Origin of the sequence: Pseudomonas sp. B21-021 (genome assembly GCF_024749205.1) — a bacterium.
GTDB lineage: Bacteria > Pseudomonadota > Gammaproteobacteria > Pseudomonadales > Pseudomonadaceae > Aquipseudomonas > Aquipseudomonas paraglycinae.
Window position 1 is genome coordinate 4,966,245 of sequence record NZ_CP087192.1, and the last position, 230,686, is coordinate 5,196,930.

Genomic DNA, 230,686 nt, shown 5'->3' on the forward strand with positions numbered 1-230,686 from the left:
CTATCAGGCGATGGTCCGGGTCTCGCCGCTGGTGATTGTCAGCTCGGTGGGTGCCGACGGCATCGACGGTTCACCGCGCGGCGACGCGCCGGGGTTTGTGCGGATCATTGACGAGCGCACCCTGGCCCTGCCGGATCGGCCGGGCAACAACCGCATCGATACCTTGCGCAACGTGCTGCACGATCCGCGGGTGTCGCTGCTGTTCATCATTCCGGGGATTGGCGAGACGTTGCGGGTCAACGGCACGGCAACCATCAGCGCTGATCCCGACTTGCTGGAAAGCTTTGCGGTCAACGGCAAACCGGCGCGCACGGTGCTGCTGGTGACGGTGGAGGCGGCGTTCTTTCATTGCTCGAAAGCGTTTGTGCGTTCGGATGCGTGGAACCCTGAAACCCACTTGCCGCGCTCGGCGCTGCCGACGGCGGGCGCGTTTCACAAGCGTCTGAACGAAGGTCAGTTCGATGCCGAGGCCTATGATCGCGAGGCCCCTGCGCGAGTGCGTGACACCCTTTACTGACACCGCCCACCGATCGTTCCCACGTCGAGGCGTCGAACCGTCTGCGTGGGAATGCAGACTTTGACGCTCTGCGTCACGACGGTGCCAGGCGTTGCATCAGTGGTGCGGCAGGAACGCAGAGCGTCCCGGGCTGCATTCCCACGCGGAGCGTGGGAACGATCAACGCGGTTACAGCGTCAGGATCATCTCGTGCCACGCCATGCCGCCGTGGTCGGACTCCGAGGGTTTGATGTAGGCGAAGCCAAACCCGGCATACAGCGGAATATGTTTTTCCTTGCACATCAAATGAATCGTCGCCTTGTCCATCCCGCGCATGCGTTCGATGAATTCGGCCATCAAGCGTTTCGCCAGGCCCTGCCCCTGATAATCCGGGTGCACCACTACCGACATGATCACCACGTTCGGCCCGGCAGGGTCGTGGCCGATCAGTTCCTTGAACGCCTCGTCGGACATCTGCACGTCAAACGCCGCACCGGAGTTGATGAACCCGGCCACCTGCCCGTCCACCTCGGCGACGATGAAACCGTCCGGCCAGGTGGCAATGCGCGTGGCGATCTTTTCGCGGGTCGCGGCCTCGTCGCCCTCATAGGCGAGGGTTTCGATGGCGTAGCAGCGATCCAGGTCGGCGGCGGTAACGTGGCGGATGAAGGTGTTCATGGCAGCTCGAAATCAGTGGAAACAAGGCCGCCAAGGATAAAGGAATAAGGTGTTCATATCGATCCGCACGGGCGGCGTAAAGCCTGCGTATAAGCGCTTTTCTTCGGATTCGGGACGGTCTATTTCTGACGCCTGTCTCTGATCACCCGAGGGGGGAACCGTTTATGAGCAGCGTTGAGATCGGTTTGTTGATGGTGTTGGGCATCAGCTTCTTCGGCTTCATTACCCTGGGCATCGACCTGTTGCGGGCACGACGAATCAAGGGCAAGTAAAGTTCGACCGGCAGCGCGAAGCAGGTTCGCGCTGCCGGTTGCCGATCAGGTTTTCTTTTCGACCGGGACGCAGATTTCCAGCTTGCCGGTGTTGAGCTTCGGATTGAAATCGGCGCTGTAGCGTTCCAGCTCCGGAGCGTTGAGCCCTTTGTAGTCGGACGCCGGCAGCCAGGTGTTGTAGATGTAATCAATGGTCTGCGGCAGCTGATCCAGCGAACCCTTGTGTTCGAACACCGCGTACTGGCGCGGCAGGACTTCGATCCACGGATACTTTTCCTGCGGGAAGTCGTCCAGCTTGCGGATCTCGACCCCGGCCATGTAATCGAAACCGCCGTTGCCGTCGAAATTGCTGCAAACGCCGTAGGTCACTTCGCCCTTCTGCTCCGGAATATTTCCGATGTGCGGGATCAGTTTTTCCCACAGCGCAGGGATGTCCTGAACGGTCTCTTTAGTGAAGCGATCGCGAAAACCTGCAATCAGCAGGAAGTGTCCATGTTCGAAGCGAGGTTCAGCCACTTCGACGCGTTTTTGCTCATCCATGACTCGACTCCTTGAACGAAAAAAGTGGGTTCGGCTGGGAGTATAGAAGCCAAACCCGATTCGCACATTTACAGCGTATGCAGGGCCTCGGCGGCGCCCGAACCGACGAACTCGTTATAACCGGATACGATCACGTATACCGCGAAATAGCAGAAGATCGCTGCAGATGCCATGTAGGAATAGCGCAGCAGTTTGTCGCCCAGCAACTTGCCGCCATGGCTCGCGGCGAAGCACAGCCCCGCCGACCACAACAGCCCGGCGCACAGGAAGCCACCGAGGAACAGCGCCGAGCTCAAAGGACCGCCGCCACCGGAACGGGCGATCAACGTGCCGCCCACTGCCGCGAACCAGAGAATGGCGCTCGGCGACGACATGGCGAGAAAAATTCCACGGAAGAATTCCTTGCGATGGGAGTTCTGACCGACCTCGGCGGTCGCCGCCAATTGCGCCTCGTGGTGAATCGCCGAATAGATCATCTTCGCCGCGAAGTAGATCAACAGCGCCGAACCACCAATCCACAGCACCCAGCGCACGGTTTCGTATTGCAGCAGAACGGTCATCCCGGCCAGCGCCAGCACCGCGTAGATCAGGTCGCCGACGCAGGTGCCGAGGCCCAGCGCGAAGCCTTGAAAATAGCCGCGCTGCATCGCCAGGGTGATCATCGCGATGTTGGCCACGCCGATATCCAGGCACAGCGAAAGGCTCAGCAAGAAGCCGCTGGTAAATTCCATCAACCGATTTCCTTGGGAAAAATTTGTTTACAAAGGCTCTGGACAGTATGCCATCGCTGACCTTATCGTCCGCCACAGGTCACCGCAGTGACCAGCGTCGCTCGGACGGTTCCGGGCGCTTACGTTATCCGAGGCAACAATGGCTGAACAAGGTTCGCCGCGCCGCTTTGCGCGCATAGATCGACTCCCCCCTTACGTTTTCAACATCACCGCCGAGCTGAAGATGGCCGCCCGACGTCGTGGCGAAGACATCATCGACTTGAGCATGGGCAACCCCGACGGCGCCACGCCGCCGCACATCGTTGAAAAACTGGTGCAGGTTGCACAACGCGAAGACACCCACGGTTACTCCACGTCCAAAGGCATTCCACGCCTGCGCCGGGCGATTTCCAACTGGTACAAGGAACGCTACGAGGTCGAGATCGACCCGGAAAGCGAAGCCATCGTCACCATCGGTTCCAAAGAAGGCCTGGCGCACCTGATGCTGGCGACTCTGGATCAGGGCGACACAGTGCTGGTGCCGAACCCGAGCTACCCGATTCATATCTACGGTGCCGTGATTGCCGGCGCCCAGGTGCGGTCGGTGCCGCTGGTGCCGGGCGTGGATTTCTTCGCCGAGCTGGAACGGGCGATTCGCGGCTCGATCCCGAAACCGAAGATGATGATCCTCGGCTTCCCGTCCAACCCGACCGCGCAGTGCGTGGAGCTGGATTTCTTCGAGCGGGTGATTGCTCTCGCCAAACAGTACGACGTGCTGGTGGTGCACGATCTGGCCTACGCCGACATCGTCTACGACGGCTGGAAAGCCCCGTCGATCATGCAGGTGCCGGGTGCCAAGGACATCGCGGTGGAGTTCTTCACCCTGTCCAAGAGCTACAACATGGCGGGCTGGCGCATAGGCTTCATGGTCGGCAACCCGGAACTGGTCAGCGCCCTGGCGCGGATCAAGAGCTACCACGACTACGGCACGTTCACCCCGCTGCAGGTGGCCGCGATTGCTGCGCTGGAAGGTGATCAGCAATGCGTGCGCGACATCGCCGAGCAATATCGCCAACGCCGCAACGTGCTGGTCAAGGGCCTGCATGAGCTGGGCTGGATGGTCGAGAACCCGAAAGCTTCGATGTACGTCTGGGCGAAGATTCCCGAAGCCTACGCGCACCTCGGTTCGCTGGAGTTCGCCAAGAAACTGCTGGCCGAGGCCAAGGTCTGCGTCTCGCCGGGTGTCGGTTTTGGCGAGTACGGCGACGATCATGTGCGCTTCGCGCTGATCGAGAACCAGGACCGGATTCGCCAGGCAGTACGCGGGATTCGCGGGATGTTCCGGGCGGATGGCCTCGTGACCAAATCCTGAGGTGATGATCGTTCCCACGTCGAGGCGTCGAACCGTCTGCGTGGGAATGCCTCAATGGACGCTCCGCGTCCGCTTTGGGACGCAGAGCGTCCCGGGCTGCATTCCCACGCGGAGCGTGGGAACGATCTAGGCACAAAAAAACCGCATCGCTGCGGTTTTTTTGTGTCTTGCGTTCGGGTTAAACGAACAGCGACAACAACAGAATAAAGCCCAGACCCACCACCGACAGGATGGTTTCCATCGCTGTCCAGGTCTTGAAGGTCTCGGCCACGGTCATGTTGAAGTACTGCTTCACCAGCCAGAAACCGGCGTCGTTGACGTGGGACAGGATCAGCGAGCCGGCACCGGTGGCCAGCACCAGCAGCTCACGGTTCACGCCCGGAATCATCCCGACCACCGGCACCACAATGCCCGCGCCCGTGATGGTCGCCACGGTGGCCGAACCGGTCGCGATACGGATCACCGCCGCCACCAGCCACGCCAGCAGGATCGGCGAGATTTGCGCGCTGACCGCCATGTGGCCGATCACGTCGCCCACGCCGCTGGTTACCAGCATCTGCTTGAAGCCACCGCCGGCACCGATGATCAGGATGATCGCGGCAGTTGGCGCCAGGCTCGCGTCGAGCCATTTGAGCATCTGCTGAGAACCGATGCCCTGCTTGTAGCCGAAGGTGTACAGCGACAGCAGCAATGCCAGCAGCAGTGCCGAGATCGGGTGACCGATCATGTCCATCCAGGTGCGGAAGAAATGACCGTCCGGCAGCGCCACGTCAGCGAAGGTTTTCAGCAGCATCAGGAACACCGGCAGCAGCACGGTGACCAGAGTGATGCCGAAGCTTGGCAGCTCCTGCGAGTCCGACTCACGGGCCAGTTGATCCACCAGTTCCTGATTCGGCGTACCGGGAATGTGCTTGGCGATGAACGTACCGAAGATCGGGCCGGCGATGATGGCGGTCGGCAGCGCGACGATCAGACCGTACAGAATGGTCTTGCCGATGTCGGCACCGAACACGCCGATGGCCAGCAGCGGGCCCGGGTGCGGCGGCACCAGACCGTGCACGGCGGACAGGCCGGCGAGCAGCGGGATACCGATCTTGATGATCGACACACCGGTGCGGCGAGCCACGATGAACACCAGCGGAATCAGCAGCACGAAGCCGATTTCGAAGAACAGCGGAATGCCCACCAGGAACGCGGCGAACATCATCGCCCACTGGACCTTGTCCTTGCCGAAGGCGCGGATCAGGGTCTGGGCGATCTGATCGGCACCGCCGGATTCGGCCATCATCTTGCCGAGCATCGTACCCAGCGCGAGGATGATGCCGACGAAACCGAGCACGCCACCGAAGCCGTCCTGGAACGCCTTGATGATGGTGCCGATCGGCATGCCGGACGTCAGGCCGAGGAACGCGGCAGCGATGGTCAGGGCAATGAAGGGGTGAATCTTGAATTTGGTGATCAGGACGATGAGTCCGATCACCGTGACCACTGCATCGAGCAGCAGGTAGGCGTCATGGGACATGCCAAACATTGGGGGTGTCTCCTGGTTTGTTGTTGTTATTAAAGCGGGTTAATCAGAAGTCGAAAGGACAGCGCTATCTTCGCAATCACACTCATACCGCCTGTTTCAGGCCGTGGGCCTGCCACCAGACGTGAGCTTGCGATGCGAGCTCTTCAACGCTGTGGATCGAAGCATTCAGGGCCAGGGTCAACGGCTCGCCCTTGGGCGATTCGAGGGTGGCGAACTGGCTTTCGATCAAAGTCGCCGGCATGAAGTGGCCCGGACGGTGGGACACACGTTCGGCGGCCACTTCCGGCGTTAGTTCGAGGAATACGAAGCCCAGGCCCGGCAAGGCGCTGCGCAGACGTTCACGATAAATGTGCTTGAGGGCCGAGCAGGTCAGCACCGGGCGTTGGCCCAGGGCATCGACGCGACGCAGTTCGTCGCACAGGCTGTCGAGCCAGCCGGCACGGTCTTCGTCGTTCAGGGGGATCCCCGCGCTCATCTTTTCGATGTTCGCGGCCGGATGGAAAGTATCGCCTTCAATGGCAGTGGCGCCGCTCAATTGGCACAGGGCCTCGCTGACGCACGTCTTGCCGCAACCGGCAACGCCCATGATGACCAGGGCGGTGATGGGATGATTCATGTAACACCTCAGCGCGCAGACAGCGCTACCTTTGCTAGCTATGACTCTAGTGCACAGGCAGAAGTTGCCGACGCCTTCTTGTCGTTTTTTTGGGTTGCAGCAGGTTTTGTCGGTACGCCAAAAAGCGAGGATCAGGCAGGACCTCGCTTACGCATTTGCAGCTGCATAAGGACAGCGCTACCTTAGTGCCTTGATTTTTGTTTGGCAAGCCGCCCGATGACCACCCCTAAAAACGATAAAAACACCCGCACCACCGGCCGTCCCACCCTTAATGAAGTCGCCCGCCTGGCCGGCGTCAGCCCGATTACCGCCTCCCGCGCCCTGCGTGGGGTCAGCACGGTTGCCACTGAATTGGTGGAAAAAGTCCAGAAAGCCGCGCTGGAACTCAACTATGTGGTCAACCCCGCCGCCCGCGCCCTGGCCTCGGCCCAGAGCCATTCGGTGGTGGTTCTGGTGCCTTCGCTGTCCAACCTTTTGTTCATCGACACCCTGGAAGCCATTCATCGGGTGCTCACGCCCAAAGGCTTCGAAGTGCTGATCGGCAACTTCCACTATTCCCGCGATGAAGAAGAAAACCTGCTGCGCAACTACATGGCCTATCAGCCACGCGGTTTGCTGCTGACCGGTTTCGACCGTACTGAAAGTTCGCGGCGGATGATCGAGGCCAGCAACATTCCCTGCGTGTACATGATGGAGCTGGACAGCGCCGCCGGGGTGAACTGCGTCGGTTTCTCGCAGCTCAGCGCCGGCGAAACGGCTGCCGAGCACTTGCTGTCCCGTGGCCGCAAGCGTCTGGCGTACATCGGCGCGCAGCTCGATCAGCGCACCCTGCTGCGCGGTGAAGGCTTTCGCAAAGCGTTGCAGAAGGCCGGCCGTTACGACCCGGATCTGGAAGTGTTGACCCCGCGCTCATCGTCCGTGGGCCTGGGCGGCGAGTTGTTCCTGCAACTGCTGGCGGCGCATCCGGATGTCGATGCGATCTTCTTCGGCAACGACGACCTGGCTCAGGGCGCTTTGCTCGAAGCGCTGCGCAACGGGATCAGGATCCCCGAGCAAGTGGCGATCCTCGGCTTCAACGACCTACCGATGTCGGAACACATGGTGCCGCGCCTGAGCAGCATCAACACGCCCCGCGAAGCGATCGGCAAACGTGCGGCGGAGCAGATGCTGACGCTGATGGCCGGCAACAGCGTGGCGCGTCCGGTCGAGGACATGGGCTTCGAACTGAAGATTCGCGAGAGCACCTGACCCCTGAGCCCCCTGTTTGATCGTTCCCACGCTCTGCGTGGGAATGCCTCAACGGACGCTCCGCGTTCGGCTCTGGAAGGGACGCGGAGCGTCCCGGGCTGCATTCCCACGCGGAGCGTGGGAACGATCAACCGCCTAATGATCACTTCCCAAGCAACTCCACCAGAGCCAGCGCGCCCTTCTGCAGCGGCTGGCTCTTGAGCCACACCGCGTGCACCGGCAGCACCAGGCCGTTTTCGATGTTGCGAAAATTCAGCCGTTTCAGCCGACCGCTATCGAGCCACGGCTGCACCACCGATAACGGAAAATTGCCCCAGCCCAATCCCGCCTCGACCATTTCCAGCGCTGTTTCCAGGTTATCGGTGCGCCAGTGGGACTCGGCCACCAGCGGCCGGGTTTCGCTGATCGGCAAGTCGCGACTGCCGACCACGATCTGCCGCACATGCACCAGATCCTCGAGAAACAGATCCTGCCCCTGCAACAACGGGCTGTCCGCCGCCAGCGTGGCGATCATCCTTTCGCTGCCGACGAACTGAAAACGCTCCAGCACATTCACGCTCAACCCGGCGAACGCCAGACACACGCTCACCCGGCCGCTGTGGAGCATCGCCAGCACATCGTCCTGCGGTGCGGTCAGCACTTCGATGTCGAGCAGCGGATGGCGCTCGCTGAGGTCCTTGATCGCCGTCAGCAACCGTCGGCGATCGATATCCGCCGCTACACCAATCGACAACTTGCTCTCCAGCCCCAGCGACAACTGCACCGCATGCACCTGCAATTGCTTGAGCTGATCGGCGATCAACCGCGCATGGGGCACCAGCGACAATGCCATCGCCGTGGGTTGGGGTTCGCGATGGCTGCGATCAAACAGCGAGTAACCGAGATCGGCCTCGAGATTGCCGATGGCCATGCTCACCGCCGACGGGACTTTGCCCAATGCCCTGGCCGCGGCAGAAAACGAGCCGCGTTCGATCACCGCGAGAAACAGCTCGATGCTTTCGCTGTTGAAATTCACTTCTCACACCTATCAATAAAACTGAAAGCTACTGACTTTTTCTGTCACCTCTATTGAAGCTATCTTTCGTCGCCTTCGCCAGCCCCACTGGCCAAAAGTCGCAAGAAAGAGGCAATTCCCCATGCAAGGCGTCAAACGCAAACTGGTCTATGTGTCGCTCTATGAAGTGATCGGCATGACCTTCTCGGCCCTCGGCCTGGCCCTGTTGTCCGGCACTTCGCCCGGCAGCACCGGCCCGCTGGCGGTGATCATCACCACCATCGCCGTGACCTGGAACTTCATTTACACCTCGCTGTTCGAGCGCTGGGAAAGCCGCCAGGTGTCGCGAACCCGCACGGTGAAACGGCGTATCGCCCACGCCGTCGGGTTCCAGCTGACGCTGATCGTGTTCCTGATTCCGCTGATCGCGTGGTGGATGAACATCAGTCTGGTGCAGGCCTTTTTGCTGGATCTGGCGCTGATCGTGTTCATCCCTTGCTACACCTTCGCGTTCAACTGGCTGTTCGATAAGGTGTTCGGTCTTCCGGCCTCGGCATTGCCGGATCCGCAGCCCGCGACATAAATCGTTAATTGGTAAGCGGATATTGCAAGAAATCGGCGGTTTTCCCTCACCAACCGCCGATATAAACAATCCTTGATTTCCGATAGCAGGCTAAGCTTTTCCATCAATAAAAAATGGATCTGCCCATGACTGCACACGCCCCCGCCGCGCAACGCGACGGCATCGACCCGATACGCGCCGCCGAGATTTCCGCCCGCATCGACCGCCTCCCGGCAGTCGCCACGATCTGGCGGCTGGTGGCGCTGCTGTCGATCGGTGGTTTCTTCGAACTGTACGACCTGTTCCAGACCGCCTACATCAGCCCGGCCTGATCCGCGACGGCATTTTCGCCACCGGCAATCAGGGCGTTTTCGGTTTCTCCGATCAGGCCGCGTTCGCCTCGGCAACGTTCCTCGGTTTGTTTCTCGGCGCCAGCCTGCTGAGCCCGATGGCGGATCGGTTCGGGCGGCGCGCGATCTTCACCTTCGCGCTGGTCTGGTACACCGTGGCCACGGTGCTGATGGGCGTGCAGAGTTCGGCGCTGGGGATCATCTGCATGCGTTTTCTGGTGGGCATCGGCCTCGGCATCGAGCTGGTGACCATCGACGCCTACCTCTCGGAACTGGTGCCCAAACGCATGCGCAGTTCGGCGTTCGCCTTCGCGTTTTTCGTGCAGTTCCTGTCGGTGCCGGCGGTGGCATTGATGTCCTGGTGGTTGGTGCCACAGACGCCGTTCGGGGTGTCCGGTTGGCGTTGGGTGGTGTTGGCCAGCGCGGTGTTTGCGTTGTTCATCTGGTGGCTGCGCAAACGTCTGCCGGAGTCGCCTCGCTGGCTGGCCCAGCATGGCCGGTTCGATGAGGCCAACCGGATTCTCGACGGCATCGAGGCGCGCTGCGAAAAAGATCACCGCCAGCCACTGGACGCGCCGGAAGCGGTAGCCGTCGATGTCGAAGGCAAGGGTCGTTTCGCCGACATCTGGCAGCCACCGTACCGGCGCCGCGCGTTGATGCTGATTGTCTTCCACATCTTCCAGGCCATCGGTTTCTTCGGCTTCGGCAACTGGCTGCCGGCGCTGCTTTCCGGTCAGGGCGTCAGCGTCACTCACAGCCTGATGTACGCGTTCATCATCACCCTCGCCTACCCGCTCGGGCCGTTGCTGTTCGTGAAATTCGCCAACCGCTTCGAGAACAAGTGGCAGATCGTCGGCTCGGCCCTCGGCGCCATGACTTTCGGCACGTTGTTCGCGTTGCAGACCAGCGCCTTCGGCCTGATCTTCTGCGGCGTGATGATCACCTTCTGCAACGCCTGGCTGAGCTTCAGTTATCACTCCTATCAGAGCGAACTGTTCCCGACCAACATCCGCGCCCGGGCGGTGGGGTTCTGCTATTCGTTCAGTCGTTTGTCGACGGTATTCAGCAGCCTGTTGATCGGTCTGTTCCTTGATCACTTCGGCACGCCGGGCGTATTGGCGTTCATCGTCGCCAGCATGTTGATCGTGATGTTGACCATCGGCTATTTCGGCCCTCGCACCCGCAACCTGGCACTGGAAAACATCGCCCATCGCTGACGGGCAATGGTCATCCTCTGCCGCCCACCGGCAAGGGATGACCGCTTCGGCCGTTCATGTAAAACCACAAGCAATTGAAATAAAAGGAATTATTCGATAGGCACGGTAATTGCTGTTTAGGGTTGACAGCCATTACCTACAGGTTCATTCATCATGTTGGTCAGTGCAAAACAACAGCAAATCATCCACCTGCCCAAGCAGCTGAATGACGATGCAACCGCCACGGCCGCGGCCGGTCTGCAAGGCGGACTGCACGGCGCGATGCTGCAGACCCTGCAAAACCAGGCCCAGGCGCAAACCGCCGAAGCCACCGCCAAAGTGCAGGAATCGGCCACCCAACTGGCGACCCAGCAAGTCAGCGAAGCCACGCGCATCAGCGACAACGTCGACGAAGCATTCGCCAAGACCCGCGTCGCGCTGCAAACCTCCGATACTTCGTCGACCAAATCCACAGGCTCATCGGCCCTGGACGAGTTCAAGGACTACATGAGCAAAACGCCGGAACAGCGTCTGCGCGACAGTATCCTCAAGGAAATGGGCCTGACCGAAGACGACATCAAAGCCATGCCGCCGGCTCAACAACTGGCCATCGGCAAAGAGATCGCCGAGCGCCTGCAGGACAAGATGAAGCTGGCCGAAGCCGAGAAGCAGAACAAGCAAGACGCCAACTCGGTGAAGATCAGCGACGAGTCGGCAGACAAGTTCCTCGCTTCGCTCTGATTTGCCTCGATCTGAAAAGCGGTGCAATAAAAAAAGGATCCCCACGGGGATCCTTTTTTTCAGCCGTGAAACCGTCAGTTCAACTGCAACGTCTCGTTGAACTGACTGATCGCATCCACCACATGCCGCGAGCCCTGCTGAATCTCCCGGATCGCATCCCCCGCCTCGTTCGCCAGTTCCACCCCGAGCCCGGTGCGGCTCAGGCTCGACTGCATGCTCGACACCGCACTCAACGACAACTCGTGGTTCTTGCGCACCACATCGACGATCTCAAGGGTTGCCTGACTGGTCCGCGCCGCGAGGCTGCGCACCTCGTCCGCCACCACCGCAAAACCGCGCCCGTGCTCACCCGCCCGCGCCGCTTCGATCGCCGCGTTGAGCGCCAGCAGGTTGGTCTGGTCGGCAATTCCGCGAATGGTCTGAACGATGGTGCCGATGATGTCCGACTGCTTGCTGACCGCATCGATGCTCAGTGCCGCTTCGTTGAGGTCGCGGGAAATATCCTGAATGATCTGCACCGTTTGCTGCACGACCTGTGAGCCTTTTTGTGCGCAGGCGTCGTTTTGTACCGAAGTGCTGTGGGCCGATTCCGCAGCGGTCTGCAAGGTAGTCATCTGGTGAGTGATGTCGCTGGCGAACTTCACCACTTTGTACAGCCGGCCCTTGGCGTCGAACAGCGGGTTGTACGAGGCTTCGAGGTAAACGGTCTGCCCGGACTTGTTCTTGCGCTCGAACCGGTGCGAGTGATATTCGCCGCGATTGAGCGATGCCCAGAACGCCTTGTATTGCGCGGATTCGGCTTCGACCCGGTGACAGAACAGACTGTGGTGATGGCCGACGATTTCGTTGAGCGAGTACTGCATGGTCTTGAGGAAGTTGTCGTTGGCCGTGATCACATTGCCTTCCGGAGTGAACTCGATCACTGCCATCGACCGGCCGATGGCAGCGAGCATGCTTTCTTCTTCCTTTTCCTTGTTCACGCGCGCCGTTATGTCCGACGCCACTTTGATCACGCTTCTGACTTGTTTGTCCGGGCCATACACCGGCATGTAACTGGCTTCGAGCCAGATCTCCCGACCGCTTTTGTTCAAGCGCAGGAAAGTGCCGCTGATGGGCTCGCCCCGGGCCAGGTCACGCCACAACTTGGCGTATTCCTCGCTGCGGTAAAACGCTTCTTCACAAAAGATCCGGTGATGTTTGCCACGCACTTCTTCGGCGCTGTAGCCCATGGTCTTGCAGAAGTTGTCATTGGCATCCAGAACGATGCCCTCGGGGGTGAATTCGATCATTGCCATCGAACGGCTGATCGCCGCCAACTTGGCGTTGGCTTCGGTCAGGGCACAACTGAAGCGTTCGATTTCCTGCAGGTCAGCCTTGTGATGTAGGTTGAACATGTCTCTATCACCTTCCGCGCGGTTCTTTGATTTGATGAAAGTTCAGGTCTTTCAGAATCCACCACTACGTTCCACAGAACAGGCACACGCATTCCTCCACAGGAGGAAGTTGTCAGGTGATAAACGATGATTAATCAAAGAGTCCATGCAGCGACGCTCTAATCAAGACATCCTTCTCTTGATAGCCCGCGGGCGGGCCATTCCTAACATGCAGAAGAACTTCCATTTAAAAAACAGCTCCTTGTCGGTCAAGTGTCGGTGCCTTGGATTGCGCACTCTGGCAGCTTTGAGATCGGTAACCGCTAGCGGTCGGAGCCCATTGGATGGCGTTCGACATAGTTAGTTATGAATGAGCATAGACAGCGCAAAGCCTTGCGCAAGGCCACTAGTCGGCCAGTAATGCGGGAGTTCGGACAGGAAGCGGACGAGAAACGGTTCAGCGAATTTGTTTTGTTTGATCTACCGCTTTCGCGAGCAAGCTCGCTCCCACAGAGTCCTGCGCATGTTCAGACAAGCGCAACACCTGTGGGAGCGAGCTTGCTCGCGAAGACGGAGTAACAGCCGCTACAGAAATATCAGAAAAGAACTACAGACTCCCGCTCACCTTATTTGCCACATCACCCGGCACCCAGGGCTTCCACACTTGCGGCTGGTCGCGCAGAAACGCTTCGGCGACCTGGCGTGGTTGCTGGCGCTTCTCGCTCATCCCGGCCAGGGTCTGGTTCAGCAGATCGATCGGCAAATCGACTTTTTCAAAGAACGTCACCAACTCCGGGTACTGCGCCTTGAACGGCGCCGATACGCCAATCGCCAGGCTCGCCGGCATCGACCGGGTGCCTTTCGGGTTGGGGTTGTTGGCATCGGCCAGGGTTTTCCAGGCTTCGGCATCGAACGGCGGCTCCTCCAGTTTCACCAGTTTGAAGCGACCGAGCAGCGGCGTCGGCGACCAGTAGTAGAACAGCACCGGTTTGCCGCGCTTGATCGACGACGCCACCTCGGCATCCAGCGCCGCGCCGGAGCCGGTGCGGAAGTTGACGAAGCTGTCGTTCAGCGCATAGGCCTTGAGCTTCTGGCTGTTGACGATTTCCGAGGTCCAGCCGGTCGGGCTGTTGAGGAAACGCCCACGGCTCGGGTCTTCCGGATCCTTGAACACATCCTTGTAGCGCGGCAGGTCGGCCACCGATTTCAGCTCCGGCGCCAGCGGTTTGATGCCGCGCTCGGGGTCGCCCTTGATCACGTACTCCGGCACCCACCAGCCTTCGGTCGCGCCCTTCACGGTGTCACCGAGGCCGAACACTTTGCCCTCGGCGGCAGCCTTGACCCACGCCGGACTGCGCCCGGCCCACTCTTCGCCGATCACCTGAATATCGTTTTTCGCCAGCGCTGCTTCCAGGCTGACGGTGCTACCCGGCAGCGTATCGGTCGGGTAGCCGTAGCCTTTTTCGACGATCAGACGCAGCACTTCGGTGATGAAACTGCCGCTTTCCCAGGTGATGTCGCCGAAGTGGATCGGCGCGGCTTTTTCCGCTGCCACAACGTGGCCGGCAGTCAGGGTCAGGGCCAGCAGCGAACTGCCGAGCAGGGTTTTGATCGATCTCATGCGGACCTCTTGTTCTGGGAGGAAATCAGGGTTTGGTTGGCGCTATGGCGGTTGCACAGGGCCTGGGAACGGGTCATGTACATGCTCACCGAACGCTGGGAGATGCCCAGTTCGGCAGCGATTTGCGGGTAGGTCAGGCCGTCGAGGCGCGCCAGCAGAAAGGTCGAGCGCACCTTGCCCGGCAGGCGCTGGAGTGTCCGGTCCAGATGCTTGAGGCTCTGCGACAGGTCAGCGAGTTCTTCGGGAGACGGCGCGTGATCGAGGTCGCCTTGTTGCAGTTGATTCAGATGCCGACGCTCCAGATCGCCCCGCCGCCAGCGCTCATACAGCAAGCGTTGGGCAATGGTGGTGAGCAAGGCGCGAGGTTCGCGGATGGCGGTCAGGCCCGGCGCTTCGAGCAGTTGCGCGAAGGTTTCGGCGGCGATGTCTTCGGCCGTGGCCGCATCATTCGATTGCCGACGAAGACGTGTGCACAACCACTGGTAATGGTCGCGAAACAACGTGTTCACATGATTGCGATGGGATGAGTCGGCGCCGGACATGGGGGCTCCTTGGTAAAGGGTCGCTGAATGTCCGGTCGTCCGGTGGCGCGATCCTAGCAAGGTGCCTTATGCGTTAAAAATACTTAAAAAGAATTTTTATATTCCATTAGTGAATTACAAGAAGCCGCTAGCGCAAGCGGCCATAACCCAGCTCTTCGGCCTCGCGCTGGTAATCCAGCAGGACGAGGTAATCGCTTTCGCTGACGGGCAGGACCTCGGGCAAACCGAGGATGCGGGCCACGTCCGGCAAGTCTTGAAGGCTGCGGTTCATGGCCCGGCGCAGGTGTTCAATCTGCTCGTCCGTCGTGCCGGCTGCGGTGATAAAGGGCAAGGTCGGGCTGAACGCACTGCGCGCCACAACCCGCAACCCGCTGACCTCTACGGCGGCGTACTGCGCCAGGTACGCAAAGGTCACGCTGTCGACGGCCGCCAGATCGGCACGGTCTTCGCGTAACCAGCGCAGGCTTTCGCGATGACCGCCACTGATGCCGACCGAGGCGAAAAACTGGCCGTCCCGGTGCAATGGGGCCAGGCGCTGGCGCAACAGGTTCATGCCGCTGTTGGAATCTTCGCTGTTGATCACCCCACGACTGTCGAAGAACTCCGCCAGACTGCGGCGCGGATCATCGGCGCGGGCAAGGATCAGGCTGCAATGGTTGCCGGCGCTGGCGTCGGGCAATTCGTAGCGCGGACGGCCGACAATCCTGACCTGCCCACGCAGCGCGGTCATCAACGGATAGCCGCAGGTCTGGGTCAGCAGCAACTCAGGCGAACGCCAGAGTTCGAGCAGCGACAGGCCGTCGGCATCGAGCCGCGAACGGCCGAGGTGTTCGAGGATCCGCGCCAGCCACTGCTCGTTCGCCGCGCGAATCGGCTCGGGGGCGATGTACATCAACAGCTCTGCGTAACCTGACGTCATGGTCGCCTCAAATAAACGGATGCTGCGGGCTGTCGATCGGCTTGATGCCGTGCTGGCGCCACAGTTGCCCATAACCTTGCACCAGAAAACCGCCGCTGCGTGCCACCCATTGCTCCCGGCGCATGCGGTAGGCCTCGGGCAAGTCGTACCACGAAAGCTTCGGCAAATCGTGATGCACCAGATGGAAATTCAGGTTCAGGAACAACCAGCGCCACGGCCATCCGGCTTCGTTGAGCACCGTGCGCTGCTCCGGTTGCGTGTGCGGCCGGTGTTCATAGTAAGAGCGAACCATCGCAATCGACAGCGCCGGCACGCTGATCAAAAACAGGTAATGCCAGATCGGCAACACGCTGTAGCGGGCGATGAAAAACAGCATCAGCACGGTCAGGGCGCCGTGGGTCAACCACATCAGCCAGGCCTGACGCTCGCGGCTTTTCAAGCGTTGCAGTTCTTCACCCGCCAGCGCCAGCAACGCCAGCGGCGCGCCAAGAATGAAGCGGCCCAATACGGTCTTGTTCAGCCAGTGCAGGCTACGTTCGAACAGCGAACTGCCCTGCCAGCGTTCGGCACTCAGGTAACGGCTTTCGGGGTCGATACCGGGAATCGTCAGGTCTTCGTCGCGATGGTGCTGCAAATGGCTGTCGCGATAGAGCGTGTACGGATACCACACCGCGAATGGCGCGTAGCCGAGGACTTTGTTGACGAAGGTCCAGCGTGTCGGATGACCGTGGAGCAATTCGTGCTGCACCGACAGCCACAGTACCAGCAGCGGAATCAGCAGCAGCGTGCTCCACCAGACGCCGAGCCGTTCGCTGCCCAGCACAATCGCGAACCAGCCGCCGTACACGCCGATCAGCAGCAGCCAGGTCGGCCACTCGGTGCGGGCGGTGAAGCGCTGGCGCAGGGTTTCGATTTGCTGACGATGCTGATCGTCAAAGTAATGGGCCATGGCGTTGCTCGGAAAAGGAGTCCATTCCTTCTGTGCAACGACAACGGAGATTCTTGCAGATTATTTTTGCAGGCTGATTTCAAGGACAAGGCGGGAGCCCGGATCCGGGCTCCCGAACGGCGTGATCAGTGGCCAAAGATGTCGACTTTCTTCGCCCTTTTCTCGTGGCGTTTTTCGATGGCGGTCTTGGCCGGTTTCTTCTTCGCGGCTTTCTTCGAATCCATACCTTTGGACATGATGCGTACTCCACTCAGAGGGGATGTGAGATCAGGTATACACCTATCCCGGCGGGCACGTTGTTTTATAATCCGCGGCTTTTGCACCGGCAGTCCGATTCATGACCGACATCCGTTTCAGCCAGCTCGACGACCTGTCCTGGCCCTTGATGAACAAGTTCTACCGCCAGCATCAATCGTCGATGAAAGCGGTGCGCGAGGCGCAATTGTGGGTGGCGCGGCGGGAGGAAATCGTGGCGGCGCTGTGCCTGCGACCTGTGTTCGGCGGGCATTGGCTGACCGGGCTGTTTGTTGATCCGGCCTGCCGTGAACAAGGCATCGCCGCGCAGTTGATTGCCGAAGCCGTGAAGGACGTCGAGGCCCCGGTGTGGTTGTTCTGCCACCCGGACTTGCGCGGTTTCTACGAGCGGCGCGGCTTCACTTTCGACCCCGCCCTGCCCCAGGCCATGGCCGAGCGCTTGAGCCGTTATGCGCGGAGCAAACCGATGATTGCCATGGAGCTGGCACCGCGCCTGGGCTAGTCAGTCGTCAGCGTTGGGATCGAGGTCCGGAAACATCACCTCGGTGAAACCGAACTTGCTGAAATCGGTAATGCGCGACGGGTACAGGCGCCCAATCAGGTGATCGCACTCATGCTGCACCACCCGCGCATGGAACCCCGAGGCCACACGCACAATCGGCTCGCCCTTGGGATCGACGCCTTCGTAACGAATCTGCTGATAACGATCCACCGCGCCCCGCAGGCCGGGCACCGACAGGCAGCCCTCAAAACCCTCTTCCATCAGCGGGCTGAGCGGCGTGATCAGCGGGTTGATCAGGATCGTCTGCGGCACCGCTTCGGCGTCCGGGTAACGCTCGCTGTGCTCGAAGCCGAAGATCACCAGTTGCAGATCAACGCCGATCTGCGGCGCGGCCAGGCCGACCCCGCCGACGCTTTCCATGGTCTGGAACATGTCGTCGATCAGTTGCCACAGTTCCGGACTGTCGAGCATTTCGGCGGGCACTGGCGGAGCGATGCGCAGCAGGCGTTCGTCGCCCATCTTCAGGATTTCACGGATCATGATCAGGCTTCGTCAGTGTTCGGCTTGAGCGAGTGATCGCGCCCAAGGCCGGAAACGTGTTGTTTGGGATGTTCATCGAGTTCGCCGGGGACTTTCTCGCCCGGATCCTTGCCCTCGCTGGACATGTGTTCGATCACCGCATTCATCTCTGCGCCGAGCAACAACACGGCGGCGGAAATGTAGAAATACAACAACAGCACGATGATCGCACCGATGCTGCCATACATGGCGTTGTAGTTGGCGAATGTCTTGACGTAGAACGCGAACCCCAGGGACGCGATGATCCATACCACCACCGCCAGCACCGAGCCCGGCGTGATGAAGCGAAATTCCTGTTTGACGTCGGGCATCACGTAGTAGATCAACGCCACGGCCACCATCATCAGGATCACGATCACCGGCCAGCGGGCGATCGTCCACAAGGTGACGATGACTTCTTCCAGCCCGACCTGCGCGGCGATCCAGCCCATCACCTGCGGCCCGAGCACCATCAGCGCCGCGGCCACCAGCAACATGCCGGCGATGCCGACGGTGTAGATGATCGACAGCGGAAAGCGCTTCCAGAGGGGCCGGCCCTCGACCACGTCGTAGGCGGCGTTCATCGCGCTCATCATCAGGCGCACGCCGGCGGACGCGGTGTACAGGGCGATGACGATACCCACCGAAAGCAGGCCGCCCTTGGATTGCTGCAGTTGATCGATCACCGGGTTGACCTGTTCCAGCGCCTGGGGCGGCAGGACCAGTTCCGATTGCAGGCGCAGCCAGGAGAAGAAGTCCGGCAGGTGCAGGAAACCGATCAGGGCAATCAGGAACAGAATGAACGGGAACAGCGAGAACAGCATCTGGTAAGCCAGTGCCGAGGCATAGGTCGACATCTCGTCGTCGACGAATTCAGTGACCGTGCGCACCATCACCCGGTGCAGGGGCAGACCTTTCATGTCCGGAAAAATCATTCGCGTCTCCTTTCGCCGCAAAACAGGTTGAAGTCGTGGCGACTCAGGGGCCGTTTTTCTCTCATCAAAGTAGCTTACTTGGCGACTTTGAAACACTGTGATCCGTGACCGCATATGAACGGGACACGAAAACGGCCATCCTTGGATGGCCGCTTCGTTGTTTCGTTCAAGGCTCTATCAAGCCTTGTCGACGCCTTTCTTGACCGCGTCCTTGGCTTTGCCCACCGCTTGCTGGGCCTCGCCTTTCTTCTCTTGCACTTTACCTTCGGCCTGCAGTTTGGTGTTGTCGGTGGCTTTGCCGACACCTTGCTTGATGTTGCCGACGGCTTCGTTGGCCATGCCTTTCACTTTATCGCTCGTGCTACCCATGGTGATTCTCCTTGGAACATTAACGGGGAAAGTCAGTACGTAATGATTGACTGGCCCGGTTTGCGCCAAGTTTCATTTATTTTCACGGCTTCATTTCGTCGCGACGTGCAGGTTGGGCTTTATGTTTGCGACCGTACCCCCGAGAATGCCCACCATAAGGGCGCCACGCGCCACAGAACCGATCCCGCAGGAATGTTATGAAACTCGATAAAAAGCAGGCCATCGCCCGTCGCAACCAGGAACTGGGCGGTGCCGTGCTCGGCACCAACAACTGCCACTTCGCCGAACTGAACCGCAACCGCAACATCTGGTGGTTCGACTTGCCGGTGTCGCGCCTGGCGATCGGTCAGTACGAGTGGATTCACCTGTTGATGCACACCCCGGCCACCGACGAACTGCTGCACCTGAAAGTGCCGACCGTGTTCCTTCGCGAGAAGCTCGAAGGCCTGGTGATCCGTAACGAAGGCAAGCGCAAGGCTGCCCTGAGCCTGGAACTGAGCGCCGACAAGGACTCGTACCTGCAGGACATGCGCCCGGCGGGCACCAATGTGAACTTCGCGCCGTTCCGCCAATAAGACACTCACGCTGATCGTTCCCACGCTCTGCGTGGGAATGCCGCCCCGGACGCTCCGCGTCCAGCACGGCAGGGACGCAGAGCGTCCCGGGATGCGTTACCACGCAGAGCGTGGGAACGATCAAGCGGTAAACCAACAAAAAGCCCCGCATCTGCGGGGCTTTTTGTTTTATGCGGCGCTTTTCGCCTTGATCTTCTTCAGCTCTTCGTCGCGCAGTTCGCGGCGCAGGATCTTGCCGACGTTGGTGGTCGGCAGTGCATCGCGGAACTCCACCGAACGCGGAACCTTGTAGCCGGTGACATTGGCGCGCATGTGCTCCATCACCTGTTCCTTGGTCAGGGTGACGCCCGGTTTGGCGACGATAAAAATCTTGATCGCCTCGCCCGATTTCTCGTCCGGAATGCCAATGGCCGCGCACTGCAACACGCCCGGCAGGGCCGCCAGCACATCTTCCAGTTCATTCGGGTACACGTTGAAACCGGAGACCAGGATCATGTCTTTCTTGCGATCGACGATGCGCATGTAGCCGTCCGGCTGGATCAGCGCGATGTCACCGGTTTTCAGCCAGCCTTCGCTGTCGAGCATTTCGTCGGTGGCTTCCTGACGCTGCCAGTAGCCCTTCATCACTTGCGGGCCCTTGACGCACAGTTCGCCGATTTCGCCCAGCGGCTGCTCGACACCGGCATCGTCGATGACTTTGCACAGGGTCGACGGCACCGGAATGCCGATGGTGCCGATCTGGATGTTCTGGATCGGGTTGACCGTGGCCACCGGGCTGGTTTCGGTCATGCCGTAACCTTCGCAGATCGGGCAACCGGTGACCGCTTTCCAGCGCTCGGCTGCTGCCAGTTGCAGGGCCATGCCGCCGGACAGGGTGACTTTCAGCGCCGAGAAATCCAGCTTGCGGAAACCTTCGTTGTTGCACAGGGCCACGAACAGCGTGTTGAGGCCGACGAAGCCGCTGAACTTCCACTTCGACAGTTCCTTGACCATCGCCGGCAGGTCGCGCGGGTTGCTGATCAGGATGTTGTGGTTGCCGATCAGCATCATCGCCATGCAATGAAAGGTGAACGCATAGATGTGGTACAGCGGCAGCGGGGTGATCAGGATCTCGCAACCTTCATTGAGGTTGGAGCCCATCAGCGCCTTGCACTGCAGCATGTTGGCAACGAGGTTGCGATGGGTGAGCATCGCGCCCTTGGCTACGCCGGTGGTGCCGCCGGTGTATTGCAGCACCGCAACATCGCCGCTGTCCGGGTTGGCTTCGGCGACCGGCTGACCCTGGCCCTTGCTCAGCACGTCGTTGAACTTGACGGCTTTTGGCAGGTGATAGGCCGGAACCATTTTTTTCACGTACTTGATGACGCTGTTGATCAGCAGGCGCTTGATCGGCGGCAGCAGGTCGGCGACTTCGGTGACGATGACGTGTTTGACGCCGGTTTTCGGCACCACGGCTTCGGCCAGGTGCGCCATGTTCGCCAGGCACACCAGCGCCTTGGCACCGGAGTCGTTGAATTGGTGTTCCATTTCCCGCGCGGTGTACAGCGGGTTGGTGTTGACCACGATCAGCCCGGCGCGAATGGCACCGAAGACGGCGACCGGGTACTGCAACACGTTGGGCAGTTGCACGGCGATTCGATCACCGGGCTGCAAATCGGTATGCTGTTGCAGATAAGCGGCAAACGCACCGGACAATTCGTACAGTTCACCGTAAGTGATGGTCTTGCCCAGGTTGCTGAACGCCGGTTTGTCGGCGAAGCGTTGGCAGGATTGCTTCAACACTGCCTGAATATTCGGGTACTCGTCTGGATTGATGTCGGCAGCAATTCCAGCGGGGTACTTATCCTTCCAAAAGTCTTCGATCATGGAAGCCCACTCCTCAGCAACGCGAATTCAGCACCGCATTTGATGCGATTATTATTGGTGTTTGTTTATTGGTGAGTCTGGCTTTTTACAAGGCCGAGAAGTCACAAAGCGCGCCGAGAGTAGCAGCTTTGCCAAGGGTCGACTAGAGCCAAAAGCGGCCCCTACAGTCATTTTCATGACTCAAGAACTACTGGCAGTCATTTTAGAGCAAAAATCCTATAACACCTTGAAAGTCCCGGTTTTCAGGGTCTGTAAACAAAAAATCGCGAGCAGGCTCGCTCCCACAGAATCATCGATGACCCTGTGGGAGCGAGCCTGCTCGCGATTGTGCGAAGCGCAGTTCCTTTTAGGCGATATCGCGCAACTCTCTGCGCAGGATTTTCCCGACAGGCGTCATCGGCAACGACTCACGCAGCACGATGTGTTTCGGCACCTTGTACGCCGTGAAATTCTCTTTGCAGTAAGCCTTCAGCTCTTCCAGGCTCACGCCGGTTTCCCGCGCCACCACAAACAGCTTCACCGCCTCGCCGGAACGTTCGTCCGGCACGCCGATCACTGCGCAGTTGGCGACTTTCGGGTGAGCCATCACCACGTCTTCGATCTCGTTCGGATACACGTTGAAACCCGAGACGATGATCATGTCTTTCTTGCGGTCGACGATGCGCACGAACCCGTCCGGGTCGATCACCGCGATGTCGCCGGACTTGAACCAGCCCTCGGCATCCAGCACCTCGGCCGTAGCCTCGGGTTTCTGCCAGTAGCCCTTCATGATCTGCGGGCCCTTGATGCACAACTCGCCACGCTCACCCAGAGGCTGCTCGACGCCGTCGTCATTGATGACTTTCAAGCGGGTGCCCGGTACCGGCAGGCCGACCGTGCCGATCCGCGACAGCTCGCCGTACGGGTTGGTGCAGGCCACCGGCGAGGTTTCGGTCAAACCGTAACCTTCGGTGATGCGGCAACCGGTGATCTGCTCCCAACGCTCGGCGGTGGCCTTGACCAGCGCGGTGCCGCCGGAGTTGGTGAGCTTGAGCGTGGAGAAATCCAGGGTCTTGAAGTCCGGATGATCCATCAACGCGACAAACAGCGTGTTGAGCCCCAGCAGCGCCGAAAACTTCCAGTTCTTCAACTCCTTGATGAAGCCGCCGATGTCACGCGGGTTGGTGATCAATACGTTGTGGTTGCCCGACACCATCATGCACATGCAATTCGCGGTGAAGGCATATATGTGGTACAGCGGCAGCGGCGCGATCATCACCTCCTGCCCTTCGCGCAGCAGCGGCTGGCCGTCGCTGCCGAACTGACCGAGACAGGCGCGAACCTGCTGCATGTTCGCCACCAGATTGCCGTGGGTGAGCATCGCGCCCTTGGCCAGGCCGGTGGTGCCGCCGGTGTATTGCAGGACGGCGATGTCGTCCAGGCCGACCTTCAACGGCTTGATGCCCAGGCCCCGGCCCATGCGCAGCGCACTCTTGAAGGAAATCGCCTGGGGCAGCGAATAAGCCGGGACCATTTTCTTCACTTTGCTGACCACGGTGTTGACCAGCCAGCCTTTGGCGGTGGGCATCAGGTCGCCCATCTTCGCTTCGATCAGATACTGGATGTCAGTGTCCGGCAGCACTTCCTGGACCTTCTGGCCGAACATGTTCAGGTACACCAGCGCCCGGGCGCCGGAATCCTTGAACTGGTGACGCATCTCCCGCGCGGTGTACAGCGGGTTGGTGTTGACCACGATCAGCCCGGCACGCAACGCACCGAACACGGCAATCGGATAATGCAGGACGTTGGGCATCTGCACCGCGATGCGATCCCCCGGCACCAGATCGGTGTGGGCTTGCAGATAACCGGCGAACGCGGCGCTCTGGCGCTCCAGCTCGGCGTAGGTCAGGGTCACGCCCATGTTGCTGAACGCCGGGCGATCAGCGAATTTCTTGCAGGAACGCTCGAACACCTCGATCACCGACTTGAATTCACCCGCGTCGATGTCCAGGGGTACGCCCGCCGGGCGTTTGTCATTCCAGAAATCAGGTTGCATTGTTCTTGTCCTCTTTACCTGAGCCGATCCGGGGCCGCTTCGCTGTCATTTCTTTCTGTCCCTGAAAAAGCCGAGAGCAAAAAGCGGGGCTTCACGGACACTAGCAGCTATGGTCAATCAGGCAAATATGGGCAAGGTCGTCATTGATCGTGTGAATCTTCCTGCCGTGGCGTGAGCTGATCGGACGCGCTATACAATGCAACCTCTGCAAGACGCTTCAGCAAAACAGGCCGCAAAAGGAATCGCCATGATCCACGACACACTCTGGCTGGACGCGAGTGACCGCAGCCGTCTCTTCGTCAACCTGTGGCTGCCGAACGCGCCGCTGAAGGCGGTGATTCTGCTGGCCCACGGCATGGCAGAACACAGCGCCCGCTACGCACGGCTGGCAGAGGCGTTCTGCGCCGAAGGCTACGGTGTGTACGCGCTCGATCAGCGCGGCCATGGCAAAACTGCCGATCATGGGACGCTGGGGCATTTCGCCGATGATGATGGCTGGTGCAAGGTGGTTGGAGATATCGCGAGCCTCAACCAGTTCCTCGGCCAGCGTCATCCGGAGGTGCCGATCGTGCTGCTCGGGCACAGCATGGGCAGCTACATTGCCCAGGCTTATTTACTGCATCACAGCGCCAGCCTGCACGGCGCGATTCTCAGCGGCTCGAATTTCCAGCCGGTTGCGCTGTACCGAGCGGCCCGGCAGATCGCCCGGTTTGAAAAGCTGCGCCAGGGCGCCAAGGGCCGCAGCGCGCTGATCGAGTGGCTGTCGTTCGGCTCGTTCAACAATAAATTCAAACCGGCGCGCACCGCGTTTGACTGGCTGAGTCGCGACCCGGCCGAGGTCGACAAGTACGCCACCGATCCGCTGTGCGGCTTTCGCTGCACCAATCAACTGTGGATCGACCTGCTCGGCGGGTTGCAGCAAATCAGCAAAGCGTCCAATCTCGCCCAGATCGATCCGGGCCTGCCGCTGCTGGTGATCGGCGGCGAATGTGATCCGGTGAGCGAAGGCAAGCGTCTGACTGATCTGGCCAACGCCTTGCGCGCGGCCGGCAGCCAGAACCTGCAACTGAAGATCTACCCGCAGGCGCGGCACGAATTGTTCAATGAGAGCAACCGCGACGAAGTGACCGCCGATGTGCTGGCCTGGATCGACCAGGCCCTGAGCCATCGCCGGCCGCACCGCAGCGAATAATTTTTTTGTGGATTCATTTCATCCGTCACAGGAATTCAGACCCATGACCCAGGTTACCAACATCCCTTACGAAGCCCTCGAAGTGGGCCAGACCGCGAGCTACAGCAAGACCGTCGAAGAACGCGACATTCAGCTGTTCGCCGCGATGTCCGGCGACCACAACCCGGTGCACCTGGACGCCGAGTTCGCCGCCGCCAGCATGTTCAAGGAACGCATCGCCCACGGCATGTTCAGCGGCGCGCTGATCAGTGCCGCAGTAGCCTGCGAGCTGCCTGGGCCGGGCACTATTTATATCGGCCAGCAGATGAGTTTCCAGAAGCCGGTGAAGATCGGCGACACCCTGACCGTGCGCCTGGAAATCCTCGAGAAACTGCCGAAATTCCGCGTGCGCATCGCCACTCGCGTATTCAACCAGCGCGATGAGCTGGTGGTGGACGGCGAGGCCGAGATTTTGGCGCCGCGCAAGCAACAGACCGTTACCCTGCCGACGTTGCCGGCCATCAGCATCGGCTGATCGTCCTCGGTTAAATCCGGACACAAAAAAACGCCAGACCAGCTGGCGTTTTTTGTGGGCTTCGAACGCTTACGAGCGTGCGCGAGCCTGGTTACGCAGCGCCTTCACCTGATCGTGATTGCGTTGCACGCCGTGGTACTGGCGTTCGACCAGATCACGGATGCCGACCAGATTGTGCTTGTTGATCTTCTCGATCGCTTCACGATAAGCCTTCAGGGCGTGGTCTTCACCGCGCTCGGCTTCGTTGAGCACCGCTTCTTCGTCCTTGCCGGTGAACATCGCTTTGACGTCGACCCAACGACGGTGCAGATCACCGCTGACACTGGTCGAGGTTTCCGGATCGCCACCCATCGAACGCACGGCAGCTTGCAGCTCGGCCGCAGCGGTTGCGCAATCGGCGGAGCGTTTCACGAACAGGGTTTTCAGCTCTGGATGCTTGATGTCTTCAGCGCAGGTCTTGAACCCTTCCTGACCGTCCTTGCTGGTTTCGATCAGGTCGTTGAGGACGGAGATGGCTTCTTTATTCATGTCAGTCATTTTTCAATTCCTTGCGTGGGTGAAAGATGCAAGGAGTGTTGCAGTGGTCGTGCCAGCTTCCAGCAAAGAATTTAATCTTTGATTTTCAATAACTTACAAATACAACGAGAATCTGTATGCCTGTTATTTGCATGATCTGTCATTTGGCCTGCATGCAGAATGCCTGTATTTTCCGAAGTGTTTTCAAAGCCAGACGATTCCAACGATGAACCCTGAAAAGCTCGAACTGCTGATCACCCGCGAAATGCCTTTCGGCAAGTACAAGGGCCGGATCATTGCCGACCTGCCGGGCCCGTACCTGAACTGGTTCGCCCGGGAAGGATTTCCCCATGGCGAACTGGGCGGACTGTTGGCCCTGATGCAGGAAATCGATCACAACGGCCTGTCGGAACTGCTCGAACCGCTGCGCGCCAAACATGGCAAGCCTGCCCCGCGCCACTGAGGCGTCACCCTGATCCGAGTCGAGTCGACCATGCCCGATAACACCCGCCGCGCCAGAGACGAAGCCTTCTGGCAAACCTTCGCCGACCGTTACGACCGCCACCCCGGCCCCGTGAATCTGGAGAACGGTTACTTCGGGCGCATGTCGCGCACCGTGGTCGAGGAGCACCAGCGCAACATCGAGCTGATCAACAACAGCAACTCGATTTACGTGCGCCAGCGTTTCGAACAGCACGACAGCCTCGACATCCGCGCGCAACTGGCCGAGCTGATCGGCGTCCGCGCGCAAAGCGTGGCCTTCACTCACAACGCCACTGCCGGCCTGCAATCGCTGATCCGCAACTACAACCGCCTGCAGCCTGGCGATCAGGTGCTGATCTGCGATCTGGAGTACGACACGGTCAAGGGCGCCATGCGCTGGCTGGCAAAGCATCGCGGGGTCGAGGTGATCGAGATCGAGCACGCCCACCCCGCCACCTTCGACAGCCTGCTGGCCACGTACCGCGAAACCTTCATCCGCTATCCGAAGCTCAAGCTGATGGCCCTGACCCACGTCACCCACCGCACCGGGCTGGTGATGCCAGTGCAGGCCATCGCCGCGCTGGCCAACGAGCACGGCGTCGATATCATCCTTGATGGCGCCCATGCCCTCGGCCAGATCGAGTTCGACCTGGAAGCGCTGGGCATCTCCTTCGCCGGGTACAACCTGCACAAGTGGATTGGCTCGCCACTGACACTCGGTTTTCTCTATATAGCTCCGCAGCGTCTCGCCGACATCGACCCGGACATGGGCGAGATGCATTTTTCGACTGGCGATATCCGCTCACGCACGCCCTACAGCACGCCGAACATTCCAGCACTGATGACCCTGCCGTTGGTGTTCGAGGAACACCGCTCACTCGGCGGAGCCGCCGCCAAAGGCGCGCGGGTGAATTACCTGCGCAACCTGTGGGCCAGCGCCGTGCGTAACCTGCCGGGCATCGAAGTCATGACCCCGGACGATCCGCGTCTGTATTGCGGCATCACCTCGATGCGCTTTACCCGGCATGCCGACCAGCAGGCGATGGTCGAACGCCTGCTCAACGACTACAACCTGTTCACTGTCGTGCGCAACGGTGCTGCCTGCGGGCCGTGCATCCGCATCACGCCGTCGCTGACCACGACGGCGGCGGAAATTCAGTCGCTGATTCTGGCGCTGAACGAACTGCGTTAAACCGTGTACTTGTCGAAGTCCTCGGGCTTGATCTGCGACGACACCGCAAAGGTGTCGATGCCGATCGTGAGGTGGCCGAAGTAACCGTCCTCGTGAGAGTCGCGGCCGATCGGCCACACCGTCAGGGTCGACTCTTCTCCGCCCATGTTGGCGTAGTAGGCATCGTCGGCGTTGCACACCGGCAGCGAACTGCGCCCGCGATAGGCCTTGGCATTGAGCACGCCGCGAGAAACAACCTCCGGAAAATACAGCTGCCCGACCCAGGCCACATTGCGCTCCTCCAGGTATTCGTTGCCGGCGACGATGCGCACCGCCACGTGAACATGCAGAGCACGCCCGGCGTAGAAACCCGGATAGATCGTGGTGAAGCGCACCCTGCCCTTGTGGTCGCTGAACTGGCCGCCGCGCAGGTAGGTGTCGTCGTCGGTTCGCGGGATCGAGCCGATGTCCTCGACGTCGACTTCCACGTCCGGATTGATCCGGCTCCAGCCGGAATACGCGCCACGTGCGTTGCAGTGCCAGATATCCACCAGGGCACCGCTGACCGGCTCGGCGGTCATGGCATCGACGATGGTCAGGCGCAGCAGCAGCGGCAGGCCTTCGGCACCTTCGCTGATATTGCGGCGCAGCAGTTTGGGATTGCGAAAATAAGGCCCGGCGACTTGCTCGGGGGCCAGTTGATAAACCGATGGAGCTGAAGGCTGGTTATCCATGACGCGTTCTCTCTTCCTTAAGATGAACGCAGGTTAACGCCCCACGCAAAGGGAGGTGCGGTAACTATGTATCTCCAGATAACGAAGTTTTTTGCTGGCAAAAAAAACGGTGCACCGACCAAGCGCACCGTAAAGCCGTAGAACACACAACGAAGTGTAAGGTGAGGATCAGTCCAGCAGCGCCAACGCCTCGGCAGTGCATTCCTGAATGCGGGCCCAGTCGCCGTTCTTGATCCACTCGGGATCGAGCATCCAGCTGCCGCCCACGCACATGACGTTTTTCAGCGCCATGTAGCTCTTGATGTTGGCCGGGCCGACGCCGCCAGTCGGGCAGAATTTCACTTCGCCGAACGGGCCGCCAAGGGCCTTGATTGCCGCCACGCCACCGCTGACTTCAGCCGGGAACAGCTTGAAGCGGCGATAACCCAGGCCATAGCCTTCCATGATGCCGGAGGCATTGCTGATGCCCGGCAGCAGCGGGATCGGGCTTTCGACGCTGGCTTCCAGCAGGTCACGGGTGATGCCCGGAGTGACGATGAATTGCGAACCGGCGGCTTCGGCCGCAGCCAGCATGTTGCGGTCGAGCACGGTGCCAGCACCGGTCACCAGCTCCGGGCGCTGTTCGCGCAGGATCTGGATCGCCTTGAGGCCGAACTGCGAACGCAGGGTCACTTCCAGCGCGGTCAGACCACCGGCGGCCAGTGCGTCGGCCAGCGGCAGCACGTCCTGTTCGCGGGCGATGGTGATCACCGGCAGGATCCGCGCCTTGGCGCAGAGGCTGTCGATCAGGGCAACTTTGTCCGCCATGGAAACGGTCGGGGATGGGGTTGTCATAGCGGCTGTTCCTTGGCTCATGGGCACCAGTAAATCTCTAACGTAGGTTGCAGAAACGCGCGAACCGGCATGGCGGCGACGTCGTTGGATGCCAGTGCGGCATTCAGGGTGGTCAGTTTCGACTGACCGGAAATCGACAGAATCTTGTGCCGGGCCGAGGCCAGCAGTGCGCGGCTCATGGTCAGGCGCTGACGCGGCACGCTGGGCGCCAGCATCGGCCAGCAGCGACGGGTGCCGTCGGCTTGCAGGGCTTCGGCCAGGTTCGGGCTGTCCGGGAACAGCGACGCGGTGTGACCGTCATCGCCCATGCCCAGCACCAGCACGTCGATGGGCGGCAACTCGGCGAGCAAACGATCGGCCTGCTCCGCAGCCTGCTCGACGTTGGCCGCCGCGCTGTAAAGGCTGAGGAACTGCGCCTTGGCCGCCGGGCCCTTGAGCAGATATTGCTTGAGCAGACCGGCGTTGCTGTCGGCGTGTTCGACCGGTACCCAGCGCTCGTCGGCCAGGGTCACGACGACCTTCGACCAGTCCAGTTCCTGCTTGGCCAGGTGCTGGAAAAACGCCACCGGGCTACGACCGCCGGACACCACCAGCACCGCATTGCCACGTGCCGCCAGCGCTTCGCTCAATTGCTTGGCGACATTCAGCGCCAGGCCTTCGGCGAGCAGCACCGGGCTCTTGAATTCGCGGGCATTCACGCCCTCGGGCAGTTTCACATCAGATATCGCCATACCACGACCTCCCGTCCCGCGTGATCAATGCAATGGAGCTCATCGGCCCCCACGACCCGGCCGCATACGGCTTGGGCGCGTCACCGGATTTTTTCCACCCGGCGATCAGCTGGTCACACCATTTCCACGCGGCTTCGATTTCATCTTTACGGACAAACAGGTTCTGATTGCCGTTCATCACTTCCAGCAACAACCGTTCGTAGGCATCGGGGATCCGAGCGCTGCGCCAGGTGTCGGAAAAATTCAGTTGCAGCGGGCCGCTGCGCAGTTGCATGCCCTTGTCCAGGCCTTGCTCCTTGGTCATCACGCGCAAGGAAATGCCTTCGTCCGGTTGCAGGCGGATGATCAGTTTGTTGCTGATCTGCAGGCGCTGCTCGGGGGCGAAGATGTAGTGAGACGGTTCCTTGAAGTGGATGACGATCTGCGACAGTTTCTGCGGCATGCGCTTGCCGGTACGCAGGTAGAACGGCACGCCGGCCCAGCGCCAGTTGCGGATGTCGGCACGCAGGGCAACGAAGGTTTCGGTGTCGCTCTGGGCGTTGGAATTCGGCTCTTCGAGGTAGCCTGGCACGGACTTGCCTTCGCTGTGCCCGGCGATGTACTGGCCGCGCACCACTTGCGTGGTCAGGCCTTCCGGGCTGATCGGCGCCAGGGCCTTGAGCACCTTGACCTTCTCGTCGCGGATGCTGTCAGCAGACAGGTCGGCCGGCGGGTCCATGGCGATCAGGCAGAGCAGTTGCAGCAGGTGGTTCTGGATCATGTCCCGCAGCTGACCGGCCTTGTCGAAGTAACCCCAGCGGCCTTCGATACCGACTTTCTCGGCCACGGTGATTTCCACGTGGGAGATGTAGTTCTGGTTCCACTGGGTTTCGAACAGGCTGTTGGCGAAACGCAGGGCGATCAGGTTCTGAACGGTTTCTTTGCCCAGGTAATGGTCGATGCGGTAGGTGCGGTTCTCCGGGAAGAACTGCGCCACGGCGTCGTTGACCTTGCGCGAGGATTCGAGATCCGAGCCGATCGGCTTTTCCAGCACCACGCGGGTGTTTTCCGCCAGACCGACGTTCGCCAGGTTCTCGCAGATCGCGCCGTACACCGCCGCCGGGGTGGCGAAGTAGGCAATCATGCGTTGCGTGCTGCCGGCCAGTTCGGCCAGCGCCACATAATCTTCAGCCTTGAGGAAGTCGACGTGCAGGTAGGTCAGACGCGCCAGAAAGCGCTCGGCCACGGCCTCGTCCAGTTCCTTGCCCACGTAACGACGCAGCTCGGCGGCGATGAACGCCAGGTGCTGCTGCTCGGTGCCCGCCTCACGGGCCAGTGCGATAATGCGCGTGTCCTCGTGCAGCAGGCCGGCGCCATCAAGGTGATAAAGGGCAGGAAACAGCTTGCGCAGGGCCAGATCGCCCAAGGCGCCGAACAAGGCGAAGGTGCACGGTTCAACCGTAATCGAAGGCATGATGTTTGTTCTTTTATCAAGTTAAGCTACAAATACCTTTTTTCAAGGCATCACTCAAGGGAAAATGTAGTAATAACCACAACATTTTCGCAAAATACAGATTCCGAGTGGTGGTCGATCGGAGCCATCAGTAGGATAGGCCACCGTCACGGGCCACATCAAAGGCCCAATTTGCATAGCCGCGCGCTTATCGGCGCCGGTGAATCTAGGAATTCTTATGGACCGCGTGCGAAATTTACTGGAACAGATCCAGAGTCGCCTTGAAGAGCTGAACAAGGCCGAACGCAAAGTCGCCGAAGTGATCCTGCTCAACCCACAGCAGGCCACCCGCTTCAGCATCGCCGCCCTCGCCCAGGCGGCGTCGGTCAGTGAACCGACGGTCAACCGTTTCTGCCGTTCATTCGGCGTCAGCGGCTACCCCGAACTCAAGCTGCAACTGGCCCAGAGCCTGGCCAGCGGCGCGGCGTATGTCAGCCGCGCAGTGGAAGCTGACGACAATCCCGAGGCTTACACGCAGAAGATTTTCGGCAGTGCGATCGCATCCTTGGACAGCGCTTGCCAGGCGCTGGACCCGAACCTGATCAGCCGCGCCGTCGACCTGTTGATCCAGGCCCGGCAAATCCACTTCTTCGGCTTGGGTGCTTCGGCTCCGGTGGCTTTGGATGCGCAGCACAAGTTCTTCCGTTTCAACCTCGCGGTCACCGCCCACGCCGATGTGCTGATGCAACGGATGATTGCTTCGGTGGCGCACACCGGCGAGCTGTTCGTGATCATTTCCTACACGGGCCGCACCCGCGAACTGGTGGAAGTGGCGCGCATCGCCCGCGAGAACGGCGCTTCGGTGCTGGGCCTGACGGCAGAGAATTCGCCGCTGGCCAAGGCCAGTACGCTGAGCCTGAATATTCCGCTGCCGGAAGACACCGACATCTATATGCCGATGACTTCGCGGATCATTCAGTTGACCGTGCTGGATGTACTGGCGACGGGGATGACATTGCGTCGCGGAGTGGATTTCCAGCCGCATTTGCGCAAGATCAAAGAGAGCTTGAATGCTAGCCGGTATCCGGTGGGTGACGAGTTCAACTGATCCGAATTTTGGGCTGTATTGTCCGGCCTCTTCGCGAGCAAGCCCGCTACCACATTCGACTGTATTTCTCCAGATGGAATACAGTCACCTGTGGGAGCGGGCTTGCTCGCGAAGGCGTCAGCCAACTCACCGCAAATCTAGGCCGCAGCCCACGCCTGCAAACTCAAATGCGCCTTCTCCCCCGGCGCCAGATGCAGGCTGTCAGTCCCGCCCGCCGCCGCTTCAACACAGACAAATTCCGAAATCTCATCCCAGCTCACGCCCAGTAACGGCCGCGCACCCGGATGCCACACCACGGTGTCCGCGCTGTCACCGGTATCGATGCACAACTCGCGCTGCCAGGCGTGATCCTTGAGCTGCAATTCGCCGTCGTGCTGGAACACGCGCTGACAGCCACCATCGACCCGCAACTCGCCTTCCTGCTGGCAAATCTCACGGTTCAACTGGTCGTAACCCTGCGCCCCTTCGAGCCCAGACAGCGCTATCTCACTCACGTCGCCAATACGCCAGTAAGCGTGCAAAGCCTGGCTCAACTGGCACGGCATGTCGTCCTGATGCTCGGTGCTCAGGCGCAATTCCATGCGTTCACCGAGGTGCGCGTGCAGGTCCACCTGCCAGTCGCACAACTGCAATTGCCAATGCAGGCGCACGCCGTCATCGCCGGTGCTGCTGTCGAGCAGTTTCCAGTCCAGCAGGCGCGCCCAGCCATGGGACGGCCACGCGTTTTCGCTCGGGTGACGGCCATACCACGGCCAGCACACCGGCACGCCGCCGCGAATCGCGCCGACATGCGGCCATTTCGCCGCGCACCACAACCACGGTTTCTGCCCCCGCGGCTGAAAGTGCAGCAATTGCGCCCCCTGACGACTGAACACCGCCTGGCACAGCGGATGATCGATCACCAGCACATCGCGCATCTGATAGCGCTCCCAGGCGAACACCGGTCGTTCGCGCAGGGATTTGAAGAAGCGTTGCAGCGGATGCTCATGCATGGGCCACGGTTCCAGATTCAACTTTCATGGGCTGCGACACCCCTTTCCAAAAAAAAGCGGACAGCCTGGGCTGTCCGCAAATATGCGCACATAGAGAGGAGCTTATCGCAGACGCGTTAGAACGTAGACTGAATTTTCAGGCCAGCGACCAAAGCGTTATCCACTTCATCCACACCGCCCGGATGAGTGATGTATTGCAGGTTCGGGCGTACGGTCAGCCAGTTGGTCACGTGGAAGCCGTAGTTGATCTCGTAGTTGTATTCGGTTTCACGAATCGGCGAGAACACCGGATTGTCATAGTCCGAAACACCGTTGGCGACGTTGAGCAGCTCGGCGTTTTTCTTCACGTCATTGTTGACGTGAATACGTGCCGCACCGATACCGACGTCATCTTTCGGACGTGCGTCGAACGGGCCTTTGTACACAAACATCACGGACTGGTAGTTGTCGATGAAGTTGGTGTCCTTGTCGTGGAACGTGGCGTTGGCGGCAATGTTCAGACCACGGCTCTTGTCACCGTTGTGGCTGGTGAGTTGCTGCTGCGCAACGAACCAGTAACCGTGCTTGCTGCTGTGGGTGCGGTAGGCGTCACCGGTGGTTGCCGCGTCAAAACCGTTGACGTCTTCGCGAACGTCGTCGGCATCGGCCGTGCTTTTGTAGTAACCGACACGGTATTCGCCCGGCAGGCCGTTCGGGTTAGGCAACCAGACCAGCTCCACTGGCAACACGGTGCCTTTGGTACCGCTGCCGCTCAGCTTGAAGCCGTTGCCGTGTTCCAGTTGCGACGGGTTCTGGTTGTACGCACCGATCTGCGCGTAGAGCTCGTCGTTGATGTTGTACTTGACGCGAATGGCCGCCTGGCTGACCGGCCAGTTGTACCAGATGTTGGTCGCCCAGTTACCCACTTGCGAACCGCAGAACGCCAGGTTCTGGAACTCGCACGGGAAGGTGTTGAAGTCTTCGCCTTCGCCGAAGTAACCGGCCTTGATGTCGAGCTTGTTGTCGAAGAACTGGTGTTTGATCCACAACTGGGTCAGACGCACCATGTGGCCACGACCGTAGACTTCCTGCGAGGAGCTCAGGGTGCCGGCACGCGGATCGCCAACACGGTCGTTGGAAATGTTGTAGCCGTTACGGTTGGTGAACTGGATCTTGGCCTGAGTGTTGTCCCAGCCCCACAGTTTTTGCAGATCCAGCGCCACGCCCAGACCGAACTGGTCGGCGTAACGCGCAGTCTTGTCGTCGTTGAAACCGCCGTGAAGGTTGCCGCCCACTTCACCGACGTAGTCCATCTTGATGTCGATACCCTGCTCGATCAGCTTGGTACGTTCGCCACCCCAGTCCCCGGTCATCCACTCCGAATCGGAGCTGAACGCGTCAGCCGCGTGGACGCTACCGGCCAGCATCATTGCCGCAATCGCCGACAACTGACCGATACGCTGAGCGTTGTTGTTCTTCTTCATCCCTACATCCTCGTTTTATTGTTATTAACTGTTCTTCTTATCTAACGCGGTTTACATCTGATGCGGCGCGCGACAGGCCACGCACCGCGTGCTCCCTGCGGAAACGGGCGAGCCCGCTCCCGCATTTGTAGATCAGCGACCCTTGAACTGGGCCACGTTGGCGCTGTGCGACTCGGTTTTCGGCAGGCCTGCAACCCCCAGGCGCTCACCGGACTTGGCGTCGAACAGCAGCACTTTCGACGGATCGAATTGCAGGGTCAGGGTTTCGCCCACCTGCGGCGCCACGTCCGGCGCCAGACGGCAGCAGACCTTGGTGTCGTTGAGGTTGACGAACACCAGGGTGTCCGGACCGGTCGGCTCGGTGACCTGCACTTCCGCCTTGATGCTCGGCAGGCCGTTGCCCTCGCCGTAGGCCAGCGCGATCTGCTCCGGGCGCAGGCCGAGGATCACTTCGCGGTCTTCGAGACCGGCGTCCTGCATCGCCATCGGCAATTCGCAACGGGCCTGGCCGCTGTCGAGCAGCGCCACCAGACGGCCGTCCTTGCGTTGCAGGCGCAGCGGGATGAAGTTCATCGGCGGCGAACCGATGAAGCTCGCGACGAACAGGTTGGCCGGGTCGTTGTAGATCTCTTTCGGCGTACCGAACTGCTGGATGATCCCGTCCTTCATCACCGCCACTTTGTCGCCCAGGGTCATCGCTTCGATCTGGTCGTGGGTCACGTAGACCGTGGTGGTTTTCAGGCGCTGGTGCATCAGTTTCATTTCGGTGCGCATCTCGACACGCAGTTTGGCGTCGAGGTTGGACAGCGGTTCGTCGAACAGATAAATCTTCGGCCGACGCGCCAGGGCACGGCCCATCGCCACGCGCTGTTGCTGGCCGCCAGAGAGCTGGCCCGGCTTGCGATTGAGCAGGTGCTCGATCTGCAGCAGCTTGGCCACGCGGGCGACTTCTTCGTCGATCGCCGACTGGCTCATCTTGCGGATCTTCAGACCGAACTCGATGTTCTCGCGCACGCTCATGGTCGGGTACAGCGCGTAGGACTGGAACACCATGGCGATGTCGCGATCTTTCGGGCTCATGCCGCTGACGTCCTGGTCACCGATCATGATCGCGCCGCCAGTGATGGTTTCCAGACCGGCGATGCAGTTCATCAGGGTCGACTTGCCGCAGCCCGAGGGCCCGACGAGGATCAGGAACTCACCGTCCTTGATCGACAGTTCGATGTTCTTCAGGGTGTCCGGCAGTCCGGTACCGTAGGTCTTGTTTACATTGCGAAGTTCGAGCGTAGCCATGATTACCCCTTGACTGCGCCGGCCGTCAGCCCGCGCACGAAATACTTGCCTGCGACCACATAGACCAGCAGGGTCGGCAGGCCGGCGATCATCGCCGCCGCCATATCCACGTTGTATTCCTTGGCCCCGGTGCTGGTGTTGACCAGGTTGTTCAGCGCCACCGTGATCGGTTGCGAATCACCGCTGGAGAACACCACGCCGAACAGGAAGTCGTTCCAGATCTGGGTGAACTGCCAGATCAGGCAGACCATGATGATCGGGGTGGACATCGGCAGGATGATCTGGCGGAAGATCGTGAAGAACCCCGCGCCATCGAGACGCGCCGCCTTGATCAACGCATCTGGAATGCTCACGTAGTAGTTACGGAAAAACAGCGTGGTGAACGCCAGACCGTAGACCACATGGATGAACACCAGGCCGGTGGTGGTGCTCGCCAGGCCCATCTTGCCGAGGGTGAACGACGCCGGCAGCAGCACGGTCTGGAACGGCAGGAAGCAGCCGAACAGCAGCAGACCGAAGAACAACTGCGAACCGCGGAAGCGCCAGAACGACAGCACATAACCGTTCAACGCACCGATGGCGGTGGAGATGATCACGGCCGGAACGGTGATCTTGATCGAGTTCCAGAAGTAGCCGTCAACGGTGGCCCAGGCTTTCACCCAGCCGATGCCGCTGACCACGGTCGGCCAGCTCAGCAGGTTGCCGGTGGAGATGTCTTCCGGGGTCTTGAAGCTGGTCAGCAGCATGACCACCAGCGGTACCAGGTACAGCAGAACCGCAAGGATCAGCACCGCGTAGATCGCGATGCGACTCAGGCTGATGGCCGGTTTGGAGGCGAGACTAGTCATGACGCTTGGTCCTCAGCTCGGAGTACAGGTAAGGCACGATGATCGCGAGGATCGCACCGAGCATCAGGATTGCACTGGCCGAGCCCATGCCCATCTGTCCACGGCTGAAGGTGAACGAGTACATGAACATCGCCGGCAAATCGGAGGAGTAACCCGGGCCGCCGGCCGTCATGGCCGCCACCAGGTCGAAGCTCTTGATCGCGATGTGCGCCAGGATCATCACCGCACTGAAGAACACCGGACGCAGGCTTGGTAGCACCACTTTCCAGTAAATGCGCGGCATGCTCGCGCCGTCGATCTGGGCGGCACGGATGATCGATTGATCGACGCCACGCAAACCGGCGAGGAACATCGCCATGATGAAGCCCGAAGCTTGCCAGACCGCCGCGATCACCAGGCAATACACCACGCGATCCGGGTCGATCAGCCAGTCGAGACGGAAGCCTTCCCAGCCCCAGTCCCGAAGCAATTTGTCCAGGCCCATGCCCGGGTTGAGCAGCCATTTCCACGCCGTACCGGTCACGATCATCGAGAGCGCCATCGGGTACAGGTAAATGGTGCGGATAAAGCCTTCTCGACGGATTTTCTGGTCGAGGAAAATCGCCAGTGTCACGCCGATTACGAGGGTGATGCCGATGAACATGCCGCCGAACACGGCCAGGTTCTTGCTCGCCACCCACCAGCGATCGTTGTCGAACAGGCGCTCGTATTGCGCCAGGCCTGCCCACTTGTAGTTCGGCAGGAAGGTCGACGTGGTGAACGACAGGACAAACGTCCAGAGGATATAGCCATAGAAGCCCACCAGAACGATGAACATGCTCGGCGCCAGCACCAGTTTCGGTAGCCAGCGCTGCAATGCGTCGAACGGCGAGGCCTTGCTGAACACAGCAACAGAACTCATGGGAAGATCCAGTAAAGAAGATGAAGGACCGCTGCAAACTGCAGGCTTCAGGCCGATGCGCGACCTGAAGCTTGCAGCTGCTCTACGCTGGTGTTACTTGGCAGCCTTGATGGCAGTGCCGAGTTTCTTGGCAGCGTCGGCCGGGTCGGCTTTCGGGTCGTTGATGTAGTTGGTCACGACATCAAAGAACGCGCCCTGCACTGCCAGCGTGGTCGCCATGTTGTGCGCCATGCTCGGTTGCAGGCCGCCGTTCTTGGCGTCTGCCAGGAAGTCCTTGGCAGCGGTCTGGGCGCAGGAGTCGAAACCGTACTTGCCCATGTCGGCGAGCATGTCGTTACGCACCGGGATCGAGCCCTTGTTGATGCTGAAGACTTTCTGGAAGTTTTCACCCAGCACGACTTTGGCGATGTCCTGCTGACCGGCCGCGGTGCCCGCGTCCTTCTGCTTGAACACGGCCAGCGAGTCGATGTTGTAGGTGAACGCCTTGTCGGTGCCCGGGAACGCTACGCACTCGTAGTCCTTGCCGGCGACTTTCTTGGCGGCGGTCCATTCGGACTTGGCCCAGTCACCCATGATCTGCATGCCGGCCTTGCCGTTGATGACCTTGGCCGCTTCCAGGTTCCAGTCCTGGCCTTTGCCGTCCTGGTCCATGTAGGTCGCGACTTTCTTCAGCTCGGTCAGGGCCTTGACCATTTCCGGGCCGGTCAGGGCAGCGTTGTCCAGGTCGACCAGGGCTTTCTTGTAACCATCAACGCCCATCACCGACAGCACGACCGCTTCGAACACGGTGCTGTCCTGCCATGGCTGACCGCCGTGAGCCAGCGGGATGAAGCCCGCAGCCTTCAGTTTGTCGCCGGCGGCGTAGAATTCTTCGAGGGTGGTCGGGGCTTTTTCGATACCGGCTTTCTTGAAGACTTCCGGGTTGATCCACAGCCAGTTCACGCGGTGAATGTTCACCGGTACGGCCACGTAATCACCTTCGAACTTCACGGTGTCGGAGACTTTCTTGTCGAGCAGGCTGTCCCACTTCTCGGACTTGGAAACGTCTTTCAGGACGTCGGTGTCGAGCAGACCGGTCGACGCCCATTCCTGGATGTCCGGGCCTTTGATCTGGGCAACGCCCGGAGGGTTGCCGGCTACCGCGCGGCTTTTCAGCACGGTCATGGCAGTCGCACCGCCACCGCCGGCGACAGCGCCGTCTTTCCAGGTGAAACCGTCTTTCTCGACTTGTGCCTTGAGCACATCGACGGCAGCTTTTTCGCCACCGGACGTCCACCAATGCACGACTTCCACCGAACCTTTGGATTCGGCAGCGGAAACACTCAGGGGCAGCACAGCGAGCGGGAACAGGGAGGCGACAGAAATGACAGTAGCGAGGCGAGAAATCGCATTCATCTGAGATGTACCTTTCTTGTTGTTATGCATGCAAGTCTGGTGCTTGCGCTGCACACGAGTTTAAACAGAGCGTTTCCCCTCGCAGGTAACGAAGGGACGCGCGAATGTCACCACATGGTTACACAGGAACGCTTCGGGACAGGTGTGCCAGAGCACTGGCCATGCTCGGCGCCAGCGGCAGACGCGGAATCAGAACGGCCTGCCAGGCGTGGTACAGATCCGGTTTGCCCGCCCAGATATCGGCACTCGGGCGGTTCTGCGGGTCGAGTTCGTGGTGCCAGCTGCCTTCGCAGCGATCCATGAAATACGTTTCGCAAAATTCCCAGAACAGGCGATACCAGCTTTCGTACTGCGCATCGCCGGTGCGTTTGAGCAAGGCACTGGCGGCAGCGCTGGCCTCGGCGTGAGTCCAGTGCAGGCGATGACGCACCACCGCTTTATTGTTCCAGTCGAGGGTGTAGACGATGCCCGGCGCGCCATCGACGTCCCAGCCATGGCGGCAGTTTTGTTCGAACAGCTTTTGCGCGTCGGTGGCCAGCCAGCCGGGCGTGAGCATGCCGGCCTGAACCCGCGCGGCCTCGAGGTGCAGCAACAGCCGCGCCCACTCGAACCCATGGCCCGGCGTGGTGCCGTAGGGACGGAAACCGTCGGCGGGATTGTCATGGTTGTATTCGCGCAGCGGCTGCCAGTCGCGGTCGAAATGCTCGATCACCAGGTAATCGTTGGCGGCGGCGTGACCGTGAATCACCCGTTCGACGATACGTTGCGCACGCACCAGCCAGCGCGGGTCTTGGGTGACATCGGCCAAAGCGAGGAAGGCTTCGGTGGCGTGCATGTTGCTGTTGGCGCCGCGATAGGCTTCTTCTTCGCGCCAGTCGCGATTGAAGAATTCGCGCATGGCGCCCTCTTCTTCGCTCCAGAAATACGTGTCGATGATGTCGATGGCGTCATCCAGCAATGCCTGCGCACCGGGGCGTTGCGCGACCACCGCAGAACTCGCTGCCAGGGCGACGAAAGCATGCAGATAAGCGTTCTTGCCGGTGTTGCCGTCACGGTGTTCAGCGACGGCAAACCAGCCACCGTGCAGCGCGTCGCGCAACGGGCCGCGCAGGGCCGCAATGCCGTGATCGACCAGCTCGGCGAATCCCGGCAGACCCTGAATGTGGGCCATGGCGAAGCTGTGGGTCATGCGCGCGGTGTTCATGGTTTCGGCTTGCGCGCCGGCCTGAAGCTGGCCGCGCTCATCGAGATTGCCGAAGCCTTCGGGCAACCGTGAAGCCTTGGCAAATGCCAGCAGGCGCAGGCCTTCGTCGGCGAGCCATTGCTGGTGGGCAGGGGCGTTCAGCCAACTGCTGAAGCCCGGATTGAAATGATCCATGGGTGGCCTTTTTTGTTGTTATGACTGCGGGCAGTCTAAACAACGGGCCGGGAGGGGCTTGTAACGAAGGGGGCGGGTTTTGTCACTGACCGGTGACATTCAGATCAATCCGCCGAACGCGGCAATTGCAGAGTTACGCGCAGCCCACCCTCACGCAAATTCTGCAACGTCACCTCCCCTCCATGGCTATGGGCAATGTTGCGGGCGATCCCCAAACCGAGACCGTAACCCTGCTGCTGCCCCGCCAACCGAAAATGCGGCTCGAACACCTGCTCCAACCGCTGCTCCGGCACCCCCGGACCTTCATCGTCGACATGCAGCACAAACGCGCTGTCGTCGTCATCGATGTGCAAATGCGCGTTCTGCCCGTACTTCAACGCGTTGTCGATCAAATTGCCGATGCAGCGCTTGAGCGCCAACGGCTTGCCCGGATACGCCGCCAGTGCCCGTCCCTGCTGGGTCACGCGACCGTTGCCGTTGGGCGCCAGATACGGTTCCACCAGGCAGTCGAGCACATGGTTCAGATCCACTGGCTCGATGTTTTCGTGGATGTCGGTGTCCTTCACGCATTGCAGCGCGCCTTTGACCAGCAGCTCCAACTCGTCCAGATCGCGGCCGAACTTGGTTTGCAGCGTTTCGTCTTCCAGCAGTTCCACCCGCAGCCGCAGGCGGGTGATCGGTGTACGCAGGTCATGGGAAATCGCGCTGAACAACTGACTGCGCTCGGTCAGGTAACGGCTGATCCGCTCGCGCATGGTGTTGAAAGCGCGGCCCACTTCCACCACTTCACTGCCACCGCCCTCGGCTACCGGCTCGACGTCGGCACCCAGCGACAAGTCCCGCGCGGCCCGCGCCAGACGCTTGAGCGGCCGGCTCTGCCAGTGCACCAGCAGGCCGATGAACAACAGCAGAAAACCGCTGGTGAAGACGATGAACCACACCTGCTGAGTCGGCAGGCCCTGTTCTTCAAGACTGGTGTAGGGCTCGGGCAGCAGCGAGGCGATGTACAACCATTCACCCGGTGCCAACTGAATCTGGGTCACCAGCACCGGCGGGTTCACCGGTTCCAGGGTCAAGGCGTAATGCGCCCACGAACGCGGCAACTCATCGAGTTTCAACCCGGCGTTGAAGATCCGCAGGTCATCGGGGCTGACGAAGGTCACCAGGATGTCGGTGTCCTGGCCCAGCGACTGACGCAGCACTTCATCCACCGCTTTCAACACCGCAGCCTTGCGCGGCGTCACGGGCAGCACTTCCATGCCCAGCGGTTTGTCATTGAGCGTCACCACAAAACGCGTGCCGCCCATACTGCGCAATTGATCGAGCACCAGCGGCCGATAGGCCACCGGCAACGAGCGGAAGTAACTGACGCTGGCGGTCATCGAATGGGCGAGGCTGCGGGCGCTGGTGACCAGGCCTTCGAGCTGAGTCGCGCGCAATTGGGAAACCCAGATCACGCTGGACAGCGTCTGGGCGAACAACACCGCGAGCAGCGTCAGCAGCAACATCCGCCCGAGCAGCGAACGCGGCATCGGCACTTTGCGCGCGGTGGTGCGCAGGAACTCAGTGACCATTGCCGGCAACCACATTGGCTGCCAGCTGGTAGCCGCTGCCACGCACGGTGCGGATCAGGCGCGGAGGCTTTTCGGTGTCGCGCAGACGCTGGCGCAAACGGCTGACGGCCATGTCGACGATGCGGTCGAGGGGCATCAGGTCGCGGCCACGGGTGGCGTTGCCGATGGTGTCGCGGTCGAGGATTTGCTGGGGGTGATCGAGGAACAGTTTCAGCAGGGCGAAGTCGGCGCCGGACAGAATCACTTCCTCGCCGTCAGTGTGGAACAGCCGATGGCTGACCATGTCCAGCCGCCATTCATCGAACGCCAGCACTTCACTGCCGCCGCGTTCCTGACCGAATTGGGCGCGACGCAGCAAGGCCTTGATCCGGGCTTGCAGCTCGCGGGGGCTGAAAGGTTTGCCGAGGTAGTCGTCGGCGCCAAGCTCCAGACCGATGACCCGGTCGGCTTCGTCGGAACTGGCGGTGAGCATGATGATCGGCACCTGGGCCTGACGCGGATGCTGGCGCACCCAGCGACACAGGCTGAAGCCGTCTTCATCGGGCAGCATCACATCGAGGATCACCAGATCGCTCGGCGCCTCGTTCAGCGCCTGACGAAAACCGGCGCCATCCGCCGTGGCCCGTACCTGAAAACCCGCGCGGGTCAGGTAGGTTTCCAGCAACTCGCGTATCTCCTGGTCGTCATCGACCAACAAAATCGACTTGTTGACTGAGCTCACTTCGAAGGCATCCTTGTTGTTGGAATTGGGCGGATTATGCCTGATGTGTCGAGGGTTCCCACGCTCGGCGTGGGAATGATCATTTACCGGATTGTTCGAGCGCCACTCCTGCACCGACGAGCCCCGAGTAAGGCGCCGTCACCAGCCACACCGGAATCCCCTTGAAGTAATCGCTCATGCAGCCCTTGTCGGCGAAGCTGCGGGCGAAACCGCTTTCGAGGAAGAAATCGGCGAAACGCGGAATCACGCCGCCCACGATGTACACCCCGCCACGACCGCCAGTGGTCAGCACATTGTTGCCGGCCACGCGACCGAGCCAGCAGCAGAACTGCTCCAGCACTTCCAGGGCGATCGGGTCGCCTGCAAGTCCCGCCGCCGTGATTGCTTCCGGTGTGTCGAGTTTCGGTTCATGTCCATCCACCGCGCAGATCGCCCGGTAGACGCGCGGCAAGCCGCCGCCGCTCAACGCGGTTTCCGCGCTGACATGGCCGATTTCGTTGTGGATGTGTTGCCAGAGCTGGGTTTCACGCGGACTGCTCAGCGGCAGATCGACGTGGCCGCCCTCGCCCGGCAACGCGGCAAACCGCCCTTCACCCAGATCAAGCAAGGTACCGACGCCCAGACCAGTGCCCGGGCCGATCACCACTGCCGGGCGCAATGGCTCCGGCGTGCCTTCGCAGACCACGCGGAATTCGCCGGGCTGCAAACGGGTCATGCCCAGCGCCATCGCCGAGAAGTCGTTGACCAGCAACAACTGCTCGACCTGCAAGGTCTGGCAGAACGCCTTGCGGCTCAGGCGCCAGTGGTTGTTGGTGAACTTGAATTCATCACCGCTCACCGGCCCCGCCACCGACAGGCACACCGAACCGATGGCGCCCGGCGCCAGACCAAGCCCGCTCAGGTAGAGGCTGATCGCCTCTTCCGGGCTGGCATGGTCGGCCGTGGCCAGCACCTGAACCGATTCGAGTTGCTGATCTTTCCACAACGCAAACCGCGCGTTGGTGCCTCCGATGTCACCGACCAAAGCCAGTTTCAATTAAGCGTCTCCAGGGCAGAAGTGAAGGCGCTGGCGCCCTGCTCCGCCGAGCTGAAGGCCAAACGCATGAAGCCAAACAGTTCGCGACCGCTGCCGATGTTGTTGCCCAACAGGCCTTTGGCAGGTTCGCGCGCTGCGAATTCGGCGGCGTCCACCTTGAGTTCCAAGGTGCCTTTGACGCCATCGACGCGGATGATATCGCCCTCTTGCACGCGCGCCAAAGCGCCGCCGACATAAGCTTCAGGGCTGACGTGAATCGCCGCCGGGATTTTCCCGGATGCGCCGGACATCCGCCCGTCCGTCACCAGCGCCACCTTGAAGCCGCGATCCTGCAGCACGCCGAGGAACGGCGTCATCTTGTGCAGTTCCGGCATACCGTTGGAACGCGGGCCCTGGAAGCGCATCACCGCGACAAAATCCTTCTCCAGCAGACCGGCCTTGAAAGCGTCGGCCAGATCCTGCTGATCCTGGAACACCATGGCCGGTGCTTCGACGATCTGGTTTTCCAGCGCGACGGCGGACACCTTCATCACGCCGCGACCGAGGTTGCCTTCCATCACGCGCAAGCCGCCCTCTGCCGAGAACGCACGGGCCACCGGGCGCAGGATGTTTTCGTCGAGGCTGTCGGTCGGGCCTTCGCGCCACACCAGCTTGCCATTATCGAGGAACGGCTCCTTGGTGTACTGGCTCAGGCCGTGGCCGAGCACGGTGTTGACGTCTTCGTGCAGCAGGCCGGCTTCCAGCAGTTCGCGGATCAGGAACGACATGCCGCCCGCCGCCTGGAAGTGGTTGATGTCAGCCTTGCCGTTCGGATAGACGTGGCTCAGGGTCGGCACGACTTCGGAGAGGTCGGCCATGTCCTGCCAGGTCAGTTGAATGCCCGCCGCCATGGCGATGGCCGGCATGTGCAGAGTGTGGTTGGTCGAGCCGCCGGTGGCGTGCAGCGCGACGATCGAGTTGACCAGCGCCTTCTCGTCGACGATTTCGCCGATCGGCATGAAGTTGCCGTTCTGTTTGGTCAGGCGCGTGACCTGGTGCGCGGCTTCGCGGGTCAGGGCGTCACGCAGCGGCGTGTTCGGGTTGACGAACGACGCGCCCGGCAAGTGCAGGCCCATGACTTCCATCAGCAACTGGTTGGTGTTGGCGGTGCCGTAGAACGTGCAGGTGCCCGGGCTGTGGTAGGACTTCATTTCCGATTCCAGCAGCTCTTCGCGGGTCGCCTTGCCTTCGGCGTACTTCTGCCGCACGTCGGCTTTTTCCTTGTTGGAAATCCCCGAGACCATCGGCCCGCCCGGTACGAAAATCGTCGGCAGGTGACCGAAACGCAGGGAGCCCATCATCAGGCCCGGCACGATCTTGTCGCAGATACCGAGCATCAGCGCGCCGTCGAACATGTTGTGGGACAGCGCCACCGCCGTCGACATCGCGATCACTTCGCGGCTCGGCAGGCTCAGCTCCATGCCCGGCTCGCCCTGGGTCACGCCGTCGCACATCGCAGGCGTGCCGCCAGCGAACTGGCCGACCGAGCCGATTTCGCGCAGGGCGTTCTTGATCTGTTCCGGGAAGACTTCGTACGGCTGGTGCGCCGAAAGCATGTCGTTATATGACGAAACAATTGCGATGTTCGCCGAGTTCATCATCCGCAGGCTGTGCTTGTCTTCGCTGCCACACCCGGCCACGCCGTGGGCGAAGTTGGCGCATTGCAGTTTGCCGCGCATCGGCCCGTCAGTTGCAGCGCCGCGAATCAGCGCAAGGTAAGCCTGACGCGTGGCGCGGCTGCGGGCGATAAGCCGTTCGGTGACCTCAAGAACGCGGGGATGCATGTGTAGAACTCCAGGCTAACGGATGTGGCGACCTGATTGTCTATGCTGATCAAAAGCCCGTTCGCGTGGGATGACGAACGGTTTTCTTGATCATTCGGACCAGTTGATTCAGGTCACTCGTTGTAGATAAAACAAAATATTGCCACTAAAAAGGCTTGTTTTCTATTTTTATGCGAATAATCTTGTAATTCCAACAACAAAACGACGGCGGCGCTGTTCAATGACTCTTCGAATCGCAATCAATGGTTTTGGCCGCATCGGCCGTAATGTCCTGCGCGCACTGTATACCCAAGGCTATCGTCAGGATTTGCAGATCGTCGCCATCAACGATCTGGGCGACAGCGCGATCAATGCGCATCTGCTCAAGTACGACACCGTTCATGGCACATTCGACGCCGAAGTTGCTCACGACAACGAGAGCCTGACCGTCAACGGCGACCGCATTTCGGTCAGCGCCATCCGCAACCCGGCCGACCTGCCATGGGCCGCGGAAAAGATTGATGTGGTATTCGAATGCACCGGTCTGTTCACCGACCGGGCCAAAGCCGCCGCGCATATTACCGCCGGCGCACGCAAAGTGATTATCTCGGCCCCGGCCAAAGGCGCCGATGCCACCGTCGTTTACGGTGTGAACCACGACATTCTGCGTCAGTCGCACCAGATCATTTCCAACGCGTCGTGCACCACCAACTGCCTGGCCCCGGTGGCCCAGGTGCTGCACCGCGAACTGGGTATCGAAAGCGGTCTGATGACCACCATCCACGCCTACACCAACGACCAGAACCTGACCGACGTCTACCACACCGACCCGTACCGCGCCCGCTCCGCCACCCAGAACATGATCCCGAGCAAGACCGGCGCCGCCGAAGCCGTGGGCCTGGTGTTGCCGGAACTGGCGGGCAAGCTGACCGGCATGGCCGTGCGCGTACCGGTGATCAATGTGTCGCTGGTTGACCTGACCGTGCAACTGAAGCGCGAAGCCTCGGCCGATGAAGTCAATGCACTGATGAAAGCCGCGAGCCAGCATTCGAAGATCCTCGGCTACAACACCCTGCCGCTGGTATCGAGCGACTTCAACCACAACCCGCTGTCGTCGATCTTCGACGCCAACCACACCAAATCCAGCGGCAAACTGCTGAAAGTGCTGGCCTGGTACGACAACGAGTGGGGCTTCTCCAACCGCATGCTCGATAACTGCCTGGCGCTGTGCAACGCGGAATAAAACCGCTGCCGCCGTTTTGAGAGCGGGCAAAAGCTTTACCAACCTTTGACAAATCAACACTTGACCACTCGGGCGGATGATAAGCATTATCATTCGCCCGAAATGGATCAGGTCTTCCCGTGAGTCATTCACACTTCAATCACGTCTTCCTCGCCCAGCGCACTTCGCTGCTGCGGACCCTGGAACGGATGGTCAACAACCACAGCACCGCCGAAGACCTGTTGCAGGAAACCTACCTGCGCGTCACCCGGGCGCTGAGCGAACGGGCCATCGATCACCTTGAACCCTTTGTCTTCCAGACCGCGCGTAACCTGGCGCTGGACCATTTGCGTGCGCGCAAGATTCATTCGCGCACCATGGTCGACGACGTGCCGCAGGACGTGGTGCACAGCGTCGCCGCCCCCGCCAGCAGTGCCGAAGACGCCGCCCACGCCGAACAATTGCTGGAGCGCCTGAACGTGAGCCTCGGTGAACTCAGCCCCCGCCAACAGCAAATCTTCATCCTCAGCCGCCTGCACGGGCACAGCTATCAGGAAATCGCCGAAGAACTGAGCGTGTCCCTCAGCACGGTGCAGAAAGAACTCAAACTGATCATGACCATCTGCATCGGTGTCGCCGAACGCTTGAACGGCGACTGATCTGCAAGCCTTGTCGGTATTCGACAGGATCGACTGCACTGATCATCGGGCTTTGTTACCCTTGCCCGACTTTTACGCTTCACTAAAAAAACAGCCGTGCACAGACACTGCCGAGGAAACACCGTGACGGACATCCACCGCTCCCCTTCGCCTTCATCGGCGCAGGACGCCGCAAGCGCAATGGACCAGGCTCTGGACTGGATCATCGTGCTCGGCAGTCCGGACGAGGAGCAGACCCGGCAATTCCATGCCTGGCTGGCGGCCGATCCGTTGAACGCCGAGGCGTTCGCCAAGGCCCAGGCAATCTGGGACGGCCCGCAGATCGCCCAGTGCGCACAGAACCTCGCAGCCAAACCGAAGAAAGTCACCGTCCTCACACGCCTGCGCCCGCACTGGAAACCGCTGGCCACCGCCGCGGTGCTGCTGCTCGGGCTGTTCAGTTTCAGCAACCTGCCGATGCGTTTACAGGCCGATCACCTGACCGTGGTCGGCGAGCGTCAGCGTCTGCAGCTTGAGGACGGCTCGAAAGTCCTGCTCAACACCAATTCCGCGTTCTCCAGCACGATCAACGATCAGCAGCGAGTCGCGCGGCTGTATCAGGGCGAAGCGTTTTTCGAGATCCCGGCCAGCCGCAATCAGCCACTGGAAATCGACGCCGGCCCGGTGAAAGCCAGCGTGCGCGATACCGCATTTGCCGTGCGTTATCTGGACGGCGTGGCGCAGGTGCGGGTGCAGCGTGGCGATGTCGATCTGCGGGCGACCCGCGACGATGCGCGGGTGCGGCTGTCTGCCGGTGAGAGCATTCGCATCGGCCCCAACGGTTTTGATCGTCCGGCCAAGGTCGACGCCGCCACCGATCTGGCGTGGGTGCAGGGTCGGCTGATCTTCGAGAACTGCCCGCTGAATCAGGTGCTGGCCGAACTGCGCCGTTACTATCCGGGCTTCATCATCAACACCAACGAGCAGTTGGCCGACGTCGCCGTTACTGGCAATTACCGTCTCGACCAGCCGCTGGACGTAGTGCGTTCGCTCGCTCACATCACCTCGGCCAAGCTTAAGGAATTCCCGGCGCTGGTGATCTTGAACTAAATGAGAACTATTTTTACTCGATAGCCAAAGCTCGTTCGTCTCGTTATAGCCAATGCAATTGATTCGCATCTCGCGACATCAATCAGCACCTATAAAGATTCGTGCGACACGGAGCGCTATCGATGTCCTCTCGCCTTACCCGCCAGACTTCTTCCCCTTCCCGCGTGCTGTCGCTGCTGACTGCCGCCATCCTGATGGCCGGCACCGCGCCGCTGATGGCCGCCACCGAACAGCCGACGCGCAACATGGGCGACTACTCGTTCGCCATTGCCCAGCAGCCGCTGGTGTCGGCGCTCAATGCGTTCACCGCGGTCACCGGCTGGCAGGTCGGTTTGCCGGCGGAACTGGGTCAAGACGTGTCGTCGCCGGGCGTGCGCGGTTCGCTGCCACCGGAAAAAGCCCTGGAGCGTCTGTTGGTGGGGACCAACCTGAGCTTCCGCAAACTGAGCAACAACAACGTCGTGCTGGAAAAACGCGCCAGCAGCGGCGCGCTTAACCTTGATCAGGTGACCATCAGCGCCACCCGTCAGGAACAGTCGATCAACAGCGTGCCGGCCACCGTTACCGTGCAGACCCGTCAGGATCTGGACCGCAACAACGTCAACACCATCAAGGAACTGGTGCGCTACGAGCCGGGCGTGTCCGTCGGCGGCGCCGGCCAGCGCGGCGGGATCAGCGGCTACAACATTCGCGGCATCGACGGCGACCGGATTCTGACTCAGGTCGACGGCGTCGAAGTGCCGGACGGTTTCTTCAATGGCCCGTACGCCAAGACCCAGCGCAACTACGTTGACCCGGAAATCGTCAAACGCGTCGAAATCCTTCGTGGCCCGGCCTCGGTGCTGTACGGCAGCAACGCCATCGGCGGCGCCGTCAGCTACTACACACTCGACCCGGACGACATCATCAAGCCCGGCAAAGACGTCGGCGCTCGCCTGAAAACCGGCTACAGCTCCGCCGACGAGAGCTGGCTGAAGTCCGCCACTGTCGCCGGTCGCGCCGACCAGTTCGACGGTTTGTTGCACTACAGCCAGCGCGACGGTCACGAAACCGACTCCTACGGCAGCAACAACGGCACCGGTCTTGAGCGCACCGCCGCCAACCCGGAAGACGTGAAAGCCACCAACGTGCTGGCCAAGATCGGCTGGAACTACAACGAAGGTTCGCGCCTGGGCCTGACCTACGAAAAGTACAAGGATGATCGCGACACCGATCAGAAAAGTGCTTACGGCGGCCCGTACTTCAACGGTGCCCCGACGATCCCGGACAGCGTGCTGCCCGGCGGCATGTACCAGTGGCGCACCGGCAACGACACCATCACCCGCGAGCGTTTTGGCCTGGAGCACAGCTTCGAGCTCGACAGCCTGCTGGCGGATAACGTGAAGTGGAGCCTCAACCACCAGACCGCCAAGACCGACCAGAGCACCGACGAGTTCTATTACCCGATCACCCGTAAAGTGCTGCGCACCCGCGACACGATCTACGAAGAGAAACAGTGGGTCTTCGACGCGCAACTGGACAAGGCTTTCAGCATCGGCGCCACCGATCACGTGCTGACTTACGGCACCACCATCAAGCAGCAGAAAGTCACCGGCTCGCGCAGCGGCGACGGCAAGTGTCTGGCAATCGGTCGCGGCTGCACCGCCATCGGCGCCACCAGCGCGGCTGACGTGCTGAAAAAATCCAGCGACTTCCCGGACCCGACCATCAACACCTACAGCCTGTTCGCCCAGGATCAGATCAGCTGGAACAACTGGACCTTCCTGCCGGGCCTGCGCTACGACTACACCCAGCTCAAGCCGCACATCACCCAGGAATTCCTTAACACCGTGGCCGCTGACGGCAACGGCACGGTCAGCGACGAGAACAAGACCTGGCATAAAGTCTCGCCGAAATTCGGCCTGACCTACGCCCTGACCGAAAACTACACCTGGTACGGTCAGTACGCCGAAGGCTTCCGCACCCCGACCGCGAAAGCGCTGTACGGCCGCTTCGAGAACAGCACCACCGGCTACAACGTGGCGCCGAACCCGGACCTGGAACCGGAAAAAAGCAAAAGCTATGAAACCGGCCTGCGCGGCAACTTCGAGCAAGGCTCGTTCGACGTGGCGGTCTTCTATAACAAGTACCGCGACTTCATCAACGAAGACGCCGTCACCCCGGGCTACAGCGAGCTGACGTTCCAGTCCAGCAACATCAAGCACGCCACCATCAAGGGTGCTGAAGTCAAAGGTCGCCTGAACCTGGATTCCTTCGGCGCGCCGCAAGGCCTGTACACCCAGGGTTCGATCTCCTACGCCTACGGACGCAACAACGACAACGGCGAGCCGTTGAACAGCGTCAACCCGCTGACCGGCGTGTTCGGCCTCGGTTATGACCAGGACAACTACGGCGGCCTGCTGAGCTGGACCGTGGTCAAGAAGAAGGATCGCGTCGACGACAGCAACTTCAAATCGCCGGACGGTGTGAGCAGTCAATTCAAGTCGCCGGGCTTCGGCATTCTCGATCTGGCCGGTTATTACAAGGTCACCGACGACGTCACCGTCAGCGGCGGCATCTACAACCTGACCGACAAGAAATACTGGCTGTGGGATGACGTGCGCGGTTACGACAGCGTCGGCGAAGCGTCGGTGACACAACCGGCCAACCTCGATCGCCTGACCCAGCCGGGTCGCAACTTCGCGATCAATCTGGTCTGGGATATCTGATCCGGATGACCTCACGGCGCGCATGCATTGCCGCGCCGTGAGGTTTTTTTACTGTCCGGCGCTTGCCCGTACGTCTCGTTATCAAGCGCCTCTTCTTTTCAAGGACATCTCATGAGCACCCCGGAAAAAGCCCTGCGTTCGCAACGCCTGAACCAGATCACCCACGAGCCGCACAGCAAGCTCGATGCACTGGTCAAGGCCCACGCTCCGTTCGAGACCCGCGCCAATTTCGCCCGTTTCGTGGTCGCGCAGTACCTGTTCCAGTCGGAGCTGGTGTCGCTGTACAACGATGCCGAACTGACCGCCATCGTCCCTGACCTGCCGGCCCGCTGCCGCGCCGAAGCGGCAAAAGCCGACCTCGCCGACCTCGACACCGAAGTGCCTGCGCCAGTCGCCGGCGCGGTGAAAAACCCGAGCAAGGCCCGCGCCCTGGGCTGGATCTTCGTGTCCGAGGGTTCCAAGCTCGGCGCCGCGTTCCTGATCAAACGTGCGGTTGCGCTGGAGCTGAGCGAAACCTTCGGCGCCCGTCATCTGGGCGAGCCTGAAGGTGGTCGCGCCGAAGGCTGGAAGAGCTTCGTGCGTACCCTCGATTCGCTGCAATTCAGCGCTGAAGAGGAAGCCGAAGTGGAGCAAGGCGCGATCGATGCGTTTAACCGCTTCACGGTGCTGCTGGAACAGGCTTACTCGATTGAAGCCGAACCGGCCTGAAGCCACGCGACTCCCCAATGTGGGAGCGAGCTTGCTCGCGAATGGGATCTGTCATTCAACATTGAAGGTGACTGATACACCGCTTTCGCGAGCAAGCCCGCTCCCACATGGGAACAGCGCAAGTCTGTAGAATCCCCGTTTCGCCTCACGCACTTCGAGCCCATGCCCCAACCCGCCTCCTCCCGACTCGCCCGCCTGCTGTTCGGTCTGCTCGCCTATGTCAGCCTCGGCATCGGCCTGATCGCCATCGTCGTGCCCGGCCTGCCGACCACCGAGTTCATCCTGCTCGCCGCCTGGGCCGCGACCCGCAGTTCGCCGCGCCTGAGTGCCTGGCTGGAAAACCATCGGCTGTTTGGCCCGATCCTGAGCAACTGGCGCAACGGCAAGATCATCGCCCGCAAGGCCAAGGTCAGCGCCACGGTCAGCATGCTGCTGTGTGCCACGCTGATGCTGGTGATGCTCGATCACGGCTGGCCGATTTATCTGGCGATCGCGGGGATGACGATGGGCAACCTGTGGATCTGGTCACGACCGGAAGCGTTGCCGAAGATTTCCTGATTTTTCCCTTGTTTTCAGGGCTTTTACCCGCGCAAACGTTTAGCCATGACCGTTCGTCGCATGCCGCTCATGCGCCCTCGCCCCGCGCCGATGAGCATTGAATGGCGCTGAATGGATTTGGCGAATCGGGCACCTCCCTGCCCCGCAGCCAACAGTTCATTCATTCGCGAGAACGTCCCATGTTCGACTCTCTGTCCATCCGCCTGAAAATCGTCCTGCTGTCCGGCCTGTGCCTGCTCGGCGTAGTCGCGCTGATCGTCGGCATCAACATCTACCAGACCAACCAGAACGACGAACTGGTCAGCCAGTCGAGCAGCAAGATGCTCACCGCCAGCGTGCAGGATCTGCTGCAGGCCAAGGCGGCCGAGCAGGCGGTGCAAGTGCAGAAAACCTTCGGCGAAAGCCTGTTGGTGATCACCGCACTGGCCGACCAGATCAAGGACATGCGCGCCATGGCCGCCAAGCGTTCGCTGGACGCCGGCGCCCTGCGTGAAGAGTTGAACCTGAGCCTGAAGACCGCGTTCGAGCGCAACAGTAAAGTGCTCGGCATCTGGCTGGCCTTCGAACCCAACGGGCTGGACGGCAAGGACAGCGAGTTCGTCAACGACGCCGCCCGCCAGTCCAACGAAGCCGGGCGCTTCGCCACCTACTGGAGCCGCGCCGCCGGTTCTGCGCTGAACACGATCATGGTCGAAGAAGACATGACCAAGACCACCCTCAGCCTCAGCGGCACACCTTACAACAGCTGGTACACCTGCCCTCGCGACAACAAGCGCACCTGCCTGCTCGATCCTTACGCCGACACCGTGGGCGGCAAGGAAATGCTCATGACCACCATTTCCGTGCCGCTACTGGTGGACGGCAAGGCCATCGGCGTGGTCGGCATCGACATCGCACTCGATGCGCTGCAAGCGGCGGCCGTGGGTTCCCAGCGCGAACTGTTCAACGGTGCCGGGCACATGCTGATCGTCTCCGGCAGCGGCGTGCTCGGCGCCTACAGCACCGACGCAACCAAAGTCGGCAAAGGTATCGCCGAAACCCTCGGCGCCGAAGGCAAGGACATCCTGCAACTGCTGAGCGCCGGCACCCCGAAGATTCTCGAACAGGGCGACCTGATCCGCGCCGTGTACCCGGTCGATCCGATCGGCAACTCCCGGGCCTGGGGCGTGGTCATCGACCTGCCAAAACAAGTGCTGCTGGCCGACTCGGTCAAGCTGCAAGCCGTACTCGACGATGCGCAGGAAACCGGCACCATTACCGCACTCGCAGTTGCAGTGATCGCCGGTCTGATCGGCCTGCTGCTGATCTGGCTCACCGCGTCTGGCGTGACCCGTCCGATCAACAGCGTCGCTGAGATGCTGAAGAACATCGCCAGCGGCGAAGGCGACCTGACCCAGCGCCTGAACTACACCAAGAAGGATGAACTGGGCGAACTGGTGAACTGGTTCAACCGCTTCCTCGACAAGCTGCAACCGACCATCGCCCAGATCAAACAGAGCATCACCGAAGCCCGTGGCACTGCCGATCAGTCGTCGGAAATCGCCCGCCAGACCAGCGAAGGCATGCAGGTGCAGTTCCGCGAGATCGATCAGGTGGCGACCGCCTCCAACGAAATGAGCGCCACCGCTCACGACGTCGCCAACAGCGCCTCGAATGCGGCCAACGCGGCGAAAGGCGCCGACCAGTCGGCCAAGGACGGGATGTCGATCATCGAACGCAGCACCCGTGACATCAATCAGCTGGCGGACGAAGTCAGCAAAGCGGTGACCGAAGTCGAAGAGCTGGCGGTCAACAGCGAGCAGATCGGCTCGGTGCTGGAAGTGATCCGCAGCATCGCCGAACAGACCAACCTGCTGGCGCTGAACGCCGCGATCGAAGCGGCCCGTGCCGGTGAAAGCGGCCGTGGTTTTGCGGTGGTGGCCGACGAAGTCCGTAACCTCGCCAAGCGCACTCAGGATTCGGTGGAAGAAATCCGCGTGGTCATCGAACGCATCCAGACCGGCACCCGTGGCGTGGTCGCGACCATGCACTCGAGCCAGACCCAGGCCCATAACAACGCCGGGCAGATCCGCCAGGCCGTGGACGCCCTCGGCAAGATCAGCGACGCGGTCACCGTGATCAGCGACATGAACCTGCAAATCGCCAGCGCCGCCGAACAGCAAAGCGCGGTGGCCGAAGAGGTCAACCGCAACGTCTCGGCGATCCGCACCGTCACCGAAACCCTGACCGAACAGGCCACCGAATCGGCGGCGATCAGCAGCCAGCTCAATGCCCTGGCCAGTCAGCAGATGAAATTGATGGATCAGTTCCGCGTCTAGAACATCACTGTCATCCCTTGCAGGCAAGCTCCCACAGGGATTTGTGTTGACTAGGGAGATTAGGTTTTTCATCTAACTCCATATTCTTTTGCACTATGATCAGGCCCTCTTCCGGAGGGCCTTCGATGACTGATCTGCTCACGTCCATTCAAGCCGCGCTCGGCTTGTCCACCATGCCGATTCCGTTCACTGCCGAGGGCGCCCTGCCTTCGGCGTTTGCCGTCACCGACCTTGCCTGCGCGAGCATTGCCGCTGCCGGGCAAGCCGTCGCCGAACTCCTTCAGCAGCAAACCGGCGACTTGCCCAGCGTAGAAGTCGACCGCCGCCTCGCCTCGTTCTGGTTCGCCACCTCGCTGCGACCGATCGGCTGGGAAGTGCCGCCGCTGTGGGATCCGGTGGCCGGCGACTACGCAACCCGAGACGGCTGGATCCGCCTGCACACCAACGCCCCGCATCACCGCGCCGCCGCTGAAAGCGTGCTCGGCGCCTGTGCCGACCGCGCGGCGATGGCGGCGAAAGTCGCGCAATGGGCCAGTGCCGATCTGGAGCAAGCGGTGGTCGAGGCCAAGGGTTGTGCGGCTGAAATGCGCAGTTGGGAACAGTGGCAGAAACATCCGCAAGGGCTGGCGGTGAATGCCGAACCCTTGGTGCATTTCAGTGACGGGAAAGAAGAAAGTCATCAATCATGGCAAGGCTCGTTGGCGCGGCCATTGGCCGGACTCAAGGTGCTCGACCTGACCCGCGTACTGGCCGGCCCGACCGCCAGCCGTTTTCTTGCAGGGTTGGGCGCCAACGTGCTGCGCATCGACCCGCCGACCTGGAGTGAACCCGGCGTGGTGCCGGAGGTGACCCTCGGCAAACGTTGTGCGCGACTGGATCTGCATGCGCCGGCAGATCGCGCAGTGTTCGAAAGTCTGCTCAAGGATGCCGACATTCTGCTGCACGGCTATCGCGCCGACGCCCTTGAACATCTCGGCTTCGGCGTCGAACGCCGCCGACAACTGGCGCCGGGGCTGATCGACGTCTGCCTCAACGCCTACGGCTGGAGCGGCCCGTGGCAGAACCGTCGGGGCTTCGACAGTCTGGTGCAGATGAGCAGCGGAATCGCCAAGGCCGGACAGCGCTGGAAGCAGGCGGACAAACCGACACCACTGCCGGTGCAGGCGCTGGATCATGCGACGGGGTATCTGATGGCGGCGAGTGTGATTCGGTTGCTGGCTGAACGGTTACGCAGTGGTCGAGGTGGATCGGCACGGTTGTCGCTGGCGCGGACGGCGAAGTTGTTGGTTGAGCATGGGGCTGGGACGGACGAAGCGTTGCGTCCGGAAAATCCACAGGATCAAAGCTCGCTGGTGGAGCAGACACCTTGGGGGCCGGCGCATCGGCTTCAAGCGCCGCTTCGCATCGCAGGAACGCCGTTGCAGTGGGCATTGCCGGCGACCGAGTTGGGCTCACATCCAGCACAATGGTTTTGAAGGCGTGCGGATATCAATCCGCACGGCTCAAAGACGTCCACAACACCTGCGCCGCATACCCCCGAAACGGCCGCCAGGCCTCTGCCCGAACAGACAACTCCCGCGCCGTCATCCGCTCCCCTTCCAGCACCTCCAACGCCCGCAGCAATCCCACATCGCCAGTCGGAAACCCGTCCATATCCCGCAACTGCCGCAGAGCGATGTACTGCGCCGTCCAGTCACCAATCCCGTGCAGCGCCAGCAAGCGCGCCGTCCCGGAGGCAAACAGCAGCGGATCGTCCAGCGACGCCTGCGCCACCCCGGACAAGGTGCGCCCGCGACTTTTCGGCATCCCCAGCGCCGCCAGATCAGCGACCGCCAAAACCGACGCCTGAGGAAAGACATGAGTCAGCCCCGGCACTGAAGAACGCAAAGGCTCGCCATACTGCGCCACCAGTTTCCCCGCCAGCCGAATCGCTCCGACCACAGTGATCTGCTGTCCCAGCACCGCCCGAAACGCCAACTCCAAACCATCCCACGCTCCCGGCACCCGCAACCCCGGGCGCTCGGCGATCAGCCGCGCAAGCAGCGGATCTGCTGCCAGATACCGCTGCATGGTCGGCAGATCCGCATCCAGATCAAACATCCGTCGCAAGCGCGCAACAATCTCGGGAACCGCCGACGGATCCGGGAAATCCAGTTCCACCTCCAGCGCATCACCGTCACCGGGCCAGACCGAAACCGTGCCGTGAAGCCCGTTCAACCCGATGCTGCGCGAATACACGCCATCGACCACCGTCTCCATCCCCGCCACCGCCCGGGCCGCGAGAAACCCGAGCATCGCCGGCCAATCACAGGATCCCTGACAGTCGAGCCGTAACCTCACAACGACAGCACACCGCTATACAACCCGTAAGCCGCGAGCCCGGCCCCGGTAATCACGCAAGTGAAAATCCCCTTCTCGAGCGTGGTGAACAACGGCTCGCCCTGCTCATGCTTGGCCTTGGCGAACAGGATCACCCCCGGCGCATACAGCAGCGCCGACAGCAGCAGGTATTTCACCCCGCCGGCGTACAGCAACCACACCGCGTAACACAGCGCGATGCCTCCGATCAGCAGATCCTTGGTGCGTTCGGCGGAGGCATGTTCATAGGTTTCACCCCGTCCGCTGAGCAACACCGCATAGGCTGCCGACCACAGATACGGCACCAGAATCATCGACGAGGCGAGGTAAATCAGACTGGTATAAGTGCCAGCGGAAAACAGCGTGATCAGCAGGAAAATCTGGATCATCACGTTGGTCAGCCACAACGCGTTGACCGGCACATGGTTGGCGTTTTCCTTTTTCAGGAACGCCGGCATCGTGTTGTCCTTGGCGGTGGCAAACAGGATCTCCGCGCACAACAGCGCCCACGACAGCAGCGCACCGAGCAACGAAATGGCCAGGCCCACGCTGATCAGCAGCGCGCCCCATGGCCCGACAATGTGTTCCAGCACGGCGGCCAGCGACGGGTTCTGCAAAGTCGCCAGTTCCGGCTGGCTCATGATCCCCAGCGACAACACGTTGACCAGCACCAACAGCGCCAGCACACCGATAAAACCGATCACCGTGGCGCGGCCCACATCCGAGCGCTTCTCCGCCCGCGCCGAGTAAACGCTGGCGCCTTCGATACCGATGAACACGAACACCGTGACCAGCATCATGTTGCGCACCTGATCCATCACGCCGCCGAAATTCGGGTTGCTGCGACCCCAGATGTCGCGGGTGAACACGTCAGCCTTGAAGGCCACGGCGGCAATGACCACGAACATGATAAGCGGAATGATCTTGGCCACGGTGGTCAACTGATTGATCAGCGCGGCTTCCTTGATCCCGCGCATTACCAGAAAGTGCACGGCCCACAGCAGCACCGAAGCGCAGCCAATGGCAATCGGCGTATTGCCCTGACCGAACACCGGAAAGAAGTAGCCGAGGGTGCTGAACAGCAACACGAAATACCCGACGTTACCCAGCCAGGCGCTGATCCAGTAACCCCACGCCGAAGAGAAGCCCATGTAGTCGCCAAACCCGGCCTTGGCGTAGGCATACACGCCGGAGTCCAGTTCCGGTTTGCGGTTGGCCAGGGTCTGGAACACGAAGGCCAGAGTGAGCATGCCGATCGCCGTGATGCCCCAGCCGATCAGGATGGCCCCGGCATCGGCCCGGGCTGCCATGTTCTGCGGCAGGGAAAAAATCCCCCCGCCAATCATCGAACCCACCACCAGGGCGATCAGTGCGCCAAGGCGCAGCTTTTGCGTCGGTTGCGACATTCCAGCGTCTCCAAGTTCCAGAGCGGCGAATGCCGCGAAACCGTTATGCAACCGGCTTTTAACTAAATGGATAAAGCGTAATGACGTTTATTGAATAACGCCAACTTGCGCCTTTTATATATAGCCATTGGCGCTAACGCCCTAGCACGCTCAGACAGTTTTGTGCGCGAATCCTAATAAATCAATTCTGTACTGAAAACAGCGGTGAAAAATTTGCCAAAACCTGAAAAGGAACTAGCGTGATAATTCGAAAGTAATAGGATCCATTCTTAACCACTTTTTACAAAACGCCTCTAGGACGGGCCTTCCAGACAATAGCTTTATGCCTCCAGACGTTTCATAAGTCATTCATTAACAATGGAATGTGACTATGCACTGATCTAAGTCAGCTGTTTGAAAAGCCAACAGAACTACGCTGTGAACTCTTCTCTCCTGCAATGGAGTCATGCAATGTCTGAAGCTCCCGGAAAACTACGACTAGGTGCACTGGTTGCATTGGTAGTCGGTTCAATGATCGGTGGCGGGATATTCTCTTTGCCACAAAACATGGCCGCCAGTGCCGACGTCGGCGCGGTACTGATTGGCTGGGCCATCACCGCTGTCGGCATGCTCACCCTCGCTTTCGTCTTTCAAACCCTCGCCAATCGCAAGCCTGACCTGGACGGCGGTGTCTACGCCTACGCCAAGGCCGGTTTCGGCGATTACATGGGTTTCTCCTCGGCCTGGGGTTACTGGATCAGTGCCTGGCTGGGCAACGTCGGTTACTTCGTTCTGCTGTTCAGTACCCTCGGTTACTTCTTCCCGGTTTTCGGTGAAGGCAACACTGTTGCAGCCGTGATCGGCGCCTCTGTCCTGTTGTGGGGCGTGCACTTTCTGGTGCTGCGCGGGATCAAGGAAGCGGCGTTCATCAACCTCGTGACCACCGTCGCCAAGGTCGTGCCGTTGCTGCTGTTCGTGCTGATCGCGGTCTTCGCCTTCAAACTGGACATCTTCACCGCCGACATCTGGGGCGTGAAAAACCCGGACCTGGGCAGCGTGATGAACCAGGTGCGCAACATGATGCTAGTCACCGTGTGGGTGTTCATCGGCATCGAAGGCGCGAGCATCTTCTCGGCCCGGGCGGAAAAGCGTTCGGACGTCGGCAAGGCGACCGTGATCGGGTTCATCACCGTGCTGCTGTTCCTGGTGCTGGTGAACGTGCTGTCGCTGGGCATCATGACCCAGCCGGAACTGGCCAAACTGCAGAACCCGTCGATGGCCGCCGTGCTTGAGCACGTGGTCGGTCACTGGGGCGCGGTGCTGATCAGCGTCGGTCTGATCATCTCGCTGCTGGGGGCGTTGCTGTCGTGGGTGCTGCTGTGTGCGGAGATCATGTTCGCCGCCGCCAAGGACCACACCATGCCGGAGTTCCTGCGCAAGGAGAACGCCAACCACGTGCCGGTCAACGCCCTGTGGCTGACCAACGCGATGGTGCAGCTGTTCCTGATCATCACCCTGTTCTCGGCCAGCACTTACCTGTCGCTGATCTACCTCGCCACTTCGATGATTCTGGTGCCGTACCTGTGGTCGGCGGCCTATGCCCTGCTGCTGGCGGTGCGCGGCGAAAGCTACGAAGGCTTCGCGGCCGAACGGCGCAAGGACCTGATCATCGGCGCCATCGCCCTGATCTACGCGGTGTGGCTGCTCTACGCCGGTGGCGTGAAGTACCTGCTGCTGTCGGCCCTGCTCTATGCGCCCGGCGCGATCCTGTTCGCCAAGGCCAAGCTCGAACTCAAACAACCGGTTTTCACCAACGTCGAGAAGCTGATTTTCGCCGCAGTGGTCGTGGGCGCCCTGGTGGCAGCCTACGGACTGTATGACGGCTTCCTGACTCTGTAATTGCCCAACGTTTTCACTCTGGAGGATCACTGAAATGACCACGGAAAAAGCTAAGTACGGCGTCCATTCCGAAGCCGGCAAACTGCGCAAAGTCATGGTTTGCTCCCCAGGTCTGGCCCATCAGCGGCTGACCCCGAACAACTGCGATGAACTGCTGTTCGACGACGTGCTGTGGGTTGCCCAGGCCAAGCGCGACCACTTCGACTTCGTGACCAAGATGCGTGAGCGCGGGATCGACGTGCTGGAAATGCACAACCTGCTGACCGACATCGTCGCCATCCCCGAAGCGCTGGACTGGATCCTCGAGCGCAAGGTCACCGCCGATTCGGTGGGCCTGGGCCTGATCAACGAAGTCAAATCCTGGCTGAAAAGCCTGGAGCCGCGACACATCGCCGAGTTCCTGATCGGCGGCGTGTCCGCCGATGACCTGCCGGACAGCTTCGGTGGCAAGACCATCCAGATGTTCCGCGACTTCCTCGGCCACTCCAGCTTCATCCTGCCGCCGCTGCCGAACACCCAGTTCACCCGCGACACCACCTGCTGGATCTACGGTGGCGTGACGCTGAACCCGATGTACTGGCCGGCGCGTCGTCAGGAAACGCTGCTGACCACCGCCATCTACAAATTCCATCCGCAGTTCACCAACGCCGATTTCGAGATCTGGTACGGCGACCCGGACAAGGATCACGGCAGCTCGACCCTCGAAGGCGGCGACGTGATGCCAATCGGCAACGGCGTCGTCCTGATCGGCATGGGCGAACGTTCGTCGCGTCAGGCCATCGGCCAACTGGCGCTGAACCTGTTCAAGAACAAGGCCGTGGAAAAAGTCATCGTCGCCGGCCTGCCGAAGTCCCGTGCGGCGATGCACCTGGACACCGTATTCAGCTTCTGCGACCGCGACCTCGTCACGATCTTCCCGGAAGTGGTCAACCAGATCGTCGCCTTCACACTGCGCTCTGACGAAAGCAAACAGGGCGGCATCGACATCCGTCGCGAAGAAGGCACGTTCCTCGACGTCGTGGCCAAAGCCCTCAACCTGCCGAAACTGCGCGTCGTCGAAACCGGCGGCAACAGCTTCGCCGCCGAACGCGAGCAATGGGATGACGGCAACAACGTGGTGGCCGTGGAGCCGGGCGTGGTCATCGGCTACGACCGCAACACCTACACCAACACCCTGCTGCGCAAGGCGGGGGTGGAGGTCATCACCATCAGCGCCGGCGAACTGGGCCGTGGCCGTGGTGGCGGCCACTGCATGACCTGCCCGATCGTGCGCGACCCAATCGACTACTAAACGACCATCTCCCCGGCCGCACTGACCCTGTCGCGGCCGGGCCGATTACCGAATCCAAGGAGAATCATCATGGCGTTCAACATTCACAACCGTAACCTGCTCAGCCTGGAACACCACACCCCACGTGAGCTGCGTTACCTGCTCGACCTGTCCCGCGACCTCAAGCGCGCCAAGTACACCGGCACCGAGCAACAACACCTGAAGGGCAACAACATCGCCCTGATCTTCGAAAAAACCTCGACCCGCACCCGCTGCGCGTTCGAAGTCGCCGCTTATGACCAGGGCGCCAACGTCACCTACATCGATCCGAACTCTTCGCAGATCGGTCACAAGGAAAGCATGAAGGACACAGCCCGCGTGCTGGGTCGCATGTACGACGCCATCGAGTACCGTGGCTTCAAGCAGGAAATCGTCGAAGAGCTGGCCAAGTTCGCTGGCGTACCGGTGTTCAACGGCCTGACCGATGAATATCACCCGACCCAGATGATCGCCGACGTGCTGACCATGCGTGAGCACGCCGACAAGCCGATCCACGAGATCAGCTACGCCTACCTGGGCGACGCGCGCAACAACATGGGCAACTCGCTGCTGCTGGTCGGCGCCAAACTCGGCATGGACGTGCGCATCTGCGCGCCGAAAGCCCTGTGGCCCCACGATGATCTGGTCGATCGCTGCAAGAAATACGCAGAGGAAAGCGGCGCCCGCATCACCCTGACCGAAGACCCGAAAGCTGCGGTCAAAGGCGTGGACTTCATCCACACCGACGTCTGGGTATCGATGGGCGAGCCGGTGGAAGCCTGGGCCGAGCGTATCCAGCAACTGCTGCCGTATCAGGTCAACGCCGAGCTGATGAAAGCCACCGGCAACCCGCGCACCAAGTTCATGCACTGCCTGCCGGCGTTTCACAACAGCGATACCAAGGTCGGCAAACAGATCGCCGAACAGTATCCGCACCTGAAAAACGGCATCGAAGTGACCGACGACGTGTTCGAGTCGCCTGCCTGCATCGCCTTCGAGCAAGCGGAAAACCGCATGCACACCATCAAGGCGATTCTGGTGTCGACCCTGGCTGATCTGTAACCCGACTTTGGCACTGATCGTTCCCACGCTCTGCGTGGGAATGCCGCCACGGACGCTCCGCGTCCGCTGTGACGCAGAGCGTCACGGGATGCATTCCCACGCGGAGCGTGGGAACGATCAACACGAAAAAAGGACATGCACCATGCGTATCGTCGTAGCTCTGGGCGGTAACGCCCTGCTCCGCCGTGGTGAGCCGATGACCGCTGACAACCAGCGCGCCAACATCCGCATCGCCACCGAGCAAATCGCCAAGATCCATCCCGGCAACCAACTGGTCATCGCCCACGGCAATGGCCCGCAAGTCGGCCTGCTGTCGTTGCAGGCAGCGGCCTACACTTCCGTCACTCCTTACCCGCTGGACGTGCTCGGTGCCGAAACCGAAGGCATGATCGGCTACATCATCGAACAGGAACTGGGCAACCTGCTGGACTTCGAAGTCCCGTTCGCCACCCTGCTCACCCAGGTCGAAGTCGACGCCAACGACCCGGCCTTCAAGAACCCGACCAAACCGATCGGCCCGGTCTACGAGAAAGCCGAAGCAGAAAAACTCGCCGCCGAAAAAGGCTGGGCCATCGCCCCGGACGGCGACAAGTTCCGCCGCGTGGTCGCCAGTCCCCGGCCGAAACGCATCTTCGAAATCCGCCCGATCAAGTGGCTGCTGGACAAGGGCAGCATCGTGATCTGCGCCGGCGGTGGCGGCATTCCGACCATGTATGGCGCGCACGGCAAGCTGCAAGGCATCGAAGCGGTGATCGACAAGGACCTGTGCTCGGCGCTGCTGGCCGAACAGCTGGAAGCGGATTTGCTGGTGATCGCCACCGACGTCAACGCGGCGTACATCGACTTCAAAAAACCGACCGAGAAAGCCATCGCCCAGGCCCACCCGGACGAACTCGAACGGCTGGGCTTCGCCGCCGGCTCCATGGGGCCGAAGGTGCAGGCAGCCTGTGAATTTGCGCGCCATACTGGCAAGGTCGCGGTGATCGGTTCGCTCTCGGACATCGAAGCCATCGTCCAGGGCACCGCGGGTACGCGGGTCAGCACGGCAGCGCCGGGCATCACCTACCGATAAAAAGAAACTCCGGGGGCAGACCTCAGGTCTGCCCTTCTCCCATGCCTTGAAAGGAGAAAACCATGGCCCAGTTCGAACCCGGTCATTTGCATATCGAGCGGCATGCGTTGACCCAAGATGACGTCAACTACAACATCCGCCTCGAATACGAAGTGTCGCAGGACCCGCAAAAAGGCAAGGGGATACAATTCCGGCTGGTTGGCACCATCCAGGGCAAAGAGGTCAACGAGCCCTTCTTCCTGCCGAAGGAGGAGGCCTACAACTTCGCTCGCAACGTGACGCAGATTGCCGAAAAGTACGGGATCCCCAAGAGCCACAGCCAGATTGGCTCGGTGCACAAGCATTACGATTTGATGTTTGAAGACATCCGCATGAAGTTGAATATGAAATCCGGGGATCCGGTCAATCCCGAGCATTTCGAGTAACCCTTTTCTAATTATCGTTCCCACGCTCTGCGTGGGAACGCCGCCATGGACGCTCCGCGTCCACTGTGACGCAGAGCGTCACGGGATGCATTCCCACGCAGGAGCGTGGGAACGATCAGCGCAGGACGCAGATTTCACCATTTCCCCGCCCCAAGGCATACTTGCCCCCCTCCGCACTCCAGAACCCAGAACCGCCCCATGCGTATCCACGTCAGCTTCATCGACCGCGTCGGCATCACCCAGGAAGTCCTGGCTATCCTCGGCGGGCGCAATCTCAATCTGGATGCGGTGGAGATGATCCCGCCCAACGTCTACATCGACGCCCCGACGTTGAGCCCGCAAGTGCTCGAAGAACTGAAAGATGCGCTGTTTCGCGTGCGTGGTGTAGAAGCAGTAACCGTGGTCGACATCCTGCCCGGCCAACGTCGGCACTTGCAGCTCGATGCGTTGCTCGCGGCGATGACCGACCCGGTACTGGCGCTGGACAGCGCCGGCAAAGTGCTGCTGGCCAACCCGGCACTGATCGCCCTGTACGGTCGCGAGCCGGCGGGCGAAAGCGTCTCGGAACTGTTCAACGATCCGGGCCTGCTCGAAACCCTGCTTGAACAAGGCTTCCGCCTGCCGCTGCGGGAAATCACCGTCAACGGCCAGACCCTGTTGCTGGACGCCACGCCGATCACCGACGCCGGCGCTCTGCTCACCCTGTATCAACCGAACCGCATCGGCGAACAACTCTCGGCGCTGCATCACGATCACGCCGAAGGTTTCGATGCGCTGCTCGGTGAATCGCCGCCAATCCGCACACTCAAGGCCCGCGCGCAGCGGGTGGCGGCCCTCGATGCGCCGCTACTGATCCAGGGCGAAACCGGCACCGGCAAGGAACTGGTGGCCCGCGCCTGCCACGCCATCAGCGCCCGGCACAGTGCGCCATTCCTCGCACTGAACTGCGCGGCCCTGCCGGAGAACCTCGCCGAGAGCGAACTGTTCGGCTACGCACCCGGCGCCTTCACCGGCGCACAACGCGGCGGCAAACCGGGGCTGATGGAACTGGCCAACCAAGGCACGGTGTTCCTCGATGAGATCGGCGAGATGTCGCCGTACTTGCAGGCCAAACTGCTGCGTTTTCTCAACGACGGCAGCTTCCGTCGGGTCGGTGGCGATCGTGAGGTGAAGGTCAACGTGCGGATTCTCAGCGCCACCCACCGCGACCTGGAGAAAATGGTCAGCGAAGGCCTGTTCCGCGAAGACCTGTTCTACCGCCTCAACGTGCTCAACGTCGAAGTGCCGCCGTTGCGCGAACGCGGTCAGGACATTCTGTTGCTGGCGCGCTATTTCATGCAGCAGGCCTGCGCGCAGATCCAGCGCCCGGTTTGCCGGCTCGCGCCCGGCACCTATCCGGCGCTGCTCGGCAACCGCTGGCCAGGCAACGTGCGGCAATTGCAGAACGTGATCTTCCGCGCCGCCGCGATCTGCGAAAGCAGCCTGGTAGACATCGGTGACCTCGACATCGCCGGCACCTCGGTGGCGCGCCAGACCGACACTGACGTCGACAGCCTCGAAGAAGCCGTGGAAGCGTTCGAGAAATCGCTGCTGGAAAAACTCTACGTCAGCTACCCCTCGACCCGCCAACTGGCCAGCCGCCTGCAAACCTCGCACACGGCAATTGCCCATCGGCTGCGCAAGTACGGCATCCCCAACAAACCGTAGTCGAGCGCGGTCAAAAATGTGGGAGCGGGCTTGCTCCGGGCGGCGATCCGACGAATGCGGTGTGTCATTCAACATTGATGTCGACTGATCTAACGCCTTCGCGAGCAAGCCCGCTCCCACAGGGGGTTCAAAAGCGACCTCCATCTGTACTGAAAGCGCTACAGCGGAACGATATCGCTACACCCCCCTCCGATCACCGCTGTGCAAGGCTTTGATCCGGTTCAGCTTTTTTCTTTGCCTCAGGCTGTAGCGATTTCGCTACAGCCAATCTGATCGCGCTCGCCCACAAACCAATCAAGCCATTGATTTATAACGGTATTTTTACGTTGGCCGCGTTCTTGCTAAGTAACCGCTCATAAAATCAGGGCATTGCCGCCCGAGTATTCCACCGCGTCCACCAGACGAGTCTGGCCCCTAGGAGATTCCATGAGCGAGTTGCGTTTTACTGAAGATCACGAATGGCTGCGCGCCGAAGCCGATGGTTCTGTCACCGTTGGCATCACCGCTTTCGCGCAGAACGCCCTGGGCGACGTGGTGTTCGTGCAACTGCCTGAATTGCAGGCGTACGAGAAAGGCGCCGAAGCCGCCACCGTGGAATCGGTAAAAGCCGCCAGCGGCGTTTACATGCCACTGGACGGTGAAGTCCTGGCAACCAACCCGGCCCTGGAAGACAGCCCTGAGCTGGTGAACGAAGACCCGCTGGGCGAAGGCTGGTTCTTCCGCTTCAAGCCGGCCGACGCTTCTGCCGTCGCCAAGCTGCTGGATCAGGACGCCTACGACCGCCTGATCAAAGCCCAAGCCGAAGCCTGAGGAACCTGACATGACCCAAGTAAATCTCGGCACCGCCAACGAATTCATCGCCCGTCACATCGGCCCGCGCGCCGGTGACGAGCAAGCCATGCTCAACAGCCTCGGTTTCGATTCGCTCGAAGCCCTGAGCGCCAGCGTCATTCCGGAAAGCATCAAGGGCACCAGCGTACTCGGCCTCGACGATGGCCTGAGCGAAGCCGATGCCCTGGCGATGATCAAAGGCATCGCCGGCAAGAACCAGCTGTTCAAGACCTACATCGGCCAGGGCTACTACAACTGCCACACGCCATCGCCGATCCTGCGCAACCTGCTGGAAAACCCGGCCTGGTACACCGCCTACACCCCGTACCAGCCAGAAATCTCCCAGGGCCGTCTCGAAGCGCTGCTGAACTTCCAGACCCTGATCAGCGACCTCACCGGTCTGCCGATCGCCAACGCCTCCCTGCTCGACGAAGCCACCGCCGCTGCCGAAGCCATGACCTTCTGCAAACGCCTGAGCAAGAACAAGGGCAGCCACCAATTCTTCGCCTCGATCCACAGCCACCCGCAAACCCTCGACGTACTGCGCACCCGTGCCGAGCCGCTGGGTATCGACGTGGTCGTGGGCGATGAGCGCGAACTGACCGACGTGACGCCGTTCTTCGGCGCGCTGCTGCAATACCCGGCCAGCAACGGTGATGTGTTCGACTACCGCGAACTGACCGAGCGCTTCCACGCCGCCAACGCGCTGGTCGCTGTGGCCGCCGACCTGCTGGCCCTGACTCTGCTGACCCCGCCGGGCGAATTCGGCGCCGACGTAGCCATCGGCAGCGCCCAACGTTTCGGCGTGCCGCTGGGCTTCGGTGGCCCGCACGCGGCTTACTTCTCCACCAAAGATGCGTTCAAGCGCGACATGCCGGGCCGTCTGGTCGGTGTTTCGGTTGACCGCTTCGGCAAGCCGGCCCTGCGTCTGGCGATGCAGACCCGCGAGCAACACATCCGCCGCGAGAAAGCCACGTCGAACATCTGCACCGCACAAGTGCTGCTGGCCAACATCGCCAGCATGTACGCCGTGTACCACGGCCCTAAAGGCCTGACCCAGATCGCCAACCGCGTGCATCACCTGACCGCGATCCTGGCCAAGGGCCTGAGCGCACTGGGCGTGACCGTCGAGCAAGCCAGCTTCTTCGACACCCTGACCCTGGCCACCGGCGCGCAAACCTCCGCGCTGCATGACAAGGCCCGCGCCCAACAGATCAACCTGCGGGTGATCGATGCCCAGCGTCTGGGCCTGTCGGTCGACGAAACCACCACCCAGGCCGACATCGAAACCCTGTGGGGCCTGTTCGCCGACGGCAAAACGATGCCGGATTTCGCTGCTCTCGCAGCTGCCGCGCAAAGCACGATTCCAGCCGCACTGGTGCGTCAGTCGCCGATCCTCAGCCATCCGGTCTTCAACCGTTATCACTCGGAAACCGAGCTGATGCGCTACCTGCGCAAACTGGCGGACAAGGACCTGGCACTGGATCGCACCATGATCCCGCTGGGCTCGTGCACCATGAAACTCAACGCCGCCAGCGAAATGATCCCGGTGACCTGGGCCGAATTCGGCGCGCTGCACCCGTTCGCCCCGGCCGAGCAAAGCGCCGGTTACCAGCAACTGACCGACGAACTGGAAGCGATGCTCTGCGCCGCCACCGGTTACGACTCGATCTCGCTGCAACCGAACGCCGGTTCCCAGGGTGAGTACGCAGGTCTGCTGGCGATTCGCGCCTATCACCAGAGCCGTGGCGAAGACCGTCGCGACATCTGCCTGATCCCGTCGTCCGCCCACGGCACCAACCCGGCGACCGCCAACATGGCCGGCATGCGCGTGGTCGTGACCGCGTGCGACGCCCGTGGCAACGTGGACATCGAAGACCTGCGCGCCAAGGCCATCGAGCACCGCGAACACCTCGCGGCGCTGATGATCACTTACCCGTCGACCCACGGCGTGTTCGAAGAAGGCATCCGCGAAATCTGCGGCATCATTCATGACAACGGCGGCCAGGTGTACATCGACGGCGCCAACATGAACGCGATGGTCGGCCTCTGCGCACCGGGCAAGTTCGGCGGCGACGTCTCGCACCTGAACCTGCACAAGACCTTCTGCATTCCGCACGGCGGTGGCGGCCCGGGCGTCGGCCCGATCGGCGTGAAATCGCACCTGACTCCGTTCCTGCCGGGCCACGGCCACATGGAACGCAAGGAAGGCGCGGTCTGCGCAGCACCGTTCGGCAGCGCGAGCATTCTGCCGATCACCTGGATGTACATTCGCATGATGGGTGGCGCAGGCCTGAAGCGCGCTTCGCAGCTGGCGATCCTCAATGCCAACTACATTTCCCGTCGCCTGGAAGAGCACTACCCAGTGCTGTACACCGGCAGCAACGGTCTGGTGGCGCACGAGTGCATCCTCGATCTGCGTCCGCTGAAAGACAGCAGCGGCATCAGCGTCGATGACGTGGCCAAGCGCCTGATCGACTTCGGTTTCCACGCCCCGACCATGTCGTTCCCGGTGGCCGGCACGCTGATGATCGAGCCGACCGAAAGCGAATCCAAGGAAGAACTGGACCGCTTCTGCGACGCCATGATCCGCATCCGCGAAGAAATCCGCGCGGTGGAAAACGGCACCCTGGACAAGGACGACAACCCGCTGAAGAACGCTCCGCACACTGCGGCAGAGCTGGTCGGCGAGTGGACTCACCCGTACAGCCGCGAACAAGCGGTGTACCCGGTGGCGTCGTTGATCGAAGGCAAGTACTGGCCGCCGGTCGGTCGCGTCGACAACGTGTTCGGCGACCGCAACCTGGTCTGCGCCTGCCCGTCGATCGAAAGCTACGCTTAAACGAATGAGGGGGCGGCCACCACGCCCCCAACTTCAAGAACACCACAAAACCCTGTGGGAGCGAGCTTGCTCGCGAAAGCGGCAGATCAGCCGACTGGCACTCCGTTTTCGCGAGCAAGCTCACTCCCACAAGGAAATGCATCAAGCCTGAAATCCCGCCAATTCCTATAACAAGAAACCGGAGAACAACCATGTCGTTAAGCGTGTTCGACCTGTTCAAGATTGGCATCGGCCCCTCCAGCTCCCACACCGTCGGCCCGATGTGCGCAGCTGCGCGCTTCGTCGAAGGCCTGCGTCGGGAAAACCTGTTGTCGGCCACCACCAGCGTCAGGGTCGAGTTGTATGGATCCCTCGGCGCCACCGGCAAGGGCCACGGCAGCGACAAGGCCGTGCTGCTGGGCCTGGAAGGTGAACACCCGGACACCGTGGATACCGAAACCGTCGCCGCCCGCCTCTCGGAGATTCGTGGCAACGGGCGTTTGAACCTGCTCGGTGAGCACAGCATTGCGTTCAACGAGAAAGAACACCTGGCAATGATCCGCAAGCCGTTGGCCTATCACCCCAACGGCATGATCTTCCGTGCCTTCGATGCGGCGGGATTGCAGATCCGCAGCCGCGAGTACTACTCGGTCGGCGGCGGTTTTGTGGTCGACGAAGACGCGGCCGGCGCCGACCGCATCGTCGAAGACGCCACCCCGCTGACCTTCCCGTTCAAAAGTGCCAAGGACTTGCTCGGTCACTGCGCCACCTATGGTCTGTCGATCAGCCAGGTGATGCTGACCAATGAAAGCGCCTGGCGCCCGGAAGCGGAAACCCGCGCCGGTCTGCTGAAAATCTGGCAAGTGATGCAGGACTGCGTGGCTGCCGGCTGTCGCAACGAAGGCATTCTGCCGGGTGGCCTCAAGGTCAAGCGGCGGGCGGCGGCGTTGCACCGGCAACTGTGCAAGAACCCGGAATCGTCGCTGCGCGATCCGCTGTCGGTGCTGGACTGGGTCAACCTCTACGCCCTGGCCGTCAACGAAGAAAACGCCAACGGCGGGCGCGTGGTCACGGCACCGACCAATGGCGCGGCGGGGATCATTCCTGCGGTGCTGCATTACTACATGCGCTTCATTCCCGGCGCGAACGATGACGGCGTGGTGCGTTTCCTGCTCACCGCCGCGGCCATCGGCATTCTGTACAAGGAAAACGCCTCGATCTCCGGCGCCGAAGTCGGCTGTCAGGGCGAGGTCGGCGTGGCCTGTTCAATGGCGGCCGGTGCGTTGTGCGAAGTCCTCGGCGGCAGCGTGCAACAAGTCGAAAACGCCGCTGAAATCGGCATGGAACACAACCTCGGCCTGACCTGCGACCCGATTGGCGGGCTGGTACAGGTGCCGTGCATCGAACGCAACGCCATGGGCTCGGTCAAGGCAATCAACGCCGTGCGCATGGCCATGCGCGGAGACGGGCAGCACTTCGTCTCCCTCGACAAGGTCATCCGCACCATGCGCCAGACCGGCGCCGACATGAAAAGCAAATACAAGGAGACCGCCCGTGGCGGTCTGGCGGTCAACATTATCGAGTGTTGATCGCGCCATAAACTCGCTCTCCCTTTGGAGAGAACACAAAACTGGCCCCCTCTCCCTCCGGGAGAGGGTTGGTGTGAATCAAGGAGTCACGCATGTCCACCGAACAACTGTCGAAAACCCCGCTGCACGCTCTGCACATCGAACTCGGCGCCCGCATGGTGCCGTTCGCCGGCTACGACATGCCGGTGCAATACCCGCTGGGCGTGATGAAAGAACACCAGCACACCCGTGAGCAGGCCGGGCTGTTCGATGTCTCGCACATGGGCCAGATTCGCCTGACCGGCGCCAATGCCGCCAAAGCCCTGGAAACCCTGGTGCCGGTGGACATCATCGACCTGCCGGTCGGCATGCAGCGCTACGCGATGTTCACCAACGAAACCGGCGGCATCCTCGATGACCTTATGGTCGCCAACCTGGGCAACGACGAGTTGTTCCTGGTGGTCAACGCCGCGTGCAAGGACCAGGACCTGGCCCATCTGCAAAAACACATCGGCGACCAGTGCAAGATCGAGCCGTTGTTCGAAGAACGCGCCCTGCTCGCCCTGCAAGGCCCGGCCGCCGTGACCGTGCTGGCACGCCTGGCACCGGAAGTGGCGAAAATGACTTTCATGCAATTCACCCGCGTGAAGCTGCTGGGCGTCGACTGCTTTGTCAGCCGTTCGGGCTACACCGGTGAAGACGGTTTCGAAATCTCGGTTCCGGCAGCCGACGCAGAAAAACTCGCCCGCGCCCTGCTCGCCGAACCGGAAGTGGCCGCCATCGGCCTCGGCGCCCGTGACTCGCTGCGTCTGGAGGCGGGCCTGTGCCTGTACGGCCACGACATGAACACCGAGACCACCCCGATCGAAGCCAGCCTGCTGTGGGCAATCTCCAAGCCTCGGCGTGCCGACGGTGCGCGCGCCGGTGGTTTCCCGGGTGCGGAACAAGTCTTCGCTCAACAGCAGAACGGCGTTCAGCGCAAACGCGTCGGCCTGCTGCCACAAGAGCGTACGCCGGTCCGTGAAGGTGCAGAAATCGTCAACGAAGCGGGCGAGATCATCGGCAGCGTGTGCAGCGGCGGTTTCGGCCCGACCCTGGGCGGCCCGTTGGCCATGGGTTACCTGGACAGCGCCTACGTCGCACTCGACACGCCAGTTTGGGCGATTGTTCGTGGGAAAAAGGTGCCATTGCTTGTAAGCAAAATGCCATTTGTTCCACAACGCTACTATCGCGGTTGATTGACTGTTTCTATAAGTAACGCGATTGCGTTATGCGTGCACTAATGTGTAACGCAATCGCCATAAAACAGTGCACTCTCTTTACATTCGATTCGAATATGAACTTGGCTTATAACGTTCGAAAACAATTGAACAAGCCAATCGAATAAGCCGGACTAGTGGACCGACTAAGTGCCAGCAAGCGCAGGAAAACCGGGGCCTTCACAGGGCTTGTTTTTCCTCCCGTAGTTGGCGTAGAGTTTGTCCACTGTGTTTGCATGGGTCAGCTTGGAATCGTGACCTGGGCAGTAGCCTACAAGTTAGCTACATCCCGTTCGACGTCTTCTTACTCTCCTGCAACCAGCCCCAGTACTCTTTCATGAGGAAGAGACTGTCATCAATTTATGCGTCAAAGGAAATAAGAAATGTCCACACGTCAGAGCGGTACCGTCAAGTGGTTTAACGACGAGAAAGGTTTTGGTTTTATCACTCCAGAAAGCGGTCCGGATCTGTTCGTGCATTTCCGCGCCATTCAGGGCAACGGCTTCAAGAGCCTGAAAGAAGGCCAGAAAGTGACCTTCGTTGCAGTGCAAGGCCAGAAAGGCATGCAAGCTGACGAAGTCATCGCAGAAGCCTGATTTCTGTTACGAAAAAGCCCCTGATATTGATATCAGGGGCTTTTTTGTGGGCGCAAATCCGTAAAATGGCGCTTCACTTTCCGTCCAGAGGCTGCCATGTCGAAACACCTGCTCACTCCCCAGGGCGATTTCCCCGCCGTCGGCCTGGGCCGTCGTCTGGCAGCGATGTTCTATGACTTTCTGCTGTGCACTGCCCTGCTGATCGTGACCGGTGGCGTCTACAAGATGATTCAGGCCGCGATCATCGGTGAGGAGCGTCTGCGGGTTCTGACCGACGCCGGGCAACTGGATGGCGATCCGCTGTACTCCACTGTGCTGCTGCTGGTGCTGTTCGGCTTCTTCGCCAAGTTCTGGACCCACGCCGGGCAGACCCTGGGCATGCAGGTCTGGGGCATTCGTGTGCAGAACGCCGATGGCACTGCGATCAGTCTGTGGCAGGCGTTGCTCCGGTTCATGGTGTCGATTGCGTCGTGGCTGTGCCTGGGCCTGGGATTCTTCTGGTCGCTGTTCGACAAACAGAAACGCGCCTGGCATGACATCTACTCCGACACACAGCTCGTGCGAATCCCGAAGAAAACCAAATAATCCTCCAGATGCAAAAACGCCCCGATCCAATCGGGGCGTTTTTGTTTGCGGCTCAAGGTCAGGCGTTGCCGGCCAGCTTCATCCGCGCGGCCTGAGTGAAATCAAGCATGCGCTTGAGCGGACGGATCGCCTGAGGAATGAGAGCCGGGTCGACGAAGATCTCGTTCGAACCTTCCTTCAAGCACTTGAGCGTGCGCTCAAGGGTGTTCATGGCCATCCACGGGCAATGTGCGCAACTGCGGCACGCCGCGCCGTTACCGGCGGTTGGCGCCTCGATGAAGACCTTGTCCGGGCACAGCTGCTGCATCTTGTAGAAGATGCCGCGATCGGTGGCGACGATCAGGGTCTTGTTCGGCAGCGATTGCGCGGCGGCAATCAGCTGACTGGTGGAACCGACGGCGTCCGCCAGTTCGATCACCGAGGTCGGCGACTCCGGATGCACCAGAATGGCAGCGTCCGGGTACAGCGCTTTCATGTCTTCCAGCTGCTTGGACTTGAACTCTTCGTGAACGATGCAGGCACCGTCCCAGAGCAACATGTCAGCGCCGGTCTGACGCTGGATGTAGGTGCCCAGGTGCTTGTCCGGGCCCCAGATAATGGTTTCGCCGTTGTCCATCAGGCTCTCGACGATTTCCAGTGCGCAGCTGGAGGTCACTACCCAGTCGGCCCGGGCTTTGACCGCCGCCGAGGTGTTGGCATACACCACCACGGTGCGTTCCGGATGCTGATCGCAGAACGCCGAGAACTCGTCCACCGGGCAACCCAGATCGAGCGAGCAGGTCGCTTCCAGGGTCGGCATCAGCACGCGCTTTTCAGGGTTGAGAATCTTCGCGGTCTCGCCCATAAATTTCACGCCAGCGACCACCACGGTCTTGGCCGGATGGGCGTTGCCGAAGCGGGCCATTTCCAGAGAATCGGAAACACAACCGCCGGTTTCTTCGGCGAGGGCCTGGATGATCGGATCGCAATAAAAGTGGGCAACCAGCACCGCGTCCTGAGCCTTGAGCTCGGCGGCGATGGCGGAACGGTAATAAGCCTCTTCCTCGGCTGTCAGCGGCTTGGGCTGCTTGGCATCGAGGTGGGCTTGTACCAGAAGGCGTTCGGAAATCTGCGTCATGTTCGCAAGACCTGCAGGCGCATTCGCGCGAAAGTCGAGTATACACCCGGCTCCGGACCGCTTGAGGGTACCGCCGGGAGAGTGAGTATTATCAGGCACGGACAGCATTGAAGCTGCGCAAGGCTACAGAATATCCCGTTGATACAAAAGATGATTCTGACCTGCGTCACGGCAGGAAGAAACGAAGGGAGGGATGCCCGAATCGCAGGCAAAAAAAAACCCGGAAATCCTCACTTTCGTGGGCCTTCCGGATTTTCTAAACCGCCAAATATGGTGGGTCGTGTGGGATTCGAACCTACGACCAATTGGTTAAAAGCCAACTGCTCTACCAACTGAGCTAACGACCCGCTGTGTGGTGGCGCGTATAATACTGATTTTTAAGGACTATTCAACACCTAATTTGAAAATAATCAAAAATAAGGTGTCGGGTCGCTGATTCCGGCCGCCGCGAAGCCTTCTGCACGCAGTCGGCAGCTGTCGCATTTGCCGCAAGCACGGCCATCATCGTCCGCCTGATAGCAGGAAACGGTCAGCCCGTAATCAACGCCGAGCTTCACGCCCGCCTGGACGATCTGCGCCTTGCTCAGGTTCTGCAGCGGTGCCTGGATGCGGAAACCATTGCCTTCCACACCAGCCTTGGTCGCCAGATTGGCCATGCGCTCGAACGACTCGATGAACTCGGGACGGCAATCCGGGTAACCGGAGTAATCCACTGCGTTGACGCCGATAAAGATGTCACGGGCGCCGAGCACTTCAGCCCAACCCAGGGCCAGCGACAGGAAAACCGTGTTGCGCGCCGGCACGTAAGTGACCGGAATACCTTCGCCCAACTCTTCCGGGATGTCGATGCTGGTGTCGGTCAGGGCCGAACCGCCCATGCCGTTCAGGTTCAGGCCGATCACCTTGTGTTCGACCACGCCCAGGTCGCGGGCAACGCGAGCAGCGGCATGCAGTTCGGCGTGGGAACGCTGACCGTAATCGAAACTCATGGTGTAGCAGGCGTAGCCTTCAGCGCGGGCCATGGCCACGACAGTTGCCGAGTCCAGGCCACCCGACAGCAGGATTACCGCACGTTTCTGGCTAGTGTTCAGTTGTTCAGTCATCTCAGCGCCCCGGCTCATCATTCCATAGATATTTATGCAGCTGCAGTTGCAGGCGCACTGGCAGGTTATCCGCCACCACCCAGTCCGCCAGATCCCGAGCGTTCAGGTCGTGGTGACTTGGGGAAAACAGCACTTCACCTGCACGTCGCTCCAAACCGTACTGGATCAGCTTCGATACCGCCCAGTCATAGTCCTCCCGCGAGCAGATGACAAACTTCACCTGATCGTTGGGCGTCAGCAGTTCGATGTTCTCGTAACGGTTGCGATGGGCTTCTTTGGAGTCTGGCGTCTTCAGGTCGACCACCCGACTGACCCGCGGATCGACCGCCGAGATGTCGAGGGCGCCGCTGGTTTCCAGCGAGACTTCGTAGCCGGCATCGCACAACTGTTTGAGCAAAGGGATGGCATTGGGTTGTGCCAGCGGCTCACCGCCAGTGACGCAGACGTAGCGCGGGCGAAAGCCGGCCACTTGCTCGAGGATGTCGTCGAGAGTACGGATCGTGCCACCGCTGAACGCGTAGGCGCTGTCGCAGTATTGGCAACGCAATGGGCAACCGGTCAGGCGCACAAAAACAGTGGGCAGCCCGGCAGTCCGCGTTTCCCCCTGCAACGAGTAGAAAACTTCGGTGATTCTCAATGTGTCTTGCATAGTCGCCACGGGCGTAACAGCTAAACAGGCTGTCCGCCTCCGTCAGGCACTTCAGGCAACCCCGCCAACGCGTAGATCACCAGAAGCGTGTTTCATAAAAGGGCGTGAATTCTAACGAAAAAACCCGCGACAAGCGCGGGTTTCTTCCAAACGGGTCAAAGCTGTTACATGCGTTGCAGATCGCGCTGGGCCAACTGCGCGGCGGACGTGCCCGGATACTGGGCCACCACCTGCTGCAGAATGCCTTTGACCTTGTCGGTATGACCGAGGCGGCGCTCTACGTCAGCCAGCTTGTACAGCGAATCCGGCACTTTGGCGTGCTTGGGATACAGCTGCGAAACCTTGGCGAAAGCCTGACCTGCACCTTGCAGATCGCCTTTTGCCAGGTTCACTTCACCCAGCCAGTACTGGGCGTTGCCCGCATATTGGCTGTTCGGGTATTTACGCAGGAAAGCGGCAAATGCCTGGCTGGCCTTGTCGAAATCCTTGGCCTTGATCAGGTCGAAAGCTGCGTCGTAATACAGCTTTTCCTTGGCCGGATCAGCCGGTTCGCCACCCGCAGCAGGTGCCTGGGCGGCAGCAGCAGCCCCGGCTCCAGCGGCGGCACCGGCAGCAGCACTTGCATCGCCACCGGCAGAAGAATTCTCGGGAGTCGCGGCAGGTGCAACGCCGGATCCTATGCGCCGATCAAGATCCTGGTATCGCTCCAGGGACTCTTGCTTCATGCGCGAAACTTGGTTCTGCAGTTCTTCGATCACGCCTTGCTGGCGCGATATCTGATCCTGCATTTGTTGCAGTTGGTTGAACAGCATGCCGTTTGCCGAGGCAGGGGCCGAAGCCGCTCCCCCGGCATAGGCGCCGTTCGTACCGTAACCTGCAGGCGGATAACTGCTCCCGCTATTGTTATAACCGGAGTTGTCATCGACCACAGGAACCGCAGCCCACGCCGCAAGCGGCGCGAGGCTGAGAGCCAGAACAGTTACAGCACGACGGCACGTTCGCATATCGAATTACTTACGCAGTTCGACGCGACGGTTTTGAGCCCAGGACTGCTCGTCGTTGCCGGTAGCAACTGGACGCTCTTCGCCGTAGGAAACCAGTTCCAGCTGAGCTGGGGAAACACCTTGCAGTACCAGGTAGCGCTGAACGGCTTTCGCACGACGCTCGCCCAGTGCCATGTTGTACTCACGAGTACCACGTTCGTCGGTGTTGCCTTCCAGAACAACGCGAGCGCCGTTTGCTTTCAGGTCTTTGGCGTGAACGTCCAGAGCGCGCATGGCTTCTGGCTTCAGGTCCGAGCTGTCGTATTCGAAGTAGAAGGTGGTGATTGCGCGCAGAGCAGCTTCTTCGCTCAGGGAACCGTCAACTGCACCAGTGTTTGCGCCGTAACCAGCGTTTGGATCAACAGCGCCTTCACCGGCGTTGTCGCCGCCTTTGGACGAGCAACCTACAGCTACAGCCATGGCCAGAGCCAGCGCAGCAAATTTACCAAACTTCAGCATTTCCATCGTGAAACTCCTAATGAACCCCAGTGTGTTAAGTAAAACGTAAAGCGCCGCGTCAGTTCAGGTAAGGGGACCAGGACGGTTCTCTGACTTCGCCTTGAGCGGTAGGAAGCGGGAGCCTCACGCGTCCATTAATGGACACGAGCATCAAGACTCCCCGGCCCTGCTGGCGGGTGGCGTAGATTACCATGGTGCCGTTGGGCGCAACAGTAGGCGACTCGTCCAGAGTGCTATCAGTGAGGATTTTTACACTTCCGCGCTGCAAATCCTGGGCCGCCACTTTGAAATTGGTGAAACCGTCCTGACGATGGATCATCACCAGGGTCTTTTCATCCGCCGAAAGCTTGGGGTTGGCGTTGTAGTTGCCTACGAACGTCACACGTTCGGCACCGCCGCCACCGGCGCTGGTTTTGTAGATCTGCGGCTTGCCGCCACGGTCGGAGGTGAAGTAGATGGTCGAACCATCCTTGCCCCAGTACGGTTCAGTGTTGATGCCAGGACCTGCGGTCACGCGGGTGATCTGACGCGAACCGAGGTTCATCACGTAGATGTCCGGGTTACCGTCTTTCGACAGCACGAACGCCAGGCGATTGCCGTCCGGCGACCAGGCTGGCGCGCCGTTCAGGCCTTCGAAGTTGGTGATCTGCTCGCGGCGACCGGTGTCGATGTTCTGCATGAAGATGCGCGGACGCTTCTGTTCGAACGACACGTAGGCGATACGCTTGCCGTCCGGTGCAAAACGCGGCGACAGGATCGGCTCGCGCGATTGCAGCAGGGTCACGGCGCGGGCGCCGTCATAGTCCGAACGCTGCAGGGTGTAACGGGTGTTCTTCTCGGAGAAACGCTCGGCTGTGACGTACAGCAGGCGAGTCGAGAATGCACCTTTAATACCGGTCAGCTTTTCGAACGACTGATCGGAGATGAAGTGCGCCATGTCACGCAGCTGTTCGGTAGTACCGGACACACTGCCGTCAGCCACTTTCTGCTCGGTTGCGACGTTGAACAGAGCCCACTGCACCTGCAGACGGCCACCGGCCGGCGCGATGCTGCCGACCATCATGTATTGCGCGCCCACCGCCTTCCAGTCACGGAAGATGATTTCGCTCGGCTGGCTTGGCTGGCTGATCATGTTTTGCTTTGGAATCGGCGAGTAATAGCCCGAGTTGCGCAAATCGTTACCAATGATTTCAGCCATGTCATCCGGCAGGACGGCACCGCCCTGGAAACCGAACGGTACGACGGCGATCGGAGTTGCCCGATCGCTGCCGCTGGTGACCAGAATGTTCTTTTCATCCGCCATCGCGATCCCTGCCATGCAGCAGATCACGACCAGCATTCCTCGAAGAAGGTTTCTCACAAGGCTAGATCCTCAGGTGTGAATGTCATCTTGAATGAACGATACGGAGCGAAATCGCTCGGCTTCATTCCCTGCATTTCCGTCAAACGTCCAATATTCTTGACCGCTGCCACTGCCGACGCATCGAACGGACCGTCGCCACTGGACTTGGCCACGCTGACCGAAGTCACCGTACCGTCCGGCAACATGCCGATCTGCAGTACAACCGTCATGCCTTTGCGTGCCGAAGGTGGACGTGCCCAGCCTTCCGCTGCCCGCGCACGAATCAGGTCATCGAAACTGCCCGCGACTTCATCGCCCTGCTCATCGGCCAAGGCCTGCTGGCGCTGCGGCGTGTCGGAAAGCAAATCTGCCAGGGCCTGAGCCTTTTTGTCTTCGGCGGATTTACGTGCCGCTTCCTGCGCTTTCTTCTTCGCAGCATCGGCAGCAGCTTTCTTCTTCGCGTCCTCGGCGACTTTCTTCTTCGCCTCTTCAGCTTCAGCTTTCTTCTTGGCGTCTTCGGCGGCTTTCTTCTTCGCGTCTTCGACGATCTTCTTCTTGGCTTCTTCAGCGGCCGCTTTCTTGGCCTCTTCTTCAGCAGCCTTCTTGGCTTCTTCTTCGGCTTTCTTCTTGGCTATATCAGCCAATTGTTTCTCTTCTGCCTTCTTGGCTTCGGCGGTTTTCTTCGCGTCTTCGGCTTTCTTGGCTTCATCAGCCTTCTTCGCCTCGTCCGCTTTCTTCGCCTCATCGGCCTTCTTGGCTTCCTCGGCCTTTTGAGCCGCTTCTTCTTTCTTTTGTTCCGCAGCCTTCACCGCTTCCTGCTCGACCTTTTTCTGCTCCATCTGCTCGACTTCGGTCTGGCGCGCGGCGGATTTCTTCGCCTCACCCGCAATCTTCTGATTGGTCTGGGTGGTTGCCTGACTTTTCGATTTCAGCTGGTACAGGGTCGCCTGGACAATCGGCTTGGCCGGCGGCAGCTCCGGGGTCAGGGCGAAACTGACGAACAGCATGCCGAACACCAGCACGTGCAAGCCAATCGCCCAGACACTAGGCCAGAAGTAGCTTTCCGAGGCGGACGGCTCTCGCTGTTGCTGCATCAGGGCGCCTCGGTGATCAAGCCAACGTTACCGACCCCGGCTTTCTGCAACCCGCCCATGGCGCCCATGACGGAGCCATAATCGACGGACTTGTCGCCACGGATGAAGACCTGGGTACGCTTGCCGCCTTCAGTGCCGGCGCGAATGATCTTGGTCACCGCGTCGGTCATCTGTGGCAGGGTCATGGCCCGGTCCTGCTGCTTCTCGGTGTCGACTTCGCTGCCAAGGTTCCAGTAGTAGGTCTTGTCCGACTTGATCGAAATGGTCAGCACCTGGGTGTTGTTGTCCTGCGGCAAGGCTTCGCTGGAAACCTTGGGCAGATCCACTTTCACGCCCTGATTGAGCATCGGCGCAGTCACCATGAAGATGACCAGCAGCACCAGCATCACGTCGATGTAAGGCACTACGTTCATCTCGGCGACCGGCTTGCGCTTGTGTCGGGCTCGAGTGATTAAAGCCATCGGGAAATACCTGCTTATTCTTCGCTGGTGTGCACTTTGCGGTGCAGGATCGCCTGGAATTCATCGGCGAAGGTGTAGTAGCGGCTCAGCAAGGTTTCGCTGCGGGCAGAGAAACGGTTGTAAGCGATAACGGCCGGGATCGCGGCAAACAGACCGATCGCGGTGGCGATCAGGGCTTCGGCGATGCCGGGAGCCACGGTGGCCAGAGTGGCCTGCTGGGCGCTGGCCAGACCGCGGAACGAGTTCATGATCCCCCAGACGGTACCGAACAGACCGATGTACGGGCTGACGGAACCTACGGTGGCGAGGAACGGCAGGCTCTGCTCGAGCTTTTCTTCTTCGCGGGAGATGGCGACGCGCATGGCACGGGCCACACCTTCCATCACCGCTTCAGGATCGACGCCTGGCTGCTGACGCAGACGGGAGAACTCCTTGAAGCCGGCACGGAAGATCTGCTCGACGCCCGAATCCGGATCCGGGTTGCTGCCGGCCTGACGGTAGAGTTTGGACAGGTCGATACCCGACCAGAAGCGCTCCTCGAAGCTCTCCAGGGCACGTCGACCGGCGCGCAGCAGGTTGCTGCGCTGAAAGATCATGATCCATGAGGTCACCGATGCGGCCACCAGGGTCAACATTACCAACTGCACCACGATGCTGGCATTGCTGACCAGGCTCCACATGGAGGAATGGTCGACGACGTTAGCTTCCACGCTTTATCTCCTGCTTTGAGTGTGTACCCGTGCCGACCGCGTCGGCAAAGGCCGCACGCAGGTCTTCGGGAAGGGCCCGGGGTTTCAAACTGTTAGTGCGCACACAGGCCACCAGAAACTGCCCTTCGCAGAGCAGCACATTATCCGTTGCCCGCCTGACCTGCTGTCGAAAGCGCAGGCTGGCACGGTTCAATTCGATTACATCAGCGCTTACCAGAAGCTCGTCGTCCAGTCGCGCCGGCGCGTGATAACGCGCTTCGCTGGAATGCACGACGAACAACAGGTCCTCCCCTGCCAGCGCCGACTGGGCAAAGCCCAGCTCCCGGAGCCGCTCGGTTCGAGCCCGTTCCATAAACTTGAGGTAATTAACGTAATACACGATGCCGCCCGCATCGGTGTCCTCGTAATAAACGCGACAACGATGTGCGAACGGCTCAAGCCCGTTTTGCGCGCGCATACTCTAGTGCTTACTCCTCGGGTTGCCAATCCGGCCAGGCAACTGTTTTTCATTGTTCGAAGGCTTTACCGCAAAAGTACCGTCCTGAGACAGTACAAACGCTGAATAAATCGACAATAAATGTGTATTAATCGTCCACGGCATCGAGAAACTCGTCTACCACGGGCATCTCGCCCATTCGTGTCGGAATGTTTAAACCAAAATGCAGGTACGCGTGACGGGTAACCACCCTACCCCGCGGCGTACGCATGATGTAACCCTGCTGAATCAGGTATGGCTCCAGCACGTCCTCAATGGTGTGGCGTTCTTCGCTGATGGCCGCCGCCAGGCTGTCGATGCCCACCGGACCGCCGTCGAACTTCTCGATCATGGTCAACAGCAGACGCCGGTCCTGATGATCGAAACCGTGCTCGTCGACATCCAGCAGGTTCAGCGCCAGATCCGCGACAGCCTTGGTGATGTGGCCCTTGGCCCGGACTTCGGCGAAATCCCGCACCCGACGCAACAGTCGGTTGGCGATTCGCGGCGTGCCACGGGCGCGGCGGGCAATCTCGAAAGACCCTTCCGGATCCAGCGGCAGGCCGAGGATGCTCGCCGAACGGCTGACAATCGTCGCCAGGTCAGCGGTGCTGTAGAACTCGAGACGCTGGACAATACCGAAACGGTCTCGCAACGGGTTGGTCAGCATCCCCGCCCGCGTCGTCGCGCCGACCAGGGTGAACGGCGGCAGATCGAGCTTGATCGAACGCGCCGCCGGCCCCTCACCGATCATGATGTCGAGCTGGAAGTCTTCCATCGCCGGGTACAGCACTTCTTCGACGATCGGCGACAGGCGATGAATTTCATCGATGAACAGCACGTCGTGCGGCTCAAGATTGGTCAACAGTGCCGCCAGATCCCCCGGACGTTCCAGCACCGGGCCGGAAGTGCTCTTGATCGACACGCCCATTTCCTGAGCGATGATGTTGGCCAGCGTGGTTTTACCCAGCCCCGGCGGACCGAAGATCAGGGTGTGGTCGAGGGATTCGCTACGGCCACGGGCGGCCTGGATAAACAGTTCCATCTGCTCGCGAACGGTCGGCTGGCCGATGTATTCGGCCAGGCTGACGGGACGTATCGCCCGATCCTGGACTTCTTCGCGCTCACGCGGACTGTGCGTGGCGGCGATCAGACGATCAGCTTCAATCACTTAAATCATTCCCTTCAGGGCGCGTCGAATCATGTCTTCGCTGCTCAGGCCTTTCTCTTTGATCGCGGAAATCGCCTTGCTCGCTTCCTGTGGCTTGTAGCCCAGGGAAATCAGCGCGCTGACCGCATCGTTCTCGGCGGTGTTGACCGGCGCCGGGCCGTCCGGCTGGTTCGGCACCAGTGCGAACATGGCCGGCGAGGTTTCCCAGGCCTTGAAGCGATCCTTGAGCTCGACCAGCAGGCGCTCGGCGGTTTTCTTGCCCACGCCCGGCACCTTGATCAGCGCCGAGGTGTCCTGGGATTGCACGCAGCGGATCAGTTCGTCGACTTCCAGACTCGACATCAAGGCCAGGGCCAGTTTCGGCCCCACACCATTGAGACGGATCAACTCGCGAAAAAAGTCTCGCTCACGCTTGCCGGCAAAACCATAGAGTAACTGCGCGTCTTCGCGTACGACCAAATGGGTGTGCAAGGTCAGCGGTTCACCGACCGACGGCAGACGATAAAGGGTGGTCATGGGCACTTCCAGCTCATACCCGAGGCCGTTTACATCCAGAATCAGGTGCGGCGGCTGTTTCTCAGCCAGAGTGCCGCGCAAGCGTCCAATCACGTTTCAGATCCTTGAGCGTTGGCCAGCCGTGGGCTGGCGACCGACAGAACATGGATTGACGGCCGACGACCCAGGCGCGAAATCCACATTCCGTGAAATTGATTGCTGATGCTATCAGAGACGCAGGCGCCCGCCACGACTGCGTGCCGTTCCCAGGCCGTGCGGCAACAGACTGGAGCGGGTGTGGGCGTGACAAATGGCAATCGCCAGGGCATCCGAAGCGTCGATTTGCGGTTTGCTGGTCAGCTTGAGCATGTGCATGACCATCATCTGCACCTGCTCTTTATTGGCAGCGCCAGTTCCCACCACAGCCTGCTTGACCTGGGTGGCCGTGTACTCGGCGATCTCCAGGCTTTCTTCGGCGCCGGCAACGATAGCGGCCCCACGGGCCTGCCCGAGCTTCAACGCCGAGTCGGCGTTTTTTGCCATGAACACCTTTTCGATGCCCATGGTGACCGGGCCGTAGGTCTGGATGATTTCCCGCACGCCGCGATAGACGATCTGCAACCGCTCATGCAGCTCACCGGCACCGGTGCGGATACAACCCGAGGCGACATAGATACAACCGCCGCGTCCGGTATCGCGAACAATGCCGTAACCGGTAATGCGCGAACCGGGGTCGATACCAAGAATTAAAGTCATAAGCCTGCTGGTTCGAAAAAACACAAAAACAAATGTGGGAGATCCCGTGCTTGAGGGTAAGCCTCAAACACGGAATCTCCCACATTGAATCGTAGTCGCTCTCAACCGAGCTGAGCGGCCACGTCTTCCGGAATGTCCGCGTTGGAGTAGACGTTCTGCACGTCGTCCAGGTCTTCCAGCATGTCGATCAGCTTGAGCACCTTCTCCGCGCCCTCCAGATCCAGTTCGGCGCTGGTGGTCGGCTGCATGACGATTTCCGCGTCATCACCCTTGAAACCAGCGGCTTCCAGGGCATTGCGTACCGCGTAGAAACTGGTGAACGAGGTGAACACGTCGATCGAGCCGTCTTCGTGGCTGACCACGTCGTCGGCATCGGCTTCCAGCGCCGCTTCCGTCAGTGCATCTTCGTCGACGCCCGGGGCAAAGCTGATCTGGCCCTTGCGTTCGAACAGGTAGGCTACCGAACCGTCGGTACCAAGGTTGCCGCCGCACTTGCTGAACGCGTGGCGCACGGCCGCTGCGGTACGGTTGCGGTTGTCGGTCATGCACTCGACCATCACCGCCACGCCACCCGGGCCGTAACCTTCGTAGGTCAGTTCTTCAACGTTGTCGGCTTCGGTCGCACCGGCGCCACGAGCCACGGCACGGTCGATGATGTCCCGGCTCATGTTGGCGCCCAGCGCCTTGTCCAGTGCCAGACGCAGACGCGGGTTGGAGCCCGGATCACCGCCGCCCTGACGGGCCGCAACGGTCAGTTCGCGGATCCACTTGGTGAAGATCTTGCCTCTCTTGGCATCCTGGCGTTCTTTGCGGTGCTTGATGTTCGCCCACTTGGAATGACCTGCCATAACTCGCTCCGAATTCTCTTGAACAATGCCCGCCGTGCAGGTGCATCGGCCAGCAAAAAAATCTTGTTTTCAATCACTGCAGAAAGAAAAAAGGCGCATCCGAAGATGCGCCTTCAGGCCCGTCTTACTCGGCCTTTGGCGTTTCGCGCAAACGAATGTGCAATTCGCGCAATGCCTTCGCATCCACGACACCCGGCGCCTGCGTCATCACATCGGCAGCACTCTGGGTTTTCGGGAAGGCGATCACTTCACGGATCGACTGGGCGCCGGTCATCAGCATCACCAGACGGTCCAGACCGAAGGCCAGACCACCGTGCGGCGGCGCGCCGTATTTCAGGGCGTCGAGCAGGAAGCCGAACTTCTCTTCCTGTTCCGCTTCGTTGATGCCCAGCAGACGGAATACCGCCTGTTGCATCTCTTTGCGGTGGATACGGATCGAACCGCCACCCAGCTCGGTGCCGTTCAGCACCATGTCGTAGGCACGGGACAGAGCGCCAGCCGGGTTGGCTTCCAGCTCTTCCGGCGAGCACTTCGGTGCGGTGAACGGGTGGTGCAATGCGGAGAAGCTGCCGTCGTCGTTCTCTTCGAACATCGGGAAGTCGACGACCCACATCGGAGCCCATTCGCAGGTCAGCAGCTTCAGGTCGTGACCGAGCTTGATACGCAGCGCGCCCAGGGCTTCGCTGACGATCTTGGCCTTGTCAGCGCCGAAGAACACAATGTCGCCGTCGACTGCGCCGACGCGATCGAGGATCACGTTCAGGTTGGCTTCCGGGATGTTTTTCACGATCGGCGATTGCAGACCGTCAACACCGGCAGCACGCTCGTTGACCTTGATGTACGCCAGGCCCTTGGCACCGTAGATGCCGACGAACTTGGTGTAGTCGTCGATCTGCTTGCGCGGCATGCTCGCCCCGCCTGGAACGCGCAGTGCGGCGATACGGCATTTCGGATCGTTGGCAGGGCCGCTGAAGACCTTGAAATCAACTTCTTTCAGCTGATCGGCCACGTCGACCAGTTCCAGCGGGTTACGCAGGTCCGGTTTGTCGGAACCGTAACGGCGCATGGCTTCTTCGAAGGTCATGTGCGGGAATTCGCCGAATTCCAGATCCAGCACTTCCTTGAACAGGTTGCGGATCATGCCTTCGGTCAGGCCCATGATGTCTTTTTCGTCGAGGAAGCTGGTCTCGATGTCGATCTGAGTGAACTCAGGCTGACGGTCGGCACGCAGGTCTTCGTCGCGGAAGCACTTGGCGATCTGGTAGTAGCGGTCGAAGCCGGCAACCATCAGCAGTTGCTTGAACAGCTGTGGCGATTGCGGCAGCGCGAAGAACGAACCGGCGTGGGTACGGCTCGGTACGAGGTAGTCGCGCGCGCCTTCCGGAGTGGCACGGGTCAGGATCGGCGTTTCGACGTCGAGGAAGCCGTTCTCGTCCAGGTAGCGACGGATGCTGGTGGTCATGCGCGAACGCAGACGCAGCTTCTCGGCCATTTCCGGACGACGCAGGTCCAGGAAGCGATAGCGCAGACGGGTTTCTTCGCCGACGTCGGAGAACTCGTTCAGCGGGAACGGCGGGGTTTCCGACTCGTTCAGCACTTCGAGCTCGTAGCCCAGCACTTCGATCATGCCCGACGCCATGTTGGCGTTGGTGGCACCGGCCGGACGCAGGCGAACCTTGCCGGTGATCTTCACGACGTATTCGCTGCGCACGCGATCGGCGGCGGCAAAGCTCTCGGCGCGATCCGGATCGAACACTACCTGGGCCAGACCGTCACGATCACGGATATCGAGGAAAATCACCCCGCCGTGGTCGCGACGACGGTGAACCCATCCGCAAAGGGTAATTTCCTGGCCTTCCAGGCTTTCGTTCAGTTGGCCGCAATAATGGCTGCGCATCATGGTAGTGGTTCGCTTCTCGTAATTCGAAATTCGGTGGAGATCCCGCTGCACTCAAGCAATGTGCAACGTGTGGAAACTCGCGCGTGTCGTTCGACCTGGGTTTGAACCCTAGTCAGATTTGTCGCCACCGGCCAGATTCTTCTTCGCGCCGGTCTTGAAATCGGTTTCGTACCAGCCGCTGCCGCTGAGGCGAAAGCCCGGCATCGACAGCTGCTTCTTGAGTTCCGGCGCCTGGCAGGCAGGGCAATCGACCAGTGGTGCGTCGCTGATCTTTTGAATGGCTTCCAGCTGATGACCACAGGAAGCACATTGGTAATCGTACATCGGCATGGGGTTGTCTCGGCAATCAGATTGCCAGCACACGCAGGGCTGTGCGGCGAAAGAGCGGGATTATATCCATTAAATGCGGCCTGTGCAGCCGGAAGACTGCACAGGCCGTCTTGTCAGTGACAACCCGCGTCGTGCATCCCCGGAGAATCCCGCAGGCCATGCACCACACACACCACCCGCACCAGACCGCTGAAGTTTTTCACCCCGCCATGGCGCAGGTGAACTTCACGATCGACACGGGACAACAACGTGCCGACCGAACAGCAATTGTCCTCGGCCATCCGGCCCAGGATGTTCCAGTAAACCTGCTCCAGCCGCATGCAGGTCGCGAACCCGTTCAAGCGTACCGATCGGGACAGCGGCCGAGTCAACGCCATGTCGAACCCGCCGAGAAACGGCTCCCCGAATCTGTCCTGCTGCAAACCGACAGCAATGTCGCCTCGCCTGTCTCCACCTTCCATATCGCTGACACTCCTTTGCCATTTCTGCGCCTGTGATCAAGGCGAGTTCCTGTGACCTCATTAAAAGCGCAGGTGCAAAGGCAGATCCAGATGACTTTTTGACCATCCACGTAGGATAAGCCAACGCGATACGGAGGATCATGGAGCGGCGGGTCGTCTTCCTTGTTTCCTACCGTCGCGAATGATTTTTCCGGGCAAAAAAGAGAAAAGCGCACGAACGAAGGATCCGTGCGCTTTCCGTCATCAGGCCTCGAGCAGTGCGCGAAGCATCCACGCGGTTTTCTCGTGAACCTGCATGCGCTGGGTCAGAAGGTCGGCTGTCGGTTCGTCACTGACCTTGTCCAGCAGAGGGAAAATCCCCCGCGCCGTGCGCGTGACCGCTTCCTGCCCCTCGACCAATTGTTTGATCATGTCCTCGGCACTCGGCACGCCCTCCTCTTCCTTAATAGAAGACAGGCGCGCATAGGTCGCGTACGCGCCCGGCGCCGGAAAGCCCAGCGCCCGGATCCGTTCGGCAATCGAGTCCACCGCCAGGGCCAGTTCGTTGTATTGCTCCTCGAACATCAGATGCAGGGTCCGGAACATCGGCCCGGTGACGTTCCAGTGGAAGTTGTGAGTCTTCAGATACAGCACGTAGGTGTCCGACAGCAGGCGCGAGAGCCCTTCGACGATGGATTTGCGGTCTTCTTCACTGATACCGATATCGATTGCCATGCTTACCCCCTAACGGCGATTGAATTCATCCAGCAGGTGTCGGTTCACTGTAGCAAGGCCTCCCTCGCATCGCAGCCCCCGTATCGACCCGATAGAAGCGACAAATCGCCCCACACGCTGCCGCTGGCCGGCGTGATTTGAGTAGCCGCAGGCTTTGCTGTTAAATAGGCAGTGTGTCGCTACGCCCCGTTTTCCGGGCCTGCGCATAGGCTGATGCCGGGCACGTGTCCAACGCCTCTTTATTGTTCCGAAGCGAACCGTGCGCCTTCAGCTCTTCCTTGTGAGCCGTCATAACGTGAGTCAATAAAAATGTTGAAAATCGTCCACCTGCTAATGGGCGCAGCAGCCTTGCTGCTGTCCTTCATACCCAGCCTGAAGTCCGAAGCGGTACCTTACCTGCAACAACCCGATGCACTTTACCTGGCCTTTTTCGGCCTGCTGAACCTGATCCTTGCGCCAGTTATCCCTTACTGGAACAAAGGTCCGCGCCAGCATCTGCAAAACCTGGTCAGCGCTTTGCTGGTCCTGACCGTTGTCCTGCAAACCCTGACCCTGATCGCGCCGATGCCTGTCATCGCCGGCCAGCCAGCCGTGCTGTTCAGCCTGGTGATCGCACTGGTCGCCGTGGTTCTGCACCTGGCCGTCAGCTTCTACAAATCCTCCCCGGCCGCCGCCGCGCAAAGCTACGACATGAGCAACCGCGATACCGGCACCGTCAAGTGGTTCAACACCTCCAAGGGCTTCGGCTTTATCTCCCGGGATTCCGGCGATGATATTTTCGTGCACTTTCGCGCCATCCGTGGCGAAGGCCACCGCGTTCTGGTCGAAGGCCAGCGTGTGGAGTTCTCGGTGATGAACCGTGACAAGGGCCTGCAGGCCGAGGACGTGATCGCCGCCCTGCCGCGTCGCTGATCCATGTCCACGCAATAAAAAAACCGCGAACAGCCTGGCTGTTCGCGGTTTTTTAATGGGTGCGTTTTTCACGGGAGCCTGCCCGCGCACTTCTCAATAGTGTGGCGGCGGTGCGTCTTCTTCGAAAGAACCGAACTGCCCCACCATCTCTTCCTGGCGCTTGAGTACGGCTGCCATCTGCAATTGCAGACGCTCGACCACTCGCTGCTGCTCTACCAGCACATCGTTCAATGCCTGGATGGTGTCATCCTGAAATGCCAGACGACTTTCCAGCTCGGTAACGCGTTGCTCGAGGCTCATGATCAGCCCTCCAGAAAGGTGAATTCTTCGTCCAGCACCAGACGCAGGCGCTCGCGAATCGCGGCCACTTGCTCGGCACTGTAAGGCTTGGCGGGATGTTTGCCCCAGACCGGTGCCGGCCACGCGGCGTCATCCCGTTTACGCACGATCACATGCATATGCATCTGGCTGACCACATTACCCAGGGTCGCGACATTCATCTTGTCGGCGTCGAAGGAGTCCTTGAGCACCTCGGCCAGGGCCGTGGTTTCTTCCCACAAGCGCTGCTGGTCGGCGACATCCAACTGAAACAACTCGCTGATATCGTCGCGGCGTGGCACCAGGATGAACCACGGGTAGTTGGCGTCGTTGGACAACAGCAATCGGCAAAGCGGGAAATCGCCGATGGTCAGCGTGTCCTGTTGAAGTCGTGGATCTAAAGCAAACACTGCGCGCACTCCCGGCGAAATGACCTGTTTTCAGCTTAGCGCCCCGCTGTGAATGCGCTGCGCCAAGCGACTGGACGGCAGCATACCTGCGATTGGAGTGAGCTTCACGACGAACAGCGTTGCCGCAAGAATGCCTCCACGCTCCGGGATGTGACATTTATGCCTCGCGTGCACCAGGACGGAACCGGCAATGCGAATAAACCGAGCAAAATGACCCGCTCACACCTCAGCGTTTACGTTCATCCAGCGACCCAACTGTATGAATTCAGTACAGCCTTTGAATTTTTTTGCACCAAAACCGCACAGTGCGTCTACGCTCAGTGCGTCGGGCATCCGCCGAATACTCACCGACGGGGTGAACCGGTAACGTTTTTGGTTGTCGCGCTGCGACTTTCAGGGAGCAACACCATGCGAAGGATGGCGTCAAGCCTGTTTGAAAGCCCCTCGAAGCCCCCGGTTTTGTGAGGTTTTTACAGCGTCAAACGAGCACCTTGAAAAAAACCGGAACAATTCAGCGGTTTGTGCACGCTTGTTGCATTCATACCCATATGGACTATAAGCGCACCACAAGAAGTGGATGCCTTGAGCCCCATAAAAACAGTGGCAGGGTTGCCCGATGGAGATTCAAGCGTTTTGCCAAGGGACTCTTTTTTACCGATGCTCAAGCTCTGTAAAACAGCGCTGAAGTTGTCAGTCCCATTGCATTTGGACTGTAAATTTGCGACATCTACCAAGCCGTTTGCGACACGCTCGTAAAGAAGCTGAAAGGTTGGATTCGCAAGTATCGCCAACATGGTCGGCGTGATATAAGTTTGCGCCGACACAAAAAGAAAGAGCCGCCCAGATAATAAAACAGGTGGGACGGCAGTACTCTTCTAAAACCAAAGGAGCAAATCACGATGCGCGTGATGAAGTGGAGCATGATCGCACTGGCAGTTGCAGCAGCAGCCAGTACTCAGATGGCTACGGCCGCACCGTTCGTAAGTGACCAGGCTGAAGCCAAAGGCTTTGTTGAAGACGCGAAAGCTGATTTGCTGATTCGCAACTATTACTTCAACCGTGACAACAAAGACGGTGCCCGTGACGTAAAAGACTGGACCCAGGGTATCTGGGGCAACTTCAGCTCCGGTTACACCCAAGGTACTGTTGGCGTCGGCGTTGATGCATTCGGCTACCTGGCCATCAAACTGGACGGCGGCGCCGGCACCAGCGGCTCCGGCAACATGAGCCGCAGCAACGAATTCAATGCAAACGGTTCCCGCGACCCTGACGACAGCCAAGGCAAAGCCGGCGCTGCCATCAAGTTCCGCGTTTCGAAAACCGAGCTGAAAATCGGTGACATGCAGCCTAGCACCGCTCCGGTATTCGCTGTCGGCGGCTCCCGTATCCTTCCGCAAACTGCCAGCGGTTTCCAACTGCAGAGCAGCGAGATCAAAGACCTTGACCTCGAAGCCGGTCACTTCTACTCGGCAACCAGCCAGGACCGCAACTCCCGTGAAGGCGGTCTGTACGCGACCTACGCCGGCGTTGAAGCCAACACCATCGACTACTTCGGTGGCAAGTACGGCATCACCGAAAACCTGAGCGCATCGCTCTACGGCGCCAAACTGGAAGACATCTGGAACCAGTACTACGCCAACGTGAACCTCACCACTCCGTTCGGTGGTGACACCTCGCTGAACACCGACTTCAACATCTATCGCACCACCGACACCGGTAGCGCGAAAGCCGGTGACATCAGCAACACCGCGTTCTCCCTGGCCACCGCTCTCTCGTTCCTGAAAGCGCACACCATCACCCTGGCGTTCCAGAAGGTCAACGGCGACACTCCGTTCGACTACATCGGCGTGGGCAAGAACAACCGTGGCGGCGACTCGATCTTCCTCGCCAACTCCATCCAGTACTCTGACTTCAACGCCCCGGGCGAGAAGTCTGCCCAGATCCGTTACGACATCAAAATGGCCGAGTACGGCGTTCCGGGTCTGAGCTTCATGACCCGCTACGTTAAAGGCTGGGACATCGACGGCACCCACACTCCAGCAGGCAGCGCCTACGCTGGTCTGTATGGCGAAGATGGCAAGCACAACGAAACCAACTTCGAAGCCAAATACGTAGTTCAGTCTGGCCCGGCCAAAGACCTGTCCTTCCGTATTCGTCAAGCCTGGCACTTTGCTAACGCCGACGAAGGTGAAGGCGATACCAAAGAGTTCCGTCTGATCGTCGACTACCCGCTGTCGCTTTTGTAATCGCACCGAGTTAGTTGCGGTAACAAAACAAAAAAGGCCCATCTTCGGATGGGCCTTTTTTATTGCCTGTCACTTGTAATAAATGCCTGACCGATAAGTCAGGCAATTAATTAGCAACCTATCATTACACTGCCGATTCCTGAACCACACGAATCACTCGTTGCGGAAAAGGAATATCAATGCCAGCAGTCTTTAAACGATCACGGGATTGTTCGTTAAACATGAACATGACATCCCAGTAATCCGCAGTTTTAACCCACACGCGCAGAGAAACAGTGATCGAACTGTCACCCAGTGTCGAAATAACGGCCTGAGGTGCCGGATCCTGCAACACGCGCTCATCCTTGGCCAGATCCAGCAGCACCTGACGGGCCTTTTGCAGATCGGCTTCGTAATCCACACCTACGTCGAACACAACCTTGCGGGTTGGCTGACGGTTGGTGTTGGTGATGATGCCGTTCGACAGGTTGCCGTTCGGGACGATGATGGTCTTGTTGTCACCGGTGCGCAGCACGGTGTGGAAGATCTGGATGCTGTCGACAGTACCTGCCACACCCTGGGCTTCGATCCAGTCACCGATACGGAACGGACGGAACAGCAGAATCAGCACGCCGCCGGCGAAGTTCGCCAGACTGCCCTGCAACGCCAGACCGATAGCCAGGCCGGCCGCACCGATCGCCGCAACGAACGAGGTGGTCTCGACGCCGATCATCGACGCCACGCTGACAATCAGCAGCACCTTGAGAATGATGTTGGCCAGACTGCTGATGAAACCTTGCAGTGCCAGGTCGGCATTGCGCAGGGCCAGCAGGCCGCCGAGCTTTTGCGTGACCTTGTTGATCAGCCACCAGCCGATGGCCAGGGTAATCACCGCCAGCAACACACGGCTGCCGTATTCCATGATCATCGGAATCCACGCCTGGGATGCCTTGACCAGGTTGTCCACCTCAGCATTCAAATCCATCTTTTATCTCCTGATTGCCGGCTTCCCGGGCTGTAAAAAACCAGCGGCAGAAAGACCGGGCCTTAAAGGGCTCAATCGTTTCTGCCGTTGCTTGGGCCTCGGACGCTTTAAACGCCGAGAGGTTCCCGACCGAAAAGCTTAGTCGCGGAAGTTGTTGAACTGCAGTGGCATGCCGAATTCCTTGGCACGCAGGGCCGCGATGGCCTCCTGCAGGTCGTCACGCTTCTTGCCGGTCACACGCACCTGCTCGCCCTGGATGGCGGCCTGCACCTTGAGCTTGGCTTCCTTGATGTGGCCGACGATTTTCTTCGCCAGCTCCTTGTCGATGCCTTCCTTGAGGACGGCGTCCTGTTTCATCAGTTTGCCCGAAGCGAAGGAGTCTTTGACTTCAAGGCACTGCACGTCGATCTTGCGCTTGACCAGGGCCAGCTTGAGGATCTCGATCATCGCTTCCAGCTGGAAATCGGCTTCAGCGGTCAGGTGGACGGTCAGGTCCTTTTCCTTGAATTCAAAGCTGCCCTTGCCTTTCAGGTCATAACGACGATCGAGTTCCTTCACGGCGTTCTCGACCGCGTTGGTGAGTTCGTGTTTGTCCAGTTCGGATACCACGTCGAACGACGGCATGTAATCTCTCCAATAAAAAGGCGCGCTCGTACGGGACGCGGCGCGCTTGGCTTGCGGTTAAAATCGGGCTCATTATAACGGGTCTTTTCCCACCGACACGGCGAGCCTTGCATGCCTGTACCTTACCGAGTGAAAAACTGATGTCCACCCCCTGGCACGTCCTCGGCGCCGGAAGTCTCGGCACGCTCTGGGCCACGCGTCTGACCCGGGCCGGATTGCCGGTCCGGCTGATCCTGCGCGACATCGACCGCCTGCACGACTATGCAACGGCGGGCGGCCTGACCCTCGTCGAACAAGGCGTGGCCACTAGTTACGCAATCCCCGGTGAAACCCCGGACAGTCCCGGCCCCATCCGTCGCCTGCTGGTGGCCTGCAAGGCCTACGACGCCGAAGCGGCCGTGGCCGGGCTTGCTCATCGCCTGGCACCGGACGCCGAACTGATTCTTTTGCAGAATGGCCTCGGCAGCCAGGAAGCGGTCGCCGCACAAGTCCCGCAGGCCCGCTGCATCAGCGCCTCCAGCACCGAGGGCGCGTTTCGCGACGGCGACTGGCGCGTGGTATTCGCCGGCCATGGCTACACCTGGCTGGGCGACGCCGGCCATCCCGTGGCGCCGATCTGGCTGGACGACCTTGAGACAGCGAAAATCCCCCATGAATGGAGCGCCGACATCCTCACCCGCCTGTGGCGCAAACTGGCGCTCAACTGTGCGATCAATCCGCTGACGGTGCTGCACGACTGCCGCAACGGCGGCTTGCAGCAGCATCACTGCGAAGTCGCAACCCTGTGCGGCGAACTGACCGAGCTGCTCGAAAACTGCGGGCAACCGGCCGCGGCGGACAACCTGCAACAGGAAGTCGAACGGGTGATCCAGGCTACGGCAGCGAACTTCTCGTCCATGTACCAGGACGTGGCCAGCCAGCGCCGCACCGAAATCAGCTATCTGCTCGGCCATGCCTGCAAGGTTGCAGAGCGTCATCAGTTGAACCTGCCGCATCTGAAGCAATTGCAACAGCGACTGACCGCTCATCTGCACAGTCTCGGATTGCCCGTCGACTGAGCAGCGGCTACGCTGGCCACTTGTTCCTTTGCTGCGATAAACCTGATGCCATTGCGCCAGCGTCTCGAAAACCTGCCGGTCGGCCAGAAACTGCTGGCCGCTCTGCTGGTGCTGTTGACCACTGTGTTGCTGGTCGCCAACCTGACCTTTATCAGCGCCGCCTATTACATTTCCCAGGAAAGCATGGCGCCCCAGGCGTTGCAGACCATCGGCCGGCTGGTGTCCAACCCGAGTCTGGTGGCCGAAGCCTTGCAGTCGCCGCAAAGCGCCGAACGCCTGCTCAAGGAGCTCGACAGCTATTCCCCGCTGCGTGCCGCCGCTTTATATGACGGCAAAGGCGAACGTCTGGCGCAGTTGCAGCACGGCGACAAACTCAAACTGCCGGAACGCTACCGGCACATCGAAGCCTGGCAACTGACCGAGTTTCGCAGCAATCAACTCATCACCCTGCCCCGCCCCGGTACTGCGCCGGGCCACCTGCTGTTGGTGGCCAGCAGCGAGCTGCCAGTCGCGTTCTACACCGGCACACTCACGGCCAGTCTGGGGATCCTGATTTTCAGTGTGCTGCTGTGGCTGGTCATCGCCCGGCAGATCAAGCGCCTGATCACCCGTCCCATCCATCAGCTGGAAGAACTGTCCCGCCAGGTGACCCGCGAGGAAAACTACGCCCTGCGCGCCTCTCGGGGCAACCATGACGAAATCGGCAGTCTGGCCGAGGCATTCAACACCATGCTTTCGCGCATCGAGGCCCGGGAGCAGCAGCTCAAGCGCGCCCGCGATGATTCCCAGGCGGCTTACGATCAGGCCCAGGGTCTGGCCGAAGAAACCCGCCACACCAATCGCAAGCTGGAACTGGAAGTCCAGGTGCGCAGCAAGATCGAGAAGAAACTCACCGGGTTCCAGAACTACCTCAACAGCATCATCGACTCCATGCCCTCGGCGCTGATCGCCCTCGATGAACAGCTCTATGTCACGCAGTGGAACCAGGAGGCCAGCGCGCTTTCCGGTACACGGCTGGACGAAGCGCTGAACCAGCCGATCTTCCTCGCCTTCGAGCCGCTCAAGCCGTTCCTGCCGCAACTCAAGCAGACCGTCGAGCAACACACAGTGGCGAAAATCGAGCGGGTGACGTGGTTCAAGGACGACGAGCCCAAGCACTACGCCCTCACCTTCTACCCGTTGATGGGCGGCGCCGGACGCGGCGTGGTGATCCGGATCGACGACATCACCCAGCGCCTGTCGCTGGAAGAAATGATGGTGCAGTCGGAGAAAATGCTTTCCGTGGGTGGCCTTGCCGCCGGCATGGCTCACGAGATCAACAACCCGCTGGGGGCGATCCTGCACAACGTGCAGAACATTCGCCGACGTCTGTCGCCAGACCTGCCGAAGAACCTCGAACAGGCCGAACAACTGGGCATCGAACTCGATACCGTGAACCGTTACCTTCAAGGCCGGGAAGTCCCGCAACTGCTCGACGGCATCCAGCAGGCCGGCGCCCGGGCAGCAAAAATCGTCACCCACATGCTCAGCTTCAGCCGCCGCAGCAACCGCCAGATGGCGCCGTGCGACCTGCCGGCCCTGATCGATCAAGCCGTGGAAATCGCCGGCAACGACTTCGACCTGGCCATCGGCTTCGACTTCAAGGGCCAGGCGATCATTCGCCAGTTCGACCCGGCGCTGGGCCCGGTGCCCGGCACCGCCAATGAACTCGAACAGGTGCTGCTCAACCTGCTGAAAAACGCCGCGCAGGCGATCCACCAGCGCGAAGATGACAGCGAGCCGGGACGGATCACTCTGCGCACCCGGCTCAATCCGCCCTGGGCCGAGATTCAGGTCGAGGACAACGGCATCGGCATGAGCGAGAACGTGCGCAAGCGCACCTTCGAGCCGTTCTTCACCACCAAGGAGATCGGCCAGGGTACGGGCCTCGGGCTGTCGGTGTCGTACTTCATCATCACCAACAACCACAAAGGGCAGATGGAAGTGCAGTCGGCGCCGGGGCAAGGCACCTGCTTCACCCTGCGCCTGCCACTGGCGCAACCGGCACCCATCGCCGCCGAAACCAATCAACTACCGAGGTAAACCATGGGCTTTCGCTTGTCGAAGATCTACACCCGCACCGGCGACAAAGGCGAAACCGGACTCGGCGACGGCCGCCGGGTGCCCAAGGATCACCCGCGCATCGAGGCCATTGGCGAGGTCGATACGCTGAACAGTCAGGTCGGCGTACTGCTGGCCGGATTGATCGCCGAACGCGAAACCTGCCCCGGGCTCAATGAATTGATCGACGTGTTAGCGCCTTGCCAACATCGGTTGTTCGACCTTGGCGGTGAGCTGGCGATGCCGGAATATCAGGCACTCAACACAGCAGAAATCGAACGGCTGGAAGCGGCCATTGATGTGTGGAACGAGGAATTGGGGCCGCTGGAGAATTTCATTCTGCCGGGCGGTTCGATGCTGATTGCCCAAGCGCATGTCTGCCGCAGCCTGGCGCGCAGTGCCGAACGTCGTTGCCAGCATTTGAATGCGATCGAACCGTTGGCCGGGGTTGGCTTGGCGTACATCAATCGCTTGTCGGATCTGTTGTTTGTGGCGGCCAGACTGATCGCCCGGCGCCAGGGTGTTGCAGAAATCCTGTGGCAGCCGGCAGCAAAACCCACAGAAAAGTAGCGCCTGACAAACTGCCTTCGTCGGAACGCCGCCCGGAGCAAGCCCGCTCCCACAGTTGACCGAGTTCTTCCTGTTGGAATGCACTCAACTGTGGGAGCGGGCTTGCTCGCGAAGGGGACGTCAGCCTCAATACAAAATCAGACCTCAGGCCAGAACGCCCGAATCCCCGCCACACCCTGAGCCCCGGCATCCCACGCTTTTTCGCGCTCCGCCGGGCCGACTCCGCCCAACAGAAACACCGGTTTGCTGAAGCCTTCGATCAGCGTCGAAGCCTGCTCCCAGCCCAACGGCTGTGCATCCGGGTGAGTCTGGGTCGGCTGCACCGGCGACAGGGTGACGAAATCCACGCCCATCTGCTCGGCCAGCGCCAGTTCTTCAGCGTTGTGGCAGGACGCTGCCAACCAGCGATCTGCCGGCAGCGGACGCCCCGCCGCCGCGTACTTGCGCAGCTGCGCCGAGGTGATGTGCCAGCCGGCGGCCGGGAAATCGCCCAGCCACTCAAACGGGCCCTTGATCATCAACTGTGCCTTGCCGGCGCAGAGGCCGACCGCATCTACCGCCAGATCGCGGTACTTCGGGTCATAGCCATTCGGCGCACGCAACTGAATCAGTTTGATACCGCCGGCAATCGCCTTCTGGATGCCGCGCAGCAAAGCCGGGGTTTCCAGGTCTTCCGGGGTGATCAGGTATTCAGCGGGCAGACGCGCTGCCGCGACGATCGGCTGGTTGGCCGCCGGGAATTCGTAATCCGTCAGCTCCTTGGCGGAAACCCACGCCAATGGCTGGCCTTCGGCACCGTGGGGTTCGCCGGTGAAGCTCGAGACTTCCCAGACATCCAGCAACACCTGCTTGTCCGGGTAATCATGACGCACCTTGATCAGCGGCCGGGCGGCACCGACGACGATGCCCAATTCTTCGTGCAGCTCGCGAGACAACGCGGTTTGCACCGACTCGTCGGCTTCGACCTTGCCACCGGGAAATTCCCAGAGGCCGCCCTGGTGCTGGGTATCGGCACGGCGGGCGATCAGAATCTTGCCGCTGTCGTCACGAATGACGGCGGCGGCGACGTGTACACGTTTCACGACTGCAACTCCTCCAGTCCTGCCTTTTGCCAGGCCTTGAAGGCCGGCCATTGGTAGACGGTTTCAACATAGGCTTCATCATCGGCCGGCAGCTTCACCTGATAGGTGCGCAGGCGCACGGCAATCGGTGCGAAGAACGCATCGGCGAGCGACACCCGACCAAACAGGTAAGGCCCCGGTTCGGTCGCGACAGCACGGCATTCGGCCCACAGCGCGAGCATGCGCTCGACATCGACCTTCACTTCCGGCGGCACCGGGTTGAGCGGCGCGTCGTGGCTCAGGTTGAACGGCATGTGATTGCGCATGGCGAAAAAGCCGCTGTGCATCTGCGCGCAGGCGGATCGGGCCTGGGCACGGGCGGCGATATCGGTGGGCCAGAGTTGCTCGGAAGGAAACTGTTCGGCCAGGTATTCGGCAATCGCCAGAGAGTCGGCGACGGTGCCACGAGCGGTTTTCAGCAGCGGCACCTTGGCGGTCGGCGAGTGCGCCAGCAGCCGCTCACGGGTGTCGGGTTTGCCGAGTTTGACCAGTTCTTCGGTGTAGGGCGCGCCGGTCAGTTCAAGCGCCAGCGCCGCCCGCAGGGACCAGGAGGAAAGCAGTTTGTCGCCGATGATCAGGTGAAGGCTCATGTTCGGGTCCTTTCATGGGACAGAAGAAAAGGAGGTCCGCAGACCTCCCTCTTCGGCAGGGATCAAGTGCGGTATTCGGCGTTGATCTTCACGTACTCGTGGGACAGGTCGGTGGTCCAGATGGTTTCGCTGCAATCGCCGCGACCCAGTTCGATACGGATGGTGATTTCTTCCTGCTGCATCACTGCCGAGCCCTGGGCTTCGGTGTAGGTCGCGGCGCGGGCGCCACGGCTGGCGATGCACACGTCGCCGAGGAACACGTCGATCTTGCTCACGTCCAGATCCGGCACGCCGGCACGACCAACGGCAGCGAGGATTCGGCCCCAGTTCGGGTCGGACGCAAACAGTGCAGTCTTGATCAGCGGCGAGTGGGCCACGGTGTAGCCGACGTCCAGGCATTCCTGGTGATTGCCGCCGCCGTTGACTTCAACGGTCACGAACTTGGTCGCACCTTCGCCGTCACGCACGATGGCCTGAGCCACGTCCATGCACACTTCGAATACGGCCTGTTTCAGCTTGGCGAACAGCTCGCCTTCGGCACGGGTGATTTCCGGCAGCGCAGCCTTGCCGGTGGCGATCAGCATGCAGCAGTCGTTGGTCGAGGTGTCGCCGTCGATGGTGATGCGGTTGAACGACTTGTTGGCGCCGTCCAGCATCAGGTTGTGCAACACATCGCGGGAGACTTTGGCGTCGGTGGCGATGTAACCGAGCATGGTCGCCATGTTCGGACGGATCATGCCCGCGCCCTTGCTGATACCGGTGACGGTGATGGTCACGCCGTCATGCTGGAACTGGCGGCTGGCGCCTTTTGGCAGGGTGTCGGTGGTCATGATGCCGGTGGCGGCAGCTTCCCAGTTGTTTTCCGACAGATCGTCCAGTGCGGCCTGCAAGGCGCCTTCGATTTTCTCAACCGGCAGCGGCTCGCCGATCACGCCGGTCGAGTACGGCAGGATCTGGCTGGCATCCACGCCGGTCAGTTCAGCCAGTTTGGCGGTGGTGCGCTCGGCGGCAGCCAGGCCCGGTTCGCCGGTGCCGGCGTTGGCATTGCCGGTGTTGGTCAACAGGTAGCGCACCGGGTTCTGCACGCGTTTCTTGGCCAGGATCACCGGCGCTGCACAGAAAGCGTTCAACGTGAACACGCCCGCCACGGTGGAACCTTCGGCGCAACGCATCACGACGACATCCTTGCGCCCCGGGCGCTTGATGCCGGCCGAAGCGATACCGAGTTCAAAACCGGCAACCGGGTGCAACGTTGGCAAAGGACCAAGACCAACAGCCATGAATGCGCTCCTTACTCAATGATGTCAGCACCGCCAAGCGTAGTGGCGGTGGTGTAAATGGCAAAACGCCGCGACGGCTGGTGCCGGTCGCGGCGCGGGTATTTCAGCGATTGAAACGGGGTTTACTGGATCTGCCCGTGGCAATGCTTGAATTTCTTGCCCGAACCGCAGTAGCACAGTTCGTTGCGGCCCAGCTTCTGCTCGTTGCGAACCGGGGCGGTGGCGAGGGCCACATCGACCTCTTCACCGACCAGTTCCGGTTGCGCTTCCAGGCCAGGAGCCTCGGCGTGTTCGAACTGCATGCGGGCGGCCAGTGCTTCGGCTTCCTGACGCAGGCGTTGTTCTTCCTCGGCCGGATCTTCGCGGCGAACCTGAACGTGCGACAACACACGGATCGAGTCGCGCTTGATCGAATCCAGCAGCTCGGAGAACAGCGTGAAGGACTCGCGCTTGTATTCCTGCTTCGGGTTCTTCTGCGCATAACCACGCAGGTGGATGCCGTGACGCAGGTGATCCATGGTCGACAGGTGGTCTTTCCACAGATCGTCCAGCACGCGCAGCACGATCTGCTTCTCGAACGAACGCAGGGCTTCGGCGCCAGCCTGGTCTTCTTTTTCGTTGTACGCGGCGATCAGCTCGTTCATCAGCTTCTCGCGCAGGGTTTCTTCGTACAGGTGATCGTCTTCGTCGAGCCATTGCTGGATCGGCAGTTTCACGCCGAAGTCGCTGGCGATCGACGCTTCCAGACCGGCTACGTCCCACTGCTCTGGCAGCGATTGCGGCGGAATGTGCGCGCTGACGGTGGCGTTCAGGACGTCCTGACGGAAATCAGCGATGGTCTCGCCGATGTTGTCCGCAGCCAGCAACGTGTTACGCATGTGATAGATCACTTTACGCTGTTCGTTGTTGACGTCGTCGAACTCGAGCAGTTGCTTGCGGATGTCGAAGTTGCGGCCTTCAACCTTGCGCTGTGCCTTCTCGATGGCGTTGGTCACCATGCGGTGCTCGATCGCTTCACCGGACTGCATGCCCAGGGCTTTCATGAAGTTCTTCACCCGGTCAGAGGCGAAGATGCGCATCAGGCTGTCTTCCAGCGACAGGTAGAAGCGGCTGGAACCGGCGTCGCCCTGACGGCCCGCACGACCACGCAGCTGGTTGTCGATACGGCGGGATTCGTGACGCTCGGAGGCGATCACCTGCAGACCGCCGGACTCCAGCACTTGCTGGTGACGCTTCTGCCAGTCGGCCTTGATCTGGGCGATCTGCTCAGGGGTCGGGTTTTCCAGCGAAGCCACTTCAACTTCCCAGTTGCCGCCCAGCAGGATGTCGGTACCACGACCGGCCATGTTGGTAGCAATGGTCAGTGCGCCCGGACGACCGGCCTGCGCGATGATTTCAGCTTCTTTTTCGTGGAACTTGGCGTTCAGGACCTTGTGTTCGATACCTTCCTTCTCGAGCAATGCGGACATGTGCTCGGAGGTTTCGATGGTCGCAGTACCCACCAGCACCGGACGGCCGGCAGCCATGCTTTCCTTGATGTCGTTGACGATCGCCGCGTATTTCTCTTCGGCGGTCAGGAACACCAGGTCGTTGTAGTCCTTACGGGCCAACGGCTTGTTGGTCGGGATCACGATGACCGGCAGGCCATAGATCTGATGGAATTCGAACGCTTCGGTGTCAGCCGTACCGGTCATGCCGGACAGTTTTTCGTACAGACGGAAGTAGTTCTGGAACGTGGTCGATGCCAGGGTCTGGCTCTCGGCCTGGATGTTCAGGTTTTCCTTGGCTTCGATGGCCTGGTGCAGGCCTTCGGACAGACGACGGCCCGGCATGGTACGACCGGTGTGTTCGTCGACCAGTACGACCTGACCGTCCTGCACGATGTATTCGACGTTGCGGTGGAACAGTTTGTGCGCACGCAGACCGGCGTAGACGTGAGTCAGCAGGCTCAGGTTGTGCGCCGAGTACAGGCTCTCGCCCTCGGCCAGCAGACCGATGCTGGTCAGCTGGTCTTCGATGAACTGGTGACCGGCTTCGTTGAGTTCGACCTGACGGGTCTTCTCGTCAACGGTGTAATGGCCTTCCTGGGTGACTTCGCCTTCGACTTCTTCGACGTGCAGCTTGAGTTTCGGGATCAGCTTGTTGATCTCGATGTACAGCTTGGAGCTGTCCTCGGCCTGACCGGAAATGATCAGCGGAGTACGCGCTTCGTCGATGAGGATGGAGTCGACTTCGTCGATCACGGCAAAGTTGAGTTCGCGCTGGAATTTCTCTTCCATGCTGAACGCCATGTTGTCGCGCAGGTAGTCGAACCCGAATTCGTTGTTGGTGCCGTAGGTGATGTCGGCGGCGTAGGCGGCGCGCTTCTCTTCCGGCGGCTGGAACGGCGTCACGATGCCGACGGTCAGGCCGAGGAATTCATACAGCGGGCGCATCCAGTTGGCGTCACGGCGGGCCAGGTAGTCGTTCACGGTCACAACGTGCACGCCCTTGCCGGACAGCGCGTTGAGGTAAACACCCAGGGTACCCACCAGCGTCTTGCCTTCACCGGTACGCATTTCGGCGATCCGGCCTTCATGCAGGGTCATGCCGCCGATCAGCTGGACGTCGAAGTGGCGCATGCCCATGACACGCTTGCCGGCTTCGCGGGCGACCGCAAAGGCTTCGGGCAACAGCTTGTCGAGGGTCTCCCCCTTGGCAATGCGGTCCTTGAACTCTGCGGTCTTGGCGCGCAGTTGATCGTCCGAGAGGGCGACCATCTTCTCTTCGAAGGCATTGACGAGCTGCACCGTCTTGAGCATGCGTTTGACTTCACGCTCGTTCTTGCTTCCAAAAAGTTTCTTTAACAAAGGCGCAAACATATCGGCAGGATCTTCCACACTAAAGGGATGGAGGGCGGCCCCGTGAGTCGCCCGTGCAGCCCTCATGGCCGCATGCGAACGAGCATTCTACCCGGAAACGGTGGTGAGGAAAGTGGGGATATTCCACGATGCTGGCACTGCGCTTTGACGGGGCTCACTTAAAATAGGGGCGTTTTGCTCAACTTCAAGCCGTACAGCAAAGAAGTTAGTCGTTGATTTAATGGGCAAAGCAGGGACAAAAGCAATGGGCGAGTGAAATGGGTGCCATCTGCTACCATGGCGCCTCTGTCACTTCAGGTCCTAGATCATGGCATTTCGCCCTCTCACAGCCAGAGCGCCCGCCGTTCTGCTACGCGAAGCCAGGCCGTTGAAAGCCATCCTCGGTCATGCGCAACGCCTGGCCCATCTGCAACGTCTGCTCGAAAGCCAACTGCAACCCGCCGCCCGTGAACATTGCCACGTGGCCAAGTGGCGCGAAGGCGAACTGTTGCTGATTGTCACCGACGGCCATTGGGCCACGCGCCTGCGCTATCAGCAGAAACGTCTGCAACGGCAACTGCAGATGTTCGACGAGTTCGCCAATCTGACGCGGATCAAGTTCGCCGTGCGGCCACCGACCATCCAGCGCGAGGCGAGCGGGCCGACGATCGACCTGTCGACGGATGCGGCGGCGACCATCCAGGCCACCGCCGACGGGATCAGCGATCCGAATCTGCGAGCGGCACTGGAGCGACTGGCCGCCCACGCCAAACCCAAAACCTGAGCCTTGTTGATCAGCGGCGTTTGCTGCCGCCGAGCAATGACCCCATCAGACCGCGCACCAACTGTTTACCCAGCGAATTCGCCGCCTGACGCATCGCCGACTTGAGCGCCTGCCCCGCCGCCGTGCCGAGGAATTCTCCGGCCTTGTCCGCCAGGCTCGGCTCTTCAGCGGCCGGTTTGCCCGGCGCCGCTTCCGCCTCCGGCGCCAGCCCCTTGCGACCCATCAGGATTTCATAGGCCGACTCGCGGTCGATCGGCTTGTCATAACGGCCCTTGAACGGCGAACCGGCAATCAGCATCGTGCGCTCGGTCTCGGTCAACGGCCCGATCCGCGATTGCGGCGGCGCCACCAGCACTCGCTGAACCATTTCCGGCGTGCCCTTCTCCTGCAAGGTGCCAACCAGGGCTTCGCCAATCCCGAGCTCGGTGAGCACCGACAACGTGTCAAATGCCGGATTCGGCCGAAAGCCGTCCGCCACCGCCCGCAGGGACTTCTGTTCCTTGGCGGTAAACGCGCGCAGGCCGTGTTGTATCCGCAGTCCCAGTTGCGCCAGCACATCGTCCGGCAGATCGCCCGGCGACTGGGTGACGAAATACACGCCCACGCCTTTGGAACGGATCAGCCGCACCACTTGCTCCAAGCGCTCTTGCAGAGCCTTGGGCGTATCGCCGAACAACAAATGTGCCTCATCGAAAAACAGCGCCAACAACGGTTTGTCGGCATCGCCGCGCTCCGGCAGTTGCTCGAACAGCTCGGCCAGCAGCCACAGCAGGAAAGTCGCGTAGACCTTCGGCGCCTCATGCACCAGACGACTGGCATCGAGCAAATGGATGCGCCCGCGACCGTCAGCGGTCGGCTGCAGAATGTCTTCCAGTTGCAGCGCCGGTTCACCGAACAACGCTTCGGCGCCCTGCTGCTCCAGCGTCGCCAGACGCCGCAACAGTGCCTGGCTGGAACCGGTGGTGAACAGCGCGGCGTCTTCGCCCAGCAGCTGCGGATTGTCCTTGAGGTGATTGAGCAGCGCTTTCAGGTCTTTGAGATCCAGCAGCAACAGGCCTTCGCGATCCGCCACCTTGAACGCAGCGTACAACGCCGATTGCTGGCTGTCGGTCAGTTCCAGCAAGGCGCCGATCAGCAGCGGGCCCATTTCACTCAACGTAGTGCGCAACGGATGACCGGACTGACCGTGAATGTCCCACAAGGTCACGGGATACGCCTGAGGCGTGTGCTTGAGCCACGGCATGCCGGCGATGCGCTCGGCGATCTTGCCCTGAGGGTTGCCGGCAGCACCGAGGCCGCACAGGTCGCCCTTGACGTCGGCGGCGAACACCGCGACCCCGGCGTCGCTGAACGCCTCGGCCAGACGCTGCAAAGTAACGGTCTTGCCGGTACCGGTTGCGCCGGCGACCAGTCCGTGACGGTTGGCCAGGCGCATGGCCTGGGCGATCGGTTGCCCGGCGAGGTCGGCGCCGATTGTGAGTTGCGAAGATTCAGGCATTTGGTCACCCAATGGTTAATCTTTGATCGAGCATGGCCGATAGCTAAAGGTGACAGATGCGACTGACATCCGCATCGGAGATTTCCCTAAGGAGAAGCGGAAATACCTGCTTGTACCCATCAAGCCCACCTGGCGAGTATCTATAGAAGCACGCCCTGAATAATAAGACCTTAGCGGAACCCCAAGCCATGAACAAAAATCTGCGTTTCAGCCATAAAATCCTGCTTGCCGCCGCCCTCATCGTCATTGCCGCCTTCGCCTCGTTCACGCTGTACAACGACTGGTTGCAGCGCAATGCGATCCGCGAGGACCTGGACAATTACCTCAACGAGATGGGCGAGGTCACAGCCGACAACATCCAGACCTGGCTCAGCGGGCGCATCCTGCTGATCGAGAACGCTGCCCAGAACATCGCGATCAACCCCGATCCTGCCGCCGTTGCCAGTCTGCTGGAACAGAAAGCCCTGACGTCGACCTTCATGGCGTCCTACCTCGGCGATGCCACCGGGCACTTCACCATCCGCCCGGATGCGAAGATGCCGGACGGTTTCGATCCGCGCGTTCGCCCTTGGTATAAAGGTGCCGAAAGCAGCAGCACCTCGACCCTGACCGAACCGTACATCGACGCGGCGACCGGCCAGACCATCATTTCCATCGCCACCGCCGCAAAAAAGGCCGGTCAGAGCGTGGGCGTGGTGGGCGGCGACCTGAGCCTGCAAACCCTGATCAACACCCTCAGCGCCCGGGACTTCTCCGGCATGGGCTACGCGTTCCTGGTCAGCGCCGACGGCAAGATCCTGGTGCACCCGGACAAGGCCCTGGTGATGAAGTCACTGAAGGAAGCCTATCCGCAGGACACCCCGCGCATCAGCAGCGACTTCAGTGAAGTCACCGTCGACGGCAAGACCCGCATCGTCAACTTCACCCCGATCAAGGGCCTGCCGTCGGTGAACTGGTACATCGGCCTGTCGGTGGACAAAGACAAAGCCTTCTCGATGCTCAGCGAATTCCGCGCTTCGGCCGTGATCGCAACCGTGATTGCCGTGGCGATCATCATTGCCCTGCTCGGCATGCTGATCCGTATCCTGATCCAGCCGCTGCACGTGATGACCCGCGCCATGGAAGACATCGCCGACGGCGAAGGCGACCTGACCAAGCGCCTGACCATCCAGAACCAGGACGAATTCGGCGTACTCGGCACCGCGTTCAACCGTTTTGTCGAACGTATTCACGGCTCGATCCGCGAAGTGTCGTCGGCCACCGGCCAGGTCAACGAAGTCGCCCTGCGCGTGGTCGCGGCCTCGAACTCGTCGATGTACAACTCCGACCAGCAAGCCTCGCGCACCAACAGCGTGGCCGCCGCGATCAACCAGCTCGGCGCCGCCGCCCAGGAAATCGCCCGTAACGCCGCCCAGGCCTCGTCCCAGGCCAGCGACGCCCGTGGCCTGGCCGAAGACGGTCAGCAAGTGGTGGATCGCAGCATCAAGGCGATGAACCAGCTGTCGAGCATGCTCAGCGCATCGAGCAGCAATATCGAATCGCTGAACAGCAAGACCGTGAACATCGGCCAGATCCTGGAAGTGATCACCAGCATTTCCCAGCAGACCAACCTGCTGGCGCTCAACGCGGCCATCGAGGCAGCACGTGCCGGTGAAGCCGGGCGCGGTTTTGCGGTGGTGGCGGACGAAGTGCGCAACCTCGCCCACCGCACCCAGGAATCGGCACAACAGGTGCAGACCATGATCGAGGAGCTGCAAGTCGGCGCCCGCGAATCCGTCAGCACCATGAGCGACAGCCAGCGCCACAGCCAGGACAGCGTGGACATCGCCAACCTCGCCGGCGAGCGCCTGAACAGCGTGACCCAGCGCATTGGTGAAATCGACGGGATGAACCAGTCGGTGGCCACCGCGACCGAGGAACAGACGGCTGTGGTCGAGTCGATCAACGTGGATATCACCGAGATCAACACGCTGAACCAGGAAGGTGTCGAGAACTTGCAGGCGACGTTGCGTGCCTGCTCGGATCTGGAGCAGCAGGCTTCGCGCTTGAAGCAACTGGTTGGCAGCTTCCGCATTTAAAGCCGCTCTGCCGGTCGTCTTCGTCGTTCACAACTATCCGACGAAGACGACCGACAATCCCTCCGAAACCGGCCTTGCACCCCACCGCGAAACCCCGACCGAACATCTATTCTTGATAAAGGTCAACCAAGGGAGATCAACGCGGAGGGACGTTCACCGTGCATATCGCCGACATCACCATGTTCTACGCCCCGGCCAGCGGTGGCGTGCGCACCTATCTGGATGCCAAGCACCGTCGGCTGGGAATCAAACCCGGCATCCGCCACAGCCTGCTGATTCCCGGCGCGGATTTCGGCGAACGTGATGGCGTCTATACGGTTCCCGCCCCCGCCCTGCCCTTCGGCAAGGGCTATCGTTTTCCCCTGCGCCTGGCCCCTTGGCGAAACGTCCTGCAGGACCTGCAACCCGATCTGATCGAAGTCGGCGACCCGTACCTCACCGCCTGGGCCGCGCTCGATGCGCGTCGGCAGCTGGATGTGCCGGTGATCGGCTTCTATCACTCCGACCTGCCGCTACTAGTGGGCAACCGCATGGGCCACTGGGTCACGCCGAATATCGATGCGTATGTGCGCAAGTTGTACGGCAATTTCGACCGGGTGCTGGCGCCCAGCCTGGTCATGGCCGACAAGCTCAGCGGGCTGGGCGTGCGCAACGTCTTCGTGCAACCGCTGGGCGTTGACCTGCACACTTTCCATCCGGATGCCCGCGATACCGGGTTGCGCAGCGAACTGGGGATCGCCGAGGACACGCGCCTGCTGATCTTCGCCGGTCGCGGTTCCAAGGAGAAAAACCTGCCGGTGCTGCTCGATTGCATGAAACGCCTGGGCCCGCGCTATCACCTGTTGCTGGTCGGCTCGTCGATGCCGGTGTCCGTCCCGGACAACGTCAGCGTGATCGACCGTTTCTGCCCGGCCGCGCAGGTCGCGCGACTGATGGCCAGTGCCGACGCGCTGATCCACGCCGGCGATCAGGAAACCTTCGGCCTGGTGATTCTGGAGGCCATGGCCTGCGGGATTCCGGTGGTGGCAGTGGCAGCCGGGGCGTTCGAAGAAATCGTCAGCGAATCCTGCGGCCTGCTCTGCGCGCCGAACAATGCGCAAGCCATGGCCAATGCGGTGCGCGAACTGTTCAGTCGCGGGACCGGCGTACTCGGTCAACAGGCACGCCAGCATGTCGAACGGCATTACGCCTGGGACACGGTGGTCGATAGCCTGCTGGGGCATTATCACGCCGTACTCGGCGATTCGGTTCCACGGGTGGCCAATGGCTGAATCTCACGAGCGCCCGGCGCTGATGCTGGTGCTGCATGACGTGGCGCCCTCCACGTGGGCCGATTATCGAGCCTTCGTCGAAGCCGTTGACCGGTTGGGCAACGTCCCGATGACGTGGCTGGTGGTTCCGGACTTACATCGACGCGAGGCACTTGAAGGCCATCCAGCGTTTTGTCGAATGCTCGACGAGCGCGTCGCACGCGGTGATGAACTGGCCCTGCACGGCCACTTTCATGAAGACACCGAGCCCGGCCCGCGCACGGCGCGCGACTGGTTCATGCGCCGGGTCTACACCCATGAAGGCGAGTTCTATCAGCTGTCCCGGGAAGCCGCCCTCGCCCGCCTGCGCCCGGGCATCGATCTGTTTCGGCGCCACGACTGGCCGCTGCACGGTTTCGTCGCCCCCGCCTGGTTGATGAGTGCCGGCACACGCCAGGCATTGCGCGAATTGCCGCTGCGCTACACCAGCGATCCGCAGCATCTTTATCACTTGCCGGATTTCACTGCGGTCGAGGCTCCGGGACTGGTGTGGAGCGCACGCAGCGCCTGGCGTCGCGGCATGTCGAAGGTCATCAGCGAACAGCGTGAGCAGCGTTGGCGTCAGGCGCCGGTGATTCGTCTAGGCTTGCACCCGGTGGACATGCGCCACCGGTTTTCCCGGGATTACTGGTGGCGCACCCTTGAACGACTGTTGGCGGACGGACGCGTGCCCATGACCAAAATCGACTGGCTGACGCGCCAGCAAACTCAAGCCGAGCGTGCCGCTTGAGCCGCGGCATTCTATTGATGATCGGCCTGCTGGTGGCCGTGGCGGTGCCCGTCCTGCTCGGGGGCGGCGAAACCTGGGAGCGCCTGCAGGCCTTTCCGCTGCGCTGGCTGTTGATCATGTTCGCCATGGTTCTGCTGTGCTGGGGCATCAACACCTTGCGTCTGCGGCTGCTGCTCGGCGATCAGCGTGACCGGGTCACGCCCGTCAAAAGCCTCGGGGTGGTGATGGCTGCCGAATTCGCCTGGTGCGCCACGCCCGGCGGCAGCGGCGGGCCGTTGACGATCATGGCGCTGCTGGCGCGCAGCGGCGTGCGTCCGGCCCGGGGCAGCGCCGTGTTTGCGATGGATCAGTTGAGCGATCTGCTGTTTTTTCTCTGCGCCTTGAGCGGGATCCTGATCTACGCGCTGTTCCAGCATCTCAGCGACCGTATGGAATGGCTGCTGATCGTCAGTGCCCTGTCTTTGACCGGCGGTCTGTTCAGTTGTGTGCTGGTCGCGCGCTATCACCGTCGATTGATTCGCCTGAGCGGGCGCCTGCTGGCCGGGATGAACGTCGAACCACGCACTCGACGGCGCTGGGCGCGGCAGTTGCTGCACTTTCTGGCCGCTTTCACCGATGCGCTGAAATTGCCGTGGCAGACATTGATCAAGGTGTTCGTTCTGACCTGCGTGCACTGGTCGCTGCGATACAGTGTGCTGTATCTGGCGTTGCGCGGGCTGGGGGCGGATGTGCAGTGGGCCTGGACGTTTCTGATCCAGATGCTTTCGCTGGGTGCGGGGCAATTCAGCCTGTTGCCGGGAGGTGCCGGTGCAGCGGAATTGACCTCGGCGGCGCTGCTGGCGCCGATGGTCGGCAAATCGACCGCGGCGGCGGCGATCCTGATCTGGCGGGTGGTGACGTTTTACTTCTATCTGCTGGTCGGTGGTCCGGTGTTTCTATTGATGCTGGGCCGGCCGTTGCTGAAAAAGCTGCTGAGCGTCAGACAGGCTTCTTGAGGTCATCCTCTTCGTCCTTGAGTTGTTCCCACAGTTCGGCAGCGCCGGGAAACTCCGTGCCGTCCTCCGGGCTCAGGTCATCCGGGTCATAGCGGCTCAAGCAGCCTTCGCCGAGGGTGGCGGGTGCCTTGGAAGTGGCTTTGTCCAGTGGATCGCTCATCGATATGTCCTCAAGGTCCGTGGATCGTTCCCACGCTCTGCGTGGGAACGCAGCCCGGGACGCTCTGCGTCCCAAAGCAGACGCGGAGCGTCTGAAGAGGCGTTCCCACGCAGAGCGTGGGAACGATCGTGAATCAGAACACCACGGTCTTGTTGCCGTGCACCAGCACGCGGTCTTCCAGGTGATAACGCAGACCACGGGCCAGCACCATCTTCTCGACGTCACGGCCGAAACGCACCATGTCTTCGATGCTGTCGCTGTGGCTGACGCGTACCACGTCCTGCTCGATGATCGGGCCGGCATCCAGCTCTTCGGTCACGTAGTGGCAGGTCGCACCGATCAGCTTCACGCCGCGCATCGAAGCCTGGTGGTACGGCTTGGCACCGACGAACGACGGCAGGAAGCTGTGGTGAATGTTGATGACTTTGTGCGCATATTCGCGGCACATGTCCGGCGGCAGGATCTGCATGTAGCGCGCCAGCACCACCACTTCGGCGTCGTGCTGCTTGACCAGGCGTGACACTTCATCGAAGGCCGGTTGCTTGTCCTGCGGATTGACCGGCACGTGGTAATAAGGAATGCCGTGCCACTCGACCATGCTGCGCAGGTCGTCGTGGTTGGAGATCACGCAGGAAATCTCGCAATCGAGTTCATCACTGTGCCAGCGGTGCAGCAGGTCAGCCAGGCAGTGGGATTCGCGGCTGGCCATCAGCACCACGCGTTTTTTCTGCTCGGTGTCGGTGATGCGCCAGTCCATCGAGAACTCTTCGGCGATCGGTGCAAACTTCTCGCGCAACACCTCGATACCAAAAGGCAGGGAATCGGCACGGATTTCGTGACGCATGAAGAACCAGCCGACCTGGTTATCCGAGTGGTGGCTCGCTTCGGTGATCCAGCCATTGTGGGCCGCCAGAAAGTTACTGACTTTGGCAACGATGCCAACGCGGTCCGGGCAAGAAATCACCAGCCGAAAAGTGCGCATGAGGGGGAAACTCCAGAACTTCGCAAAGGCGGCCATTCTAGCGACTGCGCGGGAAAACTGCAGTATTGATGACCCTCGGAGCCTCACGGCAGCCCGTCGCAGCTTTTTTGACGCTGGCAAACGCCAGAATGATGGCGCAGTAATAGCCATGCATGAACAGGCTTGTGTGAATATCTGTGAAGACTCCATCACATTATTTAACTGAACATTCAATTCATGGCTTTTCAACGTAACTAATTCAAATAAAAACCCCGGTTAAATGTTTACTTGATGAAACAGCCTGACTATTATTGCCGCACTGTCCCCTGCCATCGCGCACTCCCACATAAGGTAGTAATCATGTCCTTGATCAACGAATATCGTGCCACCGAAGAAGCTATCAAAGAGCTGCAAGCCCGTTTGAAGAACCTGTCGCAAGACGACAAACTGCAAGCCGAGCTGGAATTCGAAGGCAAACTGCGCACACTGATGGGCGAATATTCCAAATCCCTGCGCGACATCATCGCGCTGCTGGATCCAGAGTCCAAAACCAAAGCACCACGTGGCGGCGCAGCCAAAACTACCGGCACCAAGCGTGCTCGCAAAGTTAAACAATACAAAAACCCGCACAACGGCGAAGTCATCGAAACCAAAGGTGGCAACCACAAAACTCTGAAAGAGTGGAAAGCCAAGTGGGGCGGTGACGTGGTTGAAGGCTGGGCTACCCTGCTGGGCTAAGCCGCAACCCTTGTCGCAGAGCGCTTCTGTGACACAAAAAAACGCCAGCGAATGCTGGCGTTTTTTTATGCCCGGCATTCAAGCGCCGGACATGTTCGATTTCAAAGATCCAAACGTTTGCGTAATGCCTGGACATAGTTCTGCCATTCAACCAACACCTCGGCCTGCATCGGCGCAGCACTAAGCAGCCATTGCTCCATGGCCTCGGCAAAAGATTGCAAGGTATTAGGGGCGCCCCACTCCGGCGCGGACAAGCGTTGCCGGCAAAAGATTTTCCAGCGTTCTTGCTCTTCGAAATTCAACGTATCGGGAAAGTTACGTGCTCGATATCGAAACAACAATTCAGGTAAACGTTCATCATCGAACGGCCATTGCTCTCGCGCCAATTGAGCAGGATCGGTCGCCCTCACTTGCTCACATAAACGACGATCGCGATCACCGATAAATCCGTCGTACAACTGTTGTTCGGGATCTTCACTCGAGGCGAAATCTTCGCTGGCATAAATCGCCGAGACTTTATCTTTCCAAACTTGTTGTGCGTCACTTAGTCGCAATGCACGCGCCTGATACAACGCCATGTCCAGACCCAGACGCTGCTGATCTTCAGCTCTCAGCACCGCCAACGGCGCCACCACCGGGCACTTGTTGATGTGAATAAGCTTGAGCGGTACCGGCAACTCGCCTTCGGCCAGATCGTCGCGCCGGGTATACAGGCGCTGACGCAATGTTTCGGCATCCAGGTCGAGCAGACCCTGCGGGTCCAGGTGCAGATCACAGACGATCAACGCGTTCTTGTTGCGCGGATGCCAAGCCAGCGGCAGCACCACGCCGACATAACTGCGCGCAGCGGAGAAACGGCCGGAAATGTGCACCATCGGCTGCAACAGGCGAATTTGATCCATGACCTTCTGTTTACTGCGCAACTGGAACAGCCAGTCATACAGCTTCGGCTGCTTCTCGCGGATCAACCGGGCCAGGGCAATGGTGGCGCGCACGTCCGACAGGGCTTCGTGCGCATTGCCGTGATCGATGTTGTTGGCGGCGGTCAGGCGTTCGAGCTTGAGCGTCACCTTGCCCTCGTCATCGGTCGGCCAGACCAGACCATCGGGGCGCAATGCGTAGGCGGCGCGTACCACGTCGATCAGGTCCCAGCGACTGTTGCCGCCCTGCCATTCACGGGCATAGGGATCGAAAAAGTTGCGGTACAGGCTGTAGCGGGTCATCTCATCGTCGAAGCGCAAGGTGTTGTACCCCGCACCGCAAGTGCCGGGTGCCGCGAGCTGGGCGTGAACACGGGTCATGAAATCAGCTTCGCTCAAGCCCTGTTCGGCGAGACGACTCGGGGTGATGCCGGTGATCGCGCACGCCGCCGGGTGCGGCAGGATGTCTTCGCTGGGCTGGCAGTAGAGATTGACCGGCGCGTCGATTTCGTTGAGTTCGTGGTCGGTGCGGATCCCGGCCACCTGCAACGGGCGGTCGCATCGGGGATTGATGCCGGTGGTTTCGTAGTCGTACCAGAAAATGGAAGTCACGGGCGGTTCCTGAACTGAAGATCGGCAAAGTCTAGGCGTTCGACTGCGGTCGCGGCCAGCGCCGCATCATTCAGTCACCTTTGGTTGAAGGATGTGTATGACATAGTTATGTCGTTTCCCCCCGAGAGACTGCTAGCATCGGACGCACTTGCATCCCGATCCGGCAACATCAGGTAGCCCATGCTCGAGACCACAGCACCGCCAAGGAAAGCACCGCTGGCCCCGCCACTGGATACGCGGCACCAGGTCGAAACGCCGGAAGGCATCGACCTGCCGCTGCGTCCCGCCGGCCTGACGGTGCGTGCCGTGGCGTTCACCATCGATCTGGGGTTGCGCGGGCTGATCCTGGGCCTGCTGCTCATGGTGCTGGCGTTGCTTGGCAAGCTCGGTATCGGCCTCGGTTCATTGCTGCTGTTCGTGGTGAGCTGGTGGTACATGGTGTTGTTCGAAGTGCTGCGTCAGGGCCGCTCGCCGGGCAAGCAATGGATGGGCCTGCGGGTGGTGCACGACGATGGCACGCCGGTCGGCTGGTCAGCCTCCCTGTTGCGCAATTTGCTGCGTTTTGTCGACCTGATGCCGTTCGGCTATTTCCTCGGTGCGATCAGTTGCCTGCAACACCCGACCTTCAAACGCCTCGGCGACATCGCTGCCGGCACGCTGGTGATCTACAGCGAACGCCCGCTCAAGCGCCCGCAGTTGCCCGATGCCGAACCCCGCCGCTCACCGATCCCGCTGACCCTGACTGAACAACGCGCCCTGCTCGCCTTCGCCGAACGCCAAGGTGAACTGTCGACAGCGCGGGTCAACGAACTCGCTGCACTGCTGGCCCAGCCGCTGCACATCAGCGCGCCGAAAGCCGTCGGTGAACTCAACGGCATCGCTCGCGGCCTGTTGGGTCCGACATGAAGCAAAGCCTTTTCGAAACCCGCCACAAGGCCGAATGGGAGCGTTTCACCCTCGCCCTCGAACGACTTGAACGAGGCAAGGACACTTCGCAGGTCGCGGAATTTCCCAAGGCCTATCGCCGACTCTGCCAGCATCTGGCGCTGGCGCAGGAACGTGGATACAGCAGTTTTCTGGTCGACTCCTTGCAACAGCAAGTGCTGCGCGGGCATCAACAGCTTTACCGGCATCGCAGCCAGCTCGGCGCTAACGTGCTGGGTTTCATCCTCGCCGGGTTTCCACGGCTGGTGCGCGCCGAATGGCGCTTCGTGCTGGCCGCCGCCCTGTTGTTCTTCGGCAGCCTGGCCGGTTTCGGTTTGCTGGTTTTCCTGTTTCCGGAGCTGGTCTACAACCTGATACCCGCCGATCAGGTGCGCGAGATGCAAAGCATGTACGACCCCGCCGCCGGCCATCTCGGGCGTTCGGCCGAGCGCGCGGCGAGCGAAGACTGGGTGATGTTCGGCTACTACATCATGCACAACATCGGCATCGCCTTTCAGACCTTCGCCAGCGGTTTGCTGCTGGGGGTGGGCAGTGCGTTTTTCCTGTTCTACAACGGGCTGATCATCGGCGCGGTGGCCGGACACCTCAGTGAAATCGGCTTTGGCCAGACCTTCTGGTCGTTCGTGATCGGGCACGGTGCGTTCGAACTCAGCGCCATCGCCCTGGCCGGCGCGGCAGGACTGAAACTGGGTTGGGCATTGATCGCGCCGGGACGCCTGACACGAATCGAGGCCCTGCAGATCGCGGCGCGCCAGAGCATCCTGTTGATCTGCGGCGTGATGCTGTTTCTGTTGATCGCCGCGTTTATCGAAGCCTACTGGTCGTCGCGCACCGGGGTTACGCCGCAGACCAAATACCTGGTCGGCGCCGGGCTCTGGCTCTGCGTGGCGCTCTATCTGCTGTTCGCCGGAAGGACCCGCCATGCGCCTGAGTGACGCAACCGTGGCGATCCGTCCGCGCACCACCTGGGAAGCCATGGATCTGGGCGTGCTCATGAGCCAGCAACATCGGCGCCTGCTGATGACCAGTTGGGCCATCGTCACCCTGCCGCTGTTCGCGGTGCTCAGCCTGTTATTGTGGGATTCACCGTCGCTCGCCGTGTTCATCTTCTGGTGGCTGAAACCGGCCTACGAACGCCTGCCGCTGTACATCCTGTCCAAGGCGCTGTTCGGCGAAACACCCACCTTGAAACAGGCCTTGCGCCAATGGCCGCGCCTGCTCAAGCCGCAACTCATCGCCAGCCTGACCTGGCGCCGCCTCAGCCTCAGTCGCAGCTTCCTGCTGCCCGTGCTGCAACTCGAAGGCCTCGACGGCACGGCCCGCCAGCAGCGTTTGCAGGTGTTGTTGCAACGCAATGCCGGCGCCGCGCAGTGGCTGACGATCATCGGCGTGCACCTGGAAACGGCGCTGTGGATCGGCCTGATGGTGTTGTTCTACCTGCTTCTGCCGCAACAGGTCGAAACCGATTGGGACTGGCAAAGCCTGATCTTCGCGGCCGACTACGAATGGCGCTGGCTGGAGCATCTGACCAATGCGTTCTATGCGCTGATTCTGGTGATCTGGGAACCGGTGTATGTCGCCTGCGGATTCAGCCTGTATCTGAACCGCCGCACCGTCCTCGAAGCCTGGGACATCGAACTGGTGTTCCGCCGCTTGCGCCAGCGTTTGAACAGCAGCGCGATCGGCTTGCTAATGGTGGCGTGTCTGCTGTTGCCGGGGTTGCCCTCAGCCTGGGCTGCCGAGCCCGCCACTGCTCCGGATGCACCGCGTCTGTTGAACCAGCCGCTGACCAGCGAGGCGTCCCGCAACAGCATCAAGGCCTTGCTCGAACAGCCGCCGTTCAAGAACAAGGAAACCGTCACCCGTTATCGCTTCGGCGAAGATACCGCGGCTGCTGAAAAGCCCAAGGAAGGCGAAGCACCGCAATGGTTGAAGACCCTGCTCGACTGGCTGGATGGCCGACACCTCGACGGTCTGGCCAAGGCGATTGAAGTCGTGCTGTGGGGCGCGGTGATCGCCGGGCTCGGCTGGCTGGTCTGGCGTTATCGGGATTTTCTGCAAACGTTCGTCGGCCGCCGTCCGCGCTTGCCCGAAACGAACAAAAGGCCCTTGCCGCAACAAGCCTTCGGTCTGGATCTGCAAAAGGAAAGCCTGCCCGATGACATAGCCAGCCATGCGGAACAGCTCTGGCAAACCGAGCCGCGCGCGGCATTGGGTCTGCTGTACCGGGCACTGCTCAGTCATCTATTGCACGACTTCAACCTGACCCTGAAACCCGCCGACACCGAAAACGAAGTGCTGGCCCGGATCGAACAGTTGCAGCGACCGGACCTGCTCACTTATAGCCGTCAGCTCACCGGTCACTGGCAGAACATGGCCTATGGGCACCGAGTACCGGCGGCGCATCTGCAACAGGAATTGTGTGACGGCTGGCGCACCCTGTTTGGCCAAGGAGTCGCCCGTTGAGCCGGCGCACGCTCTGGCTTTTGGGCGGCGCGCTGATCGTCGCCCTGCTCGGTGCGCTGGGCATTTATCTGTACCTCAAGGCCACGCCTTACCAGGCCGAGGTCGATCACGGCCCGTCCCCCGCCGCGCAAGCCAATCCTTATCTGGCAGCAGAGATATTTTTGCGCGAACGCGGGATCGACGTAACCCATGCTGAAAGCCTCGCCGTGTTGCCCGATATCGATCCGCGCCAGCATACGCTGCTGATGTTCAACGACCGCTCGAAAATGACCCCGCGTCAGGTCGATCAGGTGCTGAACTGGGCCCGGGCCGGCGGAAGGCTGGTGTTCGTCGCCGAATCGATCTGGGATGAAAAGGCCGGCCAGAGCAACGACCTGTTGCTCGACCGCGTGCAACTGCATCAGTCCTTCACCAAGGATCTCAAGGGCGCGCCACCGGATGCCGCCGAAGATCCCTGGCCCAATCTGACCAAGCTCTATCTGGAAGACGAAGACGCCCCGGCCTATGCCGGGTTCGACACCGCGTTCCACCTCGACGACCCGAAAAACCTCGCCCAGGCCTGGGCCAACAGCGCGAAAGCCACGCACATGATGCAACTGGCGTTCGGGCTCGGCACGATCACCGTGGTCACCGATGCCGATCTGTGGAAAACCCCGGCCATTGCGCAACACGACAATGCCTGGCTGCTCTGGTACCTCAGCGCCGACACCGCCGTGACGCTGCTGTACAACACCGAACACGACGGTCTGCTGACCCTGCTCTGGCGCTATTTCCCGCAAGCCATCGTCGCCCTGCTCGCGCTGATCGGCCTGTGGCTGTGGCATGTCGGCGTACGTCACGGGCCGGTGCAGGCGCCGGCTCCGAGTGGTCGTCGGCAGTTGATGGAACACCTGCGCGCCAGTGCCGATTTCATCCTGCGTCACAACGGTCAACAGACCTTGCTGCAAGCGTTGCAGCAGGACGTCCTGCGCCGCGCCCGTCACCGTCATCCCGGTTTCGACCAACTGAACGTCGCCGAACAATGGCTGGTGCTGTCACGCCTGACCCGCCAACCGACCCGTGCCATCAGCCAGGCCCTGAGCCCGGCACCGAAGCGGCGTCTGTCCAGCGCCGAATTCTGCCGTCAGGTCGCCCACCTGCAAGCCTTGAGGAACACGCTATGACCGAACACATCGAACCCGGCTCGCCCAGCCACGCGGCCCAGCAACGCCAGCGCGCGAGCCAGTTGGCGCAAGCGGTGCGCGGTGAATTGCAGAAGGCGCTGATCGGCCAGAACGCGGTGATCGACGACGTGCTGACCGCGCTGATCGCCGGCGGTCACGTGCTGCTCGAAGGCGTTCCCGGCCTCGGCAAAACCCTGTTGGTACGCGCCCTCGCGAAGTGCTTCGGCGGCGAGTTCGCGCGTATTCAGTTCACCCCGGACCTGATGCCCAGCGACGTCACCGGCCACGCGGTCTACGACCTGCAGACCGAGCAATTCAAACTGCGCAAAGGCCCGTTGTTCACCAACCTGCTGCTGGCTGACGAGATCAACCGCGCCCCGGCCAAGACGCAAGCAGCCCTGCTCGAAGCGATGCAGGAACGTCAGGTCACTCTCGAAGGCCGGGCCCTGCCGATCGCTCAACCGTTCATGGTGCTCGCCACCCAGAACCCGATCGAACAGGAAGGCACTTACCCGCTGCCGGAGGCCGAACTCGACCGCTTCATGCTCAAGGTGCGCATGGATTACCCCGACGCCGATCAGGAGCTGGACATGGTGCGTCAGGTCAGCCGCTCGACCCGTGCCGACATGCTCGATGTGCAACCGCTGCGCACCGTGTTGCAGGCCAAGGACGTGCAAGCCCTGCAACGCATCGCCAGCGATCTGCCGCTGGACGATCAAGTGCTCGATTACGCCGTGCGCCTCGCCCGCAGCACCCGCACCTGGCCGGGGCTGACCCTCGGCGCCGGGCCACGCGCCTCCATTGCACTGGTGCGTTGCGCCCGCGCCCGGGCCCTGTTGCGCGGCGGTGAATTCGTGATCCCGGACGACATCAAGGGCTGCGCACTGGCGGTGTTGCGCCATCGCGTACGCCTTGCACCGGAGCTGGACATCGAAGGGCTGCAAGTCGATCAAGTCCTTCAGCAACTGCTCGACCAAGTACCGGCGCCGCGCCTGTGAACCCCTCGCGCCTGCTGTTGATCTGGCTGGCGATCCTGCTGGCCATCGGCATTGTGCTGGGCGCGTTGCAGGCGCTGGACGTCGAGGTGCCATCGAGCCTGCTGTCGATCAACTGGGGATTGTTGCTGGCGCTGTTTGCGCTGAGCCTGCTGGACGCGCTGCGCCTCAAGCGCCTGCCCTCGCCCCGCGTGCAACGACAGATGCCCGGCAGCCTGGCCCTCGGTCGCTGGAGCGAAATCCGGCTGGAAATCGAACACGACTTCGACCCACCACTGGCCATTCAAATTTTCGACCACGTACCCGACGGCCTCAGCCACGAAAACCTGCCGCTTTCCACCGAGCTGCAACCCGGCCAGCGCAGCCTGATCGGCTATCGCCTGCGCCCGCTCAAACGCGGCCACTTCACCTTCGAAACCTGCGAACTCAACCTGCCGAGCCCCTTCGGCCTGTGGTCCGGCAAACGCCTGCTGAACATCACCGACCACACCCGCGTCTACCCCGACTTCGCCCGCCTCTACGGCGGCCAGTTGCTGGCGGTCGACAACTGGCTCAGCCAGCTCGGCGTACGCCAGCGCCAACGCCGTGGCCAAGGGATGGAATTCCATCAACTGCGCGAATTTCGCGAAGGCGACAGCCTGCGCCAGATCGACTGGAAAGCCACCGCCCGCCATCGCACACCGATTGCCCGGGAGTACGAAGACGAACGGGATCAACAAATCATCTTCATGCTTGATTGCGGCCGGCAGATGCGCAGTCAGGACGGCGAGCTGTCACATTTCGATCATGCGTTGAATGCGTGTCTGCTGTTGAGTTATGTGGCGTTGCGGCAGGGAGATGCGGTGGGGTTGATGACCTTCGCCAGCGATCAGCCGCGGTTTATTGCACCGGTCAAAGGGGCGGGACAGCTCAAGGTGTTGCTCAACGGTGTTTATGATCTGGATAGCACACGACGTTCGGCGGATTATCCGGCGGCGGTGAATCAGTTGCTGACAAGGCAAAAGCGGCGGGCGCTGGTGGTGTTGGTGACTAATGTGCGGGATGAGGACGATGAAGAACTGCTGAGTGCCGTGCAGCGCTTGAGTCAGCAACATCGGGTTTTGGTCGCAAGCTTGCGGGAAACCGTGCTGGACGACCTGCGCCATCATCCGGTGCAAACACTGGATGAAACGCTGACTTACTGCGCGACCGTGGATTATCTCAACACCAGCGCGCAACACCATGAGCGGTTGAGTGCACAGGGTATCGCGGTGGTAGAGGCCCGTCCGGAGGAATTGGGTACCGGGCTGGTAACACGGTATTTGAGCTGGAAGAAGACCGGTACTTTTTAGGTTACGTCGGCGACGTCATCAGGCACAGTTGCCCCCAGAGAGACTGGATTTTCCGGTGACAGTTTGAGTATGCGTTCTGCCCCGAGTACCAGGTTGTAAGCCCCTCCTCCCGCATTGGTAGTGAACTGCCAAACCAGCCCGGTCATCGTCAAGGTTCTCCAAACACCCAGTGCCGGCTGCACACCTGTAATTCCCAGTTGAGTGGCCGATGAGAACCCGGTCAGGCCCAGAGTAAAGGCGCGGCCAAGCAACGCACTGTCTGGATTGGTAACCCTCAGCGTGATGCTATGAGTTCCCGCATTACGGGGAAACCTGGTTTCTTCCCCCCATGAAGTGCCGACAGGCTCTGCATTCAAATGGAAGATGGCATCACTCCAGACACCGGCAGCCAGCGTCTTGAAGCGAAAGGTGTGGGAGGCTGCTTTCGTCGGATCGGTTTCCAGCGTAGCGGTCACCGCGATATCCCCAACCTGTGTCGCCGTATAGCGTAAAAGCGCCCACCCGCTCTGGTCCGTCTTCACCCGGAACTCCTCCGGCTGCGTCGAGATGTTGAAGATCACCTCTTGATCGGATGCGGCCACGCGAGTACCGGAGTCAATCACCCTCACGGCCAGCGAAACCGTTTCTCCGGTCACAGGATCAAACATGGCCTCACGCACTTCGGCAATCTCAACCGCGTTGGATGCTGCTTGGGTTTGTCGAGACATGATTCATTCCTCTTCGGGTGGGATCGTCGATAGCGGCAGAACCGTTACTTCAAAGAGATAGAACGTGGGCGTTTGATCATAAGGACTGGGGGGCGTGGCTGTGACTTGAAATTTCCCCGGTTCTGTGGCCTTGAAGAGACAGCGGGCCCAACCCGATCCGTCAGTAGTGAAAGGCCTCGAACCCGTTGAGTCTTCAAACATCACCGCAAGCCCTGACACTGCGTCACGGGTGTAAAACGACTTGGCCTGGATCTCCAGAGAGACTGTCTCCCCCACCTGCGGATCAAATGCCGGCCCACGCGTGGTAGCCACTATTCGGTGGTGGCCCACCGAGACAGGCTGTTTGGGATAATCGAAATCGGCCTCAGGCAGGCTGAGCACAATGCCTTGGCCATCGCCCTCAGTGCTGAGTGTGGCATCGACATTCCACAGCACGCCGGCGCTCTCGATTTTCTGATCAGTTTCGGGCGTCAATTGCATGTTGAGTTTGTCGCCCTCCATCAACTTCGCTCCCATCATCAGCCCGGTTACAAGGCTGTCACCGGCAGGCGTGAAAACGCATTCGTGACTGGCGCCAATACAGGCGTACAACGTTTCGCCCGCGGCCAACTCATGGCCGTCCACAGTGAATGTTCCGAGGTCCTGGAGAATGGGTGGCAGCAATATTCCCTGCTGCACATACGAGCCCAATGCTGCATGGCGAACGATCAACTGGAAGCGTGAACTGCTCGGATAGGTGGAGCTGACCTGGTAACCAAGGCCCTCAGTGGTCACCTTACGGGGAGTAGCCGGATCAGGATGGACATCAAACTGCAACTCTGGATCGGACTCACTGATCAGTTCCACAGTGACAAACTCGTCAATCAGACGGTCTTCAACCGACATGATCTTGAGCTCCACAGGTGGCGTATCACGAAAACAGATGTGCCCGGTGCTTCCCTCCAGTCGGCCATCCAGCGTCACGGAGGCCAACTGCGCCCAACGATCTTCACCATATATATAAATTGAGAACTGCTCGGTGGGATCGATTGAATCGTAGCCACTGTCAACTCTCACCGTGACTACAAGCTCGCCCTCTGCTTCAGGCTTCAATGCAAATTGAGCCTGACCGCCAACGTCTGTCAGTACCTCCTGTTCCGTTCCATCATCGATACGCCAGTAAGTTTTTACTCCCGTAACGCCCCCTACACCGGGCACCTTCGATTCAATATCGACGGACAGTATCAGGTCGGGACCGCCCACGGCCGGGAACTTAGATGACTGATACGGGTTGTGGATGGATAACCAATTGTGAGCCAGGTCCACGGTTTGAAGGGGAGAGGGCTCCAGTAATCTCGAACATCTTAGATTCCACCCGATCTTGCTGCTTGTGAGGTTTGCACAGTCAGCGCTCCAGGCTCCTTTAGAATCGGCGACAGGCTGCCCGATCTCGAAATAAGGATTGAGGATCAGGCCCATTTCCCCCGGCGTGACATCCCCTGTCCAATACAGCCCCAATTCGGAGCCGTTCAGGACATTGGCATCCGTGAACATCATTTCTATCTCGTGGCTGGCGCCGCGATTGATAAAAGCCGTTCGGCTTCCCAGACCCACGCATCGAGTTCATCCAGTCGTAGTGTGGTGCTCGTCCAGGGATCCTCCTGAAAGGCAAAGGAAACGAGCCGGAAATGAGCGTCTTCCGGTTTGTAGTAGCTTTCGACCTCTGCCTTGATTACAAAAGCGCCTTTCAGGGTCGGCTTGTAGATCAAGACCGCTTCGCCCTTTTCATCCGAATCCTGCGTTGACAATACCTCTCCCGTACTTTCAAGCGTAAAAATGACCTTACGCTTGGCCAAGGCCATACGGGTGAAGTGAGAGACCACTTTCACCCTCAACTCCACACCTTGACCGAGGGCAATAACCGGGTAGTGCTCAGGCGGCTTCTCTGCAATGACATCCAGATGAAAATGACCGGAGATCACAGGTAGAAGATACTGGTCTGCGGTGTAGACGGTCTGGATGGCAAGGAGGTTCGAAATCTGGACGTCCTCCATGATTGATCGACAGGTGATTTGCCAATCCTTATCAAGCGGATAGGATTGCTTCCAGTCAGGACTCGCGCTGAGAACGTTCTCGGCATCGTCCAGATTCCATAATTCTGCCCGCGTTTTATGCCAGGCATTTTCGAGATGAACCTGGAAGGCAAGTCTATGAGTCGCACCAATGCACAGACGCACTTGACGCTGTGTCTGAACTTCCCCGTCAACCGTCACGGAGTCCAACTGCAAGGGTTCCAGACACAGCAACAACTTAGCGGATGTAAAACACACAATGCCCGGGTCGACTGGCAAGGGATTTGGCGGGCTGATGACAGAAATCTTGACAGTCGTTTCCTCCTCGTCCAGCAGGAGCGTTACTTTGAGTGGAGTCAGCTCCAGATCCAACAGATCCGGGCTCGAGCCCTGTGCGTGCTCTTTCTGGAGTGACGGAACAAGGTCCACATCGTATTCACCTCCACGACCCGGGTTGATCCTCAGTGTCCCTGGGCTTTCTACCGAGAACGCCTGGTACATGAAATCCAACGTGTAATCTGCCTTGCCGGAGCGGGGCGCGGATACTCAGCCAGCCTTACTGTCTGCCAGCCAGCTCCCGTATCAACGGCCCCCATGAAGCCAATCGACTTCTCCTCCCACCTCGCTGTCTGGTGGGTGACCCGGCGCCCGTCATTTACCTCCCATCCCTCCAGATCCTCAGGGAAGAACCCGTTGTATAAAAAGCTTTCATCGGCGCGGCTATCTTTATCACTCATGAAGGCATCCTCCTGGCGCGACCCGATGCGCTTGATCTACCGGTCGCTGGAGAGCCGGAGAGCAAAACCTCAACTTCGCGGGCAAAATCCGGGCCGCCATCCCGGGCCTGATAAGTGATCGTCACGATGATGTCAGTCAAAGAGCGCAAAAGGCTGGCCTGACCAGGCTGAGCAGCTCTGGGAAACGTCAGCTGCCAGCTTGAATGGCAACCCGTGCCCTCATACGGCAGGTAACGATCATCGCCTCCCCGTTCGGCAATACCGTTCTCGTCCAGGCCTCTGGACAACACTATCTGCTGATGCGGGCGCAGGTTCTCCACCAGTGACCCGGAATCCGTAGAGGCAACACCTTCAAACAAGCTTTTGACAGCGGCAATATTCGGCTCTACGACAATAGAACTGCCTAATTGCACCAGCGTGGCGCGAATATTCTGGTACGGCCCGAGCAAGCCGGGGCAAGTGCATCTCAACTCCAGGATCTGACGGCAGTAGTGCGAGGGATAATCTTGAGCGAAGAGCTCCTCGTTAAGCTTGAAACGCAATTCCCCTGAAGTCTTGAAGTCATTCCATTCTTCTTCAATGACAAGTTCCTTCAGAGAGATCGTCTTTTCCAGTTGCAACCGACGCTCGTCACGCTTGAGCCGCGCTGCCGCCATCTGCAACAGATTCATCTTCAAAGAAGCACCCGCGTTGAATCCGTGTCGGGCGTCATACCAGACATCATGGCGGATAAACTGCATCGTGAAGTCGCCCATTTCATACTGCAGACAGCGCTGAGCGATGACGCAGTGACTGACCACCAAGTCGTATAGTTGAAACAGCAATGACTTCAATTGCCCTACGACCCAGTTACTTAATTCCTGGTTTGTGCTACGCCGCTTGTAGAACGCGAACATCTCCATGGATTGTGTGTTGACCACTTCTGTAAGTTGCAGAGTTGCCCGGGCGGCAATGATCGCCTGTTCCTGAGCCTGATACTGCTCGCGCAGCACCCGCGCCTCGGCTTTGGCCTGCTCGAGCATAAAGATCCACTCCTCCTCACGCCGTTGATGACCCGCATTGATGCTGGACTCCTCGGCTTCGCTTCTCCAGAACTGTGCGATCAATTGAAGCAACTCGGCACCCGCGTAGGGCACGGCCGCAGGACGCATGCCACCGGCTGCCATCCCATAAATGTTGGGTATTAAATCCAGCCCGGCCCCGATGGTCTGAAGTACGCCGGCACTCACTGAGACATCACGCGCGTCTCGGTTCTTTTCCAGAACCCTGTTCTCGGCCTCGGACACCCCCTTTTTGATCAATGCCTCAAAGCGCTGCACCTGGGCCTGGACCAGACTTTCGCTTTGACGCAGCGATTCCGCGATTAACTCTTGCTGGGCAATTGTCGCTACCTGGATCGAGCGGTTGTAGTCGGCCAACTCGATGACATGACGGTATTGCAGCTCCTCCTGCTCGCCCCGGTCCCGCAACTCCATCCACGACCTGAGCAGTTCCTCTTGCTGGATCATAAAATCCGCAAGCTGCATCGCCAGGTTGAAAGCGGTCTGCCATTTGTAAGGCACCACCTTCAGTTGCCCGCCGGGATCGCGAGACGAGCCCAGCGTACCGTTGCCTTGTGCAATCAGTAGCTCCCGCGCATCCATTGGTAGTGCGAACAATCGAATCGACAAGGGCTGACCGTCGATCGAACGATTCTCTCGCAAGTTCTTCAGCCGAGAGTTCAGCAGTGTCCACAATCGGTTGGGCCGATCGTTGATGCCGTCCTTGAATACACTGGTACCCAATAGTCCCAGGCGCGGTTGCCCCTGCATTGAAAGAGGCACATCCCCCAGTCCGACCTCAAGTCGGGCCTCAAATGTCTTGAGGGACTCGCGGCCCTGGATCTTCGTCACCAATTGGCTCAGTGTCACCGGGTTCCAGATACTGGCCGTCTGGGGGACCGGTTCTTCACCGATCAGCATCTGCGCCTTGCTGTACAGAAGGCTGGCGCGGACCATGCTGTCGTAATCCAGCTGACGGTATAAATCATCACCTTCGGCGATCAGGTTTTCCACGTAATGAAGGAAGATGGCAATCATGTGGTGAATCGGTGCGCAATAACCGATTGCATCCGGATCCGTCGGAGCCGGGTTCTCATACGAACAATTGACAGCGTCGATTTTCAGCGGGCGGCAGAGCCAGTACGCGTCCCGGGGAATCACATCGCGGTTCCTGGGGTCTGGCGGAATTTCGGGTGACAACGGGTCGAATATAAACTCGAACCATTGTCGCGCTTCGCCATAAGAACCGGCTTCCGAAAAGCGCCTGGCGACCAAATGTACGCAATGATAGAACAGCTCCCAGAAGTACCGACCATTGCAGCCGTCAAAGGGGCCGTTCGGTTCGAGCGTATCATCGGGGAGTTTTTTTTCTTGGATATGCTGTGTTGTCCAGTGGAGCAGAGCCTCGACCGACACTGCCGCCAGACTGGTCAGTACTGCGCCGAACTCTGAGTTGAGTCGAGCATATTTGAGCTTCTGTTCGGCATTGTTGAAACTCAGGAACTGCGAACCTTTACTACTGACCTTGTCGATGAAGGGGGTCTGGTACTGGGAGGGACGCTTGTTCAATTTCAAAAAGAACCGCTTTTTTCCCTGAACTGCGCCGAACGTAAAAGGGATCTCCGCATCAATGGGAAAATAATTGACGCTGTTCGAACTCGTATCTCGTTTAAAAACCAGCCAGGGCGTTGAATAGTCGCCGCGCAAATCGGCGATCGAATGCCAGTTCGGAGGGTCGTCCGCGAGTCGTGCATCCATGCCGAACTCGAATTGCGCAGGCACGTAGAGAATCCTGGGCACCAGCAGGTTTTTGTCGTTCGATACCGTTACACCCAGGACATCGACGGTAAATCCGGCACCGCCCCGAATTTGTTCCGGGGTGGCTTCGAGCAGATAAGACAGTGCTGCAGTTGAGAGGTCGACCTCGGCTTTGGCCACCCAGATTCCGTCTCCTACCGTTGCTTCCTCGAAGTCATTGATGGCAAAGGAATGGACATCTTGCTTACCCGCACCTTCAGGCAGTTGTACGAGATGGATATCCGTCGGTTGGCGTCCTGTCGTCAGGGTGATGCTGACCTGCTGCCCGCCGACACCGACAATCTCGACGTCGGTATACGTTGTGCCATGGATTGCCCTCCAGCCGATCGACAACTGCTGCAGTTCGCGTCCACGTTCCTGCACCGCATCGCAGCGTCCGCGTACTCTGAGCACTTCGTAAAATTTTCCGTCCGTCCATTGCTCGCGTGTGTAGACGGCGTCCAGATACAGGCTCTCACTGACAGGCCCTGCCACTATGTCTTGGGTGCGGACGGTGATTGGCGAATAATCCGCTGGCACCACCTTCTGTTGCAGACTGGCTGGATTGTTGAAACGTCCGAAGACCATTTGCAGCTGGGTGTCGATATCCCCCGGCACCTTGTTCATTCGCGCATCGCGGGTTTCATGGATTTCTATTTCATGCAGCGGTGCCTTCCCGCCCAGGTCTTGGCGGTTGGTGTAACACACGCTCAACAAATCATCACGAGGATCGCCATCGCCTTGAGAAAAAGCGATCAGCCGTCCGTTGGAGACATCGTGTTCGCACTCTTGACGCCACAAGGTCAAAGGGGCTGACCATTGATCGTTAAGAGAACTGAAGGCCAGTTGAATCTGCAATTTCCAGGGTGACTGCACCACACCATTGGTATCGACCTGACGCTCGACCCACTCGCACCAGACCAGAACCGGCCGCCCGAGCCAGATCACGCATCGTATATCCACCACCTTGCCCGAGGTGACAATGTCGCATTTGCGCCACTCACTCCAGTTATGAGGGCCGATCGTTATGCTGTTCACGTCAACGTGAACCTTGACACTGCGCAGGTGGTAAGCGAACGGCGGCGTCTGCTCCTGTCCGATCAGGTAGTAATCTGCCTGGCGGGTATTTTTCCCATCGATGTAGCCGGCGAGCACGTCCAGGTCACTTATCTCCTGGAGGCCCCTGGTGTAACCCATCAGAGCGGTTTTGACCGATGCGTTGCTCAGCCGCCTCTGTTGCAGATTGCCTTCGAACGTGCGGAACAGCGCGGTTTTGTTCAGACGTAATGTCGGATCGATGTAGTTTGACGCATGAGTCATGAGTTCCTGGTTGGCCGACCACCTGCTGTAACGGCTCAAGTACTGATCCCAATACAGCCGGTCATCCGGCTCGAAATAAACGTTTGTGAAACCCGGTTCGGTTCCCCCGAATACCGAATGAACAAATTGCTGCAAAGTCCGCACAGTGGAGGAAACCTTCGTGGCTTCCAATTGCGCCTTGTCCTGAAGATCGGCCAACAGATACCCACTTAGCTCTTCGAGAGTGCGAATCCGGCTCTCACCGGTCCACAGCCTTTTGCCCAGCACCGCAGCGGCCATTGCCTTCACGAAACCTTCATTGAGCTCGTCCAGTTGGGGCGTAGACATTCTTGTTCTCCCTGTTGCAAGGTGTTGACTTGACCACGAGTGGCCATGGGCAATCGGGTCAATTCATGATTTCGATGGAGAGCCCCGCACCACTGACCGTTTACGCAACGTCCCTTCAAGCACCAGGACCTGCTCCAGGAGGTCGGCGTACACACCGATCTGGAAGTCGCCGTTGCGTACGTTGCCGATGTGGATGTCCACACTGTGAGCGGATTCAGTGAAATCAAAACGCCTGGCCATCGGCGGGTCGAAAACCATGGCCAGCGCCTGCGTGGAGTACGTGGAGCTCCATCCAAGGGCGCCCTGGGTGCCGACGATCTGAGAGGGGTCTGTCGCTGCGATTTCAAGGCGGTAATGCCCATCCCTGTACAGTTCAAGGGTGTCGCGCCCCGGGATGATCGAGATCGAGGTCTCCGAACCATCGTCTGCGATGATGATCAGCGTGACTGTCCAGCCGAAGGCTTTAATGGCCGTCAAATTGAAGACTCTGGCTGGCTCGAGCGGATGCTGTTCCAGCATCGCGGTCACCTTGAACTCGCCTGCCTGCTTCGCCGAGAACGGATATTTCGAGCGACCTAGCTCATCTGTCTTGAGGATGACGTCCACAGGTGGATCCGAATCGACGGTCCACCTCACGGGATAATGTTCAAGCGCTGGAGCGCTCGGGTCGTCGCTCTCTTTCACAACAATCCACACCGGCGTTGCCGTTGCGCCCACCACTGGAAAGGGTATGTTTTGCAAAAAGTCCCGGATCACGGCACCACTGGCGACCCAGACCGTGAGTTCAACGGCGGCATCACTACCCAATTGCGCAAAAATCGTCAAAGGACCGGCTTCGAGGCTGGCCAGAGAAAACAGGCAGACGCCGTTAATATCGCTGTCCACCCCGGTTTTACTGGCATCACTGCTCGTCCACCACTCTACCCGCTGATGCGCCACGGGTTCGTCATCCAGCCCCACCACCTTGCAACGCACCTCCAGCGGTTGACCTGCCATGGCCACATCGCTGACAAACGGGTTACCGGAAATCCGCGGTTTGTCCGCGAACTTGAGCAGACCTGTGAAGGTAAAGCTGTGGGATTCATCCACATTACCCACAGTAATCCTGGCATCGCCGGGAGACAGGCTGGAAATCCAGACCTTACTCACGCCATCCTTATCGGTGACGGTCTGACGCGGCCGAATCTGCCCGACAGTCGTTCTCCACAGCACCGGATAATGGGCGACAGGATTGCCGTACCTGTCCATTACAGTGGTAAACACCTCTTGTTCCCACAAATTGCCCGCCAGCACGGGATCCCGGGGGATCTCGGAACTCTGCAAGGGTCTGGCCTGTGCGCTCTCCAGATCAGGACCGATCCGTACCGATGGGCCAAACTGTGGGTCATGAAACGGCAGGCTGTAGCGTAAATGCGCCGTTCCCACCCTTGCCCCGGCCTGCAATCGCGCCCATGCACGCCCCTGACGGTCTGTTGTGACCGTAGGCGTGAGTACAACCCCAAGATCGGTTTCGATATAAAGCGTCACTCCTGCTAGAGGAATGCCGAAAAAATCAAGCAGCGTGATCAGAAACTCCGCGACCTCCAGATCCAGTCCCACAATCAGGCTCGTGTTATCCACCACGCAATGGGTGTTGTAACTCTGGCCGACCTCAGCCGAGTCCGGCGAGGTTTTCGAATCATTGAATCGGCTCAGGCTTTCCAGTGCCTTTTGAGCACCCTGCTGATATTGCGAATTGCCATCGAGCAGATTCAGTTTGCCAAGAGTGACCGCCGTCTCGGCGTCCATACCTTTTGACGCCAGCTCCAGCGTGCGCATCAGAACGCCAAGCTCTTCGAGCGTACGTAGCAAGGGTAGCGCCGGTTCTTCACTCGCTTCGGCCACGGCATTGATATGCTCGACAACTTTGAGCACTTGACCGATGCCACAGCCGAAGAAACGGGCCAGTTTGTCGGCCGCGGCATCGCGAAACAGACGCTGCGCATCAGGACTCAAGTCATTGGGTAAATCATTTGCCTGGCCCAGGTAGTCGTATATTTTTTCTTCCGGTTGCCGAGCGCGCTCCACCAGTCGACCGAAAAGTGCCAGGCAGTAAATAGTATTGATCGATATGTCGAAGCGATCCTCAAGGCTGAACTGCAGAAAATTTTCACCAGTGAGGAGCCTCGCAAGCAGTGACGGGCTCAATTTGAGCTTGTCGGCAATTCGTGCACGGCGCTCCACTTCCGCGAACGTTTTCAGAAACAGATCAGGCTCCTCCAGAGCCTTCATTTTGCGCCGCTGACGCTGCACCGGCGTGACCAGCGCCTCCTTCAAAAACTCGTACGAATGCCCTTGGGCCCACATCAACACCTGAGCCGTGAGCAATTCGCCAAGCTTCAGGAAAACCGACAGGCTCACCTCGACCAGCACCCGTTGCTCGTCCCGGCAGCGCAGCACGACCATGAGCAGAAGCGCATGCAAAGCCGCCCTGTCCCGTACGACGTCCGGAGGGGGGGACTCAGAGGGGTAGACATGTTTTGCAATCGCTATGAACGCCTCATTGGCACGTGCCAGAAACTGCTCTTCAGTCTCGTCATACCGCCCGACAACCGCGCCTTTATCGTCCACCAGCGAACCGAGCAATTGCAGCCAGTCGATCGGTTGATCATTGCTCGTACGCGCAGGTGCGCCAGCTTCCAGCAGCGTGGCTGACTTCACTAATATCGGCTGCACCTGACTGCTCAGCTGCAACAGGAATTGCTCCTGACTTTCGGTCCAGACGGTTGGAACGTAGACCGGATTGACGTATTGCACTAACCAAGGCACCGGCACATTGAAATCGTTGGTCCACTCCACACAGGTCATCACTGCATGAATGGTGCTCAATGCATCTGCGGCATCTGTCGTCCCATAAGCAGAGACCAGCGGCCTGCCAGCCAATTGCGGCGCCAGGCCAAGGGTTTGAAGCAGTGCGGTGAGTTCGATAGGCGTCAAGCCGAACATGCGGGCCAACCGCACCAGCCGCCAGAAACTCGATAGCGTCTCAAGATTGCACTTGAGGTGCGTCCTGAGCCCAAACGCTTCGGCGATCACAGTTGCCAGATAGCGATAGGTCTCGGGGTTGATGCCCAACCCTTTGCAAATCTGCTGAACTGTTTGCTGGTCGGCCGACGTGATGGGGATGATCGCGAACTCACGATCAGTGATCTTCAAGGGGTCATCAAACGGTTCTGAATGGTTGTAGCCCTGATCAAAAAACGCCGGAACTCCATTCTGACCATGGGGCGACAACACATCCAGGATCCCCGCGAAGTCTTCCGCGGTGCAGTCGTATTTAGCACTCAGCTCGACGAAAAGCCCCACAGCGCTCAGCGTACTGGAGCGAATCCACAAGGCCGCGTCCGCCCCGCCCCGGCGCTCTGCGTTCATCACCGCGATGAGTATTCGGTCCACCAGATAGCTCGGCAAACCCAATAGCCGATCCAGGCGGCTTTTGCGTTGCATACGGTCTGTACGGTGCTCCAGGGCAGAGTCTTCCCCAATATTCGTCAACAGATGCCTGGGTTCGATGTCGCCATATTCGATTCCGATCGCCGGTTCTGTCCCGCCATGAATGAACCGTGCGCCCGCTACCTCTCCTGTCAAAGGTTCATCGGGGTCACCCAGCGCCGGAGCGTTGGGTGAAAGTTTGGGTGTATATCGCCCCATCGCCAGAAAACAGTCGACCTGATCCTGGGTAAAGCCCATTGCAAGCCTGAAAATCCAGAGTCTGCGCAGAGATGCATTGGCAATCACAAGACTGCCAAAGTTTTCCAGATAGAAGTCCCCGGCAGACTTTTGTGGATCCGCATCGATTCGGCCCGTACTTGGGTCTACCCTTTGCAGCGATTTGCCGGCCGGCTCGGTCCCCCGCCCAAAGTAAGGGGATTCGAGCAACAACGCTGAGAGCGCCGGACCGCTGCCAATACTCTGCTGGAGGGCTGCGTCGTCACGTGGCCCGCGCCCACCGGCATTCTTGAAATAGGGATACTTGGGATCGAGCCTGCGAATGACTTCCCCCAGCGAGCCATTTTCAACGACCTGCCGCACAACGTGTCGGATACTGAGCCGGTCATGCTCGTAGGGCATTTCCTGGGGGAACCGAATGGAGCGAAGGTAGTCCTTGGCCGTTGAAAAGCTCTCGCCTTCTTTCGACAGAATCAATGCTTCAAGTATCGTGCTATTGATCTCGACCCGGGACTTCACCTGATTGATAGCCGCCTCATCAATCAGCAGGTCGTCCACATCGCTGCGACGCAATGTCAGCGGAATGGCACCCGGCCCCGCTTTCGGCTCGATCAGCTCACGTATCCACTGGCGCAAGGCCACTAAATAGGCTGTCGTGGACGCGCTGTGTTCCGGGCTACCCAGAGCAGCAGCGCCATCAACATCGGGAGAAAAAATCTGCTGATAGGTCGGCAGCGGCCCGGCCATTCCTTTATCGCTGGGTCTCGGCACTCCGCGCAGGTGTTGCTGGCGGTACAGCCTGGCGATATTAAGTGCCAGCGCCCTGCCGCGGCTCAACAGGGCTTCGGCCTCCTCAGGTTTCAAGCCAAGTGTGCGCAATTCACCCACGCTGAGTTTTGTCAGATCGAACACGCTGGCGGACTTCATGAGGTGTCTTTCCAGCGCCTTGGGCACGTAGATCCGCTTTTTACTCTGCCCCAGCACAGCCCTGAGCAGTTGATGAACAGGGCTTTTGTCTGATGCTTTCATTCAGCGCTTCCTCTTGAGGGGAAACAAACGCCGGGACCTGACGGCGCTTGTTGCGTTCAAGTTGATTAAGCACTGAATGGAAAACGGCTGGTACTGTCAGATCTGACAGGTTGCTCGACCGTCGATCGGAATTCAGAAGTTTTCTGTGAAGTGAGGGGCGTGAAAAGGCCCTCTGAACGAGGGCCTGACGCGGGCGTGTCTCTTTAGCTCAGCCGAAATCCGCCACAATAAGTTTGACCTCGTTCATCCACCCGGATAGAACAGGCCCTTTCTCGGCCTTGCCCCTGAGCGTCAACTCACCAAGCGGCAAACCATACAAAACAATCACGCATTGCCCTGTCTCATCGACCTGACCGGTACCCAGCTTGTTGGTGCCATCACCCGGAAAGAGCGACACCAGAGTACCTGGCATGGCAGTCAGTTTGATCACTGCATTGCGAGAAACGTAACTCCCATCAGTAAGATCGACTACAACAGGAGGAGACAGGGCAGTGCCGACTTTGAATTCGATGATAATGCCTGACCAGGCTGACTCCACTCCATCCATCTGTTGGCGTGCAGCGATCTGGTGGGGTTCTGTCTTCACTTCCAGATCTACGGCACAGCGAACAGCCCATTTGTCCTCTGCATTGACGATTGTCTGAGCCAGCACTTCGGTGGTCGCATGCCGATACACTGTCAATAAAGCTCCTGCTTTACCTAGTCCTTCAAACTGTGGCCGGGTTTCAAGCATTTGAGTTCGATCGTTCAACGGCAGTTGTATAACCGCTTTCTCAAAGCCTGCTAGAGCCTGAGTCACATCGCAATGACGGTGTGGCAACTTGTAGTCTGAATCGAGACCATCACGTTCCTGTTTGGCAGAATACGTCAGTGGCCCCACCGGCAATGAACTTGTGACCTGCGCCTCCCATGTTCCATCGCGCGCCACCCGTGCGGTCGCCAATACCGGACCACTTGCCTGGCGGACCGTGACCATCGCGCCCGGCAACCCCCATCCGGAAAACCTCGGCATACGCCGTACTGTTTGATCTGGCGTTGGAAACGCCACAACGGGCCAGTCAATCTCTGTGATGCGCTGCACTGTAAATGCATCACTCATGCGCCATTCAGAATTCACGCGATTCAGCGTCTGGCTTACCTGCACGCGTGTCAATCCATCAGGAAGATCCCTGTTGCCCAACACCCGCCAGTACCCATCCTCATCAGCCTGGGTCGACGGTGTCAGACGGACCTCTGTGTCGTACCAGGCCGCCACGGCGATAAACGCATGAGGAGCAGCCCTGCCAGCGTAAACTGCCTGTGGACCTACCCAGTCACCTGCCCGCGGTTCAGTAAGGTCGATGGGGGCACTGAGCAGCGTCAGGGTAATCGGGACGGATTGTTGGGAGTTCGGTTCCGTACCGACTCGGGCAACGGCGGCGATTTTGTCCGTGGCAAGCATGGAATGTTCGAGCAGTGCCGACCAGGTGTTGTCCGCACTGACAAGAACGGGCTCGAAATTGTGGGGACGACCCACCCGCTGGACAATCACGAGATCTCCGGCAAATCCAACTCCGGAAGTCCTGAGCTTTTTCCCGACATTCTGGGTATTCAACGGCGTATCCAACAGCGGCGCATTCGGCACCACCGTGACAGATATCTCAGTCGGATCGCTGCGATAGCCATCCTGAAGAACCCTGACCTCCAGCGTTTTGGAACCCGCCGCCAACTCGACCGGAGTAGTCCATTTCCCGTCAACCACCGGAACGCCGGTAATGAATGGTGATGATCCTTTGATCGACAGCTCGACGGAACCGTACGTTGCAGAGGTGCTACCGGAAAAAGTGGACTTTCGCGCGGGCTGGCCGTTCGGCCCTGGTACGGTAAATCCGGCCCTTGGCACAGCGACCATGACGGTTTTGTTCTCAGTCGGGCCGGACACGTTACTGCTGGCCTGTGTCTCTTTTTGGCGGCAATAGAAGGTAAGTGGTCCCGGAGCGTGTTTGCCAATACCTATCTTCCAGGTTTTATCCTCGTTCACCGGGCCACTGCCCAATGTCACGTGGGTAGCCGAAAGAATCTCGACCCAGCAGCCTGGCCAACCCTTGCCCTCGATGACCGCCTCGATTGATACCTCGCCAGTCGTTGTCGGTTCAGGGACCGGCGGTTGAACCGTGAAGGTAAGGTTACTGGCCGCAGATGTCTGCCCCCCCATCGCCGAGGTTGCACTTATGATGTAGGTCTTTGGCGGCAGGGGATCGGTGACGGTATAACTGAACGAACCGATCGTGCCGGCCGTCCCGGTCGCTTTGAGTGGCACCGGCGGACGAGGCGGAATTGTCAGCAAAACATCCGAATTCGTCCAGGCAAGACCGGTAATCGTTGGTGTCTGGTTAGTCTGCGCACCTGGATCAGGCGCTGTATAGGTGGGAGAGGATGACGGAATGGTCACCTCTGGAACAGCGACCTCCGCAGACCAGACACCGTTTACCCATTGTTTGACGGTGAGGGTTCCATAAGTGCCCGGGTCAAGATCGACAGAAGTTGTGCGCCAAGTAAGATCAGATTGCGCCTCACCGTTGGGAAACTTGGGGCGAAAATCCTGACCGTCCTTGTGGATGATGGCCAATCCCTTACTCGTACCCCACGTATTGCCCCTGCCCGTAATTGTAAGTTTATTGCCGTTGCGCGTGACACTCACAGACGTGGGTCGAGGAGTGGGAACGGCAATCGGTATATCAGCGATCCAACCTGAGCTGTAGATACGCCCTGTTCCTCCATCGGACACGCTTTGCCGACCGCCATACATGTAATTCCCCGGCAACACCGTGGCCGGAAGATCCTTCGTATAGATACCTGTACTAGGAATGTCCACATCGATGGAATTGACTCCGTCACCCGACACATGAATATGCATCCTGCCTGTCGCGTAACCCGTGCCATGAAATTCGATGCCTTCGCCTTTGGGTCTGGACTGAAGCACAGGCTTGGCAGGCCGGATCTTGTAAAGAACGGAACCGCCACGACCGGATTGCTTGCCGCTGAGGAATTGCTCCGTTGCCACCCTTCGCAACCCGGGCTGGAGCGTTGCTACAGCGCTCCATGTGGCCGATGCGCCGGCAGGGGCGGTCCCGACCAACGTTTGCGTTGTATCGATAAAAACCCGCACTTCGGCGTTGGCTAATCTGTTGTTGCCGGAGACGGTGAAGGTTTGTTCTTGTTCGGTATTGTTGCCGGGGGTGGTAATGCCCGTATGACCCAACATCCTGAAGGTCACAGGCTGGGTATAACCGTGAGCCTGGTTGGGATATATATGTTGAGTTTCCAACGTGTGCGTGCCAGAAGGCAGCACTTTTGTCATTTTCGTTTCCCAGTCCCCCGAACTATTTACAGTGATTGGAACGGCCCATGCCTCATAATGATTCGAACTGTTGACTGGAGTCATTAGGGTTGAAGGATCGCCTTTACCACGGAAAACATGCCCATTGATAACAATTTCATTTGAGGTGGGGGACGATGTTATAGCTCGACGATACGTGACATCCCCGGTTTTTAGAGAGAGTCTATTGGCATACTGCTGCTGCGCCGCAAAGGTCACAACGTTGCCTTGGAAGCCGGATTCCGGTGTCACTTCCCAGCGCCCGCCGGTTCCCACTAGTCCGGTTCCTAGGTAACTTGCTACCGAATAGAGTTGTACCGTGGCTCCGGAAACACCGCCGCCTCCGGTGACCTTCATGACAGGAGTGGTAATGTTTTTGATTGGGTCGATGGTTGGAGTTGGAGGGAGGTAGTACACATCGATGTGGTTATGCATCTCCACGTCGCTCACACCAGCTCTGTCGTATTTATACCCAAAAGTGATTCTCGCCATATTACTGGTAGCGGTGATTGTTTGTGAGCGAACCAGAGCATTTTCATTGCCGTTCTGGTTAGCGTTGCCAATAAGCTCCTGCTCCCATTTGTTTGCCGTGCCCGCTTCTACAAGAATACGTACGTCCCCCCCCGTCTGGTTATTATTCAAGGCCTGATACCACACCGTGCTACAAGTAAAAGTAGTGCCGGGGCCATTCCATGAATAACTGACTTTTAACTTTGCCCAATAGTTACCATTTCTCGCTGATATAACTGCTTCTGCGAATAAATCGTTGTTGACTGGCTCTGAGGCCGTACTTTCGGTATGAAATTCAACTTCATCAGTAATTGATTCAATGCCGCCGGCAGTTCCTGGGGTCTCCGATGATTCGCCACTCGGGTCCAATTCCGTTCCATCGTTTGTATCCATGATTGACTCCGTCCTCATTGAGGGGCTGCCGGCAGAGGTTTGTAGATTCATTGAATGCCAATGCCATGCGTTCCAGCACCTGACAGATCTGACAGTCCCGATAAACGGTAACCTTTCCCACAGCCCGGTCCGCCAGCGTCCTGCAAGTCGTAACAACGGGCTACGACGCCTTGTGCCATTGCCTACAAATCACTCAGAATCCGCCGGCTTGTGCGCCTTGGCGTTGGCCCGTAACTTGATCCCCGTCGCTGCCAATCAGCGGCCGGGTTTAGTCGCCCGGGGTCTTAGTACGTTGCGCATAAGCGTCATCAAGTCGGGTATTCCCTATCCCCGCACTCGATGGTGGCTGTTCGCAGGGCGCCCTCGGGCGCACCGGTACGTACTCCCGGTCGACTAACCTGCTTACAGCCGCCACCCTTTTCTCGTTTAGTCGCGAGCCGATGGTGGTCTTATCGACGAGTACGAAATACATGAAAAAGCCAGTTCCAAATCCTCCTTCGGACACCGATCCAACGGACCCGACCGATCAACCCGATCCGGTCTCCCCCTACGCCTCCGTCGATTCAAAGAAACTCCACGACGCCGCTCACCGGGCCCTGGATTTCTACCTCAATCCCCCAAAGGACAAACCGCACAACTCCGTGGATCGCGGCATGCAGATGTTCAAGGTCGATCCTGAGATCAACCCCGAGGCGATCGCCATCCAGACCTACGAGACCTTTTCTTCGGTCAGCATCCTGCTGCTCGACCTGGCCGACAGCCTGGACGACAAGCCGCGGCATCTGGCGATGGCGATCTATCAGTTGAGTGAGTTGGGGTTGTTGCTGGTGGAGAAGACGCTGGATAACGAGCGGGCGATCGCTATTGCCTAGCCGTTGAATAGAGGGTGTCAGTGCTGACGCCTTCGCGGGCAAGCCCGCTCCCACAGGGATCAGTGGTGTCCTTGTGGTAGCGGACTTGCCCGCGATGTTTCTGGCGGATATGAATCAGGCCGAGGCCGGCAACGGCTGAAAACTGAAGTACTGCTTCAACGCCTCGACCAGTTGCCCATACTCTGGCGGCGTGCGGTACAGGCTGAAGCCGGCGTCGTAGTGTTTGGGGGTCGCGTCTTCGTGACACCACAGGCAGCACGCGGTGAGGTCGATGACCTGCTGACTGCCCTCACCCAATGGGATTTTCAGGCGCAGGTTGAATTCGGCACCGATCATCATCGGCAACTGGCTGATGAGCATCAAACCGTCTTCGGACACGTTGCCCAGAAAGCCGATGGGTTTGTCGGTGACGCTGTTGAATACTCGCAGAAAATACGGCAGCTGATGCCGTTCGATTCGACGGTCGGTAAACATACGCAGTTCGCCATGCAAGGCTCCATCACAGAGCCGCACTCTCGCTTCGGAACGGACCTGTGCGTCAGGTTCGCTCTCCCCACTCCCGGTGTGGCGCTTGCCACGTGCATCTCATGCCAGTCGCAGGTGTTGCGCCGGTACTGAATTCGATCTGCACCGGTGTCATTCGACTATAGCTCACCCTATACAAGCAGCCAGCTTTTGTATGACAACTACCATCAGAAGCGGGTTGGACGTACCACGGCGGCAGCGCTGCGAGTCGGGTAGTGACCCAGGCTCTGCAGGGTTTCCAGACGCGCGCGGGCGCGGTAGGCGTATTCGCTGTTGGGGTACGAGGCGATGATGAACTGATAGGTCTGCGCCGCATCGACGAACATTTTCTGCCGTTCGAGGCACTGGCCGCGCATCATCGACACTTCCGGCCACACGTAAGGGCGGGCACGGCTGGCGCGTTCGACCTTGGACAGTTCGAGCATCACCTGCTCGCAGTTGCCCCTGTCGTAGGCACTGTAGGCGTTGTTCAAATGATGGTTCATCGACCAACGGGTGCAGCCCGAAGCGGCGAGGACGCTGAGGGCAAGGGCGGCAATGGGCACGAATCGCATGGGGTATTCTCCTGTCTTGTGATCATTATCGACCTCTGGCGAGAAATCTTCAGAGCCCTTTGTTCCGATTGTCGCGTTCAATAAAGAAAACAATAAGTAGTGCAAACGAACAATGACTACACCCAAAGAGCGTAGTAGCCTCTGCGAGCGCTTGAACCTGAGGAGTCTTTGCATGTCCGTCCGTCGTACCAAAATCGTCGCTACCCTTGGCCCGGCCAGTAACTCGCCGGAAGTTCTCGAACAGCTGATTCTGGCTGGCCTGGACGTCGCCCGTCTGAACTTCTCCCACGGCACCCCCGACGAGCACAAGGCTCGCGCGAAGCTGGTGCGTGACCTCGCTGCCAAGCACGGCCGCTTCGTCGCCCTGCTGGGTGACCTGCAAGGCCCGAAAATCCGTATCGCCAAATTCGCCAACAAGCGCATCGAGCTGAAGATCGGTGACCAGTTCACCTTCTCCACCAGCCATCCGCTGACCGAAGGCAACCAGCAGGTTGTCGGTATCGACTACCCGGACCTGGTCAAGGACTGCGGCGTGGGCGACGAGCTGCTGCTCGACGACGGCCGCGTGGTGATGCGCGTTGAAACCGCCACCGCGACCGAGCTGAACTGCGTGGTGACCATCGGCGGCCCGCTGTCCGACCACAAAGGCATCAACCGTCGCGGTGGCGGCCTGACCGCTCCGGCCCTGACTGAAAAAGACAAGGCCGACATCAAGCTCGCCGCTGAAATGGAAGTCGACTACCTCGCCGTGTCCTTCCCGCGTGACGCCGCCGACATGAACTACGCCCGTCAACTGCGCGACGAAGCCGGCGGCACCGCCTGGCTGGTGGCGAAGATCGAACGCGCCGAAGCCGTGGCCGACGACGAAACCCTCGACGGTCTGATCAAGGCTTCCGACGCGGTGATGGTTGCCCGTGGTGACCTGGGTGTGGAAATCGGCGACGCTGAGCTGGTGGGCATCCAGAAGAAAATCATTCTGCACGCACGCCGCCACAACAAGGCTGTGATCGTGGCAACCCAGATGATGGAGTCGATGATCCAGAACCCGATGCCGACCCGCGCCGAAGTGTCCGACGTGGCCAACGCCGTGCTCGACTACACCGACGCCGTGATGCTGTCTGCCGAATCCGCTGCCGGCGCTTATCCGCTGGAAGCCGTGCAGGCGATGGCGCGCATCTGCGTCGGCGCTGAAAAGCACCCGACCAGCAAGACTTCCAGCCACCGCATCGGCAAGGAATTCGAGCGCTGCGACGAAAGCATCGCACTGGCGACCATGTACACCGCCAACCACTTCCCGGGCGTCAAGGCGATCATCGCGCTGACCGAAAGCGGCTACACCCCGCTGATCATGTCGCGTATCCGTTCGTCGGTGCCGATCTACTGCTTCACCCCGCACCGCGAAGCCCAGGCTCGCGCTGCGATGTTCCGTGGCGTGTACACCGTACCGTTCGACCCGGCTTCGCTGGCCCCGAACGAAGTCAGCCAGAAAGCCATCGACGAGCTGGTCAAGCGCGGCGTGGTGGAGAAAGGCGACTGGGTCATCCTGACCAAGGGCGACAGCTACCACACCACCGGCGGCACCAACGGCATGAAGATCCTGCACGTGGGCGACCCGCAGGTCTGAGTGACCGGTTGCTGAAAACGAAAAGCCCCGCCATGTGAATGGCGGGGCTTTTTCATTTCAGACTGATCGTTACTAGTTTGATCGTTCCCACGCTCCGCGTGGGAATGCAGCCCGGGACGCTCCGCGTCCCATGCCGAAGCGGACGCAGAGCGTCCATTGAGGCATTCCCTCGCAGAGCGTGGGAACGATCGGTGCACGGAGTGCGGCGGCGGTCGGCGGTCGGCGGATATCTCAATGGCGTTTGATGAACCCGGTCAACGCCGCCAACGCCTCCGGCGAGCGCAGCCGCTGGGTGAACAGCGCGCCCTCCTCCTCGATCACCTTGCGAATCAACTCGCGATCCGGCGCCCGCATCAATTGCTTGCTGATCCGCACCGCCTCGGCCGGCAGTTCATCAAACCGCAGCGCCATCTCTCGCGCCTTGGCCAATGCCGCTTCGCCACTGCTCAGCGCCTCGGTCGCGATCCCCCATTGCGCCGCTTGCTCGCCGGTGAAACCTTCACCCAGCAGCAACAATTCCGACGCTTTGGCCTGCCCGAGCAGACGCGGCAGGATCAGGCTGGAGCCGAACTCCGGGCACAACCCGAGATTGACGAACGGCATGCGCAACCGCGCATCCCGCGCCACGTACACCAGATCACAATGCAGCAACAGCGTCGTGCCGATCCCCACCGCCGCTCCGGCCACCGCGGCGATCACCGGTTTGCGGCATTCGAGCAGTTCGAGCATGAAGTGAAACACCGGGCTGTCGAGGTCGCTCGGCGGTTGCTGGATGAAGTCGGCGATGTCGTTGCCGGCGGTGAAACACTCGGCGCTGCCGGTGATCAGCACGGCGTTGATTTCGGGGTCGTGATTCGCCTGCTTGAGCGCCTCGGCCAATTGGCTGTACATGGCGCGGGTCAGGGCGTTTTTCTTGTCCGGGCGATTGAGGCGCAGGGTCAGCAAACCGCGTTCGCGGTGCAGCAGGATGGCTTCGGGCATGGCAGGTCTCGCGTCTGAGAATTCAGCGCTCAACCACGGCTCAGGAAGACATCGGCCAGCAGTTGATTGCGCGGCAGTCCGGCCAGGAACAGACGCTTGGCAAACGCGTCGACGCTGGCAGTCGAACCGCAGACTAAAGCCAGGGTTTGTCGGGAGACAAGGCGCAGTTGCGCCAAAGCGCCCGGCAACTCGGCCGCCGTCCACCCTTCAACGCTGAGGTTTTCCCGCTGCGCGGCCAATGCTTCAAGGGGTTTGGCCAGGTAATGCCCGTCGGCATCATGGGCCAGATGAATGACGCGAATGGCGCCCCGATGATCGTGACGCAAGGCTTCGCGCAACACACCGAACAACGGGCCGAGCCCGGTGCCGGCGGCGAGCAGCCACAGCGGCCGGTCGTGCCAGTCCGGGTCGTAATGCAGCGCGCCGCCGCGCAGTTCGCCGAGGCGGATCGGGTCGCCGATCTGCAAGCGTCGTGCAGCATCGCTGAATTCGCCGGGCTGGCGGCAATCGAGGTGGAATTCAAGAAAGCGGTCTTCTTCCGGCAGGCTCGCCAGCGAATACGGCCGCGCAATGTGGCCGGCCCACAGCACCAGATGCTGACCGGCGCTGTAGCGCAACGGCCGCTGAGGTGTCAGGCGCAGTCGCAACACGCTGTCGCCGAGCCAGTCCAGCGCTTCGACCGTGGCCGGGCGACCGTCGGTGACGGGATCGAAGGTGTGCACCTGCAAGTCCTCGATCACCTGGCACTGACAGGCCAGCCGCCAACCCTGATCACGCTGCTCGGCGCTCAGGGCATCGGGGCGACTGTCGGCGGGCAAACCCTGCACGCATTGCACCAGACACGCATGGCAACTGCCGGCGCGGCAGCTATAAGGTACCGCCACACCGTTCTGAGTGAGGGCATCGAGCAGGTTGCTGCCCGCTGCCACCGACCACTGTCGTTCACCGACCCGCAATTCAGGCATCGACGTTCTCCCACGCGGCTGCGCAACGGTTGCGCCCGTCGCGCTTGGCCCGGTACAGCGCCTGATCGGCGCGCTGCAAGGCATCGTCCAGATCATCGCCCAGTTCCAGCAGGGTCATGCCGGCGGACAGGCTCAGGTTTTTCACATTCAGGCCCACCAGTTCAACGTCGGTGAAGGCGATGCGCAGCCGTTCGCAACAGGCGGTCAGGCGCTCGGCGTTGCAATCGGGCAGCAGCACCACGAATTCTTCACCACCATAACGCGCCAATACGTCGCCGTCGCGCAGGCACGCACCGGCGACCCCGGCGAACGCTTGCAGTACCTGATCGCCGGCGGCGTGGCCGTGAATATCGTTGATGCGTTTGAAGTGGTCGAGATCGATCAGCGCCAGACCGTGCACCACGTCGGCCTCCATCGCATTCAGCTCGCGGGTGGCCAGGCGCAGGAAATGCCGGCGGTTGAACAGCCCGGTCAGTTCATCGGTGGCCACCAGGTCTTCGAGCTGGCGCATCATCCCGCGCAGGGTGTCCTGATGCGCCTGCAAGGCAAACCGGCGCTGACGCATACGCTGGCGCGAGGTCTGGACGAAGCGGGCGTAAATCACCAGCCACGCCAGCACGATCAGCAGGATGCAGGCCTGCAACGCGGACAGCGCCGGATCGTGCAGCCGCAAGTGGTAACCGTCCCACAGTGTGATAGCGCAGAAGCTGAAGAACACCAGCATGGCGCAGCGCACAAACGCCCGCTGTGACAGATGGAACAGGCCGAACAGCAGCACCAGCACATAGAAAACCAGAAACTCGCCCCGCGCCTCTTCCAGATGCGCGATCAGCCACGTCTGCCAGCCGAGGCCCAGCAGCACTTGAACTTCGGTCAGGCTCGGGTCGGAGAAGCGCAGGTTGCAGCCGGAAAAGAACACAGCGAACAGGGCCGCCTGACTGATCACCACCAGCGCGCTGCCGATGGCAACGCCCGCCAGCGAGTCGTTGTAGTGACCGGTGAAATACGCCAGCCACAGCAGCAGCAAAGCCAATCCATAGGTGGCTGCAGCGAGGGCGAAGCGTTTGAGCAAAAGACGTTGAATGGCGTTATGGGTCAATCGTTGACTCACCGTGCGATAAGAGGCTGACCGAGTGTCCTACTCTACAGACCGGCTGCCACTTTAGTGGCGCAGGCGATAAATGACCATTGATTTTCGGGCCGGGTATTTGGCGTCAAAAACCTGCAGCCATGCGACCAACGAATGACTCCCGGCAGATGTGCCCGCCACCGAGGCGCGGTATACTGCCGCGCCTTTTTAGCGTCGCGCCAGCAGCCCCGGCGTGCCTTGAAAGGTGTCTGCGACCGACCGATGCACCCAAGCCGCAGGCACCTTATTGAATGTTCCCGTCTTTTAGAGGAGCGCGACTCATGACCGTGATCAAGCAAGACGACCTGATTCAGAGCGTTGCCGACGCCCTGCAGTTCATTTCCTACTACCACCCCGTGGACTTCATCCAGGCGATGCACGAAGCCTACCTGCGCGAAGAATCGCCAGCGGCCCGTGACTCGATGGCGCAGATCCTGATCAACTCGCGCATGTGCGCCACCGGCCACCGGCCGATCTGCCAGGACACCGGCATCGTGACCGTGTTCGTGCGTGTGGGCATGGACGTGCGTTGGGATGGCGCGACCATGAGCCTGGACGACATGATCAACGAAGGCGTGCGCCGCGCCTACAACCTGCCGGAAAACGTCCTGCGTGCTTCCATCCTGGCCGACCCGGCCGGTGCGCGTAAGAACACCAAGGACAACACCCCGGCGGTCATCCACTACTCCATCGTCCCGGGTAACACCGTGGAAGTGGACGTGGCGGCCAAGGGCGGCGGCTCCGAGAACAAGTCGAAAATGGCCATGCTCAACCCGTCCGACTCGATCGTCGACTGGGTGCTGAAGACCGTTCCGACCATGGGCGCCGGCTGGTGCCCACCGGGCATGCTGGGCATCGGCATCGGCGGTACCGCCGAGAAAGCCGCTGTGATGGCAAAAGAAGTGTTGATGGAGTCCATCGACATTCACGAGCTCAAGGCCCGTGGCCCGCAGAACCGCATCGAAGAAATGCGTCTGGAGCTGTTCGAGAAGGTCAACCAGCTGGGCATCGGCGCCCAAGGCCTCGGTGGCCTGACCACCGTGCTCGACGTGAAGATCATGGACTACCCGACTCACGCCGCCTCCCTGCCGGTGTGCATGATCCCGAACTGCGCCGCCACCCGTCACGCGCACTTCGTGCTCGACGGTTCCGGCCCGGCTTCGCTGGAGGCGCCACCGCTGGACGCCTACCCGGAAATCGTCTGGGAAGCCGGCCCGTCGGCCCGTCGCGTCAACCTCGACACCCTGACCCCGGAAGACGTGCAGAGCTGGAAGCCGGGCGAAACCGTCCTGCTCAACGGCAAGATGCTCACCGGTCGCGACGCTGCGCACAAGCGCATGGTCGAGATGCTGAACAAGGGCGAAACCCTGCCGGTGGATCTGAAAGGTCGCTTCATCTACTACGTCGGCCCGGTTGATCCGGTCGGTGACGAAGTGGTTGGCCCGGCTGGCCCGACCACCGCCACGCGGATGGACAAGTTCACCCGTCAGATCCTTGAGCAGACTGGCCTGTTGGGCATGATCGGCAAGTCCGAGCGCGGCCCGACCGCCATCGACGCGATCAAGGACAACAAGGCTGTGTACCTGATGGCCGTCGGCGGGGCCGCCTACCTGGTGGCGCAAGCGATCAAGAAGTCCAAGGTTCTGGCGTTTGCCGAGCTGGGCATGGAAGCGATCTACGAGTTCGAGGTCAAGGACATGCCGGTCACCGTAGCGGTGGACAGCAAAGGTGAATCGGTACACATCACTGGTCCTGCGATCTGGCAACAGAAGATCAGCGAAAGCCTGGCGGTTGAAGTGCAGTAAGCGCTTCGTCTGTTAGTAAAAAGGCCGGGCGGTCAGCAATGACCGCCCGGCCTTTTTTCGCCTGCCATAAATTGCAGGCGCGGGCACCTGTCAGATCTGACAGGTGTCGAAAAAATAATGCTCTGTTAGCGTGCAATCTCGGCATTCACTGGTTGCGTTGCCATGGTTCCAGATGCAGATGCGCTCGTCACCCCGCCCTCTATTGCCAAGACCGCCTCCATTGCCACCAATGGACGCAGTTGGGGGGAAATCGGTGCGACCGGGCAGCGATCTTACACGCTGACGTTGCCGATCATCCCTGCGCGCTCGCTCAATCCTGACCTGCAACTGGTCTATGACGGCAACGCGGGCAACGGCAAGTGCGGCCTCGGCTGGGATTTACCGCTGCCGGTCATCTTCCGCAAGACCAGCAAGGGCGTTCCGAAATACGCACCCGACGACGTCATGCAGGCTGACGGCACCGACCTGCGACCCGAGCTGACGACCCGCGGCAAGATCAAGGTAACCCGACGCACTCGGGGTAAAGGCAAGAGCGCCCGAAAGTTTTCGGTGGTGCGTTACATCCCTCGCCTGGAAATTACGTTTGACCGCTACGAACTCTGGACACCGGATGACAGTACTAACACCTTCTGGATCGTTTCCCGCGCCGACGGCTCGCAACATTGCTATGGCAATAACCAGGGATCGTGCATCTACGACCCGGCAGAGCCGAGCCATATCGCCGCGTGGCTGCTGGTGGAAACCAGGAGCGCGGTGGGGGAAAACATTTTTTACGAGTACAAGGCCGATGACAAGGTCGCCGACGATCGCTTTGCCTATCAGGCCCAGCGCTATCTGCGGCAGGTCTGTTATTGCAACAAGACCGCCAGCACTGATCTGTATTGCCTTGATCATTCGCAGCCAGAAATGCTGGACTGGCTGTTCCGTCTGATAGTCGACTACGGGGAGCGCGTCACCCGGCGCGAGGCTGTTCCCCCCTATTCAGCCCCGAACGAGAACAAATGGCTGCTGCGCAGCGATCCGTTTCGCAATCATCGCTTCGGTTTCGAGATTGGCACCCGGCGCCTGTGCCAGCAGTTTCTGTTGTTCAACCACATCGGCCCCGACCCGGTACTGGTCGAACGTCTGTTGCTGGAGCACGAACCCACGCCGCGTCAATACAACCACCTCAAAGCCGCGCATTACATGAGTTACGACGCAGAGGGGCACGTCAAACAATTACCGCCGCTTGAGTACTGCTATGAGCCGCTCAAGCTCAACCCCTTTCCCCAGGCGTTTCTGGCACTCGACCATATGCCGGGCCTCAACGACGGCAAGCTTTATCATTGCGTCGACCTTTACGGAGAAGGCCTGCCTGGTTTTCTCTGCCAGCACGACAACGCCTGGTATTACCGTGAGCCTCTGCGCGGCACACCCGGCACTGACGAAATCATCTACGGCCCGTGGACCTTGCTGCCGCTGATCCCCAATGCCGACAGCAACAAACCGGTGGTGCAAATCCTCATGGACCTCACCGGCGACGGACGCCTGGACTGGATCGTCGCGCAGCCCGACGGCAGCGGGTATTACACGCTCAATCCGGATGGCACCTGGTCGCTGTTCAAATCGTTCAAGCAGTTTCCCGTGGAGTTCTTCCATTATTTGGCCCAATTGGGTGACTTGAGCGGTGACGGTCTCAACTCCCTGGCGCTGATCGGACCGAAAAGCGTACGGGTGTACGCGAATTTGAGGGAAACAGGCTTTGCTCCCGGCAAGGATGTACCCCATACCCCGGACCGATTGCCGCTGTTCAGTGGAGCCGGTAACGAATTGGTGTCTTTCAGCGATATGGGCGCCAGCGGTATGGAACTGTGCCGGATCCGCCATGATGAAATCCGCTGCTGGATCAGCCTCGGGCATGGCCGTTTTGGCGAGGGTTTCAAGATGAGCGACTTGCCGTTCAAATATGGCGAGTTCGATCCCGACCGAGTGCGCATCGCCGACGTAGACAATTCCGGTGCTCCGGCTCTCATTTACCTGTATTCGGACTTCTTCGAAATCTGGTTGAACCACGGTGGCAACTCCCTGGCATCGGAACCCGTCCGAATTCCATGGCCCAGAGGCGTGCGCTACGACAACCTCTGCCAGGTGACCTTTGCTGATCTCAGGGGCATTGGCTGCGCCAGCCTGCTGCTGACCGTTCCGCACATGTCACCTCGACACTATGTGTATAACCTGGTCGACGCGCGGCCATACCTGCTCACTGGATGCAACAACAACATGGGTTACAACGCGACGTTGCAATATCGCAGCAGTGCGCAATTCTGGCTGGATGAAAAACGCCAGGAATTGGTGGCACGCAGGAAGCCGGTGTGCCATTTGCCGTTTCCGCAGATGGTGCTCCATTGGCTGCGTCAGGAAGATGAAATCACCGGCAATTACCTGATGCAGTTCCATGAGTATTTCGAGGGTTATTACGACGGTCGCGAACGCGAATTCCGCGGCTTCGGCCGGGTCTGTCAGATCGACAGCGAACTGGAACCGGGCAAGGCCGAAAGTGGCCATACAGCCCCGATGCGCACCACTCAATGGATTCATACCGGCGAAAGTGTCGATCCGGTTTTGAAAGGTATCAGCGAACTCGACGATGAAATCACGCCCTTTGGGCCCACCGTCACTTCAACGCTCGACGCCAGACGCGGTAGAGAACGAATTCGCAAACGGCGCAAGAGCGACGATCCCGAAGTCGCCTACGCCCTGGCCGGTCGTCTGCTTCGCATTGAAGTCTGTCAGGCGGACGACCCCGCTCCCGCTCGCCCGATTTCCCTGAGCGAATTCCGTTATCTGGTTCGGGTCGTCGATGAAACCCCGTCCAGCCTGCTGGTGCTGGAACTGGAAAACCGCAGCCAGCAATACGAACGTTTCATGGATGATCCCCGCTGTCAGCACGCGGTCGGTCTGGCATGGGACATGTTCGGTCATCCGACTCACCGCTTCGCGGTCGCCTGCGCACGCCGCCGCACTAAAACCGAAGAACCGCCTTTCGCTCAAAAGGATCAACAGCTCGCCTGGCTGGACAGTCACGATGAGCAACAGCGGTACTTCTATCTGACGGAAACCCTTGCCGAGCCGATTCATCTGATCACTGAAGACCACTGGCTGCTCGGTTTGCCCTGGCGCCAGCGCAGCAATGCGCTGATGCTGCCCAAGGGAGCGCTGCCGGACGGGCTGCAATCGGCGGACATCAGTTTCGAAAACTTCGAAAAGTATGAGGGCTGCGCAGAGTGGACATCGGAACGCGAACTGATTTCGCTCTCGCAGCAGAATTATCTGGAGATGGACGGCAAGATCAAGTACCCACCGCGCCAGGGACCGACCGAGCGGGCTGTGTTCGACAAAAAGGCATTGGCAGCTTACGTCGACGTCCCGATTGTCATTCGGGACGAGCTGACAAAAATCGGCTACAAGCCCATGAACCTGTTTTTGCCGCCAGACACGGATGAAGATCTTCTGAAAAACCTCTGGTCGGCACAGAGCGGCTTCTTCACCTACTCCGACCCCAGCGGTTTCTACCACGTCACCGATGTTCAGCAGACCGCCAGCCATGGCGCAACCCACATCACCAGGGACGCAAACCATCTGCTGACCACTGCCATCACCCTGCCGGACGGCTGCGTCACGGCAATGACCTACGACATGCACACTTTGCAGGTGCAGCGTGTCACGGATCACAACGACAACATTCACGAAGTGCGGTACGAAGCGGGCGGTCGACCGATTGCCTTCAGCTTTCATGGTAACGAGGAAGGCGTGCGTGCCGGTTTCGAAGATCTGTCCGTTTATCCACCTCAGTCTGATCTGAGCGTCGAGTTTGCCCTCGCCAACCCGAAAACCGTGCTGGCATCCGCTGCCGGCGTGGTGCGCACCAATCTGTTCAGCTGGATGCCATTGCTACCGGTCAAAACGGCGCGGCTCAAAAGAAAGCAATGGATCGCCAACGGCCTGATCCTGCCCGACGGCCACATACGCGCATCGGCCCTGCGCTGGCTGAACCAGCAAAAGAAACGCACTGCCAGCGAACAAACCCTGCTCAAGATCATCCAGACCGCCCTCAGGCAGCCGGTAAACAGCGTCGACCTGATTGCCGACCGCTACCACACCGACCCGCAGCAACAGATTCAGATAACCGTCCGTTACGTCGACGGTTTTGGCCGCGAGCTGCAAAGCAAACAGCTCGTGCCGCCGGGCGATGCCCTTGTCGCGACGCCCGAGGACGGCCTCGAGACCGGCGCCGACTGCAAGCCGATCGAAATGCCCGCCGCGCGTCGCTGGCGAGTCATGGGACGTGTCGAATACAACCATAAGGGCGAGACTATCCGGGTCTATCGCTCGTATTTTCTCAATACCCATCGCTGCATCAATGACCGCGCCATGCGTGAACACGGCCATCACGATCAAATGTTCTACGACGCCCAGGGCCGACTGATCAAAACGATCAATGCGCTGGGCCATACGGCCTTGGAGCACTTGCATCCATGGTTCACGCTCAGCTACGACTACAACGACACACAAGAGCCATCACCCGCCAGGCCCGCGAAAAAACCGACACCTGCAAAACCTGCAAAACGGGTCAAGTCATGAACGCCAGCGTGCACCATCTCACACCGAAGATGTCGTCAATCATCGGGGGCGAATCACTGACATGCTGCGCGGTCTGGCAAACACGCTTCGAGACCACCGGGCCAGCCAGAAGGCAGCCGCGTGAACACACGGATTTTATAGTGTGATAGCACTGCCAGCACCCGGCGACATGCTATGGTGCCCGCCCGTCCTGCCATCCGTTTGCCCCAGCATGCTGCCGACTTCCCGTACCCTGCGTCTGTCGTTGTATACCCTGCTGATCATCGCCGGTGCCGCCCTTGCTGCAACGCTTGCGATCCGCCACGCCGAGCGCCAGGCGCTGGAAGAAGACGCAGCCCGGGCCAATCAACAGCTGGCGCTGTACGCCAACTCGCTGCATACCCTGATCGACCGCTATCGCGCCCTGCCCGCCGTGCTGGCGCTGGACCCGCAATTGCGTGCGGCGCTGGCCGGCCCGGTCGACGCCGAACAGCAAGCGGCGCTCAACCTGAAACTGGAAAAGATCAACGGCGCGGCGCAATCATCGACGCTGGAACTGCTCGACCACACCGGCCTCGCGGTGGCAGCCAGCAACTGGCGTCTGCCCAGCAGTTACGTCGGCCACAACTATGGCTTTCGCCCCTATTTCAGTCAGACCCGCACTCAAGGCACCGGGCGTTTCTACGCGGTCGGCGTGACCAGCGGGATTCCCGGTTACTTCCTGTCCAGCGCGGTGCTCGGCGACAACGGCGAGTTTCTCGGGGCGATGGTGGTCAAGCTCGAATTCCCCGAGCTCGAACGCGAATGGAGCCAGGGCAATGACACCCTGCTGGTCAGCGATGCGCGCGGGATCATCTTCATCGCCAACCAGCCCGGCTGGCGCTATCGCCTGCTGCACCCGCTGAGCCCGGCCGATTACCGCGAGATCAAGGCCACCCGCCAATACGACAAACAGTCGCTGGTGCCGCTGACGCATCTGGCGCTGCGCAGCTTCGACGACAACAGTGATCTGCGCCGCGTCGAAGGCCCGCAAGGCACGGCGGATTACCTGTGGGAATCGCTGCCGCTGAGCGCCGAAGGCTGGACGCTGCATCTGCTGCGACATCCGCAGGTGTCCTTCGAGGATCAGCGCAATGCCGGCCTCGCTGCTGCCGGGGTATGGCTGGCGCTGGTGTTCCTGCTGCTGTTCCTCAATCAGCGCTGGCGCCTGGCAAAGATGCGCCAGCGCAGCCGCGAAGAGCTTGAGCAACTGGTCGAAGAGCGCACCCGTGATTTGCGCACCGCCCAGGACGGTCTGGTGCAGTCGGCAAAACTGGCGGCACTGGGGCAGATGTCCGCCGCGCTGGCCCACGAAATCAATCAGCCGTTGACCGCCCAGCGCATGCAACTGGCGACCCTGCGTCTGCTGCTCGATCATGGCCGGGTCGATGACGCCTATAAGGCGCTCAAACCGGTGGATGACATGCTCACGCGCATGGCCGCCCTCACCGGCCACCTGAAAACCTTCGCCCGCAAGAGCCCCAGCGGCTTGCGCGAGCGGCTGGATCTGGCGACGGTGGTCGATCAGGCCCTGCAATTGCTTGATGCGCGTCTGCGCGATGAACAGGTCAGTCTGGTGCTGCACCTGACCCGTCCGGCGTGGGTGCGCGGCGATGCGATCCGCCTCGAACAAGTGCTGATCAACCTGCTGCGCAATGCCCTCGATGCGATGCAGGGCAAACCGTGCAAACGTCTGGAAATCCGCCTGGAAGCCGACGAGCAACTGTGGCGCCTGAGTGTCATCGACAACGGCGGCGGCATCGCCGAGGAACATCTGGGTCAGGTGTTCGATCCGTTCTTCACCACCAAACCGGTGGGTGACGGGCTGGGTCTGGGGCTGGCAGTATCGTTCGCCATCGTCCATGAATCCGGCGGGCGCCTGTGCGCCGAGAATGGTGACAACGGCGCGGTGTTCAGCCTGACCTTGCCGATCGATCTGGAGGCGCACATCTGATGCTCAACGCGGTGATGGTGGTCGATGACGAAAGCAGCATTCGCAGTGCCGTCGAGCAATGGCTGAGCCTGTCCGGGTTCGAAGTGCAGCTGTTCAGCCGCGCGGAGGAATGCCTGGCGGCGTTGCCCGCGCATTTTGCCGGGGTGATTGTCAGCGATGTGCGCATGCCCGGGCTCAGCGGTCTTGAACTGCTGGCCGAAGTGCAGCGCCGGGATGCCGACCTGCCGGTGATTCTGCTCACTGGCCACGGCGATGTGCCGATGGCCGTCGAAGCGATGCGCGACGGCGCCTACGATTTTCTGGAAAAACCCTTCAGCCCCGAGACCCTGCTCGGCAGCCTGCGCCGGGCGCTGGACAAGCGTCGGCTGGTGCTGGAAAACCGCGCCCTGCACGAGCAGGCCGACAACCGCGCCAGACTGGATGCGACGCTGCTCGGTGTGTCCCGTGGTTTGCAGACCTTGCGCCGGCAGGTGCTGGACCTCGCAACATTGCCGGTCAACGTGCTGATCCGAGGCGAGACCGGCAGCGGCAAGGAACTGGTCGCCCGTTGCCTGCACGATTTCGGCCCGCGCGCCGACAAGCCCTTTGTCGCGCTGAACTGCGCGGCGATCCCCGAGCAGTTGTTCGAAGCCGAGTTGTTCGGGCATGAGAGCGGCGCGTTCACCGGCGCTTCGGGCAAGCGCATCGGCAAGCTGGAATACGCCGATGGCGGCACACTGTTTCTCGATGAAATCGAGAGCATGCCGCTGGCCCAGCAGGTGAAACTGCTGCGGGTGTTGCAGGAGCAGAAGCTTGAGCGGCTGGGCTCGAACCAGAGCATTCGGGTGGACTTGCGGATTGTCGCGGCGACCAAACCCGACTTGCTGGATGAAGCGCGGGCCGGGCGTTTTCGTGAAGACCTGGCGTATCGCCTGAACGTCGCCGAATTGCGCCTGCCGCCGCTGCGTGATCGTCGCGAAGACATTCCGCTGTTGTTCGAATCCTTCGCCCAGAGCGCCGCCCAGCGTTTGGGCCGGACGTTCCCGCCGCTCAGTGGCGCGCAATTGAGCCATCTGCTGAGTCATGACTGGCCGGGCAATGTGCGGGAGTTGGCGAACGTTGCCGAGCGGCAGGTGCTGGGGCTGGATGAACCGGTGCAGGGCATCGACCCGGGGCAGTCGCTGGCGGCGCAGCAGGAAGCGTTTGAAGCGCAGTGTTTGCGGGCTGCTTTGACCCGGCACAAGGGGGATGTGAAAGCCGTGCTTGAGGAGCTGCAACTGCCGCGTCGCACGTTTAATGAAAAGATGCAGCGGCATGGATTGACCCGAGAGATGTTCGTACCCGATTGATCGTTTGATGATTGATCGTTCCCACGCTCCGCGTGGGAATGCCTCAGTGGACGCTCTGCGTCCGCTTTGGGACGCAGAGCGTCCCGGGCTGCATTCCCACGCAGAGCGTGGGAACGATCAGATCAACGATCAAATAGGCGGAAATCCGCTCATTCATTCCGGATCATCGGCAAAATCCCGCTCAACCCATCTCCCCAGCCCCTCTAAACCGGCCCTCCCCCCGTTGGCACAGCTCCTGCTATAGCCCTCGCAGGCTGCGTTTCAACGCGCTCCACAAAAACAATTAAACGAAGGATCCTTCAATGGATAACTCCAACGCCCTGCCCCTTGGGTCGGCTGCCGTGCCGGCCAAAGAACGAACCACCGCCAGTCGCATCAAGTCGATCTTCAGCGGTTCCGTCGGCAACATGGTCGAGTGGTACGACTGGTACGTCTATGCCGCCTTCTCGCTGTACTTCGCCAAAGCCTTCTTCCCCAAAGGCGACACCACCGCCCAACTGCTCAACACCGCCGCGATCTTCGCCGTGGGCTTCCTGATGCGCCCGATCGGTGGCTGGCTGATGGGCCTGTACGCCGACAAGGTCGGACGCAAAAAAGCCCTGATGGCCTCGGTTTACCTGATGTGCTTCGGCTCGCTGATCATCGCCCTGAGCCCGGGTTATGAAACCATCGGTGTCGGCGCGCCGATCCTGCTGGTGTTCGCCCGCCTGCTGCAAGGCCTGTCGGTCGGTGGCGAATACGGCACTTCGGCGACCTACCTGTCGGAGATGGCGACCAAGGAGCGTCGCGGCTTCTTCTCCAGCTTCCAGTACGTGACTTTGATTTCCGGCCAGCTCATCGCGCTGGGCGTACTGATCGTGCTGCAACAGTTCCTGACCACCGAAGAGCTGTACGCGTGGGGCTGGCGTATTCCGTTCGCCATCGGCGCGCTGTGCGCAATCGTGGCGCTGTACCTGCGTCGTGGCATGGAAGAAACCGAGTCGTTCACCAAGAAAGAGAAGTCCAAGGAAAGCGCGATGCGCACCTTGCTTCGTCATCCAAAGGAACTGCTCACCGTGGTCGGCCTGACCATGGGCGGTACGCTGGCGTTCTACACCTACACCACCTACATGCAGAAATACCTGGTTAACACCGTCGGCATGAGCATCTCCGACTCCACCACCATTTCTGCCGCCACGCTGTTCCTGTTCATGTGCCTGCAACCGATCATCGGCGGCCTGTCCGATAAAATCGGTCGTCGTCCGATCCTGATCGCCTTCGGCGTGCTCGGTACGATCTTCACCGTGCCGATCCTGATGACCCTGCACACCATCCAGACCTGGTGGGGCGCGTTCTTCCTGATCATGGCGGCGCTGATCATCGTCAGCGGCTACACCTCGATCAACGCCGTGGTGAAAGCCGAACTGTTCCCGACCGAAATCCGCGCCCTGGGCGTCGGCCTGCCATACGCACTGACCGTGTCGATCTTCGGCGGCACCGCCGAATACATCGCGCTGTGGTTCAAGAGCATCGGCATGGAAACCGGTTACTACTGGTACGTGACCGCGTGCATCGCGGTGTCTCTGTTGGTGTACATCACCATGAAAGACACCCAGAAACACTCGCGCATCGTCACTGACTGATCGCAAAAAAACGCGCGAAGGTGCAAGACCTTCGCGCGTTTCTTTTCTGTCCGATTTCCCGATCAGGACAATTCGGCAACGCCCTGTTTGCTGCCATAACGCTTCTGCGCATACGACGCGCCCACGATCATCACCAACAGAATCCCCGCCAGTACCGCCGACGAACCGACGGTGCCGAAATCCAGTCCGCCTTTCTCATGGGACTTGGTCATCAAGTCGCCCAAGGTCGCGCCAAACGGTCGGGTCAGCACGAACGCCACCCAGAACAGCGCCACCGACGAAATCTTCGTGAAGTACTTGAGCAGCACGACCACACCAATCGCCGAGCCGATCAACAGCGCGCCACCGGCAAAGCCCAGGCCGGAGTCGTCCGCCAGGTAATCGCCGAGTGCGGTGCCCAGGGTGTTGGAGAACAGAATCGCCATCCAGTAGAACATCTCGCCGCGAAAGCTCTGCACCTTGGTGACGTTGAGCGAGTCGCCGCTCAGGCGCCAAGCCGCGAAGATCGCCAGCAGGATCGCGATCAGGATCATGGAACCGGTGGCGTAACCCAGTTCCAGCGTGCGGTCCATGAAGTCGGACATGGTGGTGCCGGCGGTGCTGGTCGACAGGATCACGATCCAGTACAGCAACGGCTTGTAAGTCTTGGACATCAGTTGTGCGATCAGCGTCAGGACAAACACGCTGATCAGGATCAGCGAGCTGATGGCGTAGCCGACGTTAAGGGTCATCGACAACAAATCCCCCGCGGTTTCCCCCAGGGTCGTCGCGCAGATTTTCATGACCCAGAAGGCCAGGGTGATTTGAGGCAGTTTGTTCATCGCGGGCAACGCTCCAGTGTGTGACGGCCGGTTTTTGGCTTTATAGCCGTGGGCAGACTGGCGTTGCTCGGGTGAAAAACCGGTCGGGAATCCATGAAAAATCTGTCACACACGCAAAAAACGGCGATTAATCACCGGTTAATGCCCCTGCCGCATCCTGCACCTACCTGATCGATTAACTGCGCGACGCTCGCTCCGACGACGAAAGCGAATTGAATGCGTCGCCCTTAATATCAATTTAATCGATTGTTTTTAGCATTATTTTGCGCTTTTTAATCAATTTAATTGGCGTAGCATGAACCCCATGCGAAACACATCGCCAACGAATTTCGAATCTGGAGAACGACCATGAAAACCAAACTGATCCTCGCCCTGACCCTGTCCGTACTGGCCGCCAACACTTTCGCCGCCGACGGTTCGGACAAAACCAAATCCGCCGACTTCATTTCCGGCGCCAGCGCTGCCATCGAAACCAGCCACACCGGCGCCTACGCTGCCGACGGCTTCGACAAGACCAACGTCGGCAGAGCCGTTGCTGCGGATGGTTTCGATAAAACCGGCACTGCTGCGGCTATCGCAGCTGACGGTTTCGACAAGACCGGCACCGCCGCTGCCATCGCAGCTGACGGTTTCGATAAAACCGGTACTGCTGCAGCCATCAGCTGATCGCCAGAATGCAGACACCAAAGCCCGGCCATTGCCGGGCTTGTTCATTTCTGAAAACAAAAATCTCACGACCTCCCACAGGGTTCCGCATTTGGCTGGAAATAATGGGAATGCCCCAGCAATATGAGCCCTTTCCGAAAGCCTTCAGGAACACCTCCATGCCCGATGACATCCATTTCTACGAACCGGCCAACGGCCACGGTCTGCCCCACGATCCGTTCAACGCCATCGTCGGCCCGCGTCCCATCGGCTGGATTTCTTCGCAGGATGCCGAGGGCCGGCTGAACCTGGCGCCTTACAGCTTTTTCAACGCGTTCAACTACATTCCGCCGATCATCGGGTTCTCCAGCGTCGGTCGCAAAGACAGCCTGAACAACATCGAGCAGACCGGCGAATTCGTCTGGAACCTCGCCACCCGCCCGCTGGCCGAGCAGATGAACCAGAGCTGCGCGATGGTCGGGCCAGAGGTCAACGAATTCGAACTGGCGGGGCTGACGACTGTGGCGTCGAAGGTGATTGCCGTGCCGCGCGTGGCCGAAAGCCCGGTGTCCTTCGAGTGCAAGGTCACCCAGATCATTCAGTTGCAGCGCGCTGACGGCGAGACGGTGCCGAGCTGGCTGGTGCTCGGCGAAGTGGTCGCCGTGCACATTGCCAAATGGCTGTTGAAGGACGGGATCTACGACACCGCCGCCGCCGAACCGATTCTGCGGGGCGGCGGGCCGGCGGACTATTTCCAGCTGGGGCCGGAGGCGTTGTTCAAGATGTGGCGCCCGGGGGCGACGAAGTAAGCGCTTACCAGATCAGCTCGGCGTCGTCGGTGACGCCCTTGAGCTTGTCCAGTTCGTTGATCGCGGCTTCATCGGCCGCGATGGCGCCGGGGAAAACCTGATCGTTCAGCAGCTTGTGAAAGCGCGGTGCGCCGCCGTCGACCAGGGCCTTGACGGCGATTGCCGCGTGATAACCCTTGTTGCCGCCCAACTCGACGGGGACTACAGCGGAAACCGCTTCGAAGTGTTCGAACTCTTTACGTGCCATATCGCAGGTCCTGGCTCAGTCGGATAAGCCCGACATTAAACATTCAACCGGCGAGTTTGTGTATCGGCGCAGTGCATTGCCCTACGGCCTGGGCGGCCGAGACTTCCTTGAAGGTGTGGAAATCCAGGCTGTTGACCACCAGCTCCTGCACCAGCTCGGCAAAGATTTCCATCGACGGGCTGCTGAAATACGCGGTCATCGATTGCTGGTTGTTCCAGAAACCGGAGACCAGCCACAACTCCGGATCACACTGCGAATGCTGCAAGGCGAAGCTCAGGCAACCGGGGGCGGCACGGGACGGTTCGATCAGGGCGCTCAGGCGCATGCCGAGTTCCGCCGAACGCCCGGCGCGCGCTCGAACGAAGGCCATATGACTGACGGGAATCTGCTTGGACATGTTCAACCCTCCCAGGGAGTCGCGTGGCAGCCGGGAACGGGCTGCGACAGGATCCAAGGTTAAGGGCCGGGCGCTGCTCGCCGTTAGTCGATTCCTGCCGTCGCGTTGCACAATCCTGCGAGACTGTCGTGCAGACCTGTAACAAGTCGTGAATTGCTGTCACCGTCCTGTCACACCGGTTTCGAGCAAGTTTTACAGGGCTCGCCCTTTCATGTCTGGGCAGGCACGCAACGCCATGCAGGATCAGGCAAGCATTTCGCAGGATGTGTCTACCGCTTGCGCTTGCACAAACTTATGCTCTGCTCCCATTCCATCCCTTGCCGAGGAGGCTGTGCATGACGTCATTCGATCGTTTTCAGGCGCCGCCCGATGCCGACATGGAAAAGCAGCGCGCAGAACTGGCGGCCATCATTCGCCGCAACACGTCCGAAGATGGCAGTTATGCCACTGCCGTCGGCTCGCTGGTCATGTCGCGCCACACCCAGTCCCATGACTTCGCCCCGGTGCTTGCACAACCGGCGCTGTGCATCATGGCCCAGGGTCGCAAAGAGGTGCGGCTGGCGGATGAGTTCTTCAATTACGACCCGCTGAATTACCTGGTGGTATCGGTCTCGATGCCGTTGAGCGGTCGGGTGGTGAATGTCTCGCCTGAAGAGCCGATCCTCGCCGTGCGCCTTGATATCGATCCGGCGGAAATCACCGCGCTGATCGCCGATGCCGGCCCGATGGGCGTGCCCACCCGTCCGACCGGGCGTGGTCTGTATGTGGAGAAAATCGACAGCGCGATGCTTGATGCGGTGCTGCGTCTGGCCCGCCTGCTCGACGCGCCGAAAGACATCGCCATGCTCGCGCCGCTGATCCGCCGGGAAATTCTCTATCGCCTGCTGCGCAGTCCGCAGGGCCATCGGCTGTACGAAATCGCCATCGCCAACAGCCAGAGCCACCGCATCAGCCAGGCGATCAAATGGCTCAACGGCAACTTCGAACAGCCGCTGCGCATCGATGATCTGGCGAAGGAAGTGAACCTCAGCGTCTCGACCTTGCATCACCGTTTCAAGGCGATGACGGCGATGAGTCCGTTGCAGTATCAGAAGCAACTGCGCCTGCAGGAGGCGCGGCGTTTGATGCTGGCTGAGGGGCTGGAAGCTTCGGCGGCGGGGTATCGGGTGGGGTATGAAAGTCCGTCGCAGTTCAGCCGTGAGTACAGCCGGTTGTTTGGCGCGCCGCCGTTGAGGGATCTGGCGCGCCTGCGATTGAGTGTCTGATCAGGCGCCGAGCACCCGACACGCCTCACTCGGCAACGTCACCGACACCGGATGCCCGATCCCCAACCCGAAGCCCTGACACGGCGTGCTCAGCGCCGTGAAGGTCACCCCGGAACATTCCACCGTGGTCTCGATGGTCGCGCCGATATCCCGCACAAACGTCACCTTGCCCAGCAAGCGATTGCCCGCAGTGGCTTGGGGCGCCGACAGTTGCAGGTCTTCAGGACGGATCAACATCTTCACTTTCTGCCCGACCACGATGCTGCTGCAGATCGGCACTTGCAGTGCATCGCCACCCGGCAGTACGACCTTGCCATCGCCCAGCGCGGTGGCCGGGAAGATATTGCCGGAGCCGATAAAGTCCGCGACAAACTCGTTGGCCGGATGCCGATAGATTTCAATCGGCGTCCCCACCTGCTGCACCCGATGCTCACCGAGGACCACCACGATGTCGGCCATGGTCATGGCCTCGCGTTGATCGTGGGTGACCATGATGGTGGTGATGTTCAGGCGTTGTTGCAACTGACGGATTTCCACCTGCATCGACTCGCGTAACTTGGCATCCAGCGCCGACAGCGGTTCGTCGAGCAACAGGATTTTCGGGTGCGAAGCAATCGCCCGGGCAATCGCCACTCGCTGACGCTGGCCGCCGGAGAGTTTGGCCACTGGGCGATCAATCATCGGTTGCAGTTGGATCAGCTCCAGCAACTCCACCACCCGCGCCTGTTGATCGGCCTTGCTCACACCGCGCAGTTTCAGCGGATAGGCGATGTTCTCGCCCACCGTCATGTGCGGGAACAGCGCCAGCGACTGAAACACCATGCCGAAGTTGCGCAGGTGCGCCGGGGTGTGGCCGATGTCCTCGCCGCCCAAGCGGATCTCGCCGCCGGTGAGGGTTTCCAGCCCGGCGATCATTCGCAGCAAGGTGGTCTTGCCGCAGCCCGACGGGCCGAGGAAGCACACCAGTTTGCCCTCGGGCAAATGCAGGTTGACATCTTTCACCGCGCAGGCCGAGCCGTAATGTTTCTCGACGTTTTCCAGAATCAGACCAGACATAAAAATCACCTCAAAATCAGAAGGAAACGCCGCCCTCGCCCACCAGCTTCTCCAGCGCCCAGATCAGGACGAAGTCGATCAGCACGATCAGCACGGCAAACGAGAACACGGTAGGGTCGAGCGATGACACGGTGCGGCTGTACATCCAGATCGGCACGGTCATGACGTCGATGGTGTAGAGGAAATAGGTCACGGTGAATTCGTTGAACGAGACGATGAACGCCAGCAGCATCCCCGCCAGAATCCCCGATTTCATCAGCGGTACCACCACATCGACGATGGCGCGCAATGGCGAGGCGCCGAGCATCTGCGCGGCTTCCTCGACTTCGCTGCCGATGGAAAGCATGGCCGCCGTGCAGTTCTTCACCACGAACGGCAGCGCCAGAATCACGTGGGCGATCACCAGCCGCGAGGTGGTCATGTGGAACGGCAGGCTGTCGAACACCAGCAGCAAGGCCAGCCCCAGCACTACCATCGGGAACACCAGCGGCAGCGACATCAATTGCAGCGCCACGCCCTTGCCACGGAACTCGCAACGGGTCAGCGCGTAAGCCGCCGGCACCGCGATCAGCGTGGCGAAAATCATCGTCAGGCATGACACCAGCAAACTGGTGCCCATTGCCTGGCCGAGGCTCAGCACATCGCTGGCATCGGGCGAAACGAAGGTGTGCCACGCCGCTTGGTACCACTGCAGGCTGTAGCTGCTCGGCGGGAAGTCGAGGTTCGACGCGCCGCTGAACGACATCACGATCATCGTCAGGATCGGCAACACGGCCAGGAACAAAATGATCCCGGACAGGATGCCGGCGAACTTGCCGGTATCGCCCGGCAACAGCGACTGACGCTTCTTGATCAGGGCACTCATTGCGAAGCCTCCAGCAGACGGCGACGGCGGCCGGTGATGTATTCGGACAAGGTCATGATGGCGAGCGTGGTGACAATCAGCACCACGCCAGCGGCGGACGCGGCGGGCCAGTTCATCAGCGGGGCGATCTGGTCATGCACCATCACCGCGAGCATCGGCACGCGCCGACCGCCGAGCAGCAACGGCACCACGAAGCTGCTGGCGTTGTAGGCAAACACCAGGGTCGCGCCGGTGATGATCCCCGGCAGACTCATCGGCAACACCACTTGGCGGAACACTTGAAAACGACTGGCGCCGAGGGTGGCGGCAGCTTCTTCGTAGCTGCGGGCGACACCGCGCATGGCGCTGGCAATCGGCAGCACAGCCAGCGGAAACGCGGTCTGCACCAGCCCCATCAACACGCCGTTCTGGTTGTACAGCAACATGATCGGCCGCTTGATCAGACCGAGGCCCATCAGGGTCTGGTTGAGCATGCCGCCGGGGCCGAGGATCACCAGCCAGCCATAGCTTTGCAGCAACAGGTTGACCAGCAGCGGCAACAGCACCGCCGCCAGAAAAATCCGCCGCACGAACGGCGAGGTCAGGCGCGACATGGTGTACGCCACCGGGATCGCCAGCACCACGGCGATCACCGCGCTGATCAGCGCCAGACGCAAGGTCAGCAGCAACGATTTGAGGTAGTAGGGTTCGAGCAACTGCGCGTAACTGGCCAGGCTGAAACCGGACCACTCCGCACCCTTGGTGCCGACGCTCATGCGCAGCACCAGCAGGCTGGCGGCAATCAGCACGCCGAGAAACAGCATCGACGGCGTGAGAAAAAACCACGCCCGCGCCGTCGGCGAAACACCGCGCGCCGGGCGCGCGTCACCCGCGCCGACCGGTTGGGTCAGGGATTGATGTTCCATAGCAATGATCTCGTCAATGGAGAACGAATCTCCCAAACACCACTCGCCCTGTGGGAGCGGCGGTTCGACGCTTCGACTTGCTCGCGAAAGCGGCGGGTCAGTCAACCCATGAAGCGACTGACAGATTGCATTCGCGAGCAAGCCCGCTCCCACAAGGTTTCTGTGGTGTCTGGAAGTACGGCGTCAGGAAGAAAAGATTTCCGTGTAGCGACGAATCCACTGGTCATGCACGGTCGCCAGGAAGGCGTTGTCGTGCATGATCGCCTTCTCCGCGATCTGCTCCGGCGTGAGGATGAACGGGCTCTTGCGCGCTTCGGCGGAGATGATCGCCTTGGCGTTGACCGGGCCGTTGAAGATGTCTTCGGCCATCTTGCCCTGCACCAGCGGGTCGAGGGAGTGGTCGATGAAGGCGTAAGCCAGGTCGGTGTCGCCCGGACGATTCTTCGGCATTACCGAGAGCATCAGGTCGGTGTAGAAACCTTCCTTCATGCCGAACGTGGCGCCCAGGCCATAGTTCGGGTCGCGAATCTGCTTGGGGAAAAACGCCGGGGCATACAGGCCGCCCATGTCCAGGGAACCGGTGCGGAACAGCTCGGCGATCTGGTTGGGGTTTTCGCCCAGAGTCACCACGCGGTCTTTCAGCTCGGCGAGTTTCTTGAAGCCCGGCTCGATGTTGTGCTCGTCACCACCGGCCAGTTTGGCGGCGATGATGATCAGGTCCATGGCCTCGGTCCAGTTCGGCGGCGGCAGGAAAATGTTCGGTGCCAGATCGGCGTCCCACAGTGCCGCGTAACTGTCCGGCGCGGTGGTCTGGGTGCGAGTGCTGTAGACCAGACTGTTGCACCACAGCAGGTAGCCGATGCCGTGACCGTTGGCCCCGGTGCGGTATTTTTCCGGGACGTCGACCAGGTTGGGAATGCGGTTGAGATCGGGCTTTTCCAGCAGTCCGGCAGCGGCCAGACCTTCGGCACCAACGCCAGCCAGGGTGATGATGTCGTACTGCGGACGATCACCGCCGGCCTTGAGTTTGGCGACCATTTCCGAGGTGCTGCCGGTGCGGTCGGCAATCACTTTGGCGCCGGTCTTGGCTTCGAAGGTTGCCGCGATATTGCGCAGTGCGGCGAGGCCCGTGTCATCGGACCAGGTCAGCAGGCGCAGGGTCTTGCCGGCAAAGCGGGTGTCGCTGGCACTGGCCCGGATGAAGGGCATGCTCATGGCCGCCGCAGCCACCGAGGCCACGCCGACGGTTTTGATGAATTGACGCCTGTTCAGATCGTGCTCGCCCATTTAGGACTCCCATTATTCTTGTAAGTATGAGACTGATCGCAACCCTTGCATCTGCCTGACCGGAATTGCTCAAGCGCCCGGTTTCAAAGGGCTTGAGCGTGGTCTGCGGGTTCATCCTGAGGTCGTGCAAAACACCTGACTATCGATAAAAACTCATTGGAGCCATGACGCCGGCGCATGCCTCGTTGCGAGGCATGCGCTGACCTTTTTCGGGCATTCAGAGCGCGCGGATCACGTGCTTGATTTCCTGAAATGCCGCCAGACCCCACGGGCCCAACTCGCGGCCGATGCTGCTTTGTTTGTAGCCGCCCCACGCCGTCTGCGGGAAGATCACCTGCGGCGCGTTGAGCCACACCAGCCCCGCCTGCAAGGCGTTGGCGACCCGATCCGCGGTCTCGGCATTGCGCGTGACGACACTGGCGACCAGACCGAACTGACTGTCGTTGGCCAGGGCAATCGCCTCCGCTTCCGTAGCGAAACTGCGCACGCAGATCACCGGGCCGAAGATCTCTTCACACCACAGCGCACTGTCGAGGGGCACTTCGGTGAAGATCGTCGGCTGCAAGAAATATCCGCGCGGCAGATCCGCGGGACGATTGCCGCCACAAATCAGCTTGGCACCGGCACTCAAACCACGGTCGATGTGACCGAGCACTCGCTGGTACTGCGCCTGATTGACCAGCGCGCCCATCTCGACTTCAGGATCGAACGGGTCGGCCACACGGATTTTTTCCGCGCGGGCCTTCAGACGAATCAGGAACTCATCGGCGATTTCATCGGCAACCAGCACCCGGCTGGTGGCCGAGCACATCTGCCCGGCGTTGAAGAAACCGCCACCGCAGGCCAGCTCCACCGCCAGATCAAGGTCGGCGTCTTCCAGAATCAGCAGCGAGGATTTACCGCCCAGTTCCAGGCTCACGCCCTTCACGGTTTCAGCGGCGCGCTGCATCACTTGCACACCGACGGCGTTGCTGCCGGTGAAGGAAACCTTGGTGATGCGCGGGTCCGCCGACAGCGGCGCACCGACCGCCAGACCGGTGCCGCACACCAGGTTGAATACGCCTTTTGGCAGACCGGATTCAGCGATGATGGTCGCCAGTTCCAGCTCCGGCAGCGGCGTGACTTCCGACGGCTTGAGCACCACGCAGCACCCGGCGGCCAGGGCCGGGGCGAGTTTCCACGCGGTGGTGACCATCGGGAAATTCCACGGCACGATCAGACCGACCACACCGCACGGCTCGCGGCGCAGACGTGCGCTGAAATCGTCGCTGGGCAGCGGCACATTGCTGTCGAGTTTGGCGTCGAGGCCTTCGGCGAGTTCGGCGTAGTACTCGAACGTGGCGATCACGTCGTCGACATCGATGCCCGCTTCGAACTGCGGTTTGCCGTTGTTGCTCGACTGCAACTTCATCAGATGTTCGCGGCCGTTGCGCACACCATTGGCGATGTTGCGCAGGATCGCCGCGCGCTCGGCACCGGTGGTTTTCGACCAGCCTTTAAAAGCTTCGGTCGCTGCCGCTACCGCCTGGTTGACGGCGCTTTCGTCACCGCCATTGACCGTGGTCAGCAGCGCTTCGGTGGCCGGGTTGATCACGCGCAGGTGTTCGCGGCCGGCGGACCATTGGCCGTTGATGTACAGGCCGTCGAGTGTGGTCGGGAAATTGATCATTGGGCCACCGCCTTCATCCATTGGGTCTGGTCGATTTCGATCAGGGTCGGGCCCTGACGATCGGTGGCGGCGCGCAGTGCACCGCGCAGGTGTTCGGCGGAGCTGATCGCTTCTGCTGCACAACCCAGGGCCTTGGCCACACCGATGAAATCCGGGGTATAGATATCCACGCCCACCGGCTCGATGGCGCGGTTGACCATGTATTTCTTGATCTCTTCGTAACCCTGGTTATTCCACAGCAGGATGATCACCGGCGTGCGCGCTTCGACGGCGCTGGCCAGTTCCGGCAGGGTGAATTGCAGACCGCCGTCACCGATCAGGCACACCACCGGCGGACGAGCGCCGTGTTCGAGGTTGCCGCCAAGCCACGCGCCAATCGCCGCCGGCAAGGCGTAACCGAGGGTGCCGTAACCGGTGGACGAGTTGAACCAGCGGCGCGGACGCTCCGGGTTGAACGTCAGGTTGCCGGTGTATACCGGTTGCGTGGAGTCACCGACGAACACCGCGTTCGGCAATTCGTGCAGCACGGTTTCGAGGAAACGGGTCTGGGCCAGCGTTGGTGCATCCCAGGTCGCGGCCAGGTCTTCACGCAGACGGGCGGCGCGTACCTGACCCCAATCGTTGCGGCGCTCGGCCAGCGGCTTGTGCGACAGCGCACTGAGCAGCGCTTGTGCGGCGTTGCGCGAGTCGGCCACCAGCGCCACGTGAGGCGGGTAGTTACGCACGGTCTGGTCTGGATCGATGTCCACGCGCAGCAGCTTGCCGGGGATTTCGAAACCGCCGGCGAAGGTCACGTCGTAGTCGGTTTCCGCCAATTCGGTGCCGATCGCCAGGATCACGTCGGCATCGGCCACCAAAGCGCGGGTCGCCACCAGGCTCTGAGTCGAACCGATCAACAGCGGATGGCTCGACGGCAGCATGCCTTTGGCGTTGATGGTCAGGGCCACCGGTGCGTCGAGCAGTTCGGCCAGTTCGGTGAGCTCGGCAGCCGCATCGATGGCGCCGCCACCGGCGAGGATCAGCGGACGCTGGGCGCCGGCCAGCAGTTCAGTCATGCGGCTCACGGCGGCCGGCGCAGCACCGGCACGGTCGATGTTGACCGGCACGCTGGTCAGCAGTTCGTCGGCCTCTTCGACCAGTACGTCCAGCGGAATTTCGATGTGCACCGGACGCGGACGTCCGGCCTGGAACAGCGCGAAAGCACGGGCCAATACGCCCGGTAATTCGGACGCCGACATCAGCGTGTGGGAGAACGCCGCCACGCCGCCGACCAGTGCGCTCTGGTTCGGCAGTTCATGCAGCTTGCCGCGACCGCCGCCCAGTTGACTGCGCGACTGCACGCTGGAGATCACCAGCATCGGGATCGAATCGGCGTACGCCTGGCCCATGGCGGTGGTGATGTTGGTCATGCCCGGGCCGGTAATGATGAAGCACACACCCGGTTTGCCGCTGGTGCGGGCGTAGCCGTCGGCCATGAAGCCGGCGCCCTGTTCATGGCGCGGGGTGACGTGGTTGATGCTCGAACGGGCCAGCCCGCGATACAGCTCCACGGTATGCACCCCGGGAATGCCGAACACCTGCTCGACCCCATAATCTTCGAGTAACTTGACCAGTACTTCGCCACACGTCGCCATGTCTTTGCCCTTCTTGTTCGTTGAGGCACCGGGCTTTAAAGGAACCGGTGATTGGCCTCATTGAAACGGGCGACCCGTAGCCGCAACAATCGATAAAAGCTCATACTAGCCATGTCCTCACGTCATACCTTGGATCCACATGAAACGACTGCCTCCCCTGCCCGCCCTGCATACGTTTCTGATTACCGCGCAGTGCTGCAACTTCACCCGGGCCGCCGAGCAGTTGCACATCACTCAGGGTGCGGTGAGCCGGCAGATCGCCGGGCTGGAGGAGCATCTGGGTTATGAGCTGTTCATTCGCCTGGCCCGGGGCCTGGAGCTGACGGCCGAAGGTCGCGAATGGCTGCCACGGGTGCAGCAGGTGTTCAGCCTGATCGGCGACTCGGTGGAGCAGATCGGCGCCAAGCGCGAGACCCTGCAACTCAAGGCGCCGAGCTGCGTGATGCGCTGGTTGTTGCCACGCCTGCTGCAATGGCAGCGCGAGCGCCCGGACGTGCCGGTGAAACTCACGGCGTCGCTGCAACACGGGGTGGATTTTCATCGCGAGCAGTTCGACGCGGCGGTGATCTATGGCACCGCGCCCCACGATTCGCCTGCGACCTTGCATCTGTTCGATGAGCAACTGACGCCGGTCTGCTCGCCGACGCTGCTCAACGGTGGGCCGGCCCTGCACACACCGGCAGACTTGCAACAGCATCTGTTGCTGCACCCGACTCACACGGATGACGACTGGACACTCTGGCTCGAAGCCGCCGAACTGCATTTGAGCAACATCGCCAGCGGTCAGCATTTCGAGACGCTGGATCAGGCGATGTCGATGGCGTCCCACGGGACGGGGGTGGCGATCGGCGACTGGTCACTGATCGGCGACGACTTGAACGCCGGGCGACTGGTGATGCCGTTCGATCTGAAGGTGAAGACGGGATTGGGTTATTACATCGTGGCGCCGGCGTCGGAGCCGTCGGCGAAATTGCAGGAATTGATGGGGTGGTTGGTTGAGCAGGCTCATACGCGTTGAGCCCGGCCTCACCTGATGATCGTTCCCACGCTCCCCTTCTTTGATCGTTCCCACGCTCCGCGTGGGAATGCAGCTCGGGACGCTCCGCGTCCCATGCCGAAGCGGACGCGGAGCGTCCAATGAGGCGTTCCCACGCGGACGGTTCGACGCCTCGACGTGGGAACGATCAATACGGTCAGTAACCGACCGTAAACCGCTGACGCGAATGCTTCGGCGTTTCCACTTCGTCGATCAGCGCAATCGCGTAATCGGCAAAGGTAATCGAGCTCTGACCATCAGCACTCACCAGCAAGTCATCCTTGCCGATACGGAACTTGCCGGTGCGCTCGCCTTCGACAAACAGCGCCGAAGGCGACAGGAACGTCCAGTCCAGTTCCTTCTCCTGACGCAGCGCATCAAGGAACGCCGCACCAGCACTGGCCTCAGCCTTGTACTCGGCCGGGAAACCGGCGCTGTCGATCACGCGAGTGCCGTCCGGCAGCAACAGCGAACCGGCACCACCGACCACAAGCAGACGTTTCACCCCGGCCTGTTTCACCGGGCCGATCAGCGCGCTGGCCGGTACCGTGGCGAAATGCGCGGCGCTGATCACCACATCGTGACCGGCGACGGCGTCCTGCAACGCGGCGGCGTCCAGCACGTCGACATTCTTGCTGACCACACCGGCGTGGGCGCCGATCTTCGAGGTATCCCGAGCGATGGCGGTGACGCTGTGGCCGCGACGCAGGGCTTCTTCCAGCAGTTGGCTGCCGGCACGGCCGGTGGCACCAATGATTGCGATCTTGCTCATGACATTCTCCAGTTGGCTTGAGAGTGCTGCGTTTTTCAGAATCGGGTTACCACTGCATTTCGCCCTTGGCGACTTTCGCGCTCAGCTCCAGCGAGCTTTCTTCGCCCAGTGTCGGGTAGCGTTTTTTCATCGCGGCGATCAGCGCGGCAGAGTCCTTGGCCTTGGCGGTTTCTGCGTCGAAAGCCTTAATGTAGTCGGCGGTGAATTTCACGGCCGCCAGCGAACGGGCGCTGTCACCCAGGTAGTGACCCGGCACCACGGTTTTCGGTTTCAGGGTTTCGATCGAGTGCAGGGTTTCCAGCCAGTCGGCGTGGGATTGCGCAGTCTGGGTGTCGGCCATCCACACGTGGATGTTCTCGGCGACGACCACACCACCGACCACGGCTTTCAACGAAGGAATCCACACGAAGCTGCGATCCGGTTGTTTGCCTTCCAGGCCGACCACCTGCAGTTTCTGACCTTCGAGCATCAGGCTGTCGCCCTTGAGCACGCCCGGCACGATGGTTTTGGCCGGCACGTCGGCGCCCATTTTCGGGCCCCAGAAGGCGAGTTTACCGTCGACGGTTTTTTTGATGTGATCAACGGTCGGTTGCGAGGCCAGCACCTTGGCATCCGGGAAGGCTTTGGTCAGGGTGTCGAGACCGAAGTAGTAATCCGGGTCACCGTGGCTGATGTAGATGGTGGTCAGTTGCTTGCCGCTGGCGCGGATCTTCTCCACCACTTGCTCGGCCTGGGATTTGCCGAATTGCGCGTCCACCAGAATCGCGTCTTTCTCACCGCTGACCAGCACCGAAGTCACCGGGAAGATCGCGTTGGTGCCCGGGTTGTAAACGTCGAGGGTCAGATTCGCGGCCGCTGCATGGGCAGCAAAACCGAGGGTGGCGGTGGCCAGTAAAACGCGCTTGAGGATGGTGAAGCCGATCATGGGTTGCTCCGCTGTTCGAATGCCGTGCTTGGCGATGGGGACAGAGCTTAGTTGCCAGACTCGTTACAAAAAATGCGATGCTTGAACATAGTTTGTTTCTGAAAGCGGGCAAATCATGGATCGTCTCCAAGCAATGCGGGTGTTTGTCACGGTAGTGGATCTGGGCAGCCAGTCGGCGGCGGCCGATCACCTGGACCTGTCGCGCCCGGTAGTGTCGCGCTATCTGGCGGAACTGGAAGACTGGGTCGGCGCGCGCCTGATGCACCGCACCACGCGCAAGTTGAGCCTGACCGCCGCCGGCAACGAAATCCTGCCGCGCTGCCGGCAGATGCTGGAGCTGTCCGGCGACATGCAGGCCGCCGTCAGCGAACCTGCCGATGCGCCACGGGGTTTGCTGCGGATCAGCGTCAGTACCTCTTTCGGTCAGGCGCAACTGGCCGATGCCGTGGCGGCGTTCGTCAAAGCGTATCCGGGGGTGAACATCGATCTGCAAATGCTCGATCGCACCGTGAACCTGGTGGACGAGCGCATCGACCTGGCGATCCGCACCAGCAACGACCTCGACCCCAACCTGATCGCCCGGCGCCTGACGGTCTGCCGTTCGGTGGTCTGCGCCGCGCCCGCCTATCTGCAGGAACATCCGCAGCTGCAGCGGGTTGAAGATCTGAGCCGGCACAACTGCCTGACCCATTCCTATTTCGGCAAGAGCCTGTGGCATTTCGAGGAAGATGGCGAACCGGTCTCGGTGCCGGTGCAGGGCAACATCAGCGCCAACGAGGCCAGCACCCTGCTGCGCGCGACCCTGGCCGGCGCCGGCGTGGCGATGCTGCCGACCTATCAGGCCGGGGTGCATGTGCACAGCGGCGAACTGGTTCGCCTGCTGCCCCACGCCGAGCCGCGACAGATGAACATCTACGCCGTGTACGCCTCGCGCAAGCACATGCCGGCGGCGCTGCGCTGCATGCTGGATTTTCTGGTGCAGCGTTTTCCCGAAAACCCGCAATGGGATATCGGGCTGTAATCCCGTTCGCATAGCCGCTGGCAACTCCACGGCGCTGACCTATGCTGAAAGTAGTACCCAAGGGTATTCGTTCAGAGGTCAACGCCATGAACACCAGAACAAGAAGATACCTCGCGATTTTCATCACCTGCGCGGCCACGCTGGCGCTGTATGGCACCGCGGCGTGGCGCGTGGAGCAGTTGCGGCAACTGCCCCGTGAATACGCGAGCTGCAACTTCGAGCGCTGCATCCCTCACAACGCCACCCTCAACGCCCTGCGCTGACGCAGGACGTCTGTGGGAGTGAGCTTGCTCACGAAGGCGGCGTGTCAGGTGGCAAAACTGCCGGCTGATACACCGTCTTCGCGAGCAAGCTCGCTCCCACCTATTCACTCTCTTGTTGTTCGGATTTGAGTCGGTCGCGGAACGCCTTTGGCGAGATCCCCACCCGGCGCCGGAACAGGCGCGTGAAGTTGGTCGGATCGGAAAACCCCAACACCTCGGACATCTCGTAAATCGTCATGCTCGTATAAGTCAGCAGACGCTTGGCTTCCAGCAATTGACGCTCGTGCATGATCTGCAACGCCGGCTGCCCCGCCAGTTCACGGCAGGTGCCGTTGAGGTGCGAGACGGAAATCCCCAGGCGATGGGCCAGGTCTTCGACCTTGACGTGCTGGCGGTAGGTTTCTTCGACCAGTTGAATGAACCCGTTGAGGTATTCGCGCTGACGCTGCGGGCGTAGCGTGGCGTTGTGGCGGTGGATCGCCTGACGGCTGACCCAGACCATGATCACGCTGACCAGCGAATGCATGAGCATTTCACGCGCCGGTTGATGGCCGTTGTACTCGGCCTGCAACGCGGCAAACAAACTGTTGAGGTACTCCGCGTCCTTGCCCGCCGGATAGCTTTCGGCCTGGGCCAGGGCCTGCACCGCGCTGCCCAGTTGCGCCTGCAAATGGTTGATCAACGGTGTGGCGAGGGTGACGACAAATCCTTCGACGTCCTCGGAAAAACGGAATCCATGCACCGATAACGGCGGCAGGATCTGGATCGCGGCTTCGTTCAGTTGCGTGCGTTGGCCTTCGATTTCAAGCTCTGCCTGACCTTTGAATACGAAGAGCAACTGGCACAAATCGGCGTGGCGGTGGGGTTTGATTTCCCATTGGTGTTCGCGGCTGCGTTTGGAAATGGTTTCACAGTGCAGCAAGTCAGGGGTCGGCCAGTCCAGGCTTTCACCGTAGAGCTTGAACACCGGAATCGAAGGCAGGTCAGGCTTGTTCATCACTTCAATCCAGGCCTCGAGGTTTGCGGGCGATAATCGCACCGATTGGCAGAATGTACAGGTATCGGCTCAGTTTTCACCTTCAATTGACAGACCCGCAAGGGAAAAATGCAAGCACTCGAATCCTGAAAATCATTCACCGGCCGTTGTCGCGTGAAGCTTGCGAGTCATAAAAACAATGAAAACGCTGAAAACCCAAGTCGCCATCATCGGCGCCGGTCCGTCCGGATTATTGCTCGGCCAACTGTTGCACAACGCCGGCATCGACACCCTGATTCTGGAGCGCCAGACACCTGACTATGTGCTCGGCCGAATCCGCGCCGGCGTGCTTGAACAAGGCATGGTAGAGCTGTTGCGCGAGGCTGGCGTAGGTCAGCGGATGGATGCCGAAGGGCTGGTGCACGGTGGTTTCGAACTGGCCCTCGACGGGCGCCGGATCCACATCGATCTGCAAGCCCTGACCGGTGGAAAAACCGTGACGGTCTACGGCCAGACCGAGGTCACTCGCGACCTGATGGCCGCTCGTCGGGAGACCGGTGGGCAGACAATTTACGAAGCCAGCCATGTCGTTCCCTGTGACATGAAAAGCGACGAAGCTTATGTCACCTTCGAAAAGGACGGCGAAACCTGGCGTGTCGATTGTGACTACATCGCCGGTTGCGACGGTTTCCACGGCGTGGCCCGGCAGTCGATTCCCGAGGATTGCCTGAAAGTCTTCGAACGGGTTTATCCGTTTGGCTGGCTGGGGATTCTCGCCGATACTCCACCGATTCACGATGAACTGGTCTACGCCCGCCACGAACGCGGCTTCGCCCTGTGCAGCATGCGGTCGGCGACTCGCACCCGTTATTACCTGCAAGTGCCGGCCGAAGAAAACGTCGATGACTGGTCGGATCAGCGTTTCTGGGATGAACTGCGCAATCGTCTGCCGGAGGATCTGGCGCAGAAACTGGTGACCGGTCCGTCGATTGAAAAGAGCATCGCGCCGCTGCGCAGTTTTGTGGTCGAGCCGATGCAGTACGGGCGGATGTTTCTGGTCGGGGATGCGGCGCACATTGTTCCGCCGACCGGTGCCAAAGGTCTGAATCTGGCGGCCAGCGATGTCAGCACGCTGTTCAGGATTTTGCTGAAGGTCTACCGCGAAGGTCGCACCGAGTTGCTGGAAAAATACTCGGAGATCTGCCTGCGCCGGGTGTGGAAAGCCGAGCGGTTTTCCTGGTGGATGACCTCGATGCTGCACCGCTTCGACGAGCATGATGATTTCAGCCAGCGGATCTGCGCTTCGGAACTGGACTACTTTGTCAGCTCAGAGGCGGGGCAAAAAACCATTGCAGAAAATTACGTCGGGCTTCCTTATGAGGCTATCGAATAGCCTGCTACCGACTTACACTGGCGAGCATCCCCGCTCGCCTGGCGATCTGCGGGACACTCACTGCCCGCAGGTTTTGCCCGTGACCAATCTCAACCATCCCGAAACGCCCAAACCGGCCATTCGCAGCGTGCTGGTCGCGCTGATGATGGCGATCTTTCTCGGTGCGCTGGACCAGACCATCGTCGCCGTTTCCATGCCGGCCATCTCCGCCCAGTTCAAGGACGTCAGCCTGCTGGCCTGGGTGATTTCCGGCTACATGGTGGCGATGACCGTGGCGGTGCCGATCTACGGCAAGCTCGGTGACCTGTACGGGCGGCGCAAACTGATGCTGTTCGGCATGGGTCTGTTCACCCTCGCCTCGCTGTTCTGCGGCATGGCCCAGAGCATGGAGCAACTGGTGCTGGCGCGGATTTTCCAGGGCATCGGTGCCGGCGGGATGATTTCGGTGAGCCAGGCGATCATCGGCGATATCGTGCCGCCTCGCGAACGCGGGCGTTATCAGGGTTATTTCAGCAGCATGTACGCGGTGGCCAGCGTCGCCGGCCCGGTGCTCGGCGGTTACATGACCGAGTACCTGTCATGGCGCTGGGTGTTCCTGATCAACCTGCCGTTGGGCCTTGGCGCTTACTGGGTGGCGCGACGCAACCTGATCGGCCTGCCGATTCCCCAGCGCAAACCAATCATCGACTACCTCGGCACGCTGCTAATGATCATCGGTCTGACGGCGCTGTTGTTGGCGATCACTCAGGTCGGCCAGGGTTACGCGTGGCGCAGCAGCGAAGTGCTCGGGCTGTTCGCTTGCGCGGTGGCGGTTTTGGCGGTGTTCGTCTGGCATGAGCGGCGCGCCCGGGAGCCGTTGCTGCCGATGCACCTGTTCACCAACCGCAGCGCCCTGCTGTGCTGGTGCACGATTTTCTTTTGCAGCTTCCAGGCGATTTCGTTGATTGTGCTGATGCCTCTGCGCTTCCAGAGCGTAACCGGTGCTGGCGCCGACAGCGCCGCACTGCACCTGCTGCCGTTGGCGATGGGTTTGCCGATCGGCGCGTATTTCGCCGGACGTCGCACCTCGATCACCGGACGCTACAAACCGCAGATTCTGACCGGCGCGCTGCTGATGCCGATCTCGATCCTCGGCATGGCCTTCAGCCCGCCGGATGCGACGTTGCTCAGCAGCCTGTTCATGCTGCTCAGCGGGATCGCCGGTGGCATGCAGTTCCCGACCTCGCTGGTCGGTACGCAGAATTCGGTGGAGCAAAAGGACATCGGCGTCGCCACCAGCACCACCAACCTGTTCCGCTCCCTGGGCGGCGCGGTGGGCGTGGCATTGATGTCGGCGCTGTTGCTGGCATTGTTGCAGGATTCCAGTTTCGCCCACCTGGCCGGCAGCTCGCTGATGAGCGAAGGGCATTCCGGTAACGTGCTGCTCGATGGCCTGAACGCGGCGCCCGGCGATGCGAAGAATGCCTTGCGTGCCGAACTGCTGGTGACGTTCCGGCATTTGCTGATGGTCAGCGCGGCGGTGTCGCTGCTCGGGCTGGCGGCGGCGATTGCGATGCCGAACCGGTTGCTGCGGGGCCGTGAACACGGCGCCCGCTGACTGTAGAACACCGTATGACCTGTGGGAGCGACGGTGCGACGACTCGACTTGCTCGCGATTGCGGTTGATCAGTCGACATTTGCGTCACTGCTACATTGCTATCGCGAGCAAGCTCGCTCCCACAGGGGAAGTGCAATCAAGCACTGTAATAACCGACCGCCACCAGCATGTTCCCGACCTTCTTCAGGTAGGCATGCTTGTCCTCGACCTTGCCGGTCACCGGGTTTTTCCAGCGGTACTCGTACTCGCCCTCATCCTGTTTGCCGATCAGCGCCAGAATCGGTTCGCCCACCGGTTTGCCTTCCGGGTCATCGACCTTGGCGAAATCGGTGTTGATCAACCGCAGGTTGGTGCCGTGGGCGACGTAGCGCCGGTTGTCGAGATTGACCACGAACACATACAGGTCGTCCTGCAGGTAACCACCCTTGAGCGAGTTGATTGCGGACAGCGTGCCCTTCTCGTCCTTGGTCAAATCGGTGGCCGCTTTGTCGAGCAACGCTTTCGCCTGTTCTGCCGACGCACGCGGCAGGTAATAACCCACCGCCAGAATCCGCTGACCGATGCGTTGATAGTAAACGTGCTTGCGCTCGACCTTGCCGTCGGACCAGTTCTGCCAGCGGTATTCGGCCTGCTGGATGCCGTTGCCTTCCGGCACTTTCAAGGCGTCCTTGAAGGACTTCTGCAAGTCCGGCCCGAGGACTTCGCTGACGTCGCGACCGATCAATGCCGACGACGGCCCACCGCTGGCGAGCATCACGCCCTTGGTGTCGACCACGAACACGTAACGGTCCTTGTCGACGAATTCGCCCTGTCGGCTGAACGCCGCGAACGCCTTGTCGCCGTTGTCGTGGTAATAGGCCAGAGCCTTTTCCAGCAAGGCGATGGCGGCCTTGCTGTCGTCTTTTTCCGTGGTGGCCGCGTTGGCCTGACCGAAACTCAACAGCAGCACCGCGCCGAGCCAGGCCAGCTTGTGCACAAACCCCATGACGCATCCCTCGTTCTTGTTGGTGTTTCAAGAGCGTAGACGGCCTGAAGGCATGTATGGATATTCAGAAAGCTTCTGAATGTTGCTGTGGCGAGGGCGTTCATTCCCTCGCCACACAAGAGGCTTACGGACGGGCGTTGAGTTGCTGCTGCAGGTTCTGGATCTGCGCTTGCAGGGTGTTGATGTTGCGGGTCATCTGCCCACGGAAGGCATCGAACTCGGCAGTGTTGGTGCCGCCCTGCGCAGCGGCCGGACGGTTGTCCTGCTCGCTTTTGAGGATGACGATTTCCTGCTCCAGACGATCGATTGCAGGGTTCGACCCACTTTGTTTCTTCAGGGCCGTGATGTCGGCACCGAGGCTCTTGAACTGCGCATCGAAACCCTTCACCTGTGCATCGAAGCTCTTGAGCTGGGCGTCAAGCTTGCTGGTGTCGGCCGGGGTGCTTTTCAGCGTGGCCAGTTCGGCGCTCAGGGCTTTGACCTGGGCTTGCAACTGGGTGTTGGCGTTCTGTTGTTCGGTGGTCTGGGCGGTCATCTGCGCCAGGCGCTTGTCCAGATCCGTCGCCTGCCCGGCCACGCCCTGCTGCTGTTTGCTCTGATCCTGAAGCGCGCTTTGCAGCTGTTTGATCTGCAGCTTCAGGGCTTCGCTGTCGGTGGTGACGTTGGTCTGGCTGGCCACGACCTTGCCGGAAATGTCCTGCAAGCGCCCCGCTGCTTCCTCACTGATGCGCGCGAAACTTTCCTGGGTCGCCACCAGTTGCTGCTCCATCAGCGAAATCTGCTGGAAGCTCCACCAGGCCAGACCGATGAAGGCGAAGAACAATGCGCCGACCAGTGCCCACAACGGCCCGGTGCTGGCGGCTTTGACCTTGACCACCGGCGGCGTGCGCGAATGCAAGGTGGTGCGGGCGGTGGCCGGAAAATCGTCGTCATCGAGGGTATCGGCGCGCAGGCTCGGTACATCGTCGAAATCGTCGTGGGCATCGTTACGCATGGACATTGAGGCAACCTTTGTGAAACGCGGTGATGGCAGATTGGGGCGAAGTATAAACCCCGCGGCCGCTGGGGTTGACCCTCAAGCCGTGGCGCGGTTCAGTGCCGGCCGGCAGATTCGTATCAACGAATGTCCTGGGCCTTCCACCAGCCACAGAACTCATCGAGGGCCGTCCACAGACTGACTTTCGGATCGTAGTCCAGATAATGCCGGGCGCGACTGATGTCGAGGGTGAAATTTTTGTTCATCACCTGCATGCCCAGGCGCGACAGGGTCGGCTCGGGACGCCCGGGCCAGAGCTTGCACACACCTTCGTTAAGCGCCGCCACGCTGTAGGCCAGACCATAGGAACGGTACTTGGTGACCTGTGGGACTTCCATCTTGCGCATCACGTAATTGACCACATCCCACAGCGGCACCGGGGCGCCGTTGCTGATGTTGTAGGCCTTGCCCAGTGCGGAGGCGTCGGCCAGCAGACTGCTGAGCAACGCTTCGTTGAGGTTGTGCACGCTGGTGAAATCGACCTTGTTCAGACCGTTGCCGATGATCGCCAGACGGCCCTTGCGCTGCATGTTCAGCAAGCGCGGGAAGATGCTCATGTCGCCGGCGCCGGTGACGAAACGCGGGCGCAGGGCGAGGGTTTCGAGACCGAATTCCTGGGCGCCGAAGACCTTTTGCTCGGCCAGGTATTTGGTCGCGGCGTAGTGATGCTTGAAGCGCTTGGGCACTTGTTCTTCGGTCAGGCCGAGGTGGTCGCGACCGTCAAAGTAGATCGAGGGCGACGACAGATGCACCAGCCGCCGAACCCGTTGTTTCAGGCAGGCCTCGACCACGTTTTCGGTGACCTGGACGTTGCCCTGATGGAAGTCCTGATACCGGCCCCACAAGCCGACCGCACCGGCGCAATGCACCACGGCTTCGACATCGCTGCACAGCGCACGCACCAGATCCGGATCGCTCAAATCGCCTTGAACGAACTCGGCGCCGCGACGCACCAGATGCTCGACACCCTCGGCCCGGCGACCGTTGACCCGCACGTCCAGGCCCTGCTCCAGGGCGAAACGCGCAAAGCGTCCGCCAATGAAGCCGCTTGCGCCGGTGACCAGAATTTTCATGTAGAGCTCCGCTGTCTTTCGTTTTGCCTGATTCGTGAGTCTTGACGCTGGCCGTCAGTCCAACGGCACCAGCCATTGCGCCGACGAGCGCACCAATTGCTCGGTCAACAGCCCGAGCAACTGACCGCCATTGCGCCAATGATGCCAGTACAAGGGCACGTCGATCGGTTTATCTGGCAACAGTTCGCGCAGTACGCCGCGCTCCAGTTGCTCGCGCACCTGCAATTCCGGCACCAGTCCCCAGCCGAGCCCGACTTCGGTCAGGCGGATAAAACCTTCGGATGACGGGCACAGGTGATGTTCGAAACCGCCATCGACGCCGAGGGACGCGAGGTATCGATGCTGCAGAAAGTCGTCCGGGCCAAATACCAGCGCCGGGGTGCGCGGCAATTGTTCGGCCCGCACGCCATCGGGAAAATGCCGCTCGATGAACGCCGGACTGGCCAGCGCCCGATAGCGCATCGCTCCGAGCAACACGCTGCGCGCGCCTGCCACCGGTCGCTCACTGGCGCACAGGCAACCGGCCACTTCACCGGCGCGCATGCGTTTGAGGCCGACGGTCTGGTCTTCGACGATCAGATCCAGCAATAGATGTTGTTCGGCGCAGAAATCGCCCACCGCCTCGGCCCACCAGGTGGCGAGGCTGTCGGCATTCAGGGCGATACGCAGGCGCTCCGGCAGGCCTTCCTCGTCCAGCGCCGGCACCAGCGTCTGCAAATCCCGCTCAAGCAGGCGCACCTGCTGCACATGGTTGAGCAGGCGCCGGCCAATTTCGGTAGGCGACGGCGGCGTGCCACGCACCAGAACCGGCTGGCCGACCCGCGCTTCCAGCAATTTGATCCGCTGGGAGATCGCCGATTGCGAAAGGCCCAGCACCTGCGCCGCCCGTTCGAATCCGGCCTGCTCGACCACAGCGGCCAGAGCGGAAAGCAATTTGTAGTCGAACATCAGTTTTCCTAATGAGCGATCAGCACTATTTGTTATTCTTATACAGCGTCAACCGGGAGAATAGCCAGCAAGCACTCTTTATCAAGGACCACCCCCATGGCTGGCGAAACCTCGTTGACCACCCTGCTGCGCAGCATGAGCCCGCAGCTCAATGCCGGCGAATACGTCTTCTGCACCTTGCGCGATCGCCAGTTGCCGAGCGGCCTGGAAGTTGTAGGCAGTTTCCGTGAACAGGAAGGCCTGACGGTGATTCTCGAACGGTCCCACGCCGAGCGCGCCGGTTTCAGCTTCGACTACGTCGCGGCCTGGATCACCTTGAACGTTCATTCGGCGCTGGAAGCCGTCGGCCTGACCGCAGCATTCGCCACCGCACTGGGCAAGGCCGGGATCAGCTGCAACGTGATTGCCGGTTATTACCACGACCATTTGTTCGTCGGTCAGGCCGACGCCGAACGCGCCATGCAAGTGCTGCGCGATCTCGCAGCCAACGCGGAGTAACCGTCATGTGGCAAAGCTATACCAACGGTTTGCTGGTGGCGTTCGGGCTGATCATGGCGATCGGCACCCAGAATGCCTTTGTCCTGGCGCAGAGCCTGCGGCGTGAACATCACCTGCCGGTCGCGGCGCTGTGCGTTGCCTGTGATGCGTTGCTGGTGGCGGCAGGTGTGTTCGGTCTGGCCACGGTGCTGGCGCAGAACCCTACGTTGCTGGCAGTTGCCCGCTGGGGCGGCGCGGTGTTTCTGATCTGGTACGGCAGCCAGGCGTTGCGCCGGGCCTTCTCGAAACAGAGTTTGCAGCAGGGTGAAAACCAGACCGTACGTTCGCTGCGGGCGGTGATGCTCAGCGCACTGGCGGTGACGCTGCTCAACCCGCACGTCTATCTCGACACCGTTTTGCTGATCGGTTCTCTCGGCGCGCAACAGTCGGTGCCCGGCGCTTATGTGATTGGCGCGGCGAGTGCTTCGCTGCTGTGGTTCTTCACCCTGGCGTTCGGCGCGGCATGGCTCGCACCGTGGCTGGCGCGGCCGAGTACGTGGCGGATTCTCGATCTGTTGGTCGCGGTGATGATGTTCACGGTGGCGGGTCAGCTCATTCTGGCTTCGTGATTATTCCAAACAGCTCTGGAACCTCTATCCCACACAGTTGTTGCGTGGTTAAGCCGCACCCCCGGTGCTATGATCCGAACCCTGCGCCGCAAAGAGTAAAAACTCGCCGGTGCATTTCTGGCCGCCCGTGATCGGCCTTGCGCTCACCGCAACAGACCTGATTAGGAGAATCATCATGGCTTTCGAATTGCCGCCGCTGCCTTACGCACACGATGCCCTGCAGCCGCACATTTCCAAGGAAACCCTGGAATTCCACCACGACAAGCACCACAACACCTACGTCGTGAACCTGAACAACCTGGTGCCAGGCACCGAGTTCGAAGGCAAGACCCTGGAAGAAATCGTCAAGACTTCCTCGGGCGGCATCTTCAACAACGCCGCTCAGGTCTGGAACCACACCTTCTACTGGAACTGCCTGGCGCCAAACGCCGGCGGTCAACCAACCGGCGCACTGGCTGAAGCCATCAACGCGGCTTTCGGTTCGTTCGACAAGTTCAAGGAAGAGTTCAGCAAAACCTCGATCGGCACCTTCGGTTCCGGCTGGGGCTGGCTGGTGAAAAAGGCTGACGGTTCCCTGGCTCTGGCCAGCACCATCGGCGCCGGCAACCCGCTGACCAGCGGCGACACCCCGCTGCTGACCTGCGACGTGTGGGAACACGCTTACTACATCGACTACCGTAACCTGCGTCCAAAATACGTCGAGGCGTTCTGGAACCTGGTCAACTGGAAGTTCGTGGCCGAGCAGTTCGAAGGCAAGACCTTCACCGCTTAAGCTGCACGCCAGACAAAAAACCCGGCCATTGCCGGGTTTTTTTCTGCCCGCAGAAATCATCATGGGTGAGTCGCATCACAAACAGGGCCTTTTCCCACACGTAAAGCAGCCCTTCTCGCCTTGCTCCCAAGCCACGGCGAACTACCATCAAAAGAGGAAAAATTGTCCGACGCCCCTCAAGTTGGAGACCGAAACTACCGACACAGTACAAATAGGGCAAATACTCCAGACAGCAGCATTTCGGCCAAGGCCACGGACAAATTTTCCGCGGCTCGATTGTCCCTTTGACTGCCAACACGGGATTGCCAATACTCATGGCAACTTGACGCTACCCGCACGGAACAAGGAATAACCCTTTGAAGCTGGAACTCAAGAACAGCTTGTCGGTGAAGTTGCTCCGGGTCGTGCTCCTGTCGGCATTGATCGTCGGCGTGGTCTTGAGCTGCGCGCAGATCGTTTTCGATGCCTATAAAACACGCCAGGCCGTCGCCGGCGATGCCGAACGCATCCTCGACATGTTCCGCGATCCCTCTACCCAGGCGGTCTACAGCCTGGACCGGGAGATGGGCATGCAGGTGATCGAAGGCCTGTTCCAGGACGACGCCGTGCGCCAGGCCTCCATCGGCCATCCCAACGAAGCGATGCTCGCGCAAAAGTCGCGTGAGCTGCAGCATTCCAACAGCCGCTGGCTGACCGACCTGATTCTTGGCCAGGAACGCACCTTCACCACCCAACTGGTGGGACGTGGCCCCTACAGCGAATATTACGGCGACCTGAGCATCACCCTCGACACCGCCACCTACGGTCAGGGTTTCATTGTCAGCTCGGTGATCATCTTCATTTCCGGCGTGTTGCGTGCCTTGGCCATGGGTCTGGTGCTGTACCTGGTCTATCACTGGCTGTTGACCAAACCGCTGTCGCGGATCATCGAACACCTCACCGAGATCAACCCGGACCGCCCCAGCGAACACAAGATTCCGCAGCTCAAGGGCCACGAGAAAAACGAACTGGGTATCTGGATCAACACCGCCAACCAGTTGCTCGAATCCATCGAACGCAACACCCACCTGCGCCACGAGGCGGAAAACAGTCTGTTGCGCATGGCCCAGTACGACTTCCTCACCGGCCTGCCGAACCGCCAGCAATTGCAGCAGCAACTGGACAAGATCCTGGTGGATGCCGGCAAGCTGCAGCGTCGGGTTGCGGTGTTGTGTGTCGGACTGGATGACTTCAAAGGCATCAACGAACAATTCAGCTACCAGACCGGCGACCAGTTGTTGCTGGCCCTGGCTGACCGGCTACGCGCCCACAGCGGTCGCCTCGGCGCCCTCGCCCGTCTCGGCGGCGACCAGTTCGCGCTGGTGCAGGCCGATATCGAACAGCCTTACGAAGCGGCGGAACTGGCGCAAAGCATTCTCGATGACCTGGAAGCGCCGTTCGCCCTCGATCATCAGGAAATCCGCCTGCGCGCGACCATCGGCATCACCCTGTTCCCGGAGGACGGCGACAGCACCGAGAAGCTGTTGCAGAAAGCCGAGCAGACCATGACCCTGGCCAAGACCCGCTCGCGCAACCGCTATCAGTTCTACATCGCCAGCGTCGACAGCGAGATGCGCCGCCGTCGCGAACTGGAAAAAGACCTGCGCGATGCCTTGCTGCGCGATCAGTTCTACCTCGTCTATCAGCCGCAGATCAGCTACCGCGATCACCGTGTAGTCGGGGTCGAAGCATTGATCCGCTGGCAACATCCGGAACACGGTCTGGTGCCGCCGGACCTGTTCATCCCGCTGGCCGAGCAGAACGGCACCATCATCGCCATCGGCGAATGGGTGCTGGATCAGGCCTGCAAGCAACTGCGCGACTGGCACGATCAGGGCTTCGTCGACCTGCGCATGGCGGTCAACCTGTCCACCGTGCAACTGCACCACGCCGAGCTGCCACGGGTGGTCAACAATCTGTTGCAGATGTACCGCCTGCCACCGCGGAGCCTGGAGCTGGAAGTCACCGAAACCGGCCTGATGGAAGACATCAGCACCGCCGCCCAGCACCTGCTGAGCCTGCGCCGCTCCGGCGCCTTGATCGCCATTGACGACTTCGGCACCGGCTACTCCTCACTGAGCTATCTCAAGAGTCTGCCGCTGGACAAGATCAAGATCGACAAGAGCTTCGTCCAGGACCTGCTGGATGACGACGATGACGCGACCATCGTTCGCGCCATCATTCAACTGGGCAAGAGCCTGGGCATGCAGGTGATCGCCGAGGGCGTGGAAACCGCCGAACAGGAAACCTACATCATCTCCGAAGGCTGCCACGAAGGTCAGGGTTACCACTACAGCAAACCGCTGCCGGCGCGCGAGCTGAGCGTTTATCTCAAGCAGGCCCAGCGCAGCAACGCGGCCATCCTCTGAAGTCTCCCTGCGAAGCCCGGCAAAACCCTTGATCCGCCGGGCGTGGTCTACGCTGTTGATCCAGCGCAACCCCCACGCAAATAGGAAATATTTCCAGCTACAACCCTTTACACATAATGCGAAAGATTTGCATTATGTCGCAGCTTTTGCGCACCCCCGCGCCTGTCCACTCAATTACCGAAGCAGGATGTTCGCCATGATTCGTATGCCTCTGGCTACCGCCAGTCTGCTGGCCATCGCTATTTCCCTCGCCGGTTGCGGCGAAGGTAAAGACAAAGAAAAGGCCGCCGCTCCTGCGCCGACTCCGGCTGCGAGCACCGCTGCACCGGCTGCGCCTGCTGCTGCCGGTAAAGTCGACGAGGCCGCCGGCAAAGCCGTTGTCTCGCACTACGCCGACATGGTCTTCGCCGTTTACAGCGATGCCGAATCCACCGCGAAAACCCTGCAAACCGCCATCGACGCGTTCCTCGCCAAGCCGAACGCCGACACCCTGAAAGCCGCCAAGGCTGCCTGGGTTGCCGCTCGCGTTCCTTACCTGCAGAGCGAAGTGTTCCGCTTCGGCAACACCATCATCGACGACTGGGAAGGTCAGGTGAACGCCTGGCCTCTGGACGAAGGCCTGATCGACTACGTCGACAAGTCCTACGAACACGCACTGGGCAACCCCGGCGCCACCGCCAACATCATCGCCAACACCGAAGTACAGGTCGGCGAAGACAAGGTCGACGTCAAGGACATCACCCCGGAAAAACTCGCCAGCCTGAACGAGCTGGGCGGCTCCGAAGCCAACGTTGCCACCGGCTACCACGCCATCGAATTCCTGCTCTGGGGCCAGGACCTGAACGGCACCGGCCCTGGCGCCGGCAACCGTCCTGCGTCGGACTACCTGGAAGGCGCCGGCGCCACCGGCGGTCACAACGATCGTCGTCGTGCCTACCTGAAAGCCGTGACCCAGCTGCTGGTCAGCGACCTGGAAGAAATGGTCGGTAACTGGAAGCCGAACGTGGCCGACAACTATCGCGCCACCCTGGAAGCCGAACCGGCTGAAAGCGGCCTGCGCAAAATGCTGTTCGGCATGGGCAGCCTGTCCCTGGGCGAACTGGCCGGCGAGCGCATGAAGGTGTCCCTGGAGGCGAACTCCCCGGAAGACGAACAGGATTGCTTCAGCGACAACACCCACAACTCGCACTTCTACGATGCCAAGGGCATTCGTAACGTTTACCTGGGCGAGTACACCCGCGTCGACGGCACCAAAATGACCGGCGCCAGCCTGTCGTCGCTGGTGGCCAAGGTTGATCCGGCTGCCGACACCGCGCTGAAAGCCGATCTGGCCGCCACCGAAGCCAAGATCCAGGTCATGGTCGATCACGCCAACAAGGGTGAGCACTACGACCAGTTGATCGCGGCCGGCAACACCGCCGGCAACCAGATCGTCCGTGACGCCATCGCTTCGCTGGTCAAGCAGACCGGTTCGATCGAAGCCGCTGCCGGCAAACTGGGCATCAGCGACCTGAACCCGGACAACGCCGATCACGAGTTCTGATCACAGCGTCCGCGTTAAAAAAGGCGACCTTCGGGTCGCCTTTTTCGTTCTGGCTGACCTGACGTGCATCAAGCAAACGATAATTCCTCTTATTCAAACCCCCTCGCCCTGTTAGACTTTGCGCCTTTAAATTCGCCCCTCTTGCAGGATGTCTGATGCCCTCGCTGCCTCTTCGCTTGTCCGCACTGTTTCTGGCCCTGGGCCTGAGTGCCTGCGATGACGCCCCGCGTTTCACCAAGGCCGAGCCGGGTGAGGCCCGTTCCGGCGGCGCGGCGACCGTGCGCAAGAGCGATCAGAACGCGTTTTCCCTGCCGTCCGCCAATCTGCCACCGTCGCGGCGGGTGGACTTCAGCGTCGGCAACAGTTTCTTTCGCAGCCCGTGGGTGATCGCGCCGTCGACCACCACCGCACGCGATGGCCTCGGTCCGCTGTTCAACACCAACGCCTGCCAGAACTGCCACATCAAGGACGGCCGCGGCCATCCACCGACTCCGGACGCGGCCAACGCGGTGTCGATGCTGGTGCGCCTGTCGATTCCCGATGCGCCGGCCTATGCCAAGGTCATTGAGCAAGTGGGCGTGGTGCCCGAGCCGGTCTACGGTGGCCAGTTCCAGGACATGGCCGTCCCCGGCGTCGCGCCGGAAGGCAAGGTGCGGGTCGATTACACGCCAGTACCGGTCCGCTTCAAGGACGGCACCGAGGTCGAGCTGCGCAAACCGGTCTTGCAGATCACCCAGCTCGGCTACGGCCCGATGCACCCGGACACACGTTTCTCGGCTCGCGTTGCGCCGCCGATGATCGGCCTGGGCCTGCTCGAAGCGATCCCGGAAGAAGCGATCCTCGCCAACGCCGCCGCGCAGGCCAAAGAGAACAACGGCATCAACGGCCGGCCAAACCGGGTCTGGGACGATGAGCAGCAAAAGACCGTCATGGGCCGATTTGGCTGGAAAGCCGGCCAACCGAACCTCAATCAACAAAATGTTCACGCGTTTTCTGGTGATATGGGCCTCACCACCAGCCTGAGACCGTTTGATGACTGCACCGACGCGCAAACCGCCTGCAAACAGGCGCCGAACGGCAACGGCCCGGACGGCGAACCTGAAGTCAGCGACAACATCCTGCGCCTGGTGCTGTTCTACAGCCGCAACCTCGCCGTTCCCGCCCGCCGTGGGGTCAACGATGCGCAGGTGCTGGCCGGCAAGAATCTGTTTTTCCAGGCTGGCTGCCAGTCCTGCCACACACCGAAATACACCACCGCCGCCAACGCGGCCGAACCTGAACTGGCCAATCAAGTGATTCGCCCGTACAGCGATCTGCTGCTGCATGACATGGGCGAAGGTCTGGCGGACAACCGCACCGAATTCCAGGCCTCCGGCCGCGACTGGCGCACCCCGCCGCTGTGGGGCATCGGCCTGACACAGGCCGTCAGCGGCCACACCCAGTTTCTGCATGACGGCCGCGCCCGCAACCTGCTCGAAGCCGTGCTCTGGCACGGCGGCGAAGCGAAGGCGGCGCAGCAACAGGTTTTGTCTTTCAACGCCGAACAGCGTGCCGCGCTGCTGGCGTTCTTGAACTCACTTTAAACACTTAAAAGAATCGGGAGCCCGACATGTTCCGTCCCAAGCTGTTGTTCACCAGCCTTGCCGCACTGGCCCTCGGCGCGTGCTCGCCGCAGGATCCGCAAGCCGTCACCTCGGCGGCCATCGCCAAATCGGTGATCCTGCCGACCTACACCCGCTGGGTCGAAGCCGACAAGCAACTGGCCGTCAGCGCCCTCGCCTACTGCCAGGGCAAAGAGTCGCTGGACACCGCCCGTGCCGACTTCCTGCACGCGCAGAAAGCCTGGGCCGAGCTGCAACCGCTGCTGATCGGCCCGCTGGCCGAGGGCAATCGTTCGTGGCAGGTGCAGTTCTGGCCGGACAAGAAAAACCTGGTCGGCCGTCAGGTCGAGCAACTGGTGACCGCGCAGCCGCAGATCGACGCCGCCGCACTGGCCAAGTCCAGCGTTGTGGTGCAAGGCCTGTCCGCTTACGAGTACATCCTGTTCGACGCCAAGCCTGACGTGGCCAACGACGCGCAGAAAGCCAAGTACTGCCCACTGCTGGTGGCCATCGGCGAGCGTCAGAAACAACTGGCCGAAGAGATTCTCAGCAGCTGGAACAACACCGACGGCATGCTCGCGCAGATGAGCAAGTTCCCGAACCAGCGCTACGCCGACTCCCACGAAGCGATCGCTGATCTGCTGCGGGTACAGGTCACTGCCCTCGACACCCTGAAGAAAAAACTCGGCACGCCGATGGGCCGTCAGAGCAAGGGCGTGCCTCAGCCGTTCCAGGCTGATGCATGGCGCAGCCAGTCGTCCATGGAGTCGCTGGAAGCCAGCCTCGCGGCGGCCAAAACCGTCTGGGAAGGCGTCGACAACAAAGGCCTGCGCGGCCTGCTGCCGGCTGAGCAAAAGCCGCTGGCGGACAAGATCGATGCAGCCTACGCGGCGTCGCTCAAACTGTTCGGCAGCACTCAGCGCTCGCTGACCGAAATGCTCAACGATGACGCCGGTCGCCAGCAGCTCAACGACATCTACGACAGCCTCAACGTCGTCCACCGCCTGCACGAAGGCGAGCTGGCCAAGGCGCTGGGCATCCAACTGGGCTTCAATGCCAACGACGGTGACTGATGAGGGCACGTGCCATGCTGCGACGCCAGGCTCTGACTTTAGGTAGTTTGCTGCTGGGAGCAGTGACACTGGGCGGCTGGACGCTGTTCAAACGCAAGGACCAAAGCCCGCTGCTGCTGTCGGCGCGGGACGACACCGACGGCAAGCATTACGCCGTCGGTTATCGGCTGGACGGCACTCAGGTGTTCGCCACGGAAGTCGGCCAGCGCTGCCACGACATCATCAATCACCCGACGCTGCCGATCGCGCTGTTCGTCGCCCGCCGGCCGGGCACCGAGAGCTACCTGATCGACCTGCGCAACGGTGCATTGCTGCAAACCGTGACGTCGCAGCCGAACCGGCATTTCTACGGACATGCGGTGATCCACCACAGCGGCGACTACCTGTACGCCACCGAAAACGACACCACCGATCCGGGCCGAGGCCTGCTCGGGGTGTACAAATTCGAAGGCGAACGGCTGGTGCACAGCGGCGAGATCTCCACCCACGGTCTCGGCCCGCATCAGGTGTCGTGGATGCCCGACGGAGAAACCCTGGTGGTGGCCAACGGCGGTATCCGCACCGAGGCCGAAAGCCGGGTCGACATGAACCTCGACGCCATGGAACCGAGCCTGGTGCTGATGCAGCGCGATGGCACCCTGCTGAGCAAGGAAACCCTCGCCCAGCAGATGAACAGCGTGCGCCACCTGGGAATCGCCAGCGACGGCACCATCGTCGCCGGCCAGCAATTCATGGGGCCGTCTCATGAGCGCTCGGAGCTGCTGGCGATCAAACGTCCCGGCCAGCCGTTCGTGGCGTTCCCGGTGCCGGACCATCAGTTGCAGTCGATGGGTCATTACACCGCGAGCGTCGCCGTGCACAGCGACCTGCGTCTGGTGGCACTGACCGCACCGCGCGGCAACCGCTTCTTCATCTGGGATCTGGACAGCGGCGAAGTTCGCCTCGATGCCCCATTGCCTGACTGCGCCGGCGTCGGTGCGGTGAAAGACGGGTTCGTCGTGACCTCCGGTCAGGGACGCTGCCGCTACTACGATTGCCGTCAGGACGATCTTCTGGCCAAACCGCTGGATTTGCCCGCAGGGCTCTGGGACAACCATCTTCATCTGATGGCCTGAAATTCGCCGCCGACCGTTCGGTCGGCGGCCCCGCTTTTCTCCAACTTCTTCCCTTACACCCGGTAAAAACTGGCAGTTGGAATCCCTGCCGGACTCGGGGTAATGTGCCCGCCTGTCTCGCCTGATTTTCTCCAAGGAACTGGAAATATGCTGCGTCGCCGCATGCTGATCATGTTGGGTGTTGTACTGCTGATCGTTCTGCTTCTCGCCGGTTACAAGGCCTTCTCGATCTATACGATGATCCAGGGCTTTTCCAAGCCGAAGCCGCCGATCAGCGTCGCCGTGGCCACGGCCGTCGAGCGCCCGTGGCAGATGCGTCTGCCCACCGTCGGCACGCTGAAGGCGCTGCAAGGCGTCGACCTGAGTCTGGAGAACGCCGGCACCGTCACCGAGCTGAAATTCGAATCGGGGCAGAAGGTCAAGGCCGGCCAGCCCTTGCTGCAACTGGACAGCGCCGTCGAAGCCGCCTTTCTCGAAACCGCCAAGGCCGATCTCGGCCTCGCACAGCTGGATTACGGTCGCGGCAGCCAGCTCGTCGGCAGCAGCGCCATCTCCAAAGGCGAGTTCGACCGGCTCTCGGCGCAGTTGCAAAAGAACAAGGCCACGGTCAATCAACTCAATGCGGCGCTGGCGAAAAAGCGCATCGTCGCGCCCTTCAGCGGCACCATCGGCATCCGCCTCGTGGACATCGGCGACTACCTCGCCAGCGGCACCAAGATCGCCACCCTGCAGGACCTGAGCAGCCTCTACGCCGACTTCTACGTGCCCGAACAGTCGGTGCCGAAACTGGCCATCGGTCAGCCGGTACAGATCACGGTCGCGGCGTACCCCGGCCAGAGCTTCACCGGCGCCATTACCGCGATCAACCCGATCGTCGAAAGCACCACCCGTAACATTCTGGTGCGCGCCACCCTGGCCAACCCCGACGGCAAGTTGCTGCCGGGCATGTTCACCAGCATCGAGGTGCTGCTGCCGGATCCGCAGAAACACATCGTGGTCCCGGAAAGCGCGATCACCTACACCCTCTACGGCAACTCGACGTACGTGGTCACCCAGAAGAAAGCCGAAGACGGCTCCGTCGAAAAGGACGACAAGGGCCAGCCTGTGCTGATCGCCGAGCGTCGGTTCGTCGAGACCGGCGAACGCCGCGATGGCCAGGTGATGATCAACAAGGGCGTGCAGAGCGGCGAACAGGTGGTGACGGCCGGCCAGATCAAACTGGACAACGGCGCCCACATTGCCATCAGCGACGACAAGACCCTCGGCGAGCAGAACAGTCCGCCCCGCGCCGACTGATCAAGGAAACCCCATGGCTTTTACCGATCCGTTCATCCGCCGCCCGGTGCTCGCCACCGTGGTCAGCCTGCTGATTGTGCTGCTGGGCTTCCAGGCCTGGAGCAAGCTGCCGCTGCGCCAGTATCCGCAAATGGAAAACGCCCTGATCACGGTGACCACCGCGTACCCCGGGGCCAACGCCGAAACCATTCAGGGCTACATCACCCAGCCGATGCAACAGAGCCTGGCCAGCGCCGAGGGCATCGACTACATGACCTCGGTCAGTCGCCAGAACTTCTCGGTGATTTCGATCTACGCGCGCATCGGCTCCAACAGCGACCGTTTGTTCACCGAACTGCTGGCCAAGGCCAACGAGGTGAAGAACAAGCTGCCTCAGGACGCCGAAGATCCGGTGCTGAGCAAGGAAGCCGCCGACGCCTCGGCGCTGATGTACATCAGCTTCTTCAGCAAGGAGCTGAACAACCCGCAGATCACCGACTACCTGTCGCGGGTGATCCAGCCGAAACTGGCGACCCTGCCGGGCATGGCCGAGGCGGAGATTCTCGGCAACCAGGTGTTCGCCATGCGCCTGTGGATCGACCCGGTGAAACTCGCCGGCTTCGGCCTCAGCGCCAGCGACGTGACCAACGCGGTGCGCCAGTACAACTTCCTCTCCGCCGCCGGCGAAGTGAAAGGCGAGTACGTGGTCACCAGCATCAACGCCAACACCGAACTGAAGTCCGCCGAAGCCTTCGGCAAGATCCCGCTCAAGGTCAGCGGTGACAGCCGGGTGTTGCTCAGCGATGTGGCACGGGTCGAGATGGGTGCGGAAAACTACAACTCGATCAGTTCGTTCGGCGGCACGCCCTCGGTGTACATCGGGATCAAGGCCACGCCCGGCGCCAACCCGCTGGAAGTGATCAAGGAAGTGCGCAAGATCATGCCGGAGCTGGAAGCCCAGCTGCCGCCCAACCTCAAGAGCGAGATCGCCTACGACGCCACGCTGTTCATCCAGGCCTCCATCGACGAAGTGGTGAAAACCCTGTTCGAAGCGGTGCTGATCGTGATCGTGGTGGTGTTCCTGTTCCTTGGTGCGCTGCGTTCGGTAGTGATTCCGGTGGTGACCATTCCGCTGTCGATGATCGGCGTGATGTTCTTCATGCAGATGATGGGCTACTCGATCAACCTGCTGACCCTGCTGGCGATGGTGCTGGCCATCGGACTGGTGGTGGACGACGCAATTGTGGTGGTGGAAAACATCCACCGGCACATCGAGGAAGGCAAGACACCACTGGAGGCCGCGCTCGAAGGCGCCCGCGAAATCGCCATGCCGGTGGTGTCGATGACCATCACCCTGGCGGCGGTGTACGCACCGATCGGGTTCCTGACCGGGCTGACGGGGGCACTTTTCAAGGAGTTTGCGTTGACCCTGGCCGGGGCGGTGGTGATCTCCGGCGTCGTCGCCCTGACCCTGTCGCCGATGATGTGCGCCGTGTTGTTGCGTCATGACGAAAACCCCAGCGGCTTGGCCCATCGCCTAGACCGGATTTTCGACAGCCTCAAGCGTCGCTATCAGAGCATGCTGCACGGCACGCTCAATACCCGGCCGGTGGTGCTGGTGTTTGCGGTGATCGTGCTGTGCCTGATTCCGGTGCTGCTCAAGTTCACCAAGTCGGAGCTGGCGCCGGACGAGGACCAGGGCATCATCTTCATGATGGCCAACGCCCCGCAACCGACCAACCTCGATTACCTGAACACCTACACCGACGAGTTCATCAAGATCTTCAAGGAGTTCCCGGAGTACTACTCCTCGTTCCAGATCAACGGCTATAACGGGGTTCAGAGCGGCATCGGCGGTTTCCTGCTCAAGCCGTGGAACGAGCGCAGCCGCACGCAAATGGAAATCCTCCCCGAGGTACAGGGCAGACTCGAGGGCATTCCGGGCCTGCAGATCTTCGGCTTCAACCTGCCGTCCCTGCCTGGCACCGGTGAAGGCCTGCCGTTCGAGTTCGTGATCAACACCGCCAATGACTACGAGTTGTTGCTGCAGGTGGCCGACCGGATCAAGAAGCGCGCCATGGAGTCGGGCAAGTTCGCCTTCGTCGACCTCGACCTGGCTTTCGACAAACCCGAAGTGGTGGTCGACATCGACCGCGCCAAGGCTGCGCAGATGGGCGTGTCGATGCAGGATCTGGGTGGTACGCTTGCGACCTTGCTCGGCGAAGCCGAGATCAACCGGTTCACCATCGAAGGCCGCAGTTACAAGGTCATCGCACAGGTCGAACGGGCCTACCGCGACAACCCGGACTGGCTGAACAATTACTACGTGAAAAACACCCAGGGCGAACTGCTGCCGCTGTCGACCCTGATCACCGTGACCGACCGCGCACGACCGCGACAGCTCAACCAGTTCCAGCAACTCAACGCGGCCAAGCTGTCCGGGTTCCCGCTGGTGAGCATGGGCGAAGCTATCGACAGTGTGTTGCAGATCGCTCGGGAGGAGGCCCCGGCCGGGTTTGCCTTCGATTACGGCGGCGCCTCCCGGCAGTTCGTCCAGGAAGGCAGCGCGCTGTCGGTGACCTTTGCGTTAGCGCTGGCGATCATTTTCCTGGTGCTGGCGGCGCAGTTCGAGAGCTTCCGCGATCCACTGGTGATTCTGGTGACCGTGCCGTTGTCGATCTGCGGAGCGCTGATTCCGCTGTTCCTCGGCTGGTCGAGCATGAACATCTACACCCAGGTCGGGCTGGTGACATTGATCGGGCTGATCAGCAAGCACGGGATTCTGATCGTCGAGTTCGCCAACCAGTTACGCAAGGAGAAGGGCCTGACACCCCGTGAGGCGGTGGAGGAAGCGGCAGCGATTCGCCTGCGCCCGGTGTTGATGACCACCGCGGCGATGGTCTTCGGCATGGTGCCGCTGATCGTGGCTACCGGCGCCGGGGCGGTCAGCCGTTTCGACATCGGGACGGTGATTGCCACGGGGATGTCGATCGGGACATTGTTTACGCTGTTTGTCCTGCCGTGCGTTTACACCGTGCTGGCGAAACCCGATCCCAAGGCATGACGCAGTAAAAAAAGCCATGACGCAATAAAAAAGGCCTCGCATCAGCGAGGCCTTTGGCTCTTGTAGAAAGAGATTTCAATCGATTCAACTCTGCGGCCTCATCCCTTGAGAAAGTCCGAACATGAACAGTAAAAGATCATGATCGGGTTGTGTGGCCACGGCGGCTTTCGCCACCCGTGGCATCGGGCAATGCGGGTCGCTCGCCGAGGCGCCGATCACCTGCATGCGTGGCTGTTCCCAGGCCGCCACCGCCAATGATGCAACTGCCAAGGCTCCTACCAGAAACAAACCTCGAGCAATTTCTAGTTTCATCGCTATAAACCTTTGATAGCGCTGCCAAACGCCGTCTCATAAAAGTAGACGAGTTTTTTCCAGTCTGTCGCGCTGAACGACGAGTGGCGGCGCAATTGCTTCATGTCATGGGCGGCCGCGCGATGAGCGGTCAGACGCTGACGGCATTTTTCCAGATCGATCAGGGCGACTTCGACCTTGGCCGATTCACCTTCGCCCGTCACCCGCACAAACACGTGCTTGATGTAGATGCAGCTGTGCTGCCAACGGCCCTTGTGCATGCGCGCCAGGTTTTCGGCGAGGTCCTTGAGCACGCGCTCATAGACAGCTTCGCCATACTGCTCGCGGCCGCCGCCGGCTTCCCAATGCTCAAGCTCCTGAAAGCCATCGAGCGATTTGGTCACCAGCAGTGCACGCCACTTGAATTCTGGATCTGGCTGGGCACCGCAGAACACAATTTCGGGCACCCGTACACCCAGACGTGAAACCCCGGTCAATGCATCCAGCTCGCGCAATACGGTCGGACGTCCGAACGGATGCCGCCAGCTGCGATAGATATGTCCGGTCTGGCGTTTGGCATACAGCAGCTGGCCATCGCGCCCCTTGACTCGTTGCACACCACTTTCGCCACCACGGCGCACATTGGGTTCCTCGACCCATTCGCCACGCTGGTTCCAGTAGTAGTCGAAGCGATCCTCGGGAGCGACTTCCGCTTCTGCTGCAAATTGCACTGCCATCCTCTTACCTCTTGCGTAATACGTAAACTCGCCACATGGCATAGAGCGGAATAAAGTCCAGTTGTTCCTGGATCCGGAATCCTGCCTCTTCGAATTCCTTTTCAACTGTTGCGGCCGGTAACACAAACCGGTTCTGGTAACCCTCCTGGCCACGCTTTTGCTCGGCGCGTTTGCGTTTCCAGGCCTTGAAATTGCCGTCCACCCACAGCGAAATGATCACGCTGTCCCGGGTGACACGCTCGAACTCACGCAGAATCGCCCGGCGGTGCTCGGCTTCGCCGATGTGATGCAGCAGTCGCATGCAGAAAATGCTGTCGACGGCGTTATCAGGCAAGGCAATGTCGAACGCAGACGTGTGCAAGGGTTGTACCCGTTTCACCACATCTGCCGGTTGCGCCTGCATGGCGGTCTTGATCATCGACTCGGAGTTGTCCGCTCCGATGATCACCCGATTGGGCTTTTCCGCCAGCAATGGCCAGAAACGTCCTGCGCCGCATGGCAGGTCGAGCACCAGTCCCGGCTCACCAACGAGGGTCAACGCCTTGCGGGCCAACTGCTGATCCCGCCAGTTGGACAAACGACGCCCCAGACCGTACTGGTGTTTACGCAGGTATTTCTGCGCATGGTTGTCGTCGTACTTTTCGGAAAAATCGAGTTTGATCGGGCCGGCCATCACCAGGACTCCTGAATTACTGATGACGCCACCTTAAGCAGCGGTGTGTCAGCGTCAGGTCATCCCTTTGTGAAAAAAACGTCATGTAAATCGGCAAACTATTTCAAGGTTATACAGGAATTAGACAGGTTGGCGGGAGTACCCTCAACAACCGGCTGATCTTCAGCGCTTGCCCAGATCGACCTCGAAACGGCAGCCATTGGGCTCCATCGTGCTCAGCGTGACGCTCCAGCCTTCGTTTTCACAAATGCGCTGAACCAGCGACAAGCCCAATCCAAGCCCCTCGCCACGCTTTTCGTTGCCGCGCACAAACGGCTGGAACATGGCTTCGCGTTTTTCCTCGGGAATGCCCACGCCCGAATCCTCAACCACAAAACCGTTCTCATTGAGCGTCAGGCGAATAAACCCCTGTTCGGTGTAGTGCAGGGCGTTACGCAGCAGGTTACCCATCACGGCATTGAGCAGCGTCGCGTTGTAACGAGTATCCGGCGGGTTGCCCGGTTCGAACATCAGCTGCAAACCCTTGGATTCGATAGGCGCGCGCCACAGGCAGAGCAAGCTGTCGGCCACTTGCGCGAGGGTGTGCCGGGGCGCGGCGCCAGCGTCTTCGCGCTGGGCACGGGCGAGCATCAGGAAGGTCTGCACCAGCTCGCGCATCTCCTCACTGGCTCGCGCAATGCGCTGAACCTGGGCCTTGCCGCGCTGATCGATACCCGGATTTTCCAGCAACAGTTCACAAGAGCTGGCCAATACCATCAGCGGCGTGCGCAATTCGTGGCTGACGTCGCTGGTGAACAGCCGCTCCCGCGTCAGCGCCTGACGCAGGCGCCCGAGCGTAGCGTCGAACGCCACCGCCAGTTCGCCCACCTCGTCTGCCGCGTAGTCCGGCGCCAGCGGAGGCGCCAGCCCGAGCAACTGGTCGCGATGGCGTACCTGGCGCGCCAGCCGCACCACCGGAGCCATCACCTTGCGCGCCAGAACCCAGCCGAGGAACACCGCCAGCGCCAGACTGAGCACAAAGCCCACCAGCACCACGGCGAACAGCACGCGCTCGCGCTCTTCGAAATCGCTTTGATCCTGCAGCAGCACATAACGACGACCGTCGACCACCTCGACCATCGCGTGGTACGACAGCTGCTCGCGAAAGACTTCATGGAAACCCGAATCCAGGTGCCGCAGGTCCTTGGGCAGCTCGAAGTCGCCCGGCCCGCCACTGAAGTAGAACAGCTGATCCGGCTCCGGCCGGTGGCTCCAGTCCGAGACGTTGTCCATCAACAGCAGGCGTTGCAGATCCCCGCCCAGCCCGGCGGAAATCAGTTTTTCCTCGACCAGGTGCACGGTCGCGACGATGCCCATCGCAAACGCCCCGGCCACCAGCGCACTCATCAGCGCAAAGGCGATGATGATCCGCTGGGCAAGGCTTTGCTTAAACTCCATCGCGGCCCTCGGCCAGGCGGTAACCCACGCCGTGCACGGTGTGCAGCAATGGCTTGGCGAATGGTTTGTCGATCACCTGACGCAATTGGTGGACATGGCTGCGCAGGCTGTCGCTGTCCGGGCAGTCATCGCCCCACAGCGCTTCTTCGAGAATTTCCCGACGCAAAACATGCGGGCTTTTTTGCATCAGCACCGCCAGCAGTTTGAGGCCGACCGGGTTGAGCTTGAGCAATTTGCCTTCGCGGGTCACTTCGAGGGTATCGAGGTCGTAGCTCAGATCGCCGACCTGCAGGGCACGGCGACCGCCGCCCTGGGTGCGGCGCATCACCGCTTCGACCCGGGCTGCCAGTTCCGACAGTGCGAACGGTTTGACCAGATAATCGTCGGCCCCGGACTTGAAGCCCTGCAGGCGGTCGTCGAGCTGGTCGCGGGCGGTGAGCATGATCACCGGCGTGTCGCGACGGGCGTCTTCGCGCAGGCGCTTGCACAGAGTGTAGCCGTCGATGCCCGGCAGCATGATGTCGAGCACGATCAGGTCGTAATGCTCGGTGGCGGCCAGATGCAGGCCCGACAGACCGTCCTGGGCGCAATCGACGGTATAGCCTTTGAGCCCCAGGTAATCGGCCAGATTGGCCAGGATATCGCGGTTGTCTTCGACCAACAGAATTCGCATGGGCACCTCCTACGTACACAGTAACGGCCGTCTTGGCCCGCGCAGCTTACGGCCAAGTGTGGCTCACGGCTAGGCGCCGGGTAGGTTGATTTGACTTAATTGCACGGATCGCCGGACTTGACGAGTTTTTCACGAGCGGCCGACAAATCGCCGACAGAACCAGGCGCAGACTCACGCGGTTGTGCTTCTTTGAAGACCTTATCGATGAAGGAATTGCCATGGTTTCGATCTCTGCCCGCCCCGCTTCAAGGCCTTTGAATGTATGGCTTTGCCTGGGCATTCCCGCCGTCGCGGCGGTCATTCTGGTGTTGCTGGAGCTGACCGACCTGGACATGGATCTGGCGCAGCTGTTTTACGATCCGGTCGCGGGCGACTTCATCGGCCGGCACAGTTACTTTCTCGAAGACATCCTCCACGACCGCGCCAAACAAGTGGTGATCGCCTTTTCGGTGTTTGCCATCCTCGGGTTCATCGGTGCGTTTTTCATTGATCGGCTCAAACCGTTCAAGCGTGAGCTGGGTTGTCTGGTGTTGTCGCTGGGTCTGGCCACCTCGTTTGTCACGCCGGTGAAAGCGGTGACAGCGGTGCAATGCCCATGGAGTCTCGAACAGTTCGGCGGCCACGAAACCTACAGCAAACTGCTGGATCATCGCCCGCCGACCGACAAGCCCGGTCGTTGCTGGCCGGGTGGTCATGCGGCCACCGGTTTTACCTTGTTTGCGCTGTTCTTCGTGCTGCGTGACCGTCGCCCACGGCTGGCCCGTCAGGCGTTCATCTTCGCCTTCGCGCTGGGTTCGGTATTCTCGATCAGCCGGATGATGCAGGGCGCGCACTTCTTCTCCCACAACGTGTGGACGGCGATCTTCTGCTGGCTGATCTGTCTGGGCTCGTATTACTGGATTCTGTATCGCCCGGCAGTCAAGGCTGAAACAAACACGCAGGCCCATCCGGTCAACGTCTGAAACTCTGAAACGCGGGCAATAAAAAACCCCGTCTGCTCTCGCAGACGGGGTTTTTCGTTACAGGGGTAAGGCTGGCTTACATCATGCCGCCCATGCCACCCATGCCGCCCATGTCTGGCATACCGCCGCCAGCTGCACCTTCTTTCTTCGGTGCGTCAGCAACAGCAGCTTCGGTGGTCAGGATCAGACCGCCGATGGAGGCTGCAGCTTGCAGAGCCGAACGGGTGACCTTGGTTGGGTCCAGGATGCCCATTTCGATCATGTCGCCGTATTCGCCGGTAGCAGCGTTGTAGCCGAAGCTGCCTTCGCCGTTCTTGACCTTGTCGACAACCACGCTTGGCTCGTCGCCGGAGTTGGCAACGATCTGGCGCAGCGGCGCTTCAACAGCGCGACGCAGTACAGCGATACCGACGTTCTGGTCAGCGTTGTCGCCTTTCAGTTCGGTCAGGGCTTCCAGAGCGCGGATCAGCGCAACGCCACCGCCAGGTACCACGCCTTCTTCAACGGCTGCGCGGGTTGCGTGCAGGGCGTCTTCAACGCGGGCTTTCTTCTCTTTCATTTCAACTTCGGAACCGGCGCCAACCTTGATCACTGCAACGCCGCCGGACAGCTTGGCCAGACGCTCTTGCAGTTTTTCACGGTCGTAGTCCGAGGAAGTCTCGGCAACCTGGGCACGGATCTGAGCGATACGGGCTTCGATGTCGCCTTGAACGCCAGCACCGTCAACGATGATGGTGTTTTCCTTGGACAGGGTCACGCGCTTGGCGCTACCCAGATGTTCCAGGGTGGTGCTTTCCAGGCTCAGGCCGATCTCTTCGGAGATAACGGTACCGCCGGTCAGAACGGCGATGTCCTGCAGCATGGCCTTGCGACGGTCGCCGAAGCCTGGAGCCTTGACGGCTGCGACTTTAACGATGCCACGCATGTTGTTCACGACCAGAGTCGCCAGGGCTTCGCCTTCAACGTCTTCGGCAACGATCAGCAGTGGACGGCCGGCTTTGGCAACGGCTTCCAGTACTGGCAGCATTTCGCGGATGTTCGAGATCTTTTTGTCGACCAGCAGGATCAGCGCGCCTTCCAGCTCGGCAACCATGGTGTCCGGCTTGTTGACGAAGTACGGGGACAGGTAGCCACGGTCGAACTGCATGCCTTCTACAACCGACAGTTCGTTTTCCAGGCCCGAGCCTTCTTCAACGGTGATCACGCCTTCTTTACCGACTTTTTCCATGGCTTCGGCAATGATGTCGCCGATGGAGTTGTCGGAGTTGGCGGAGATGGTGCCCACCTGAGCGATAGCCTTGGTGTCAGCGCATGGCTTGGACAGGGCTTTCAGTTCTTTGACGATCGCGATGGTCGCTTTGTCGATACCGCGCTTCAGGTCCATCGGGTTCATGCCGGCAGCGACGGCTTTCAGGCCTTCGTTGACGATCGACTGAGCCAGAACGGTAGCGGTGGTAGTACCGTCACCAGCGTCATCGTTGGCACGGGAGGCAACGTCTTTGACCAGCTGCGCGCCCATGTTTTCGAAACGGTCTTCGAGTTCGATTTCTTTGGCGACGGAAACGCCGTCCTTGGTGATGGTCGGAGCGCCGAAGCTCTTCTCGAGGATCACGTTACGGCCTTTCGGGCCCAGGGTCGCTTTTACCGCGTCAGCCAGGACGTTTACGCCAACCAGCATTTTCTTGCGGGCGGAATCGCCGAATTTAACTTCTTTAGCAGCCATGATCGATATTCCTTAAATACTTTGTAGTAGCGGGAAAATGAGCGGGTAATCAGCCTTCGATAACAGCGAGGATTTCGTTCTCGCTCATTACCAGCAGGTCTTCGCCGTCGACTTTCACAGTGTTGCTGCCGGAGTAAGGACCGAACACAACCTTGTCGCCTTCCTTCACGGACAGTGCGCGCACTTCGCCGTTTTCCAGAACTTTGCCCGGGCCTACAGCGAGAATCACACCGTGGTTGGCTTTTTCAGCAGCCGAACCTGGCAGGACGATACCGCCAGCGGTTTTCTTTTCTTCTTCGCTGCGACGGATAACGACGCGGTCATGCAGAGGACGAAGCTTCATTGTCGATCTCTCCTAATTGTGGTTTTCATCGGCCGGTGTAGTCCCGGCGGGTTTAACGAATCCGGCCTGCGCCGGTTGCGGCTCGTCGAGCGAACCGCGGAAGTCTGTCCGACTCAAAATGTCGGAAACCTTTCGGTGACCGATACATAAGGGCGCATAAGCTTATTACAAGGGCGGGGGCTAAAAAATTTTCACGCACATTGCATGAATTCGCCCCACAAACGAACACGGCACCCGAAGGTGCCGTGTCGATGCAGAAGTTACTTGGTATCGCGGTGTTCGAATTCGCCTTCGATCACATCACCTTCGCGACCCAGCGGCTGGCGCGGTGCAGGACCGCCGCGAGGTTGCAGGTCATCGGCGAACGCTCGCTGGCGCATGGCCTGTTCTTCGGCGCGCTGACGCATCTTGTTGGCGACCAGTCGACGACTGAACGGCAACAGCAGCACCAGACCGACCACATCGCTGATGAAGCCCGGCAGGATCAACAGGCCACCGGCCAGGGCCAGCATCAGGCCTTCGAGCATGGTTTGCGCAGGCAGTTCGCCGCGGTTCAGGCTTTCACGGGCACGCAGTGCGGTGGCCAGCCCGGCGACGCGCAGCACGAACACGCCGAACATCGAGCCGAGAATGATCAGCAGCAGGGCCGGGAAAAATCCGATCGAGCCTGCCACTTTGACGAATACGAACAGCTCCAACACCGGGAACAGCAGAAAGAGCAACAAAAAAGGGCGCATCAAAGTTTCCTCAACGCAAGAAATGCCTTGCAGTAAGCCTTAGATGACGTCGCCCTTTCGTGAATTCAAGCGTCGGCCACCGCATTTTTTGGCCAGACCTCGGCGTGAGCCAGAGAAACCAGGGCCTCGCGCACTTGTATCGGCGTATGACAAGGCGCTTGAAACGGCAGCCAGTACAGCGCTTGGCCGATGCGCAGGTGCATGCCTTCGGTGTCGATCCCGGCCAGTTGCGCCGGTACGGTTTTCGGCAGCCCGGCGAGGTCGACGTAATGCGCGATGGCCTTGGCGTGGTCGCTGTTCATGTGCTCGACCATGCTGATTTCGGCCTTGCCGGCGAACGGGTTGGCCAGGGTCAGGTGATCGACCCAGTGGATCGCGCCGAAGCCGCCGATGTAACGATGGCGCACGGGTTTGAGCACCCAGAAATCGAAATCGTGAGCCTTGTGGTAATTCTGCGAATCGGGGAAATAACGGTAGTAGCGCTCGGCGGCGGCTTCGATGGCGGCAGCGTCTTCGAGTTTTTCCGCCTCGGCCAGATAGGTCAGGCGACCGACGGCTTGCACGTCATCGGCCTCACGCTCGCCGACCAGCAGCGAACATTTCGGATCTTTCTGCAGGTTATGGGTGTGCTGGGCGATGCGGCTGATCAGGATCAGCGGCTGGCCCTGCTCGTCCAGGCAGTAGGGAACCACGGAGCCGAACGGAAAACCGGGCATCGATTTGGAGTGGGTCGACAGCACGCCACGGTATTCCTTGAGAAGCAATTCTCGGGCATTCTTAGCCGCTTCAACGCTCAATTTATGACTCCTTAAATAGAATCCGTCGAAAAAACGGACGGGCGCATGGGATTTGTCCCACACGCCATCGGGCAGTTCTCATGTGCGACAGGCCCCTGGCCGGTGCAGATCGAGAGGCTACCTATAAGGACCACTCTGACCTGCTCTCGGGGGCATGCGAATGCAACTCAACGACAAAGTAATCATTATCACTGGCGGTTGCCAAGGCTTGGGCCGCTCGATGGCCGAGTATTTCGCAGGCAAGGGCGCGAAGCTGGCGCTGGTCGACCTGAACCAGGAAAAACTCGATGACGCCGTCGCTGCCTGCAAGGCCAAGGGTGTCGAGGCACGCAGCTATCTGTGCAACGTCGCCAATGAAGAGCAGGTGACGCACATGGTTGCCCAGGTCGCCGAAGATTTCGGCGCGATCCACGGCCTGATCAACAACGCCGGGATCCTGCGCGACGGCCTGCTGCTCAAGGTCAAGGACGGCGAGATGACCAAAATGAGCCTGGCCCAATGGCAGGCGGTGATCGACGTCAACCTGACCGGCGTATTCCTCTGCACCCGTGAAGTGGCGGCAAAAATGGTCGAGCTGAAGAACAGCGGCGCGATCATCAACATCTCGTCGATCTCCCGCGCGGGCAACGTCGGCCAGACCAACTACTCCGCCGCCAAAGCCGGCGTCGCTGCGGCGACCGTGACCTGGGCCAAGGAACTGGCGCGCTACGGCATTCGCGTGGCGGGCATCGCACCGGGCTTCATCGAAACCGAGATGACCCTGGGCATGAAGCCCGAAGCGCTGGAAAAAATGACCTCGGGCATTCCGCTCAAGCGCATGGGCAAGCCGGAAGAGATCGCCCATTCGGCGGCCTACATCTTCGAGAACGACTACTACACCGGCCGGATTCTGGAGATGGATGGCGGGTTGCGCATCTGACCTCTGTCGCGCAATGAAAAACGCCCCGGTGCACAGGCACCGGGGCGTTTTTGTTTAAACCACAGGCATCAATCGTCGCTGATGGTGATATTCGGCATCGCCGGCGAGGCCGCTTCCTGCAACACGATCCGCGCGCCGACGTGACGGGCCAGTTCCTGATAGACCATGGCGATCTGGCTGTCCGGCTCGGAAATCACCGTCGGCTTGCCGCCGTCGGCCTGCTCGCGGATCAGCATCGACAGCGGCAACGAGGCCAGCAACTCGACGCCGAACTGGGTCGCCAGCTTCTCGCCACCGCCCTCACCGAACAGATGCTCGGCGTGTCCGCAGTTCGAGCAGATGTGCACGGCCATGTTTTCCACCACGCCCAGCACCGGAATGTTGACCTTGCGGAACATCTCCACGCCTTTGCGCGCGTCGAGCAGCGCCAGATCCTGCGGTGTGGTGACGATCACGGCGCCAGCCACCGGGACTTTCTGCGCCAGGGTCAGCTGGATGTCGCCGGTGCCTGGCGGCATGTCGATCACCAGATAATCCAGGTCGCCCCAAGCGGTTTGCGTCACCAGTTGCAGCAGCGCGCCGGACACCATCGGCCCGCGCCAGACCATCGGCGTGTTGTCGTCGGTCAGGAACGCCATCGACATTACTTCCACGCCGTGGGCCTGCAGCGGCACGAACCATTTCTGATCTTTGACCTGCGGACGGGTGCCCTCGGGAATGCCAAACATGATGCCTTGGCTCGGGCCATAGATATCGGCATCGAGAATCCCGACCTTCGCGCCTTCGCGAGCCAATGCCAGCGCCAGGTTGGCGGCGGTGGTGGATTTGCCCACACCGCCCTTGCCTGAGGCCACCGCGACCACGTTCTTGACGTTGGCCAGCCCCGGAATCTGCGCCTGGGCCTTGTGCGCGGCGATCACGCTATTGACCTCGACCTTGGCAGTCACCACGCCGTCGAGGTTTTCGATGGCCAGTTGCAGCAATTGCGCCCAGCCGCTCTTGAACAGACCGGCGGCATAGCCGATTTCCAGCTGCACGCTGACGCGATCGCCGGTGATTTCGATGTTGCGCACGCAACCGGCGCTGACCGGATCCTGGTTCAGGTAAGGGTCGGTGTATTGGCTGAGGACGGCTTCCACCGCTGCGCGAGTGACGGCACTCATGGGCAACTCCGATAACAAGACTGGGAAAAGATGGCGGGTATCCTACCCCTTCTGTCCTCCGGACGGCATGTCCGGCAACGATTTGCAGAGGTGAAATATCTTTCCCGGCGCTTTATAGTGGCCGACCTCCGTTTCATCAAGTAGCGAAGCCCCACATGTCCGAACCACGCAAGATTCTCGTCACCAGCGCCCTGCCCTACGCCAACGGTTCGATCCACCTTGGCCATATGCTGGAATACATCCAGACCGATATGTGGGTGCGCTTCCAGAAGCATCGTGGCAATCAGTGCATTTACGTCTGCGCCGACGACGCCCATGGTTCGGCGATCATGCTGCGCGCGGAAAAGGAAGGCATCACCCCGGAACAACTGATCGCCAACGTCCAGGCTGAACACAGCGCCGACTTTGCCGAGTTCCTGGTGGACTTCGACAACTTCCACTCCACTCACGCCGAAGAAAACCGTGAACTGTCGAGCCAGATCTACCTGAAGCTGCGTGACGCCGGGCACATCGCCCAACGTTCGATCACCCAGTATTTCGACCCGGAAAAGAAAATGTTCCTGGCCGACCGCTTCATCAAGGGCACCTGCCCGAAGTGCGGCACTGAAGACCAGTACGGCGACAACTGCGAAAAATGCGGTGCGACCTACGCACCGACCGACCTGAAGGATCCGAAGTCGGCAATCTCCGGCGCCACCCCGGTGCTCAAGGATTCCCAGCACTTCTTCTTCAAGCTGCCGGACTTCCAGGAAATGCTGCAGGCCTGGACCCGCAGCGGCACCCTGCAGGATGCCGTGGCCAACAAGATCGCCGAATGGCTGGACGCCGGCCTGCAACAGTGGGACATCTCCCGCGATGCGCCGTACTTCGGCTTCGAGATCCCGGGCGAGCCAGGCAAATATTTCTACGTGTGGCTGGACGCGCCGATCGGCTACATGGCCAGCTTCAAGAACCTTTGCAACCGCACGCCGGAGCTGGACTTCGACGCGTTCTGGGGCAAGGACTCCACCGCCGAGCTGTACCACTTTATCGGCAAGGACATCGTCAACTTCCACGCCCTGTTCTGGCCGGCGATGCTCGAAGGCGCGGGTTTCCGCAAGCCGACCGGGATCAACGTGCACGGCTACCTGACCGTCAACGGTCAGAAGATGTCCAAGTCCCGCGGCACCTTCATCAAGGCCCGTACCTACCTGGATCACCTGTCGCCGGAATACCTGCGCTACTACTACGCGGCCAAACTGGGCCGTGGCGTGGACGACCTCGACCTGAACCTCGAAGACTTCGTGCAGAAGGTCAACTCCGACTTGGTCGGCAAAGTGGTCAACATCGCCAGCCGTTGCGCCGGTTTCATCCAGAAGGGCAACGCCGGTCTGCTGGTGGACACCAACGCCGCGCCGGAACTGACTGAAGCGTTCCTGGCCGCTGCGCCGAGCATCGCCGACGCCTATGAGGCCCGCGACTTCGCCCGCGCCATGCGCGAAACCATGGCTTTGGCCGACCGCGCCAACGCCTGGATCGCCGACAAGGCGCCATGGTCGCTGAACAAGCAGGAAGGCAAGCAGGATGAAGTCCAGGCGGTCTGCGCCACGGCGATCAACCTGTTCCGCCAGCTGGTGATCTTCCTCAAGCCGGTGCTGCCGCTGCTGGCCGCCGATGCCGAGGCGTTCCTCAACGTCGCCCCGCTGACCTGGAACGACCACACCACCCTGCTGGCCAACCACCAGTTGAACGAATTCAAACCGTTGATGACCCGCATCGATCCGGTAAAAGTGCAAGCCATGACCGACGCTTCGAAAGAAGACCTGACCGCCAGCCAGACCGACACCGGTGCCGCCGCACCTGCCGGCAATGGCGAACTGGCCAAGGATCCGCTGTCGCCGGAAATCGACTTCGACACCTTCGCCGCGGTCGACCTGCGCGTCGCGCTGATCGTCAAGGCCGAACACGTTGAAGGCGCGGACAAGCTGCTGCGCCTGACATTGGATATCGGTGACGAGCAACGCAATGTGTTCTCGGGGATCAAGAGCGCTTACCCGGATCCGTCCAAGCTCGACGGTCGCCTGACCATGATGATCGCCAACCTCAAGCCACGGAAAATGAAGTTCGGCATCTCCGAAGGCATGGTGATGGCGGCCGGCCCTGGCGGTGAAGAAATCTACCTGCTGAGCCCGGACAGCGGCGCCAAGCCGGGTCAGCGCATCAAGTAAGGTTCTGCCCTGACAGATCCCACAGGCGTGCTCCGTGCGCCTGTGGGATTTTTCATATCTGGCCCGCCCTCCACGGCTGCCGGATAATGCCTAACCTTAAGTGACACACGCCTGTTCCTGCCGGCAGAACCATGACCGAACTCGTGCTTACGCTCTTCAGTGCTGCGCTGATCAACAACTTCGTGTTGCACTGGCCGCTGGGCGTCGATCCGCTGCTGGGCAGTGAGCGTCGACAAGTGCATGCGCTGGGGCTGGCGACGTTGTGTCTGATGCTGCTTGTCGGTGTGGCGGGTTACGTGCTCTGGCATTGGCTGCTGGTGCCGTTGCAACTGGAATTCCTGCGCCTGTTTGTGTTTCTGCCGTTGAGCGTCCTGCTGATCACGCCGTTGCTGAAGCTGTTGGCGCATTGGCGGCCCACGCTGCCATTCGATGGCTTGTGGCCGCTGTTGCTGGGCAATGCCGGTGTGCTGGGGCTGACGCTGATCAACGCGCAAGCGGACAAAGGCCTGTTTCATGCGATTGCGCTGAGCCTTGGCGCCGGTCTGGGTTTCTGGCTGGTGTTGAGCCTGTTCAGCGATTTGCGTGAGCGCACGGCCGACAACGATATTCCCCTGCCCTTTCGTGGCCTGCCGATCCTGTTGATCGGCGCCGGACTGATGGCCGTGGCTTTTCTCGGATTCAGTGGACTGATCAAAACATGAGTCTGATTCAACGCATCGATGCCCTGCTGCCGCAGACCCAATGCGGCAAGTGCGGCCATCCCGGATGCAAACCCTACGCTGAAGGCATCGCTGACGGCGAGCCGATCAACAAGTGCCCGCCGGGCGGTGACGAAACCATCGCGGCGCTGGCCGAACTGTTGAAAATCCCGGTGCTGGAGCTGGACATCAGTCGTGGTTCGGCGCCGCCGCAAGTGGCCTACATCCGCGAAGCCGAATGCATCGGCTGCACCAAATGCATTCAGGCCTGCCCGATCGACGCCATCGTCGGCGCGGCAAAACTGATGCACACGGTCATCATCGACGAATGCACCGGTTGCGATCTGTGCGTGGCACCCTGCCCGGTCGACTGCATCGAGATGCATCCGCTGCCTTTGGGCACGCTGCCGGTAGTGGGTGGCCTGGCCACCAGCCTTGAAGAACAGCAGGCCCGCGCGGCCAAACGCGATCACGCCCGTCAGCGCTTCGAACGGCGCAATGCTCGCCTGCAACGCGAAGAACAGCAGAAGCAGGCCGAACGCGAAGCCCGGACGCAGCGCGCGGCACAGGTCGAAGTCGCCACCACCACGCTGGATCCGGTGCAGGCGGCGCTGGAACGGGTCCGTGCACAAAAAGCCGCGACCGCCGATGCCGCGCTAAAAAAAGCCAAGATCGACGTGGCCATGAGCCGGGCGCAATTGAACAAGTCGCTCAAGGCGTTCGGTCATCCGCCGACATTCGATCAGCAATCGCAGTTGATCGTCCTGCAACAACAGTTCGAAGCGGCCGAACAGGCACTGGCGAAACTGGAAAGCAGCGCGGCACCCGCGCCAGTCATAGCCGCCCCGGCGAAGGACGCCGATCTGAAACGGGCGAAAATCCAGTTGGCGATGCGCCGCGCCGAGCTGAAAAAGGCGCAAACCGCAGAGGCCCCGCCAGCCGAGATTACCGCGCTGGAGCAAGCGCTGCGTGACGCCGAACAGGCGCTGCACAGCGCCGAAGCAGCCAGCGATCAACCGGCGCCGGAGCTTGTGCGTGTCGAGAAACGTCCGATCGACGACCAACTGCGTCAGCTGAAAACCGAACTGGCCTACGCTCGCGCCGATCTGAACAAACTGCAACGGCGCGACGGCACGCCCGCCGATATCCTCGAAAAGGCCCGCGCCCGCCTGCAAGAAGCAGAGCGGCAGGTACAAGCCCATGTCATCCATTGAAACCAGAGACGAGCGCCTGCAACAGGCAATGAAGCTGGTTTTGCTGGCGACATTGCCGGGATTACTGGCGTTGTTCTGGTTTTATGGTTGGGGCGTGCTGATCAACCTGGTCCTGTCCGTTGTCACGGCCTTGGGCGTTGAAGCCGCCGTGACTCATCTGCGTCGGCAACCGCTGCAGTCCACCTTGAGCGATGGCAGCGCGGTGGTCAGCGCCACGCTGCTGGCGATTGCCCTGCCGCCTTATTGCCCGTGGTGGCTGACGGTCACGGCGATCGCCTCGGGCCTGCTGCTGGGCAAACATTTGTACGGTGGTGTGGGCCGAAACCCTTTCAATCCGGCCATGCTCGGCTTCGCGCTGGCCATGGTGATGTTCCCGCAACCGATGACCCATTGGCCGGCCCATGGCCTGGATCTGACGGCAGCTTTTGGCCAGGTGTTCAATCTGGGCGCGCAACCCGACGCCTGGGTTCAGGCCACTGCACTGGACAGTCTGCGTATCAACAAAAGCCTGACCATGGACGAACTGTTTGCCGGCAATCCGGCATTCAGTCGCTTTGGCGGGCACGGCGTTGAATGGGTGAACCTGGCGTTCCTCGCCGGTGGGTTGTTTCTGTTGCAGCGTCGGGTGTTTGGCTGGCATGCGCCGGTCGGCATGCTTGCCAGCCTGTTCGTGATCAGCCTGTTGTGCTGGAACGGTTCGGGGTCGGACTCCCACGGCTCGCCACTGTTTCACCTGCTGAGTGGCGCGACGATGCTGGGGGCGTTCTTCATCGTCACTGAACCGGTATCGGGGGCAAAAAGTCCGCTCGCCCGCCTGCTGTTCGGCGTGGGCGTGGGGTTGCTGACTTACGTGATTCGTACCTGGGGCGGTTACCCCGACGGCGTGGCGTTTGCGGTGCTGTTGATGAATCTGTGCGTGCCGGCGCTGGAGCGCTTCGCGATGGCCCGTCAGGCGAAGGTGGCGCCATGAACCGCACGAGCAGCCTGATCACACTGGCGTTGATTACTGCGTTGGGCATCGGCGTGACGTGGCTGGTGCAACGAAGCAACGCACCTCAGATCGCCGCCGAAAAGCGTCTGCTTGAAAGTCGCAAGCTGCTGGATGTACTGCCGCTCGACGCTTACGACAATCTGCCGCTTGAACAACCTCTGACGCTGACCGACATCAACCTGAGCCACAGTCTGTTGCTGGGCGGTTATCGGGCGAGCAAAAGCGGCCAACCTGTAGCGGTGCTGTTGCGCAGCCAGACCCAAGGTTATGCCGGCAATATCGAGTTGCTGATTGCCATCGACGCCAACGGCCGATTGCTCGGTGTCAAAACCCTCGAGCAAAACGAAACACCTTCGCTGGGTGGACATATCGGCGACTGGCCAAATAGCTGGCTTCAGACCTTTAGCGGAAAATCGAGCAACCAACCGACGGACGCGGGATGGGCCCTGAAGAAGGATCAGGGGCAATTCGACCAGATCGCTGGCGCAACCATTACGTCTCGCGCGGCCATCAACGCCATCCACGATGCTCTGCGTTACTTCGATGAACACCGGACGACCCTGCTCGGGAGCGCGCCATGAATACGTCAGCAACACTATCGAACTCGATGATGCTGGTGCTGTTGATTGGTGCCACCGACTCCGTGGCGGGTGCGCTGGCGACTCTGTTGATGTTTGCGGCTGTCGTGGGCGTTTACGGTTTTTGCATGACACCGCTGCGCTCGCGCCTGAGCAGCGAGAGCCTGTTGCCGGTCAGCCTGATGCTGGCCGCGACCCTGGCGGGCTGCGCCGATATTGTTCTGCAGCGCGGTGCGATGCAGTGGCATCAACTGATCAGTCTTTATGCCGGGCTGATCGGCTTGCAGTGCATCGTGCTGGAGCACAATGGATTTTTTCGCCAGCCTGTCCGTAATCGACTGAAACTGTACGCGCTGTTTGCCGTACTGATGATTGTGCTCGCGCTGTTGCGTGAGCTGATCGGTCAGGGCAGCATCGGCCATCATTTGTCGGCACGCTGGCAAGGTTTGATTCTGTTCAGCGAAGGCCTGCATTTCGCGACGCTGGCGCCCGGCGCCTTCCTATTGCTTGGACTGTTACTGGCCGCCCGTCAGGCCTGGATTCGCCCCTGCGACCTACCCGAGGAAACGCATCACCCATGAATGCCGCAAAACGTCTGGAAATCTTCCGCAGGCTTCACGAGGACAACCCCGAGCCCAAGACCGAACTGGCCTATTCCTCGCCTTTCGAACTGTTGATTGCGGTGATTCTGTCCGCGCAATCCACGGACGTCGGAGTGAACAAGGCGACGGCGAAGCTATTCCCGGTGGCGAACACGCCAGCGGCCATTCACGCCCTGGGCGTCGAAGGGCTGTCCGAATACATCAAGACTATCGGTCTTTATAACAGCAAGGCCAAAAACGTGATCGAGACCTGCCGCCTGCTGGTCGAGTTGCACAATGGTGAGGTCCCGCAGACGCGCGAAGAACTGGAAGCCTTGCCCGGCGTGGGCCGCAAGACCGCCAACGTCGTGCTCAACACCGCGTTCCGCCAATTGACCATGGCCGTGGACACCCACATCTTCCGGGTCAGCAACCGCACCGGCATTGCACCGGGTAAAAACGTGGTCGAGGTGGAAAAGAAGCTGATGAAGTTTGTGCCAAAGGAATACCTGCTCGACTCGCACCACTGGCTCATTCTTCACGGGCGTTACGTGTGTCTGGCACGCAAACCCCGCTGTGGCAGCTGTCGGATCGAAGATCTGTGCGACTACAAGCACAAAACTTCTGACGATTGAGCGGCTATTGGTTTTATTGATTTATCGATTGAAAAAATCTTTTTTACCATCTGCTGGAATATCGATATAAGGAGCGCCAAAGGCAGTCTTAGCCTGGAGTTGACCTTATGAGCACCAGCAAAGAGCAATTGGAAGCGGATGACGACTTTATCGCCACGGAGGCCGATGATGCCGAACCTGTGGTTGAAGTCGCCAAGACCAACTTGAGCAAGCGCCGAACCATCGACAACCTGCTTGAGGAGCGCCGACTGCAGAAGCAATTGGCCGATTACGATTTTGATCTCTGACATTTGAAAGCCTCCCGAAACGGAGGCTTTTCTCTTTCTGTCACACGCTGATTTCGATCCGCCCATGATCCGTCAGCCACTACAAACCTCAAACCAGGCCGTTTCGCTGCGCCAGTTCGATCAGATCCACCAGCGAGCGCGCGTTGAGCTTCAATAACAACCGGGTCTTGTAAGTGCTCACGGTCTTGTTGCTGAGAAACATCCCGTCGGCAATTTCCTTGTTGGTCTTGCCGCGCGCCAATTGCTGCAACACCATCATTTCACGCCCGGACAGACGATCAACCATGTCTGCTTCGCTGGCGTTACCAAGACTGGTCCGCACGGTGTGCAACGCCTGGTTCGGGAAGTAGCTGTATCCGGACAGTACCGCCTTGATTGCACTCAGCAACTCCGTCAGATCCTGTTGCTTGCAAACATATCCCGCCGCCCCCGATTGCATGCAGCGCATGGAAAAATGTCCCGGTGACTGGGATGTCAGCACGAGCACTTTCAACGGCATCGCACTTGTCGTAAGACGCGCAATGACTTCCAGTCCATCCAGTTTCGGTATGCCGATATCCAGAATGACGATATCCGGCATCTGGTCACGAGCCAGTTGTAACGCATCCACGCCATTATCGGTTTCTGCAATGACTTCGTAGCCATGACGTTCCATCAGCATACGTACCGCAAGACGAATGACGGGGTGATCATCCACGATCAGCACTTTATTCATGGGCAAGTCCAGTTTCGCTGTTCGAATTTTTAGAACCGGCACAATAACGTAGTCATTTCACCCATGGCATGGATAAGTTCCTCTAGACCAGCACCGAGAGACGCCTCCTACAGGCAATAAAGATTATTCCTACAGAAAAGACTCACTTACAGAAAATCATGAATTCACATCAGGAAGTTCGGCGTCTGCCACGCCCTCCTTCAGAGCCTTCACGACAGACTGAAAAAACTCCGAAACAAAGATCAACGACCAGACATTAAAAACAACTGAAACAACTTACATATATCGCACTTCCGAAATTTAATATAAACACCAGACACCGACAGCCCTGTTTACCCGACAACTTAAACACGACCAATCAATCCAACCCAGACGACGAGAAAGACCATTCATGAGTAAAGACCATGCTAAAAATCAACAGGAAGATCCCCAACCCCATCACCGTTATTGCCATCTTCGCCTTTATATCGGAGACTTCCGCTGCGGTCTCCCTGCCCTTCCTCGACAATGATGAGCGGGAGATCTATATCTGGTTTCTGATCAGCTTTCCGTTCTATCTCTTGTTTTTGTTCTTCATCACACTAAACTTCAATTACCGCTCTCTCTATGCGCCTTCCGACTTCGACAATGACAAAAACTTTCTCAAGGCTTTCGAAGAGGAAAACATACCTGCCACCGAGGTAATCCCTGCGTCATCGAATATCGAACCGAACACTATAAAATTGCCAAAACCGGTAAACCGGATGTATATCATCGACATTCGAAAGACACATACCGAACCGGAAATAGAGGAGCTATTGGAAAAAGTCCTACATCCAAACAAGCATTCGCCGAGATTATTCCTGTTCTTAACCGATTCAGTGTCAGATATTTTACTCAAAGAACACATCGACACCTTGAGCAAACAAGACAAACATGGCCAAAGAGCAACGTTCTGTATTATTTACGACACTCATTCGTTGAACACATGCGTATTGGGAAAGATTTGAAAGAGAATAAAATGCGGAACAAGAGCCCCATGCAATGCACGATGCGCAGTTGAAGGAGACAGGAGCGTTGACCGATAACGATCAATCCAAAGGAGGGAAAATCAAAAAAAACGGCCTTGTCACTACGACAAGGCCGTTTTTTCACATCAGGCCCGAAGGACTCAGAACAGCTTGCGGCCCTTGTTGGCAGCAATGCGCATGCGCAGCGCGTTGAGCTTGATGAAGCCTGCCGCGTCGGCCTGGTTGTAGGCGCCGCCGTCTTCTTCGAAGGTCGCGATGTTGGCGTCGAACAGCGAATCGTCGGACTTGCGGCCGGTCACGATCACGTTGCCCTTGTACAGCTTCAGACGGACAACACCGTTCACGTTGACCTGGGAGGCGTCGATCATCTGTTGCAGCATCAGACGCTCAGGACTCCACCAGTAACCGGTGTAGATCAGGCTGGCGTACTTCGGCATCAGCTCGTCTTTGAGGTGAGCGACTTCGCGGTCCAGGGTAATCGATTCGATGGCGCGGTGAGCGCGCAGCATGATGGTGCCACCCGGGGTTTCGTAGCAGCCACGGGACTTCATGCCGACATAACGGTTCTCGACGATGTCCAGACGGCCGATGCCGTGCTCGCCACCGATCTTGTTCAGCGTCGCCAGCACGGTGGCCGGGGTCATTTCAACGCCGTCCAGCGCGACGATGTCGCCGTTGCGGTAGGTCAGTTCCAGGTATTGCGGGGTGTCGGGAGCCTTCTCCGGGGAGACGGTCCAGCGCCACATGTCTTCTTCGTGCTCGGTCCAGGTGTCTTCCAGCACGCCGCCTTCATAGGAGATGTGCAGCAGGTTGGCGTCCATCGAGTACGGGGATTTCTTCTTGCCGTGACGCTCGATCGGGATCGCGTGCTTCTCGGCGTAGTCCATCAGTTTCTCGCGGGACAGCAGGTCCCACTCGCGCCAAGGGGCGATCACTTTCACGCCTGGCTTGAGCGCGTAGGCACCCAGTTCGAAACGGACCTGGTCGTTGCCCTTGCCGGTCGCGCCGTGGGAAATGGCGTCGGCGCCGGTTTCGTTGGCAATTTCGATCAGACGCTTGGCGATCAGCGGACGCGCGATGGAAGTACCCAGCAGGTACTCGCCTTCGTAAACGGTGTTGGCGCGGAACATCGGGAACACGAAGTCACGCACGAATTCTTCGCGCAGGTCGTCGATGTAGATTTCTTTGACGCCCATGGCCTGCGCCTTGGCGCGAGCCGGCTCGACTTCTTCGCCCTGACCCAGGTCAGCGGTGAAGGTCACGACTTCACAGTTATAAGTATCCTGCAGCCACTTGAGGATCACCGAAGTGTCCAGGCCGCCGGAATACGCCAGAACGACCTTGTTTACGTCCGCCATGCCATCACTCCACGGGGTTCTACGGAAAGCCGAGGAGTCTACCGCTCAAACGCGATAATTTACAGAGGCGCGACAGCTTAAGACGACAAAGCGACAGAATCTGTCGAGAGGGCGACGATGACCGGCAGGTCAGGAAGTCGCCGCAGTGTTGGCAGGCGTGCTGGCCTGAGGTGCCGGAGCAGTCGTCGGTGCCACCCGCGCCAGGTGCACGTTGACCCGACGGTTCTTGGCCCGATTGGCGGCATTGGTGTTCGGCACCAACGGATAACGTTCGCCATGGAAGCGCACGGTGATCTGCGATTCCTGGATGCCGTTGGCCTTGAAGAAGTCGACCACGGCCAGTGCGCGGCGACGCGACAGTTCGCGATTGGTCAGGCGATTGCCGCTGTTGTCGGAGTGGCCGTCGAGCTCGATGTGATTGACCGTCGGATCGGCCTTCATGTACTCGAGCATCACTTGCAGCTTGGCCTTGGCGGCGGCGTCCAGTTCGATGCCCTCGCCGGGGAAGCCGATCTGCGATTGTTTGACCTGATCGAAATTCTGCGGGAGCAGTTTCGCCACGCAGGTCTGATAGTCATTGAACGCCTTGCTGAACTTGACCGGCAACAGGCGCACTTCCGACACCCGACCATCGCCCGATGCCCGGCGTACCACCGGGCTGCGACCGTCCATCAGCCCGCTGATCAGTTGTCCGGCCTGGGACTGAGAACTGTTGAACAGCACGTTGCCGCTGCCCAGTCGAACCGTGCCCAGATTGATGTCGCCACGTCCTGGCTGCCACGGTGCAGCCGCTGCCAGCAAGGTTGCCGAACCGCCACCGAGCATGGCGTTGTAGGCGTTCAGGCGAAAGGTCGCCTGCTCGCCGGCCTTGCGCACGAATTGCCCCGAGCCGAAGTCGGTGATCGGCTGCGTCAGGCGGCACTCGAACTTGTCGCCCTCGACCGTCCACTCAATGTTCTCCAGACGGGTCTGGTAGGTCAGTGCCATCGCTGGAAGGCTGGCAAACACACTGAGCAAGGCTAAATATCGCTGGCGCACGGGAGGCTCCATTGGCTTCTACAACAAAAAAGACCGAGACATACATCTTTACGGCATACCTATGGGATATCGGACGCTCGTCGCAAAACTTGATAGCGAGTGCCTGCAAGAGTCTTTTCCGGTAGCATTCGCCTCAGTTTGACCCGCCTGGAATCCCCTCATGTCCGACCGCCTGACCCTGCTGCGTCCCGACGACTGGCACATTCATCTTCGCGATGGTGCCGTGTTGACCAATACCGTTGCGGATGTCGCGCGCACCTTTGGTCGCGCCATCATCATGCCCAACCTGGTACCTCCGGTGCGCAACGCCGCTGAAGCCGACGGCTATCGCCAGCGGATTCTCGCTGCCCGCCCGGCCGGCAGTCGTTTCGAGCCGCTGATGGTGCTGTACCTCACCGACCGCACCCAGCCCGAAGAAATCCGTGAGGCCAAGGCCAGCGGTTTCGTGCACGCCGCCAAGCTGTACCCGGCCGGCGCCACCACCAACTCCGATTCCGGGGTCACCAGCATCGACAAGATTTTCCCGGCGCTGGAAGCCATGGCCGAAGTCGGCATGCCGCTGTTGATCCACGGTGAAGTCACCCGTGGCGATGTCGACGTGTTCGACCGCGAAAAAATCTTCATCGACGAGCACATGCGCCGCGTGGTCGAGCGTTTCCCGACGCTGAAAGTGGTGTTCGAACACATCACCACCGGCGATGCCGTGCAGTTCGTCAACGAGGCTTCGGCCAACGTCGGCGCGACCATCACCGCGCATCACCTGCTCTACAACCGCAACCACATGCTGGTGGGCGGGATTCGGCCGCACTTCTACTGCCTGCCGATCCTCAAGCGCAACACGCACCAGGAAGCCCTGCTCGACGCCGCCACCAGTGGCAGCGCGAAGTTCTTCCTCGGTACCGACTCGGCGCCGCACGCCCAGCACGCCAAGGAAGCCGCCTGCGGCTGTGCCGGCTGCTACACCGCGTACGCCGCCATCGAGTTGTATGCCGAAGCCTTTGAACAGCGCAATGCGCTGGACAAGCTCGAAGCCTTCGCCAGCCTCAATGGCCCGCGTTTCTACGGCCTGCCGGCGAACACCGATCGCATCACCCTGGTTCGTGACGAATGGACCGCCCCGACCAGCCTGCCTTTCGGCGAGCTGACCGTTATCCCGCTGCGCGCCGGTGAAAAACTGCGCTGGCGCCTGCTGGAGGAACACGCGTGAGTGAAGACCATTTCGACGACGAACTGGACGGTCAAGGTGGCGGCGGTTCGCGCCATCCAATGGCAGCACGCTTTCGCGGCTACCTGCCGGTTGTCGTCGACGTAGAAACCGGTGGCTTCAACTCGGCCACCGACGCTCTGCTGGAGATTGCCGCGACCACCATCGCCATGGATGAAAAGGGTTTTGTCTACCCGGATCACACTTACTTCTTCCGCGTCGAGCCGTTCGAAGGCGCCAACGTTGAAGCGGCGGCACTGGAGTTCACCGGGATCAAGCTCGATCACCCGTTGCGCATGGCCGTCAGCGAAGAGACGGCCCTGACCGACATCTTCCGTGGCGTGCGCAAGGCCTTGAAGGCCAACGGCTGCAAGCGGGCGATCCTGGTCGGCCACAACAGCAGCTTCGACCTGGGCTTCCTCAATGCTGCCGTCGCGCGGCTGGACATGAAGCGCAATCCGTTCCACCCGTTCTCCAGCTTCGACACCGCGACCCTCGCCGGTCTGGCGTACGGCCAGACCGTATTGGCCAAGGCCTGTCAGGCAGCCGACATTGATTTCGACGGCCGTGAAGCGCATTCGGCGCGTTACGACACCGAGAAGACGGCCGAGCTGTTCTGCGGCATCGTCAACCGCTGGAAACAGATGGGCGGCTGGGAAGACTTCGACGACTGATCCTCGTCGGGTTTCTTCCAAGCATGAAAAAACCGGCCACGTGGGCCGGTTTTTTTTGTACCTCGACGTTGCGCCTTACAGGGCAGCAGCGTTCTCGGTCAGGTAAGCCGCAACGCCTTCTGGCGAAGCGTTCATGCCTTTGTCGCCTTTTTTCCAGTTGGCAGGGCAGACTTCGCCGTGCTCTTCGTGGAATTGCAGAGCGTCGACCAGACGGATCAGCTCTTCCATGTTACGGCCCAGCGGCAGGTCGTTGACGATCTGCGAGCGGACAACGCCTTTGTCGTCGATCAGGAACGCGCCACGGAAAGCCACGCCGCCTTCGGACTCAACGTCGTAGGCCTTGGCGATGTCGTGCTTCATGTCGGCAGCCATGGTGTATTTCACCTGACCGATGCCGCCATTGTTGACCGGGGTGTTGCGCCAGGCGTTGTGGGTGAAGTGCGAGTCGATCGACACGGCGATCACTTCTACGTTGCGTGCCTTGAAGTCGGCCATGCGGTTGTCCAGAGCGATCAGCTCGGACGGGCAGACGAAGGTGAAGTCCAGCGGGTAGAAGAACACCAGGCCGTATTTGCCTTTGATGGCCGAGGACAGGGTGAAGCTGTCAACGATCTCGCCATTGCCGAGTACGGCCGGGACGGTGAAGTCAGGGGCTTGTTTGCCTACGAGTACGCTCATTGATATCTCCTGGTGTAAAAACTTGAAGTTCAGGGTTCGGGCCAGCCTGCCACCCTCAGGCGACAGCCCTGTGACACGAACCCCCTTCGCAAGGGCCGACCATCATACACTGCGTTTTTCGACTGTCCTTAAAGGTTTTTCGCGAAATCCCGGCTGGCATCCGGCCATGTACCACCGTTCGTCAGTCACAGCCGTTGGCGATGAAAACCACTGGGAAAGCACTTTGACAATCATTCTCGTTAACATTAAGATCCATCGCAATTGAGTCACAACCAGCGACGGTTCTCACTTATGTATGTTTGCCTCTGCACTGGCGTCACCGACGGACAGATCCGCGAAGCGATCTATGAAGGTTGCTGCAGCTATAAAGAAGTCCGTCAGGCCACCGGCGTAGCCAGCCAATGCGGCAAATGTGCGTGCCTGGCGAAGGAAGTGGTTCGCGAAACCCTGACCAAGCTGCAAACCGCCCAGGCTGCGATCCCCTACCCGGCAGAATTTACCGCCGCGTAATTATCCCGAATTCGAAGAACCGGACTTATGTCCGGTTTTTTTATGCCTGAAAATCAACTGCTTAGCGTCTAGACGCGGAACACAAACATTCTTATTCCGATTAATTTTCATTTATTATTCAATAACTTAGGTTTGACACTTATAAATACCAAGCTCAAACTCTGCCCTATATACCGCTACTTAGGGCAGGACTCCCATCATGAAAGGCGACGTAACAGTCATCCAGCATCTCAACAAGATCCTTGCCAATGAGCTGGTCGCGATCAATCAGTACTTCCTGCATGCGCGCATGTATGAAGATTGGGGCCTGAACAAGCTCGGCAAGCACGAGTACCACGAATCCATCGATGAGATGAAGCACGCGGACAAGCTGATCAAGCGCATCCTGTTCCTCGAAGGCCTGCCGAACGTGCAGGACCTGGGCAAGCTGCACATCGGCGAGCACACCAAGGAAATGCTGGAGTGCGACCTGCGTATCGAGAAGACCGGCCACGCCGATCTGAAGGCCGCCATCGCCCACTGCGAATCCGTTGGTGACTTCGGCAGCCGCGAACTGCTCGAAGACATCCTTGAATCCGAGGAAGAACATATCGACTGGCTGGAAACCCAACTGGGCCTGATCGATAAAGTCGGTCTTGAGAACTATCTGCAATCGCAGATGGGCGAAGACGAGTAATCAGCCAGCGCTAAACTCGAGACACTAAAAAGCCCCGCCCTCTTTCGAGAGGCGGGGCTTTTTATTGCCCGGACTTCAGACTCGCCGAAATCCGTGCAGAAGCCAATCAGGCTTCGGACTTGGCCGCAGCAGCCTTGGCGGATGCTTCCTTGACCAGAGTCTGCAGCTCACCGTTGGCGAACATTTCAGCCATGATGTCGCTGCCGCCGACCAGTTCACCGCCGACCCACAGTTGCGGGAAAGTCGGCCAGTTGGCGTACTTCGGCAGGTTGGCGCGGATTTCCGGGTTCTGCAGGATGTCGACGTAGGCGAACTTCTCGCCACAGCCCATCACGGCCTGCGCAGCTTTCGCGGAGAAGCCACACTGCGGGGCATTCGGCGAGCCTTTCATGTAAAGCAGAATGGTGTTGTTGGCAATCTGCTCTTTAATCGTTTCGATGATATCCATGGAGCACCTCGGCTGAACTTTCCGACTCATGGGTCGGCACGGTGGCGCATTGTAACGGAATCCCGAGCGCCCTGCTCGGTCTCCCCGACAGACTTGCTCACGCCGCCGCCACCGTCACCGGCACGCCATTGAGCGCCGCGTTGCCTGACAACTCGTCGAGCTGGCATTCATCGGTCAGGTCATTGGCGCTGGAACCCGGCTGACCGCTGGCAATCGCCATCTGCACGCCCGGTCGGGCATGGCCCCATCCATGCGGCAGGCTGACCACGCCCTTCATCATGTCCGCACTGCCCAGCACCTCTACCTCGATCTGCCCGACCCGCGAACTCACCCGCACAAGCTGACCATCACTGAGCCCGCGACTGGCGAGATCGTCCGGGTTCATCAACAGCTGATGACGCGGCTTGCCCTTCACCAGTCGATGGTAATTGTGCATCCACGAATTGTTGCTGCGCACATGACGGCGGCCGATCATCAACAGCTCATCGGCGGCGGGCGCCTGCAACGCGGCGAAGCGCGCAAGGTCGGCCAGGATTTCCGGCGGCGCTGCCTGAACTCGTTGATTGGCGCTCTTCAATCGAGATGTCAGGTTGGGTTTGAGCGCTCCCAGATCAACACCGTGCGGATGATCGAACAGCGTCGCAAGCGACAATTTTTGCTCGGATGCATCGCCATACAAGCCCATGCGCAACCCCATGTCGATCATCTTCGCCGGCGGCATCGTCGGTTTCAGCTCCTTGCCGGTCTTCGCGGCAAAGGCCTTGGCCAGGCCGACGAAGACTTCCCAGTCGTGCAGCGCCCCTTCGGGTTTGGCGAGGATCGCCCGGTTGAACCGGGTGACGTTGCGCACCGCGAACAGATTGAAGGTGGTGTCGTAGTGATCGTTCTCCAGCGCCGAGGTCGACGGCAGGATCAGGTCGGCATAGCGTGTGGTTTCGTTGATGTACAGATCGACGCTGACCATGAACTCCAGCCCGTCCAGCGCCTGCTCCAGTTGCCGGCCGTTGGGCGTGGACAGGACCGGATTGCCGGCCACGGTAATCAGCGCGCGAATCTGCCCCTCGCCTTCGGTGAGCATTTCTTCAGCCAGGGCCGAGACCGGTAATTCGCCGCCGTATTCCGGACGCCCGGACACGCGGCTCTGCCATTTATTGAAGTGCCCGCCCGAAGTCGAGGCCACAAGATCCACCGCCGGCTCGGTGCACAAGGCACCGCCGACGCGGTCCAGGTTGCCGGTCACCAGATTGATCAACTGCACAACCCAATGGCACAGCGTGCCGAAGGCCTGAGTGGAAACGCCCATCCGGCCGTAGCAAACGGCGCTTGGCGCGGCGGCGAAGTCCCGGGCCAGTTGGCGGATCTGTGCGGCAGGAACCGCGCACAACGGGCTCATGGCCTCGGCGGTGAACCCCGCCACCGCCGCGCGCACGTCGTCCAGACCGTCCACCGGCAAATGACTGTCAGACGTCAGCCCTTCGCTGAACAGCGTGTTGAGCACACCAAACAACAACGCCGCATCGCCGCCGGGGCGCACGAACAAATGCTGGTCGGCCATCGCCGCCGTCTCGCTGCGCCGCGGATCGACCACCACCACTTTGCCGCCCCGGGCCTGGATCGCCTTCAGACGCTTCTCCACATCCGGCACAGTCATGATGCTGCCGTTGGACGCCAGCGGATTACCGCCCAGGATCAACATGAAGTCGGTGTGATCGATATCCGGGATCGGCAGCAGCAGGCCATGGCCGTACATCAGGTAGCTGGTCAGGTGATGGGGCAGTTGATCGACCGACGTCGCCGAATAGCGGTTGCGGGTTTTCAACAGGCCAAGGAAGTAATTGCTGTGGGTCATCAGCCCGTAGTTATGCACGCTGGGGTTGCCCTGATACACGGCGACCGCGTTCTGCCCATGACGCTCCTGAATCGCCGAGAGTTTTTCGGCGACCAGTTCGAACGCTTCTTCCCACTCGATGGGCAGCCATTCGCTGCCGACCCGGCGCATCGGCTGGCGCAGGCGATCCGGATCATTCTGGATGTCTTGCAGCGCCACGGCCTTGGGGCAGATGTGGCCACGACTGAACGTGTCCAGGGCGTCGCCCTTGATCGAGGTGATCTGCACCTGGCCGTCGGTTTCGGTGGTTTCGATGGTCAAGCCGCAGATGGCTTCACACAGGTGGCAGGCACGGTGATGGAGAGTCTTGGTCATGGCCAGTCTCTGTCTTGTTCTGGGCAGGCAATCACGCCTGCGGGAACAAAACTATGGCCCGCGACCCGGTGCAGCGCCAGCGACGTTCGTCTTGTGAATCGGCGGCCATCAGGCCCGCCGATAGACGCGTCAGTTCGCCGGAAGCTGAGGCGGTGCGGCCAGCTGGATTTCCTGGATGGTCTCGATCTGCTCGTGGGCGACGTGGACGCCGGTGAGTTCGCCGATCAGTCGCCAATGCTCGTCGAGTCCGGCGCTGATGGTCGCCATGCGGTCGATCATCTGCCGGCTGGCGGCCTTGACCACGTCGTCATCGCTGCGCAGCAGTTCGAAGGACATCGAGGTCATCGAGGCGGTGAGGTGGGTCAATGAGCGTGCCGTGTGGCCCAGCAGTTCCATTAACAGTTTTTCTTTCGATTCCATGCGGAGGCTTCCTGCGTCGCTCGTGATTTATTTATAACCCAGCACTTTGCTTTAGCAAATGTTTCAACCTGCGCATCCGACCAAGCGAACCGGTGGCTCAACGGTCGCAAACCGACCAGAGCCGTGCCATCCCCGCCGCGCCTGATTGCCAAGCCCGGTGAGGCCAGTGTACAAATGCCTCGTTGCCCCCTCGAAAACTGACCGGAAATCACAGTGTTCGCACTGTTATCACCCGGCGCATTTCTGCAAAAACCGTAGCCTATTGGAAAAACGCGACATTTAGTGTCAATATCGCGCCTTCCCCTATTTCGTCGCCCCCGTGCGGCTTACGCCGCAGGTCTCGCCCGTTGTTCCGATAAACAAGGCTTTGAGCATCTGCGGTTTGTAGCAAAAAGGTAGTCAATGATGAGCGCAAGGCACTTTCTCTCCCTGATGGATTGCACGCCCGAAGAGCTGGTCAGCGTGATCCGTCGAGGCGTTGAGCTCAAGGACCTGCGTAACCGCGGCGTACTGTTCGAGCCTCTGAAAAACCGCGTCCTGGGGATGATCTTCGAGAAATCCTCGACCCGTACCCGGATCTCCTTCGAGGCCGGCATGATCCAGCTCGGCGGCCAGGCAATCTTCCTGTCGCCGCGCGACACCCAACTGGGCCGCGGCGAGCCGATCGGCGACTGCGCCATCGTCATGTCGAGCATGCTCGACGCAGTGATGATCCGTACCTTTGCCCACAGCACCCTGACCGAATTCGCCGCCAACTCCCGCGTGCCGGTGATCAACGGCCTGTCCGATGACCTGCACCCGTGTCAGTTGCTGGCCGACATGCAGACCTTCCTCGAACACCGCGGCTCGATCCAGGGCAAGACCGTGGCCTGGATCGGCGACGGCAACAACATGTGCAACAGCTATATAGAAGCGGCGATCCAGTTCGACTTCCAGTTGCGCGTGGCCTGCCCCGAAGGCTACGAACCAAACCCTGAGTTCGTGGCCAAGGCCGGTGACCGCGTGACCATCGTCCGTGACCCGAAAGACGCCGTGCGTGGCGCGCACCTGGTCAGCACCGATGTCTGGACCTCCATGGGCCAGGAAGAAGAGACCGCCAAGCGCCTCAAGCTGTTCGCGCCGTACCAGGTCACCCGTGCCCTGCTCGACCTCGCGGCCGAGGACGTGTTATTCCTGCACTGTCTGCCCGCCCACCGCGGCGAAGAAATCAGCCTCGACCTGCTTGATGACCCGCGCTCCGTCGCCTGGGATCAGGCAGAAAACCGTCTCCACGCACAGAAGGCCCTGCTCGAGTTCCTCGTTGAACCGGCATATCACCACGCATGAGCCATGAATTACTGCTGAACCTGCGCAACCTCGCTTGCGGCTATCAAGATCAACGTGTGGTGCAGAACCTCAACCTGCACCTCAACGCCGGCGACATCGGTTGCCTGCTCGGCTCCTCGGGCTGCGGCAAGACCACCACCCTGCGTGCGATTGCCGGTTTCGAACCGGTGCACGAAGGGGAAATTTCTCTCGGCGGTGAAGTGATCTCCAGCGCCGGCTTCACCCTCGCCCCGGAAAAACGCCGGATCGGCATGGTGTTCCAGGACTACGCGCTGTTCCCGCACCTGAGTGTCGCGGACAACATCGCCTTCGGCATCCGCAAGCACCCGAACAAGGAGCGCGTCACCGAAGAGCTGCTGGAGCTGGTCAACCTGAAGAACCTCGGCAAGCGCTTCCCACACGAGTTGTCCGGTGGCCAGCAACAACGTGTCGCCCTCGCCCGCGCCCTGGCGCCGGAGCCGCAACTGCTGCTGCTCGACGAGCCGTTCTCCAACCTCGATGGCGAGTTGCGTCGCAAGCTCAGCCACGAAGTGCGCGACATCCTCAAGGCCCGTGGCACCAGTGCGATTCTGGTGACTCACGACCAGGAAGAAGCCTTCGCCGTGAGCGATCACGTCGGCGTGTTCAAGGAAGGCCGGCTGGAGCAGTGGGATACGCCGTACAACCTCTATCACGAGCCGGCGACGCCGTTTGTGGCCAGCTTCATCGGTCAGGGTTACTTCATTCGCGGTCAGCTCGGCAGCCCGGAATCGGTGCAGACCGAACTCGGTGAACTGCGCGGCAATCGCGCCTACACCTGGCCGATCGGTGGCGCGGTGGATGTGCTGCTGCGTCCGGACGACATCGTTTACGCGCCGGACAGTGGATTGAAAGCACGGATCGTCGGCAAGACTTTCCTCGGCGCCTCGACCCTGTATCGCCTGCAACTGCCGACCGGCGCACAGCTGGAATCAATCTTCCCGAGCCATGCCGACCATCAGGTGGGTGCGGATGTCGGGATTCGTGTGGCGGCGGAACATCTGGTGCTGTTCCAGGCCTCCGGCAGCACTGCAGCGCAGATTCCGGCGGTGGAAAACGGCGTTCGCCGCTACAGCACCGCGCACTGATCTCTGCACAAACAATGAGGGAGCCTGATGGCTCCCTTGTTTTTTGGCTTCAGCCCAGCATCAATGTGCCGCTGGCCACCAGCGTCGCATTCCCGCCGATCTTCACCCGCTCGCCTTCCAGCCGACAGAACAGTTCACCACCCCGCGCCGAACGCTGGCATGCAGTAAGGCTGGATTTGCCCAGACGTTTCGACCAGTACGGAATCAGGCTGCAATGTGTCGAGCCGGTCACCGGGTCTTCATTGATGCCGATGGCCGGGGCGAAATAGCGCGAGACAAAATCATGCTGATTGCCCCGGGCGGTGACGATCGCACCCAGCCAAGGCAGCTTGGCGAGGGCGACCATGTCCGGCTGGCAATCGAGCACCGCCTGCTCGGACTCCAGCACCACGAACAGCTCGTTGGAACTCAGAACATCCACCGCCTGAACATTCAGCGCCCGTTCGATCTCCACGGTGACGCCTTTCTCCACCGCTTCGATGGCCGGGAAATCCAGCCACAACCTGCCACCCTCGCGGCTGACGCTCAACGGCCCGGACTTGCAGGTGAAGTCCAGACGCTCGGCGCTTTCCTTATAGATCTCGAACAGTACATAGGCGCTGGCCAGGGTCGCGTGACCACACAGCGGCACCTCGGTTGTCGGCGTGAACCAGCGGATGTGCCACGCCAGCCCTTCGCGCACCAGAAACGCGGTTTCCGCCAGATTGTGCTCGGCGGCGATCTTTTGCATCAGCTCATCCGCGAGCCACGCGTCGAGCCGATAGACCATTGCCGGATTGCCACTGAACGGCCGATCACTGAACGCGTCGACCTGATGAAACTCGAGCTGCATAACCTTCTCCCTGTGTCAGTCGAACGAGCATGCAGCGCCGGCCGGATCAGCGCCAGTGACAGTACCGGCCAATTTTCTTCATACAGACGTCAAGGGCGACCAATGTCGGCAAATTTCGCCTGGGTGTGCTCTGCCAAAACCGCCGGTGCCAGCTCCACTTCCAGCCCGCGCCGACCGGCGCTGACATAAATGGTCGCAAAAGGCTGGGCCGAGTTGTCGATGAAGGTACGCAGGCGTTTTTTCTGCCCCAGCGGGCTGATGCCTCCCAGCAGGTAACCGGTGGACCGTTGCGCGGCGGCCGGGTCGGCCATTTCGACTTTTTTCACGCCGGCGGCGTGGGCAAGCCCCTTGAGGTCGAGACTTCCGACGACCGGCACCACCGCCACCAGCAACTCACCCTTCTCACTGGCCGCCAGCAGCGTCTTGAACACCTGCGCCGGATAGAGCCCTAGTTTTTCCGCGGCCTCCAGGCCATACGACGCCGCCTTCGGGTCGTGTTCGTAACTGTGCACGCGATGTTCGGCACGAACTTTTTTCAACAAGTCCAACGCAGGGGTCATGGCAGCTCCGGGTTCGGCAGTGGCAAAAAAACCTGCGGCGGATTTTAGGTCATCGCAGTGTAAAAGGCTCTACCACGCGCCACGTTTCCCGGGGTTTGCAGGCCGATGACGTTCCTGCACAAGGGTGACCCGCAGGATCATTCACGTGACTGATAGTTTATTTGTGACTGACGGTTCACTTTCGACCTTTGACAGGTTTGTTTCTTGTCTATATTTTTTCGAATCTGAATAATGTAAGAATTATCGTCATCGCAGCACCCAGCAGTAAACCGGGAACAGGATGGGGATCCTGCCTCGGCGAAAATCGCGCCTTGCCCTGTCGGCAACGCGCCAGACAACAACAAAAACCGAGGTTTTCAATGACAACTGCGTTACAGCAACCTTCGCTCTCGAGCCAGTGCCTGGCCGAGTTTCTGGGTACTGCACTCCTGATCTTTTTCGGTACGGGTTGTGTCGCCGCGCTCAAGGTCGCGGGCGCCAGCTTCGGCCTGTGGGAAATCAGCATCATCTGGGGCGTCGGCGTGAGCATGGCGATCTACCTCACCGCCGGCGTTTCCGGCGCGCACCTCAACCCTGCCGTCAGTATTGCCCTGAGCATTTTTGCCGACTTCGAAAAGCGCAAACTGCCGTTCTACATTCTGGCCCAGGTCGCCGGCGCCTTCTGCGGCGCGCTGTTGGTCTACACCCTGTACAGCAACCTGTTCTTCGATTTCGAACAAACTCACCATATGGTTCGTGGCACTGAAGCCAGCCTCGAACTGGCGTCGGTGTTCTCCACCTTCCCGAACCCTGCGCTGTCGACTGCCCAGGCGTTCCTGGTCGAGGTGATCATCACCGCGATCCTGATGGGCGTGATCATGTCCCTGACCGACGACAACAACGGCCTGCCGAAAGGCCCGCTGGCGCCGCTGCTGATCGGCCTGCTGATTGCCGTGATCGGCAGCTCGATGGGCCCGCTGACCGGTTTCGCGATGAACCCGGCCCGGGACTTCGGTCCGAAACTGATGACTTTCTTCGCCGGCTGGGGTGAAATTTCCTTCACCGGCGCACGAGAAATCCCGTACTTCCTGATTCCGATTTTTGCACCGATTGTCGGTGCCTGCCTCGGCGCTGCCGGGTATCGCGGGCTGATTGCCCGTCACCTGACCGGCGCCACACCTGCTACAAAGGATGCAGAACCGGCCATTGACGGCAAACCAAGAACTTCTTGAAACAGTCGGCGCGGGCTGCTGCCCTTATAGAGCCCGCGCCACGGCCCACTCTCCCTTATTTCGTCCAAGGCAATCGACATGACCGACATTCAGAATAAGAACTACATCATTGCCCTCGATCAGGGTACGACCAGCTCCCGCGCGATCATTTTCGACCGCGACGCGAACGTGGTCTGCACCGCACAACGCGAATTCGCTCAGCATTACCCGCAAGCCGGTTGGGTCGAACACGACCCGATGGAAATCTTCGCCACCCAGAGCGCGGTGATGGTCGAAGCGCTGGCCCAGGCCGGTCTGCACCACGATCAGGTCGCCGCCATCGGCATCACCAACCAGCGTGAAACCACCGTGGTCTGGGACAAGACCACCGGCCGCCCGGTGTACAACGCGATCGTCTGGCAATGCCGCCGCAGCACCGAGATCTGCCAACAGCTCAAGCGCGACGGTCATGAAGACTACATCCGCGACACCACAGGTCTGGTCACCGACCCGTACTTCTCCGGCACCAAACTGAAGTGGATCCTCGACAACGTCGAAGGCAGCCGCGAGCGTGCGCGCAACGGCGAACTGCTGTTCGGCACTGTCGACAGCTGGCTGATCTGGAAATTTACTGGCGGCAAGGTCCACGTCACCGACTACACCAACGCCTCGCGCACCATGCTCTTCAACATCCACACGCTTGAGTGGGACGCGAAGATGCTGGAGATCCTCGACATCCCGCGCGAGATGCTGCCGGAAGTCAAAGCCTCCTCGGAAATCTACGGTCGCACCAAGAGCGGCATCGCCATCGGCGGTATCGCCGGCGACCAGCAGGCCGCTCTGTTCGGCCAGATGTGCGTCGAGCCGGGCCAGGCAAAAAATACCTACGGCACCGGTTGCTTCCTGCTGATGAACACCGGCGACAAAGCCGTGAAATCCCAGCACGGCATGCTCACCACCATCGCCTGCGGTCCACGCGGCGAAGTGGCTTACGCACTGGAAGGCGCTGTGTTCAACGGCGGTTCGACCGTGCAGTGGCTGCGCGATGAACTGAAGATCATCAACGACGCCCACGACACCGAATACTTCGCCAATAAAGTGAAGGACAGCAACGGCGTCTATCTGGTGCCAGCCTTCACCGGCCTCGGTGCTCCCTACTGGGACCCGTATGCCCGAGGCGCCCTGTTCGGCCTGACCCGTGGCGTGCGTGTGGATCACATCATCCGCGCGGCGCTGGAATCGATCGCCTACCAGACCCGCGACGTCCTCGATGCCATGCAACAGGACTCCGGCGAACGCCTCAAGGCCCTGCGCGTAGATGGCGGTGCGGTGGCGAACAACTTCCTCATGCAGTTCCAGGCCGACATCCTCGGCACTCAGGTCGAGCGTCCGAAAATGCGCGAAACCACGGCGCTCGGTGCAGCGTATCTGGCCGGCCTGGCGTGCGGTTTCTGGGGCAGCCTGGAAGAACTGCGCGGCAAGGCAGTGATCGAGCGCGAGTTCGAACCGAGCCTGGACGAAGCGGCAAAAGAGAAGCTGTATAAAGGCTGGAAAAAAGCCGTCAGCCGCACCCGTGACTGGGAACGCGAAGACGCTGAATAAGCCAAGCTGAGTACTCGTAACCTGTTGGTCCAAACAGCGTGAAAGCGTAGCGAGCGAAGGCAAGACAAGGCAAAAACAGGCGAGGACGCGGAGTTTACGGGTTTGTAAATGAGCAGTCCGAGCCTGTTTTTAACGCAGGATTGCCGAGCGCAGTAGCTTTCACGTTGTTTGGAAACTGGTAGGGAGCGGATTCCTGCGTCATCATGGGCAAATTTTGCACGGCAGCCCAAAGGAAGCCCCATGAATCTGCCTCCCCGTCAGCAGCAAATCCTCGAGCTGGTCCGCGAACGCGGCTATGTGAGCATCGAGGAAATGGCCACGCTGTTCGTTGTTACCCCGCAAACCATCCGCCGCGATATCAATCAACTGGCGGAAGCCAATCTGCTGCGTCGCTACCACGGCGGCGCCGCTTATGATTCCAGCGTCGAAAACACCGCCTACGCGATGCGCGCCGATCAGATGCGCGATGAAAAGCAACGCATCGGTGAAGCCATAGCCGCGCAGATTCCCGATCACGCCTCGCTATTCATCAACATCGGCACAACGACCGAATCGATTGCCCGCGCCCTGCTCAATCACAGCCACCTGAAGATCATCACCAACAACCTGCACGTCGCTTCGATGCTCAGTGCCAAAGATGATTTCGATGTGCTGCTGACCGGCGGCAATGTGCGTCGCGACGGCGGCGTGGTGGGTCAGGCGAGCGTGGACTTCATCAACCAGTTCAAGGTCGACTTTGCACTGGTGGGCATCAGCGGCATCGATGAAGACGGCAGCCTGCTCGACTTCGATTACCAGGAAGTCCGGGTGTCCCAGGCGATCATCGCCAATGCCCGGCAGGTGATCCTGGCGGCGGACTCCAGCAAGTTCGGCCGTAACGCGATGATCCGCCTCGGCCCGATCAGCCTGATCGATTGCCTGGTGACCGATCAGCAACCGGTGCCGGCCCTGGCGCAACTGCTGAGCCAGCACAAGATTCGCCTGGAAGTCGTTTAACCCCCCTCCCACATATAACTCCCTCCCGG

205 protein-coding genes, 1 tRNA gene and 4 pseudogenes (1 of these 210 running past the window's edge) are annotated in these 230,686 nt (G+C 60.4%); 97 read left to right on the forward strand and 113 right to left on the reverse strand.

The genetic code is table 11. From position 1 onward, the window contains the following. Positions 1-517: the 3' portion of a pyridoxamine 5'-phosphate oxidase family protein gene (locus LOY31_RS22270; RefSeq protein WP_085606529.1), read on the forward strand. 89 nt of this gene lie to the left of the window's left edge; the window shows 517 of its 606 coding nt (coding positions 90-606); its start codon lies off the left edge, out of view; it ends in the stop codon at positions 515-517. 168 nt (positions 518-685) lie between these two features. Here LOY31_RS22270 and LOY31_RS22275 read toward each other — a convergent pair whose 3' ends face one another. The 3 genes from LOY31_RS22275 to LOY31_RS22285 form a co-directional block, all read right to left on the reverse strand. Next, the gene (locus LOY31_RS22275) at positions 686-1,174 is read right to left on the reverse strand and encodes a GNAT family N-acetyltransferase (RefSeq protein WP_085606531.1); all 489 of its coding nucleotides are present in this window, start codon (positions 1,172-1,174) and stop codon (positions 686-688) included. A 317-nt stretch (positions 1,175-1,491) separates the two neighbouring features. Next, a complete protein-coding gene (locus tag LOY31_RS22280; RefSeq protein WP_258712222.1) occupies positions 1,492-1,986 on the reverse strand; it encodes a GyrI-like domain-containing protein in 495 nt (164 codons plus the stop codon). 68 nt (positions 1,987-2,054) lie between these two features. Beyond that, complete coding sequence (locus LOY31_RS22285) at positions 2,055-2,717, reverse strand: LysE family translocator (RefSeq protein ID WP_039766147.1); 663 nt, start codon at positions 2,715-2,717, stop codon at positions 2,055-2,057. Between the two features lie 139 nt (positions 2,718-2,856). On the opposite strand from LOY31_RS22285, the gene alaC reads away from it, so the two are divergent. Beyond that, positions 2,857-4,068 carry an alanine transaminase gene (gene alaC / locus LOY31_RS22290; protein ID WP_085606535.1) on the forward strand — a complete coding sequence of 404 codons (1,212 nt, stop codon included), beginning with the start codon at positions 2,857-2,859 and terminating at the stop codon, positions 4,066-4,068. A gap of 178 nt (positions 4,069-4,246) precedes the next feature. Here the strand turns inward: alaC and LOY31_RS22295 are convergent, their stop codons facing one another. Together LOY31_RS22295 and LOY31_RS22300 are read right to left on the reverse strand one after the other, a co-directional pair. Then, the gene (locus tag LOY31_RS22295) at positions 4,247-5,599 is read right to left on the reverse strand and encodes a GntP family permease (protein ID WP_007951120.1); all 1,353 of its coding nucleotides are present in this window, start codon (positions 5,597-5,599) and stop codon (positions 4,247-4,249) included. 82 nt (positions 5,600-5,681) lie between these two features. Continuing rightward, complete coding sequence (locus tag LOY31_RS22300; protein WP_258712223.1) at positions 5,682-6,215, reverse strand: gluconokinase; 534 nt, start codon at positions 6,213-6,215, stop codon at positions 5,682-5,684. 216 nt (positions 6,216-6,431) lie between these two features. On the opposite strand from LOY31_RS22300, the gene LOY31_RS22305 reads away from it, so the two are divergent. Then, a complete protein-coding gene (locus LOY31_RS22305) occupies positions 6,432-7,463 on the forward strand; it encodes a LacI family DNA-binding transcriptional regulator (protein WP_039766142.1) in 1,032 nt (343 codons plus the stop codon). Between the two features lie 142 nt (positions 7,464-7,605). Here the strand turns inward: LOY31_RS22305 and LOY31_RS22310 are convergent, their stop codons facing one another. After that, on the reverse strand, positions 7,606-8,478 hold the full coding sequence (locus LOY31_RS22310; RefSeq protein ID WP_127799504.1) for a LysR family transcriptional regulator: 873 nt from the start codon (positions 8,476-8,478) through the stop codon (positions 7,606-7,608). A 121-nt stretch (positions 8,479-8,599) separates the two neighbouring features. Here LOY31_RS22310 and LOY31_RS22315 point away from each other — a divergent pair, with 121 nt between their 5' ends. From LOY31_RS22315 to LOY31_RS22325, 3 genes and pseudogenes are all read left to right on the forward strand, one after another. Next, complete coding sequence (locus LOY31_RS22315; RefSeq protein ID WP_064598890.1) at positions 8,600-9,040, forward strand: PACE efflux transporter; 441 nt, start codon at positions 8,600-8,602, stop codon at positions 9,038-9,040. Positions 9,041-9,165: 125 nt separating this feature from the next. Further along, a pseudogene (locus LOY31_RS22320) lies at positions 9,166-10,586 on the forward strand (MFS transporter). A gap of 153 nt (positions 10,587-10,739) precedes the next feature. Beyond that, complete coding sequence (locus tag LOY31_RS22325; protein ID WP_258712224.1) at positions 10,740-11,306, forward strand: hypothetical protein; 567 nt, start codon at positions 10,740-10,742, stop codon at positions 11,304-11,306. A 74-nt stretch (positions 11,307-11,380) separates the two neighbouring features. Here LOY31_RS22325 and LOY31_RS29535 read toward each other — a convergent pair whose 3' ends face one another. From LOY31_RS29535 to LOY31_RS22350, 6 genes and pseudogenes are all read right to left on the reverse strand, one after another. Then, positions 11,381-11,920, reverse strand: coding sequence for a methyl-accepting chemotaxis protein (locus tag LOY31_RS29535; protein WP_371320920.1), 540 nt, complete (start codon positions 11,918-11,920; stop codon positions 11,381-11,383). 9 nt (positions 11,921-11,929) lie between these two features. After that, a pseudogene (locus LOY31_RS29540) lies at positions 11,930-12,700 on the reverse strand (PAS domain-containing protein); the annotation flags it as partial. A 586-nt stretch (positions 12,701-13,286) separates the two neighbouring features. After that, the gene (locus tag LOY31_RS22335; RefSeq protein WP_258712225.1) at positions 13,287-14,300 is read right to left on the reverse strand and encodes an ABC transporter substrate-binding protein; all 1,014 of its coding nucleotides are present in this window, start codon (positions 14,298-14,300) and stop codon (positions 13,287-13,289) included. Then, positions 14,297-14,842 carry a sigma-70 family RNA polymerase sigma factor gene (locus LOY31_RS22340; protein WP_258712226.1) on the reverse strand — a complete coding sequence of 182 codons (546 nt, stop codon included), beginning with the start codon at positions 14,840-14,842 and terminating at the stop codon, positions 14,297-14,299. The genes LOY31_RS22335 and LOY31_RS22340 overlap by 4 nt, the downstream gene beginning before the upstream one ends. Before the next feature lie 127 nt (positions 14,843-14,969). Continuing rightward, on the reverse strand, positions 14,970-15,761 hold the full coding sequence (locus LOY31_RS22345) for a phosphate/phosphite/phosphonate ABC transporter substrate-binding protein (protein WP_258712227.1): 792 nt from the start codon (positions 15,759-15,761) through the stop codon (positions 14,970-14,972). A gap of 7 nt (positions 15,762-15,768) precedes the next feature. Continuing rightward, positions 15,769-16,710: a fatty acid desaturase gene (locus LOY31_RS22350; RefSeq protein WP_258712228.1), complete on the reverse strand. Its 942-nt coding sequence runs from the start codon at positions 16,708-16,710 to the stop codon at positions 15,769-15,771. Between the two features lie 337 nt (positions 16,711-17,047). Between LOY31_RS22350 and LOY31_RS22355 the strand changes: the two genes are divergently transcribed. After that, complete coding sequence (locus LOY31_RS22355) at positions 17,048-17,467, forward strand: GNAT family N-acetyltransferase (protein WP_258712229.1); 420 nt, start codon at positions 17,048-17,050, stop codon at positions 17,465-17,467. Here the strand turns inward: LOY31_RS22355 and def are convergent, their stop codons facing one another. The 3 genes from def to LOY31_RS22370 all read right to left on the reverse strand — a co-directional run bounded on the left by def (position 17,468) and on the right by LOY31_RS22370 (position 19,329). Continuing rightward, positions 17,468-18,007, reverse strand: a complete 540-nt coding sequence (def, locus tag LOY31_RS22360) for a peptide deformylase (RefSeq protein WP_007951144.1) — start codon at positions 18,005-18,007, stop codon at positions 17,468-17,470. A gap of 2 nt (positions 18,008-18,009) precedes the next feature. Next, positions 18,010-18,960: a YihY/virulence factor BrkB family protein gene (locus LOY31_RS22365; protein ID WP_085606556.1), complete on the reverse strand. Its 951-nt coding sequence runs from the start codon at positions 18,958-18,960 to the stop codon at positions 18,010-18,012. A 177-nt stretch (positions 18,961-19,137) separates the two neighbouring features. Then, a complete protein-coding gene (locus tag LOY31_RS22370; RefSeq protein WP_102687273.1) occupies positions 19,138-19,329 on the reverse strand; it encodes a CsbD family protein in 192 nt (63 codons plus the stop codon). A 197-nt stretch (positions 19,330-19,526) separates the two neighbouring features. Here LOY31_RS22370 and LOY31_RS22375 point away from each other — a divergent pair, with 197 nt between their 5' ends. Next, positions 19,527-19,904 (forward strand): hypothetical protein, encoded by a 378-nt coding sequence (locus tag LOY31_RS22375; protein ID WP_007951149.1) that lies wholly within the window; start codon positions 19,527-19,529, stop codon positions 19,902-19,904. 168 nt (positions 19,905-20,072) lie between these two features. Here LOY31_RS22375 and fadD1 read toward each other — a convergent pair whose 3' ends face one another. Both fadD1 and fadD2 read right to left on the reverse strand, forming a co-directional pair. Next, entirely contained in the window at positions 20,073-21,770 is a 1,698-nt protein-coding gene (gene fadD1, locus LOY31_RS22380) for a long-chain-fatty-acid--CoA ligase FadD1 (RefSeq protein WP_085606558.1), read from the reverse strand. A gap of 346 nt (positions 21,771-22,116) precedes the next feature. Further along, positions 22,117-23,805 carry a long-chain-fatty-acid--CoA ligase FadD2 gene (fadD2, locus tag LOY31_RS22385; RefSeq protein ID WP_007951151.1) on the reverse strand — a complete coding sequence of 563 codons (1,689 nt, stop codon included), beginning with the start codon at positions 23,803-23,805 and terminating at the stop codon, positions 22,117-22,119. 247 nt (positions 23,806-24,052) lie between these two features. Here fadD2 and LOY31_RS22390 point away from each other — a divergent pair, with 247 nt between their 5' ends. Both LOY31_RS22390 and LOY31_RS22395 read left to right on the forward strand, forming a co-directional pair. Then, positions 24,053-24,997: an alpha/beta hydrolase gene (locus LOY31_RS22390; RefSeq protein WP_258712230.1), complete on the forward strand. Its 945-nt coding sequence runs from the start codon at positions 24,053-24,055 to the stop codon at positions 24,995-24,997. Positions 24,998-25,040: 43 nt separating this feature from the next. After that, the gene (locus LOY31_RS22395; protein ID WP_003227420.1) at positions 25,041-25,511 is read left to right on the forward strand and encodes a MaoC family dehydratase; all 471 of its coding nucleotides are present in this window, start codon (positions 25,041-25,043) and stop codon (positions 25,509-25,511) included. 69 nt (positions 25,512-25,580) lie between these two features. Here the strand turns inward: LOY31_RS22395 and LOY31_RS22400 are convergent, their stop codons facing one another. Continuing rightward, positions 25,581-26,048: a PA2169 family four-helix-bundle protein gene (locus LOY31_RS22400; RefSeq protein WP_007951153.1), complete on the reverse strand. Its 468-nt coding sequence runs from the start codon at positions 26,046-26,048 to the stop codon at positions 25,581-25,583. 205 nt (positions 26,049-26,253) lie between these two features. Between LOY31_RS22400 and LOY31_RS22405 the strand changes: the two genes are divergently transcribed. Beyond that, a complete protein-coding gene (locus LOY31_RS22405; RefSeq protein ID WP_003213031.1) occupies positions 26,254-26,490 on the forward strand; it encodes a DUF3820 family protein in 237 nt (78 codons plus the stop codon). Positions 26,491-26,520: 30 nt separating this feature from the next. Further along, positions 26,521-27,702: an aminotransferase class V-fold PLP-dependent enzyme gene (locus LOY31_RS22410; RefSeq protein ID WP_258712231.1), complete on the forward strand. Its 1,182-nt coding sequence runs from the start codon at positions 26,521-26,523 to the stop codon at positions 27,700-27,702. Here the strand turns inward: LOY31_RS22410 and LOY31_RS22415 are convergent. The 4 genes from LOY31_RS22415 to zwf form a co-directional block, all read right to left on the reverse strand. Continuing rightward, entirely contained in the window at positions 27,699-28,415 is a 717-nt protein-coding gene (locus LOY31_RS22415; RefSeq protein WP_085606566.1) for an intradiol ring-cleavage dioxygenase, read from the reverse strand. The genes LOY31_RS22410 and LOY31_RS22415 overlap by 4 nt on opposite strands. Before the next feature lie 168 nt (positions 28,416-28,583). Next, positions 28,584-29,249 (reverse strand): bifunctional 4-hydroxy-2-oxoglutarate aldolase/2-dehydro-3-deoxy-phosphogluconate aldolase, encoded by a 666-nt coding sequence (locus tag LOY31_RS22420; RefSeq protein WP_011335602.1) that lies wholly within the window; start codon positions 29,247-29,249, stop codon positions 28,584-28,586. Positions 29,250-29,266: 17 nt separating this feature from the next. Continuing rightward, positions 29,267-29,980, reverse strand: coding sequence for a 6-phosphogluconolactonase (pgl, locus tag LOY31_RS22425; protein WP_085606568.1), 714 nt, complete (start codon positions 29,978-29,980; stop codon positions 29,267-29,269). Next, the gene (gene zwf / locus LOY31_RS22430; RefSeq protein ID WP_011335604.1) at positions 29,967-31,433 is read right to left on the reverse strand and encodes a glucose-6-phosphate dehydrogenase; all 1,467 of its coding nucleotides are present in this window, start codon (positions 31,431-31,433) and stop codon (positions 29,967-29,969) included. Before zwf ends, pgl begins: the two co-directional genes overlap by 14 nt. A 226-nt stretch (positions 31,434-31,659) precedes the next feature. On the opposite strand from zwf, the gene LOY31_RS22435 reads away from it, so the two are divergent. Then, a complete protein-coding gene (locus LOY31_RS22435) occupies positions 31,660-32,520 on the forward strand; it encodes a MurR/RpiR family transcriptional regulator (RefSeq protein ID WP_169842436.1) in 861 nt (286 codons plus the stop codon). Positions 32,521-32,657: 137 nt separating this feature from the next. Here LOY31_RS22435 and LOY31_RS22440 read toward each other — a convergent pair whose 3' ends face one another. From LOY31_RS22440 to edd, 11 genes are all read right to left on the reverse strand, one after another. Continuing rightward, positions 32,658-33,512 (reverse strand): D-hexose-6-phosphate mutarotase, encoded by an 855-nt coding sequence (locus LOY31_RS22440; protein ID WP_007951160.1) that lies wholly within the window; start codon positions 33,510-33,512, stop codon positions 32,658-32,660. 116 nt (positions 33,513-33,628) lie between these two features. Continuing rightward, positions 33,629-34,975 carry a carbohydrate porin gene (locus tag LOY31_RS22445; protein WP_085606570.1) on the reverse strand — a complete coding sequence of 449 codons (1,347 nt, stop codon included), beginning with the start codon at positions 34,973-34,975 and terminating at the stop codon, positions 33,629-33,631. A gap of 132 nt (positions 34,976-35,107) precedes the next feature. Beyond that, a complete protein-coding gene (locus LOY31_RS22450; RefSeq protein WP_085606573.1) occupies positions 35,108-36,268 on the reverse strand; it encodes an ABC transporter ATP-binding protein in 1,161 nt (386 codons plus the stop codon). A 2-nt stretch (positions 36,269-36,270) separates the two neighbouring features. Beyond that, positions 36,271-37,116, reverse strand: a complete 846-nt coding sequence (locus tag LOY31_RS22455; protein WP_007951164.1) for a carbohydrate ABC transporter permease — start codon at positions 37,114-37,116, stop codon at positions 36,271-36,273. Beyond that, positions 37,109-38,017, reverse strand: coding sequence for a carbohydrate ABC transporter permease (locus LOY31_RS22460; RefSeq protein ID WP_007951166.1), 909 nt, complete (start codon positions 38,015-38,017; stop codon positions 37,109-37,111). The genes LOY31_RS22455 and LOY31_RS22460 overlap by 8 nt, the downstream gene beginning before the upstream one ends. A gap of 93 nt (positions 38,018-38,110) precedes the next feature. Further along, on the reverse strand, positions 38,111-39,412 hold the full coding sequence (locus LOY31_RS22465) for an ABC transporter substrate-binding protein (protein ID WP_007951167.1): 1,302 nt from the start codon (positions 39,410-39,412) through the stop codon (positions 38,111-38,113). 118 nt (positions 39,413-39,530) lie between these two features. After that, on the reverse strand, positions 39,531-40,790 hold the full coding sequence (locus LOY31_RS22470) for an AGE family epimerase/isomerase (RefSeq protein ID WP_258712232.1): 1,260 nt from the start codon (positions 40,788-40,790) through the stop codon (positions 39,531-39,533). A gap of 104 nt (positions 40,791-40,894) precedes the next feature. Then, complete coding sequence (locus tag LOY31_RS22475; protein WP_207986257.1) at positions 40,895-42,322, reverse strand: ATP-binding protein; 1,428 nt, start codon at positions 42,320-42,322, stop codon at positions 40,895-40,897. A 31-nt stretch (positions 42,323-42,353) separates the two neighbouring features. Further along, positions 42,354-43,085: a response regulator gene (locus LOY31_RS22480; RefSeq protein WP_007951171.1), complete on the reverse strand. Its 732-nt coding sequence runs from the start codon at positions 43,083-43,085 to the stop codon at positions 42,354-42,356. A gap of 79 nt (positions 43,086-43,164) precedes the next feature. Beyond that, on the reverse strand, positions 43,165-44,121 hold the full coding sequence (locus LOY31_RS22485; RefSeq protein ID WP_085606579.1) for a glucokinase: 957 nt from the start codon (positions 44,119-44,121) through the stop codon (positions 43,165-43,167). Beyond that, complete coding sequence (edd, locus tag LOY31_RS22490) at positions 44,118-45,944, reverse strand: phosphogluconate dehydratase (protein ID WP_085606582.1); 1,827 nt, start codon at positions 45,942-45,944, stop codon at positions 44,118-44,120. The genes LOY31_RS22485 and edd overlap by 4 nt, the downstream gene beginning before the upstream one ends. 220 nt (positions 45,945-46,164) lie before the next feature. Between edd and gap the strand changes: the two genes are divergently transcribed. The 9 genes and pseudogenes from gap to LOY31_RS22530 all read left to right on the forward strand — a co-directional run bounded on the left by gap (position 46,165) and on the right by LOY31_RS22530 (position 56,660). Continuing rightward, entirely contained in the window at positions 46,165-47,166 is a 1,002-nt protein-coding gene (gene gap / locus LOY31_RS22495) for a type I glyceraldehyde-3-phosphate dehydrogenase (protein ID WP_007951174.1), read from the forward strand. Between the two features lie 119 nt (positions 47,167-47,285). After that, a complete protein-coding gene (locus tag LOY31_RS22500) occupies positions 47,286-47,804 on the forward strand; it encodes an RNA polymerase sigma factor (protein ID WP_258712233.1) in 519 nt (172 codons plus the stop codon). 123 nt (positions 47,805-47,927) lie between these two features. After that, positions 47,928-48,893 carry a FecR domain-containing protein gene (locus LOY31_RS22505; RefSeq protein ID WP_258712234.1) on the forward strand — a complete coding sequence of 322 codons (966 nt, stop codon included), beginning with the start codon at positions 47,928-47,930 and terminating at the stop codon, positions 48,891-48,893. A 122-nt stretch (positions 48,894-49,015) separates the two neighbouring features. Continuing rightward, positions 49,016-51,601, forward strand: coding sequence for a TonB-dependent receptor (locus tag LOY31_RS22510; protein ID WP_258712235.1), 2,586 nt, complete (start codon positions 49,016-49,018; stop codon positions 51,599-51,601). A gap of 111 nt (positions 51,602-51,712) precedes the next feature. Then, positions 51,713-52,309 carry a biliverdin-producing heme oxygenase gene (locus LOY31_RS22515; RefSeq protein ID WP_258712236.1) on the forward strand — a complete coding sequence of 199 codons (597 nt, stop codon included), beginning with the start codon at positions 51,713-51,715 and terminating at the stop codon, positions 52,307-52,309. A 162-nt stretch (positions 52,310-52,471) separates the two neighbouring features. Continuing rightward, positions 52,472-52,867 carry a YbaN family protein gene (locus LOY31_RS22520; protein WP_085606588.1) on the forward strand — a complete coding sequence of 132 codons (396 nt, stop codon included), beginning with the start codon at positions 52,472-52,474 and terminating at the stop codon, positions 52,865-52,867. A 452-nt stretch (positions 52,868-53,319) separates the two neighbouring features. Beyond that, positions 53,320-54,327 (forward strand): annotated as a pseudogene (locus tag LOY31_RS29545) (HAMP domain-containing protein); the annotation flags it as partial. Positions 54,328-54,429: 102 nt separating this feature from the next. Further along, a complete protein-coding gene (locus LOY31_RS29550) occupies positions 54,430-55,185 on the forward strand; it encodes a methyl-accepting chemotaxis protein (protein WP_371320921.1) in 756 nt (251 codons plus the stop codon). Between the two features lie 125 nt (positions 55,186-55,310). Then, positions 55,311-56,660: a CoA transferase gene (locus tag LOY31_RS22530; protein ID WP_258712238.1), complete on the forward strand. Its 1,350-nt coding sequence runs from the start codon at positions 55,311-55,313 to the stop codon at positions 56,658-56,660. A 13-nt stretch (positions 56,661-56,673) separates the two neighbouring features. Here LOY31_RS22530 and LOY31_RS22535 read toward each other — a convergent pair whose 3' ends face one another. Together LOY31_RS22535 and arcD (LOY31_RS22540) are read right to left on the reverse strand one after the other, a co-directional pair. Further along, a complete protein-coding gene (locus tag LOY31_RS22535; RefSeq protein ID WP_258712239.1) occupies positions 56,674-57,525 on the reverse strand; it encodes a DNA-3-methyladenine glycosylase in 852 nt (283 codons plus the stop codon). Then, a complete protein-coding gene (gene arcD / locus LOY31_RS22540; protein WP_258712240.1) occupies positions 57,522-58,949 on the reverse strand; it encodes an arginine-ornithine antiporter in 1,428 nt (475 codons plus the stop codon). Before arcD (LOY31_RS22540) ends, LOY31_RS22535 begins: the two co-directional genes overlap by 4 nt. 450 nt (positions 58,950-59,399) lie before the next feature. Here arcD (LOY31_RS22540) and arcD (LOY31_RS22545) point away from each other — a divergent pair, with 450 nt between their 5' ends. From arcD (LOY31_RS22545) to LOY31_RS22600, 12 genes are all read left to right on the forward strand, one after another. Next, entirely contained in the window at positions 59,400-60,827 is a 1,428-nt protein-coding gene (gene arcD, locus LOY31_RS22545) for an arginine-ornithine antiporter (RefSeq protein WP_085606595.1), read from the forward strand. Positions 60,828-60,861: 34 nt separating this feature from the next. After that, on the forward strand, positions 60,862-62,118 hold the full coding sequence (arcA, locus tag LOY31_RS22550; protein ID WP_258712241.1) for an arginine deiminase: 1,257 nt from the start codon (positions 60,862-60,864) through the stop codon (positions 62,116-62,118). 69 nt (positions 62,119-62,187) lie between these two features. Then, positions 62,188-63,198, forward strand: a complete 1,011-nt coding sequence (locus LOY31_RS22555) for an ornithine carbamoyltransferase (protein WP_007951186.1) — start codon at positions 62,188-62,190, stop codon at positions 63,196-63,198. Positions 63,199-63,340: 142 nt separating this feature from the next. Next, entirely contained in the window at positions 63,341-64,270 is a 930-nt protein-coding gene (gene arcC, locus LOY31_RS22560; protein WP_007951187.1) for a carbamate kinase, read from the forward strand. A gap of 62 nt (positions 64,271-64,332) precedes the next feature. Further along, entirely contained in the window at positions 64,333-64,695 is a 363-nt protein-coding gene (locus LOY31_RS22565) for a DUF5064 family protein (protein ID WP_115078975.1), read from the forward strand. Positions 64,696-64,893: 198 nt separating this feature from the next. Beyond that, positions 64,894-66,402 (forward strand): sigma-54-dependent transcriptional regulator, encoded by a 1,509-nt coding sequence (locus LOY31_RS22570; protein WP_039766033.1) that lies wholly within the window; start codon positions 64,894-64,896, stop codon positions 66,400-66,402. A 426-nt stretch (positions 66,403-66,828) separates the two neighbouring features. Then, the gene (gene gcvH / locus LOY31_RS22575; protein WP_007951190.1) at positions 66,829-67,212 is read left to right on the forward strand and encodes a glycine cleavage system protein GcvH; all 384 of its coding nucleotides are present in this window, start codon (positions 66,829-66,831) and stop codon (positions 67,210-67,212) included. Positions 67,213-67,222: 10 nt separating this feature from the next. Then, on the forward strand, positions 67,223-70,075 hold the full coding sequence (gene gcvP / locus LOY31_RS22580; RefSeq protein WP_258712242.1) for an aminomethyl-transferring glycine dehydrogenase: 2,853 nt from the start codon (positions 67,223-67,225) through the stop codon (positions 70,073-70,075). 191 nt (positions 70,076-70,266) lie between these two features. Beyond that, positions 70,267-71,643 carry an L-serine ammonia-lyase gene (locus LOY31_RS22585; RefSeq protein WP_258712243.1) on the forward strand — a complete coding sequence of 459 codons (1,377 nt, stop codon included), beginning with the start codon at positions 70,267-70,269 and terminating at the stop codon, positions 71,641-71,643. 92 nt (positions 71,644-71,735) lie between these two features. After that, positions 71,736-72,860 (forward strand): glycine cleavage system aminomethyltransferase GcvT, encoded by a 1,125-nt coding sequence (gene gcvT / locus LOY31_RS22590; protein WP_085606610.1) that lies wholly within the window; start codon positions 71,736-71,738, stop codon positions 72,858-72,860. A gap of 404 nt (positions 72,861-73,264) precedes the next feature. Then, positions 73,265-73,477, forward strand: a complete 213-nt coding sequence (locus tag LOY31_RS22595) for a cold-shock protein (protein ID WP_007951194.1) — start codon at positions 73,265-73,267, stop codon at positions 73,475-73,477. A gap of 96 nt (positions 73,478-73,573) precedes the next feature. Further along, positions 73,574-74,062, forward strand: a complete 489-nt coding sequence (locus LOY31_RS22600) for an RDD family protein (protein WP_085606612.1) — start codon at positions 73,574-73,576, stop codon at positions 74,060-74,062. A gap of 58 nt (positions 74,063-74,120) precedes the next feature. On the opposite strand, the gene nadA is transcribed toward LOY31_RS22600, so the two are convergent. From nadA to LOY31_RS22695, 19 genes are all read right to left on the reverse strand, one after another. After that, positions 74,121-75,179 (reverse strand): quinolinate synthase NadA, encoded by a 1,059-nt coding sequence (gene nadA / locus LOY31_RS22605; protein WP_039766022.1) that lies wholly within the window; start codon positions 75,177-75,179, stop codon positions 74,121-74,123. Positions 75,180-75,450: 271 nt separating this feature from the next. Further along, positions 75,451-75,526 (reverse strand) — tRNA-Lys (locus LOY31_RS22610). Between the two features lie 63 nt (positions 75,527-75,589). Beyond that, positions 75,590-76,282, reverse strand: coding sequence for a 7-cyano-7-deazaguanine synthase QueC (gene queC / locus LOY31_RS22615; RefSeq protein WP_007951197.1), 693 nt, complete (start codon positions 76,280-76,282; stop codon positions 75,590-75,592). Between the two features lies 1 nt (position 76,283). Next, complete coding sequence (gene queE / locus LOY31_RS22620) at positions 76,284-76,931, reverse strand: 7-carboxy-7-deazaguanine synthase QueE (protein ID WP_007951198.1); 648 nt, start codon at positions 76,929-76,931, stop codon at positions 76,284-76,286. Between the two features lie 164 nt (positions 76,932-77,095). Next, positions 77,096-77,935 (reverse strand): tol-pal system protein YbgF, encoded by an 840-nt coding sequence (gene ybgF / locus LOY31_RS22625; protein ID WP_007951199.1) that lies wholly within the window; start codon positions 77,933-77,935, stop codon positions 77,096-77,098. Between the two features lie 6 nt (positions 77,936-77,941). Next, positions 77,942-78,439, reverse strand: coding sequence for a peptidoglycan-associated lipoprotein Pal (pal, locus tag LOY31_RS22630; RefSeq protein WP_003178634.1), 498 nt, complete (start codon positions 78,437-78,439; stop codon positions 77,942-77,944). 52 nt (positions 78,440-78,491) lie between these two features. Next, positions 78,492-79,772 carry a Tol-Pal system beta propeller repeat protein TolB gene (gene tolB, locus LOY31_RS22635; RefSeq protein WP_162831782.1) on the reverse strand — a complete coding sequence of 427 codons (1,281 nt, stop codon included), beginning with the start codon at positions 79,770-79,772 and terminating at the stop codon, positions 78,492-78,494. A gap of 17 nt (positions 79,773-79,789) precedes the next feature. Next, the gene (tolA, locus tag LOY31_RS22640; protein WP_085606614.1) at positions 79,790-80,869 is read right to left on the reverse strand and encodes a cell envelope integrity protein TolA; all 1,080 of its coding nucleotides are present in this window, start codon (positions 80,867-80,869) and stop codon (positions 79,790-79,792) included. Next, on the reverse strand, positions 80,869-81,321 hold the full coding sequence (tolR, locus tag LOY31_RS22645) for a protein TolR (protein WP_162130475.1): 453 nt from the start codon (positions 81,319-81,321) through the stop codon (positions 80,869-80,871). Before tolR ends, tolA begins: the two co-directional genes overlap by 1 nt. Before the next feature lie 23 nt (positions 81,322-81,344). Further along, complete coding sequence (gene tolQ, locus LOY31_RS22650) at positions 81,345-82,040, reverse strand: protein TolQ (RefSeq protein WP_007912733.1); 696 nt, start codon at positions 82,038-82,040, stop codon at positions 81,345-81,347. Beyond that, positions 82,030-82,497, reverse strand: a complete 468-nt coding sequence (ybgC, locus tag LOY31_RS22655) for a tol-pal system-associated acyl-CoA thioesterase (protein WP_007951203.1) — start codon at positions 82,495-82,497, stop codon at positions 82,030-82,032. Before ybgC ends, tolQ begins: the two co-directional genes overlap by 11 nt. A 127-nt stretch (positions 82,498-82,624) precedes the next feature. Further along, positions 82,625-83,686, reverse strand: a complete 1,062-nt coding sequence (gene ruvB / locus LOY31_RS22660) for a Holliday junction branch migration DNA helicase RuvB (protein WP_085745203.1) — start codon at positions 83,684-83,686, stop codon at positions 82,625-82,627. Next, positions 83,687-84,295, reverse strand: a complete 609-nt coding sequence (gene ruvA, locus LOY31_RS22665) for a Holliday junction branch migration protein RuvA (RefSeq protein WP_258712244.1) — start codon at positions 84,293-84,295, stop codon at positions 83,687-83,689. It abuts the gene before it with no gap. Positions 84,296-84,409: 114 nt separating this feature from the next. Beyond that, positions 84,410-84,937: a crossover junction endodeoxyribonuclease RuvC gene (ruvC, locus tag LOY31_RS22670; RefSeq protein WP_007951206.1), complete on the reverse strand. Its 528-nt coding sequence runs from the start codon at positions 84,935-84,937 to the stop codon at positions 84,410-84,412. Positions 84,938-85,038: 101 nt separating this feature from the next. Beyond that, positions 85,039-85,785, reverse strand: coding sequence for a YebC/PmpR family DNA-binding transcriptional regulator (locus tag LOY31_RS22675; protein ID WP_003227527.1), 747 nt, complete (start codon positions 85,783-85,785; stop codon positions 85,039-85,041). Positions 85,786-85,909: 124 nt separating this feature from the next. Further along, positions 85,910-87,685 carry an aspartate--tRNA ligase gene (gene aspS, locus LOY31_RS22680; RefSeq protein WP_007951209.1) on the reverse strand — a complete coding sequence of 592 codons (1,776 nt, stop codon included), beginning with the start codon at positions 87,683-87,685 and terminating at the stop codon, positions 85,910-85,912. Between the two features lie 108 nt (positions 87,686-87,793). Then, complete coding sequence (locus LOY31_RS22685) at positions 87,794-88,015, reverse strand: FmdB family zinc ribbon protein (RefSeq protein ID WP_007951210.1); 222 nt, start codon at positions 88,013-88,015, stop codon at positions 87,794-87,796. Positions 88,016-88,128: 113 nt separating this feature from the next. Continuing rightward, positions 88,129-88,476 carry a ribbon-helix-helix domain-containing protein gene (locus LOY31_RS22690; protein WP_007951211.1) on the reverse strand — a complete coding sequence of 116 codons (348 nt, stop codon included), beginning with the start codon at positions 88,474-88,476 and terminating at the stop codon, positions 88,129-88,131. A gap of 243 nt (positions 88,477-88,719) precedes the next feature. Next, on the reverse strand, positions 88,720-89,190 hold the full coding sequence (locus tag LOY31_RS22695) for a Dps family protein (protein WP_007951212.1): 471 nt from the start codon (positions 89,188-89,190) through the stop codon (positions 88,720-88,722). 309 nt (positions 89,191-89,499) lie between these two features. On the opposite strand from LOY31_RS22695, the gene LOY31_RS29405 reads away from it, so the two are divergent. Continuing rightward, positions 89,500-90,102, forward strand: coding sequence for a cold-shock protein (locus LOY31_RS29405; RefSeq protein ID WP_007951213.1), 603 nt, complete (start codon positions 89,500-89,502; stop codon positions 90,100-90,102). A gap of 93 nt (positions 90,103-90,195) precedes the next feature. Here the strand turns inward: LOY31_RS29405 and LOY31_RS22705 are convergent, their stop codons facing one another. The 3 genes from LOY31_RS22705 to LOY31_RS22715 all read right to left on the reverse strand — a co-directional run bounded on the left by LOY31_RS22705 (position 90,196) and on the right by LOY31_RS22715 (position 91,654). Beyond that, positions 90,196-90,402 carry a SlyX family protein gene (locus LOY31_RS22705; RefSeq protein WP_007951214.1) on the reverse strand — a complete coding sequence of 69 codons (207 nt, stop codon included), beginning with the start codon at positions 90,400-90,402 and terminating at the stop codon, positions 90,196-90,198. A gap of 2 nt (positions 90,403-90,404) precedes the next feature. Next, entirely contained in the window at positions 90,405-90,830 is a 426-nt protein-coding gene (locus LOY31_RS22710; protein WP_007951215.1) for an HIT domain-containing protein, read from the reverse strand. Between the two features lie 470 nt (positions 90,831-91,300). Then, on the reverse strand, positions 91,301-91,654 hold the full coding sequence (locus LOY31_RS22715; protein ID WP_127799562.1) for a hypothetical protein: 354 nt from the start codon (positions 91,652-91,654) through the stop codon (positions 91,301-91,303). 75 nt (positions 91,655-91,729) lie between these two features. Here LOY31_RS22715 and LOY31_RS22720 point away from each other — a divergent pair, with 75 nt between their 5' ends. Continuing rightward, positions 91,730-93,076, forward strand: coding sequence for an OprD family porin (locus LOY31_RS22720; protein WP_085606620.1), 1,347 nt, complete (start codon positions 91,730-91,732; stop codon positions 93,074-93,076). 124 nt (positions 93,077-93,200) lie between these two features. Here the strand turns inward: LOY31_RS22720 and LOY31_RS22725 are convergent, their stop codons facing one another. After that, a complete protein-coding gene (locus tag LOY31_RS22725) occupies positions 93,201-94,040 on the reverse strand; it encodes a mechanosensitive ion channel family protein (RefSeq protein WP_064599011.1) in 840 nt (279 codons plus the stop codon). Between the two features lie 138 nt (positions 94,041-94,178). Continuing rightward, positions 94,179-94,664 carry a YajQ family cyclic di-GMP-binding protein gene (locus tag LOY31_RS22730; RefSeq protein ID WP_007951218.1) on the reverse strand — a complete coding sequence of 162 codons (486 nt, stop codon included), beginning with the start codon at positions 94,662-94,664 and terminating at the stop codon, positions 94,179-94,181. Positions 94,665-94,804: 140 nt separating this feature from the next. Between LOY31_RS22730 and LOY31_RS22735 the strand changes: the two genes are divergently transcribed. The 3 genes from LOY31_RS22735 to LOY31_RS22745 are packed head-to-tail and all read left to right on the forward strand — an operon-like array spanning position 94,805 to position 98,392. Then, positions 94,805-95,722, forward strand: coding sequence for a putative 2-dehydropantoate 2-reductase (locus tag LOY31_RS22735; RefSeq protein ID WP_258712245.1), 918 nt, complete (start codon positions 94,805-94,807; stop codon positions 95,720-95,722). A 45-nt stretch (positions 95,723-95,767) separates the two neighbouring features. Then, a complete protein-coding gene (locus LOY31_RS22740; RefSeq protein ID WP_085745209.1) occupies positions 95,768-97,804 on the forward strand; it encodes a HAMP domain-containing sensor histidine kinase in 2,037 nt (678 codons plus the stop codon). Between the two features lie 3 nt (positions 97,805-97,807). Next, entirely contained in the window at positions 97,808-98,392 is a 585-nt protein-coding gene (locus LOY31_RS22745) for a cob(I)yrinic acid a,c-diamide adenosyltransferase (protein WP_221533953.1), read from the forward strand. A 137-nt stretch (positions 98,393-98,529) separates the two neighbouring features. Here the strand turns inward: LOY31_RS22745 and LOY31_RS22750 are convergent, their stop codons facing one another. The 4 genes from LOY31_RS22750 to secA all read right to left on the reverse strand — a co-directional run bounded on the left by LOY31_RS22750 (position 98,530) and on the right by secA (position 104,244). Further along, complete coding sequence (locus LOY31_RS22750; protein ID WP_221533952.1) at positions 98,530-99,474, reverse strand: Nudix family hydrolase; 945 nt, start codon at positions 99,472-99,474, stop codon at positions 98,530-98,532. Continuing rightward, positions 99,471-100,103: a glutathione S-transferase family protein gene (locus tag LOY31_RS22755; protein WP_221533951.1), complete on the reverse strand. Its 633-nt coding sequence runs from the start codon at positions 100,101-100,103 to the stop codon at positions 99,471-99,473. Before LOY31_RS22755 ends, LOY31_RS22750 begins: the two co-directional genes overlap by 4 nt. Before the next feature lie 62 nt (positions 100,104-100,165). Further along, the gene (gene argJ, locus LOY31_RS22760; RefSeq protein WP_085606632.1) at positions 100,166-101,383 is read right to left on the reverse strand and encodes a bifunctional glutamate N-acetyltransferase/amino-acid acetyltransferase ArgJ; all 1,218 of its coding nucleotides are present in this window, start codon (positions 101,381-101,383) and stop codon (positions 100,166-100,168) included. A 122-nt stretch (positions 101,384-101,505) separates the two neighbouring features. Then, on the reverse strand, positions 101,506-104,244 hold the full coding sequence (secA, locus tag LOY31_RS22765) for a preprotein translocase subunit SecA (RefSeq protein WP_127799575.1): 2,739 nt from the start codon (positions 104,242-104,244) through the stop codon (positions 101,506-101,508). Positions 104,245-104,551: 307 nt separating this feature from the next. Here secA and LOY31_RS22770 point away from each other — a divergent pair, with 307 nt between their 5' ends. Beyond that, positions 104,552-105,007 carry a DUF721 domain-containing protein gene (locus LOY31_RS22770; RefSeq protein WP_007951226.1) on the forward strand — a complete coding sequence of 152 codons (456 nt, stop codon included), beginning with the start codon at positions 104,552-104,554 and terminating at the stop codon, positions 105,005-105,007. Between the two features lie 10 nt (positions 105,008-105,017). Here the strand turns inward: LOY31_RS22770 and LOY31_RS22775 are convergent, their stop codons facing one another. Next, on the reverse strand, positions 105,018-106,505 hold the full coding sequence (locus tag LOY31_RS22775; protein ID WP_085607021.1) for a helicase HerA-like domain-containing protein: 1,488 nt from the start codon (positions 106,503-106,505) through the stop codon (positions 105,018-105,020). Positions 106,506-106,693: 188 nt separating this feature from the next. Here LOY31_RS22775 and LOY31_RS29555 point away from each other — a divergent pair. The 5 genes and pseudogenes from LOY31_RS29555 to LOY31_RS22795 form a co-directional block, all read left to right on the forward strand. Next, positions 106,694-107,725 (forward strand): annotated as a pseudogene (locus tag LOY31_RS29555) (cache domain-containing protein); the annotation flags it as partial. Positions 107,726-107,818: 93 nt separating this feature from the next. Next, entirely contained in the window at positions 107,819-108,583 is a 765-nt protein-coding gene (locus LOY31_RS29560) for a methyl-accepting chemotaxis protein (protein WP_371915861.1), read from the forward strand. A gap of 158 nt (positions 108,584-108,741) precedes the next feature. Then, positions 108,742-109,854, forward strand: coding sequence for a glycosyltransferase family 1 protein (locus LOY31_RS22785; RefSeq protein ID WP_221533950.1), 1,113 nt, complete (start codon positions 108,742-108,744; stop codon positions 109,852-109,854). Then, a complete protein-coding gene (locus tag LOY31_RS22790) occupies positions 109,847-110,623 on the forward strand; it encodes a DUF2334 domain-containing protein (RefSeq protein WP_221533949.1) in 777 nt (258 codons plus the stop codon). Before LOY31_RS22785 ends, LOY31_RS22790 begins: the two co-directional genes overlap by 8 nt. Beyond that, positions 110,620-111,618 (forward strand): lysylphosphatidylglycerol synthase transmembrane domain-containing protein, encoded by a 999-nt coding sequence (locus LOY31_RS22795; protein ID WP_221533948.1) that lies wholly within the window; start codon positions 110,620-110,622, stop codon positions 111,616-111,618. Before LOY31_RS22790 ends, LOY31_RS22795 begins: the two co-directional genes overlap by 4 nt. Here the strand turns inward: LOY31_RS22795 and LOY31_RS22800 are convergent. Both LOY31_RS22800 and purU read right to left on the reverse strand, forming a co-directional pair. Continuing rightward, the gene (locus tag LOY31_RS22800; RefSeq protein ID WP_007951232.1) at positions 111,602-111,778 is read right to left on the reverse strand and encodes a hypothetical protein; all 177 of its coding nucleotides are present in this window, start codon (positions 111,776-111,778) and stop codon (positions 111,602-111,604) included. The genes LOY31_RS22795 and LOY31_RS22800 overlap by 17 nt on opposite strands. A 133-nt stretch (positions 111,779-111,911) precedes the next feature. After that, complete coding sequence (gene purU, locus LOY31_RS22805) at positions 111,912-112,760, reverse strand: formyltetrahydrofolate deformylase (protein ID WP_011335666.1); 849 nt, start codon at positions 112,758-112,760, stop codon at positions 111,912-111,914. Positions 112,761-113,099: 339 nt separating this feature from the next. On the opposite strand from purU, the gene mvaT reads away from it, so the two are divergent. Continuing rightward, positions 113,100-113,477: a histone-like nucleoid-structuring protein MvaT gene (gene mvaT / locus LOY31_RS22810; RefSeq protein WP_007951234.1), complete on the forward strand. Its 378-nt coding sequence runs from the start codon at positions 113,100-113,102 to the stop codon at positions 113,475-113,477. A 101-nt stretch (positions 113,478-113,578) separates the two neighbouring features. Here mvaT and sbcB read toward each other — a convergent pair whose 3' ends face one another. Next, positions 113,579-115,009 carry an exodeoxyribonuclease I gene (gene sbcB, locus LOY31_RS22815; RefSeq protein ID WP_074688370.1) on the reverse strand — a complete coding sequence of 477 codons (1,431 nt, stop codon included), beginning with the start codon at positions 115,007-115,009 and terminating at the stop codon, positions 113,579-113,581. A 180-nt stretch (positions 115,010-115,189) separates the two neighbouring features. Between sbcB and LOY31_RS22820 the strand changes: the two genes are divergently transcribed. Genes LOY31_RS22820 through LOY31_RS22845 form a run of 6 tightly spaced genes read left to right on the forward strand, consistent with a single transcriptional unit; the run spans position 115,190 to position 121,909 of the window. Further along, complete coding sequence (locus tag LOY31_RS22820; protein ID WP_085606644.1) at positions 115,190-115,915, forward strand: RDD family protein; 726 nt, start codon at positions 115,190-115,192, stop codon at positions 115,913-115,915. Next, the gene (locus LOY31_RS22825; protein ID WP_085607023.1) at positions 115,912-116,889 is read left to right on the forward strand and encodes a stage II sporulation protein M; all 978 of its coding nucleotides are present in this window, start codon (positions 115,912-115,914) and stop codon (positions 116,887-116,889) included. Before LOY31_RS22820 ends, LOY31_RS22825 begins: the two co-directional genes overlap by 4 nt. Continuing rightward, a complete protein-coding gene (locus LOY31_RS22830; protein ID WP_221533947.1) occupies positions 116,876-118,420 on the forward strand; it encodes a DUF4129 domain-containing protein in 1,545 nt (514 codons plus the stop codon). Before LOY31_RS22825 ends, LOY31_RS22830 begins: the two co-directional genes overlap by 14 nt. Then, complete coding sequence (locus LOY31_RS22835; RefSeq protein WP_258712246.1) at positions 118,417-119,583, forward strand: DUF4350 domain-containing protein; 1,167 nt, start codon at positions 118,417-118,419, stop codon at positions 119,581-119,583. Before LOY31_RS22830 ends, LOY31_RS22835 begins: the two co-directional genes overlap by 4 nt. Further along, positions 119,580-120,581 (forward strand): MoxR family ATPase, encoded by a 1,002-nt coding sequence (locus tag LOY31_RS22840; protein WP_007951240.1) that lies wholly within the window; start codon positions 119,580-119,582, stop codon positions 120,579-120,581. The genes LOY31_RS22835 and LOY31_RS22840 overlap by 4 nt, the downstream gene beginning before the upstream one ends. Continuing rightward, positions 120,578-121,909 carry a DUF58 domain-containing protein gene (locus tag LOY31_RS22845; protein ID WP_221533577.1) on the forward strand — a complete coding sequence of 444 codons (1,332 nt, stop codon included), beginning with the start codon at positions 120,578-120,580 and terminating at the stop codon, positions 121,907-121,909. Before LOY31_RS22840 ends, LOY31_RS22845 begins: the two co-directional genes overlap by 4 nt. On the opposite strand, the gene LOY31_RS22850 is transcribed toward LOY31_RS22845, so the two are convergent. The 6 genes from LOY31_RS22850 to LOY31_RS22875 all read right to left on the reverse strand — a co-directional run bounded on the left by LOY31_RS22850 (position 121,906) and on the right by LOY31_RS22875 (position 138,886). Next, positions 121,906-122,616 (reverse strand): hypothetical protein, encoded by a 711-nt coding sequence (locus tag LOY31_RS22850; RefSeq protein ID WP_170929380.1) that lies wholly within the window; start codon positions 122,614-122,616, stop codon positions 121,906-121,908. The two genes, LOY31_RS22845 and LOY31_RS22850, sit on opposite strands and share 4 nt — an antisense overlap. Before the next feature lie 3 nt (positions 122,617-122,619). Further along, positions 122,620-124,152 carry a hypothetical protein gene (locus LOY31_RS22855; protein ID WP_258712247.1) on the reverse strand — a complete coding sequence of 511 codons (1,533 nt, stop codon included), beginning with the start codon at positions 124,150-124,152 and terminating at the stop codon, positions 122,620-122,622. 2 nt (positions 124,153-124,154) lie between these two features. Then, complete coding sequence (locus tag LOY31_RS22860) at positions 124,155-125,168, reverse strand: hypothetical protein (protein ID WP_258712248.1); 1,014 nt, start codon at positions 125,166-125,168, stop codon at positions 124,155-124,157. Between the two features lie 232 nt (positions 125,169-125,400). Continuing rightward, a complete protein-coding gene (locus tag LOY31_RS22865; RefSeq protein ID WP_258712249.1) occupies positions 125,401-129,888 on the reverse strand; it encodes a neuraminidase-like domain-containing protein in 4,488 nt (1,495 codons plus the stop codon). Positions 129,889-129,951: 63 nt separating this feature from the next. Then, complete coding sequence (locus tag LOY31_RS22870; protein WP_258712250.1) at positions 129,952-134,625, reverse strand: Ig-like domain-containing protein; 4,674 nt, start codon at positions 134,623-134,625, stop codon at positions 129,952-129,954. A 208-nt stretch (positions 134,626-134,833) separates the two neighbouring features. Then, the gene (locus LOY31_RS22875) at positions 134,834-138,886 is read right to left on the reverse strand and encodes a hypothetical protein (protein ID WP_258712251.1); all 4,053 of its coding nucleotides are present in this window, start codon (positions 138,884-138,886) and stop codon (positions 134,834-134,836) included. A 470-nt stretch (positions 138,887-139,356) separates the two neighbouring features. Between LOY31_RS22875 and LOY31_RS22880 the strand changes: the two genes are divergently transcribed. Then, positions 139,357-139,758, forward strand: a complete 402-nt coding sequence (locus tag LOY31_RS22880) for a DUF6124 family protein (protein WP_221533571.1) — start codon at positions 139,357-139,359, stop codon at positions 139,756-139,758. Between the two features lie 114 nt (positions 139,759-139,872). Here LOY31_RS22880 and LOY31_RS22885 read toward each other — a convergent pair whose 3' ends face one another. Further along, positions 139,873-140,232 carry a PilZ domain-containing protein gene (locus LOY31_RS22885; RefSeq protein ID WP_085606663.1) on the reverse strand — a complete coding sequence of 120 codons (360 nt, stop codon included), beginning with the start codon at positions 140,230-140,232 and terminating at the stop codon, positions 139,873-139,875. A gap of 218 nt (positions 140,233-140,450) precedes the next feature. Beyond that, entirely contained in the window at positions 140,451-140,837 is a 387-nt protein-coding gene (locus tag LOY31_RS22890) for a tol-pal system YbgF family protein (RefSeq protein WP_011335675.1), read from the reverse strand. 172 nt (positions 140,838-141,009) lie between these two features. Between LOY31_RS22890 and pyk the strand changes: the two genes are divergently transcribed. Then, a complete protein-coding gene (pyk, locus tag LOY31_RS22895) occupies positions 141,010-142,461 on the forward strand; it encodes a pyruvate kinase (protein WP_007951250.1) in 1,452 nt (483 codons plus the stop codon). A 231-nt stretch (positions 142,462-142,692) separates the two neighbouring features. Here the strand turns inward: pyk and LOY31_RS22900 are convergent, their stop codons facing one another. The 3 genes from LOY31_RS22900 to LOY31_RS22910 are packed head-to-tail and all read right to left on the reverse strand — an operon-like array spanning position 142,693 to position 145,506. After that, complete coding sequence (locus LOY31_RS22900; RefSeq protein WP_007960185.1) at positions 142,693-143,442, reverse strand: enoyl-CoA hydratase-related protein; 750 nt, start codon at positions 143,440-143,442, stop codon at positions 142,693-142,695. 29 nt (positions 143,443-143,471) lie between these two features. Next, on the reverse strand, positions 143,472-144,407 hold the full coding sequence (locus tag LOY31_RS22905) for an iron-sulfur-binding ferredoxin reductase (protein ID WP_085606667.1): 936 nt from the start codon (positions 144,405-144,407) through the stop codon (positions 143,472-143,474). Further along, positions 144,400-145,506, reverse strand: a complete 1,107-nt coding sequence (locus LOY31_RS22910) for a diguanylate cyclase (RefSeq protein WP_085606669.1) — start codon at positions 145,504-145,506, stop codon at positions 144,400-144,402. The genes LOY31_RS22905 and LOY31_RS22910 overlap by 8 nt, the downstream gene beginning before the upstream one ends. 311 nt (positions 145,507-145,817) lie before the next feature. On the opposite strand from LOY31_RS22910, the gene LOY31_RS22915 reads away from it, so the two are divergent. From LOY31_RS22915 to LOY31_RS22935, 5 genes are all read left to right on the forward strand, one after another. Next, on the forward strand, positions 145,818-147,341 hold the full coding sequence (locus LOY31_RS22915; protein ID WP_007960181.1) for a fumarate hydratase: 1,524 nt from the start codon (positions 145,818-145,820) through the stop codon (positions 147,339-147,341). A 162-nt stretch (positions 147,342-147,503) separates the two neighbouring features. After that, complete coding sequence (locus LOY31_RS22920) at positions 147,504-151,961, forward strand: SpvB/TcaC N-terminal domain-containing protein (protein ID WP_258712252.1); 4,458 nt, start codon at positions 147,504-147,506, stop codon at positions 151,959-151,961. Positions 151,962-152,172: 211 nt separating this feature from the next. Next, complete coding sequence (locus LOY31_RS22925; protein WP_085606673.1) at positions 152,173-153,933, forward strand: ATP-binding protein; 1,761 nt, start codon at positions 152,173-152,175, stop codon at positions 153,931-153,933. Beyond that, positions 153,933-155,261 carry a sigma-54 dependent transcriptional regulator gene (locus tag LOY31_RS22930; RefSeq protein WP_221533569.1) on the forward strand — a complete coding sequence of 443 codons (1,329 nt, stop codon included), beginning with the start codon at positions 153,933-153,935 and terminating at the stop codon, positions 155,259-155,261. Before LOY31_RS22925 ends, LOY31_RS22930 begins: the two co-directional genes overlap by 1 nt. A 302-nt stretch (positions 155,262-155,563) precedes the next feature. Beyond that, the gene (locus LOY31_RS22935) at positions 155,564-156,883 is read left to right on the forward strand and encodes an MFS transporter (RefSeq protein WP_007960177.1); all 1,320 of its coding nucleotides are present in this window, start codon (positions 155,564-155,566) and stop codon (positions 156,881-156,883) included. Between the two features lie 62 nt (positions 156,884-156,945). Here LOY31_RS22935 and LOY31_RS22940 read toward each other — a convergent pair whose 3' ends face one another. Beyond that, positions 156,946-157,704 carry a hypothetical protein gene (locus tag LOY31_RS22940; RefSeq protein WP_085606676.1) on the reverse strand — a complete coding sequence of 253 codons (759 nt, stop codon included), beginning with the start codon at positions 157,702-157,704 and terminating at the stop codon, positions 156,946-156,948. Positions 157,705-158,052: 348 nt separating this feature from the next. Between LOY31_RS22940 and LOY31_RS22945 the strand changes: the two genes are divergently transcribed. Together LOY31_RS22945 and LOY31_RS22950 are read left to right on the forward strand one after the other, a co-directional pair. After that, the gene (locus LOY31_RS22945; RefSeq protein WP_221533568.1) at positions 158,053-158,370 is read left to right on the forward strand and encodes a hypothetical protein; all 318 of its coding nucleotides are present in this window, start codon (positions 158,053-158,055) and stop codon (positions 158,368-158,370) included. Positions 158,371-158,528: 158 nt separating this feature from the next. Next, entirely contained in the window at positions 158,529-159,158 is a 630-nt protein-coding gene (locus LOY31_RS22950) for a flavin reductase family protein (protein WP_221533567.1), read from the forward strand. A 4-nt stretch (positions 159,159-159,162) separates the two neighbouring features. Here LOY31_RS22950 and LOY31_RS22955 read toward each other — a convergent pair whose 3' ends face one another. Next, positions 159,163-159,405, reverse strand: a complete 243-nt coding sequence (locus tag LOY31_RS22955) for a hypothetical protein (RefSeq protein WP_007960172.1) — start codon at positions 159,403-159,405, stop codon at positions 159,163-159,165. Positions 159,406-159,448: 43 nt separating this feature from the next. Further along, positions 159,449-159,802 (reverse strand): putative quinol monooxygenase, encoded by a 354-nt coding sequence (locus LOY31_RS22960; RefSeq protein ID WP_007960171.1) that lies wholly within the window; start codon positions 159,800-159,802, stop codon positions 159,449-159,451. 335 nt (positions 159,803-160,137) lie between these two features. Here LOY31_RS22960 and LOY31_RS22965 point away from each other — a divergent pair, with 335 nt between their 5' ends. After that, entirely contained in the window at positions 160,138-161,067 is a 930-nt protein-coding gene (locus LOY31_RS22965) for an AraC family transcriptional regulator (RefSeq protein WP_085606682.1), read from the forward strand. On the opposite strand, the gene LOY31_RS22970 is transcribed toward LOY31_RS22965, so the two are convergent. From LOY31_RS22970 to LOY31_RS22995, 6 genes are all read right to left on the reverse strand, one after another. Further along, on the reverse strand, positions 161,068-162,123 hold the full coding sequence (locus LOY31_RS22970) for an ABC transporter ATP-binding protein (protein ID WP_221533566.1): 1,056 nt from the start codon (positions 162,121-162,123) through the stop codon (positions 161,068-161,070). It lies immediately after the preceding gene. A 16-nt stretch (positions 162,124-162,139) separates the two neighbouring features. After that, positions 162,140-162,988 (reverse strand): ABC transporter permease, encoded by an 849-nt coding sequence (locus tag LOY31_RS22975; RefSeq protein ID WP_085606684.1) that lies wholly within the window; start codon positions 162,986-162,988, stop codon positions 162,140-162,142. Further along, entirely contained in the window at positions 162,985-163,893 is a 909-nt protein-coding gene (locus LOY31_RS22980; RefSeq protein WP_085606686.1) for an ABC transporter permease, read from the reverse strand. The genes LOY31_RS22975 and LOY31_RS22980 overlap by 4 nt, the downstream gene beginning before the upstream one ends. A 183-nt stretch (positions 163,894-164,076) precedes the next feature. Continuing rightward, positions 164,077-165,180 carry an extracellular solute-binding protein gene (locus tag LOY31_RS22985; RefSeq protein WP_064599076.1) on the reverse strand — a complete coding sequence of 368 codons (1,104 nt, stop codon included), beginning with the start codon at positions 165,178-165,180 and terminating at the stop codon, positions 164,077-164,079. Between the two features lie 217 nt (positions 165,181-165,397). Beyond that, positions 165,398-166,849, reverse strand: coding sequence for an aldehyde dehydrogenase family protein (locus tag LOY31_RS22990; RefSeq protein ID WP_221533565.1), 1,452 nt, complete (start codon positions 166,847-166,849; stop codon positions 165,398-165,400). Continuing rightward, complete coding sequence (locus tag LOY31_RS22995) at positions 166,846-168,483, reverse strand: 5-guanidino-2-oxopentanoate decarboxylase (RefSeq protein ID WP_127799643.1); 1,638 nt, start codon at positions 168,481-168,483, stop codon at positions 166,846-166,848. The genes LOY31_RS22990 and LOY31_RS22995 overlap by 4 nt, the downstream gene beginning before the upstream one ends. A gap of 139 nt (positions 168,484-168,622) precedes the next feature. Between LOY31_RS22995 and LOY31_RS23000 the strand changes: the two genes are divergently transcribed. Then, positions 168,623-169,501 (forward strand): LysR substrate-binding domain-containing protein, encoded by an 879-nt coding sequence (locus LOY31_RS23000; protein WP_074688417.1) that lies wholly within the window; start codon positions 168,623-168,625, stop codon positions 169,499-169,501. Positions 169,502-169,676: 175 nt separating this feature from the next. On the opposite strand, the gene LOY31_RS23005 is transcribed toward LOY31_RS23000, so the two are convergent. After that, on the reverse strand, positions 169,677-170,291 hold the full coding sequence (locus LOY31_RS23005; protein ID WP_221533564.1) for an NAD(P)-dependent oxidoreductase: 615 nt from the start codon (positions 170,289-170,291) through the stop codon (positions 169,677-169,679). Positions 170,292-170,337: 46 nt separating this feature from the next. Continuing rightward, positions 170,338-171,216 (reverse strand): MBL fold metallo-hydrolase, encoded by an 879-nt coding sequence (locus tag LOY31_RS23010; RefSeq protein WP_221533563.1) that lies wholly within the window; start codon positions 171,214-171,216, stop codon positions 170,338-170,340. Between the two features lie 115 nt (positions 171,217-171,331). Here LOY31_RS23010 and LOY31_RS23015 point away from each other — a divergent pair, with 115 nt between their 5' ends. Then, complete coding sequence (locus tag LOY31_RS23015) at positions 171,332-172,237, forward strand: LysR family transcriptional regulator (RefSeq protein ID WP_221533562.1); 906 nt, start codon at positions 171,332-171,334, stop codon at positions 172,235-172,237. A gap of 86 nt (positions 172,238-172,323) precedes the next feature. Then, positions 172,324-172,500: a hypothetical protein gene (locus LOY31_RS23020; protein WP_007953274.1), complete on the forward strand. Its 177-nt coding sequence runs from the start codon at positions 172,324-172,326 to the stop codon at positions 172,498-172,500. Positions 172,501-172,600: 100 nt separating this feature from the next. On the opposite strand, the gene LOY31_RS23025 is transcribed toward LOY31_RS23020, so the two are convergent. Continuing rightward, positions 172,601-173,497 (reverse strand): helix-turn-helix domain-containing protein, encoded by an 897-nt coding sequence (locus LOY31_RS23025; RefSeq protein WP_221533561.1) that lies wholly within the window; start codon positions 173,495-173,497, stop codon positions 172,601-172,603. Between the two features lie 187 nt (positions 173,498-173,684). On the opposite strand from LOY31_RS23025, the gene pobA reads away from it, so the two are divergent. Next, entirely contained in the window at positions 173,685-174,869 is a 1,185-nt protein-coding gene (gene pobA / locus LOY31_RS23030) for a 4-hydroxybenzoate 3-monooxygenase (protein ID WP_221533580.1), read from the forward strand. 79 nt (positions 174,870-174,948) lie between these two features. Then, positions 174,949-176,466, forward strand: a complete 1,518-nt coding sequence (locus LOY31_RS23035; RefSeq protein ID WP_221533560.1) for an MDR family MFS transporter — start codon at positions 174,949-174,951, stop codon at positions 176,464-176,466. Positions 176,467-176,602: 136 nt separating this feature from the next. On the opposite strand, the gene LOY31_RS23040 is transcribed toward LOY31_RS23035, so the two are convergent. The 4 genes from LOY31_RS23040 to LOY31_RS23055 all read right to left on the reverse strand — a co-directional run bounded on the left by LOY31_RS23040 (position 176,603) and on the right by LOY31_RS23055 (position 180,508). Further along, positions 176,603-177,451, reverse strand: coding sequence for a cache domain-containing protein (locus tag LOY31_RS23040; protein ID WP_085606706.1), 849 nt, complete (start codon positions 177,449-177,451; stop codon positions 176,603-176,605). 124 nt (positions 177,452-177,575) lie between these two features. Then, entirely contained in the window at positions 177,576-178,451 is an 876-nt protein-coding gene (locus LOY31_RS23045; protein WP_085606708.1) for an ATPase, read from the reverse strand. Positions 178,452-178,567: 116 nt separating this feature from the next. Further along, positions 178,568-179,560: an NAD(P)-dependent oxidoreductase gene (locus LOY31_RS23050; protein WP_085684455.1), complete on the reverse strand. Its 993-nt coding sequence runs from the start codon at positions 179,558-179,560 to the stop codon at positions 178,568-178,570. Between the two features lie 54 nt (positions 179,561-179,614). After that, entirely contained in the window at positions 179,615-180,508 is an 894-nt protein-coding gene (locus LOY31_RS23055; RefSeq protein ID WP_258712253.1) for a LysR family transcriptional regulator ArgP, read from the reverse strand. A gap of 96 nt (positions 180,509-180,604) precedes the next feature. Between LOY31_RS23055 and LOY31_RS23060 the strand changes: the two genes are divergently transcribed. The 10 genes from LOY31_RS23060 (at position 180,605) to LOY31_RS23105 (ending at position 194,465) form a co-directional block, all read left to right on the forward strand. Next, a complete protein-coding gene (locus LOY31_RS23060; RefSeq protein WP_258712254.1) occupies positions 180,605-181,006 on the forward strand; it encodes an ACT domain-containing protein in 402 nt (133 codons plus the stop codon). Positions 181,007-181,011: 5 nt separating this feature from the next. Next, a complete protein-coding gene (locus tag LOY31_RS23065) occupies positions 181,012-181,614 on the forward strand; it encodes a LysE/ArgO family amino acid transporter (protein ID WP_221533557.1) in 603 nt (200 codons plus the stop codon). 175 nt (positions 181,615-181,789) lie between these two features. Next, positions 181,790-182,386 (forward strand): superoxide dismutase, encoded by a 597-nt coding sequence (locus LOY31_RS23070; RefSeq protein ID WP_003227660.1) that lies wholly within the window; start codon positions 181,790-181,792, stop codon positions 182,384-182,386. 356 nt (positions 182,387-182,742) lie between these two features. Further along, positions 182,743-184,794, forward strand: coding sequence for a bifunctional diguanylate cyclase/phosphodiesterase (locus LOY31_RS23075; protein ID WP_007953246.1), 2,052 nt, complete (start codon positions 182,743-182,745; stop codon positions 184,792-184,794). A gap of 196 nt (positions 184,795-184,990) precedes the next feature. Further along, positions 184,991-186,337, forward strand: coding sequence for an imelysin family protein (locus LOY31_RS23080; RefSeq protein ID WP_007953245.1), 1,347 nt, complete (start codon positions 184,991-184,993; stop codon positions 186,335-186,337). Between the two features lie 155 nt (positions 186,338-186,492). Then, positions 186,493-187,920 (forward strand): di-heme oxidoredictase family protein, encoded by a 1,428-nt coding sequence (locus LOY31_RS23085; protein WP_085745258.1) that lies wholly within the window; start codon positions 186,493-186,495, stop codon positions 187,918-187,920. Positions 187,921-187,946: 26 nt separating this feature from the next. Further along, a complete protein-coding gene (locus tag LOY31_RS23090) occupies positions 187,947-189,011 on the forward strand; it encodes an imelysin family protein (RefSeq protein ID WP_007953243.1) in 1,065 nt (354 codons plus the stop codon). A gap of 14 nt (positions 189,012-189,025) precedes the next feature. After that, positions 189,026-190,126 carry a DUF1513 domain-containing protein gene (locus LOY31_RS23095; RefSeq protein WP_085606720.1) on the forward strand — a complete coding sequence of 367 codons (1,101 nt, stop codon included), beginning with the start codon at positions 189,026-189,028 and terminating at the stop codon, positions 190,124-190,126. 147 nt (positions 190,127-190,273) lie between these two features. Then, the gene (locus LOY31_RS23100; RefSeq protein WP_127799667.1) at positions 190,274-191,422 is read left to right on the forward strand and encodes an efflux RND transporter periplasmic adaptor subunit; all 1,149 of its coding nucleotides are present in this window, start codon (positions 190,274-190,276) and stop codon (positions 191,420-191,422) included. Positions 191,423-191,435: 13 nt separating this feature from the next. Continuing rightward, positions 191,436-194,465, forward strand: a complete 3,030-nt coding sequence (locus LOY31_RS23105) for a multidrug efflux RND transporter permease subunit (RefSeq protein WP_258712255.1) — start codon at positions 191,436-191,438, stop codon at positions 194,463-194,465. Positions 194,466-194,549: 84 nt separating this feature from the next. On the opposite strand, the gene LOY31_RS23110 is transcribed toward LOY31_RS23105, so the two are convergent. From LOY31_RS23110 to colR, 5 genes are all read right to left on the reverse strand, one after another. Beyond that, entirely contained in the window at positions 194,550-194,777 is a 228-nt protein-coding gene (locus LOY31_RS23110; RefSeq protein WP_011335717.1) for a hypothetical protein, read from the reverse strand. 2 nt (positions 194,778-194,779) lie between these two features. Then, a complete protein-coding gene (locus LOY31_RS23115) occupies positions 194,780-195,493 on the reverse strand; it encodes a lipopolysaccharide kinase InaA family protein (protein WP_085606726.1) in 714 nt (237 codons plus the stop codon). A 4-nt stretch (positions 195,494-195,497) separates the two neighbouring features. Continuing rightward, positions 195,498-196,166: a class I SAM-dependent methyltransferase gene (locus LOY31_RS23120; protein ID WP_258712256.1), complete on the reverse strand. Its 669-nt coding sequence runs from the start codon at positions 196,164-196,166 to the stop codon at positions 195,498-195,500. Between the two features lie 162 nt (positions 196,167-196,328). Continuing rightward, positions 196,329-197,603 carry a HAMP domain-containing sensor histidine kinase gene (locus LOY31_RS23125; protein WP_221533554.1) on the reverse strand — a complete coding sequence of 425 codons (1,275 nt, stop codon included), beginning with the start codon at positions 197,601-197,603 and terminating at the stop codon, positions 196,329-196,331. Continuing rightward, on the reverse strand, positions 197,593-198,276 hold the full coding sequence (gene colR, locus LOY31_RS23130; protein WP_007953224.1) for a two-component system response regulator ColR: 684 nt from the start codon (positions 198,274-198,276) through the stop codon (positions 197,593-197,595). The genes LOY31_RS23125 and colR overlap by 11 nt, the downstream gene beginning before the upstream one ends. Positions 198,277-198,494: 218 nt before the next feature. Here colR and LOY31_RS23135 point away from each other — a divergent pair, with 218 nt between their 5' ends. Continuing rightward, entirely contained in the window at positions 198,495-199,238 is a 744-nt protein-coding gene (locus LOY31_RS23135; RefSeq protein ID WP_221533553.1) for a phosphatase PAP2 family protein, read from the forward strand. A gap of 76 nt (positions 199,239-199,314) precedes the next feature. Here LOY31_RS23135 and groL read toward each other — a convergent pair whose 3' ends face one another. From groL to LOY31_RS23155, 4 genes are all read right to left on the reverse strand, one after another. Continuing rightward, positions 199,315-200,961, reverse strand: coding sequence for a chaperonin GroEL (groL, locus tag LOY31_RS23140; protein ID WP_007953220.1), 1,647 nt, complete (start codon positions 200,959-200,961; stop codon positions 199,315-199,317). A gap of 49 nt (positions 200,962-201,010) precedes the next feature. Continuing rightward, positions 201,011-201,304, reverse strand: coding sequence for a co-chaperone GroES (locus tag LOY31_RS23145; RefSeq protein WP_085606734.1), 294 nt, complete (start codon positions 201,302-201,304; stop codon positions 201,011-201,013). 260 nt (positions 201,305-201,564) lie between these two features. Beyond that, positions 201,565-202,041 (reverse strand): FxsA family protein, encoded by a 477-nt coding sequence (locus LOY31_RS23150; RefSeq protein ID WP_007953217.1) that lies wholly within the window; start codon positions 202,039-202,041, stop codon positions 201,565-201,567. 65 nt (positions 202,042-202,106) lie between these two features. Then, the gene (locus LOY31_RS23155; protein ID WP_007953216.1) at positions 202,107-202,838 is read right to left on the reverse strand and encodes a HugZ family protein; all 732 of its coding nucleotides are present in this window, start codon (positions 202,836-202,838) and stop codon (positions 202,107-202,109) included. Positions 202,839-202,998: 160 nt separating this feature from the next. Here LOY31_RS23155 and LOY31_RS23160 point away from each other — a divergent pair, with 160 nt between their 5' ends. Continuing rightward, positions 202,999-203,757, forward strand: coding sequence for an SDR family oxidoreductase (locus tag LOY31_RS23160; RefSeq protein ID WP_011335726.1), 759 nt, complete (start codon positions 202,999-203,001; stop codon positions 203,755-203,757). A gap of 68 nt (positions 203,758-203,825) precedes the next feature. Here the strand turns inward: LOY31_RS23160 and apbC are convergent, their stop codons facing one another. Next, complete coding sequence (apbC, locus tag LOY31_RS23165) at positions 203,826-204,920, reverse strand: iron-sulfur cluster carrier protein ApbC (RefSeq protein ID WP_064383825.1); 1,095 nt, start codon at positions 204,918-204,920, stop codon at positions 203,826-203,828. A 155-nt stretch (positions 204,921-205,075) separates the two neighbouring features. Between apbC and metG the strand changes: the two genes are divergently transcribed. The 8 genes from metG to LOY31_RS23205 all read left to right on the forward strand — a co-directional run bounded on the left by metG (position 205,076) and on the right by LOY31_RS23205 (position 212,111). After that, positions 205,076-207,127 (forward strand): methionine--tRNA ligase, encoded by a 2,052-nt coding sequence (metG, locus tag LOY31_RS23170; RefSeq protein WP_085606738.1) that lies wholly within the window; start codon positions 205,076-205,078, stop codon positions 207,125-207,127. A gap of 131 nt (positions 207,128-207,258) precedes the next feature. Continuing rightward, positions 207,259-207,828 carry an electron transport complex protein RnfA gene (locus tag LOY31_RS23175; protein WP_258712257.1) on the forward strand — a complete coding sequence of 190 codons (570 nt, stop codon included), beginning with the start codon at positions 207,259-207,261 and terminating at the stop codon, positions 207,826-207,828. After that, a complete protein-coding gene (gene rsxB, locus LOY31_RS23180) occupies positions 207,825-209,039 on the forward strand; it encodes an electron transport complex subunit RsxB (RefSeq protein ID WP_258712258.1) in 1,215 nt (404 codons plus the stop codon). The genes LOY31_RS23175 and rsxB overlap by 4 nt, the downstream gene beginning before the upstream one ends. Next, positions 209,026-210,009, forward strand: a complete 984-nt coding sequence (locus LOY31_RS23185; protein ID WP_258712259.1) for an RnfABCDGE type electron transport complex subunit D — start codon at positions 209,026-209,028, stop codon at positions 210,007-210,009. The genes rsxB and LOY31_RS23185 overlap by 14 nt, the downstream gene beginning before the upstream one ends. Further along, positions 210,006-210,611, forward strand: a complete 606-nt coding sequence (locus LOY31_RS23190) for an RnfABCDGE type electron transport complex subunit G (protein WP_085606746.1) — start codon at positions 210,006-210,008, stop codon at positions 210,609-210,611. Before LOY31_RS23185 ends, LOY31_RS23190 begins: the two co-directional genes overlap by 4 nt. Then, a complete protein-coding gene (locus LOY31_RS23195; RefSeq protein WP_258712260.1) occupies positions 210,608-211,189 on the forward strand; it encodes an Rnf-Nqr domain containing protein in 582 nt (193 codons plus the stop codon). The genes LOY31_RS23190 and LOY31_RS23195 overlap by 4 nt, the downstream gene beginning before the upstream one ends. Then, positions 211,186-211,824, forward strand: a complete 639-nt coding sequence (nth, locus tag LOY31_RS23200) for an endonuclease III (RefSeq protein ID WP_007953205.1) — start codon at positions 211,186-211,188, stop codon at positions 211,822-211,824. Before LOY31_RS23195 ends, nth begins: the two co-directional genes overlap by 4 nt. A gap of 107 nt (positions 211,825-211,931) precedes the next feature. Then, the gene (locus tag LOY31_RS23205; protein ID WP_007953204.1) at positions 211,932-212,111 is read left to right on the forward strand and encodes a PA3496 family putative envelope integrity protein; all 180 of its coding nucleotides are present in this window, start codon (positions 211,932-211,934) and stop codon (positions 212,109-212,111) included. Between the two features lie 88 nt (positions 212,112-212,199). Here LOY31_RS23205 and LOY31_RS23210 read toward each other — a convergent pair whose 3' ends face one another. After that, complete coding sequence (locus LOY31_RS23210; protein ID WP_007953203.1) at positions 212,200-212,826, reverse strand: response regulator transcription factor; 627 nt, start codon at positions 212,824-212,826, stop codon at positions 212,200-212,202. Between the two features lie 404 nt (positions 212,827-213,230). Here LOY31_RS23210 and LOY31_RS23215 point away from each other — a divergent pair, with 404 nt between their 5' ends. Continuing rightward, positions 213,231-213,815 (forward strand): hypothetical protein, encoded by a 585-nt coding sequence (locus tag LOY31_RS23215; protein WP_085606750.1) that lies wholly within the window; start codon positions 213,231-213,233, stop codon positions 213,813-213,815. A 161-nt stretch (positions 213,816-213,976) separates the two neighbouring features. Here LOY31_RS23215 and LOY31_RS23220 read toward each other — a convergent pair whose 3' ends face one another. Together LOY31_RS23220 and LOY31_RS23225 are read right to left on the reverse strand one after the other, a co-directional pair. Then, positions 213,977-215,194 carry an argininosuccinate synthase gene (locus LOY31_RS23220; protein WP_007953201.1) on the reverse strand — a complete coding sequence of 406 codons (1,218 nt, stop codon included), beginning with the start codon at positions 215,192-215,194 and terminating at the stop codon, positions 213,977-213,979. Between the two features lie 129 nt (positions 215,195-215,323). Beyond that, on the reverse strand, positions 215,324-216,232 hold the full coding sequence (locus LOY31_RS23225; protein ID WP_007953200.1) for an OmpA family protein: 909 nt from the start codon (positions 216,230-216,232) through the stop codon (positions 215,324-215,326). Positions 216,233-216,392: 160 nt separating this feature from the next. Between LOY31_RS23225 and pyrC the strand changes: the two genes are divergently transcribed. Both pyrC and rnt read left to right on the forward strand, forming a co-directional pair. After that, on the forward strand, positions 216,393-217,439 hold the full coding sequence (gene pyrC / locus LOY31_RS23230; RefSeq protein WP_039765844.1) for a dihydroorotase: 1,047 nt from the start codon (positions 216,393-216,395) through the stop codon (positions 217,437-217,439). Further along, positions 217,436-218,110, forward strand: a complete 675-nt coding sequence (gene rnt / locus LOY31_RS23235; protein ID WP_007953196.1) for a ribonuclease T — start codon at positions 217,436-217,438, stop codon at positions 218,108-218,110. The genes pyrC and rnt overlap by 4 nt, the downstream gene beginning before the upstream one ends. A 75-nt stretch (positions 218,111-218,185) precedes the next feature. Here the strand turns inward: rnt and LOY31_RS23240 are convergent, their stop codons facing one another. After that, positions 218,186-218,788, reverse strand: a complete 603-nt coding sequence (locus tag LOY31_RS23240) for a peroxiredoxin (RefSeq protein WP_007953195.1) — start codon at positions 218,786-218,788, stop codon at positions 218,186-218,188. 291 nt (positions 218,789-219,079) lie between these two features. On the opposite strand from LOY31_RS23240, the gene LOY31_RS23245 reads away from it, so the two are divergent. Then, positions 219,080-219,298, forward strand: coding sequence for a bacterioferritin-associated ferredoxin (locus tag LOY31_RS23245; protein ID WP_007953193.1), 219 nt, complete (start codon positions 219,080-219,082; stop codon positions 219,296-219,298). A gap of 199 nt (positions 219,299-219,497) precedes the next feature. Beyond that, positions 219,498-219,974 (forward strand): bacterioferritin, encoded by a 477-nt coding sequence (bfr, locus tag LOY31_RS23250; protein WP_011335740.1) that lies wholly within the window; start codon positions 219,498-219,500, stop codon positions 219,972-219,974. Positions 219,975-220,080: 106 nt separating this feature from the next. Here bfr and grxD read toward each other — a convergent pair whose 3' ends face one another. The 3 genes from grxD to LOY31_RS23265 form a co-directional block, all read right to left on the reverse strand. Continuing rightward, positions 220,081-220,422, reverse strand: coding sequence for a Grx4 family monothiol glutaredoxin (gene grxD / locus LOY31_RS23255; RefSeq protein WP_003227729.1), 342 nt, complete (start codon positions 220,420-220,422; stop codon positions 220,081-220,083). Positions 220,423-220,519: 97 nt separating this feature from the next. Further along, positions 220,520-222,625, reverse strand: coding sequence for a molybdopterin oxidoreductase family protein (locus tag LOY31_RS23260; RefSeq protein WP_221533550.1), 2,106 nt, complete (start codon positions 222,623-222,625; stop codon positions 220,520-220,522). A 129-nt stretch (positions 222,626-222,754) separates the two neighbouring features. Further along, positions 222,755-223,045 carry a hypothetical protein gene (locus LOY31_RS23265; protein ID WP_007953190.1) on the reverse strand — a complete coding sequence of 97 codons (291 nt, stop codon included), beginning with the start codon at positions 223,043-223,045 and terminating at the stop codon, positions 222,755-222,757. Between the two features lie 405 nt (positions 223,046-223,450). Here LOY31_RS23265 and argF point away from each other — a divergent pair, with 405 nt between their 5' ends. Both argF and LOY31_RS23275 read left to right on the forward strand, forming a co-directional pair. Further along, positions 223,451-224,371 carry an ornithine carbamoyltransferase gene (gene argF, locus LOY31_RS23270; RefSeq protein ID WP_045121707.1) on the forward strand — a complete coding sequence of 307 codons (921 nt, stop codon included), beginning with the start codon at positions 223,451-223,453 and terminating at the stop codon, positions 224,369-224,371. After that, positions 224,368-225,477: an ABC transporter ATP-binding protein gene (locus LOY31_RS23275; RefSeq protein WP_179693896.1), complete on the forward strand. Its 1,110-nt coding sequence runs from the start codon at positions 224,368-224,370 to the stop codon at positions 225,475-225,477. Before argF ends, LOY31_RS23275 begins: the two co-directional genes overlap by 4 nt. Positions 225,478-225,526: 49 nt before the next feature. On the opposite strand, the gene LOY31_RS23280 is transcribed toward LOY31_RS23275, so the two are convergent. Continuing rightward, entirely contained in the window at positions 225,527-226,309 is a 783-nt protein-coding gene (locus tag LOY31_RS23280; protein WP_221533549.1) for a PhzF family phenazine biosynthesis protein, read from the reverse strand. Positions 226,310-226,398: 89 nt separating this feature from the next. Then, the gene (gene ybaK, locus LOY31_RS23285; protein ID WP_221533548.1) at positions 226,399-226,869 is read right to left on the reverse strand and encodes a Cys-tRNA(Pro) deacylase; all 471 of its coding nucleotides are present in this window, start codon (positions 226,867-226,869) and stop codon (positions 226,399-226,401) included. 359 nt (positions 226,870-227,228) lie between these two features. Here ybaK and LOY31_RS23290 point away from each other — a divergent pair, with 359 nt between their 5' ends. The 3 genes from LOY31_RS23290 to LOY31_RS23300 all read left to right on the forward strand — a co-directional run bounded on the left by LOY31_RS23290 (position 227,229) and on the right by LOY31_RS23300 (position 230,657). Next, positions 227,229-228,080, forward strand: coding sequence for an MIP/aquaporin family protein (locus tag LOY31_RS23290; protein WP_007953183.1), 852 nt, complete (start codon positions 227,229-227,231; stop codon positions 228,078-228,080). Positions 228,081-228,158: 78 nt separating this feature from the next. Further along, positions 228,159-229,661: a glycerol kinase GlpK gene (gene glpK, locus LOY31_RS23295; RefSeq protein WP_007953181.1), complete on the forward strand. Its 1,503-nt coding sequence runs from the start codon at positions 228,159-228,161 to the stop codon at positions 229,659-229,661. 240 nt (positions 229,662-229,901) lie between these two features. Next, positions 229,902-230,657, forward strand: a complete 756-nt coding sequence (locus tag LOY31_RS23300) for a DeoR/GlpR family transcriptional regulator (RefSeq protein ID WP_007953179.1) — start codon at positions 229,902-229,904, stop codon at positions 230,655-230,657. Positions 230,658-230,686: the final 29 nt, after the last annotated feature.

Bases quoted from the DNA above. Each gene is read 5' to 3' on its own strand.
- LOY31_RS22275 (WP_085606531.1), bottom strand. From the start codon at position 1,174: ATGAACACCTTCATCCGCCACGTTACCGCCGCCGACCTGGATCGCTGC.
- LOY31_RS22280 (WP_258712222.1), bottom strand. From the start codon at position 1,986: ATGGATGAGCAAAAACGCGTCGAAGTGGCTGAACCTCGCTTCGAACAT.
- LOY31_RS22285 (WP_039766147.1), bottom strand. From the start codon at position 2,717: ATGGAATTTACCAGCGGCTTCTTGCTGAGCCTTTCGCTGTGCCTGGAT.
- alaC (WP_085606535.1), top strand. From the start codon at position 2,857: ATGGCTGAACAAGGTTCGCCGCGCCGCTTTGCGCGCATAGATCGACTC.
- LOY31_RS22295 (WP_007951120.1), bottom strand. From the start codon at position 5,599: ATGTTTGGCATGTCCCATGACGCCTACCTGCTGCTCGATGCAGTGGTC.
- LOY31_RS22300 (WP_258712223.1), bottom strand. From the start codon at position 6,215: ATGAATCATCCCATCACCGCCCTGGTCATCATGGGCGTTGCCGGTTGC.
- LOY31_RS22305 (WP_039766142.1), top strand. From the start codon at position 6,432: ATGACCACCCCTAAAAACGATAAAAACACCCGCACCACCGGCCGTCCC.
- LOY31_RS22315 (WP_064598890.1), top strand. From the start codon at position 8,600: ATGCAAGGCGTCAAACGCAAACTGGTCTATGTGTCGCTCTATGAAGTG.
- LOY31_RS22325 (WP_258712224.1), top strand. From the start codon at position 10,740: ATGTTGGTCAGTGCAAAACAACAGCAAATCATCCACCTGCCCAAGCAG.
- LOY31_RS29535 (WP_371320920.1), bottom strand. From the start codon at position 11,920: ATGACTACCTTGCAGACCGCTGCGGAATCGGCCCACAGCACTTCGGTA.
- LOY31_RS22335 (WP_258712225.1), bottom strand. From the start codon at position 14,300: ATGAGATCGATCAAAACCCTGCTCGGCAGTTCGCTGCTGGCCCTGACC.
- LOY31_RS22340 (WP_258712226.1), bottom strand. From the start codon at position 14,842: ATGTCCGGCGCCGACTCATCCCATCGCAATCATGTGAACACGTTGTTT.
- LOY31_RS22345 (WP_258712227.1), bottom strand. From the start codon at position 15,761: ATGACGTCAGGTTACGCAGAGCTGTTGATGTACATCGCCCCCGAGCCG.
- LOY31_RS22350 (WP_258712228.1), bottom strand. From the start codon at position 16,710: ATGGCCCATTACTTTGACGATCAGCATCGTCAGCAAATCGAAACCCTG.
- LOY31_RS22355 (WP_258712229.1), top strand. From the start codon at position 17,048: ATGACCGACATCCGTTTCAGCCAGCTCGACGACCTGTCCTGGCCCTTG.
- def (WP_007951144.1), bottom strand. From the start codon at position 18,007: ATGATCCGTGAAATCCTGAAGATGGGCGACGAACGCCTGCTGCGCATC.
- LOY31_RS22365 (WP_085606556.1), bottom strand. From the start codon at position 18,960: ATGATTTTTCCGGACATGAAAGGTCTGCCCCTGCACCGGGTGATGGTG.
- LOY31_RS22370 (WP_102687273.1), bottom strand. From the start codon at position 19,329: ATGGGTAGCACGAGCGATAAAGTGAAAGGCATGGCCAACGAAGCCGTC.
- LOY31_RS22375 (WP_007951149.1), top strand. From the start codon at position 19,527: ATGAAACTCGATAAAAAGCAGGCCATCGCCCGTCGCAACCAGGAACTG.
- fadD1 (WP_085606558.1), bottom strand. From the start codon at position 21,770: ATGATCGAAGACTTTTGGAAGGATAAGTACCCCGCTGGAATTGCTGCC.
- fadD2 (WP_007951151.1), bottom strand. From the start codon at position 23,805: ATGCAACCTGATTTCTGGAATGACAAACGCCCGGCGGGCGTACCCCTG.
- LOY31_RS22390 (WP_258712230.1), top strand. From the start codon at position 24,053: ATGATCCACGACACACTCTGGCTGGACGCGAGTGACCGCAGCCGTCTC.
- LOY31_RS22395 (WP_003227420.1), top strand. From the start codon at position 25,041: ATGACCCAGGTTACCAACATCCCTTACGAAGCCCTCGAAGTGGGCCAG.
- LOY31_RS22400 (WP_007951153.1), bottom strand. From the start codon at position 26,048: ATGACTGACATGAATAAAGAAGCCATCTCCGTCCTCAACGACCTGATC.
- LOY31_RS22405 (WP_003213031.1), top strand. From the start codon at position 26,254: ATGAACCCTGAAAAGCTCGAACTGCTGATCACCCGCGAAATGCCTTTC.
- LOY31_RS22410 (WP_258712231.1), top strand. From the start codon at position 26,521: ATGCCCGATAACACCCGCCGCGCCAGAGACGAAGCCTTCTGGCAAACC.
- LOY31_RS22415 (WP_085606566.1), bottom strand. From the start codon at position 28,415: ATGGATAACCAGCCTTCAGCTCCATCGGTTTATCAACTGGCCCCCGAG.
- LOY31_RS22420 (WP_011335602.1), bottom strand. From the start codon at position 29,249: ATGACAACCCCATCCCCGACCGTTTCCATGGCGGACAAAGTTGCCCTG.
- pgl (WP_085606568.1), bottom strand. From the start codon at position 29,980: ATGGCGATATCTGATGTGAAACTGCCCGAGGGCGTGAATGCCCGCGAA.
- zwf (WP_011335604.1), bottom strand. From the start codon at position 31,433: ATGCCTTCGATTACGGTTGAACCGTGCACCTTCGCCTTGTTCGGCGCC.
- LOY31_RS22440 (WP_007951160.1), bottom strand. From the start codon at position 33,512: ATGCATGAGCATCCGCTGCAACGCTTCTTCAAATCCCTGCGCGAACGA.
- LOY31_RS22445 (WP_085606570.1), bottom strand. From the start codon at position 34,975: ATGAAGAAGAACAACAACGCTCAGCGTATCGGTCAGTTGTCGGCGATT.
- LOY31_RS22450 (WP_085606573.1), bottom strand. From the start codon at position 36,268: ATGGCTACGCTCGAACTTCGCAATGTAAACAAGACCTACGGTACCGGA.
- LOY31_RS22455 (WP_007951164.1), bottom strand. From the start codon at position 37,116: ATGACTAGTCTCGCCTCCAAACCGGCCATCAGCCTGAGTCGCATCGCG.
- LOY31_RS22460 (WP_007951166.1), bottom strand. From the start codon at position 38,017: ATGAGTTCTGTTGCTGTGTTCAGCAAGGCCTCGCCGTTCGACGCATTG.
- LOY31_RS22465 (WP_007951167.1), bottom strand. From the start codon at position 39,412: ATGAATGCGATTTCTCGCCTCGCTACTGTCATTTCTGTCGCCTCCCTG.
- LOY31_RS22470 (WP_258712232.1), bottom strand. From the start codon at position 40,790: ATGGATCATTTCAATCCGGGCTTCAGCAGTTGGCTGAACGCCCCTGCC.
- LOY31_RS22475 (WP_207986257.1), bottom strand. From the start codon at position 42,322: ATGCCGCGTTCGCTGCTCGGGCGGATGTTGCTGCTGACGCTGCTCGCG.
- edd (WP_085606582.1), bottom strand. From the start codon at position 45,944: ATGCATCCCCGCGTTCTTGAGGTCACCGAACGGCTTATCGCCCGCAGC.
- gap (WP_007951174.1), top strand. From the start codon at position 46,165: ATGACTCTTCGAATCGCAATCAATGGTTTTGGCCGCATCGGCCGTAAT.
- LOY31_RS22510 (WP_258712235.1), top strand. From the start codon at position 49,016: ATGTCCTCTCGCCTTACCCGCCAGACTTCTTCCCCTTCCCGCGTGCTG.
- LOY31_RS22515 (WP_258712236.1), top strand. From the start codon at position 51,713: ATGAGCACCCCGGAAAAAGCCCTGCGTTCGCAACGCCTGAACCAGATC.
- LOY31_RS22520 (WP_085606588.1), top strand. From the start codon at position 52,472: ATGCCCCAACCCGCCTCCTCCCGACTCGCCCGCCTGCTGTTCGGTCTG.
- LOY31_RS29550 (WP_371320921.1), top strand. From the start codon at position 54,430: ATGCAGGTGCAGTTCCGCGAGATCGATCAGGTGGCGACCGCCTCCAAC.
- LOY31_RS22530 (WP_258712238.1), top strand. From the start codon at position 55,311: ATGACTGATCTGCTCACGTCCATTCAAGCCGCGCTCGGCTTGTCCACC.
- arcD (WP_258712240.1), bottom strand. From the start codon at position 58,949: ATGTCGCAACCGACGCAAAAGCTGCGCCTTGGCGCACTGATCGCCCTG.
- arcD (WP_085606595.1), top strand. From the start codon at position 59,400: ATGTCTGAAGCTCCCGGAAAACTACGACTAGGTGCACTGGTTGCATTG.
- arcA (WP_258712241.1), top strand. From the start codon at position 60,862: ATGACCACGGAAAAAGCTAAGTACGGCGTCCATTCCGAAGCCGGCAAA.
- LOY31_RS22555 (WP_007951186.1), top strand. From the start codon at position 62,188: ATGGCGTTCAACATTCACAACCGTAACCTGCTCAGCCTGGAACACCAC.
- arcC (WP_007951187.1), top strand. From the start codon at position 63,341: ATGCGTATCGTCGTAGCTCTGGGCGGTAACGCCCTGCTCCGCCGTGGT.
- LOY31_RS22565 (WP_115078975.1), top strand. From the start codon at position 64,333: ATGGCCCAGTTCGAACCCGGTCATTTGCATATCGAGCGGCATGCGTTG.
- LOY31_RS22570 (WP_039766033.1), top strand. From the start codon at position 64,894: ATGCGTATCCACGTCAGCTTCATCGACCGCGTCGGCATCACCCAGGAA.
- gcvH (WP_007951190.1), top strand. From the start codon at position 66,829: ATGAGCGAGTTGCGTTTTACTGAAGATCACGAATGGCTGCGCGCCGAA.
- gcvP (WP_258712242.1), top strand. From the start codon at position 67,223: ATGACCCAAGTAAATCTCGGCACCGCCAACGAATTCATCGCCCGTCAC.
- LOY31_RS22585 (WP_258712243.1), top strand. From the start codon at position 70,267: ATGTCGTTAAGCGTGTTCGACCTGTTCAAGATTGGCATCGGCCCCTCC.
- gcvT (WP_085606610.1), top strand. From the start codon at position 71,736: ATGTCCACCGAACAACTGTCGAAAACCCCGCTGCACGCTCTGCACATC.
- LOY31_RS22595 (WP_007951194.1), top strand. From the start codon at position 73,265: ATGTCCACACGTCAGAGCGGTACCGTCAAGTGGTTTAACGACGAGAAA.
- LOY31_RS22600 (WP_085606612.1), top strand. From the start codon at position 73,574: ATGTCGAAACACCTGCTCACTCCCCAGGGCGATTTCCCCGCCGTCGGC.
- nadA (WP_039766022.1), bottom strand. From the start codon at position 75,179: ATGACGCAGATTTCCGAACGCCTTCTGGTACAAGCCCACCTCGATGCC.
- queC (WP_007951197.1), bottom strand. From the start codon at position 76,282: ATGACTGAACAACTGAACACTAGCCAGAAACGTGCGGTAATCCTGCTG.
- queE (WP_007951198.1), bottom strand. From the start codon at position 76,931: ATGCAAGACACATTGAGAATCACCGAAGTTTTCTACTCGTTGCAGGGG.
- ybgF (WP_007951199.1), bottom strand. From the start codon at position 77,935: ATGCGAACGTGCCGTCGTGCTGTAACTGTTCTGGCTCTCAGCCTCGCG.
- pal (WP_003178634.1), bottom strand. From the start codon at position 78,439: ATGGAAATGCTGAAGTTTGGTAAATTTGCTGCGCTGGCTCTGGCCATG.
- tolB (WP_162831782.1), bottom strand. From the start codon at position 79,772: ATGCTGGTCGTGATCTGCTGCATGGCAGGGATCGCGATGGCGGATGAA.
- tolA (WP_085606614.1), bottom strand. From the start codon at position 80,869: ATGCAGCAACAGCGAGAGCCGTCCGCCTCGGAAAGCTACTTCTGGCCT.
- ybgC (WP_007951203.1), bottom strand. From the start codon at position 82,497: ATGCGCGCGCAAAACGGGCTTGAGCCGTTCGCACATCGTTGTCGCGTT.
- ruvC (WP_007951206.1), bottom strand. From the start codon at position 84,937: ATGACTTTAATTCTTGGTATCGACCCCGGTTCGCGCATTACCGGTTAC.
- LOY31_RS22675 (WP_003227527.1), bottom strand. From the start codon at position 85,785: ATGGCAGGTCATTCCAAGTGGGCGAACATCAAGCACCGCAAAGAACGC.
- aspS (WP_007951209.1), bottom strand. From the start codon at position 87,685: ATGATGCGCAGCCATTATTGCGGCCAACTGAACGAAAGCCTGGAAGGC.
- LOY31_RS22685 (WP_007951210.1), bottom strand. From the start codon at position 88,015: ATGCCGATGTACGATTACCAATGTGCTTCCTGTGGTCATCAGCTGGAA.
- LOY31_RS22690 (WP_007951211.1), bottom strand. From the start codon at position 88,476: ATGGAAGGTGGAGACAGGCGAGGCGACATTGCTGTCGGTTTGCAGCAG.
- LOY31_RS22695 (WP_007951212.1), bottom strand. From the start codon at position 89,190: ATGGCAATCGATATCGGTATCAGTGAAGAAGACCGCAAATCCATCGTC.
- LOY31_RS29405 (WP_007951213.1), top strand. From the start codon at position 89,500: ATGTTGAAAATCGTCCACCTGCTAATGGGCGCAGCAGCCTTGCTGCTG.
- LOY31_RS22705 (WP_007951214.1), bottom strand. From the start codon at position 90,402: ATGAGCCTCGAGCAACGCGTTACCGAGCTGGAAAGTCGTCTGGCATTT.
- LOY31_RS22720 (WP_085606620.1), top strand. From the start codon at position 91,730: ATGCGCGTGATGAAGTGGAGCATGATCGCACTGGCAGTTGCAGCAGCA.
- LOY31_RS22725 (WP_064599011.1), bottom strand. From the start codon at position 94,040: ATGGATTTGAATGCTGAGGTGGACAACCTGGTCAAGGCATCCCAGGCG.
- LOY31_RS22730 (WP_007951218.1), bottom strand. From the start codon at position 94,664: ATGCCGTCGTTCGACGTGGTATCCGAACTGGACAAACACGAACTCACC.
- LOY31_RS22735 (WP_258712245.1), top strand. From the start codon at position 94,805: ATGTCCACCCCCTGGCACGTCCTCGGCGCCGGAAGTCTCGGCACGCTC.
- LOY31_RS22740 (WP_085745209.1), top strand. From the start codon at position 95,768: ATGCCATTGCGCCAGCGTCTCGAAAACCTGCCGGTCGGCCAGAAACTG.
- LOY31_RS22745 (WP_221533953.1), top strand. From the start codon at position 97,808: ATGGGCTTTCGCTTGTCGAAGATCTACACCCGCACCGGCGACAAAGGC.
- LOY31_RS22755 (WP_221533951.1), bottom strand. From the start codon at position 100,103: ATGAGCCTTCACCTGATCATCGGCGACAAACTGCTTTCCTCCTGGTCC.
- argJ (WP_085606632.1), bottom strand. From the start codon at position 101,383: ATGGCTGTTGGTCTTGGTCCTTTGCCAACGTTGCACCCGGTTGCCGGT.
- secA (WP_127799575.1), bottom strand. From the start codon at position 104,244: ATGTTTGCGCCTTTGTTAAAGAAACTTTTTGGAAGCAAGAACGAGCGT.
- LOY31_RS22770 (WP_007951226.1), top strand. From the start codon at position 104,552: ATGGCATTTCGCCCTCTCACAGCCAGAGCGCCCGCCGTTCTGCTACGC.
- LOY31_RS22775 (WP_085607021.1), bottom strand. From the start codon at position 106,505: ATGCCTGAATCTTCGCAACTCACAATCGGCGCCGACCTCGCCGGGCAA.
- LOY31_RS29560 (WP_371915861.1), top strand. From the start codon at position 107,819: ATGTACAACTCCGACCAGCAAGCCTCGCGCACCAACAGCGTGGCCGCC.
- LOY31_RS22790 (WP_221533949.1), top strand. From the start codon at position 109,847: ATGGCTGAATCTCACGAGCGCCCGGCGCTGATGCTGGTGCTGCATGAC.
- LOY31_RS22800 (WP_007951232.1), bottom strand. From the start codon at position 111,778: ATGAGCGATCCACTGGACAAAGCCACTTCCAAGGCACCCGCCACCCTC.
- purU (WP_011335666.1), bottom strand. From the start codon at position 112,760: ATGCGCACTTTTCGGCTGGTGATTTCTTGCCCGGACCGCGTTGGCATC.
- mvaT (WP_007951234.1), top strand. From the start codon at position 113,100: ATGTCCTTGATCAACGAATATCGTGCCACCGAAGAAGCTATCAAAGAG.
- LOY31_RS22820 (WP_085606644.1), top strand. From the start codon at position 115,190: ATGCTCGAGACCACAGCACCGCCAAGGAAAGCACCGCTGGCCCCGCCA.
- LOY31_RS22825 (WP_085607023.1), top strand. From the start codon at position 115,912: ATGAAGCAAAGCCTTTTCGAAACCCGCCACAAGGCCGAATGGGAGCGT.
- LOY31_RS22830 (WP_221533947.1), top strand. From the start codon at position 116,876: ATGCGCCTGAGTGACGCAACCGTGGCGATCCGTCCGCGCACCACCTGG.
- LOY31_RS22840 (WP_007951240.1), top strand. From the start codon at position 119,580: ATGACCGAACACATCGAACCCGGCTCGCCCAGCCACGCGGCCCAGCAA.
- LOY31_RS22850 (WP_170929380.1), bottom strand. From the start codon at position 122,616: ATGTCTCGACAAACCCAAGCAGCATCCAACGCGGTTGAGATTGCCGAA.
- LOY31_RS22855 (WP_258712247.1), bottom strand. From the start codon at position 124,152: ATGATGTTCACGGATGCCAATGTCCTGAACGGCTCCGAATTGGGGCTG.
- LOY31_RS22860 (WP_258712248.1), bottom strand. From the start codon at position 125,168: ATGTACCAGGCGTTCTCGGTAGAAAGCCCAGGGACACTGAGGATCAAC.
- LOY31_RS22865 (WP_258712249.1), bottom strand. From the start codon at position 129,888: ATGTCTACGCCCCAACTGGACGAGCTCAATGAAGGTTTCGTGAAGGCA.
- LOY31_RS22870 (WP_258712250.1), bottom strand. From the start codon at position 134,625: ATGAAAGCATCAGACAAAAGCCCTGTTCATCAACTGCTCAGGGCTGTG.
- LOY31_RS22875 (WP_258712251.1), bottom strand. From the start codon at position 138,886: ATGGATACAAACGATGGAACGGAATTGGACCCGAGTGGCGAATCATCG.
- LOY31_RS22880 (WP_221533571.1), top strand. From the start codon at position 139,357: ATGAAAAAGCCAGTTCCAAATCCTCCTTCGGACACCGATCCAACGGAC.
- LOY31_RS22885 (WP_085606663.1), bottom strand. From the start codon at position 140,232: ATGTTTACCGACCGTCGAATCGAACGGCATCAGCTGCCGTATTTTCTG.
- LOY31_RS22890 (WP_011335675.1), bottom strand. From the start codon at position 140,837: ATGCGATTCGTGCCCATTGCCGCCCTTGCCCTCAGCGTCCTCGCCGCT.
- pyk (WP_007951250.1), top strand. From the start codon at position 141,010: ATGTCCGTCCGTCGTACCAAAATCGTCGCTACCCTTGGCCCGGCCAGT.
- LOY31_RS22900 (WP_007960185.1), bottom strand. From the start codon at position 143,442: ATGCCCGAAGCCATCCTGCTGCACCGCGAACGCGGTTTGCTGACCCTG.
- LOY31_RS22905 (WP_085606667.1), bottom strand. From the start codon at position 144,407: ATGCCTGAATTGCGGGTCGGTGAACGACAGTGGTCGGTGGCAGCGGGC.
- LOY31_RS22915 (WP_007960181.1), top strand. From the start codon at position 145,818: ATGACCGTGATCAAGCAAGACGACCTGATTCAGAGCGTTGCCGACGCC.
- LOY31_RS22920 (WP_258712252.1), top strand. From the start codon at position 147,504: ATGGTTCCAGATGCAGATGCGCTCGTCACCCCGCCCTCTATTGCCAAG.
- LOY31_RS22925 (WP_085606673.1), top strand. From the start codon at position 152,173: ATGCTGCCGACTTCCCGTACCCTGCGTCTGTCGTTGTATACCCTGCTG.
- LOY31_RS22930 (WP_221533569.1), top strand. From the start codon at position 153,933: ATGCTCAACGCGGTGATGGTGGTCGATGACGAAAGCAGCATTCGCAGT.
- LOY31_RS22935 (WP_007960177.1), top strand. From the start codon at position 155,564: ATGGATAACTCCAACGCCCTGCCCCTTGGGTCGGCTGCCGTGCCGGCC.
- LOY31_RS22940 (WP_085606676.1), bottom strand. From the start codon at position 157,704: ATGAACAAACTGCCTCAAATCACCCTGGCCTTCTGGGTCATGAAAATC.
- LOY31_RS22945 (WP_221533568.1), top strand. From the start codon at position 158,053: ATGAAAACCAAACTGATCCTCGCCCTGACCCTGTCCGTACTGGCCGCC.
- LOY31_RS22950 (WP_221533567.1), top strand. From the start codon at position 158,529: ATGCCCGATGACATCCATTTCTACGAACCGGCCAACGGCCACGGTCTG.
- LOY31_RS22955 (WP_007960172.1), bottom strand. From the start codon at position 159,405: ATGGCACGTAAAGAGTTCGAACACTTCGAAGCGGTTTCCGCTGTAGTC.
- LOY31_RS22960 (WP_007960171.1), bottom strand. From the start codon at position 159,802: ATGTCCAAGCAGATTCCCGTCAGTCATATGGCCTTCGTTCGAGCGCGC.
- LOY31_RS22965 (WP_085606682.1), top strand. From the start codon at position 160,138: ATGACGTCATTCGATCGTTTTCAGGCGCCGCCCGATGCCGACATGGAA.
- LOY31_RS22970 (WP_221533566.1), bottom strand. From the start codon at position 162,123: ATGTCTGGTCTGATTCTGGAAAACGTCGAGAAACATTACGGCTCGGCC.
- LOY31_RS22975 (WP_085606684.1), bottom strand. From the start codon at position 162,988: ATGAGTGCCCTGATCAAGAAGCGTCAGTCGCTGTTGCCGGGCGATACC.
- LOY31_RS22980 (WP_085606686.1), bottom strand. From the start codon at position 163,893: ATGGAACATCAATCCCTGACCCAACCGGTCGGCGCGGGTGACGCGCGC.
- LOY31_RS22985 (WP_064599076.1), bottom strand. From the start codon at position 165,180: ATGGGCGAGCACGATCTGAACAGGCGTCAATTCATCAAAACCGTCGGC.
- LOY31_RS22990 (WP_221533565.1), bottom strand. From the start codon at position 166,849: ATGATCAATTTCCCGACCACACTCGACGGCCTGTACATCAACGGCCAA.
- LOY31_RS22995 (WP_127799643.1), bottom strand. From the start codon at position 168,483: ATGGCGACGTGTGGCGAAGTACTGGTCAAGTTACTCGAAGATTATGGG.
- LOY31_RS23000 (WP_074688417.1), top strand. From the start codon at position 168,623: ATGAAACGACTGCCTCCCCTGCCCGCCCTGCATACGTTTCTGATTACC.
- LOY31_RS23005 (WP_221533564.1), bottom strand. From the start codon at position 170,291: ATGAGCAAGATCGCAATCATTGGTGCCACCGGCCGTGCCGGCAGCCAA.
- LOY31_RS23010 (WP_221533563.1), bottom strand. From the start codon at position 171,216: ATGATCGGCTTCACCATCCTCAAGCGCGTTTTACTGGCCACCGCCACC.
- LOY31_RS23015 (WP_221533562.1), top strand. From the start codon at position 171,332: ATGGATCGTCTCCAAGCAATGCGGGTGTTTGTCACGGTAGTGGATCTG.
- LOY31_RS23020 (WP_007953274.1), top strand. From the start codon at position 172,324: ATGAACACCAGAACAAGAAGATACCTCGCGATTTTCATCACCTGCGCG.
- LOY31_RS23025 (WP_221533561.1), bottom strand. From the start codon at position 173,497: ATGAACAAGCCTGACCTGCCTTCGATTCCGGTGTTCAAGCTCTACGGT.
- LOY31_RS23040 (WP_085606706.1), bottom strand. From the start codon at position 177,451: ATGGGGTTTGTGCACAAGCTGGCCTGGCTCGGCGCGGTGCTGCTGTTG.
- LOY31_RS23045 (WP_085606708.1), bottom strand. From the start codon at position 178,451: ATGTCCATGCGTAACGATGCCCACGACGATTTCGACGATGTACCGAGC.
- LOY31_RS23050 (WP_085684455.1), bottom strand. From the start codon at position 179,560: ATGAAAATTCTGGTCACCGGCGCAAGCGGCTTCATTGGCGGACGCTTT.
- LOY31_RS23055 (WP_258712253.1), bottom strand. From the start codon at position 180,508: ATGTTCGACTACAAATTGCTTTCCGCTCTGGCCGCTGTGGTCGAGCAG.
- LOY31_RS23060 (WP_258712254.1), top strand. From the start codon at position 180,605: ATGGCTGGCGAAACCTCGTTGACCACCCTGCTGCGCAGCATGAGCCCG.
- LOY31_RS23065 (WP_221533557.1), top strand. From the start codon at position 181,012: ATGTGGCAAAGCTATACCAACGGTTTGCTGGTGGCGTTCGGGCTGATC.
- LOY31_RS23070 (WP_003227660.1), top strand. From the start codon at position 181,790: ATGGCTTTCGAATTGCCGCCGCTGCCTTACGCACACGATGCCCTGCAG.
- LOY31_RS23080 (WP_007953245.1), top strand. From the start codon at position 184,991: ATGATTCGTATGCCTCTGGCTACCGCCAGTCTGCTGGCCATCGCTATT.
- LOY31_RS23085 (WP_085745258.1), top strand. From the start codon at position 186,493: ATGCCCTCGCTGCCTCTTCGCTTGTCCGCACTGTTTCTGGCCCTGGGC.
- LOY31_RS23090 (WP_007953243.1), top strand. From the start codon at position 187,947: ATGTTCCGTCCCAAGCTGTTGTTCACCAGCCTTGCCGCACTGGCCCTC.
- LOY31_RS23095 (WP_085606720.1), top strand. From the start codon at position 189,026: ATGCTGCGACGCCAGGCTCTGACTTTAGGTAGTTTGCTGCTGGGAGCA.
- LOY31_RS23100 (WP_127799667.1), top strand. From the start codon at position 190,274: ATGCTGCGTCGCCGCATGCTGATCATGTTGGGTGTTGTACTGCTGATC.
- LOY31_RS23105 (WP_258712255.1), top strand. From the start codon at position 191,436: ATGGCTTTTACCGATCCGTTCATCCGCCGCCCGGTGCTCGCCACCGTG.
- LOY31_RS23110 (WP_011335717.1), bottom strand. From the start codon at position 194,777: ATGAAACTAGAAATTGCTCGAGGTTTGTTTCTGGTAGGAGCCTTGGCA.
- LOY31_RS23115 (WP_085606726.1), bottom strand. From the start codon at position 195,493: ATGGCAGTGCAATTTGCAGCAGAAGCGGAAGTCGCTCCCGAGGATCGC.
- LOY31_RS23120 (WP_258712256.1), bottom strand. From the start codon at position 196,166: ATGGCCGGCCCGATCAAACTCGATTTTTCCGAAAAGTACGACGACAAC.
- LOY31_RS23125 (WP_221533554.1), bottom strand. From the start codon at position 197,603: ATGGAGTTTAAGCAAAGCCTTGCCCAGCGGATCATCATCGCCTTTGCG.
- colR (WP_007953224.1), bottom strand. From the start codon at position 198,276: ATGCGAATTCTGTTGGTCGAAGACAACCGCGATATCCTGGCCAATCTG.
- LOY31_RS23135 (WP_221533553.1), top strand. From the start codon at position 198,495: ATGGTTTCGATCTCTGCCCGCCCCGCTTCAAGGCCTTTGAATGTATGG.
- groL (WP_007953220.1), bottom strand. From the start codon at position 200,961: ATGGCTGCTAAAGAAGTTAAATTCGGCGATTCCGCCCGCAAGAAAATG.
- LOY31_RS23145 (WP_085606734.1), bottom strand. From the start codon at position 201,304: ATGAAGCTTCGTCCTCTGCATGACCGCGTCGTTATCCGTCGCAGCGAA.
- LOY31_RS23150 (WP_007953217.1), bottom strand. From the start codon at position 202,041: ATGCGCCCTTTTTTGTTGCTCTTTCTGCTGTTCCCGGTGTTGGAGCTG.
- LOY31_RS23160 (WP_011335726.1), top strand. From the start codon at position 202,999: ATGCAACTCAACGACAAAGTAATCATTATCACTGGCGGTTGCCAAGGC.
- apbC (WP_064383825.1), bottom strand. From the start codon at position 204,920: ATGAGTGCCGTCACTCGCGCAGCGGTGGAAGCCGTCCTCAGCCAATAC.
- metG (WP_085606738.1), top strand. From the start codon at position 205,076: ATGTCCGAACCACGCAAGATTCTCGTCACCAGCGCCCTGCCCTACGCC.
- LOY31_RS23175 (WP_258712257.1), top strand. From the start codon at position 207,259: ATGACCGAACTCGTGCTTACGCTCTTCAGTGCTGCGCTGATCAACAAC.
- rsxB (WP_258712258.1), top strand. From the start codon at position 207,825: ATGAGTCTGATTCAACGCATCGATGCCCTGCTGCCGCAGACCCAATGC.
- LOY31_RS23185 (WP_258712259.1), top strand. From the start codon at position 209,026: ATGTCATCCATTGAAACCAGAGACGAGCGCCTGCAACAGGCAATGAAG.
- LOY31_RS23190 (WP_085606746.1), top strand. From the start codon at position 210,006: ATGAACCGCACGAGCAGCCTGATCACACTGGCGTTGATTACTGCGTTG.
- LOY31_RS23195 (WP_258712260.1), top strand. From the start codon at position 210,608: ATGAATACGTCAGCAACACTATCGAACTCGATGATGCTGGTGCTGTTG.
- nth (WP_007953205.1), top strand. From the start codon at position 211,186: ATGAATGCCGCAAAACGTCTGGAAATCTTCCGCAGGCTTCACGAGGAC.
- LOY31_RS23205 (WP_007953204.1), top strand. From the start codon at position 211,932: ATGAGCACCAGCAAAGAGCAATTGGAAGCGGATGACGACTTTATCGCC.
- LOY31_RS23210 (WP_007953203.1), bottom strand. From the start codon at position 212,826: ATGAATAAAGTGCTGATCGTGGATGATCACCCCGTCATTCGTCTTGCG.
- LOY31_RS23215 (WP_085606750.1), top strand. From the start codon at position 213,231: ATGCTAAAAATCAACAGGAAGATCCCCAACCCCATCACCGTTATTGCC.
- LOY31_RS23220 (WP_007953201.1), bottom strand. From the start codon at position 215,194: ATGGCGGACGTAAACAAGGTCGTTCTGGCGTATTCCGGCGGCCTGGAC.
- pyrC (WP_039765844.1), top strand. From the start codon at position 216,393: ATGTCCGACCGCCTGACCCTGCTGCGTCCCGACGACTGGCACATTCAT.
- LOY31_RS23240 (WP_007953195.1), bottom strand. From the start codon at position 218,788: ATGAGCGTACTCGTAGGCAAACAAGCCCCTGACTTCACCGTCCCGGCC.
- LOY31_RS23245 (WP_007953193.1), top strand. From the start codon at position 219,080: ATGTATGTTTGCCTCTGCACTGGCGTCACCGACGGACAGATCCGCGAA.
- bfr (WP_011335740.1), top strand. From the start codon at position 219,498: ATGAAAGGCGACGTAACAGTCATCCAGCATCTCAACAAGATCCTTGCC.
- grxD (WP_003227729.1), bottom strand. From the start codon at position 220,422: ATGGATATCATCGAAACGATTAAAGAGCAGATTGCCAACAACACCATT.
- LOY31_RS23260 (WP_221533550.1), bottom strand. From the start codon at position 222,625: ATGACCAAGACTCTCCATCACCGTGCCTGCCACCTGTGTGAAGCCATC.
- LOY31_RS23265 (WP_007953190.1), bottom strand. From the start codon at position 223,045: ATGGAATCGAAAGAAAAACTGTTAATGGAACTGCTGGGCCACACGGCA.
- argF (WP_045121707.1), top strand. From the start codon at position 223,451: ATGAGCGCAAGGCACTTTCTCTCCCTGATGGATTGCACGCCCGAAGAG.
- LOY31_RS23275 (WP_179693896.1), top strand. From the start codon at position 224,368: ATGAGCCATGAATTACTGCTGAACCTGCGCAACCTCGCTTGCGGCTAT.
- LOY31_RS23280 (WP_221533549.1), bottom strand. From the start codon at position 226,309: ATGCAGCTCGAGTTTCATCAGGTCGACGCGTTCAGTGATCGGCCGTTC.
- ybaK (WP_221533548.1), bottom strand. From the start codon at position 226,869: ATGACCCCTGCGTTGGACTTGTTGAAAAAAGTTCGTGCCGAACATCGC.
- LOY31_RS23290 (WP_007953183.1), top strand. From the start codon at position 227,229: ATGACAACTGCGTTACAGCAACCTTCGCTCTCGAGCCAGTGCCTGGCC.
- glpK (WP_007953181.1), top strand. From the start codon at position 228,159: ATGACCGACATTCAGAATAAGAACTACATCATTGCCCTCGATCAGGGT.
- LOY31_RS23300 (WP_007953179.1), top strand. From the start codon at position 229,902: ATGAATCTGCCTCCCCGTCAGCAGCAAATCCTCGAGCTGGTCCGCGAA.